Source organism: Planococcus antarcticus DSM 14505, assembly GCF_001687565.2.
Classification (GTDB): Bacteria; Bacillota; Bacilli; order Bacillales_A; family Planococcaceae; genus Planococcus; species Planococcus antarcticus.
In genome coordinates this window covers 908529-1139214 of the sequence record NZ_CP016534.2, presented here as the reverse complement: position 1 = coordinate 1139214, position 230686 = coordinate 908529, and the positions used below count along the sequence as shown (strand labels likewise).

The window sequence follows — 230686 nt, the reverse complement described above, 5'->3', positions numbered from 1 at the left end:
GTTTGGAAATCTACCAGACTTGTTAGATTTTCGGTTTATAAAATGAACGATTATCCAATGCGAAGACGCGTTCAGAGAATTCGCCTTCTTTGGTTTTTCCAAGGACACGGTCCAACATCATCATCTTGGCATCAATATTATCGATATAGTGCAGAATTTCCGCTTCTTTGAGCATCGGTTTTTTTGGACTTCCCCACTCTTCCTTGCCGTGATGAGAAAGAATAATGTGCTGCAATAACAGCACTTCTTCCCCTTCAATCTCTAGCTCTTCCGCAGCTTTGGCCACTTCCGTCACCATGATGGAAATATGGCCGATCAAATTGCCTTCCACTGTATAAGTAGTGGCAATCGGACCGGAAAGCTCGATGACTTTGCCGATGTCATGCAAAATAATTCCGGCAAATAGCAAATCTTTGTTCAAACCTGGATAAATGTCGACTAATGCCTTACCCAACTTCAACATAGAAACAACATGATCCGCTAAACCGGAAACGTAATCGTGATGGTTGCGCGTTGCTGCTGGATATGTCAAAAATTGCTGTTGGTACTTTTTCAGCATAAAACGCGTAATTCGCTGAATTTGAGGATTCTCCATTTCAAACAAATACTTCATTACTTCTTCCAGTAATTCATCTGTTGATTTTTCCGACGATGGCATCAAGTCTGAAATCGACTGGTTTTCCTCAGGTTTTGCCGGTCGTATGCTTTTGATACGCAATTGGTTTTTCCCTCTGTAGTTATGAATCTCGCCACCGACACGGACGATTGTTTCCGCTGCGAATATCTTTTCCTGTTCATCTTTTGTATCCCATAATTTCGCTTCGATATCGCCGCTTTTGTCCTGCAATACTAACGAAATAAATGGGTTTCCAGTAGTGGTGACTCCTTTGATTGATTGCTTAATTAGCAAGAACTCATCGACGGTCTCTCCAACTGCACGGTGTGTAATTCCTTTGGTCATGAATGAATGCTCCTTTCGGTATTGGCCACGTTGATGATCTGCGCATTAGGCCATGCCTGCTGCATACTTTCGTGGCAAGTGAAATAAATGAACTGATGCTCTTTTTGCAGCTCTGTCACTAAGTTTATCATTTGCTGCAGTCGACTGCGATCAAAATGAACAAAAGCGTCGTCCATAATAATCGGGAATGGATGGCTGTTCTTCATCGATTTAGCTAAAGATAACCTCAATGCCAGATAAGCCTGTTCTTTGGTCGCCTGACTAAGCTCCGCTATTCGAAAATATGTGCCATCCTGTCTTTCGGCTTCAAAATAACCAGCCATGTTCAGCGCTAATCCCTGATAAGCACCAGCGGTCAATTTATTAAAATATAGCTGAGCATTATCCAGCACCGCCGGCAGTTTCTTGTCCTTCAATTCATCCATCGTCTGGTTAATCGCTGCCACAATCGCTTTGCTGATGGACCACTGGCGAGCTAAATCAGTGAACTCTGCTTTTTTCTCTTCAAATTTCTGTTGCTTCTCTTCATAAGAGCTATCCGACAATAACAGACGGGTCATTTGCTGCTTATCCGCCTGTTCAGCCAGCAAAACGTTCCGCTCTGTTTTCAACTCTTTCTGATTGGCATGACAACTCTCTAATGCTATTCCGGCCTCATCAAACTGCCAATTGTCTGGTATAGCTATTTCGCCAATCGAATTTAATTGCCCATCGACAAGAGCAAGTTCTCTTTCTAGTTGCTGTTTTCGCTCCCATTCATCTGCCGTCTCATAAAAGACGGAGACACCTTCTGCAAAGGCATATTCCAGCAGAGCTTGCTGCTCTTTTTCAAGCTGCTTCTGGTAAGCAGTCAAGCGACTAGTTTCCTGCAGCAACGTCGTTCTTTTCTCTTTTATTTTAAACCATTCTTCTTGTTTCTGATTGCGCAACGCCAGTTCTGAACGCAAAGACGGTATCAGTTCGCCGATTGCCAGCTCTTTTTCGCATGCCGCTTCTGCTTTCTCAAGCCATTCTTTCTGCTGCTTTTCTAATAGACGAATTTCGCTGTCTATTCGCTGTAGCCTTGAATGCATGCTTTGTACCTTCCGGAGTTTCTCAAACAGTTCAAGAACCATTGTCCGGCTTGCTTCGGGCTGAAGACCGATCTGCAGCAGAAGCTGTTGATAGGCGACTTTAGCAGGACCTGCAGGCTGTTCAGCTGAATAGCTGGCGATTTTCTTTTTGATCGCATCTCGCTGAGCCATCAAGCCATCCAGCTGATAGTCAAATTCTGCGATTTTTCTCGATATTGCCTCGTATTCGCTTTCTTTCCCGTCGTATTCTTTTAAAGTCGCTTTGTATTCTGCCGACAGCTCTCCAGATTTTGGCGTTTTCAGGAATAACCATGCTGCTGCTCCGATTGCCGTAAGTCCTAGTACTATCAACAATACAGACGATTGAACAACTCCGTAAACTGCTACAATCAAGCCCATCGCAATCAAGACGTAGTTAATGAACTGTCCATTCCCGCTACCGGTAGTTTGAAATTTTGACGCTGCTTTAGCTTCTGCCAACTTAGCAGAAATGGCAGGCCACTGTTCCGCAGCCAAGCGCTCTGTTCCAGCAGGCTCTCCTGTCAAAAAAGACGTCATCTCTGTTTCTATTTGGGCTAGTTTGTTTTTTTCTTCTTGAAGATTGCGCAGTCGGAAACGATGGTCCTCTTCCTCCACATCCAAATCCTTTAACCTGCCAACTAATTGCTCTTCATTGCTCAAAGAGACATCCACAGTCAAAGCCTGCTGCTCTAACAGCCCAAGCAGGGACAATGTCGTCTGGCGATCTTCTGACAGCTCTATGTGCTCATTGCGCTTTTGCACCAACTGCATACGCAGATGATGCCAATCAGATTCACGGTTCAATAGATTTTCCAAAGCAAAAATAGGCTCCCCCTCTTCCAGAGCAGGTAAGCTGCTTTGCTGGTTAACCAAATGCTCTGTGCCGGCTTTTGTTTCTGACAGCTTGTCCACCAGCCGGTCCATCTGCCTTTTACCGTCCAATGGAAATTGCACAACTTCCATTGTTTTGAGCTGCTCTGTCAATCTCCTTTTGTCAGCAAGCAAAGGAACAGCCTGCTGCCATTTGCCAATTTTTCTCATTTGCTGATCCATTTTCGTTTCTTCAACTTCAACGGCTACCAACCGATCGTCAATTTCCTGTAGCCGCTCTATGTATGGACCATATAGCTCTGTGCGTTGCCGGTACTCCTTCAGCTCTCCTTCAATGCCGCGGAGTTCATCAGCTAAGACATTTATTTCTGGGTTACGTCCACTCTTTTTGAACAATTGCGCCATTACTTTTTCAAGCTGGATTTCCAGGCGCGTCACCTCATCGATGCCCATTGTTCCGGAAGCCAGCAGTGTGCGGCTCAATTCTGTTTCAGTCAGCCCTTCGAGCCCCTGCAATTCATGGATGGAAAATGAAAAAACCGCTTCAAACGAAGCACGATCGTAATTGCGCAGCAACTGCTTCAGCTCAACTTCCGTCCCACGCCTACCGTCTTCAAACCAGACAGTGACATCACCAGCAGATTTTCCTTTTATCCGCTCAACCACTAGTTTTCCATAATGCGGATCAGAAATGTGAAGTTGACCGCCGTATTTTCCACCATTTTTTGGTTCATAGCGCATTTGCGCTCCTTTGCGTGCAGGAAAGCCAAAGAGAATTTGGATGATAAATTGCTGCATCGTGGTTTTCCCAGCTTCATTAGGGCCATAGAACAAGGCCATTTGACTCGTCAAATCGATTGTCCGATTTTCATGCCTGCCAAAGCCGTAAATGATTAGTTTTTCAATTTTCATGCCGTCACTCTCCTGCCTGCATGCTGCGGCGAATTTTTTGAGCGGCTGCCAGTTGAAGTTCTGCAACAGATTGATCTTCCAAAGGCTCTAAAAAGCGGCTACTTTTCGGATGCCTATATAAATCCTTCAGTATCGATTTCCATTCTTCTGTATTCCACCCAACGATTGTCTGGACCAATGTGATTCCGAGCGTAGAAATTTCGGCTTCATTGTCTGCCTGTTGAAACTGAATCCCTTGAATCCAGATAAACTGATCCAGTGCATCCATCGATTCCCGCAAGGTTTCTAGCAGTTCGCTTTCCGGAATTTCAGCTAAAAGCTGAAAACTTTCTCTATCCAGCTCAGTAAACATCACATCAACAATTGCTGACCCTACTGCTTCACCTAAAAGGCTAAGCTCTTTTCGGCAGGCATCAATCAATTCATTCATGTGAAGCATTCCTCTGATTGAGATGGTCACCTGATCGAATTGAACCACTGATGTCGGAATGAACTCTAGGGAAGTATCTGTTTTTGACAAGGTCACACTGTGGAAACCTTTTGTTCCAGATTCCTTGCGGTAACGCCCTTGAATGTTCCCTGGGTAGACAATAGAAGGCTCCCGGTGAAGCTCTTGACGTTTATGAATATGCCCAAGCGCCCAATAATCATACTGTTTGTTGAGCAACTGTTCTTTTTTGAAAGGCGCGTAAACGGCATGCGTCGAATCACCTTCAAGACTGCCGTGAAGCATGCCGATGTGATAGGCTTCCGTATCTTGCGCTACCGGATACCGTTCAACCACCGATTCACTGATATGGCGTTTGCCATAACTAAAGCCGGTAAAGACCACTGGACCGCCTGCAGTTTCCAGTCTGAACTGAGATACCGAATCATCAAACGCATGGACATTCTTTGGAAGCTCAAAACGAGTCCAATTGCCGCTCAAGTGATCGTGATTACCGTAGCTGACAATCACCGGGATTTTCTGCTCCGCGAGTTGCTGCATTCCCCGCTGAAAGCGGGCTTGTGCACGGATGCTGCGGTCTTCTCCGTCGTAGATGTCTCCGACAACCAGCACAAAGTCGGGCTTATTATCCAGCGCATATTGAATAAGCCGATCGAAAGCATCCAACGTGCTGTCTTTCAGTTTTTTCCAATGCTCTTTCCGCAAGCCCTTCATGCCGATAAACGGGCTTCCCAAATGCAGATCCGCCGTGTGGATAAATTGAATGGATTCCATAATTAACCCCTTTAAAATACCGAATATTTGTTCTTATTTTACCATGTAAATCCCATAAAAAAAACTGTTTGCAGAAAGTTTCCTACAAACAGCTGGTTATGTTACTTAAAGCGAGCAAGGTTTAGGAATTGCTCCAGGTGGACGCTTTCTGGGAGGACGGCTTCAGCCACTTCCTGCGCTTTGCTCAGTCCAGGATCTTCAGCTCATACTGATCCCCCAGGAGTCGCCACCTTCCGCTCTTTCTTTTAAGGATCTTCTTGATAACATAGATTAGTTTTTTTCAGAGAAGCCTTTGTATCGATAGAAATACTTCATAATTGTCTATGAAAATATAAAGCAAACTGGCCTAGACGGTCATCTCCGCTATTTATTGTTGCCTAACCGGATCGCTTTCAGCGATTGAGAAGAGCCGTACATCAACACGCCCCCACGGTAAACACGAGCACCGAACCAGCCCAGGATGCTGATGGTCACCAGCATGATCCCTATGGACAGCAACGGCTCCCATAATGGCAGATCCAGCATGCCGACACGCAGGAACATTACTAAAGGTGCAAAGAATGGGATATAGGAAGAAACAGTCACATAACAGGCTTCCGGTATCGAGATTCCGGAAAATGCAATGACTGACCCAATAACGATCAAGATCATTATCGGTAGCATTAACTGCTGTACATCCTCTGTCCGGCTGACCAATGAACCCAACAATACTGCCAGCACCGCGCACAAAAAATAGCCCAACCAGAAAAAAAGAATAGCGAATAGGAATGTACTGATTTTGACTTCGGAAAAGCCCATGAAGCTGAAGAAGCCTTCAGTCAAATCCGTACCTGCGGTTTTTATGGCAAAATAGCCGGCTAACCCGAAAATCATCATTTGCAGAATGCCCAGGCTGCCAATGCCTGCAATTTTTGCGAGCATATGCTTAACCGGTGAAACACTGGAAATGAGAATTTTCATGACGCGGGAAGATTTTTCAGTCGCCACTTCCATGGCGATCATATTTGGATAGTAAATGACTGCCACATAGATGAGCATAATCAAGACATAGACAAGTCCTCTGGCTTGGCTCAGCTCTTCTTGAGATTTGGACGATTCCGAAATAGCCTGACGTTCAAATTCGACTGGCATGAACAGCTGGCCCACCTGGCTGTCATCCAAACCGAGCGATTCAGCAGTCAATGCCGTATGTATTGCCTAAACCGCATTTTCAATCTCAATACCACTTCCCAGTTCGTTAGCAGATTCCGAGATATAACGTGCGCCTAATTGACCTTTCTGTGTTAAAACCAACTAATCATCAATCGTACCTTCTGTAATGCTTTCCTGCAATTCATCTTCGGTCAAATAAGTCGGGACAGCTTTAATGCCGCTGTCCATCAAATCGAGCTGGGTCTGTAATTCTGGTACGAGTTCTGTAGTTTCATCAAGTACATGCAGCACATTCTCCTCAGATTCTTCACCATCAAAAACTGAAATGATATTCGGTATATTGGCCAACAGAAAAAAGGAGGCGACGACAACTAAGGTCGTAATGATAAAGGATTTCGTTCTTGCCTTGGTCATAAATGCCTTTTGGAAAATAACCCAGAAACTATGCATGATTTTTACCTTCCTTCGCAATGAAAGTTTCTTCCAAGGAAGGTTCTTCTACTGCAAAATGGCGAAGTGTTCCGAGATCCATTGCTTTAGCCAGCAAGACCTGTGCAACATCTTCATCCGTAATCTGAAACAAAGCACCGTCTTTGGTTTTGGTGAAATGATCGACACCCGCTATGGCATTCAAGCTGCTTAAATCAGCTACCATGTTCAAGCGAACTTTCTGCTTGCCGAATGACCGCTTTACTTCTTTTATCGAACCGCCTACTACCACTTTGCCGCGATCTAAAATGCTCAGTTCATCGCATAATTCCTCGAAGTGATCCATCCGGTGACTTGAAAAGACGATGGTCGCACCCTGTTTCTGAAAATCCAGAATGGCTTTTTTCAGCATTTCTACATTTACCGGATCGAGCCCCGAAAAAGGTTCATCCAATATCAACAAAGATGGTTTGTGCAAAAGCGACGCAATCAATTGAGTTTTTTGCTGATTGCCTTTTGACAACTCCTCCACTTTTTTCTGCCCGTAATGCGGCACTTCAAAGCGTTCCAGCCAGGTAGCGGTTTCGCGCTTGGCGTCCGCCTTCGACATCTTGCGAAGCTGAGCTAAATACACCAGCTGCTCTTCCACTTTCATCTTCGGATAGAGACCACGTTCTTCAGGCAAATAGCCAATTTCTGGACTGTTAGCATAAGTAATGGGCTTGCCTTTCCATCGGACTGTCCCATTCGTCGGATCCAGCAGTCCTAGGATCATCCGGAATGTCGTCGTCTTACCAGCGCCATTCGCCCCAAGAAATCCATGCATCCCACCTTCCTCAATCGACAGCGAAAGATTATCCACCGCCGTAAAATCACCGAATTTTTTGTCACCTGTTCAACATGTAAAGCCGTTTCCGTCCGCTCCTCTCTTTCTACTTACTACGAAGCCTTTGCCAAAATGTTTCAAGAATTTCAGGACTTTTCAAAAGAAATCATTTATACTTAAACTGAATATCCATTCAGAAAGGATTGATTTTGCTTGAGAACTTACAAACTGACCGCATTTGAACAAACAGGCAAACCGATAATGGACGAAACCTTTACAGCCGAAACAGATGAAGAGGCGCGCGATAAAGGAAAAGTTATCTTGGAAGAAAAAGAATTGACTAAACAAACGCACCGTCTGGCATCACCTGCTGGAAAACTGCTTCTTTTCCATTCATAGGAACTCAAAAAGCATGGCGGGAAAAATTCCGCCATGCTTTTTTTATTCACCTTTAAATTCTGGTTTGCGCTTCTCGACAAATGCCTGTATGCCTTCTAGATGGTCCGCTGACTTCCGCATTGCCGACTGCGCTGCCGCTTCCATCTCCAGCACTTTCTCCAATTCATCGACTTTTACTTGATGAAGGATATGCTTTGATGCAAGTTTAGCACTGACCGGCGACTCAACCGCTTCTGTTGCATAGCTTTCAGCTTGTTTGAGACCACGCCCTTCGGCAGTCACTTCATCGATCAAGCCTTTTGCCAAGGCATCATGTGCTTTTAAGGTCTGTCCTTCCCAAATAATCTGCTGAGCTTTCGGTACGCCGACACGTTCTTTCATGAAGAAATGGCCGCCGCCATCCGGCACTAGTCCGATGCCGATGAAATTCATGGCCAATTTGCTGTTTTCTTCGGCGATCACATGGTCACAAGCAAGTGCTATGCTAAACCCAAGCCCTGCCGATGCGCCGTGAATCGCTGCGATTGTAATTTGAGGAAGTGTATAAAGCGCTTTTGCCAAACGGCTGACATCCTTCATGACCAACTCGATGTCCATTGGATTTTCCGGATCCATCATTTCCTTAATGTCCCCGCCAGCTGAGAATGCTCTACCTTCTCCTCGTATGATCAAGACCTGTATTGTGCTGTCTTGCAGCAGAGATTCGAAGCAATCCGCCAATTCTTTCATCATTGTTCCGTTCATTGCATTCATCGATTTAGGACGATTCAATACCAGTTGTCCGATTCGTCCTTGTTTTGTCAATTCGATCGTTTCATACATAAAAAGAGACACCCCTTCGTAGAAATGAATTATCATTCACTTCTACGTATTCGGTGTCTCTCTCCAATATTCCTTTATTTCTGTAAAATTACATGCTTTCGTATAAAGACTGTACCGGTTTGATCAAGACACGGTTTACTTCTTCGATCATCTGGCTTAATCCCATTTCAGCTTCAAGCATTGCTAGAATTTTTTCATTTTGTTGAGCTTCTTGTGCAGTGCTTTGCGCGTTCATCATTTCTTCTTCTGTGATTTCTTGACCTTCTGTTTGTTTTTGCTGAAGAGAAATCTGTAAATCACGGAAAGTCTTAAACAATTCATTTGCTTCATTGTCTGCAGTTACTTGTGCAACAGCGTCCTCCAGTTTTTTGAACTCATCTGTTGAACGGAACGTGCCTTCTAATTTGTTGATGTCGTCGTAAATGTTTACTGTCATTGTCATCAATCTCCTCTGTAATTAGTTTAGTATCATGACAAAAACCCCTTGGAAGATTCCGATAAATCCTCCCAGAAAAGCGCCCAATACGGTAATCATCTTAAATTCTCTCCGTGATATCCCAAGCACCAATTCTTCTAAGCGGCTGAGCGGCAGAGAATCGACTTGCTCTTTCACCATACCTTCCATATCGATTCTCAATATGGTTTCTTCCAGTTTATGCTCTCCTTGCTCGAAGACAAAGTCTGTCACAAGTGGCGTAATATTGACACTTGTCCATTCTAACCCTCCAGGCCAAGTCTCTGCAAGTGTTGTGTTTAAACGCGCAGAAATCGCTGCTTTTTCACGCACATACTGCTTAACTCCCGCTAATGCTGTTTCAAAATCAAATTCCTTAAGCAGTTCGTCGACTCTGCGGTCTTGCGCTTTTTCCCACTCACTAAACGCCAAAGTCCCCATCAGCTCAAAGGTCCTCGGTGAATTGAGAAATTTGATAATTTCCGGTTGTATGCGATCGACTAAAGGCTTTGACTCGCCAAGAATCGAATGCAACATGTGGCCGAAACGACCGCGTGATTCCAGGAATTCGTCCAGCAGTGACTTGATGGTTTGTCTGCCGTGCGGCGATTCAAAATAAGCTGTTCCTTGATCAATCGCATACTGTACGCCTTCAAATAGCTTGGTCTCTGTTTCGACTTTCCAATTATCAGGCATTAGTTCACGGATCGTTTTCCCTTCGATATAAGATTGCAGAGAATCTTTTTGAAGTTCAACCAGCTCATCTAACTTGGCTTCTATTTTTACATCCATTCCACTTTGCCCTGCTGCTTGCAGCCAGTCATTAAAGGATTTCGGAGAATCAAACAAGTGCTTGCTCAGCTGCCGGTTAATCCACTTTTCTGTTTTGATATGCATTTCCCGATTGAAGAACCGCTTCTTGAATGTATCTGGAGTAAGTAGATGTTCTACGACTGTCCTGCCTAATTGACGGGATAATTCGTCACGCCGCTTTGGAATCAGTCCGGGTGTTAGCGGAACTCGCATTTTTCCAATATACTTTGCCTCGTAAGGCCAAAAGAGCATTTTAATCGCCAAGTGATTGGTGACTCCACCAATTAACGCGCCGACCACTGCCATAAAAGCTAATGTCCATATAATATTCACTATTGTCACTCATTTCTTTTTCTGCTTTGTGTATTCTTGGCATTCCCTTATAATGAAAGAGCAAGGCAAAGGAGGACCTGTATGCTTCAGCATTTTAAATTCAAGCCGATGTTCGAAAATAAACAACTACCAGGATGGGATATTTCCTTTTTTTATAAAAACGAGCGCATTACCGGAGAGTATCATCCGGATGGCAGCATCGTTTGGCGTTCAAAACCGCCTAAAGACGAAAAGACCATCAAAACAATGATTCACGAGCTAATGCTCTATCATGTATACGATTAAAGCGCTGGAAAGTTCCAGTGCTTTTTTTCGTTCGCTCTTCTAATTATAGGGAAGGCCGTCCGAATTTAACAGCGATAGCTTCGTGAACTATATAAGTTAAAGTAAAGACATAGCTCTTTCAACTCGATGAGGACGGGTAAAGGAAGAAATTGCTCGAGACGGACGCTTCGGGCCCACATCCTTTGGGCCCGAAGGCAGAGCTGGTTTGCGGAATACCGTCAGGGTGAAATCATTCGTTCAACTTACCTAATAAAAAAGGGAATGTCCCTTTACCCAACAGATTGGGTTTGGGACATTCCTGATTGAATTTTGTACATCTGGAAATAGGTGCCGCCGAGCTTCATCAAATCCTCATGGGAACCAGCTTCTGCAATCTCGCCTTTTTCCAACACCAGTATGCGATCGGCATTCTTGATCGTTGACAAACGATGGGCGATGATGAACGTCGTTCTGCCTTTTTTCAATACATCCATCGCGTGCTGGATAATTTCTTCCGTCTCTGTATCAATATTGGACGTTGCTTCATCTAGAATCAAAATGGATGGATCGAATGCCAATGCACGGGCAAAGGATACCAATTGCCGCTGCCCAGAAGAAAGTGTACTGCCTTTTTCAACTACCGGCTCATCGATTCCTTTCGGCAGGTGATTCAATACCCGCTCACCTCCAACCGCTGCCAGTGCATCAATCACCATTTCCCTGGTGATTCGCTTATCGCCAAGTGTCACATTCGATTCGATCGTTCCACTGAATAGGTAAGGATCTTGCAAAACAATGCCCATATGTTCCCTAACCGATTGTCTTGGCATGTCATTGATATTAACACCGTCAATTGTAATAGCACCTTTGGAGACATCATAGAAGCGGAACAGCAGATTCATAATAGAACTTTTGCCGGAACCGGTATGACCAACCAACGCCACTGTCTCGCCTTGTTTTGCTGTAAAGGAGATATCCTTCAGGACATATTCTTGTTCATTATAAGCAAACCAAACTTTTTCGAAACGGACATTGCCTTGATAACGTGCCAGCTTTTTATCTACTACTGCTTCGCCGCTTTGATCCAGCAACCGAAATACTCGCTCAGCCGCCACTAATGCCTGCTCAAGACGCCCAAACTGATTGACGATTCCGCTAATTGGATTGAACAACCGGATAATGTAGTCGATAAATGCATACAGCACGCCAACCGTTACCACTGTGCTGCCCGACATGGAAGCTCCTCCGAAATACCAAACAAATAAGATGAAGGTCATTGACCGCAACACCCCGACCAAATTATAGGAAGCCGCTCCTTCAAGCACCAATAATTTCTTCTGGTATTTGTAATGTTCATCATTCATTTCCTCAAATTCATCTTTCATCTTGCGTTCCCGGCGAAATGCCTGAATAATAGTCATTCCTTGGACCGACTCATTAATCATGGCGTTCATTTCACTGACTTTCTCCCGCACCACATGATTATAGCGAGCTGCATATTTGCGGTAAATCAGCATCCATATATACAGCAGTGGTATCAGCACCAATGTCATAGACGCCATTTTCCAGTCGAGATAAAACAGCGCAATATAAATCCCACCCATATACATGAAGCTCGTAGCAAATTGAGATAGCACTGTCACAAACAAATCGCGGATCGCTTCTGTATCGTTGGTGATGCGCGCTACTACTTTTCCCGCTGGCAAATTATCGAAATACCGGATCGGTAAAGTCTGTGTATGTTCATAGACATCATTGCGCATCTTTCGGATAATCCGGTTAGCTCCTTTTTGCAAAAAAATGGATTGCCAGTAACGGAAAATCGCCGTCACGATGGCAAGCAAAAAGAACAAAGCCAATAAATAAGCGATCGGCTCGAAGTTTATCGTGTCTCCTGCCACTGCAATGTGGTTGTCGATGATTTCTTTGGCAATCAGCGGTGCTGCTAGATCAGCAGCCACTGCAATAGCCAGCATCACTAATCCCCAAATAAGGATCCCTTTAAAATTCATTGCATATTGTACTAATCGTTTTCCTGTCCCCATGTTTACACCTCCTCGATTTGCTGTCGGAGGAATTGTTCGTTATACCATCCTTTTGTTTTCAGCAAATCATCATGAGTTCCTTCTTCAATAATCTTTCCGTCATCAAGTACTACGATCCAATCAGCATGCTTTACCGCAGACAGTCGGTGCGTGGTGATGATTGTCGTCTTGCCGGAGCGCTCTGCTTGGATATTTTCAATAATGCGAGCTTCCGTTTTCGCATCGACCGCTGACAATGAATCATCCAGAATCAGGATTTCAGGGTTTTTAATCAGTGCTCGCGCTATCGAAATTCGCTGCTTTTGCCCCCCGGACAAGGCAACTCCTTTTTCACCGACTAACGTATCCAAACCGTTTGGCAACAATGCCAGATCTTTTTTAAAATAGGATAGGCGGAGCGCTTCGATCAACTCTTCTTCGCTGGCATTTGATTTGCCGAAAAGAATGTTTTCCCGGATTGTTCGTGAAAACAAAACATGATCCTGCGGCACATAGCCAATCCAACTGCGCAATTGGTCTTTTGATAATTTCTTCAATTCGATGCCATTCATCAGAATAGATCCTTGTCCGGTTGGATACTCCCTCATGAGTTGCTTGACGAAAGTCGTTTTTCCGCTGCCGGTCTTGCCTACAATTCCTAATGTCTGTCCGCTGTTCATCGAAAGATTGATGCCTTGAAGATTAATGGAGCTTGACTGTGGATAAGTAAAGCTAAAGTCTTTGAATCCAATTCGCTCTGGACGACCCGTTTTTACAGGGTCACTCGGATCGGTTACATCTTCCGGATAATCCAATGTTTCATTGACCCGATCTAAAGATGCATTTCCCCGCTGCAGAATATTGATCAGTTCACCAATCGCAAACATCGGCCAAACGATCATGCCCAGATAGACATTGAACGCTACCAAATCCCCCAGTGTCATAGTTCCTTCTGCTACCAAAAATGCACCATAGCCAAGGCCCACCATATAGCTTATAGAAGTCAGTACTTTGGTCACAGGTGCAAACAAAGCGTCAATCCGCTCTACAGCCATATTTTTTTCATAAACGTCATCTGTCATATCAGCAAACTGCTTCTCTGAAGCTCGTTCCTGAACATACGCCCGAATTACACGAACGCCTCCAACCGATTCCAACACACTGTCGTTCATATCCCCGAACGCCTCTTGTGCTTCTATATAGCGGGCATGAATTTTCTTGCCCAGCATTTGCACCACAATTGCCAGAATTGGCAAGGGAATCATAGCAAGGAACGTCAACTCCCAGGAAACTAGCACGCCCATAGCGACAATGATGGTCGCCATGTACAAAGTCGAGTCCACCAGCGTCAAAATACCAAATCCAGCTGTCTCGGAAATCGCTTTTAAATCATTGGTGGCACGTGCCATCAAGTCGCCAGTTCGATTTTTCTCGTAAAAAGTCGGAGTCATCTTCAGAAAATGCCCCATTAGACTGGAGCGAAGCTGGCGTTCAATGACATATGCTCCGCCGAATAATTGATACTGCCAAACAAAATTGATCAAATAGGCCAGCACCATCGATATCCCCAAAACCGCGATATACTGCCACATCAATTCTGCAGTTAATTCCCCTTGCGCTATGGAATCGATAGCGATGCCGATCAGCCAAGGTGGAATTATTTCTAATATATTTGCAATAAAAAGCAGCGTAATCGCTGTGGTGTACCGCAGCCAATTTTCTTTAAAAAACCATTTTAATTTCCATAACACATCAAACATCTTTTACGCCTTCTTTCTTTTTTCCAATTCTGCTAATCGCCTTCTAGCGATTCCTTGACCCCGTTTTTTTCTTTATGAAGTATTGTCATCCACAACATCTCCCTATTGGTTTTGTTTATATAGTTTCTTAAACTGATCAAAACACCATAAAAGCGCAAGTAGCTCTGACAAGCAGAAGACAGTCCGGCACAGTGGTGTTTTTTGCCACGCGGCCGGGTTACTTTTTTACCCAAGCAATCAGGCGCTGCCACTGGAGCTGGTTTGCATCACGGAAAACTGGGCGTTAGAGTCCAGACGCCAAGTGAGAAACTAAAAGCTATCCTTTCTTAGGCATAAAAAAAGCGCACGCCTCGTTTCTGGGCGCACGCTCATGAAAACAGGACAATTTTACAGACCTGTCCTGAATATTTCTATTCCCGAAATAAGTTCAGAAAAAAACAGGAGGTTCTGAAAATGATATTAAATTGATGTTTTTAAACTTTTTAGTCTTTTTCATCCTCATACCCTCCATTTCCTTTTATTTGTTAATTCAAGAGTACCAAAGTCTTTTTTGAATTGTCAACATTTTTCGAAAATACTTTCTTCCAAAAGAGAAAATCAATGTTTCATTCTAAGGCTTGAGGGTAATTTAGTACTAAGAGAATAGGACGAGGTGAGGGAAATGTATAAAAACATCGCAGTTGCATACGACGGATCAGAAGGTAGTCGGATCGCACTCCAAAAATCGGTAGAATTTGTCAAAGCATTGCCGGATACCAAACTTTCCGTAATCTACGTTGACGAAGACCACCGTGAAAGTGTCGGATATATGGATGCTGGCAACGCTTCAGCTCCTGTTGTCTCAGCAAATGTCGACAGTAATTATGCTCAGTTTATGCCCCCTGGACTTGGCGACGAGGGTTTTAGACCCCCAAAAGATCATGATGATACAACAGCCGAGTACTCAAAACACATGCATAATTCCATCCAACAGCAGCTCGACAAACATAATATCAAAGCATCTGTACTTGCCTTGGAGGGAAACGCCGCAAAAACGATTTCCGCTTTTATCGAAGAACAGAACATCGATCTTCTAGTGATTGGAAACAGTGGGAAATCAGGATTACAAAAATTCTTCGTTGGATCAGTAAGCAAAAAATTGATCAAGGACTCTTCAAGTTCAATATTGGTAGTCAAATAAAAAATCCGATCTGCTGGAACAAGCTTTTTACCAGCAGATCGGATTTTTAAATATCAAAATGACTAATTATCACAATTTCATCACAAAATTGGTAGTTTGTTTCCCTGTTGGATGGGTAAAGATTACTAGTAGTAAAAATCATGTTAACCAACAGGAAGAAGGGATCACCCATGCCAAGACATACTGTTTATTTTTTATCTTCCCACCAGCATCGCGGTTTAATGGCTGAAATTTGGGCTAATCGACTTATGCTTCCTGATTGGGAAATTCGCAGCGCTGCCTGGACGCAGGATTCACATTCCTCTTCCAATGAAATGCCTCTGGAAGTGATGAAAGAAATCATATTGGATTTACCGACAGTTGAAGCCCGCATCTACAATCCAGAAGAAGTGAGCGAAGCTGACCTAATTATCGCTCTGCACGACGGAGACTTGGAGCATGGAGACATTCCATCCGATTTGCCTAGCCAGAAATTGCTGCATTGGGATATTCGCAATCCGGAACTACGGAGCACCGACAGTTCGGAGCAATGGGCACTTTACCAAGAGATTTGTGATGAGATCGCAATGAATATAAAAAATATGGAAGCCTACTTCCGTGCAGACTACGTATAAAACCTTCACCGGCAATCTCGGTGAAGGTTTTATTTGTATCCAAGAAAATACTGGCTATAACTTTATTGCCCAGCTCTTCGGGTCATAAGCCATCCCGACTGTGCGGCAAAAACGCCGCTTCATCGGTCTGTCTTATGCCCGTCAGAGCTACCTGGGCACCTCCGCTTTTCTTTTTGTCCGGCTTCAGTGCCCAGCTCTTCGGGTCATAAGTCATCCCGACTGTGCGGCAAAAACGCCGCTTCATCGGTCTGTCTTATGCCCGTCAGAGCTACCTGGGCACCTCCGCTTTTCTTAAGTATAAAGGATTGCTCGGACGGGACTGCCTTCCGCGCCTTTAATCTTTAAAGGCAATGCTGCTAACTGGTATACTCCTTCTGCCACATCATCCAATACAATGCCCTCTAGAATAAATCGTTGGTGTCGGTTCATCGCCTGGTGCATCGGCAATTCCTTACTGGTCTCAGGATCCACCGATGGAACGTCGACTCCAAGAAGCCTGACTTTATTGTCAGCCATCCATTCTGCGATCGAATCATCAAACACCGGCCATTTTCCAGGGAATTCGTATCGATCTTTCCAGGCCAAGGTTTTTAGCAATAGAGCTGTGACTCCTTCTCCAAGCGGCTCTAAGTCCGATGAACTGATTTTGTCGAAGCCACTGACGTCCATAACCTGCGCTTTCGATAAATAGATGTCCAGCGGAAGCTCATGTACCTTGAGCCCCTGTTCATCATAGTGAAAAGGTGCGTCAACATGCGTGCCAATATGAGTACTTGTCTGCAGTTTTCCGATATTGACTGAACCGCTTTGCTGCTTAGTGACAGACAGCTCATAGCTGAACGGCGCATCCCCCGGCCATTCTGGCGTCATATCGCTCAATTCCATGGAAATACCGATAATTTTTTTAGGTCCCACTCAAGCCACCACATTTCGTTCGTTGCTGAAGTTTTTATAGGTTTCGTTTTCCATGATGCTCTGCAGCTTCTCTACCACTTGCTCCACATCGCCAAACGAGGTGTAAAAAGCGATAGGCGCCAGCCGAATGATATTCGGCGCTCGGAAATCCGGGACGATTTTTGCTTTCTTCAATGCTTTGCAGATCCGCGCAGCCTCAGGATGAGAAAAGGCAATATGGCCGCCTCTTGCCTCGTCATGCATAGGCGTAACGTCGACCAATTCAGGAACCTGCTGTCCGACCAGCTGTCTCAAGAGGCTTGTCAGCTCAAGTGATTTTTGGCGGATTGCCAGAATGCCCGCTTCCTCAAACAACTCCAGACTCCCCAATAAAGGAGCCATACTGAAAATATGCGGTGTACCGATCTGGTAGACACCTGCACCCTGTGCTTTCGAAAATTCATGATCCATATCAAATTGGCGGGTTTTATCAGAGCCGAACCAGCCGGCATTACCAGGCAACAACTGATGGTGGCGCTCATGCAAATAAAGTCCGCCCGTCCCACCTGGTCCGGAGTTCATGTATTTATAATGGCACCAGACGGCGAAATCCACTCCATCATCGTGCAAATTATGCGGCATGGCACCAATTGAATGCGCCAGGTCAAAGCCGACCAGGATACCTTTTTTATGTGCTGCTTCCGTGATTTCCCGGATTGGCAATAATTGGCCGCTTCGGTACAGCACAGATGGCAATAGCAAAATTGCCACGTTGTCTGTTAGCTGTCCGATAATATCATCTAGTTCCAGCGTGTAGCCGTCTCTGCTTCCGACTTTGCGCATCGCCTCAGCCGGATCCAGTCCGCGCAGACGGAGATGGCTCTCCACTGCATAGATATCAGAAGGAAAGTTCAAGTCATCCACGACAATTACAAAACGTTCGACTGTCGGTTGATACACTGTCGACAGCATCTGATGGATATTTGATGTAATCGAACCTGTCACCATCACTTCATGCGCTTCTGCGCCAACCAAGGGTGCAACGCGAGCACTCATCGTTTCCGCTAAGGTGAACCAGGGATTCTCTCCTTCGGTCCACCCATCAATTCCGAATGTCTTCCAGCTATCCATCAGGTCCTGCAATTTCGCCTCAGACCGTCTGGACATCAACCCAAGTGAATTGCCATCCATGTATACCGTTTCTTTTTCCAAAAAAAACTCCTGCTTAAAATTCGCTAACGGATCCTGTTGATCCATCTCTTTGCTCATCACCATTTCCATCCTCCTTCAGCTATTACATCGCATAGGCGACTGCACCTAGAACCGCCGTCACTAGTACAACAATCCAAGGAGACAGTTTAAAATAGACTAACATTGTAAAGGCGGTTATCGCAATTGCAAAATCAACAGGTCCACGGATTCCTGAAGTGAAAACAGGATCGTATAAAGCGGCAAGCAAAATTCCGACCACACTTGCATTGACGCCTTTCAGCGCTGCCTGTACCCCTGACTTTGTACGGATGATGCTCCAGAAAGGCAAGGTTCCGATGATCAACAAAAATGACGGCAGGAACATGGCGATTACGGCAATCACCACTCCCGATCCTCCGTTCATCAATTGGCCCAAATAACCGGCCAAGGTAAAGAGTGGACCAGGCACAGCCTGAGCCGCTCCATAACCGGCAATAAACGTGTCAGGTGTCATCCAAATCGGCACCACTTCCCGCTCCAGCATCGGCAGCACAACGTGCCCTCCACCAAAAACAATCGAACCGACACGATAGAAGATGTCGAAAATCGCGAAAGAAGTGGATTCAATAAACGGTCGAATCAACGGCAATCCAATCAATAAACTTGCAAAAATAGCCCAGGCTGCAATGCCTGTCTTTTTTCCGAAGCTCAAAACCAGTTTGACCGGTTCAGGTGCTTTGTCGTTGCGGTAAATGGCATATCCAAGGATCCCCGCCAGAACAATCACCCCAATTTGAGCCCAGGTTGTCGGTATCAGCAGAATGATGATTGCCGCTCCCAAGGCAATCGCAATACGTTGCCGGTCAGGCGCCAAACTTTTCCCCATTCCCAATAATGCATGTGCCACAACAGCGACGGCGACAATTTTCAACCCTTGGATCCATCCGCTATCAAACGAACCATTGGTGACGACGAGCGCAAATAAAAGCAGTAGGATGACAGACGGCATCGTGAATCCGAACCAGGATAAAAATCCGCCGAATATCCCGCCGCGCAGCATGCCGATGGAAATCCCCACCTGGGAACTTGCCGGTCCCGGAAGAAATTGGCAAAGCGCCACTAAGTCTGCGTACGCTTTGTCGTCCAACCACTTTCTTTTAGTGACATACTCATCTCTGAAATAACCGATATGCGCAGCTGGTCCCCCAAAGGATGTCAGCCCCAACTTCGTCGAAGCCTTTAAAATTTCTGCATAGTTATTTTTTTTCTTAGCCATAGCTCTCTCCTTTAAGTTAAAGATTCTATCTATAAGCATAACTGTTTACTTATGTGTTTCAACATTAAATTTATGTAAAAATTATGAACGCTGCTGTCATAGAAGCTTTTCGGTATTGACATTGCCTCAAAAGACATTGATACTATTAAAAGACGGTTTGGCGCTATTTGTCCCGAGCTGCACATTTTGTGCAGAACATCGCCATATATATAAGCAAATCTCAAAATATCTACTTCAATAACTAAAATATCAAATAAAGATCGTGAAACGGCCCTCCTATGAGGGTCGTTTCACTTTGTTCCAGCGACTTGGAGGCGGGAAACTTTATGGACGTGTATACAAATTTACGCAAAGGGGAAAAAGGCGCCTGGATCAGCATTGGTGCTTATGTGTTCCTCAGCGCCATCAAGCTTGGTTTCGGCTATTGGGGCTCTTCCGAAGCCTTGAAAGCGGATGGCTTTAACAACTTGACGGACATCATTGCATCCATCGCGGTTCTAGTCGGTCTCCGGATTTCCCAGAAGCCACCGGACGAAAATCATCATTATGGCCACCTGCGGGCCGAAACCATCGCCTCACTCTTAGCTTCTTTCATCATGGCGGTCATTGGCCTGCAGGTTCTGACCAATGCTGTCCGGTCGATTTTCGAACCGGCTGCTGAAGCACCTTCTTTAATCACTGCCTGGGTCGCTTTTTTCTCGGCAATCGTCATGTACGCTGTGTACCGCTATAATTTAAAACTCAGCAAAGAAATCAAAAGTTCTGCCGTCCGTGCCACAGCTTATGACAATCGTTCAGATGCTTTGATCAGTATTGGTGCTGGAATCGGCATTATCGGTGCAATCTTCGGTGCGCCGATCCTTGATGTTATCACAGCCTTTGTTGTCGGCTTGATCATCATTAAGACCGCTCTGGATATTTTTAAGGAGTCTGTCATCACTTTGACAGATGGCTTTGACGAAGATGAAGTTGAAACTCTGTCTGTTTTGGTCAGAAGAGTACCCGGTGTTATCTTTTTGCGTGACTTTAAAGGACGCAACCATGGCAATGTCATGTTCATTGATTTGACGGTCAGTGTCGCCCCCAACCTGACTGTGATGGAAAGCCATTGGATTACAGAAGAAATCGAGAGAAAAATCCAGAAAGTAAAACCCAATTGTGTCATTCTCGTCCATATCGAACCGGATTATGCCCATGCTGACGCTCAGGACGATAGATTTGACGAGTAATCTTGCTACTGAATAACAACATATAAAAAGTCCATGGCTTCCAATCAGCCATGGACTTTTTATAGTCTATCATGCAATGCCTGAGCCAATTTTACATGATTACGGATAAAGTCATGTGCAATGGCATGGCGGATCCGGCTTTCGAGCCTTTCCTTCATTTCGACATCGAACACTTGAACTTCCACCTGGAAATCCAGCGCCGAATTCCGGAAATCAATAAATCGTATGTCAGGCTCTTTTTCTGGAATTCCTTTCATCAGCTTCATAGCCTTCAGAGCTGATTCTGTAAGAAGCTGTTCTATTTTTTCAGTATCACTGCCATAATCCACACTTACCACAACCCTTGCGTACAATTGGGCGCTGGATCTATTTTTAACAATCTGCTCGATGAAATATTGATTTGGAACGACAAGTGTACCTTCCTTCAAAGTTTCAATGACCGTCGACCTGAGTTTGATTTTTGTAATCCGCCCGATTTTCTTGTCGATTTCCACCATTTCTCCGACCTCCATCGGCCGTTCAAACAAAATGATGATGCCTGAGACGAAGTTGGCTGCGATGTTGCGGACTCCAAACCCTATGCCGATTCCCAGAACACTGAAAACAAAGCCAAGCGCTGTCAGATCTAATCCGACTGTAGTAAAACTGATAGCCAAAGCTAAAAACATCACGACATAATACAGCAGCCGATTGAGCGTGTAGCCCATCCCGATGTCCACATTAAACTGTTCATAAACAAAGGGCGTAACATAATGGTTAAATGCTTTGACAAGACGGCTGGCAAAAGTGACAATCATCACCGCCACGACAATCAACAAAATGGAAATCTCTACTCCTTCAGTTTCATAAAAAGCCAAAGTCAGCCATTGTTCTCTGGAAAAATAGAAAAGGAAAAAAAGAATGCTGCCATAAAGCACCAGCCAATTTAAAACATCTTCAATGACCGGATAAATGCGCTCTTTGAAATCACTGGAAGAAACCAACTTTCTCAGCAGGAATAGGATCAAGGATTTCACAACGAGTATTAAAGCCAGGTAAATAAAGAACATAAGAAATTCTTGTATAGACAAATTTCTTAAAAAGATGATTCCTTCAAACAGCTGATTGTTCTGCATCGTTCTCCTCCTTTACAGCTAAGTGTGTGACTATCTCAAAAAAGCCACTTCAATTTTCCTTCGCCAAAAGAAGATTATAGGAATGCTGACCGGTGGCTTTAGCCAGCTGGTCGACTTTCTCCTGCAGTGCTTCATGATCGAACGATTTCAACTCTTCGTTATCAACGCCTTCCAGAATGTAGGCATGGGTTTCCCATAGCTCCTGATGATGCTGCTGAGGTGCAATTTCGGCAGCGACTTTCAAGGATTCAAGCATAGTAATCAACACCGAAACATCTTCCTTGCCATAATGGGATAATTGGTAAAAGGTTTTATATAATATACTTTTATATACCGGGAAACGATACAAGACCCGTTCTTCACCCAACAAGAATGGTCCGGTTTTCAGCTGGCCCAGCTGGCCCAACAGGCGACCCAACCGGATAATGATTTCATTGGCTGTATTCGGATCGTTGATTCCTGGGGATATGGCACGCAACGCCACTTCCACTAATTTTTGAATAGCGAAACTGATATCCTGCTCCGAAGTCCTAGAAGTGCCGAGTGAATAAAATTTACCAATAGACAATTCTTCGTCACTGACCTTAAAAATATGAAAGAGTGGCTTCCCTTCGTATACGTAGTCGCCGGTTTCGACAAGAATCTCCACCTTCAGCTTTTGTTCTTCCGCATAATCCACCAGCTTGCTGAAGGAAAGATATTGAACATACCCTTCTTTTTCAGCCCGGTGCGTTTCTTTGATGCCAACCGGATACCATTCAGTTTTTTGTTCTCCTTCATTTTTTTGCAGCTCCTCGATTTTGGAAATGGCCTGCTCTGTATCCGCAATCAAATGATTAATTAACTGTCCAACCTGTACGTTGGTTGCAATATAATGAATAAAATAAGCGAATGTGGAAAGACAGAAAAAAGCGATAACAATTCCGACAAATGTGGAAAGTACGTCAGTTTCATACAAATCGTCTCTCATAAACAACAGCGATAAAGTATTATAGATGAAGCCACTGAGGAAAATACCCAAGACCCGCCAAACAATTTTATCGTGAATGAAGTTCTTCAATGTTCTTGGCGAAAATTGAGATGAGTACATAGTAAGTACAACCAGAATTGTTGAAAAAGTAAAGGTGGTCATCGTTAGAAGTGAGCCTGCTAAACTCCCCATGATGGTCTTGGCTAAATCGACATTCGTTAGAATAACTGCTGGGATGTATGGCTTCAGCTCTTCGATATACAATAGGTCGACGTAGTAGAGAGCAATTGATAGGAGAATTGCCATCACAATATACAACGCGGGAGTAATCCACAGTTTTTCCTGCAGCCAAAATGATAGTGACTTCATATTTAGTCCCCCCTCTCTTGTATGTCTCTTTCCACTCTCTTTTCCCTCGATGGCTTTTGGACAAACAAAAAAGGCCGGAAGCTGTCCAGCCTTTTTTTCTATTCACTTCAACTTCAGCGGCAATTCCTTGACGCCACGGACAATCATGCCCGGCCGCCATTCCAGTTCATGGCTCTTTACAGCCAACACCATTTCCGGAAAACGGTCGAGCAGACTGGCAATGGCAATTTCCCCTTCGAGGCGGGCAAGAGGCGCCCCCAGACACATATGGATTCCTTTCCCGAATGCCAAATGCGGACTTTTCTCGCGCTGGATATCGAAGAGTTCCGGTTCGGCAAATTGGTCCCGGTCGTGGTTAGCGGAATTTAGCGACACAACGACCAAATCGTCTTTTTTCAACTCTATTCCCTGAAACTCAAAACTTTCGCCTGCCCACCGGGACGTACTGAATTCCACCGGTCCATTAAAGCGCAAGGACTCTTCAATTGTCTGGTTGACAAGCTCTGGCTGTTGCGCCAAAATTTTTCGCTGTTTTGGATTTTCCAACAGGGAAAGAACGGTATTGCCGATCAAATTCACCGTCGTTTCATGGCCTGCAATAATCAATAGCGTAATCACGCCATACAGTTCCCGTTCACTTAAGTAGTCGCCTTCTTCCTCCGCCTGGATCAAACTGCTGATCAGATCATCTCCTGGCTGTTCACGGACAGTAGCAAACCACTGCCCTAAGTATTGGACAAAATCATTCATGTGCTGGTAGACCGTGGCACCCAACTCACCACTGGTTCCTTCAATCATCGAGTTCGACCAAAGCCTGAACTTATCACGGTCAGCCGAGGGTACGCCCAGAATTTCACAAATGACAATGATTGGCAATGGAAAAGCGAATTCATCAATCAAATCGACTTGATCTCGACCCTCCATTGCTGTTAACAGCTCATCCGTTATTTCCTGAATTCTATCGCGCATGCCTGCTATCATTTTCGGCGTAAAGGCTTTTTGAGCAAGACCGCGCAGCCGTTTATGGTCCGGCGGATCTGAGAACAGCATGTTTTGGGTAAAGACACTCATCTGATCCATACTGCCCCCGTAAATCTTCGAAAGATCCTTCGTAAAACGGGGATCTTTCAGGACTTTTTCTGCATCTTCATAGCGCGTCACCATCCAGCCGTTCTGGCCATCTGGAAAGCGTACAGCATGAATCGGATCCTCTTCCCGCATTTTGCTGTAGATCGGATAGGGATTTTGTGTAAATTGCTCGGTAAACAAGCCGGCATCACCGGCACGATTTGAAGTCATTTCCACTCCTCCTCCTTTCCTTCTCTATCCCCTTACTCCAGTAGATTCAATTCGTTCAAATTTGAAAGAGGACAAGAATATTTGACTCCATACTTTAGGATTGCAGAAATTTTTATTCTGCAAGGAATCACCTTTTTAAGGCTGTCGATAAAGCATGGGTCATCAAGCTTTTGACGTATTGATCAAAATGCACAAACCTAGGATCCTGCGTCTGACCTTTTTTATAGCGAAAATAGATTTGCTGGACGATGACCGCCAGCTTAAAATAAGCAAACGTCAAATAGAAATTCATATCTGACACGTCCCGACCACTCTTCTCGCCATAGCTCGCTATAAATTCTTCGCGGCTGTAAAAGCCGTCCAGCACAGTCACGGGTGCTTTTCCGAGCCCTTTTTTCAATAAATCAGGATCGTCCGCCTGAATCCAATAACTCATGGCAGCTCCAAGGTCCGCAAGCGGATCTCCAACTGTGGTCATTTCCCAGTCAAACAAACCGGTCACTTCTGAAAACCCTTCTGAAAACAAAGCATTGTTCAGTTTAAAATCGTAATGGATGATAGTAGGATCTTGGGATACTGGCATGTTCTCCATCATCCATTCAGTTAATCGGTCCACTCCCTCAATATTATCTGTCTGCGCGCGCTCATAGCGTCCGATCCAGCCTTCAACCTGGCGCTGCATAAAGCCCTCCGGCTTGGCCATATCTGCCAAAGCGGTTTGCCTGTAATCCAGCGAATGAAGCTCAACCAATAGATCGACCATCTTCTCCGAGATTTCCCGTCCCAACTCTCTAGTTGGTTCAATGCCTTCAGGAAAATCGCTATCCAATACAAAGCCATGCCGCCTTTCCATAACAAAAAACGGACTGCCGATAATCGTTGCATCACCTGAATAGACAAAAGGCTTTGGAGCAGTTTTGAAGACCGGGTGCAAAGCGGATAGGATTTTATACTCACGTTCCATATCATGTGCTTTGGGTGCCACTGGGCCAAGTGGCGGCCTGCGCAGGACAGCCTCCCAGCCTCCAATTTGCAGAGCATAGGTTAAATTGGAGTGACCGGTACCAAACTGATGGACTTCGAGTTTTCCTTGTGGCAAGTTTTCAATTTCCTTACGTAGAAATTGTTCAAGCGAAATCTTATCTAGCTCTTCGCCTGCTCTGACTGGAATAATCACATCTTGTCTCTCCATTATTTCTCCACCTTTTTTGATTCCAATGAGTTTAGCTAATATAAATATTCGTAATAGTCACTTAATGTTAGCGCGATCATTTCCTTAAAGCAAGCAGAAGTGGATCCTTTTTCAATAATCCGAAAATTTTTCTTGACCGGAACTTCAATATCATTTATCGTTAACTTAACTTGAAGAAAGAGGTGAGGCATTATGGCTATTTTATTTTTGAATACGCAATTCCAGTCTATAGTGTCTCCTTCTGTGTATCGCTGACGATACGCTTCTTCCATTATGCCTGGAGACCATGGACTGCGAATTGCGCATCCGTGGTTTTTTATTTTGCATAAATAGGAGGAAACAACATTGACGAAAATTGAACAATATGGCTGGAATACCAACTGGCAAAAAAAAATAAACGCCCCGGGAATCCCGGGACGCGTAACCTTGGAACATAAGAATCTTTACCGTGTCGTCACGGAAAATGGAGAATGGCTTTGCTCATTATCCGGAAAATATAGGCACCAGCATCACGGCACGGAATTTCCATGTGTCGGCGATTGGGTAATGACCGAGCAAATGCCCGGCGAAGAAAAAGGCATCATCCAGCAAGTCCTACCCCGCACTTCACAGTTTTCAAGAAAAGGGGCAGGAGAAACATCCGATATCCAATTAATCGCCGTTAATGTCGACACTGTCTTTTTGTCAATGTCGCTGAATCATGATTTCAATGTCCGCCGTCTGGAACGTTATTTACTGGCTGCCTGGGATTCGGGCTCAAATCCTGTTATCGTTTTGACGAAGAAAGACCAGTGCCAGGACATCGATCCTTACATGCGCCAAGTAGAGAGTGTGGCATTTGGGGTTCCGGTGTTTGCAGTGTCCGCTCTTACCGGCGAAGGAATAGAAGAACTGCAAAAGCAGCTGTCCAGTTCAAAGACCGGTGCCTTGCTTGGTTCCTCTGGAGTCGGAAAGTCCTCATTGATCAATGCTTTATCCGGCAGTGAACAGATGATGGTTCAAGATATCCGTAAAGATGATAGCAAAGGCCGGCATACCACTACACACCGGGAAATGATTTTACTGCCTGCTGGTGGATTGATGATCGATACTCCCGGCATGCGCGAATTTCAGTTGGGGGATTATTCGGAAGGCATCGAAGCAGGATTCAGCGATGTGGAAGAGTTGGCGATCGCCTGCCGGTTCCGCGACTGCGCCCATCATGACGAACCTGGATGCTCAGTCCAGGAAGCACTCCAAAACGGAGCGCTGGATGCCGGACGTTACGGGAGCTACTTAAAGCTCAAGCGCGAACTCGCCCATATGGAACGAAAAAGCGATGCGGCTGCGCAAAAGGCAGAACGCAACAAATGGAAGCAATTGACCAAAGACAGTAGGAAACGGCCTGTTAAAAAAAACTAAAAAAGAGTGCGACGGAAAATTCTGTCGCACTCTTTTTATCTTCTGCCAGGTTCCGTCAGTCCATGCTTAACAGCATAAAGCGCCGCCTGCGTCCGGTCTTGGACAGCCAATTTAATGAAAATGTTGGAAATGTGGGTCTTCACTGTTTTTTCAGTGACAAACAATGCGGAAGCAATTTCCCGGTTGCTTTTGCCTTTTGTCAATTCAGCCAGCACTTCTTGTTCTCTCGGCGTCAGCTGGTTGATGGTATGTGGCGCCGGTTCAGACGGAGCTTTCAGCAGCTCGGATGAAGCTTTTGGATGGAGTGTATTTTCACCGCGCATCAAACTGCGCAGTGAAGCCACCAGTTCATCGGGTTCAATATCTTTCAATTGATAGCCCGCTGCTCCCGCTTCAATCGCCGGCACCACATGGTCCTGATCTGAAAAACTGGTCAGCATCAGCACGATAATTTCCGGAGATTGCTCTTTGATTATCCGAGTTGCCTGGATGCCGTCCATCACTGGCATCATCAAATCCATAAGAACAATATCCGGCTGAAGTGCAGCAGCCATTTCCACGGCTTCTTTTCCGTTTACCGCTTCCCCCACCACTTCAATATCCTTTTGGGTTTTCAAAAAGAACAACAAGCCTCGCCGAACCACATGATGGTCATCGGCTATCAATACTTTCACCATGTTCTTCACTCCTCTATTAATACGGAATCCGTACAAGGATTTCCGTTCCCTTACCAATTTCACTGGACCAATCGGCTGTTCCACCTTCTGCCTTGGCGCGGTCACGTATGCTTTGAATACCGATAGATGGCAAATTTGCTTTATGATCAAATACAAATCCCCGACCTTCATCTTTTAAAACCAATAAGACATCCGTTGCAGTGACCGACAAATACAATTCAACTTGATCGACCCCTGCATGTTTCCGGACATTGTTTAACGATTCCTGTGCAATCCGAAACAACGTCTCTTCGATGCGCGACGGCAATTGAATGACTCCTGTCATTTTTGTTTCGACTGTCAGCCCAAGCATTTCACCATAGCCTTTAATGGCATCCAGCAACCCGCTTTCTAGGCCTTTGGGTCGCAATTGCCAGATTAAAGCCCGCATTTCGTTTAATGCTTCCTGCGTCAAATGTTGGATATCGCGGAAAGTTTCCTGCACTGACGTGTCCTCCGACATCTCAACTCCTCCACGAGCAGTCAAAGTCACTGAAAACAGCAATTGATTGACCGAATCATGCAGATCACGGGCTAGCCGGTTGCGTTCCTTGACGAGGGCCAGTTCCTGCTCCTGTTTGGTCAGGCCGATCCGTTTGATCGCCGAGCCGATTTGAAAAGCCACCGATTCTAAGAGTGCCAATTCGTCTTTTGAAAAACTGACAGTATCCGGTGCAGCAATATTCAGCAAGCCAAATTTTTCTTTTCCAGACTGTAGAGGCACAGTCGCATGATGCGTGATGCTGCCCTGTTTCCGCGACTTTGCTGGTATGGCATTTTCAATACGCTGACAAGCAATAATGTTTGATGCTTTTTCCAAATCGCCATCATGGTAGCGTTTGACGCACCAGCAGCCGCCTTTTTGCAGATGGCGACAGTTATTGTCTTCCAAAGAAGCGGGCAAATTTGCCTGCGCCACCAACTGATGCTTGCCTTTTTCATCAATAAAGAAAATCCAGGCAGTTTCAAAAGTAGAACCGCTTAATAATTTCCGGATGGCGCCTTCTAGCATACGCACCATGTCCGTTTCTTCATTCAATAACTCGGCAATTTCTTTCAGTAACGTGATATCGGAAGGTTCTCCTACTACCATAAACGCTCACCTCAATTAGTGTTGATTTAACCATACACTTTTCCAAAGAAAAGCGGAAGCAGCCATGTAGATTCGACGGGCATAAGACAGACCGGCGAAGCGGCGCTCTTTGCCGCATAGCCGGGTTGGCTTATGACCCTAGAATCTGGCTGCTGAAGCTGGACAACCAGAAAAGCGGAAAGAAAAAGCTCCTTTCTCAAGGAGCTAAAAAATCAACGACTATTAACTTCTTCTAAAAACGATTCTTTTAGCAATTCCAGTTTTTCATCGCTTTCCTGCTGGGTTGCCGCTGTGATACCAAAATAATACTTCACTTTCGGTTCTGTGCCACTCGGGCGAACACAGACCCATGAACCGTCTTCCAAAAAATATTTGATAACATTCGATTGAGGCAATTCAATTTTTTCGTTGGTGTCCAAATCGACAAAACTGCGATTCTGGGTTTCATAATCTTCAATTGATACAACGGGAATGCCTGCAAGGGCTTGAACCGGCTGCTTCCGCAAGTCTTCCAGCAATGCGGTGATCTCACGCGCACCATCGATGCCTTTCTTGGTGACAGAAACTAGCGATTCCCGATACCAGCCAAACCGGTTATACAGTTCTACCAGGACATCATGAAGATTTTTGCCTTGCTTCTTGTAGAAGGCTGCCGCTTCGACAAGCAATAAAGTCGATTGCACAGCATCTTTGTCCCGTGCAAAATCACGGATCAAATAACCGTAGCTTTCTTCATAGCCAAACAAAAACTCGAATTTCGGATCTGCATCATTATGCTTTAGCTTTTCACCAATAAATTTAAAGCCCGTCAAGACATCTTCACAGCTTACTCCATAAGAATCGGCTACAACGCGACCGAATTCTGATGTGACGATGGTCTTGAAGATACGACCATTTGTTGGCAACGTGCCTTTTACCTGTTTTTGGCTCAGCAAGTATTCGATCAATATGGCCCCGGTCTGATTGCCGCTCAGCAATTCATATCGCCGTCCGCTCCACACTGCGATGCCGACTCGGTCCCCGTCAGGATCAACAGCAATCAGCAAGTCTGCTTCTGTTTTTTTGCCATATTGCTCAGCTAATTCGAAAGCTTCACCTTCCTCAGGATTCGGAGAGGTTACCGTCGGAAATTCACCATCGGGTTCCATCTGTTCTGCTACATACGTTATCTGATCATAACCGGCCTGGTCCAGCAACCGTTTGACTGTTGCACCGGAAGCCCCATGAAGTGGTGTAAAGACTGCCGAAATGGGTCTCGCTGCGTGTTCTTGCACAGTCAGCGCATTGGCGAGGTAAGCTTCATCCAATTTTTTATCAATCTGGACAAGCAGCGACTTGTCAAACTTATTGTTGATTATAGCCAGTTCGTCTTCGACGCGGCTGACATAGTCGATAACGCGATCGGCGTCTTCCAGATTCAATTGGGCGCCATCTTCTGCATAAACCTTATAGCCGTTGTATTCCGGCGGATTGTGGCTGGCGGTGATGACGATACCCATGAATGCGTTCAAATAGCGCACGCTGAACGACAACTGCGGCGTCGTCCGCGTACCGCTGTATAAGTACGTATGGATACCGTTGGCAGCAAAAGTCCGTGCTGCTTCTTCCGCAAATTCCGGTGACATGCGGCGGCTGTCATAAGCAATTACCATGCCGCGCGCCATAGCTAGCTGTCCCTTGTCCTTTATGTAATCTGCAATTCCTTGAGAAGCTTTTCTTACGGTATAGACGTTCATCCGGTTTGTACCCGGTCCTATTTCACCGCGCATTCCTCCGGTGCCAAAAACCAGATCCTGATAAAAAGCATCTTCCGCTGATTTTTCATCTTCTTTTAGGATATTCAGTGATTGACGCGTTTCTTCATCAAGCGACTCGTTCTCCAACCAACGTTTCAATCGTTCTTTCCATGACATATATACTCCTCCATCCATCTTCAGATAAGTTAAACTAATGACCCTCTTTTGTTGATATTCTACAAATCAGCTGCGCTTTCCTGCGAGAGCAAACATAAATGATCGAAATAATAGAAAAAGAAGATTTTTGTTCACTATTTAGTTTACCAAATATTCCGAAGAAAAGCCGCTTCCATTTTCGGAAGCGGCTTTGTTTAATCTTTTTTGTATTCTACACGGTAAACATCGTGGCGACGGTCTTTCAATTGCTTAACTGTTCCATTTTGGCGTTGTCGACGCAAAATTTCCAAATCGACATCTCCGATCAATACCATTTCAAGGTTTGGATTGGTTTCACCTACGATTCCATCACGTGCAAACTCGAAATCGGATGGAGCGAAAATTCCCGATTGAGCATATTGGATGTCCATATTTTCGGTTAGCGGCAAGTTGCCGACGGTACCCGAAATGACCGTATAAATTTGATTTTCCACCGCACGAGCCTGTGCGCAATAACGAACACGCAAGTAGCCTTGGCGATCTTCTGTACAGAATGGCGTAAAAATAATATTGGCTCCCATGTCTGTTGCAATACGCGCAAGTTCAGGAAACTCGATATCGTAGCAAATCTGAATAGCGATTTTCCCGCAATCTGTGTCAAAGACACGGACAGAATCTCCAGCAGAAATCCCCCACCATTTACGTTCATTTGGTGTGATGTGGATTTTATACTGCTTGTCGATAGAGCCGTCCCGGCGGAAAAGATAGGCAATGTTGTAGATCTCATCGTCTTCTTCTTTGACGAAATGCGACCCTCCGATGATATTGACGTTGTAGCGGACAGCAAGGTCAGTAAACAACTCAATATACTGAGGCGTGTATTCAGTCAGTTTGCGTACTGCTTGACTTGGCGATGGCTCATTCAAGAATGACATCAACTGCGTCGTGAAGATTTCAGGGAAAACTACGAAATCCGAATGGGCATCCGAAGCCACGTCTACAAAGTATTCTACTTGGCTAGCCAAGTCATCGAATGATTTGATGGCACGCATCAAATACTGCACGACACAAATCCGAACAGGTAGACTGGTTTTGAAATGGCGTTTGGAAATCGGCTTGTAATCGACGTTATTCCATTCCATCAATGTTGCATATTTGCCTGATGCCACATCGTCTTGCAGGTAGTTCGGGTTGATGCGCATCAATTGGAAGCCATTCATCAACTGAAATGTTAAAACAGGATCGTAAACTTTATGGCGAGATACTGAATCGACATATTCACGCGGCGACATTTCATCCGCGTGTTTATGGTAATTCGGAATACGCCCTCCGATGATGATCGACTTTAAGTTCAATTCGCGCGCCAGTTCCTTGCGGGCTTCGTACAGGCGCTGACCTACTTTCATTCGGCGGTATTCTGGATGTACCATAACTTCAATGCCGTACATATTGTAGCCGTCGGGATTGTGGTTGGTGATATAGCCGGCGTCTGTCACATCGTCCCAAGTATGACGATCGTCGTATTCATCAAAGTTAATAAGCAAACTCGAGCATGAGCCGATGACGATGCCGTCTAGTTCAGCGACCATCTGGCCTTGAGGAAAGACTCCCAAATGGCTTCTTAACTGCTCTTCTTTCCAAGGGTCCATCCCTGGGAAGCATAAACGCTGCATTTCCAGGATGGCATTTATATCTGCATAATTCATTTCGCGAATAATCATGCTTTTTTCAAAATAGGATAAATCGAATTGTTCTGCCACAGTGCAGCTCTCCTTCACAAAAGTTTCAAACTTTATTATATAGGATAGTTACTCAGGTTGATATTATTTTACTTGTACCACGATAACAATTATAATTCTATGGAAGTATTTTTTGAAAAGAGGGAACACCAAATGACGAAACGCCAGGAAAATGTTTTGCTTTCCATGTGGGTGGTGGCGCTCATTGCCACGTCGGGTTCGTTTTATTTTTCTGAAATCCGCGGCTATGCCCCGTGCGAACTGTGCTGGATCCAACGCATTTTCATGTATCCGCTTGTCATCGTCATCGGAGTCGCCTATATCCAGAAAAATGTTCGAATCGCAGTTACTGCAATAATTTTCTCCATCGTAGGCGGAGGGATTTCCCTGTATCATTACGGTTTGCAGAAGCTCGATTTTCTGGCGGAGTCCGCACCATCCTGCGGACAGGTTCCATGTACCGGAGAATACATCAATTACCTTGGCTTCATCACCATTCCGTTTTTGGCCTTAACCGCATTTATCCTGATTGCCGGAATGAGCATTTATTTATTGAACACCCTTAAGGAGGAAAAGTGAAATGAAAAAACTATTAATCATTGCCGGAATTGTCATTGTCATTTTCGCTGGAATCGTTTTTTTAACCAACCAAGCAAATGATGAAAAATTGGCAAATAATCCGTACGATACAGAAGATTTGGAGCAGGCAACGATTGACCAATTAGACGACGAAAATTATCAGAATATCGTTTTGCCTGCTGATTTGGAAGAACAGATTGCCAGCGGCGAGCCCACTACAGTTTATTTCTTCAGTCCGACCTGCCAATACTGTCAGCAGACCACACCTGTTTTGATGCCCGTTGCTGAAGATATGGATGTAGACGTTTTGCAGTATAATCTGTTAGAGTATGATCAGGGCTGGCAACAACATACGGTCGATTCTACACCGACACTGGTCCATTACGACAATGGCGAAGAAGTTTCACGTTGGGTCGGTGCACAGCCAAAAGAGAATATTGAACAATTCTTCACCGATGTAGTTAAAAAATAACTGACAAAAGGATCATGTGCCTGGCGCATGATCCTTTTTTATGGAGGAAACCGAATGACTTGGAGTTATGAAATCAAAGACGATCGTATGACCGTCGAAGAATTGTTGAGAACCGAATGGGGCCTTGGCAAAAAAGTGGTCCATCAAATGCGTATGGCCAAAAGCGTCAAAAACGATAAATTCCAGGAAGTCATCTGGAAAGAGCCTTTGCCGGCTGGAACCATCCTGCATTTCGATTTGCCGCCTGCTGACTCGCCTTATGAGCCGAAACATGATGTAGAGCTTCCCGTTCTTTTTGAAGATGACCACTTTATCGTTGCACGCAAACCGAAAGGCATGGCAACACACCCGAATGAAGTTGGACAAACGGATACGTTCATCAACGCCATTCTTGGCCACATTATTCGCAACGGCGGATCGTATGGTGAGCATGTTCACCGTCTGGACCAAGGAACTTCGGGTCTGTTGATGGTCGCAAAGCATCCCGTCGCCAAAAATGTCTTGGACCGTATGCTGGAACAAAAGCAGCTGGTGCGTGACTACGAAGCTGTCGTCAAAGGCAAAGTCCACAATAAATCCGGCACCATCGATTTCCCAATCGGCCGCGACCGCCACCATCCGACTCGCCGCATGGTTTCACAAACCGGCCAAAGCGCCGTAACGCATTACCGGGTCCTGAAGTTAATGGAAGGCAAATCCTTGCTTCACCTGACACTGGAAACAGGACGCACACATCAAATCCGGACGCACCTTTCCCACATTGGTCATCCGATTGTTGGAGACACCTTATATGACGGGCCAGCGACACAGGACGGTGCCTATCATCTTCACGCTTTCCGCATGTCATTTATCCACCCGTTTACCAATGAAAAAATAGTGGTTGAAGACACAGCAAGATAACAAAAAGAACGGAGAAAAGGACATCCTTTTCTCCGTTCTTTTTGTTTTAATTACCACTACAGGCAATTCTCATTAAACTTTTATGTCATCTGGATGTGTTCCGCTGCGCCAATCTTGGTTTAGCCCATCGATCATAACCATCTCTTCTTGAGTCAACGCGAAATCGAATACTTGCGCGTTTTTTTTGATGCGCGATGGTGTTACTGATTTCGGAATCACCATTAAATCATGTTGCAGGTGCCAGCGGATAATGACTTGTGCAATCGACTTATGATGCTGTTCAGCGATTTTTGACAACACAGAGTCTTCTAATAGACGACCTCTCGCTAACGGAGACCAAGACGTTATTGCAATGTCATTCGCATCACAGTAGTTTCTTAGCGGGACCTGTGTCAGTTGCGGATGCAACTCAATTTGATTGACCATCGGCTTTGTATTGGCAGTTGCCAAGATTTTCTCCAAATGATGTTCTTGGTGATTGGAAACTCCAATTGAACAAATCAGCTTTTCATCGTAAAGGCGCTGGATGGCGCGGTACGTATCCACGTATTTCCCTTCAATTGCCCAATGCGTCAAATATAGGTCCAAATAATCAAAGCCAAGACGTTTTAAGGAAGCCTCGAATGCGCGTAAGGTTTCATCGTAGCCTTGGTCTGTGTTCCAGACTTTCGAGGTGATGAACAAGTCTTCGCGTTTTACGACTGAATTCCGCACCGCCTCGCCTACTTCCGCTTCATTGTCGTAAATGGTCGCAGTATCGATTGCTTTATAGCCCTCTCCAATCGCGTTAATCATCGCTTTTACTGCTTCTTCTTTATCGGTCATTTTGTATACGCCGAGGCCAAATCGTGGCATTTCCACTCCATTATGTAAGGTTTTAGTCGAGTTAATCGTTAAGTCCACTTTTATCACCCTTTCGTTCATTCTATTGTACAAATAATAGTAGATAAATTCGACTGTTAAGATTTGGTTGCAAGCTCTTGCACTCCACCAATAAAACGAATATTATAGATGATGTCATTTAAAATCGTTCGTGTTTTGGAAGGAGCTCGTCATGTTTCATTTAACAGAAAATAATACCACTATAAAGACAGAAATTACTGCCGGAATGACGACTTTCCTAACAATGGCCTATATCGTCATCGTCAATCCTGTTATTTTAGGTGCTGCAGGTGTGCCGTTTGACCAAGTATTTTTAGCGACGATTATCGCCGCTGCAATCGGAACCTTATGGATGGCGCTAGCCGCCAATTATCCAATCGCCATTGCGCCGGGCATGGGGTTGAATGCCTATTTCACATCTATGGTATTAGGTTCGAATGGTGCTATCGATTATGTAACCGCCTTTGCAGCAGTGTTCGTCGCTGGCCTTATTTTCGTTGTCTTGTCCTTAACTTCGATGAGAAAAGTGCTGATCCAAGCGATTCCTGAAAACTTGAAGCATGCCATCACAGCCGGTATCGGCCTTTTTATCGCTTTTATCGGTATGAGGCTGAGCGGACTGATTGTTGCCAATGAAGCCAACCTAGTCGGCTTGGGTGATTTGACATCTCCACCTGTGGCATTGACTCTTCTTGGTTTACTCATTACAGTCATTTTCATGTCGTTAAACATTCATGGCGGCATTTTCTACGGAATGATGGTTACCGGTGTCGTCGCCTTTTTCACTGGACAATTAAAGTTCGAAGGCAGCTTGATGAGAATGCCTTCATTGCCTGAAGGCATTCTCATCTGGAACCCGATTGAAGCGCTTCAATTGGTCATTGAATTTGGCTTGTATGGCGTCGTCTTTTCGTTCTTATTGGTCACCTTATTTGATACGACCGGCACAATGATCGGTGTAGCCAAACAGGCCGGCTTAATGAAGGATAATAAAATGCCAAGAATGAGGCAAGCCTTATTGGCCGATTCGATTGCAGCTACTGCAGGTGCAATGGTCGGCACCAGTCCAACTTCTGCATATGTTGAATCATCAGCGGGCGTTGCAGCCGGTGGACGCACTGGACTGACCAGCTTGACGGTTGCCATTCTGTTTATTGTTGCAGCATTTTTCGGTCCCTTGGTTGGTGCCTTATCGAACGTGGCGGCGATTACCTCCCCTGCATTGATCATCGTTGGAAGCTTAATGATTGGTGCAGTCAAACAAATTGAATGGGATCAATTCGATGAAGCCTTCCCGGCATTTCTTATTGTCCTCGCGATGCCACTGACTTCCAGCATTGCAACCGGTATTGCTTTCGGATTTATCTCTTACCCATTGATGAAAATCTTCAAAGGCAAAGGCAAAACAGTTCATCCAATTCTTTACATATTTGCTATACTGTTTACGATTCAATTGCTAGTAGCTCCACATTAATCAGCTGCAATTAAAAAACCGCCATTTGGCGGTTTTTTAATTTAGATTCTTGCTCTATTGCCTGATATAGCTGCTGTAATTAACAAGACGGCTGCTGTAATCAAATGGAATATCCAACCGATACCCGGAATCCAGGCGATCGTGCTTGTGATAATCCCTAGAATCGATCCTGATTTTGGCGAATATTCGCGGAAACAGAAGAACAGTGTAATCGCATGAAGCACGAACATGACGCCCAAAGCTGTATAGCCGGTGCTGATGACAAAGCCACCGCCAATTAACGGAATCGCTAGAAACGCTTCAGCAAGACCCGTGATCCAAAGCAAAGCGACAGATATTTTCATTTTCATTCGTTATCATCCCTTCTTTAACTTTCTTACCTACTATATACGGATGAACAGCATATAAGTTTCATTTCTTACTGCATCCGTCTTTTCAGACCGACAGAATTTATCCACATTTCAATCCATGTTGTATATTTCATTTTTCCCGATTGTAAGCTATACTAAACAAAGATGCACATTTCAAGGAGGTCATTCTTATGAACTTAATCCTTATTTTAGGTGTTTGTGTTTCGTTCTTGGTAGCTCTTTTCACTGCTGGATACGATGACAAACCTGGAACAAACGAAAGAGAATAGTTTAAAAGGACAGCGGAATCCGCTGTCCTTTTTTCTATTCCAATCCTGGGTAATCTTGCTGGCGCAAGGCTTCATACATCAGTATAGCTGCTGTATTCGATAAATTAAGCGATCGGATATTGTCATTCATCGGAATCCGCAAGCAACGATCTGGATTTTGTTCGAGTAATTCTTTCGGCAGTCCTTTTGTTTCCTGTCCGAAAACGAAGAAATGGTCTTTGTCTCTGTCCGAAAAATCGAATGAGGTATGCGGCTTTGCCCCGAACTTCGTAATATAGTAGAAGACCCCGTCTTGATAGCTGTCAAACAACTCCTGCACCCCGTCATAATAATGAATAGCGACATGCTCCCAGTAGTCAAGCCCGGCGCGCTTGAGCATCTTGTCATCTGTTGAAAATCCGAGCGGGCGAATCAAGTGAAGTTTGACTCCCGTCCCTGCGCATGAACGCGCGATATTTCCTGTATTCGCTGGAATCAGCGGTTGGTACAACACAATATGAATAGCCAAATCTGTCACTTATCCTTTCAATCTTTCAGCAAAAAATGCCAATCCTTTTTGAATTTCCTCTTGTACTTCTAAATCCTTTTCTTTTTGCTGCGCCTGCTTTATTGCCTCTAAGCCTTCATCAGTCCCTATTTTACCGATTGCCCAAGCCGCAGTTCCACGAATTACCGGACGCTCATCGCTTTCCAATAATTTGATCAATGCAGGCACCGCAGACTTTTCTTTGAAATGCGCCAACGCTAAAATGGCGTTTCGCTGAATCGGTTTTTTGCCGCGCCACGAACCGGACACATAGCCGAATTTATCTTTGAACTCCCGATTGGAAATGGTCAATAAAGGCTCAAGCAAAGGCTTAGCGATTTCCGGATCTGGTTCAAACTCTGCATGGATTTGATTGGCTTTACGTTTGTTTTTTGGACACACTGTCTGGCACGTATCGCAGCCATATATTCGATTGCCGATCTTGCCACGAAACTCGTCCGGCAAAAAGCCTTTCGTCTGTGTCAAAAAAGAAATACAACGCTGGGCATTCAACTGGCCACCTTCGACAATCGCTCCTGTTGGGCAAGTATCAATGCATAAACGGCAGTCGCCGCATTGATCTTCCATCGGTTCATCAAAACGAAAAGGAATGTTAGTGATCATCTCACCGAGATACACGTAAGATCCAAATTCAGGTGTAATAATGTTGGTGTTTTTGGCACTCCAGCCGATACCAGCGCGTTCTGCCACCGCTCGGTCAGAAAGCTCCCCAGTATCCACCATCGACCGCATCCGCGCTTCTGGATAGTGCGGCGCAATGAACGCTTCAAGTAGCGTCAGCCGCTCCCTGAGCGCGGCATGGTAATCTTTGCCCCAAGACGACCGAGAAAACATCCCCCGTCTTGCGCCTTTCACTCCTTGCGGCGCATCCGCCATCCGTGACGGATAAGCGATGGCAATCGCAATAATGCTGACAGCTTCATTCAATAACAGCTCGGGCCGCGTGCGTTTTTCCACGTCCGATTCTTCAAACCCAGACTGGTAATTCAACTGCTGCTGGCGAATCAATTGATGCTTTAAGCTATAAAAAGGTTCTGCAGATGCAAAGCCGATTTTATCAATTCCGATGTCCGAGGCATACGCAACAAGCTCTTTTTGAAATTGATCAAGATTCATGTCGCAACCCCCCACTCAATTCTATGATACGATAATAAAAACCCCTACGCGAAAGGAAGATTGCAATGAAACTGACAATCGATCCTCACATAAACGAAACGCTAAGTAATTTTAAAATTGGCATCATTCATTATAACAATATCACCGTTTCCGAATCACCTCAAATGTTAAAAGGACGTCTCCAGCTTTTTCAAGAGCAGCTGTACTTTGATTTGGAAGAAAAAGACTTGACGGATTTCCCCGGCTTGCTTGAATGGCAATTGATCTGGAAAGCATTAGGAGCCGACCCTAACCGTTACCGACCGTCCGCAGAAGCGCTGTACCGGCGAATTAAAAACCAGAATTACTTGTCGACGGTCAATTCAACGATTGATATGAATAGCTTTCTGTCGCTGCAATACGAGATTCCACTCGGATTATACGATGCCGATAAAATTAAAGGTGATGTGGATATCGCTGTCGCTACCAGTACCGATCGCTACGAAGGTCTGAATAACCGCGTCAATACTTTGACCGGAATTCTAGTATCCAAAGATGCAGAAGGGGCATTCGGTAGCCCCTACGTCGATTCTAAACGAACAGCCGTCACTGAACAGACAAAAAATGCGTTACACATTTTCTATCTGCGTCCATCTATGGAAACAGATACTGCCTTGCAGCTTCTTACTGCTGCTTCTAATATGTTTACGGGCATCAATGGTGGAGATGCTGAGTTTTATGTGGTCTAATTACTTACGCAAAAGACCCGTGCTCTAAGTTCTGAGTACGAGTCTTTTTTCTATCTAGTTTACGTTTTAATAACTACCTTGCTTCTCAAATAGTCTTTCTGCATTTTTTTCGCGAAACAACTTTTTCTTGTAGACTCTATCGAAACGTTGAATTTCTGAACATAGGCATATTCTTTTCCATTTGCCGATAAATGCAGTAAACTCTTCTTACATTAATTAGTAAAAGAGGGGTCTATACGTGAAACGAGTACACAGTGACATTGTCCAGTTTCGTGGAAGTCATTATGATTTTGGTCAGATGCAAGGAGAATTGCTGAAAGAATCCGTGATTCTTACCAATCGCCAAAAACAACGAACAGCTTCCAGTCGCCATTTGGTTATAGATGAACAACGCGCTAAAAATATATTGCAAACACTAGCACCACGCATATGGCAAGAAATTATCGGACTTGCCGATGCACTGGATTGGTCGTTGCACGACGCTATCAGAGAATTCGGAGGCTATTATTTAGAATACACGCGAAGTGGCTGTTCGATTTATACCGAATCCGACTTCATGGTCCGTAATTATGATAGTTCTCCGCAAGGCTATGAAGGTCGACTCGCTTTATATCAACCAACTGATGGTGGATTTGCCACGATCGGTCCTACTATGCAAATAACCGGTCGCACGGATGGCATGAACGAAAAAGGACTCGTCATGGGTTATAACTTCATTAACCGTCGTAACTCAGAAGATGGTTTTATTTGTAATATGATTGGCCGTTTGATTTTAGAGAACTGCGCAACCATCGATGATGCAGTCGAATTATTAGCAGAACTGCCTCACCGTCGGTCGTTTAGCTATGTCTTACTTGATCGCACAGGAAAATCAGTGGTCGTTGAAGCATCGCCTCGTTCTGTCGTCGTTCGTGAATCGGCTGTGTCGACCAATCATTTTGAATTGCTCGTAGAAGAAAATCGTTACCAAATCGATGATTCCCGCAGAAGAGAAGAAGCCATGCTAAAGCAACAACAAAATAAAATTGATGCCTATAGTGCATTTTGTCTGTTGAACGACTCCAATCAAGGTGTCTTTTCAACAAAGTACAGCACCGCTTCAGGAACTTTGCATACGGCTTCTTACTTTCCACATGGTCTGGAAGTCGGATTTGCTATCGGTCCAGATCGTCTGCCACTCATGCTCAATTTCGATAAATGGCTACAAGGTGAACGACTATACGCCAAACGAATCAATGGAAAAGTTGATACCCATTTTCCATTTGCTCATATGGCAGAACTATAAATAACAGGCGCCAGCAATTTAACTGCTGGCGCCTGTTTTGTTTCTTTAGCTGAATTGTTTGTCGACATGCGCAAAACCGATGTCTGTATCCACTACCCCATGAATTTGTTGAACGTTCAAATTTTCTCCTCGTAGCCAGACCACGAAATCAAAAACGACTGGCTGCTGGTTTCCACCAAGTGCAAACCAAACCTTCTTGTCCTTCGGTAAATAAAGAGAAGTGTGAATCGTACCCGCCCAGCTTTTGTAAAGCTTTGAGAATACACCTTTGCCTGTATCGTTGAACAAACGAAATGCCTTCAGCGCATCTTCTGTCTGGCTTTGCTGACTTTGAATGACCTCTAAACGGTCAAACGAATCCTTCAAATAATTACGGTTTTCGTGCTGCTGAATTTCGAAATGATTGGTGCATGCGTTACTAATGCGGACATCAACCGAGCGAGGGCTTGCTTCAATGATACGTGTTCTACCGCTTGTATCTGTAACAATATAGCTAAACGATCCACGGTGAGGAATTTGTTTTAACAGTTCTACCGCTTCTTCAATTGTTGCGCAGGTTTCCAGAATGATCCGTCCGATTAAATAACAAACAAATCCATCTCCTGGCTTTTTCCGGTGTGTAAAGTTATAGCCCATGGCAAGTCCTTTTTCATTCATGCCATCCATCCGGCCCGTAATCCGTGAGGTTGGACCAATCGTCGCATAGCCACCGTCGTCCGGCTGAAACAAACTAAAACGCCCTTCATAGGTCTGCGGATGAAAGTCATAATTTCGAACCATAAAATCTGTTCCTGTCACAATCGAACAACCAGATGGCATTGCATCGATTCGGTAGCCTCCAAAATCGCGCAGCACTTCCTCCATCGGCAAGCCGAGACTTTCCTGCAGACCCATTAACTCATCCCAGATTCGAGGAGCAAACTTACGATAGGCATCTTCAGTTTCCTGTATGTCTATTTTAAATCTCGGTCTTTTTGCTTTCCATTGCTTTCGCCGATTTTCCAATATAATACTATCTTTTAAAAGTTCGCCTTGTTTGAATCCGAAATCGTAATGACTTCCTCTAAATTCTAAAATATCACTATGTATAGGTCTCATCAAATTCTCCTTTATTGTGCAGAATCACTGATTATGTTTTAGCATACACATTTCCAAAAAGAAACTCAAAAGCTCGGTTCTACATATCTTAAGAAGTTGGATGAAAAAATCCTGTCTCATGATTTCATAAGACAGGAATAGCCACTGCGATTAGTTTATCCTTCGTATGCGCGCCTCAATTCACTCAGATCTAACTTTTTCATTTGCAGCAGTACTGCCATCACCCGCTCCACTTTTTCAGCTTCCGCATCGACAAGCATGTCATTCAATTCAATTGGAACCACTTGCCAAGAAACGCCAAAACAATCCTTCAGCCAGCCACATTCCTGCGCGTTTACGTCTCCACCTTGAGTTAGGTTGTCCCAGTAATAATCCACTTCTTCTTGGGTTTCACAATTGATGATGAACGAAACCGCTTCAGTATATTGAAACGCTGGACTGCCATTTAGCGCCATAAAGTCCTGCTCTTCAATTTGAAACTCAATTGTCAAAACTTTTCCCGCGTCGATGCCATGAATTTCCTTGCCCGCGTGTGTATAGTAGGTCGTGCGTCCGACTTTAGAATTTTTGAAGACAGATGTGTAAAAATTCACCGCTTCCTCAGCATTCATGTCAACCCATAAATTGGGTGTGATTTTTTGGATTTTCGTATCCATATCATTTTTCTTCCTTCCGTTAAATTGCAGTGGCTATAGACCTTCTTTAACAGACTCTCTAGATTTTCTGACCAAGCGAACGATCCATTTCTCTAGCTCTACAATGGTAAACACAAAAATACCAATCACAATCGGCCATAACCAAAACTGCGCTTCTAAAGGAACCGTTCCAAGCAAGAGATTCATAAATGGCACGTAGGTAACTGCCAATTGTACAGCAATCAGAATGCCAGATACCAAAAACGCTATTTTATTCGAGAAAAAATTTCGATTCAATGCAAATTCGGTTTCGCTGCGGCAATTGAATAAATACATCAATTGCGAAATCACCAATGCCTGCAACGTCATCGTATTAACGATCGCTGGATCTATCTGCTGGTTGGCCAAAAGTGCATTCATCAATAAGATTCCACCACAGATAACAAATGAAACAAAAGCGACACGAAAAATATAATAAGGACTCAATAATTTGGCATCCGATTTTCTCGGTGGCCGCTCCATAGCTCCGGGTTCCAATTTCTCGAAGGCGATTGCCAAAGAAATCGTGACAGCAGCAATCATATTGACCCAAAGAATTTGTACTGCTGTCAAAGGCAAGGCAGTACCGAACAAGATGCTAACAAAAATCAAAGCGCCTTCCGACACGTTTGTAGGCAGAATGAATAAAATGGTTTTCTTCAAGTTATCATAAACACGTCTGCCTTCTTTCACCGCATTGACAATCGTGCTGAAGTTGTCGTCCACCAACACCATTTCAGCTGCTTCTTTCGATACTTCTGTCCCTTTTATGCCCATTGCCACACCGATGTCTGCACGTTTTAACGCTGGTGCATCATTGACACCATCCCCGGTCATAGCACAGATATGCTTTTCAGCCTGCAACGCTTTGACTAGTTGCAGCTTATTGTTCGGACTGGTGCGTGCGAAGACGTCGTATTCTAGTGCTGCCTGCGTCAGTTGCTGATTGTTCATACGATCCAAGTCTTTACCTTCAAGCACCCGTTCACCGTCTCCTATGCCCATTTGAGCTCCGATAGCGACTGCTGTATCTTTGTGGTCACCAGTAATCATTTTCACGATGATTCCAGCTTTCTTGCATTGCTGAATCGCTTCGATCACTTCTTCCCTCGGGGGATCGATAATTCCCGCCAGTCCGATCAGGCTAAATCCTGTTTTCATGTCTTCCTGATCAATAGAAAGGATAGAAGAATCGACTTTTTTGACAGCAGCCCCGATCAACCGCTCGCCTTTATTGGCATGCTGAGACATCTTTTCGTCCCAGCGTACCCCTTCTCCAGAAGAAGCTTCTAAATCGGCCATTTTCAATAAACGCTCTGGCGCACCTTTCACATAAATCCATTTACTGCCATCCATTTCTACCAATGCTGCCATATACTTATAGCTCGAATCAAAAGGGATTTTCGACAGAATTGGTAAACGCTCAACCGCATCCGCAGCTTTTTCTGCGAGTGTGACGAGACACCCTTCTGTCGCATCTCCACTAATGACCCAGTGTCCGTGTTCATCGCATCTTAAATACGCTTCATTAACCGTTTTAACAACCGTTAAAAATTCTTGTAGATTTGAATGATCTGAAAGTTTTGCTGGTTTTTTATCATGAAGAATAGCTCCTTTTGGCGAATAGCCGGCTCCCGTTACAGTCATTTCATTATCTTTTAGCATAACCGAAGTGACGGTCATTTCATTTTTAGTCAATGTTCCTGTTTTATCCGAACAAATTACAGTAACCGCTCCAAGCGTCTCCACAGATGGCAGATTGCGGACGATGGCGTTTTGTCCCGCCATGCGCTGTACGCCAAGCGCCAAAATGATGGACAGCACAGCGGGCAAGCCTTCAGGAATCGCTGCTACAGTTAGTCCAATGATCGCCAGCAGTAAATCAGCTGTTTCATAATCATGAAACAAGTACCCGATGCCAAACATGGCAGTAGCGCTGATAACAATAATCAAGGAAATCACTTTTCCAAAAGCTGCCGTCTGCTTTAACAATGGTGTCTGCAGTCCTTCCACTTCTTCCATCGAAGAGCTGATCTTTCCCAGCTCAGTATCTTCTCCAATTGCCACGACAATCCCTACCCCAGAACCAGAAGCTATCGTCGTCCCTGCAAACAGCATGTTCAGCCGGTCACCGAGTCCAGTATCATCCGGTAGTACTGCGGAATTTTTTTCGACTGCTGTTGATTCGCCAGTTAAAGAAGATTCTTCCACGTTCAAGTTGACCGCTTCCAGAATCCGAATGTCAGCTGGAATTTTGTCACCTGCAGTAAGCACCACAATGTCTCCAGGTACCAATTCGGCAGACAACACTCTTTTCCTAACTGAACTTCTGAGCGTTGTCGCTTTTAATGACAGCATTTTCCGGATACTTTCCAACGCCTTTTCCGCTTTGGCTTGTTGAATATAGCCGATAATCGCATTGATAACGACTACCATCAAAATCACAGCTGTATCAATATAATGCCCTAAAAATAACGTAATTACTGCAGCTGCAAGCAGCACATAAATCAGTACATCATTAAAATGCTTAAAGAACTTGACGAGCGCTGGGTCTTTTTTGGGGTCAGGTAACTCGTTTGGTCCAAATTCTTCTTGCCTTTCTGCTGCCTCTTCCTCGCTTAGCCCACTGTCTGCGTCTGCACTAAGGAGCTTGAGCAAGTCAGTGGTCTCAATGCCATACCAATTTCTCTCCTGCATGATTGTCCCTCTTTTCAACTGATGGAATAATAATAATTTTACTTATTATACAAACTACTATAACATCTTCTACAGTTTTTATCGGTGAAGCATCGGTGCTTTTTCAGAATAACCAGCAGCTGAATATTACTGAATATTTTTTGTTTTCCGCAAAAAGTCTTATAGTCCATATGAATAATTATGATAGGATGAAAACATTATTAAATAGGAGGTTTTTCTATGGATCAATTATTCAATAAGCTTGATGAACTGTACGGTGAGATTGTCGATATTCGACGCCATCTTCATGAATATCCAGAATTGTCTTTTGAGGAAGTAGAAACAGCAGAATATATTGCTCTTTTTCATGAAAATATAGGGCATGAAGTTCGTAGGAATGTTGGCGGTAACGGTGTACTTGCCTACTTGAAAGGTCATAAACCTGGTCCAACTATTGCTTTGCGTGCAGACTTTGACGCTCTACCGATTCAAGAACAAACTGATGTACCTTTTAAATCTAAAAATGATGGGGTCATGCATGCTTGTGGCCACGATGGTCATACAGCCAGTCTACTTGGTTTAGCCAAAGCATTAAATAGCATGCAATCGGAAATCGAAGGCACAATTGTCTTTTTGCATCAGCATGCAGAAGAACTGCCACCCGGCGGAGCCATCGCCATGATCGAAGATGGCTGCCTTGATGGCGTTGATGTCATTTTCGGCACGCATCTTCAAGCACAAATGCCTCTTGGAGAAATTGGGTATCGGTCAGGCCCCCTCCAAGCCGCTCCAGATCGCTTTGACATTAAAATCCTTGGAAGAGGCGGACATGCCGCAAGTCCGCATGATACGAAAGACAGCATTGTAATAGGTGGACAGCTCATTAACAATTTACAACAAATCGTCAGTCGCCGAATTGATCCACTGGAATCTGCTGTTGTCTCCATCTGTAACTTTGAAGCAAAAAATCCGTATAATGTTATCGCAGACACTGCTGAAATGACTGGAACTGTGCGGACGTTCAAAGAAGACATTCGCAGCTTTATCGAAGAAGAAATTGAGCGCGTCATAAAAGGAACTTGCCTCGTTTCAGGAGCGGATTATGAATACAGCTATACACGCGGTTATCCAACGACAGTCAATCATGAAGAAGAAACAAATTTCGTAGCAGCTCTCGCATCTTCTGTTCCCGGAGTAGAGGATGTCAGAGAAACAGCACCTGTCATGGGTGGCGAAGATTTCTCGTATTATCTTCAACATGTGAAAGGAACGTTCTTCTTTACAGGCGCGCAAAGCCCAGACAACACCGAGGCTTATCCACATCACCATCCAAAATTTGATATTGACGAACAGGCTTTGCTGATAGCCGCAAAAGCATTAGGTAGAGCCGCACTCAACTATGCGAAAAAAGACCAGTCTGCTATCAACGCAAGCTAATCAATAATGGAGAGCCAGTTCTCCCACATAGAAGGAGTAGATGTTAAATGGGCGAACAAGCTTTTAAGTTGTGGAAAGATTGGCGGCTGCATGTCATCGTTTTAGCGATTGTAGCCGTGACTGAGTCGATTGGTACATTCGCTATTCCACTTGGACCTGGAACCATTCTTTTGTTGCCGATGCTTTATGCAGTTGTGATTGGTCTTGCATTATATTTCACTCCATTGGTAACCGACAAACAATCGATTAACGCAGAACCCTTAGTATTTCTCTCAGTTTCTGTACTAATTGCTAAATTCGGCGTACAAGCAGGACCCGCTCTTCCTCAAATCATCGAAGCCGGTCCTGCTTTATTGTTACAGGAATTTGGTAATCTTGGCACCATCTTATTAGCTCTTCCACTAGCAGTATTTCTAGGACTCAAGAGAGAAAGCATTGGCATGACGCATTCCATCGGACGAGAAGCCAATCTTGCTCTTATTACCGATAAATATGGTTTATCCTCTCCGGAAGGACGCGGCGTTATGGCCATGTATATTTTTGGTACCGTCTTCGGATCGATTTTTATTGGGTTGATTTCAGGATTCTTGGCTACTGTGACGCCTCTGCATCCTATTTCTTTCGCAATGGCAACAGGTGTGGGCAGCGGCAGTATGGCAGCCGCTTCTCTAGGACCTTTAATTGCCGCATTTCCTGAAATGAGTGAAACCTTGACTGCCTTTTCAGGAGTCAGCAACTTGATCTCCTCTGTGACCGGCCTATACATGAGCATTTTTATCGGTTTGCCATTAACCGTTAAGATGTACGAAATCCTCTCTAAAAATAAAGAGAAAAAAGCAGCGAAAGGAGGCGTAGACTATGATAAAAAGTCTTAAGGAATGGATACTAGTCTTCACGATCATCGGTGTTATCATGCTAATTGGCAATTGGATTGGCTACGACATACTACCTTGGGAAGCGCTTCCCGGAATAGCCATCCTGATAGGCATTAGCTTGGCCGGATTGATTATCCATCGCCTGCTACCCTTCCAGCTGCCCAGTATCGCTTATATCGGCATTATCGGTTTGATTTTGACAATTCCCGGAGTGCCGGGAGCAACACAAATTGTTACTCACACGACAGAAGTTACTTTATTAGCAATTGCCACGCCCATCTTAGCCTATGCCGGCGTATCCATTGGCCGTTCATGGTTCGACTTTGTACAATTAGGGTGGAAAACTATCGTAATCGGCATGGTTGTCTTGCTCGGAACGTTTCTTGGCTCAGCAGTTATTGCCGAAATTATCCTTCGGTTCCAAGGAATTATTTAATTCTTACAAAAAGACCACCGCAAAAGCCATAACTTTTGCGGTGGTCTTTTTGCTGCTTTTCAACATTTTCCGAAAAAAGTTACCCTTCAAACGTGTAACAAGCAAATCCAGCGCTAAGGACGAGATGATTTTCGATTTATCTTAGCCATAATGTGCTCTTTTTCTTGGAACAAAGGGTTGAGCTATAAGAATCTGATGCCCGTTCTTTGACAAAAAGGTGAAGATGCAGAAAATTATGTATTATAGTGTAAATGTTTGCACCGCTAGTTACAAACAATGCAGACGTCCAACCCTGCGTATAAAATTTCTCTCACTCACTGGAACACCACGTTTGGTTTGGCTTGTTTTATCTTTATCGTCTACTAAAAGCAGTAATAAGTCGAGAAGTTTTCGCTTCAAACCTTAGCTAAGTCCCGGGTAATTGACGAAACCCTTCATAAGCTTTAATGCTGAGAACTTCATTCAAAAAATTCAAAAGAAAAAGGCCCTGACGATAAAGTCAGGGCCTTTCTTCTAGGCTTGCGGTATACCGGCGGTCGGGGTCGAACCGACACTCCGGTGAAGGAACGGGATTTTGAGTCCCGCGCGTCTGCCAATTCCGCCACGCCGGCAAGTATTTCTTTAGCGGACAAGAATTATTATAGCACATCTTATTTCACTCGCCAATACTTATTCATATGGCAGTTCGATTTTCCATCGAAATTATTAATCTCTTTTCTCCAAAACGATATTAAGGAGAACCTAGAACATAGCAGCCAATGATACCGGAATTGGCATTGTAATAATCCAAGTAATCAGCATCGTCTTAGCTGTTCCCTACTGAACACCCTGAACTCGGTGCGCCTCCCCCCATTATGGAAGACGAATTAACGTGTGGTATGCTAACCGGCAATTGGGCCAAGATAGCTACGCATATTTCGACTGCCTATGTCAAATCAGCCACTACATCGTTAGCTGGACGGATTTTCATATTTTTTTGTCTACTGTTTTAATGATTCGTCAACCCCCTACTGAAGTTCTCAATGCCATCGCTAGTGCACAATTCGCCTGCACCCACAGTTGGATATCATCAGAGCTTTGAGAATTGTTCACACTTAATATCAACTCAATAATGCCCATTATGATTGATTCGAATGTATGTGCAATCTGAAATAATCAGCAATTTCTTCCAAGTTCCATAAACATCTTATACTGAATAATTAGGATTGAATCTTCTTCAGTTCAGAAAAAATTCTCTACCGAGCGACGCAAAATGATGTTAAATTTAGATTTGTAGCCTTTGATTTAGTGGATAGTCTACACTTGATTGGACAGAAAATATAAGGGAGCGTAGAATAGTCCACAATACGTGAAGAGAATCTACTATGACCCAAAAGAGACGCACATTTTCTGCAGAATTTAAAAAACAGGTGGTTGCACTGCACGCAGGTGGAAAAAGCCGGGTAGATATTGTCCGAGAATATGACCTAACGGCTTCCGCACTCGATCGATGGATTGCCCAATCCAATCGAACGGGTTCATTCGAAGAGAAGGATAATCGAAGCCCGCTGGAGGCAGAATTACTTGCCTACAAGAAACGAAACAAACAGTTGGAGATGGAAGTGGATATGTGAGTCTTGCAGCGCTGATCATGGGACGAAAATAGAGATTATTCAACAGAATCAACACCTCTATTCGGTATCAGCAATGTGTAATGTCCTGCAAATCGCTCGCAGTACTTTTTACTATGAAACGTCCGTTTCAGTAGAAAAAGAACGCCAAAAAGCTCGAGCAGAACAAGAATTAAAAGACGAAATCTGGGCAATCTTTCATTAGAATCGCCGTGTCTATGGGACGCGTAAACTGAAAGAAGAACTGAAGATCAGAAAGAATTGGATCGTCTCGAGACGTCGTATTGGACGCCTCATGGCGACACTTGGCATCCAATCGAAATACGCACTGCCTTCGTACAAGCCGATGGTTACGCCTCCTAACGAAGCAACGTATCGAAACGTATTAAACCGTGAATTCAATCCAACAGAGAAAAGTGCCGTATTGGTTAGCGACTTAACGTACGTGAAGGTTGGCGGCCGGTGGAACTATATTTGTTTCCTTCTCGATCTCTATAACCGTGAAATTGTCGGGTACAGTCTGGGTGAGCGAAAAGACGCTGCTTTAGTTCAGCGTGCCTTCGCGACGGTCAAAAGCGACCTGGGAGCCGTGAACATTTTCCATACAGACCGTGGATCTGAATTTAAAAATGCCGGTATTGATGCCTTACTAGAGACGCATCAAATTGAACGGTCGCTGAGTCAAAAAGGAAACCCTTATGACAATGCGGTGGCAGAAGCTACGTTTAAGATTCTGAAGACGGAACTGATCAACGGCATGCACTTTGAATCCCTTAATCAGCTATCACTTGAGCTATTTGATTACGTCCATTGGTACAATCATATTCGTTTACACGGCAGCTTAGGCTACACCAGCCCTGTCACTTATCGAAACGCAGCCCTTAAAAAAGTTGTTTGATTTAGTGTTGACTTACCAAGTGGCGTTTTGTCTAATATGAGGTAACTTTTTAGATACCATAAGTTTGACCCCAGGTTCTATTTCAATCGTACTCAATCGAATCGCTTCAACGAATTCAAGCATATACTTATTCCCATTAACAACCGAATATATTATATCAAACAAAGCAGCAGTATGCTGCATACCATCTAACATGTTATCCATACCCACTGATAAAACCAGCATATCCTCACGCTCATTCGGCATAATAAAAGCAATGTTGAAATCTTGAATAACAGTGTGAACGAAAGAACCACCTTTTATTTTATGGTCTTTCACTGTAAAATTGCTGGGAAACAAAAAGACCTCTTAACTGTAATGAATCACAGTTAAGAGGTCTTTAAAGGGCAGGCAGGCCCTTTGATGATACCGGCGGTCGGGGTCGAACCGACACTCCCGTGAAGGAACGGGATTTTGAGTCCCGCGCGTCTGCCAATTCCGCCACGCCGGCAAATCATTATGGAGGCGGCAACCGGACTCGAACCGGTGATAAGGGTGTTGCAGACCCATGCCTTACCACTTGGCTATGCCGCCAAAAATTGGAGCGGAAGACGAGGTTCGAACTCGCGACCTCCACCTTGGCAAGGTGGCGTTCTACCACTGAACTACTTCCGCTTAAAGCTGGGGTACCTGGATTCGAACCAGGGCATGACGGGATCAAAACCCGTTGCCTTACCGCTTGGCTATACCCCATTAATAAGATGGGGCGGACGAGGGGAATTGAACCCCCGAGTGCCGGAATCACAATCCGGTGCGTTAACCACTTCGCCACGACCGCCACTTTACTATTTTATAAGTGCAACTCTCAAATGTATGAAAACTAGGGGCGGACGAGGGGAATTGAACCCCCGAGTGCCGGAATCACAATCCGGTGCGTTAACCACTTCGCCACGACCGCCATCATAAAATTTTTAAAAATGGCAGGGGCAGTAGGAATCGAACCCACATCGGAGGTGTTGGAGACCTCTGTTCTACCGTTAAACTATGCCCCTAAAAACTGGTGGTGGGGGGCAGATTCGAACTGCCGAACCCGAAGGAGCGGATTTACAGTCCGCCGCGTTTAGCCACTTCGCTACCCCACCGTAAAATGGTGCCGGAGAAAGGACTTGAACCCTCAACCTACTGATTACAAGTCAGTTGCTCTACCAGTTGAGCTACTCCGGCATGGAGATTTGGATTTAATAAAAAAATGGTGGGTCAGGACGGAATCGAACCGCCGACACTTAGAGCTTCAATCTAATGCTCTACCGACTGAGCTACTGACCCACTGTATTGAATAAAAATGGCGGTCCCGACCGGGATCGAACCGGCGATCTCCTGCGTGACAGGCAGGCATGTTAACCGCTACACCACGGGACCATTTGGTTGCGGGGGCAGGATTTGAACCTGCGACCTTTGGGTTATGAGCCCAACGAGCTACCGAACTGCTCCACCCCGCGATAATATGATTTAATTTTTCTCACTACATTCGTACTTTAATAACTGCATAGCTTTTATCATGTAAGAGTAAAATGGTGGAGGATGACGGGATCGAACCGCCGACCCTCTGCTTGTAAGGCAGATGCTCTCCCAGCTGAGCTAATCCTCCATGAAATTGGTGACCCCTACGGGATTCGAACCCGTGTTACCGCCGTGAAAGGGCGGTGTCTTAACCGCTTGACCAAGGGGCCATATGTTTTTTTGGGAATTTATCTTCTGGCGGAGAGCAAGGGATTCGAACCCTTGAGACGGTTGCCCGCCTACATGATTTCCAATCATGCTCCTTCGGCCACTCGGACAGCTCTCCAAAATTGGCTCCGAAGGTAGGACTCGAACCTACGACCATCGCATTAACAGTGCGGTGCTCTACCACTGAGCTACTTCGGAATAATTAATTAGACTGGCGACGTCTTACTCTCACAGGGGGAAACCCCCAACTACCATCAGCGCAAAAGAGCTTAACTGCCGTGTTCGGGATGGGAACGGGTGTGACCTCTTTGCCATCATTACCAGACTAATTTTATTTTGAAAGACAAGATTGATTATACCAATCTCACAGGTTTTTACAAGCTTTTTCATAAAAAAACTTTTCCTTATTCTTTCAAAACTGGATAAACGACATTGACCCATTGAAATTCCTCCATGATACATTGTTTGGTTAAGTCCTCGATCGATTAGTATTCGTCAGCTGCACGTGTCGCCACGCTTCCACCTCGAACCTATCTACCTCATCGTCTTTGAGGGATCTTACTTGCTTGCGCAATGGGAAATCTCATCTTGAGGGGGGCTTCGTGCTTAGATGCTTTCAGCACTTATCCCGGCCACACATAGCTACCCAGCGATGCCCTTGGCAGAACAACTGGTACACCAGCGGTGTGTCCATCCCGGTCCTCTCGTACTAAGGACAGCTCCTCTCAAATTTCCTGCGCCCGCGACGGATAGGGACCGAACTGTCTCACGACGTTCTGAACCCAGCTCGCGTACCGCTTTAATGGGCGAACAGCCCAACCCTTGGGACCGACTACAGCCCCAGGATGCGATGAGCCGACATCGAGGTGCCAAACCTCCCCGTCGATGTGGACTCTTGGGGGAGATAAGCCTGTTATCCCCGGGGTAGCTTTTATCCGTTGAGCGATGGCCCTTCCATGCGGAACCACCGGATCACTAAGCCCGTCTTTCGACCCTGCTCGACCTGTACGTCTCGCAGTCAAGCTCCCTTCTGCCTTTACACTCTGCGAATGATTTCCAACCATTCTGAGGGAACCTTTGGGCGCCTCCGTTACTCTTTAGGAGGCGACCGCCCCAGTCAAACTGCCCGCCTGACACTGTCTCCCATCCCGATCAGGGATGTGGGTTAGAATTTCAATACAACCAGGGTAGTATCCCACCGACGCCTCCTCCGAAGCTGGCGCTCCGGGCTCTAAGGCTCCTACCTATCCTGTACAAGTTGCACCAAAATTCAATATCAGGCTACAGTAAAGCTCCACGGGGTCTTTCCGTCCTGTCGCGGGTAACCTGCATCTTCACAGGTACTATAATTTCACCGAGTCTCTCGTTGAGACAGTGCCCAGATCGTTACGCCTTTCGTGCGGGTCGGAACTTACCCGACAAGGAATTTCGCTACCTTAGGACCGTTATAGTTACGGCCGCCGTTTACTGGGGCTTCAGTTCGCACCTTCGCTTGCGCTAAGCACTCCCCTTAACCTTCCAGCACCGGGCAGGCGTCAGCCCCTATACGTCACCTTACGGTTTTGCAGAGACCTGTGTTTTTGCTAAACAGTCGCCTGGGCCTATTCACTGCGGCTCTCTCGGGCTATTCACCCTACCAGAGCACCCCTTCTCCCGAAGTTACGGGGTCATTTTGCCGAGTTCCTTAACGAGAGTTCACTCGCTCACCTTAGAATTCTCTTCTCGCCTACCTGTGTCGGTTTGCGGTACGGGCACCTCCCGCCTCGCTAGAGGCTTTTCTTGGCAGTGTGAAATCAGGGACTCTGAGGTAAACCTCTTGCCATCACAGCTCAACGTATCAGGAATGGGATTTGCCTCATTCCACGCCTCACTGCTTGGACGTGCACAACCAACGGCACGCTCTCCTTATCCTTCTGCGTCCCCCCATTGCTCAAACGGCGGGGAGGTGGTACAGGAATATCAACCTGTTGTCCATCGTCTACGCCTATCGGCCTCGACTTAGGTCCCGACTAACCCTGAGCGGACGAGCCTTCCTCAGGAAACCTTAGGCATTCGGTGGACGGGATTCTCACCCGTCTTTCGTTACTCATACCGGCATTCTCACTTCTAAGCGCTCCACCAGTCCTTCCGGTCTGACTTCAACGCCCTTAGAACGCTCTCCTACCACGGATCTCCGAAGAGATCCATCCACAGCTTCGGTAATCCGTTTAGCCCCGGTACATTTTCGGCGCAGTGTCACTCGACCAGTGAGCTATTACGCACTCTTTAAATGATGGCTGCTTCTAAGCCAACATCCTGGTTGTCTAAGCAACGCCACATCCTTTTCCACTTAACGGATATTTGGGGACCTTAGCTGGTGGTCTGGGCTGTTTCCCTCTTGACTACGGATCTTATCACTCGCAGTCTGACTCCCAAGCATAAATCACTGGCATTCGGAGTTTGTCTGAATTCGGTAACCCGGGATGGGCCCCTAGTCCAAACAGTGCTCTACCTCCAGGATTCTCTATCTTGAGGCTAGCCCTAAAGCTATTTCGGAGAGAACCAGCTATCTCCAGGTTCGATTGGAATTTCTCCGCTACCCACACCTCATCCCCGCACTTTTCAACGTGCGTGGGTTCGGGCCTCCAGTAAGTGTTACCTTACCTTCACCCTGGACATGGGTAGATCACCTGGTTTCGGGTCTACAACTGCATACTCTGTCGCCCTATTCAGACTCGCTTTCGCTGCGGCTCCGCCTTCTCAGCTTAACCTTGCATGCAATCGTAACTCGCCGGTTCATTCTACAAAAGGCACGCCATCACCCATTAACGGGCTTTGACTACTTGTAGGCACACGGTTTCAGGATCTATTTCACTCCCCTTCCGGGGTGCTTTTCACCTTTCCCTCACGGTACTGGTTCACTATCGGTCACTAGGAAGTATTTAGCCTTGGGAGATGGTCCTCCCGGATTCCGACGGAATTTCACGTGTTCCGCCGTACTCAGGATCCACTCTGGAGGGGCAGGGTTTTCGGCTACGGGGCTATTACCCGCTGTGGCGGACCGTTCCAGGTCGCTTCGCCTAATCCTACCTTTTGTAACTCCGTATAGAGTGTCCTACAACCCCAAGAGGCAAGCCTCTTGGTTTGGGCTGATCCCGTTTCGCTCGCCGCTACTCAGGGAATCGCATTTGCTTTCTCTTCCTCCAGGTACTTAGATGTTTCAGTTCCCTGGGTCTGCCTTCTCATGTGCTATCAATTCACACATGGATACTGCCCAATTAAAGGCAGTGGGTTCCCCCATTCGGAAATCTCCGGATCACAGCTCACTTACAGCTCCCCGAAGCATATCGGTGTTAGTGCCGTCCTTCTTCGGCTCCTAGTGCCAAGGCATCCACCGTGCGCCCTTTCTAACTTAACCAATGGTTAATTAAAAAGTTGTGGCACCAAGTGCCACGCGTACATGAATTGCTTCATTTTTGTTTCAATGTCGTTTTATCCAGTTTTCAAAGAACAAGGTTCTCGCTTTCGCTTACAAAATGAGTGGTGGAGCCTAGCGGGATCGAACCGCTGACCTCCTGCGTGCAAGGCAGGCGCTCTCCCAGCTGAGCTAAGGCCCCAAGAAGAATGGTGGGCCTAAATGGACTCGAACCATCGACCTCACGCTTATCAGGCGTGCGCTCTAACCAGCTGAGCTATAGGCCCTCTTGAGTATAAGTATAGTGCTAATAGAAGATCAGTTCAGTGTCTCCACTGAAGGTGAACCTTCAAAACTGAACGCAAAACGTCAACCCCGAGAAAACCTCGGTTCCGAATTTATCCTTAGAAAGGAGGTGATCCAGCCGCACCTTCCGATACGGCTACCTTGTTACGACTTCACCCCAATCATCCGTCCCACCTTCGGCGGCTGGCTCCACAAGGGTTACCTCACCGACTTCGGGTGTTACAAACTCTCGTGGTGTGACGGGCGGTGTGTACAAGGCCCGGGAACGTATTCACCGTGGCATGCTGATCCACGATTACTAGCGATTCCGGCTTCATGCAGGCGAGTTGCAGCCTGCAATCCGAACTGAGAACGGTTTTCTGGGATTGGCTTGCCCTCGCGGGGTTGCAGCCCTTTGTACCGTCCATTGTAGCACGTGTGTAGCCCAGGTCATAAGGGGCATGATGATTTGACGTCATCCCCACCTTCCTCCGGTTTGTCACCGGCAGTCACCTTAGAGTGCCCAACTGAATGCTGGCAACTAAGATCAAGGGTTGCGCTCGTTGCGGGACTTAACCCAACATCTCACGACACGAGCTGACGACAACCATGCACCACCTGTCACCGCTGTCCCCGAAGGGAAAGGCGTATCTCTACACCGGGCAGCGGGATGTCAAGACCTGGTAAGGTTCTTCGCGTTGCTTCGAATTAAACCACATGCTCCACCGCTTGTGCGGGCCCCCGTCAATTCCTTTGAGTTTCAGCCTTGCGGCCGTACTCCCCAGGCGGAGTGCTTAATGCGTTAGCTGCAGCACTAAGGGGCGGAAACCCCCTAACACTTAGCACTCATCGTTTACGGCGTGGACTACCAGGGTATCTAATCCTGTTTGCTCCCCACGCTTTCGCGCCTCAGCGTCAGTTACAGACCAGAAAGTCGCCTTCGCCACTGGTGTTCCTCCACATCTCTACGCATTTCACCGCTACACATGGAATTCCACTTTCCTCTTCTGCACTCAAGTTCTCCAGTTTCCAATGACCCTCCACGGTTGAGCCGTGGGCTTTCACATCAGACTTAAAGAACCGCCTGCGCGCGCTTTACGCCCAATAATTCCGGACAACGCTTGCCACCTACGTATTACCGCGGCTGCTGGCACGTAGTTAGCCGTGGCTTTCTGGTGAGGTACCGTCAAGGTACCAGTAGTTAGTTGGTACTTGTTCTTCCCTCACAACAGAGTTTTACGATCCGAAAACCTTCGTCACTCACGCGGCGTTGCTCCGTCAGACTTTCGTCCATTGCGGAAGATTCCCTACTGCTGCCTCCCGTAGGAGTCTGGGCCGTGTCTCAGTCCCAGTGTGGCCGATCACCCTCTCAGGTCGACTACGCATCGTCGCCTTGGTAGGCCATTACCCCACCAACTAGCTAATGCGCCGCGGGCCCATCCTGCAGTGACAGCGAGATGCCGTCTTTCCGTGCCGCCTCAGGAGAGGCGACAAACTATTCGGTATTAGCACCGGTTTCCCGGAGTTATCCCGATCTGCAGGGCAGGTTGCCCACGTGTTACTCACCCGTCCGCCGCTAAACCAAAAGGAGCAAGCTCCTCTGGTTCCGCTCGACTTGCATGTATTAGGCACGCCGCCAGCGTTCGTCCTGAGCCAGGATCAAACTCTCCATTATAGAGAACATTTGACTGCTCTAGTTGTTGCTGGCACCATCCGAAGATGGCTTGATCTGCACAAAGCTGATCAGTAAGTTGTAGTCACGAACATCCAGTAGATGAACAACTCTGCTCCAATTGCCGGTGGCAACCTTCGCAAAAGTCGTGCTCGTGACGTCTTTCGTTGACGTTTTGCTGTTCAGTTTTCAAGGTTCAGTGCGTCCGTCCTATAAAAGCAACTTCTCTAAGTTATCATCGTTAAGCGAAAGAGTCAAGCATTTTTATTATTGCAAAAAAACTTAATTTCTCTTAGCGACGTGTATCATCATAATATACTTTCCGTATAATTGTCAACGATTAAAGCAAAAAAAGTTTAAAAATCGTAAAAACTTTAATGAACAAGCCATAAAATCATTATTCTTTAGCTTGTTTCATCACGATTTTCACAGAAAAAGAAGCTGTTCCAAAAGTCCGAATGAACGGCTTTTAGCAACAACTTTTCTTTTCTCTTTATACATCGCTACTACATAAGCATCCGTACTACTTGTTCATAAGTAAAAAGTGTTGACCCGTTCTACTCGCTTTTACACTTCCATTTCGCAAAACAAAATAACTTAGTTCCAGTTGGTCCGCATTGAAATGGTACAGAAGCAACGTTTTGAAATGTTCATTTTAATCGACCTTTATAAAATTAAGAACCAAAACCTGAATACAGAGAAAGACTGATGCCGCTCTGTTCCTCCTAGGTGAAAGCCGAGAGGAAGGACAACGTCTCTATCCTACAACATTCCCGGTTTAGTTTTTCACGTAATAATAACGGTGGAAAATTCCCTCGCTTTTTGTCGTAACACCATTAATAAAAACAAGATCCTTATCTATAAGATATTCAATGAAAACTTCAAGGTTAGATGAGTAGTTTTTTAATTCTTCTTGTTCATGTAATTCCTGAATCGTCCAGCTACTCTGCCTCTCCATGACTTCCCGTATATGAAGAGCTCCATCCTGTGTCCGAGAATGAATATAGAACTCACTTGCCAAAAATAACAGCTCCAGACGCTTATCAATCGGCTCAACGCTCGATATCAATTCTTCATACAACTTATAGATAGCCGGCTCCATTTGCTTTACCTGTGACCAGACAGTCACTTCCGGAGGCAAACCGTTTTCAAGTACCGCCAACCGTGCTAAATGATGTAACGATTCTACCATATGGTGATAGGCGTCCATATAGTTCCTTTCTTCAAAAAACACTTTCCCTTCCATATAACGGCGGATCAGTTTGGCAAACTCAATACCCATCTTGATTTTCCGTCCGTAGAAAGGGTAGTCTTTTAACTCTGTTTTCAACTTCTCCATAAATTCATTGCGATCATAAATAATACGGCCGTAGAAAAGCCAGTCAACAATTTTCCGGTTTGTGCCAAGCAACAGCCATTTATGTAGTTGCTTTTCGGTAACGATGTGCATCGCAGCTTTTTTATCTAAATACGTATAGTGCTTTGTGAAGACCGGTGTCTCATTTTCCTTGGTAATGATCAGTAGAATCGAATCAAACGTATCCGTAATCTGGCTGACCTTCTCTCTTTTTTCTACTAGAATCACCCCCAGTGTACTTTCTTGGCTGGCGCGTTCCTGATAAATAGGTCGTAGTATTTGTTCCATTAACTTTCACTCCTTGCTGTCTCTATCCCTTTCCGCCATAGGACTGAATGGCGTAGTTGGAAATGAACTTCAGCGCGTTTTAATTATCCCCCTGATTCGTAGAACCTAATCATTCTCTTTATATCAGACATTGAAACCAAATGTTTTGGCTTCTGCTTTTCTTTATTTCGACATATTTATTGCTGATTCCTTCATTTGAAAACCGATATCACTTTTTAAGGACATTTATGATATAGTATGATGGATGCAAGGAGGAAATAAACTATGAAACCTTATAAAAATAAAATCAATCGCATTCGGACGTTTGCGTTAGCGCTGATTTTCATCGGAATCGTCATCATGTACGTCGGCATTTATTTCAGAAACCATCCCATCGTAATGGTGATTTTCATGTTGCTTGGCGTCGTCGCGATTATCGGAAGTACAGCTGTCTATGCTTGGATCGGTTTACTTTCTATGAAAACCATCCCAGTTGAATGTCCTAATTGCGGAAGACATACAAAAATGCTTGGCCGTGTAGACATCTGCATGCATTGCAATGAGCCTTTAACAATGGATCGCTCTCTTGAAGGAAAAGAGTTTGATCAGGACTACAATAAGAAAAGTACACAATAATGAAAACATCCAGCGAATCAGTACTTCGCTGGATGTTTTTTCGCATCAAAAAAGAAGCATACTGCTAGTGTGCAGTATGCTTCTTTTGCTCTTAAAAATTTTATTGTGCCTTCGCCGTTTTACCTAAGCAAGCTTGACATGTTCCGTAAATTTCAAGGCGGTGATAGTCCACTTGAAACCCAGTGACATGAGAAGCCAAATGCTCCACTTCATCCAGTCCTGGATAATGGAAATCAACTATTTTTCCGCAATCGTTACAGATAATATGATAATGGTCATGTGTGACAAAATCGAAACGGCTGGAAGAATCTCCATAAGTCAATTCTTTGACCAGTCCTGCTTTTCTGAACACCCGTAAATTATTATAAACAGTTGCAACACTCATATTCGGAAACGTTTTTTCGAGCGCGCGATAAATGTCATCCGCTGTCGGGTGCGTTGTTGAGTGAATCATGTACTCCAAAATCGCGTGGCGTTGGGGTGTGATTCTTACACCTGTTGACTTCAAAGCATCAAGCGCGTCCTTCAATTGTACTTCAGACATCGCCGTGCACCTCACTTCATATATATTCTTACATTGTAATCGTTATAATCAGTGTACCCAATCAAAGTGGTGGGTGTCAAGAAATCACTATACTACCGCCATTTGCCACGCGCGTTTTGCTTTATTTTTCGTGTAGCCCTTTTTCTTTCCGTCCAAGACGCTGGTTCACCAAACGCGCTGCCACGAACAAAAAATCAGACAAGCGATTTAAATATGCCAAGACAGTCGGAGGAACATCGGTTCCGATCGACAAAGCCGTCCGTTCAGCTCTTCTAACGACAGTGCGCGCTACGTGAAGAGCCGCTCCGGACGGATGTCCTCCCGGCAAAATGAAGTTACTGAGCGGCGGAACTTCGGCATCATACCGATCAATCCACTGCTCCAGTTTAAAGACATCCTGTTCTTCCAACTTCCACTTCACTTCTTTTCCTTTCGGCGTAGCCAGCTCAGCTCCTACGTGGAATAAAGTCGTCTGGATTTCGTGGAAAACCTCACAAAGAGCTTCCTTTTCTTCAAAAAACTCGGTATTCATGTGCCCAATCGCCAAGCCAATCAATGAATTCGCTTCGTCACACGTTCCGTACGCTTCGACTACTGCATCATTTTTCGCGACTCGTGTTCCGTAGACTAATGAAGTGGTGCCTTTATCGCCAGTTTTCGTATAAATTTTCATGCTCAATACCCCTTTTCCATGTTGACCAGATTTGTCGGAACGGTTTGGTCCACAAGCCATTTTTTAAGATCTGGAATAAAAATATCCAATGCGCGCTCCACATACTTGCCAGAATGGCTAGAGACATGAGGTGACACAACAACATTGCCCATCGTCCAATAGGGATGATCCTGCGGAAGCGGTTCCTGTTCGAAAACATCCAGAACTGCACAGGCAATCTCTTCATTTCGCAGTGCATCTAGAAGAATCTCATCCGAAACCAAGTCGCCTCTTCCGAAGTTCATAAAGATGGCCGTTTTTTTCATCGCTTTGAAATGTACTTCTTTTAAAAGCTGCTTAGTTTCATCGGTGCTCGGCAAAATCGACAGGACATAATCAGCTTGTGGAAGTTTTTCGAGAATGTTTTCAAAAGAAATCGTATCGTCCATATGAGGAGCTTTCTTCCCCGACCGGTTGCACCCAATGGTATAGACACCGAAAGCCTGTAGCATCCGCCCGATCTCTGAACCAATGGCTCCCGGACCCAGAATCAGTGCTGTAGAGCCATTCAATTCTGAAGAACGTATCCTTCTGCTCCATTCCTGATTGCGCTGATTTTCATAAATCGTCGGAAGTGAGCGTTTTAAGGACAACAGGTGAGCCAAAGCAGATTCAGCCATCGGGATTTTATGGATGCCTTTAACATTGGATACAGTAATGCCACGTTCTGCGATGGCTTGATGAGGCAGTTTTTCAATGCCTGCACTAGCCACCATGATCCATTGCACCTTTTCAGCGGCTGCAACATCCTCCGCTGTTAGGTCTTCTCCGTAAGTGACAATGATATCGGCAGACGCCAAACGTGTTTTGTCTTTATAGATGAAATGGAAATGGACTTGTGGAAACTCGGTTTCTAGCCTCTGCTGTTGGTCTTCTTTTGGAATAAATGTAAATAGGATTTCCATAGATGTCTCTCCCCTTACTGATTGCTGATCGTTTTCAAGGTGTCCAGAACATCCTGGATGTGATTTGGAACTTTGACTTTGCGCCATTCTTTTACAACGTTTCCTGTCGGATCGATCAGGTACGTTGCACGTTCAATGCCCATGAATTTTTTGCCGTACATACTTTTCTCTACCCAGACCCCGTAATCTTCTGATACTCGGTGGTCTTCGTCCACCAGCAGCGAAAATGGCAAGCCGTGCTTTTCAATGAATTTATTGTGGAGATCTTCTGAATCCGCGCTGACACCCAGAATCACTGTATTGAGTGCAGAAAAATCAGCCTGAGCATCTCGGAAATTGCAGGCTTGAGTCGTACAGCCGGGTGTCATATCCTTTGGATAAAAATAAAGAACTACATATTTACTGCCGGAAAATTCCTTCAGAGAAACCATCTTCCCTGCTTCGTCTTTTAATGAAAATTCTGGTGCTTGTGTACCTTCCAATGCAGCCATCTCCATCACTCCTTTTCTTATCCTTATCGTACCGAACCCCAGCGTTAGTTTCAATTTCTTTGGCGTTTCTGAACAAGGTTGTCTACAATAAGGAATAGATTAAACAATAGGAGGCATTTCGCCAATGAACCATTCAACTTCAGAAAAGCTTCACGCAGAAGCATTGGAACATATCGTCGGTGGTGTCAACAGCCCATCAAGATCTTTTAAAGCGGTAGGCGGTGGATCTCCCGTCGCCATGGAGCGCGGAAAAGGCGCTTATTTTTGGGACGTCGACGGCAATAAATACATAGACTATTTAGCGGCATACGGTCCCATCATCACCGGCCATGCACACCCGCACATTACACAGGCAATCACGCGTGCAGCGGAAAACGGACTGCTTTATGGAACTCCGACACGCCACGAAATCACATTTGCTAAGATGTTGAAAGATGCAATGCCAAACATGGATAGAGTTCGTTTTGTCAATAGCGGGACTGAAGCAGTTATGACGACGATCCGCATTTCACGTGCATACACTGGTAGAACAAAAATGATGAAATTTGCTGGTTGCTATCACGGCCACTCTGATTTAGTACTTGTAGCTGCTGGATCAGGCCCTGCAACTTTAGGGACTCCTGATTCAGCAGGTGTTCCAAAATCTATCGCTGAAGAAGTCATTACAATTCCATTTAATGATATTGAAGCATTTTCAGAAGCTATGGATCGTTGGGGAGAAGAAATTGCCTGTCTTCTAGTTGAACCGATTGTCGGTAATTTTGGAATCGTTGAACCAAAAGAAGGCTATCTAAAAGAAGTACATCGCATCGCCCATGAAAAAGGCGCGTTAATTGTTTATGATGAAGTGATTACGGCTTTCCGATTCCATTATGGTGGTGCTCAGGATATGCTTGGCTTAGTACCAGACCTTACAGCACTTGGGAAAATCATTGGCGGAGGACTACCAATCGGCGCTTATGGCGGAAAAAAAGAGATCATGGAGACCGTGGCCCCTTTAGGTCCCGCATACCAAGCGGGCACCATGGCAGGAAACCCAGCCTCTATCCAAGCTGGCATTGCTTGTTTGGAAGTACTGCGTGAAGACGGAGTCTACGATGAAATGGATCGACTGGGTGCTCAACTTGAAAAAGGTATTTTGGCTGCCGCTAAAGAATTTGGTGTGACCATTACTATTAATCGTCTGAAAGGCGCTTTGACGATTTACTTTACCGATGTAAAAGTAGAAAACTACGAACAAGCTGAAGCAACTGACGGTAAAATTTTCGGCCGGTTCTTTAAACTAATGCTAAAGCAAGGAATCAATTTAGCTCCATCCAAATATGAGGCATGGTTTTTAACAACTGAACACACTGAAGAAGATGTAGAAGTTTCCATTCAAGCCGTCCGTCAAGCATTTAAACAGTTATAATTAGGAAAAATCATATTAAACGGAAGGAGTCCTTGAGTCAATGAGATTAGGTGCACGTATCTTAAAAACCGGCGTGGCCATTTCTATGGCCTTGTTCCTGGCGAACTTATTGGAATTGCCTTCCCCTGTATTTGCGGGGGTGGCAGCCATTTTCGCGATCCAGCCTTCCATCTATCGATCGTATCTGACGCTACTCGATCAAATTTATGGCAACTTAATCGGTGCCGCTATTGCTATCATTTTTGTATTAACGCTCGGCAGCAATTATTTGACGATTGGCGCAGCTGCGATTCTGGCTATCGTGCTGATGCTGAAGCTGAAATTGGAAAATACCGTTCCGTTAACTTTGGTGACGATGATCATCATCATGGATTCTCACTCTACCGACTTTTTGACTTTCGCTTCGTTGAGAATCAGTACTGTCATGCTCGGGATTTTATCAGCTTTTGTGGTGAATATGATCTTTCTACCTCCGAAGTACGAAACACGCCTCTTCACTTCAATCCATGAGGTCAGCGAAGAAGTGATTCGCTGGATTCGCGTCTCTATTCGTCACGCTTCCGATCATGCATCTGTTAAAGAAGACATCGATAAGTTGACGGAAAAGCTATTAAAAGTCGATCAATGGTATTCGTTTTATAAAGAAGAACGCAGCTATACTAAGAAACAACAATATGCTAAGGCACGCAAATTGGTATTGTATCGCCAGATGATTGCCACCTCCAAGAAAAGCCTTGAAGTTTTAAGGCGCCTGAACCGTTTTGAAAATGAATTGATAGAGCTTCCTGAACACTTCCATATGATGGTCCAAGAACGCTTGGAAAGCTTGGCTAGTTACCACGAACAGCTATATATGAAGTATGTGGGCAAGTTGCGGCCAGAGCATAGCGAAGGTTCTGGTGCAGATGCCATCATAAAACGCAATGAAGTAATGACAATTTTTGTAAAAGAAATAAATTTAGCACATGAGGAAAATGAAGACGAGTTTTCAGTTTATCATTTAATGCACGTCTTATCAGCCATATTGGACTACGAAGAGCAGCTGGAACATTTGGATTTACTCATTATCGCTTACTTGAATTATCATTCAGAAGAAGTAGACAGCGATCTTGAAAATGCCATATAAAAAAAGTGTGAGGCGATTGCCTCACACTTTTTTTATGCTTGAGAATGTATAACTTTTAGATTTTTTTGTTCAGACTCCAGCGCCCAGATCCCAGAGATGTAAACCACTTTGATTGTGCGAATGAAAACATGTCGCTTCCCTAAAGTGACTTATGCCCATCGAGAACCCACAGGATGTGGGTCAGCTACCTATTACAAGGTGAAGTCGTGTGTTTAGGTTAATTTCAGCTGCTGGGCCGCTTGTGCTTTTCTTATGACTTCATTCGCGGATCCAAAGCATCGCGCAAACCGTCACCCATCAAGTTAAAGCCAAGAACTGTTAACATGATGGCAACGCCTGGGAAAATCATGGTCCACGGTGCATTCGTCAAATACGAACGTGAGTCTGCCAGCATCTTGCCCCATTCCGGTGACGGCGCCTGTGCACCCAACCCAAGAAATCCGAGAGCCGCTGCTTCGATAATGGCGGTCGCAATTGCCAACGTTCCTTGGACAATAACCGGTGCCATGGAGTTCGGTAGGATATGCGAAATCAGGATTCTGTTGTCTTTCATACCGATTGCTTTTGCCGACATGATGTATTCGTCTTCTTTAATACTTAATACTTTCGAGCGAATCAAACGCCCAAAATTTGGTACGTTAATGATTGCAATAGCAATTAGTGCATTACGTAAAGACGGTCCAAGAACCGATACGACCGCAATCGCCAATAAAATACTTGGAAATGCCAGCATAATATCGAAGATTCTGGAGATGATCGTATCCACCCAGCGTCCATAATAACCAGCTAAAATACCTAAAATACTACCTACTACAACCGATCCAATGACCGCTAAAAAGCCGACCCATAATGAAATACGTGCGCCATACACAACCCGGGATAAGATATCCCGGCCAAAGTCGTCCGTTCCCATCCAATTTGTGGAAGAAGGAGGCATAAGCCGTTGAGACAGATTTTGTTCATTGATGCCCTGCGGTGTAAAAAGCGGACCGAAAATTGCAAGCAGTACGAAGAATATGACAATCCCCATTCCGACAACCGCTACTTTGCTTTTACGGAAACCTCGCCATGCCTCTTTCCAGGGACCGGCGACTTTCTGCATTTCCTCTTTGTCTTGATTGATTGCTGTTTCAGCCAATGTATATCTCCTCCTTCCTAATCATATTTGATGCGTGGATCTACCAAGCCGTACAACAGATCAACAAATAAATTGATCATGACAAAAATAAACGCAACAATCAGAATCCCTGACTGAATGACTGGATAATCGCGGAAGCCAATCGCTTCGTAAATATAACGTCCGATTCCAGGCCAGCCAAAAATGGTTTCTGTCAAAATAGCACCACCAAGTAGCAGTCCCATCTGAAGTCCGATAATCGTCAACACCGGAATAATGGCATTTTTAAGTGCGTGTTTGTACACCACCCAAAACATCGACAAACCTTTTGAACGAGCTGTTCTGACATAATCTGAACGCATGACTTCAAGCATGCTTGAACGCGTCATTCTGGCAATGATCGCCATCGGAATTGTCGCTAAAGCAGTACCCGGCAATACAAGATGTTTCAGAACAGTAGCCAATTGATTAAAATCTCCTGCAATCAATGTATCAATCACATAAAAATTCGTAATGACATCAACAGGATCTCGGACATTTTCCCGGCCCGTAGTAGGAAGAATCCCCAATTCGATTGAGAAAATCCACTGGTTCATCAATCCCAGCCAGAAAATTGGCATAGATACGCCAATCAAGGCAATAATCATCGCCAAGTAATCAAACCATGAATTTTGGAACCAAGCTGAAATAATACCCGCGTTGATTCCGATAATCACTGCAATAATAATAGCGAATAAGGAAAGTTCAATTGTGGCAGCCAAATAAGGCCACACTTCATCTACCACTGGAGTTCGCGTACGAAGTGATTCTCCTAAATCTCCTGTAACCAGTCCTTTCAGATAATCAAAGTACTGAATATACCAGGGATTGTCCAATCCCAAATTTGACCGTAATGCCTTTATCGCTTCTTCGGATGCTTGTTGACCAAGGATGACTTGTGCAGGATCACCAGGAATTGCACGGATGATCATAAACACGATAAATGTCATACCGAGTAAAACCGGGATTAACTGTAGAAGCCGCCTTCCTATATAGTGAAGCATCTTCTTCACCTCTCCATCTCTTGCAATATGTATAACAGTAAGAAAAAAAGGAGGAAATCATCCCGACTTCCTCCCTTGAATTGCCTACTCTAAATCTACTGAAGCCAATTTGTCAGAACCTGTTGGATGTGCTTTGAAATTGATTACGTTATTCCCACCAGCCAATAGCGGTGTAGAATGCGCAAGCGGAACCCAAGGAGCATCTTCATGGATGATTTCCTGAGCTTGCATATACAATTCATTTCTCAAATCTTCATCGACTTCTGATTGTGCCTCAATCAGGATATCGTGCAATTCCTGGTTTTTGTAATACGTGTAGTTGTTTGTGCCAACATTGTCTTGGTCAAGCAAAGCATATAAGAAGTTATCTGCATCGCCGTTATCGCCAGTCCATCCGAGTAAGAATGCATCAGCTTCTCCGTTTGCAGCTTTTTCAAGATAAGTAGCCCACTCAAACGACACGATTTCAGCAGTTACGCCAACATCAGCCAAGTTCTTTTGAATGGCTTCTGCCACTTTTTGGCCATCCGGCATATATGGACGTGGAACTGGCATTGCATAAAGTTCCATTTCAAAGCCATCTGGAAGACCCGCTTCAGCCAATAATTCTTTTGCACGTTCAGGATCATATACATAATCTTCGATGCTGTCGTTATATCCACTAATTACCGGTGGAATCGGATTTTTCGCTACTTCTGCACGTCCTTCGAAAAATGCGTCTACAATCGCCTGTTTGTCGATTGCGTGGTTGATCGCTTGACGTACTTTTGGATCATCAAATGGTTCACGTGTCACAGTCATTCCTAGGTAGCCAACGTTCATAGATGGACGCTCGAACAATTGAAGATTTTCATCTCCTTCGATTGTCCCTGCATCAGAAGGTGTGATTCCGTCTGCCAAATCAATTTCTCCTGATAATAAAGCGTTTAAACGAGCTGAGTTATCTGGAATCGCGCGGAATACCACTTGATCCAATTTCGGCTCGCCATCTACCCAATAATCGTCAAACTTTTCGATTGTAATGGTATCGTTGCGTTTCCATTCAACAAATTTAAATGGACCTGTTCCAATCGGTTTGTCGCCAAAAGTGTCGCCTGCTGCTTCAAATGCAGTTGGCGAAGCAATCGCGAATGGGCTCATTGCCAGGTTTTTAAGGAATGGTGCCTGTGGACGGTTTAATGTAAAGGTAACTTCGTAATCGCCTGTTGCTTCAACAGATTCGATAACATGCCCTTCGTCATCACCATATCCCCCGAACATAGAACCGTAGTAAGGGTATTGTTCACCGTCACCGGCAGCCCAGCGTTCAAAGTTCTTGACGACTGCCTCTGCGTTGAAATCAGTATCATCATGGAATTTAACGCCTTCTTCCAATGTGAAGGTATAAGTTAATCCATCTTCAGAAGCTGTCCAATCAGAAGCCAATGCTGGTTCGATTTCTGTATCCTGCTCACCAAAATTCACTAATGTATCAAAAATGTTTTTTGTTACTTTAAATGATTCACCGTCCGTGACTGTGATCGGATCAAGAGAAACCGAATCGCCTCCGCGTCCAAAGATCAACTGCTTCTCTTCGGTAGATCCACCTTCACTGCCACTTTCTTCTGATCCATTGTCAGAACTACAGCCATAAAGAGCTGTTGATACTAATAAAAGCAACAAAAGTGTCCACGATAAGAACTTTTTCTTCCCCAAAATAACCCCTCCATTTTTTCTATTTATTATCATTGCGGCCTGGATTCTTCGTAAAGATGACAGGCAACATAATGACCTTTTTCAACCTCTGCAAAAACTGGCACAACTTTTGAGCAAATGTCCATTTTAAATGGACAGCGCGTATGGAAGCTGCAGCCGCTCGGTGGATTTGCAGGGCTTGGAACATCTCCGGAAATAACGACTTCTTCTCGGATAAATCCCGGATCCGGAACCGGTACAGCAGCCAATAACGCCTGCGTATACGGATGTAACGGTTTTTCATACAAGTCTTCAGTATTGGCAAGTTCCGCCATTTTCCCAAGATACATAACGCCTACCCGGTCACTGATATGGCGAACTACCCCCAAATCGTGGGCAATAAATATATAAGTCAGCTTCAGCTCTTTTTGAAGATCCTGCATCAAGTTTAATACCTGCGCTTGAATCGATACATCAAGTGCTGATACCGGTTCATCTGCAATAATCAGTTTCGGATTTGTCATCAAAGCACGTGCGATACCAATGCGCTGCCGCTGACCGCCACTGAATTGATGTGGATAGCGTTTAGCATGGTAACTGCTCAATCCAACAATTTCTAAAAACTCATGTACTTTCCTTTTTCGCTCTTTTGGATCGCCTATATCATGGACATTAAGCGGTTCCATTAAAATCTTCTCGATTGTGTGACGTGGATTTAATGAAGCATAGGGATCTTGAAAGACCATTTGAATATCTCGGCGCGCTTTGCGCATCTCGTTATTCGACAAACTAGTCAATTCCTGACCATCAAAGGTAACAGTACCTTCGGTTGGTTCTAAAAGTCGCATCAACATTCGTCCTGTCGTGGATTTCCCGCAACCTGATTCACCGACAATACCTAAGGTCTCGCCTTCTTGAACAGTAAATGATACATCGTCCACCGCTTTAACATGATTGCTAACTTTACCTAAGATTCCAGATGTAATCGGAAAATACTTTTTCAATCCTTCAACTTTTAACAACGGTTCTGTCATGAGACTGTACCTCCTTCGGATCAAATAGGAAACAGCGGGTTTGATGATTATCCGCTGTTTGGTACAGCTCGGGGTCTTCTACAGTGCAACGATCAAAAGCAAATTCACAGCGCGCTGCAAACTTGCAGCCTGTTTTTATCGTTCCGGGTTTAGGAACGTTTCCGGGAATCGAATACAAGCGCTCTTTTTTGAAACGCATATCTGGAACCGACTCAAGCAAGCCTTTTGTATAGGGATGCTGCGGATCATTGAAAATTGTCTGGACTGGACCTTCTTCGACCACTTTCCCTGCGTACATGATAACTACACGTTCACAACTTTCAGCCACTACCCCTAAATCATGAGTAATCAGCAGCACCGCTGTATTCAACCGTTCGTTGAGACTTTTAATCAACTTCAGAATTTGAGACTGTATGGTCACATCAAGTGCTGTTGTCGGTTCGTCCGCAATCAATACTTTCGGATCACATAGCAGAGCCATCGCAATCATGACGCGCTGCCGCATTCCGCCTGATAGCTGATGCGGATAATCTTTCATCAAGCCTTCTGGCCGAGGCAGACCTACCAAGTTCATCATTTCAATTGCCCGCTCCTGAACCTGTTTTTTTGACCAATCCTTTTTATGAATCTTAATCGCTTCGCGGAGCTGATTGCCAATTGTAAACAACGGATTTAACGAAGTCATTGGTTCCTGGAAAATCATCGCAATATCATTGCCTCTGATTTCCCGCATTTCTTTCTCGGATAATTTCGTCAAATCTTTATTCTGAAATAAAATTTCGCCATTTGTAATTTTCCCTGGCGGACTCGGTACCAACCCCATTATGGAAAGTGAAGTAACACTTTTACCACATCCGGATTCACCGACAATACCAAGCACTTCGCCTTCCCGTATGTGAAAATCCACATTATCTACTGCTGGTATCTCTCCATCATCTGTGAAAAAGGATGTTTTCAAACCTTTAACGTCTAAGATGGTTTTGCGTTCATTCATGATGCTCCCCCTTTTGCACGAAAATGATTCAGATTATTCTCCCTTTTTTAATTATACGTAATATTATTATTAATGCAATATCTTTTTGGGTTTACTGGAAGTTCCAGACATAGGAAAAGAGCCTCCAATATATTGGAGGCTCTTAGAACGATTAATTAAAATGCTGAACTTGGAACAGGTTGTGATATACACCCTGCTGCTTCATCAGTTCATTATGCGTTCCACTTTCCGCGAGTTTGCCGTGGTCGATAACTAGAATTTGGTCTGCATGAGTAATGGTTGAAAGCCGGTGCGCAACGATTAAAGTCGTCCGGTCGTGCGCTAGACGCTCTAATGAATCCTGAATTAATGCTTCGCTCTCAAGGTCAAGTGCTGAAGTTGCTTCGTCTAGAATCAGAATCGGCGGATTTTTTAGGAACACGCGTGCAATCGCGACGCGTTGTTTTTGTCCACCAGATAATTTCACGCCGCGTTCTCCAACTTTCGTGTCATAACCTTCCGGCAGCTGTGAAATGAATTCGTCCGCATTGGCAGCTTTCGCTGCTGCAATCACTTCTTCATCCGTTGCTCCCGGTTTCCCCATCAAAATATTAGCTTTTACAGAATCACTAAAGAGAATAGAATCCTGCAACACTAAACCAATTTGGTCGCGCAATGTGTGAGTCGTTACGTCACGCAGATCATGATCATCCATGAAAATGCCGCCGTTTGTTACATCATAAAAACGTGGAATCAGGGAAACAATGGTCGATTTTCCACCACCGCTCATTCCGACGAATGCAACGGTCTCTCCAGGTTTTACTGTGAAATTCAAATTGGATAATACTTCCGTTCCGCCATCGTTATAGTGGAAGGAGACATCACGGAATTCTAGTTTACCATCAACCACTTTCAAGTCGGTCGCTTTTTCTTTATCTGTCACATCGTAATCTTCATCGATTAATTCAAAAACGCGGTCCATAGAAGCCAAAGACTGAACTAAAGTCGTTGAAGAATTGACCATTCGACGCAGCGGATTGTACAAGCGTTCGATATAGGCAATAAATGCCACCATTGTACCCAGCGTCAAATTGCCTTGGATCACTTGGTAGCCGGCATAACCGATGACCAATAATGGCGCAACATCTGTGATGGTATTTACTACTGCGAACGCCTTGGCATTCCATTTGGTATGGTCAATTGCCTTTTCCAGAAACTGATCGTTCGTATCGTTGAAAATTTTCTGTTCGTGCTTTTCCAGCGCAAAACTTTTGATGATGCTCATTCCCTGAACACGCTCATGCAGGTAACTTTGAACATTGGCTAAAGCCTGTGAGCGTTCGCGTGTCAAATCACGTAGCCGCCCAAAGAAGTACTTAACGCTGAATGCGTAGAACGGAAACGCCAACAATGCAACAATAGTTAAAGAAACGTCCATAGTCAGCATAATGATAATGGCGATGAGAATTGTCGCCAGATCTAGCCAGACGTTCATCAAGCCGATCATGACAAAATTTTTGGTCTGCTCAACGTCATTGATGATGCGCGAGATGATTTCGCCAGCACGCGTATTTGCATAATAACGCAAACTCAAACGCTGCAAATGTCCGTACAAATAGCCTCGGATATCATACAGAATCTTATTGCTTACATACTGTGCGTAATATTGACGATAATACTCAATCGGTGGCCGTAATAGGAAAAAGACAATTGCGGTTCCCCCAAGCCATAAATACAGCTGTTCCAGCTTTTCTGCATTCGACAGTGCATCCGCTCCGATAATGTCATCAATGACGATCTTGATCAGCAGCGGAATAAAAAGTGGAATCGCAAATTTGAATATCCCGATAAAGATCGTCAGTGCAATCTGCCAATAATACGGTTTGACAAACTGCATATAGCGTTTCATACTACTCAAACTCTTCACTCCATTCTATTCAAAACGAAAAACCTGTTGGCAAGCAACAGGTTTTCATCTTAATCACGAATCCGGTTTAGTCTATGAAATTCATAGCGGTTCGTCCATACTTCGATAAAGTCCTGGGCAAATGGCCCTCTGCGCTGTTTAATCCAGCCGATCAGCTTCTCTACATTGCGGTGAAGAATTTGATCAATCACTTCAGGATAACCCATTTGCCGCTTATGGTCTTCGTATTCGTCTTCATCCAACAGCGTGTAAGACATGTCTGGAAACACTTTGACATCCAAGTCATAATCGATGTATTTCAACGAGCTATTATTATAAACGAATGGAGAACTGACGTTACAATAATAATAAACACCGTCTTCTCGGAGCATGCAGATGATGTTGAACCAATGCTCTGCATGAAAATAGCAGATTGACGGTTCGCGCGTCAACCAAGTTCGACCATCGGATTCTGTCACTTGCGTCCGCTCATTTGCACCAATTACAATATTGTTGGTACCTTTTAGTACCGTTGTTTCCTGCCAGACACGGTGGATTCGGCCGTTGTGTTTATAACTGTGGATTTGAATTGTTTCACCCTCCGCAGGAATCGCCATGTACTATCCCACCTTCTAGTCTAAGCCTTTGTTTATCTGCTATTTCAGTATTATATCAATCAATTCTGAAAACATACAGCAATAAGGCATAAGGACCAAAGGATTACATGACGACTGAACGACCACCGTCGACTATAATCGTTTGCCCGCGGATCATGTCCGAGTCAGAAGAAATCAAGAATAAAGCAGCTTTGACCATATCGTCAACCTCGACCATCCGACCTGCCGGCGTGTTGACACGCGCGTCGTTCAATAAATTGTCACGGTTTGGAAAATGTTTCAATGCATCTGTATCGAGTGCTCCGCCAGATACCGTGTTGACTGCAATTCCGAGTGGCGCCATTTCTACAGCCAAATAACGCGTAATTGATTCTACCGCTGCCTTTGAAACACCTATCGTCGTATAATTTTCCAAATAACGAATAGATCCCAGTGAGCTGATGCCAACGATTTTACCGCCCTTATCCATCAGTTTTGCGGCTTCTTGTGCACCGAACAGCATCGCTTTCGCGTTAATATTCATCGTCCAGTCCCAATGTGATTCTTCCAGTTCCATAACAGGGCGCAAAACACCGGAAGCCGCATTGGATACAAAAACATCTAGTCGGCCAAATTCTTCTTTAATCGTCTGGAACATCCCACGCAACTTCTCAACATCTCCTACATTGGCACGGACCAATAAGGCTTTTTGTCCTCTTGCTTCAATTTCCTTTACGGTATCGAGTGCAGCGGATTTACTCCGCGCATAATTGACAACAATATCATATCCTTGATCAGCAAGGGCAATTGCCAGTGCTTTGCCAAGGCCTTTGCTGCTGCCAGTGACTAATGCTACTTTTTGTTCTGTCATAATCATACATCTCCTCTTTGCTGTAAAGATATTTTCATTTTTTGAACCGGTCCTGCGATCGGCAACAAATCCAATTCTTCTGCCGTCACCCATCTCATATGATTAGGTGCGCTTATATTTTTGCTATCGGCAATAAAGCCATCCACGTTCCATATTAAATGAGAAAAGACATGTTTGAAAGAAGTAATTTTTTCAGCTTTGTCCACGATCCCTTTCAAACTTTCCGACAATTGCTCTTCAATTTCCACTGGCAGGATATCTACTGCAGTTTCCAACATCGGAAACTGCCACATATTTGCTAGTAAACCGGAAGCAGGACGTTGCTCCATAAGGAATTTGTCTTCGTTACGAATCGCTATCATTGCGTATTGCAACGATTTGGTTTTTTTGGTTTTGGTTTTAATCGGCAGGACGTTTTGTTTGCCTTCATGAAAAGCAGCACAATGCTCTCGTACAGGACAGAGCAGACATTTCGGCGAAGTTGGCGTACAAATTAGCGCCCCCAATTCCATCAATCCTTGGTTGAATGAAGAAGGATCTTCATGGCTGATGATTTCAGTGACTGCTTCTTCGAAAATTTTACGCGTCTTTGGCTTAGCGATATCTTCCTCAATCAATAGAATTCGAGATAATACACGCATGACGTTGCCATCCACTGCATGCTCTGGAATACCGTAAGCAATGCTTAAGACAGCCCCTGCTGTATAAGGACCAACACCTTTCAAAGAAGAAATTTCTTTGCGGTTGTCTGGAACAATCCCTCCATAATTTTGAGCTACTTCTTTGACTCCAGCCTGTAAATTGCGTGCCCGAGAGTAATAGCCCAGCCCTTCCCATTGTTTCAGCAAAATTTGTTCATCGGCTTGTGCCAAGTCGTCTAAGGTGGGAAATTTTTCGATAAAGCGTTTATAATAAGGAATAACCGTATCTACGCGGGTTTGCTGCAACATAATTTCTGAAATCCAGATTTGATAAGGGTCTGCCGTACGTCTCCAAGGCAAATCTCTTTTTTCTGCTGCGAACCAATTGATTAAGTCATTTTGAAATTGTTTTTTTTCTATTTTAATGGGGGTTGCCTCCGTTCAGCTTGATTATTCCAGCCCGGTTTCGGGTATGTACGAAAATGAGGAATGAGTTTATTTTAACAAAACTTTTTAGTTCCCCATAAAATAAACTTTTTTAGAAAGGGGATGAGCCAATGGATACAGGTACTCATATTGTCATGGGCATTGCCCTTGGCGGCTTTGCAATGGTTGATCCAGCCGTCGCCAGCCACCCTGTCACCATGACTGCTGTCGTTTCCGGTGTCATCATCGGTTCTTTGGCGCCAGACGTTGACACCGTTTTGAAGCTTCGTGACAACGCTGTTTATATTCGGCATCATCGAGGAGCTACCCACTCGATTCCCGCAGTGCTTTTGTGGCCACTGTTAATAGCAGGTGCATTATCGCTTGTTTTTCCAGAAGCCAACCTGCTCCATCTGTGGCTCTGGACTTTCCTGGCCGTCTTTATGCATGTGTTTGTTGACATCTTCAACTCTTATGGAACACAGGCTCTTAGGCCGATTTCCAATCGATGGGTTGCACTGGGTGTCATCAATACATTTGACCCCATCATTTTCGGCGCACATGTGCTGGCTCTCATGATATGGGCATTTGGTGCTGATCCTGTTTGGACTATCGGCATCCTATATCTTGCCATGTTCTTCTATTATATTGCAAGATTTGCAGTGCAAGGAGCTATCAAGAGCGCTGTCCGGAATACTATTCCTGGTGCTACTGAAGTTTTTGTGGCGCCAACGATGCGCTTTTTCCATTGGCGCATCGCTGCCGACACAGATCGCCATCATTACGTAGGACGTGCCTATGGCCGGACCATCAACATCTATGATAAATTTATGAAGAAAGAAATGCCTGAAAACAACTTAATCCAAGCGGCGATGAAAGATAAGAATATTGCTGCATTCGTTTCATTCTCTCCATTATACCGCTGGGAAATCAACGAGTATGGAAATATTTATGAGGTGCGGTTGATCGATCTCCGCTACCGTAGCAATGACTATTATCCGTTCGTTGCCGTAGCTCATTTGGATAAGGAATGTAAAATTATCAATTCTTATACCGGATGGATTTTTAGCGAAGATAAGTTAAAGAAAAAATTGGATTTTAGCCATAACTAGAAAACGCACACCCCAGGGTGCGCGTTTTCTTTTTTTAATGCTTAAAAAGCACAGGGGTTCATAGCCGTGTTCAGTTTGACGGCCGCCTCCACTCTTCTTATTGCCCAGCTTTCGGGGCATAAGTCACCACAGCTGCGTGGCAAAGAACGCAGTTTCGCCGGTCTGTCTTATGCCCATCAGAGCTATACGGGCGCTTGCGCTTTTCTTTTAGTCCTTCAACAAATGTGCGTATTTAGGATTAGTGCTGGCAAATTCATGAATTTTATCGCCATAGCTATCAATCCATTGGCGCATCACTTTCTCAACAACCGCTGTTCCTTGATAGTCGTATCCAGCTTTCGCGTAAGACGACTCGAAATCAGATGCCAGCAGTTCAATCCAAATGCGCGCTTTTTCTTCTGTAAGATTCGGATTTTTTTCCTGTAATTCGATTGTCAATTGATCAATAATTTCTTTCATTCGCTCATTTCCCTTCTTTCAACGGGCGCAGCATAGAAATTGGTAGCGCTTCCGTATGTTTTTCTCCGCCCATCCGGTACCCCCAGGCAAACCGCCCTTTTAAGTAGTCGATTTGGAAATAGACATTGGGGTCTCCTTCAATGCGATACACCTCGCCTTTTTTAAAATCTGCTGGATCCAGCAAATATGCCGCCGCCATCATGGCTTTTCGTTCGAGCACGGCAAATTCATTGACGATGCCCAATTGCTCAGCTTTTCTGGCTTTTTCTTTCAGACGCCCAATTTCCCCTCGAAGTTCATGCTCTGTCATGTCGCTGTAAGGTTTTTTTTCAGTCATCTTCAAGCTCCTTCTTGTCTAGATAGTCATTGATCACTTCACCGGGAAACCCTTTTTGGTACAATCCCTGTTTGACTTTCGTTTTTAAATCGTAGCCTGTCAACTTGGAGCTGTGCTTACGCCATAATTTATCTCCTTGTTCTGCAACAATTTCCAGCCACTGATCTTCATCTTTTTCAAGGTTCAGCTCTTCAATCGCTAGCTTAATCAGTGAATAATTATAGCCTTTTCTCATCAAGGTATCGGTAATTTTTTGGTGAATCTGACTCGGAGTTTTCATCTTTTCCTTGATGGCAATTTTCTCTGCGAGGCCTTTAGCAACTTCCAATTGTTCTTCTTCGGAATAGGAATCTAAAACGTCTTTTTGCATCTGTTTATCAATTCCTCTCTTTTGCATATCTTGCTGGATTGCGCGCGGTCCTTTTTTGCCTGATTTGATTTGCGTTCTCATCAGCGCTTCTGAAAATTGTTGGTCATCTAGAAAACTATGGACATATAATTTCTTAATCGCTTCATCTATTACGGCATCGCCATATTCTTTTTCTTTTAGCTTCTGGCGTACTTCTCCTTCACTTCGCATCCGGAAGCCAAGGTAATAAAGGGCTTTGTTGTAAGCTTTCCGGACTTCATCTTCGAAATTGACTTCTTCGATAGTCCATTGATCCAGCTCTTTCCCTTTTATCAGCTGATACCTGATAAGCACCGCTTCATCCACGCTAAAAGCATATTTATCTTCGAAAAAGATATTATACCTTTCAGGGTTTTTCTTTCCCTGTGTGATTTTTGAAATAATCGGCATTTACTGGCACCTCTCTTCTCCTTATATTATACACCTTAAGGACAAAAAATGGCATAGCTTAGAGCCATTAAGGGTATGCTAAAAGAAACAGGAGGCGATAGAAATGAAAATTGCGATTACGGGTGGAACTGGATTCGTCGGTAAAGAATTGACGCGCTTATTACTCGATCGAGGTGATGAAGTTACTATTTTGACGAGAACACCGAAAACGACAGCCGATAAAATTACATACGTCAAATGGTTGGAGAAAGATGCTGTTCCGGAAAACCAATTAGAAGGCGTTGACGCTTTTATTAATTTGGCTGGTACTTCTATAAACGATGGCCGCTGGAGTGAAGAACAAAAAAAACTGATTTATACAAGTCGCATGGACGCAACTAATGAATTATTGCGCATTATCCACAAACTAGATAAAAAACCAAAAGTTTTGGTGAATGCGAGTGCTGTCGGTATTTATCCGCCGTCTCAAACTGTTACCTATACAGAAGCTTCTGCTGATCTTGGCTCTGATTTTCTAGCACAAACTGTTCGGGACTGGGAAATTTTAGCGCACCGAGCCGAAGAAGATGGCTTGCGTGTGGCTTGTGGCCGATTTGGTATTATCCTCGGTAAAGATGCAGGTGCTTTGCCTTTGATGGCGTTGCCTTACAAAATGTTCGCAGGTGGCACAGTCGGCTCCGGCAAACAATGGTTGTCATGGATTCACATTAAAGACGTGGTAAGGGCACTGGCTTTTGCACTGGACAACAATCAGCTAACTGGAGCCTTTAACGTCACGGCTCCGAATCCAAAGCAAATGAAAGATTTCGGCAAAGAAATTGCCCACGCCCTTGGACGACCGCATTGGATTCCTGTTCCATCGTTTGCAATGAAAACGGCTTTAGGCGACAAAAGCCAACTCGTTCTCGAAGGTCAGCGAGTCCTACCTACTGTCCTCGAGCAACAGGGGTTCCAATTCAAGTTTCCTAATTTGCGATCGGCACTGGCTGATATCTATAAATAAGACTATAATGAGGAGATGATTAACTGAAGGATGTGAGTTCCATGAACGAGAAACCTAGTATTGAAGAAGGCCAGAAATTGCCGATGACCATTAAACGGCTTGGCATTAACGGCGAAGGCATCGGCTATTTTAAGCGCAATGTGGTATTTGTACCGGGAGCTCTTCCAGGTGAAGAAATTACTGCGCAAGTAACTCTGGTCAAGCGTAATTTTGCACAAGCACGCATTGTCAATATCCATACCGCTTCTACGCACCGCCAGACACCGCCTTGCCCAATTTATGAAGCATGTGGCGGCTGTCAATTGCAACATATGACTTATAACCAGCAGCTAGTTGAAAAGAGAGATCTTGTCTTGCAGGCATTGGAACGCTACTTGAAAGGCACGAAAGTTCGTGTTGAGAAAACCATCGGCATGGAAGATCCGTGGCGTTACCGTAACAAAAGCCAATTCCAGACGCGCCTGAAAGGCTCGAAAGTTATCGCTGGATTGTTCGCAGAAGGTTCTCATCAACTTTTAGATATTGATGAATGCATCGTTCAGCACCCTGATACAACGGTAATTACGAACGCAGTCAAACGAATTTTGGAAGAATTGAAAATGCCGATATACGATGGCAAGACGATGAAAGGCATTATCCGCACCATCGTTGTCCGCACCGGCGTAAAAACTGGTGAAATCCAATTGGTGCTGGTGACGACACGTTCGAAGATTCCACAAAAAGAATTATTAATGGAACGTCTAAAAAAGATTGATACCAATTTAGTATCGATCGTCCAAAACATTAATAAAGAAAAGACTTCTTTGGTTTTCGGGGACGAAACTGTCACATTGTTTGGCAAAGATACCATTCACGAAGAGCTGGGTGAACTGGCATTCGATCTGTCAGCGCGTGCCTTCTTCCAACTCAACCCGACTCAAACCGTGAAACTATACGATGAAATCAAACGCGCAGCTGAATTAACCGGTAAAGAAACAGTCGTCGATGCTTATTGTGGCGTCGGAACGATTGGACTTTGGTTAGCGGACAGTGCCAAAGAAGTTCGCGGAATGGACGTTTTACACGAAAGTGTCGTCGATGCAAAAGCCAATGCCAAAGCACAAGGCTATACGGCGAAGTACGTCACAGGTACAGCTGAAAAATGGCTGGAGCTTTGGAGCAACGAAGGATTCGTGCCTGACGTGCTAACAGTGGATCCACCGCGCACAGGGCTCACTGATTCACTGTTGCAAACCATTTTAAAAGTAAAGCCAAAACGCTTTGTCTACACGTCATGCAACCCTTCCACGCTGGCAAAAGATTTGCAGCAATTGACCAAAATCTACCGCATTGAATACATTCAACCGGTTGATATGTTCCCACAAACTGCGCAAGTGGAATCAGTAACAAAATTGGTATTGAAGTAAGAAAAGCGCAAGTTGCCTTGTAAATTCGACGGGCGTCAGACGCTCAGGCAGCGGTGTTTTTCAGCCGCACAGCTAGAGTGGCTTACGACCCTAGAATCTGGCAGCTGGAGCTAGACAATAAAAAAGCTGGAGCAGAGAATTTTACTCTCTGATCCAGCTTTTTTGTCGGCTTACTTTATACAACATCTGTCCTTGTCGTATTGCCTTTCAATGCAATCAGCATCAAAATCAGCAACAGAATACCGGCGATCAGCAATAAGAAGCTGAATCCTCCCGAGTATTCAATAAACAGGCCACCCAGCGATGGCCCTGCCAGGCTCCCGATACTGAACGCGATTCCGCACAGTAAATTGCCCGTCGGCAATAGATCTTTCGGCATCAAGTCCGCCATATACGAAATGCCAAGCGAAAACGTAGAACCGACAAACATGCCGGCTAGTGCAAAAAATCCTACAGTTAGCCAGGGATTGGATTCGTAGAAGCTGGCTATGGTAAATACAGCTGCTCCCCCCGCCAGAATTAGCAGGAGGACTTTCCTTCTGCCGATTCGATCACTTAAATTTCCCAATGGCAGTTGTGTTGCAATCGCCCCCGCTGAAAAAGCTGCCAGCATGATGGAGACCATACCTACTTCCATCGACTGGCGCAAAGCGTAGACCGGATAAATCGCGTGGAGTGAGGCTTCAAGAAAACCATAACCAAGCGGAGGCAAAAACGCGACCCACGCAATGAGCAAAGCTGCTTTAAAACGCCCCAATGTTCCTTTCGCAGTCATGGAACCTCCAGAGAATTCCGGAAAGTCATTCTTCAACAAGAAAACCAATGACCAAGCTGCCAGACAAAGCAACCCTGAAACGATGAATGGCAAAGCTTCAAACACTTCTACCATCGGCACAAAAAGAGGGCCTGCTCCAAAACCGATACTGAAAGACATACCGTAAATAGCGATATTGCGTCCCAAACGGTGTTGCGGCGACGTACTCGTAATCCAAGTTTGAGTTGAAAAGTGCAATGCTTGGTCACCGATGCCAATTAAAATGCGGAGTACAAACCAAAACATCACCGATTTCCACAATGGAAAAAAAAGTAAGGAAAGGATAACCAATCCCCCTCCGACTAAAATCAGTGGCTTGTAGCCGAACTTTCGCAATTGTGGCTCCATAAATGGAGCAATTACTAACGTACCTATGTACAAACCGGTGGCACTCAGGCCATTCAAAGCAGATGAGACACCATCTTGCTCAAAAATAACCGCGATTAGCGGCAGCAGCATCCCCTGCGAAAAACCGGATATGGAGACGATGGTCACTAGAATCCAAAACCGACCACGCTCACTTTTTAAGAAATTCTTCATGATGCCTCCCTGAATAAGCACGTTTTTTTGTATTTAATAAGAATTCAGATACAATTCTAACATAGGAGGCGTTAGGGATGAATTATTCAATGAACGAAAATGGCTTTACAGGGCATTTGCCCTTTGGTGAGCTTCAAATTTCGAGCAACGAAGAGCACGGTTTCCGTCCGTATCAACTCTTGGTTTCGTCGTTAGCAGTATGCAGCGGAGGGGTCATGAGGAAAGTGCTTGAAAAGATGAGAATGCCTGCTGAAGATATTCAAATTGAAGTAAAAGAAATTGTGCGCAATGAAGAAGAGGCTGACCGAGTGGAGAAAGTTCACCTGCACTTTGTAATCACTGGGGATATCAACGAAGAAAAAATGCCCCGCATTTTGGAATTGACCCGGAAAAATTGTTCAATGGTGCAATCGGTCCAAGATTCTATTGAAATCATTGAAACCTTCGAAATCCATTAACGATCATAAAAGGCTCATAGCGTATCTGATGTCAGATTGCGGATGAGCCTTTATGTTTTATATACAGTTAAGTTATCTTTCATAATCCCATTTTCGGCTAAGACACCGATGAAATGTGCGAACCCCCTCCTTTGAATTTGCTGATGTTGTGGTTTGGTTTCGCTGATTCCCTTCGGCCTCCCCTCTCTATTGATTAAGTTTAACTTAACACAAACTTTAAATTAAGTAAATATTCAAAATATAAAAACCAGTAAAATAATTAGTTCTACCTATAGTTATTGAAATTGTCCCCATTATCCGTTACGATTAACATGCGAAATGAGGTGTATCAAGTGGGGAAATCCATTACCAACAAAGAACAGCAGGTCTCTTATATGAAACAACGCTTAAGCATGTTTTTGGAAGTACTAGATGCTATTGAACCTGAAAACACGGAACTTGAAGATATTGATCGCTTAATCGCGATGGTCGATGACTTGGATGACAAGATGAAACAATTCCAGGGTCGCCCAGCTGAAAAACAATGAGCAGAAAATCCGTTGCCGGACAGGCAATGGATTTTTCTTTTGCCTTTTACTTTAGGGCAAGCTTCTCTATTACTCAGAAATAATGTGATAGACTACAGAATAATAGAAGTTTAATTTTTTCCTTCTGCACCTACGTCCTTTAGAATTTTAAATTCGACAAATGGATCCAGAAAGGCAGGTGCCACTCATGCTATTTTTAAAAACACATATCGAATTGATTGCCTCGTTGTTTTCAGGATTTTTAATTGTCATCGCTTTTATATTAGACCTACAACAGTATTCCACTTATTCAGTCATTATCTTTTTACTAGCTTTTGTAATTGGTGGCTATGCCAAAGCTAAATACGGCATATTGAAAACTTTAGAAGATAGACAATTAAATGTTGAAATCTTAATGATTTTAGCAGCAGTCGGCTCTTCTATCATTGGTTATTGGGCAGAAGGCGCCATCCTGATTTTCATCTTTTCTTTAAGTGGCGCGCTAGAAACATACACAATGAACAAAAGTCGCAAAGAAATCACTTCCTTAATGGAACTGCAACCCGAAGCCGCTTGGCTGATTAGAGAAGGGCAAACGGTGCGGGTCCCTCTAAACGAGCTGAGCACAGGCGACCTTATTGTCGTAAAACCGGGTGAACGGATACCGGTGGATGGCGCTTTGCACATCGGCCAAACCGCTGTAGACGAATCTGCCATTAGCGGCGAAGCTCTTCCTGTCTCAAAGTATGAAGAAGATGAACTATTTGCAGGGACAGTCAATTTGTCAGGGGCCATCACGATGGAAATGACCAAGCCCAGCTCTGAAACCATGTTCCAGAAAATTATCGACTTGGTTCAATCTGCACAAAGCGAGAAATCTCCTTCCCAGCAATTTATCGAACGCTTTGAAGGTCGTTATGTAAAAGTTGTGCTTGTCATTTTTGTACTCATGTTGTTTGTGCCACATTATCTTTTTGTTTGGGATTGGAATACGACTTTTTACCGGGCCATGGTCCTGCTGGTAGTGGCTTCGCCTTGTGCTCTTGTCGCTTCTATCATGCCTGCTACGCTTGCTGCTATTTCCAATGGAGCTAAAAGCGGCGTCATCTTCAAGGGCGGTATGCATCTCGAGAACTTAAGTGTGGTCCGAGCCATCGCTTTTGATAAAACCGGCACATTAACGCGGGGCCAGCCCGAAGTTACGGATTTTGTCATTCGAAAAGGAGCGGATCCTCAACTTGCGATGGCCAGAATTGCTGGAATCGAGTCTCAATCCAATCATCCGCTAGCCAAAGCCATCAATGATTTTATCGTATCAAAAGGTATTGTTCCGTTGCCAAACCTATCCATTGAAGATGTCCCGGGCAATGGCTTAAAAGCAACTATTGACCGGGAAGAATTTCTCGTTGGAAAACCTAAGTTTGTAGATGAACAGCTGGCAGAAGAATTTGAAAATGGACTTTTGACGAAACTGGCCAACCAAGGAAAAACAGTCACTTTCGTTCGTGACAATGACGGAATACTTGCGGCCATGGCATTGAAGGATACGGTCCGTGATATCACCAAATCAACAATTAAAGAGCTGCAAAAAGTAGGCATCTACTGCATCATGCTAACGGGTGATAACCGCAAAACGGCAGCCGTTATTGCCAAGGAAACAGGCGTCGATGATTATATTGCCGAATGCTTGCCGGCAGATAAAGTGAAAGAGTTGAAAAAACTGCTGGAAAAATATCAGTACGTGGCCATGACGGGTGACGGTATAAATGATGCTCCTGCGCTGGCGACGGCAACGACCGGCATCGCCATGGGTGCAGGGACCGATATTGCTCTGGAAACTGCTGATGTCATTCTGATGAAAAACGATTTATCGCGCATTGCCTACTCAATCCGCCTTTCTCGAAAAATGCAGCGCATCGTGAAACAAAACATCTTCTTTTCAGTTTCTGTCATCATTCTCTTGATTATTTCTAATTTTTTCCAAGTCATCACCTTGCCGATTGGCGTCATTGGCCACGAAGGTAGCACGATTTTGGTCATTTTAAACGGCTTACGCATGCTCAATCGAAATGTATAGAAAAAGGCATCCTGAATTGGTAATCATTCAGGATGCCTTCTTTTTTTAAAATGCCGACGTTCTTTCATCACTGCGTTGATCTGTCCACCAATTATCAATAACATGGCTGAGATATAGAGCCAGAGCATCAAGATAATAACCCCACCAATACTGCCATAAGTAGCTGAAAAGTTACCGAAATTACTGACATAAATTGAAAATAGATAGGAAGTCAACAGCCAGCCGATTGCAGCAAATGCTGCTCCTGCCAGAACGCTCAAAATGTTCATCTTCACATTCGGAGCTAGCCAGTAGATAATTACACAGGCAACAAATGTGATGATCGCCGGAATGGTGAAGCGGATTGAACTCCACAGAGCAAGAAATCCTTCTTCCAATCCTAGAAACGAAAAAATCAGCAATCCAAGCTGCTCACCGAAAACGGGCAAAGCCAAAGCAACTATTAAAATAAAAATCAACAAAATGGTCATCAAAATCGACATTCCCCGTGCGATTAGGAGCGGGCGATTTTCCATTACTTTATAAGAAAGATTTAAAGATTTGATCAAAGCATCCATACCTAAACTTGCCGACCAAATCGTCGCTAAAATACCAAATGATAACAATCCGGTGTTTTGATTCGTCAAAATTTCTTCCAGTGTGCTCTCAATCAGTAAATAAACCTCTGCCGGAACAACTTCTTCCATGAAACTATAAATTTGATCTTGCGATAAAGACAAATACGGCAACAGGGTTACCAGGAAAATCAGCAAAGGAAAAATTGACAAGAGGAAAAAAAACGCCAACTGTGCTCCAAGTCCTGGCACGTCGACGTCTTTAATCCGCTGAAGCAATTCTTTCAGAAAACCTTTCCCCGTAGTCACATCATAATTGACTGAATGATCAAGGTCTTGGTTCTTTTGCTGTCCTGCAGGTTTCATAGGAGTAATCGGATTACGACCGATTCCCGGGATTTGAGTTCGTGCCAGACTGATTGCCTGTCCCGGAGTTGTTATTTGATGTTGAAGAGTTGTTATTTGACGACGAATTGTTGTTTGATTCTGAAGAGGAATCCGTATCATCTGTCAAAGATGAACTCGGAGAAGGATTGTCTTCTTTCACCGCTGACATTACATCGTCCTTCGTTTCAAGGACTGCCTCTTTTGTTTCCATAAATGCCTCTTTTGTTTCCAGTGCCATTTCTTTCACTTGTGGAGACATTTCCTTCAACTCATTTACTTTGCTGCCCACATAAGATGCATCTTCAGAAATGCGTGAATACAGATTTTGTGCTCTTTCAGCCTGATGCTGGAAAGCCTGCACCAATTCATCTCTGTTTGAAGCATAATATTTTGCATTGTTAGTTGCTTTTTTTGATTTCTGCACAACGTCGTTTCTTGTATTACTATCAAGTAGTGAGACAATAATCCCCACTGCTGCTCCTACTAATAAACCTGTCATCAATTTGTTTTGGCTCATCCTTAAATTCCTCCCAGTATAAAATATGTTTTTCACATCTGTTAGGAATTTTCCCTAATCTTTAAAAATCTAAACACTTAAATAAAAGTTATTTTTTAAAATAGCTTGACTATATTGAAAAAGTTTCGGAATATTATGTTTATAGGAGGTTTTAAAGAAAGAAAAGAAGAGAAAAAGGGGGAGTATTAATGGCACAGATCGAAGAACTATTGGGCACTGTCAGCGGTTACGTATGGGGACCGCCTTTATTGATTTTATTAGTAGGAACTGGAATTTTTTTAACTATCCGACTCGGCGTTCTGCAGATCCGTCTATTGCCTTACGCCTTGAAATTGGTCTTCACCAAAAACACGGACACAACCTCTAAAGGGGACATCAGCCATTTCCAGGCACTTTCCACCGCAATGGCGGCGACAGTCGGGACCGGTAATATCGTCGGTGTTGCAACAGCGGTCATTCTCGGTGGACCGGGTGCTGTCTTCTGGATGTGGTTTTCTGCATTCTTCGGGATGGCCACTAAGTATGGAGAGGCTGTACTGGCAGTCAAATACCGTGTGGTCGATGCCAAAGGCCAGATGGCTGGAGGACCGATGTACTATCTTGAACACGGATTGAAACAAAAATGGTTGGCAGTTCTTTTTGCCATCTTCGGCGCGATTGCCGCTTTCGGAATCGGCAACGGTACACAATCAAACTCTGTTGCTTCCGTAGTCCGCGATACATTCAGTGTTCCAACATGGATTACAGGAATCATTCTAACAATATTTACTGCTTTGGTACTGCTCGGCGGCATTAAGAGCATTGGCCGCGTCACTTCATACTTTGTTCCTTTTATGGCGCTATTCTACATAATCGCAGGAATTATCATTATGATTTTCAATATGGATCTAATTCCTGGTGCTTTAGCCACAATATTTAGTGCGGCATTTACAGGTGAAGCCGCAGTCGGTGGTGCTATCGGTGCGGCTATTCGATATGGTGTAGCGCGAGGCGTGTTCTCCAACGAAGCAGGACTAGGATCTGCTCCGATTGCAGCAGCTGCTGCAATTACAGATCTTCCGGGACGTCAAGCGCTGGTTTCCATGACACAGGTATTTTTCGATACGATCATCATCTGTTCAATTACAGGCGTTACAATTGTTATGTCTGGTCTTTATACAGATGAGTCACTTGAGGGAGCTGCATTGACAACAGCTGCCTTCGAACAATTCCTGGGAGGTGCAGGTCCGATCATCGTAGCTATCGGCTTGATTTTCTTTGCATCTTCCACTATTATCGGTTGGTCGTATTACGGAGAAAAATGCTTCCAATATTTGTTCAAGAATCCAGCATTGCTAATTGTTTATCGTATCGCTTTCGTGTTGATGGTTTTCGTCGGGGCAACGGTTTCACTGGATGTTGTCTGGACATTCTCTGATGTCATGAATGGTTTGATGGCGTTCCCGAACTTGATCGGACTTCTTGGTCTATCTGGCGTCATTGTCTACGAGACAAAACGTATCATTGCCAAAATCAAAGAAGAAAAAGAAGCCGAACGAGCTGGAAATTGACATTACATTTGAATAATGAAATGATAAAGCATACCCATCCGAAAGGCAGGAACTTATCATGGACTTATCAAAACCTTCTACAGAAAACGTCAGTTATATGATTGAAGAAATAAAAGCGAAATTGCGCATGGTCAATGTTGATGCAATGAAAGCTGAACATTTCAACGCTTCACAATACGAAGATTTGCATGAACTTTATGAAATGGTCTCCACTCGGGACAAGTTCAGTACGAGTGAAATGCAAGCCATTGCCACAGAACTTGGTTCATTACGGAAATAAGACAGTCAAAATCCCCTGAAGGGTAACCTTTCAGGGGATTTTGATTTTGTAGCATTAAAAGTTCATCTTATGCCTGTCGGAGCAAAGCGGTCGTTTCAGCTTTTCTTTGTCCAGCTTCAGAAGCCAGGTTCTCGGGTCATAAGTCATCCCGGCTGTGCGGCTGGAAACACGCCGCTTCGCCAGTCTGTCTTATGCCTGTCGAACCTTAACGGCTTCCTCAGCTTTTCTTTGTCTAGCTTCAACGACCTGCCCCTCGGGTCATAAGCTGTCCTTCCTGTGCGGCAAAGTTCGCCGCTTCGGAAGTTCATCTTATGCCTGTCGGAGCAAAGCGGTCGTTTCAGCTTTTCTTTTCATAATGCACGACGTACCAGCCGCCTTCTTTTATGACGGTTTGGATGCTGAGTAGTTCGAGTCCTGCTTGTTCTCCCCACTCGGCTAATTCTTCACGCTCAGGCAAACGGTATAAGTTATCGAATGACGAGAAAAAGCTATTAAAGACATTAGCGAAAGGTGGGCTATCACTGCCTCCAGCAATGGGTGTGATTACGGATAACATTCCCTTTTCTTTCACCCAGCTAGCCAGTTCATTAAATAGTTCTTGGCGTTTTTCGAGGTCGATATAGTGGATAACGTTATTCATCATGACCATATCCTGCGGCTCGGCAGGTTTGTATTGCCAAAGATCAGCGTTTTCAATGGAGATATTCTGATTTTCTTTTGTCAGTTTTTTCGCGACTTCTGTTACGGAAGGGCTGATTTCGATTCCAGTGAAATGTGTATTTGGAAAACGTTCCGCTAATTTTTTAATATAACCCCCTTCACCACAGCCAATATCTAACACTGTATCAGCTGCTGTTTCTTTCAGACGCCTTGTTATTTTTGGCAAAGCCAATACTTCTAGCAATCGACTTGTTTCCGCCACAGTTGGTGCATGCTTTTCTTCATCGTAATGCAAACGTTCTTGTTTACGCATCATATCGGGATAACTCAAAAGCGTTGGAATATGTAATTCCATCATTTCTTTCAGCAGAACGCCTGAGGAATTATTGCCTTTGGGTTTTGGTAGTTTCCAAGCATTCCACGTTTTGTAGCGTTTTCTTCCTGATTCTTTCAAATGCCCGATTGATACCCCCACGCTCACCCATTGATTCAGCAAGTCTTCGTCCAATTGCAGTGCATCCGCTACATCGTGTTTAGTTACCGGACGTTCAAAGGCTTTAAACAAATCTAGTTCATAGCCCACATACGCATGCCAGCTGTATAAAAATGGTTCGTTACGCTTCATATACATTCTTGCTTTAAACATCTTCATAACATCAATCATTTGAGTCCCTCCGTTTTCCATGGATAATCGTCTTCCGGTGTATAATACTTCATTTCTTTCGTATCCTCTGTCAAATTTTTCATACGGACTGGCATAATTCCTCCTTGAATAAAGCGATCACGGAAATTTTCTTTCCACATGCCAAGCCCTGAAACATTCAGCATCTGTTTAAAATGAAGAATCGGATCCTCCTCCATGCGATCAAATGTCCGCTGTCGTATATAGCTCACCGGTTTGAATGGAAACGAATAAGCAAGTGCTGCTAAATGGCTCAGCTGAATAACATGCTCTGCACGTTTGTAGCGGACAGTTTCATACCATTTTAAATTACCTTGATCCATTTTGCTTTCTTCGAATATATCTGCTGTCAGTTCACCAAGAATATCGGCATCCTGAATTGCCATATTCATGCCCTCCCCTGCCATCGGGTGGACAGCATGGCTGGCGTCACCAATAATAGCCTTGTTGCCTTTCACGTAAGAATTAGCATGGTACATGACGGGAATCATCAATTGGATTTTTTTCCAATCGGTAAGTTGTTGGACATATCCATCTACCGCAGGAGCCAAATCTGTATATAGTTTGTGAAAGTGACGAATTGGCTTTTCTTTTAATAGCTTGTAATCTCCTGGTGGAATTAAATATACACTACGAACTTGGTTATCCGGTAATGGGAAAAGTCCTAAAAAGCGGTTATATGTAGAAATAATTTTACCATCAGTAAAATCTTCGGCTCGCGGGAAAGTGACCGTTAAAAAATGATGGTTGTACGTAGTTTGTTTTACTTCAATTTCCATCGCTTTACGTGTGACGGAAGAACGGCCTTCAGCTCCAAAGAAAAATTTGGCTTCTACTTCGAATTTCTCTGTACCTTTTTGAAGTAACGCTGTGTTTTCTCCATATCCTTTGCAGGCAGTGCCTTTTAAATAGTGAAAATTTCCAAACTCACATGCTGCATTTAAAATGACTGACTTCAACTCTTCATGATGCATCATATAAGCAGCATTATACTTTCCTGGCAACACACTATAATCCATGAAAGCTTGATCTTTTACTTGCAGGGAGCTTGAAAGTTCAAGCATATCTAACACTTTAATCTCGTTAGAACGATCACTTATCTGCTTGTATAATCCGAGGCTATCGAATACCTGCATGCTTTTTGGCTGAAGGAGCTCCCCCTTATAGGTAGGTGCCTTGACAGCCATCCGTTCGGCGAGGACTACATCGATGCCGCGCTTTACCAATTTCAATGCCAGCGTCAATCCACCGATCCCACCCCCGCCAATGAATACGTCAGTTTTCATCTGCGTCATCCCCTTCTTTCTCCTTACCCTATCTTTAGGACACTGAAAACCCTTTAAACCTTTCCTACAAAAAAAGAAGCCCACAAATGGACTTCTCTTCACAATTCATTCTTAAAGTTGGTTATATGCTACAGCGAGCTCTGCTCCTACTTTCGCATTATGCTTGACCAATTCAATATTAGCGACCAAACTTTTTCCTTCAGTCAATTCCTTAACTTTCCCTAGAAGGAATGGCGTAACTTCTTTGCCAGAAATGCCGTTTTCATTCGCTTCAGCCATAGCCAGGGCAATGATACCGTTGATGAATGACTCTTCCAAGGCATGTTCTGCAGGAATTGGATTGGCGATAACTACTCCACCTTTTATTCCTAAATCCCATTTTGCTTTCAGGACTTGCGCGAGCTCTACTGCATTGTCGCTGCGGAAAGTTAGATCGAAACCACTCGAGCGTGTATAGAATGCAGGCATATCATCTGTTTGGAATCCAATGACCGGTACCCCTTTTGTTTCTAGGTATTCCAATGTCAACCCGATATCCAGAATAGATTTTGCACCCGCGCAAACGACAGCAACTCCAGTATTCGATAACTCTTCCAGATCTGCTGAGATATCCATTGTCGTCTCAGCCCCTCTGTGTACCCCGCCGATGCCACCTGTAGCGAAAATACGGATGCCTGCAAGTTCTGCACAAATCATCGTTGCTGCGACAGTTGTAGCTCCGATTTTTTTTGTGGCGATTAATTGACCAATATCTCTTCTTGAAACTTTAGCAACTCCAGGCGTATTGCCGAGCAATTCCAGCTCTTCTTTAGACAAACCAATTTTAATCTTGCCGTCCATAATTGCAATGGTTGCAGGAACTGCTCCATTATCACGGATGATTTGCTCGACCATACGAGCCGTTTCGACATTCTGCGGATAAGGCATACCGTGTGAGATGATCGTCGATTCAAGTGCCACAATCGGTTTTTTGCCCTCTAGTGCTTGTTGTACTTCAGTTGAATAAGAAATTATTGATGTCATTGTAATTCCTCCAGTTCTTTTTGTAGTTGTACCGATGTTAGTTCATGACGAACAGTCGCTTTGCTTTCCAATGTTTTGGCTGCATTGACCATACCTGTATGAATAACAGTTTCAAACCCTTGATCATTCATCACACTATGGATAATGGCACTGGAAAATGCATCTCCAGCTCCCGTTACATCAGCGACTTGATGGACTTGCATCGAATGGTAATGGCGGATGCCAATGGAATTCCCCGCTATCGCTCCATCTTTCCCTCCTGTGACGACCACCGCTGCCGCTCCCATATCCAGAAGCTGTTGAACGGCCAGATGCCAGTCATCTTTTGAATCAATCGGCATCTGCAGATACTTACTTGCTTCGTCCCGATTCAGGATCAACCAGCTGATACCTGTCAAATCATTGCTCAGACGATCCATTTTTGGAGCAGATACCGGAATAACAGCTAGCGGGATTTTATTGGTAAAAGCCAACTGCCGAACATATTCTACGGTTTCGAGCGGACAATTTAGATCGATTACGAGAAAAGCAGCTGACAACAAAGTACTGTCATTTTTAGAGATAAGCTCCGGCGTCAAGAAATCGTAGATCTTCATATCAGCCATTGCCAGCAGCATTTCGCCATCCGGCTCCAAGATCGCCGTATACGTTCCTGTCGAAAGCCCGTCAATGGCTTTTGTTAATTCAGTTGACATGAACAGGCTTGAAGCTGACTCGATCACATTCCATTCCGGATCATTGCCGACAATAGACAAGAGTTTGACTGAGTGGCCAAGCCGTCCCAGATTCTCGGCAACATTTCTTGCCACACCACCGACACTGCCGGTAACTGATGACGGATTTGAGGTCCCCATCTGCGCCGGCTGATCGATCAAGAATTTTCTATCCACATTGGCGCCACCGATACAAATAATTGTTTTTTCTTCTGGCAATACGTACGCGCGTCCCAGAATCTTGCCTTGGCGCATCAGATTCGAAATAAAGTTAGCCAGCGATGGCCTAGACATATTCAAACGTTCCGCCATTTCCTGTTGAGACAAGTACGGATTTCGCCGAATCAATTCCAGTATTTCTACTTCTTTCTGATTCATTTTACCACCCCCGCCCAAACATTTGTTTAAATCATAAACTTTTATAATAAAAAAAGCAAGAAAAATAATGTTTCGAATATCGTTACAAATCATTGCAGGCTGTGACTGAAAATTGCTACTATAGAAGAGATGAGAGGAGAGATTTATTTGACATCTTTTAATGAAAAATTGTCCCGCTATGCTGAACTAGCTGTAAAAGTGGGAGTAAATATCCAACCTGGTCAACAACTCTACATTGCTGCGGCCATCGACTTGGCTCCGTTGGTTCGTTTGATTACACAGAAGGCATACGAAACAGGCGCTAAGCAGGTTTACGTCGATTGGAATGACGATGCGGTTTCGCGTCTACGCTTTGAATTGGCCCCAGAAGATTCATTTTCGGAATATCCTGCCTGGAAAGTACAGGAACGTGAGCAATTAGCTGAACAAGGCGCTGCTTTTATCAGCGTAGTATCCCAAAGTCCAGATCTTTTGGCAGGCATCGACTCAAAGCGAATTGCTGCTTCACAAAAAGCAACTGGACAAGCGTTGAGCAAATACCGTCAGTACGTCCAATCAGACAAAATCAGCTGGACTGTCATTGCAGCACCTTCCCAAAAATGGGCAGCTAAAGTCTTTCCAGATGTACCGGCAGGGCAACAAATCGACACGTTGTGGGATGCAATTTTCAAAGCAGTACGTGCAGATTTGGATCAGCCAATCGAGGCATGGAGTGAACATGACCGCCTGCTGCACACCAAGGTCGATTACTTGAATGACAAGAAATACGCAAAACTTCATTACACATCACCTAAAACAGATTTGGAAGTCGCTCTTCCAGAAGGACATCTTTGGTGTGGAGCTGGATCGATCAATGAAAAAGGCGATCCTTTCATGGCGAATATGCCGACTGAAGAAGTTTTTACAGTGCCGCATAAAACAGGTGTAAACGGCTATGTATCCAGCACGAAACCATTGAGCTATGGCGGCAACATTATCGATGACTTTAAAGTGACGTTTGAGGATGGAAAAATTGTTGATGTAACAGCTGCACAAGGCGAAGACGTCTTGAAGCAGTTAGTTGCTACAGACGAAGGTTCTCATTTCCTTGGTGAAGTGGCATTGGTTCCTCATCAGTCACCGATTTCTGATTCGAATATTTTGTTCTACAACACCTTGTTTGATGAAAATGCATCAAACCATTTCGCTATCGGAAGTGCTTACGCATTCTGCCTCGAAGGTGGGAAAACGATGTCGCAAGAAGAGTTGTTAAAATCCGGCTTGAACCAAAGCATTACCCATGTCGATTTCATGGTTGGCTCTTCAGAAATGGACATCGACGGCGTATTGGAAGACGGCTCGCGTGAACCGGTTTTCCGCGCTGGCAACTGGGCATTCTAAGTATCGATAATTCGACACTTATTTTTTCCTGCAAAATCAGGTATACTAAATATTGATAATTACAGGTAAGAAAGGAGTTATCATTATGATTTATGGCATTACTGTCACACTCGGCTTTATGGTCGTAATTTTCATGTTTTTCTTTACGCTTCTTCATTTTCTTGGGAAAGAGCTCCATTCGCACGATGCAGAGCATGTAGACCCTATCCCTGAAAAAAAATACTAAGCGACAAAAACCGGCTTCTTCATTGGAGCCGGTTTTTATGTTCTTTGCTGCGCAATATATTGTATAATTTGAACTCAAAAGTTAGTTTTTCCGCTAAGAAACGTGAGTTAGGCGAGGAAATCTTTCCAGGCGGATGCTTTGGTCCCACAGGATGTGGATCATGCAACTGGTGCGACAATCGCGTTACCAGTTGCAGCTAAGCCTCTTCGTCGCAAGCTCCTGAGGGGCTTCCTGAATGTAGCTTTACTGCACCAGCAGCAAAGTCATTGAACGAAGAGTTCGGGCAATGGCTTTGCGACGCAGCCAGCACAGCAATTCTAAGGTACGAGATTTTAGGCGAAAATTTGTGGAATACGTATAGCCGAATCAATGTTAGCGTAGATTTTGAGTTTAATTTGTATGGAAACGAAAGTATTTTTCTTTTCGGCTACGCTTTAGGTTCCTTCGACACTTTCACTTACTCCTCTATAATGGTAAAATTCTTACTAGTCAGCGTCTTTATTCATAGGAGGAATTCATGTATGTTTTCTGCAATAGATATCGGTATCGATCTAGGAACCGCAAATATATTGGTTTATACAAAAGCGAAAGGCATTATCATAAATGAACCTTCCGTGGTTGCACTGGATGCGAAAACACGGACTGTTCTGGCCATTGGCGATGAAGCAAAAGCCATGCTCGGCAAAGCTCCTGATTCCATTCTGGTCATCCGTCCCTTGAAAGACGGTGTCATTGCAGATTTTGATGTCACTAGAGATCTCTTGAAAATCATCATGCAAAGAGCGGCCAAGCAACTCGGCAGCGCTTTTCGGAAACCCAATGTCATGGTTTGTACGCCTTCTGGAGCTACGACAGTCGAACGTCGCGCTATTCACGATGCAGTAAAGCAAAGCGGTGCTAAGACCGTCCACTTGATTGAAGAAACCGTAGCGGCCGCTATAGGCGCAGATTTGCCCATCAGTGAACCGGTCGCAAGCGTTATCGTGGATATTGGTGGTGGTACTACAGAAGTCGGCATCATCTCCTTTGGCGGAGTGGTTTCTTCTAACACGGTCAAAGTGGCCGGCGACCGCATGGACGAAGACATCATCCACTACGTCCGGAAACATTACAATGTTCTGATCGGTGAACGCACTGCTGAAAACATCAAAAAGGAAATCGGCTATGCGCCCGTTCCTCATGAAGTTGAAAACATGGAAATTCGCGGCCGTGACATCATGAGCGGATTGCCGAAAACCATCAATTTAAGTTCTCTTGAAACGCAGGAAGCGCTGAAAGAATCGTTGTCCGCTATTTTGGAATGCATTCGCGCAACCTTGGAAAATTGCCCGGCTGAACTGTCCGGTGATATGGTCGACCAGGGAGTTGTCATCTCAGGAGGCGGTGCATTGCTGAAAGGTATGCAGGAGTGGCTGTCGAAAGAAATTTCGGTCCCTGTCCACATCGCCCCGCAGCCGCTGGAGTCTGTTGCTATTGGAACAGGACTATCACTTGGCATGATCAAACAACTGGAGAAAATGTCGCGTTAAACATTGAAAGAATCAAGGCAGATCCCGAGTGAGTGGACTTACCTTTGTTCTTTTCTTTGACGGGATCCCCTTCGTAATGGAATGGTTTTTTTGAAGAAGCTTCCATAATAAAGGGTTTTGCTATCAAAAAAACGTGAAAATATGACTTTATTCTTAATTTCGCATATTATACTTGTTTCAATTCGCCTTTTTCAGAAATTTGGATTAAACTGAAAGAGTAGCAATCGATGAGGGGGAAGCACAGATGGCTTTATTAGATGAAATTTTGGATTATAACGAAGAGTTTGTGAAGGAAAAGCATTATGAGGAGTTTATGACCACCAAATTCCCTGACAAGAAAGTGGTTATTTTGACATGTATGGACACGCGCCTTTTTGAAATGCTGCCAAAAGCGATGAACTTTAAAAATGGTGATGTGAAAATTGTCAAGAGTGCCGGGGCTGTCATCAACCATCCATTTGGCGGCATCATGCGGAGCCTGATCGTAGCCGTATACGAATTGAATGCAGATGAAATCTATATTATTGGACACCATGACTGTGGCATGTCCTCTATTAAACCCGAAAAAATCCTTGAGAAGATGAAAAAGCGTGGAGTAGATCAAAAAACCATCGACATGATGGAGTATTCCGGAGTTGATTTAGAAGGCTGGCTCCGTGGATTTGATGATGTAACGGAAAGTGTCGCCCACAGCGTCAATATGGTTCGAAACCACCCCTTGCTGGATACTACAGTTCCTGTCCATGGCTTGGTCATCGATCCGACCACAGGTAAACTAGATGTTGTTATCAACGGAAACGAAAACCGCTGAGAAATTCTCAGCGGTTTTGTTTTTGGTAATAGATATAATCGAGGGTTGCACCCTCCTTGCCGAATTGCCGGAGGAAAGATGTAATCTGGCCTCTATGGTAACTGGCATGATTAACAAAAGTGAATAGCATTTCTTCTCTAGTTGTGGAAAAATCGTCTCCAAGCATATTCTGGTAATCGAGCGTTTCCTGCCACTGGTGTTGAGATAAAGAAGCAAAAAACAATTCCATTTCAGCATACAACAGCATAAAGGCTTCAATCGCTTTGTCTATTGTTTCCACATCGAAATGTTCAAATGCCGGTTTGGATATACCAGACATCCGCAGCAGCCACAGTTTCTCCACTCCGATTACATGCTCTAGCGTCGCTTGGATTGAAGCAAAGGAATTTATTCCTTCTTTTTGGTAAAGCTCTTTGCCAAACGTTTGAACGTGTTCCAAGCAAGCCAGTGTCGCCCATTTATGATAAGAGAACATTTTGTCTTTATTCATCTTTCGCGCACCTTCTTCCACACTTTTTAGGATTCAAACCAACGCTGCATCTCTTTCCACCATTTTTTATAGGTGGCCTTGCCCTTTCAAAACTCGTCTTCAATCATAGCGTAGTAAAAATGATCTTTCCATTCGCCATTAATATAGAGAAACTCCTTTAACAAGCCTTCCCTACTAAATCCTGTTTTCTCCAAGACACGAATAGAGCCTTCATTTTCCGGGGAGACGTAGGCTTCGATTCGGTGGAGACGGAGCTGTTCAAACCCAAAGACAGTCATCAGTTTTACGGCTTCCGTCGCAACACCCTTGCCGATATACGCTTCATCGATGGAATAGCCCACTAAAGCGCTTAAAAAAGGCATTCGTTTGACGCTGTAAAGAGAAATATGCCCAATCAGTTTATTGGTAGCATGCTCATAAATCCCCACGCTGTATTCTCTGTTTTCTCTCGCCTGGTAAACCGATTCCCGAATTTTTTCCCGCTGAACGGCTGTAGAAAAATAACTGTCCCGGTGACGCGGTTCGTACACAGACCAATAATCCCGGTTCCGTAGCAGCAATTGCACCATTTCTCCTGCATCTTCCACTATTAAACTGCGCAGGTAACAAGTCTGCCCTTCGAAAAGCAAGTTCATACTAAGCCTCAGTGGATGTCAGCGAAATGAATTCCTTGGCATCTTGAACACATAAAGCGATTCCTTTTTCCCAAAAAGCCTGCTGAGTGATATCTTCATCCAAATGCTTCATCGCCAAGTCTTCTGCTGACATCACCGCTGTATCGCGAAGCAAAGCTAGGTACTTTTCTTCAAAGCTGCTTCCCTCTTCTAGTGCTTTCGCATATACGCTCAAGGAGAACAAATAGCCGAAGGTATACGGGAAATTGTAAAATGGCACATACGTGATATAAAAATGGAGCTTAGATGCCCAGAAATGCGGATGCGTTGAAGCCAAACCACCCGCGAATCCTTCTGTTTGCGCTTGCTCCATCAATTCATTTAATCTGGCGGCAGGCACGACACCTTTTTTGCGCTCTTCGTAGAAACGAGTTTCAAAAAGGAAACGCGAATGAATGTTCATAAAGAAAGCCACGCTTCGCTGAACTTTATCTTCCAGTAAGGCGATTTTTTCTTGATCGGATTGTGCATTTTTCACAGCCGCATCTGCAACAATCATTTCAGCAAATGTAGAGGCAGTTTCTGCTACGTTCATCGCATATGACCGGTTCAACGAATGGACAGGACGCAAAGCATAAGTATGGAAGGCATGGCCGAGTTCATGCGCCAAAGTTGCCACGTTAGACATTGATCCGCTATAAGTCATGAAGATACGCGATTCCTCACTTAACGGCAAACCGGTGCAAAATCCGCCTGGCCGCTTGTTCGGACGGTCTTCCGCTTCGATCCAGCCTTTTTCAAATGCCTGCTGTGCGAACTGTTCTAGTTCAGGACCAAACTTCCCGAACTGTTTGAGGATGAATTCCGCGCCTTCCTGATAGGAAAACTGCTGCGTACTTTCTGTCACAGGTGCGTCAACGTCATACCAATCCAGTCCGTCTTTTCCGAGCAGTTTGCCTTTTTGGTTTAAATAGTCGACGAAAGGTTGTTTATTGTTGCTGATAGCTCCCCACATAGCATCCAATGTTTCTTGTTTCGTGCGGTTGATATGCAACGGCTCCTGAAGCGGATTGTCCCACCCTCGTTTTTTATAAGTTTCTAAACGAAAACCGGCGATGGAATTCAAGGTCTTGGCAAAAAACTCTTCTTTATCTATCCAGGCTTCTTCTAATTTTTCATAGGATTCTTGGCGGACGGCAGCATCTTTATGAGAACTTAAGTTATTCGCTTGCCCGACAGATAATGATTTCGACTTGCCATCCACAGTGACTGTTACATTGATTTCTCCAACCAACATATCGTATAACTGGCTCCAGCTATGATAACCATCGACGCTCAGTGCTGTGATTAGGCTTTCTTCTTTTTCAGACAGCAACATTTTCGCTTCTTCACGCCATTCGTTCAAAATAAAGTTGAACTCGCGCAAAGGTCCTTGGTTCAACAACTCTGCCCAAACTTTGCCTTCTACTTTCGACAAGTCCTGCTGAATTTTCTGGAAAGAATTTTGGAAACGTGCCGAGAGAGAAGACACTTCACTTTCCAGAATTCCTGCTTTCTTATCTTGCGTATTCTGAGCCATTAGACAGCCGATCAATGCACCGGATTGGCTTAAGTGTTTCATCAAACCGCTCATCTGCTCAAGCAAGTCGGCTAGTTTATGAGCGTCCTCTTTTGCAGTCGGCACTTCAAAATTGTGAATCTGCTCTTCAAATTCAGAAAGCTTTGTTACCGCTTCGTTCATATGCACCCGCAATTCCTGTGATTCGCTGCCTCCTGGAAATAGCGTATCCAAATCCCATCTTTCTGAATAGTTAACTGTCATTTTTTTATCCCCCTGGTAAACTAAATTTTCTAAAAATACTTCTTTAGTATATCATTTTTCTTTCCGAAACCGGAACAATATTCCACTTCTCTAGTTAACACTTCACCTTATCGCCATTTTTAGGGGATTTTTTAAAAAAGGATATTTGTTGATTGAAACCGCTACAGGTATACTAAACAGAAGGGGGGATTTCGCATGATTCGTATTTTGCTTATGACAATCGCTTTTATCGCTGTGGTCGTCATGAATACTTTAGCAAACACCTTGCCAATTAATGGCCAAACTACAGGCGAAATTTCTAATCGGCTCCTTGTGTTATTTACACCAGCCGGTTATGTATTTTCAATTTGGTCTATCATCTATCTTTTGCTGGCTGTTTGGATCATTGCTTTCTGGATGCGTTTAAGAAAGGGAGAAATTCCCTCATCCAAGATCGCCTTATTCTTTATCTTAAGCTGCGTTTTCAATATTAGCTGGCTACTATTATGGCATTATGAATTTTTCGCCTGGTCAATCGTCGCCATGCTCGGTTATCTGGTTGCATTGATCGCTCTTTATCTACAATACGGAAATTCGGAAAGAACGTTCACTGAACGGCTGCCAATTTCGGTTAACATGGGCTGGATCAGCGTGGCCACCATCGCCAACATCAGTTTCGTTCTAACTTATTATAATTGGAGCGGCTGGGGACTCAGTGACCAACTTTGGACAGTGATCATGCTAACAGTAGCGACTGCGCTTGCTTTGCATATTCGCTTTCACCACGCGGACATTCCTTTTGCATTGGTTTTCATTTGGGCGTTCATTGGGATTGCCGTCAAGCACGGAACAGACGAAATGCTAGTGACAACAGCTTCCCTTTTCCTTAGCGGCGTCATATTAACCGGTATTTTATTAATAAAGAAAAGAACTTCACCGATAGTTCAATAATGCTGTGGACGGCTCGATTAGAACGAGTATGTCCACAGTTTTTTTGTGCCGTAGAACTTCTCTCGTGAAATAAATAAGAAAAAGAGATCCAGTCGTTTGAACTGGATCTCTTTAATGCTTAACGTATGCGGTTTTTTATTTTTCCAGTTTGGTCAGCAAGATTGGTTCACCTTTTGTAACAAGTACAGTATGCTCAATCTGCGCTACTAAGGATTGGTCCGGCGTGATGAATGTCCAGCCATCGCCTGACTCTACGATGTGCTCTGCCTTTTGTGAAATAAACGGCTCTACCGCAAGAACCATGCCTTCTTTAAGAATAGTCGTCTCCCACGCGTCGTAGTAATTTAAAATATGCTGAGGGGCTTCATGCAATGATTTACCGATGCCATGCCCGGTCAGATTCTTAATGACGAATAAACCTTGTTCTTTCGCTTCGCGTTCGACTGCTTTACCGATTTGGTTTAGTTTTGCACCGGCTTTGACTTTCGTCATCGCACGGTCAAAAGCTGAAGCAGCGGCTTCACAGATTTTTTCCTTATCTGCATGTCCTTCACCTACGACAAATGAAATTCCGGTGTCGGAGAAAAATCCTTCATACGATCCTGATACATCAATATTGACAATGTCTCCGTCCTTGATCACGCGGTCACCTGGAATGCCATGAGCTACTTCTTCATTAACACTGATGCATGTAAATCCAGGAAAATCGTATTCTGATTTTGGACCCGAAACACCGCCCAGCTCCTCGAATAATTTACCACCCAATTCGTCAATTTCCTTGGTGGTGACTCCCGCTTTGGTTGCAGCTTTCATCGTTTCCCGAATTTCGGCCACCATTTGGCCGGCTTTTTTTAACATTTCAATATCTTTTTCAGTAGTTGCTATCATCAATTACCCTTCTTTCAAGCTTTTCTATTCAAGAATTATACCACAAAATTATAAGTGAGGCTCTTCTCCAGATTTAACAACTGCTGGATCTAAGCATAGAAAAGAAGACTGCCAAAGGACAGCCTTCTAGAGTTTAAGCTTCTGCATCCACCAATTTTGGTGCGGCCGAAAAAAGCGCAGCACAGACAAAAGCAGCCAGCAAGAATACCGGTATCATGTAAGTCGCATTATAGATGACCGAGTAGATGACGACATTGCCTTCAGCAAACATACCGAAGAACAGAATGCCTGTAATGACATGGACGAGATAGCGGAGCGCAGAAGCAATCAGTACTCCCGCTACTATAGCCGTTAGCATCTTTCCGGTTTGCTTGGCTTGCGCATGCTGCATATATTTTGCTCGCATAACGCCAGCAAGCCCCACAACTGCATACGCCAAAATATAATCCAATAGGACCTGCATAACAACGAATCCAAACGACAATGGAGTCACGGAAATAATGCCAGAAACGATCTGCAACAGCCCCACCAAAATTCCGGTCAGAACTCCTGCACCGACACCTCTTCTAAAGGCGATTAAAACAATTGGAATCATCACAAGACTCACAGAACCACCTTGTGGCATGCGGAAAGAAATAAAATCCAAAACAAATCCAAGAGCGGCGAAAATAGCGATTTCCATCATTAATAACACTTTTTTATTTCTCATGACTTCCTCCTTATGTGTTGTGCACATCACCAGAAGGGCCGTGAATAAAACCATATTAAAAACGACGCCAGGACAGAGCCTGGCGCCGTTGTAAGGGCCGGTTTCCATCCACATCCCTGCGCAAGTGTTAACTTACAGGTTCAAAGGGTAAGAACGAATGTTCACTCTCAGCAAAAGCTCCCCTTGTGGTGTATACAGATATTTGACTTTCCCCTGTATTGTACACAAACCTCCCTTTTAATGCAAGGCTGTTTTAAGATAGATTCATAGGGTAAAGACTTGAATAACGAAGATATTTGAAAGGTGGTGAAGGCAGCCGTGATTTTGGGCTTGCCAAAAAAATGATTAAACTGTTAAAAGAACTGATTAAAATTCAAAGCGATACAAAGGAAGGAGCCAATGAAGCTCTTCTTTTTTGTGCAGATTGGCTAAAGGCTAAAGGCGAGACCGTCACTGTTCACGACAATAAAGGCTATATGATGCTGACAGCAGCCAAAGGACAAGGCACTGAGACCATTGTCTGGAATGGTCATGTCGATGTGGTTCCGGGCCACGAAGAACAGTTTGTGCCAATGGAGGAACAGGACCGCCTCTATGGCCGCGGCTCCGCAGATATGAAAGCAGGTGTTGCCGCGATGATGCAGGCCTTTGTCGAACTCGACAGTTCAAGCTCCAACCGCATCGTACAGCTTCATATCGTTACCGATGAAGAAATTGGCGGTCGCAACACGTCCAAATGGCTTGTCGAACAAGGCTTCCATGGAGACTTCGTCATTTGCGGCGAGCCTACCGGATTGAAAGTAGGACTGCAATCCAAAGGCATCCTGCGAATGGATATGACGTTCAAAGGCAAACCCGCCCATGGCAGCCGGCCGTGGGAAGGTATCAATGCTATTGAGTCTGCGATGAAATTCCATATGGCTATCGCTGATCTGCCGTTCCGAAAAGAATCAACGGAATATTACGAGCAACCTTCCGTCAACCTGCCCATCATCAAAGCGGGAGAACGCTACAATGTGGTTCCTGAAATTTGCGAAATGTCCTATGATATCCGCTTTATGCCGGGACAGGACAAAGATGAAATCGTCCGCCAGCTAGTAGACTTGGCTGACACCTTACATCTCGATATGGATTACAAGGCTTCGGGTTCTACGCCTGCTCTGACAACAACTAAAGAAAATCCATTTATCCAAAGCCTACAGAAAGCAATTCTGGAAACGACCGAGCAGGAACCTATTTTATTCGGTCAACACGGTGCCGCAGATACCCGATATTATGCAGCTGTCACTGGAGGCGAAGGTGCTATCGAATTCGGTCCAAGCGGCGATGATTGGCATGGCAACGCTGAATATGTGTTAATTTCAAGTGTCCATTCGTACAAAGAGATCCTGCTGGCCCATGCGCAATCTGAGTGAAAGGTTTGCATTATGAAGAATTCGGGAAAATGATACTTATCACCCCTATGAATGGAGAGATTCAAATGGCAATTGGAAGATTATTGAAATCCGCGATAAAATATGGTCCTATCGCATACCCGATTATCCGCAAAGTGTTAAATAAAAGAAAACAAGGCAAGACTGGACAATCAGTTGATAAACAACCTACTACTCGTGGGAAAAAACGCTAAGTAAAAAAACGTTCCGGCATAAAATATGCCGGAACGTTTTTTTATGTTTTTTTAGATCAAGAAAGCAATATCGACTCTTCGGGCGCTTTCGCTTTTCTTATCGTCCAGACTCCGGCACCCAGATTCTAGGGTCATAAGCCACCTGGTGTCCGGTTGCAGTGCCTAGCTCCTCGGGATGTAAGAGCTGAACAGGCATCTTCACTTTTCGTGCTGTGCGGCTGAAAACATGCCGCTTCGCCGGAGCGTCTTATGCCCGTCGAATCTAAACGGACGCTTTCGCTTTTCTAGATATGAGGGATTGATTCCTGCAAAGCCAGGTAGCCGGTCGGGCTGTGATCAGAAGGCCGCTGTGCTGTTTCTTCAACTTCGCTGTCCTCCGGATTCTCCTGGTCTTCTTGTTCCTGTGCTTCCATTATTTGTTCGAAAGAAAATGGATTTGGCGGCGGCAATTCGAGATCCTCCACAGTCCATGCTTCTTGATATTCACGGAAAAATGCATTTGCCATTGCCTGGTAACCAGCTACGTTTGGGTGAACATCTGCTGCATTCGGAACCTTATCCACGGCATTCGCGCCAAAAGACTGGTCAACCGATACAAAAATGGCACCCGCCTTTTCAGCCGAGCGCTGAAGAATTTCATTGAGCCGATCAAGCTGCTTGGCCGTTCCATTCTTCTGGTTGTCACGAACATGTGGATAAGCAAAATAATAGCCCATCACGTAGACAGCTGCACCAGGAGACTGTTCAGTAAGCTCAGCCAAGATCAAGTCCATGTTTTTCCTTGCTTTGTTAAGTGCAAAATCAACCTGGACCTGCTGAAAAGTTAAAGATCCCTGTTTTGGATCATTCTGCACCAGACGCAGCAAATCATTCGCTCCTGCCGATACGGTAATAAGATTTGCCGAGGAAAGCACTTCCCCCGCCTCGTCCGTCTGAATACTCTCTAATACATCATTAGTGGTAAACCCCGGAAATGCCAAGCTTTTCGAAAAAGATGCCACAGGTTGATTGCGCGACAGTTCCTGAGCAATCAAATTCGCATAACCAGCATCTATTTGGCGTTCAGGTGTTTGTCCAGCCGCCAGCGAGTCCCCAATTGCAACGTACGCTGCTGGAATTTGAAGCTCAGCCGCAGCAGCAGCCGTTCCGCTGAACAGCATAAATCCCGCCATTGTCGCAATCCAATACTTCTTCATCCCAATCACCTCTTAGAATGCCCAGTTTCCATTTCGGAAGATGGGCTCTTTTGAACCATTGGCTGTGATACCATCAATATCCATGCTGCCACTGCCGATCATAAAATCTTCGTGGACAATTGAGGTATTAAGGCCAATCGCTGCTAATTGATTACGTTCCAAATCACGTGCCCCTTCGTAGCAGGTCGGATAAGAATCACCGATTGCCAAATGATTTGAGGCATTTTCATCAAACAATGTATTGTAGAACAGAATATTCGAATCGGAAATTGGAGAATAATATGGCACCAATGCCACTTCCCCCAAGTAAGCCGCCCCTTCATCTGCGCTGATCATTTCGTCAAGAAGTTCTTGCCCTGTTTTCGCTTTTGCATCAACAATTTTTCCTTTTTCAAAAGTCAGCGTAAAGCCATCAATAACATTGCCTTGATAAACCAATGGCTTTGTGTTGCGAACCGTGCCATCTACTCCGTGCTTTAAAGGCACAGTGTAAACTTCCTCTGTTGGCATATTAGCGATAAACGGGTTGCCTTGAGGCGTTTTTGACGCACCAGACATCCAAATATGCTTGTCTGGAAGTTCAATCGTCAAGTCTGTCCCAGGTGAGGTATATTGCAATTTCACATAGCGTTTATCATTTAATTGAGTAGCGCGCTGCTCTAATAAAGCGATGTGGTTTTTCCAAGCTTCCACTGCATCCCCTTCACCAATTCGCACCGTTTTGAAAATAGCTTGCCATAAGGCATCCATCTGTTTTTCAGCCGACAATTCTGGAAATACTTTTTGTGCCCATTTCAGAGATGGAATCGCTACAATCGACCAGGCGACTTTGTCTGTTCCAACCGCCTGGCGATAACGTTCTAATGCTTTACCGGCCGATTTTTGCGAATCAGCCAACCGTTTTGCTGGAATTCCAGTCAATAGATCCGGATCTTCCGCATCAATCCATAGGAAAGAACCACCCGTATTGATTACTTCATCACGCTGGACGACAGACCATTTCGGAAATTCTTTAAAGGCATCCTCGGGCGCGAGTTCAAAATGCGTCCGTGTTAGCACTGGATCTTCGTAGTTAACCTGTACCCGTTTCGCGCCTGCTTCATAAGCTTTTCTAACAACGATTCGTGTAAATTCAAGCGTATCGGTCGTCGTATTGATCACGACAAATTGCCCTTTTTGAACATTTAACCCTACATAGACTGTTAAATCCGCATATTGTTCAAGCTTTTCTTGAAAATTCATCGTTTATTCCCCTTTGTCGCAATGGTTTTGCTAGAACCTTCGATCAGTTTTCCACCATGGATCACTTTTTGAACAGGTTTAGAAGGCAGTTCCTTAGTGAACTTCTTATAATGACGCTCATCGGAATACGCCAATAAAGTCAGTACTTCTCCATCTGCTCCTGCTCTTCCGGTTCTTCCTGAGCGATGCAAATACTGCTCGACCGTTTGAGGAACGTCGACGTGGATGACATGCGTCACTAAGTCAATATCCAATCCACGAGCCGCTACTTCTGTAGCGATCAACACAGCCACTTCTCCTTTTCGGAAAGCATCCAATGCTTTTTTACGTTCATCTTTTTTCATCTCCGAATGCAAGGTTACGATTTTCGCATCACGGAATTTCAATTTATTTTCCTTCATTAGCAATTGATCCAGATTATTAACAAATGCCAAACCTTTCATGTCTGGGATATGCGAAATACTACGCAGCATTTCGGTTTTGTCGCGCTCATCCACTTTGACGAAGGAATGTGTTACTTTTCCAAACATCGGCAGATCTTCCGCTGTCACTTGGAGACGTGTCGGATGCTGCATCAAACGTTCCGCCACCAATTCTATTTCTTCAGTAATAGTAGCTGATACCAGCACCAATTGGCGTTCATGTTGAGTTTTTTCAATCAAGTCCTTCATGATGCCCCGATGTTCCCGTGCCATTAGCTGATCGCCTTCATCCAATACCAAAATTCGGATTTCATGCATTTTTAGCTTTTTGGTTTTCACCAATTCATTTAGGCGTCCTGGCGTCCCCACTACAATCGTCGGCTTTTTCTTGAGTTTCTCCAATTGACGCTGCATATTTGCACCGCCGATCAACTGAGTAACTGTCACGTCAGTATCTTCTGTCCATTCACGTAATACATTAACAATCTGCATCGACAATTCCTGTGACGGAGCAACGATCATTGCTTGGATTGCCGGTTTTTCTGGATTAACTCGCTCTAATATTGGCAAGACGTATGCCAAAGTCTTACCTGAACCTGTCGGAGATTCTGCAACAATATCATTGCCAGCCAACATTTCCGGAATCATTTGTTCTTGAATCGGCATAGCTGTTTCGAATCCAGCTTTCTCCCATTTTTCTTGCCATATTGGGCTTAATTCATTTATAAAAGTCATTTGCGATTCCACCTTCTTTTCAATGCTTTTAGTGTACCATATTTGCCGTACCGCCGCCTTTTTTGACATGTAAAAGGCCAACCCACATACGGGCTAGCCTCATGGATTATTCAGTTACTTCTTGTCGTCTATAAACGATTTCTTTTTCCACTTCAGTTACCGGACGAACTGGCTTCTTAATGAAGAATGCCAGAATCAGCGCCACTAAGGCTATAAAAGTCGAGACGAAAAATGAGAAGTTAATGCCGTCGAGCATTGCCAGATTCATGATTCTATCGGGAGCAATCCCCTCCGCTGCCAACTCTACAGCTCTAGACTCAGTGCGCGTGTTCATGATGGTGATTAAAAAGGCAGAACCCACGGCCCCTGCCACTTGCTGCAAGGTGTTGTTGATTGCAGTGCCGTGCGGGTAAGCTTTTATCGGCAAGGTATTCAAGCCATTCGTCATGACCGGCATCATCACCATCGAGATGCCGAACATTCGAAGTGTATAAATCAACATGATGCTGACATAGCTGGAATCAATGCTTAATTGGCTGAACATATAGGTTGTCACAACGACAATGGCCAAACCAGGAATGGCCAGCACTTTTGCCCCGAACCGGTCGAAAAGTCGACCGGTAATCGGAGACATAAAGCCCATGACCAACGCGCCAGGAAGCATCAGCAAACCTGAGTCGATCGGCGAAATTCCTTTTATAATTTGAATATAGATAGGCATCAGGATCATCGCCGAGAACATCGACATGGAAAGAGCGATTGAAATAGCGGATGATAAGGCGAACATCGGATATTTGTAAATCCGAATTTCCAGCAGCGGTTCATCCAGTTTCAACTGACGGAAACCGAAAACAATTAGTGAAATGACACCGATAGCAATGGTAACCACAACAACCGGATCGGTCCAGCCCAGCGTCCCGGCTGAACTGAATCCATATAACACACCGCCGAACCCTAGACTTGAAAGAGCTAGCGAAGCTTTATCAAGCGATATGTCCCTGTTCTGGAATGTCAGGTTTTTTAATTTGAAGATCCCTAGTAAAAGTGGAATCAAGGCTACTGGCAAGACGATCCAGAAAAGTACACGCCATGAGTAATGCTCAACGATAAAACCGGAAAGAGTCGGCCCGGTTGCAGGTGCAACGACCATGACCAGCCCGAACACGCCCATCGCAGATCCTCGTTTTTCAACCGGAAAAGCAGACAGCATCACATTCATCAATAATGGCATCATCAATGCTGCACCAGCAGCTTGAATCATTCTTCCCACTAATAAGATGCTGAACGCCGGGCTACTGCAGCTAATAGCGTTCCAAGTGCAAACAGCGACATTGCAATAATAAAAATCGAACGGTTTGAATACTGCTGAATGAAAAATGCACTGGCCGGAATCAAAATCCCGTTGACTAGCATATAACCCGTTACGAGCCATTGAGCCGTAGAAGCGTCAATATTCAAGTCCAGCATTATTTCAGGCAATGCGATATTTAAAAGTGTTTGATTAAAGATTGCTACGAATGCGCCGGTAAAAAGAATGGCAATAATGCCATAAGGTGTTTTTTTCTGTTCTGTCATATTTAGTTTCCTCCATATATAGCACGCTTTTCTATTTCTTCATTTGATCACTTTATACCGGTTGTATAATTTTTTCAAGTTTTTTTGATAAATAACTTAAAATATTGATTTAAAAGCGTTTTTTCTATACTATAAAGATAGACTAACGGTATAAAGGTGAGGTATATGAATCCTAAAAAACAACAAATCTTAAGCGCGGCCTACAATCTCTTCATCAATAAAGGCTATAACCCTTCTTCTATTCAAGACATCCTGGATGAAGCTGGCGTGTCCAAAGGAACTTTCTATAAATATTTCAGCTCTAAAGCAGAATGCCTCATGGCAATTACGGAAGAAATTGGAAGCGAAATTCGGCAACAACGATTGGCTGCAGCTCTCGGAATGCTGACCAACGATCCAGAGGTTCTGGCAGAACAACTAAATATTCGCATCAAGCTGAATCTTGAAAAAAATCTGTTTTCTCTCTACGAAAACATCTTCTATTCGCAGGATCCGGAACTAAAATCATTTTCCATTAAACAATATACGCTGGAAATGGAATGGATTTCTTCCCGAATCATTGATGTCTTTGGCAAAGAAGCCGCTCCGTATGCATTAGAGAATGCGGCTTTTGTCCATGGCTATGTTCAGCAACTGATTCACTTGTGGCGTCTCGTTTCTGAAGAAGAGTTGCCGGCAGATAAACTTTCTTCTTTCGTCGTTCGCCGTCTACAGGCGACTATTACTCTTCAAATCGCGGCGAAAGATAGCTTTATCGGCAAGCTTCGATTACCTACCGCCACTTTAGCTGACCATGTTAGTATTAAAGAGCTTTCCGATATGCTAGAAATATATGCTGAACAAACAAAAAACCACGCCAATACACAGCAGTTGGTGCAGTTTCTAGCAATAGAGTTGGCAATGGAAACACCAAGAAAGGCATTGATTGAAAGTGTCCTCACTACATTGGCTAACGATAAACAGATCAAATCTGAACTGTCGATATTGATAGAACAAGTATGGAAGCATTTAGACGAGTTGGCATAAAAAAGCGAAGCCAAAGATGGCTTCGCTTCAGACCATAGACAAAGTCTAATCAAAATGAATAGCAGTGTATAACCCCAATCGGTCCGGTCACTTCGCTTTCCGTGGTTTCAGCTTCAGTCTTCTCGTCACTCCGTTTTTCCGCAGGAAAGTCATTGAACGAAGAGAGGTTCGGGCAATGGCTTTGCGACCGAGCTAGCGCAGCGATGCAGGAGCACATCTTTGCCCTTCGCCGTCTTCCGCTCTTTCTTCTATGCAACCTTGAGTAACAAGTCATCCGGATACGGAACAAACCAGCGGAGACTGTTATGAGAGCAGCGTAAGTGACATGGAAAGAAATCCACTCGGGGGCAGGCCCGAGTTCGCTCGGCGCCAGCTCTTAGCAGCTGATTGGCGGAACATTAACAGCCCTGGAATCATTCGTTCAACTTATATAGATTCCCCCGACATCAAATTCCCCGTATGAATTTTTCACTTGTCCGCCTCGTGAGCTATAGCCGTTGGTCATTTTTTCCGACATGAAATTTGCCCGTTCTGTCATATTGGCTTTGCCAAGAATAACAGCTCCTGCTCGGCGTAAGTTCTCTACGATTTTAGCATCACGCAATGCATAGTGGTTTTCAAGCGCTAAAGAACCTGCGCTTGTATGCATTTTATCGCCGGTATCTATATTGTCTTTCAGCAAAATGGGAATGCCATGCAAAAATGAACGCGGCCCCGTTTGTTGTCGTTCAAAATCAAGTGCTTGTGCAATTGGTAACGCTTCTGGATGTATTTCAAAGACTGCGTTTGTTTCTTTATTGCGTACTGAAATTGTTTCTTTGTACATTAAAACTAATTTTTCGGAAGTTAAATTGCTGTTCGTCATCTCTTGCTGTATTTCGGCAAATGTCATTTCATCCAACTGATTCTTACGATACATCTCTAGTTTTTTATCATGCATGAATATTTCTCCTGCTTTAGATCAGCCATTGAAAAAAGCCGGAATCAACCGGCTTTTTCATTTTCTATATAGGTTTTCATCAACTCATAAAATGAAGTTTCATACAATTGGCGTCCATTGATTTTAAAGACATTTTGTTCGACTAGTCCCTGAATAATGGTTTCACGCTTGTTAGTGAATTTTGACTCGGGTATTTGTTCCATACTAATCGTTCTCTCCTTATAGAAGTATTCCTTTGTATTTACCCTATAGTTCGTCTCTTTAAAACCTGTAACTCAGTAAAGTAAAATTTTTTGTCTAAACCGAAAAAAGAGCTTAATCAGCATTCTCCGCTGACCAAGCTCTTTTCTCACTTGCCAAATAATGCTTATACGGTTGATTACTTGATTAGATTCATATTTCGAGAAGTTAGCTAAACTATTCCTTCGCACCTTCTTTTAACCATTTCGCTGTCACTGTGCTTGAGCTCAGCATCTCGTCTGGTGTTCCTTCAAACAATAGTTGTCCACCCTTCTTTCCCCCGCCTGGACCCATTTCGATTACCCAGTCACTCGCTGCAATAAAGTTTAGATTGTGTTCGATGATGATTACAGAGTTTCCTTTGTTTACGAGGCTTTGGAAAACGTCTAATAAATGATCATTATCTTTTGTATGCAACCCTAATGAAGGCTCATCTAACAGATAGATTTGCCCTTCTTTTTTAAGTTGGCTGGCCAGTTTGAGACGTTGCACTTCTCCTCCGCTTAGCGAACTTGTCGTCTGTCCTAACGTCAAATACCCCAACCCTACATCTTTTAACGTATCTACTTTTCTTATGATTTTTGGCATTTTCAAATAAGTATTTGTTTCGTCGATCGTGAGTTCTAAAATTTCCACTATATTTTTTCCTTCATAGCGATAAGACAATGCTTTATCTGAATACCTTGTACCTCTACAAGCCTCACATGTGACGGTCACTGGATCCGCAAAAGCTACGTCTGGCGTGGTGACGCCTTTGCCATCGCAGATAGGACACGCCCCCAACGAATTAAAGCTGAACAGTCCCGCTGGCTGTCCCGTTTCTTTTGAAAGAATCGACCGAATGTCATTCATAATTCCCATATAAGTAGCGAGTGTCGAACGGCTGGAAGTTCCGATGCCGCCTTGACTAACCGAGATTGTTTCGGGATACCTCTCTAAAAATGCGCCAAATAGTAAAGAGCTTTTGCCGGAACCTGAAACGCCACACACAGAAACCAAAACATTTTTTGGAATTTCCACGTTTATATTTTTCAAGTTGTTATCGGAGGCATTTTGTATCGAGAACCGGCTTTCTACTTTTCTGGGGTTTTTATTGATTGCGAGTTTATGATCTAAAGTGGTTATGGCTGAGGCTACTTTTAACCCTTCTTGTTCGCCTTGATAAACCACTTCTCCACCACTCACGCCCGCTCCTGGACCCATCTCTATTATTTCATCTGCTGTTTTTATTACAGCTAAATTATGTTCGATGACGACTACGGTATTGTAGTTATCTCGCAAGCTTTCCAACATTTGAGTTAACATCTCTATTTCTTGTGGATGAAGTCCCGCACTGGGTTCATCAAAAATATAGGTAATGTTATTTAAGCTGCTGCCTAAATGACGCGCAATTTTCACTCGTTGCGCTTCCCCGCCAGATAAAGTACCCATTTTTCTAGTGAGACTTAAATAACCCAATCCCAAATCAACAAGTTGTTTTACATTTGGATACACTTGCTGTGCAATTGATTTTCCGATAGGATCTTTTATTTTTGCCAGTTCAACCAGCAGTTCTGTCAGCTCCAAATGGTCGTAATGTGCGATATTAAAGCCGTTAATTTTGCATTCTAGTACTTTGGGATTTAATCCCGAACCTTCACAGGTCGGGCATAATGTGTGTGTAGACATAGCTAAGACATCTTCTTGAGACGTTTTTTTTAGCTTAGAGACATCTCTATTAATGTAAAGACGTACAAATCTCGGAATTATTCCATCCCATTCGTAGTCCTGAGAGCCGTCTTTTGTATAATAAGTAGCAAATGCCCGCTCGCCTTCCGGTGGTCCATATACTAAAAGATTATACTTTTCTTTTGAGAAATCTTTAATGGGTGTGTCAGGATCAAATAATCCGCCATCCACCATCCATCTGCCTTGCCACCCTGAAGGAGATAGCGGTTTAAATTTCACTGCGGATTCTCTGAGTGATTTCGTGTCATCGATTATTTTTGTTATATCAGGTGCAATGACTTCTCCGTAACCACTACATTCTGGGCATTTACCGAAAGAACTATCACTCGAAAATTCAGTGGCTGAACCGATCGATGGACTGCCGATTCTTGAGAACAACAGTCGGATCAATGGATCAATATCCATATAAGTGCCAATAGTTGAGCGGGAATTTCCTCTTATTGGTTTCTGTTCCACAACGACAACTGGACTTAAGTGTTGCATCAAGTTAGCATGAGGTCTTTCGTACCTCGGCATTTGATGTCTAACATAAAGAGGGTAATTCAATGTCATTTGCCTTCTGCTTTCCGTTGCTAATGTATCAAACACCACTGAGCTTTTCCCTGACCCTGAAAGACCGGTAAAAACATTAATTTTCTCTTTTGGGATGTTTAAATCTATATTTTTTAAATTATTTTCTTGAAGTCCTCTCAAAATGATTTCATCTTTTTTATCAGTCATTTTGTCATCCTCCTTTTTCAACTCAACCGAGGAATTCTCTTGCTACTTAATGATTCCCTATTTTACTGAAACTCACACTAACAAGAATAGGAATAATTGTTCTTGCACAAGATTACTAATCATAGTGATTTTCATCTTTCGGATATGATGCCTCCGATTGATTTATCTACCAAGTACAAGTTTCCCTCTAAAAAAGAGCCTATTTCCAATTGGAAGTAGGCTTTAATTTTTATCTTAGTTCCAAATGTGCTACACATTCCACATGTGTGGACTGTGGGAACATGTCGACAGGCTGCACTTCTTTGGTGCTGTAGCCGCCGTCTTCTAATATACGCAAATCACGCGCCAATGTTGCCGGGTTGCAAGACACATAGACAACACGTGTCGGACGCTGTTTGAGAATAGTCCGTAGCAACTGCTCATCACAGCCCTTACGCGGAGGGTCAACCACTAACACGTCAGCCTTCTTGCCTTCTTTGTACCAGCGGGGAATGACCTGTTCGGCAGGTCCTGCTTCGAACAATGTATTGGCTAAGCCGTTCAACTCCGCATTGCGTTTTGCATCTTCAATGGCTTGTGGCACAATTTCAACACCCATAACAAATTTAGCTTGCTGTGCAAGAAATAGCGAAATCGTACCAATGCCGCAATACGCATCGATGACAGTTTCCTCACCCGTCAACTGAGCATATTCAAGCGCCTGTCCGTAAAGAACTTCTGTTTGTTCAGGATTGATTTGGTAAAAAGAACGCGCGGAAATTTCAAATCGAACGTCTCCAATTCGATCTTCTATGACATCTTTGCCCCACAGCGTCAACGTCTCTTCGCCAAAAATAACATTGGTTTTCTCACTGTTGATGTTCTGGACAATCGACGTAACTTCAGGGACTGTTGCTTGAATCAATTCAATGGCGCGAGCCGCTTGAGGGAATTTCTTTTTCTTAGTCACCAGCACCACCATAATTTCTCCAGTAGCGCGGGCTTTTCGGACCACTACATGGCGGAGCATGCCACGGTGTGTCGCTTCTTCATAAGGTTCAATGCCCATCTCAATCAAGTTCTTTTTCAAAGCGACCATAATAGCATCCGCTTCAGGCGTTTGAATCAAACATGTATCTGTATCTGCAATATCATGCGACCGCGGCTGATAAAATCCAGCTACAACTTTGCCATCTTGCGTGCCAAATGGGATCTGAGATTTATTGCGGTAACGCCACGGATGTTCCATGCCTTTCACTGGATGCACTGGCACGTCCGGCAATTTGCCTATCCGTGTGATAGCATCGCGCACCAACTTCTGTTTAAAGGTCATTTGCCCTTCGTAGGATAAGTGCTGTATCTGGCAGCCTCCACACGTATCAAAAACCGGACACGGGGCATCCACACGGAACGGTGAGGCTTGCTGTATTTCAATCAACTTTGCAAAGCCATATGATTTCAAGGTTTTCAGCACATGAACTAAGACATCTTCTCCCGGTAAAGCGCCTGGGATGAATAACGGGTAGCCGTCAACTTTTGCTACACCTGCACCATCGTGCGTCAAGTCTTCTACATGGACTGTTATTCGGTCATTTTTGTTTACTGGTTTCAAAAATATTCACTCCATTTCACATTTACCTATCATACAACAAAAAAACGCGGCAGGCAAAAGCCTGCACGCGCTCTTATTCCCGGTCTTTCGTAACGGGACCATCTTTTAGCGAGAACCAGAAACCAAAAATAATGGCTCCGAACAAAACCAGAAATGGTGCATAAAATATCATGAAATCCTGCATGGGTAGTGCCTCCTCTATGCGTGGTAATCCGATTTTCCTTCGATGTAATCCTTATCGAACAAGAACAGACGGAACAATAAGTAGAGCGACGGCAACAATAAGAACAGTCCTGCAATAAATGCAATGATCAATGCAATTGCCATGGCTTCATTTGTAAAGCTGTCGTAAATCGTCAAATACGGATACAGTAAATATGGATAATGAGAAGCACCGTACGCGAAGAACGCTGTAAAGAACTGACCTATCAACAAAATGAAAGCCCATCCGTAATGACGTTTTTTCCAGATCAGGTAAACCGTACCGGCAAACAACAAGAACGAAACAGCGAATATCCACCACAAGTCAAGAATACGCGCGTAATGCTCCGGATTATGGCCGCGCAGTTCGTAGATAATGCCGGTAGCCGTGATAATGGCAGGTCCCGCCCAAATCAACGAATATTTGCGCATTAAATGGGTAGCTTTGGCGTCACCGGCTTTAGCCGAATACCAGGTCAGGAACGTAGCCGAGATGTAAAGGACTGCTGTTAAGCTTAACACCACAATACTCCATGTCAGTGGGCTCGTGAACAAGGCCCAGTAATCCAGATAAGGCTGGCCATTATCCATTAGGATAAAGCCACCTTCAGACATGGCAAGCACCGGCGACAAAGCAGCCGGCAGCAAAAGTCCGGACAAGCCGTACATATAAATATAGCCTCTGTGGTTGATTTTAGCTCCGTACGTTGCAAACGCGTAATAGGAACCGCGAATCGCCAACAAAATCAAGGCGATACTCGCTGGTACTAATAAAGTCGTACCGTAATAAAAAGCGGTTTTCGGGAAAAACCCGATGATCCCAACAAAGAAGAAAACAAAGAAGACATTGGTCACTTCCCAAACTGGAGATAAGTAACGCTGAATAACGCCTGTTAAGATATGTTGCTTGCCGACAAAAGAGCTATAAGCATTAAAGAAGCCGGCACCGAAATCGATCGACGCCACGATGACGTATAAAAACAGAAATAACCATAAAACAGAAATCCCAATAATTTCTAGAGTCATTCTTCTTCACCGCCTTTGCCGCGTTCGCGTTCTGCTAATTCATTTTCAACCGGGTTGCGCCTATACATTCTTGTCAGAACAACAACCGTACCGATACCCAGAATAAGATATAAGCCGGCGAACAAAACAATCATCAGATCCACATTGCCGCTGGTGGTCGCTCCTTCGCTTACCTTCATATGACCTCTGAGAATCCAAGGCTGGCGTCCCACTTCCGTGAACCACCACCCGGCTTCAATAGCGATGAGCGCCAATGGTCCTCCCGCTACTATGAGCCAGCGGAACCATCTTTTTCGAATGAACGACCAGTTGCGGAAAGCAGCAACTACATAGACAAACGAGAAGAATGCCAGCCACATGCCAATGGTCACCATCGTATCGAAAAGATAATGGATCCACAGCGGCGGTATTTCATCTTCTGGGAATTCATTTAGTCCGGTAACTTCAGCAAACGGATTGCTGTGCGCCAGAATACTCAACGCGTAAGGAATTCTGATGGCATACTTGACCTCTTCGCCATCTAAAATACCAAACATAACCAAGCCTGCATTTTCTTCAGTTTCAAAATGCCATTCTGCAGCTGCCAGTTTTTCCGGCTGGTACTCTGCCAAATATTTACCTGAAAAGTCGCCGATTAAAGCTGTAGCAATAGCAAATACCAGTCCCAGCTTCATGGTTAGGAACAAAGCTTTCTTATGGTAAATATGGTTGGAACCGCCTAACATGCGAAGCGCTGCAATGGAAGCTAATACAAATGCACTGGTCATGAACGCAGTGGCCATAACGTGCGCCACTTTCGTCGGCACTGCCGGACTGAACATAGCCAGTAGCGGACTGACATTGACCATTTCACCATTCAGTATTTCAAAGCCCTGCGGCTGGTTCATAAAGGCGTTAACGATTGTAATAAAAACAGAAGATGCGGCTGCACCAAGCGCAACCGGAATAAGCAACAGAAAATGCTTCCGCTGATCTTCAAAGCGATCCCATGTATAGAGATAAATCCCCAGAAAGATGGCTTCGAAGAAAAATGCGAAAACTTCCATAAACAATGGCAGAGCAATTACATTTCCTGCCAATTGCATGAAGTTCGGCCATAGCAGCGATAACTGTAAGCCGATCGCCGTACCGGTTACAACACCTACTGCAACCGTGATAACAAATCCTCTGGCCCAACGGCGAGCCAGTAAAATATAATGTTCGTCTTTTTTCTTGATGCCTACCCATTGGGCGATCATGATCATGAGAGGGACACCTACGCCTATCGTTGCGTAAAGAATATGGAATGATAAAGTCAATAACGTTAGAATGCGACTCAGAAAAGCCGGGTCTTGAAATTCCAATCTACTCGTCTCCTTTTGTTAAAGCGTGTGATTCACTGTGACTCTTGTTCTTATTGTACATCAAACCCACTTTCCAAAACGCTTCCCAAGCCTTGTTTTTATGCCAAACTTTGAATAAGCTGTGACAGAGATAAAGCGAAAAGAATTGAAATTTTTCTCAATTTTTAGTATTCTGTAGAGAATAAAGAAAAAGGGTGAGACATCGTGAGAACAAAGCGGAAAGTATTTGCATACATCACAAGAGGCGATGAAGAAAATCGTGAATTGCTTGTATTTGAATACAAAGGTGAACCGGAAGTTGGACTGCAAGTACCAGGTGGGACGATTGAAGACGATGAGCTCTTGATCGATGCCTTATACAGAGAAGTAAAAGAAGAAACAGGATTGCCGCGCGAAGTTATCGACTTCATCGGGAAAATCCATAAGTATACGTATTATCCTGAACATCAAGACAAAGCCTACGAGCGGAATATCTTTCATTTTGAATACACGGGTAAACCGATTGAGCAGTTTGAACATACCATCAAAAGCCATGGCCGAGACAACGGTATGACATTGTTGTTCCGGTGGGAGCCCATCAAAAATCTGCCGCAACTAGCAGAAGAGCAAGACAAGGCAATCGAACTTCTTTGAGCAGCTGGCTCTGGTCGCTGCAAATAAAAAGCTGGAAAATGGAGTGATTCCATTTTCCAGCTTTTTATTTGTGATCTTTTTCGTTTACAAAATCAATCGGCACATACATTTCAATATGGCCAGCCAGGTTTTCGAATACGGCCGGTAGCACACCGCCGTATTCCCCATCCAAATTCAACAGTACCCGCTCTTGCGTGGTTACTGTAATTTTACTGGCCTTTGCATAAATCACATGGGGATCTGATAAATGCTCCCCACGCAAAGCTAAAGAAGCCACGCGAATAAACTCTGCCATATTGAGTTCTTTCAAAATCAATAAAGTAAACTTGCCGTCATTAATGCTGGCATCCGGTGCCAATCTCTCAAAGCCTCCAACCGAGTTGGTCAATCCGATCAAAAACATCATCGCACTGTCATCGAAAACCTGTCCGTCGTATTCAATCCGAACACGTGAAGATCGGATTGAAGGAATCATCTCAATGCCCTTCAAATAATAAGCCATTTGGCCAAGTACCGTTTTCAATTTACTCGGCACCTCATAGGTCAACTCTGTGAGTCTGCCTCCGCCTGCAATATTGATAAAATAGCGATCATCGTTCATCAGACCGATATCTACGGGGACAGAATTCCCTTTTAGGATAATATCGACCGCTTTCGTAATATCACGCGGAATGTGAACAGCACGGGCAAAGTCATTGGTCGTCCCCATCGGGATTAGGCCAACTTTAGGGCGATCTTCAAATTTAGCGATTCCCGAAACAACTTCATTTAATGTACCGTCTCCACCGACAGCTATCACTAAATCGAACTTTCGCTCAACAGCAAACGACGCTGCCTGAATGGCATCGCCTTCACAAGTGGTCGCATGACAGGATGTTTCGTAGCCGGCCTTCTCCATTTTCTCCAAAACTTCGGGCAGGTGTTTCCGGAACAACTCTCGGCCCGAAGTTGGATTGTAAATAATACGTGCACGTTTCATGGGATTCAGCCTTTCTGGACTTTCTGTAAAGGACATCTCGGCAGTTGCCAGAGCTTTCCTTATGGATAAGCATGCTCTCTATTTTAACGCTTTTTCAAATGCCTGGCGCAAATCTTCGTAAACAATTTGCCAAAAATCATTATTATAGACAAAACCGTCCGAAATTTCACCAATAACCGTTTTCATGTGAAGCTCGTATTGCGGATCGTCCTTCTCGGGAAGCATCAATTTTTTATCATCGACAAACTTCTGCACTTTAGGTGCTCTTGGACCCCAGTCACCAAGGACATTGCCGTCTTCTGAAAGGATGATGTATTTTGGAATTGAACGCCCGCTGTTCGTCAAGTAACGATCCATTAATTCGAGGTTTTCATCCCGGTATACGCAATGAACCTCTAAATCAGCCGCATCAGTGATTTTTCGCAGGATGGCATTGTTCATCATGGCATCTCCGCACCAATCTTCGGTGATAACTAAAATATGGGGTTTTTTATCTTTCAACAAGGCCATAAACTCCGGATCTTCTGGAAGTTCAAACTTTTCGTAGATGCTGTAGGACTTTTGCTGGTTCGACTCCATTTGAGCCATATAACTTTCCAAGGTAATGCCTGTTTCAAAATACTGCTGCTCGGTCATCATACGATCACGTCTCCTTTTTCCTACTTTATCGCTATATTAGTCTTCTAACTCTTCAAGCAGCAGTTTTACTCGCTTAAAAACAGTTAGATTCACATACAGCCAATGATTAATCGAACACATTCCATTGCCCAAATTTGTCTTTATTACCAGTTTACTGTTGTGCAGCAAAGTCTTCAAGGCTAAGATTCAGAAACGGTTACTTGTAGCAGCGTGTAGGGAACAAATGACTATCGTTTTAAAGACGACTCCAGTCTAAACTTAGTTCCCACTATGTGGTTCTAGCTACACTGCTAACTACTTACATAACTATCAATACAGTTTGACTGCCTTATTTATCAAAAATCTCTTAAAGATCGTCGCGCCCACGGACTAAGCGGAGCCGAAAGACAAGTGGGCTTTGCTTTTGGCGCGAGCTAGGTCGGTGCATTTTAAAACTTCAACACGCCTTCACTACAGCTCATAAAAAAGGATGGCCCATAACGGGCCATCCTTTCGTCTATTTAAAAATCTTCTTATCTCTTTGCAATCTCATCAAGAAGGATTTTGTTGAGCAATGGCGGATTTGCCTGCCCTTTTGTTTGCTTCATGATTTGCCCGACAAGGAAACCGATTGCGCGGTCTTTGCCGTTTTTGAAGTCTTCAATCGATCGTGGGTTGTTGTCGAGTGCTGCTGCGACAAATTCACGCAATGTGTTTTCATCCGAGATCTGAACAAGCCCTTTTGCTTTGACGATATCGTTCGCGTCGCCGCCTTTTTCAATCAATTCCTTGAATACTTTCTTAGCGATTTTAGACGAAATTGTGCCGTCAGAAATCAGCTTGATCATGCCAGCCAAACCTTCAGGTGTCAATTTTGTTTCTTCCAGCTCTTTTTGCTCAGCATTCAGATAAGCGGATACTTCACCCATCAACCAGTTGGAAGCTAGTTTGGCGTCAGCACCAGCAATTACCGTCGCTTCAAAGAAGTCGGAAATTGGTTTTGCGAGTGTTAAAACCATGGCGTCGTAGGAAGACATGCCAAGCTCTGAAACATAGCGAGCTTTCCGAGCATCCGGCAATTCAGGAATTTCAGATCGAACACGTTCAAGCCAAGCATCATCAATGACAATGTCGACTAAATCTGGCTCTGGGAAGTAACGGTAATCGTCAGATCCTTCTTTAATGCGCATCAACAAAGTTTTTCCTGTCGATTCGTCGTAGCGGCGTGTCTCTTGCTCGATGGTCCCACCTGACAAGAGAACTTGTTCCTGACGAACTTGTTCGTGCTCGATACCTTTACGAACAAAGTTGAATGAATTCAAGTTTTTCAATTCCGTTTTCGTACCGAATTGGTCTTGACCGAATGGACGAAGCGAGATGTTCGCGTCGCAACGCAATGACCCTTCTTCCATACGTACGTCTGAAACGCCTGTGTATTGAATAATCGCTTTGATTTTTTCAAGATAAGCATACGCTTCATCAGCTGTACGAATATCTGGCTCCGAAACGATTTCGATCAATGGCGTTCCTTGACGGTTATAGTCAACTAGCGAATAACCTTTATCCGTATGCGTCAATTTCCCTGCATCTTCTTCCATATGAAGACGTGTAATACCGATGCGTTTTTTCTCGCCTTTTATCTCGATTTCAATCCAGCCATGTTCGCCGATTGGTTGATCAAATTGTGAAATCTGATAAGCTTTCGGATTGTCTGGATAGAAATAGTTTTTGCGATCAAATTTCGTATGGCGCGTAATTTCACAGTTTAACGCTAGCGCCGCTCTCATTGCCCAGTCCACTGCAGTTTTATTAACTACTGGCAAAACACCAGGATAGCCAAGGTCAATAACGTTAGTATTGGTATTCGGTTCCGCACCAAAGTGAGCCGGTGCTGGGGAAAACATTTTCGATTCTGTTTTTAATTCAACGTGGACTTCAAGCCCGATGATTGTTTCGAAATTCATTGTGCTGCTCCCTCCCATGTTTGAGGAGTTTTTTTATGGAAATCGGTTGCTTGTTCAAAAACGTCAGCCACACGATATACCGTTTCTTCGTCAAAATATTTCCCGATAATTTGCAAGCCAAGCGGTAATCCATTGTTAAATCCACATGGAATTGAAATAGCTGGTACACCGGCTAAGTTTACTGGAATCGTTAAAATATCATTGGCATACATCGTCAATGGATCATCAATGATCTCACCGATCTTGAATGCCGGTGTTGGCGTCGTTGGGCCAATGATGACATCGTATTTTTCAAAAGCATCGTCAAAATCCTTTTTGATCAATGTACGAACTTTTTGAGCTTTTTTGTAGTAAGCATCGTAATAGCCAGAGCTAAGTGCATATGTGCCAAGCATGATCCGGCGCTTGACTTCATCACCGAATCCTTCTGAGCGGGTATTCATATAAAATTCAAGAAGGCTTCCGGCTTTCTCGGTACGGTAGCCATAACGAATGCCATCAAAACGAGAAAGATTAGAAGATGCTTCAGAAGAAGCCAATAAATAATAAGTGGCTAATGCATATTTCGAATGAGGAAGTGAAATTTCTTCACAAATTGCGCCTCTTTCTTCAAGTACTTTTAATGCCTCAAGAACCGCTTCTTTTGCCGCTTCTCCGACACCTTCAGCAAAATACTCTTTTGGAACACCGATACGCAGCCCTGTAATGTCACCAGTCAATGCCGCAGTGAAATCTGGAACTTCGACATTAGCAGAAGTTGAATCTTTATCGTCGTATCCTGAAATGGAATTTAACAATAAGGCGTTGTCTTTTACAGTTCTAGTGATTGGTCCGATTTGATCTAATGAAGAAGCGTAAGCGATCAAACCAAAACGGGATACTCGTCCATAAGTAGGCTTCATGCCGACCACACCACAAAAAGCGGCTGGTTGACGAATAGATCCACCCGTATCTGAACCTAGCGAGAAAGGTACTTGTCCTGACGCCACTGCAGCAGCAGAGCCACCTGAAGAACCACCTGGAACGGTTTCAAGATTCCATGGGTTTTTTGTTTTTTTGTAGTAGGAATTTTCATTAGAAGAACCCATTGCGAATTCGTCCATATTCAATTTCCCGACTGTTACCATTCCAGCTGCTTTTAATTTTTCTACAACTGTCGCATTATAAACTGGGTTAAACCCTTCTAAAATACGGCTAGAAGCAGTTGTCACAAGACCTTCTGTGACGATATTATCTTTTACTCCGATTGGTAAACCAAATAATGGTCCGCGTTCAGCAAAAGGCACTCTATCCATTTCTGCAGCAAGTTGTGTTGCACGTTCTTTGTTTAACGCAAGAAATGCATCCACTTCCGGCTCAAGAGCTTCGATGCGGTCAAATGCTTTTTCAGTCATTTCGGCAATTGTTGTTTCCTTTGTATGTATCATTTCTTGCAATTGTGCAGCTGTTTTTTCTACCAATGACATCTATAGTTCCTCCTTCCGACTATTCTAAAATTGTTGGGACTTTTACTTGTCCGCCTTCGTGCTCTTTTACATTTTTCAAAACTAGTTCGCGGTCCAATCCTGGGGTGGATTTATCTTCGCGTAATACGTTGACCATCTGCAGTACATGAGTAGTCGGTTCAACATTTTCTGTATCCAGTTCATTCAGCAATTCCATTGCATTCGTAATTGCTTCTAATTGATCTGCAAAATGTTCAGCTTCTTCATCAGTAATTGCCAATCTCGCCAAATGAGCGACTTCGATCACTTCTTCTTTAGTCATTTTCGCCATTTTTCTACACCTCCGAATTCAGTAAACATACGCTATATCATAACATTTTTCTAAAAAAATGAATAGGAACAGCACATGGCCGTCCCTGTTTTAACGCAAATTATTCATAAATGTGAACAAACGGCTCTGTTTCTCCTGCTTCTCGTAATACTAGTGCTTCAGGTCCGTTAGTGGAAGTCACACTGACTTCCACTAACACATTTTCAGGGAAATGTTCGACAACCAGTCCGGTTACATATTGCGTGAAACCGATCACTTCAGCTGCTCCGTAGAACTGGATGGGAATTTCAATTTTCAGTTCTTTTAATTCATTGTCCTGATAAAATCCTGTTCCGATAACACTGGTGAAATTGGAAAAATAGATCTCGACATCCTGTTTAAAATTACGGAATGCTGTATCGATGTCCCGGTAACGTTCATCCGCACCCGCAGTCGGAAACAGCACATAGGTTTCGTTAACTGCCGTCCAATTCGCTACAGCCTGATCTCCGCCGGGAGCGGCACCAGATGAAAAGTAAATGCCTGGCACCATTGCATTGCGGGAATTCTGTTTAAACAGCCCTACGACAATCGGTATATCTCCCAAGCCTTCTTTCTCTCGCAAGCGTTTGACGATCTCGCCGGCCATACGTTTGCCTTCTTTTTCAATCTGTTCCTGAGGAATCTCCTCTTCGTAAGAAATCCCATCTTCAGAACTGTAGTAAACTGAATTCAACGCCAAGCCAACCGAGATTCCACCGAGTCTTATCGTATCTTCATTGGTCTTCACCAAATAATTCTGTTCAATGACATGTGCCAGTATTTCCGCAGGCGGGCGTTCGCCCGCTTTTTTTTGTTCTGCGGTGCGATCATCTGCCGCGTTCAATCCCGCCGGATTATCTTTACTGGTCCGTTGCAGCCACGAAGTCACATCTTCATCAGTGATTTTCTGGCCTTCTTGGAAATAATAATCATCAGGTGAAAATTGCTTTTGCGACAATCGCAACAAGCCTTTTTCTGTCTCGGTAATATCATAGCGTGAGTTCAGACGATTGACGATTTTTCCCCGTGTAGCACTTTCTTTATATGGCAGAAGTGTACGGTAAAACTGATCATCCAATTGCATGCTAGGAATCATTGCCGTCTCTACTTCTTCTTCCTCATTTACCACTTCCGTTTCCTCATCAGCCCCGGAAGGAACACACCCCGTTAACAGTAGCAAGCTGATTGGAATCCACCATATGCGTTTCATGTTAAAATCCCCTTATTTATTCAATTCCTCAACGAGACGCGCTTCGTCCCATATGTCTACCTTCAGTTCACGTGCTTTGTCGAGCTTGGAACCCGCTTCTTCCCCAGCAATCAACAAGTCAGTTTTTTTGCTGACGCTGCCTGAGAGTTTGCCGCCAAGCGCTTCGATTTGCACGCTTGCTTCCTGGCGGGTCAATTGTTCCAACTTACCTGTCAACACAATTTTTTTGCCTGCGAATGCGTTGGCCCCGGCCTCCACTCGGACTCGTGTACCTGTATATGTTAAATTGACGCCAGCCTCACGCAAACGTTCCATCAATGTCCGAACTTCTTCGTTATCGAAATAAGTGACGACGGAATCGGCCATTTTTTCACCAATTTCATGAATTTCAACTAACTCTTCTTTCGTCGCTTCCATCAGCCGCTCCATTGAACCGAAATGCTCGGATAAAATCCGCGCCCCTCTTTCGCCTACATGACGTATGCCCAGACCGAACAGTAATTTCTCCATCGAATTGCTTCTAGAATCTTCGATTGCCGCAATTAAATTAGAAGCAGATTTGTCGCCCATACGATCCAGTTCCAGCAATTGTTCTTTGTTCAACTTATAAATATCGGAAATATCCTTTATCAAATCTTCCCGGTATAACTGCTCGATCACTTTTTCCCCAAGCCCGTCAATATTCATGGCATTACGAGATACAAAATGAATTAGGCCTTCTGTAATTTGGGCAGGACATTGTGGATTGACGCAGCGAAGTGCCACTTCCCCTTCTATGCGGTTTAGCTCACTGTCGCAGGCCGGACAATTTTTCGGCATTTCGAAAGGAAGTTCGTCACCTGTGCGTTGTTCAACAATCACCGAAACCACTTCCGGAATAATGTCTCCGGCTTTTCGGATAATGACTTTATCGCCGATTCGGATGTCTTTTTCTTTAATTAAATCTTCGTTGTGCAAAGAAGCCCGTTGGACGGTCGTCCCTGCAACAGATACTGGATCCAGTATGGCGGTGGGTGTCACAACTCCGGTCCGTCCGACACTCAACTCAATGTCACGAACGGTCGTCATGACTTCTTCTGCAGGAAATTTATAAGCAGTTGCCCATTTTGGACTTTTCGCCGTAAACCCGAGATCTTGCTGGTGAAGAAAGCGATTGACTTTGATAACGATGCCGTCAATTTCGTAGGATAGTTTGGTCCGGTTTTCTGTCCACTTTTCAATATAGGCTAATACTTCTTCAACGCTTTTTGCGACATGGCGTTCCTGATTGGTTTTAAACCCAAGCCCTGCCAAATAACTTAGCGACTCATTGTGCTCAGACAAGCCATAGGTCTCTCCATCGCCACCAATTCCGTAAATAAAAACATCTAAGTTACGACTCGCTGCAACTTTTGGATCTAACTGGCGAAGCGATCCAGCCGCAGCGTTCCGCGGATTAGCAAATAACTCTTCGCCTCGCTCACCACGCTGTTCGTTCAAGACATGAAAGGATTTTTTCGGCATGAAGACTTCGCCACGCACTTCAAGCGTTACTGGTTGCTCTAATTTTAGCGGGATAGCGCGAATAGTCCGCAGGTTAACGGTAATGTCTTCACCGATACGGCCGTCTCCGCGCGTTGCTCCTTTAACGAATTTACCGTCTTCATAGAGAAGTGATACTGCAAGGCCATCAATTTTTAACTCGCAGACATATTCGATTTCATCACCTGCACCGCTGCGCACCCGTTTATCGAATTCAAGAAGATCCTCTTCACCAAAAACATTCGATAAGCTGAGCATCGGTCGGTCGTGCGTCACTTTATCAAAATTAGAAATCGGTATTCCTCCAATTCGCTGTGTAGGTGAATCCGGAAACACCAAATCTGGATAAAGTGTTTCCAATTCGAGCAATTCATTCAGTAATTGATCGTAGATGGCATCCGGAACAGCCGGCTTATCTAGAACGTAATAAGCATGTCCATAGTTCCGAAGCAATTCGTTCAATTCATTAACACGTTGTTCCGCTTTCATGCGATCCATACAGTTTCCTCCCGATCACTCTTTTTCAATCGGCGCAAATTTGGCCAATAGTCGCTTGATGCCGACAGGGCTTGGAAAAGCAATGTCGAGTTCTGTTTGCTCGCCTTCACCTTTAACGCTGACGACCGTTCCAGTGCCCCATTTTTTATGTTTCGCTTTGTCGCCTGTTTTCCATCCCAGCTTTTCTCCGCCCGATTGATTATAGTCCGGGCGTGTCACAGCCGTGCGTTTGGGTGCCTGTTTATAGCTCGTGGCTGCACCGGCGCGGTGATGTGCTGTTGTCTGCTCAATCAGTTCTTCTGAAATCTCAGAAATAAAACGAGACTGCATATTAAAATTACTTTTCCCGAACAGTGTGCGTGAAGAAGCATGCGTTAAATACAATCGTTGCTCGGCGCGAGTAATGCCAACATAAGCAAGGCGCCGCTCTTCTTCCAATTCTTCGTCGTCATTATTCGACCGGGAATGAGGAAATACATTTTCTTCCAGACCAATAATAAAGACTACAGGGAATTCCAATCCTTTTGCTGCATGCATCGTCATTAAAATAATCGGTCCATCTGCGTCTTCCTCGTCATCCAAGGAATCGATATCTGAAATCAATGCCAAATCTGTCAAGAAAGCGACTAATGATTTGTCGTCACTTTGCTTTTCAAAGGCTTTCGTTACGGATAAAAACTCTTCCAAGTTTTCTAGACGGCTTTCGCCTTCAATTGTCTTGTCGTTTTGCAACATCTGGCGATAGCCAGATTTCTTCAACACTTCTTCCACTAATTCAGTTACCGATAAATATTCTTGCATTTGTGTAAAGCTAGCCATCATGTTACGGAATTCTAGAGCCGTCTGCGCTGTTTTAGGCGTCAGTCCCATAAAATCCGCTTCCTGCAAAGCATCCATAATGGTGCGGTCTTGTTCAATGGCAAAGCGTGCCATTTTTTCAAAAGAAGTCGCGCCAATTCCGCGCTTTGGTTCATTGATGACACGAGCCAACGACAAATCATCGTCGTTGTTGGCAATCAAACGCAAATATGCTAGCAAGTCTTTGATTTCCTTACGATCATAGAACTTTGTTCCGCCGACGATGGTATAAGACATATTCGATTTAACGAACATCTCCTCCATTATTCGGGACTGCGCATTCGTGCGGTAAAGAATTGCAAAATCAGAAGTCTTGTAATTTTCTTCATCCATTAACTTCTGGATAGTTTGAACGACAAATTGCGCTTCCTGACGCTCGTCCCATGCTTTATGCAAAGTGATGGCTGGGCCATCATCGTTATCAGTCCGCAATTCTTTCGGATAACGGCTCGTGTTTTTCTGGATGACATCATTAGCTGCTTGCAAAATGCGCTTGGTTGAGCGGTAATTTTGCTCAAGCATAATGACTTTGGCATTCGGATAATCTTTTTCGAATGACAGGATATTGGTAATGTCTGCTCCGCGCCAGCGATAAATCGACTGATCCGAATCTCCAACCACACAAATATTTTTGAACTTACTAGCTAATTTTTGGACTAGCTGGTATTGAGCGTTGTTGGTATCCTGGTATTCATCCACATGAATATAATGGAATTTATTTTGGTAATACTCAAGGACTTCAGGAACTGTGTTAAATAAATTTAATGTCGTCATGATCAAATCGTCAAAATCGAGCGACTGGTTTTTCTTTAGTCGTTTCTCGTAAGCTGTGTAGACATCAGATACCGTCTTTTCGTACGGATTAAACTGATTCATGTCTGCCGCAAACTGTGTTGCATCGATGCATTCATTTTTTGCCGATGAAATGGCATTGAGCATAGTCCGGGGTTCGTATTTTTTCGGATCCAGGTTTTGTTGCTTCAGTACATTCTTGATGACCGTCAATTGGTCTGTGGTATCCAAAATCGAGAAATTCTTCGACATGTTTAATCGGTCGATATCGCGTCTCAGGATACGCACGCACATCGAGTGGAACGTAGAAGCCCACATACGCTGCCCAGTTCCGTGCCCCAGCAATCCATCGATCCGGTTACGCATTTCACGCGCTGCTTTATTGGTAAACGTAATTGCTAAAATATTAGACGGATAAACTTGTTTTTCCAGCACCAAATAAGCAATCCGATGTGTTAACACACGGGTTTTACCAGATCCCGCACCTGCCATAATTAATAAAGGGCCTTCGGTCGCCTTGACCGCTTCCGCTTGTTCCGGATTCATGCCGTTTAGTAAGTTTTTCGTTATCGATTCCATTGTGCACCACCTCGAACATTCGTTCTTATTAGTATAACGATTAATCAGCCGTTTCCGCAACTGCCTCTACGGTTTCAATCGCTTTTTCAATATTTTCATAAATAATGTTGCCAACGACAATAGTATCTGCGACGTCCAATGCCGCTAATGCTTTGTCAGCAGAATCGATTCCCCCACCGTAAAACAAACGGGTTTCAGACAAAACCTCTTTTACTTTGCGGACCAGATCTATGCTTCCGTAAATACCGCTGTACTCCATATAAAAAATGGGTAGCTGGAAAAAATGTTCAGCCAGGCGAGCATAGGCCAAGACGTCATTCGTCGTCAAATCTGTTTTTGCTCCAGTTAATTTTGCAGCTTTACAATCTCCGTTCAAAATACAATAGCCTTCCGGAATCAGTTCATCCCAGTCCAAGATGTCACCATATTCTCGAATTGCTCTATGGTGAAGCCCTTTAATCCACAATGGATCATCGCTATTTAAAACCGTCGGAATAAAATAATAGTCAAAGCCTGGAGCCACGGAATCAATTGTTGAAACTTCAAGGACCACCGGCAGAGCGTAGCGTTGCAAACGTTCCATTAAATAAACGACATTGTCGAGTGTGACATCATCGCTACCGCCAATCAAGATGGCATCAGTCCCGGATCTGCAAATTCGTTCCAAATGTCCATCCGTTATCTCTTTTACCGGATCTAATTTAAAGACATGCCGCCATGTTTTAAAATCCATCTCATTTCACCTAACTTTATATCATTTATCATCAATTTAGTATAACAAAAAAACCGAACAGAGTTGGTTCTCTGCTCAGTCTTTTCGGAGTTCAAAAGGTTTTTCGTCGGGATAAAGACGCTCCAACATTTCATCATAGCCATCGTTGCCGTAGTTCAGGCAACGGCGAACACGGGAAATAGTTGCTGTGCTGGCGCCTGTTTCGTTCTTTATTTTTTCATATGTTTTTTTCATGCGAAGCATATGCGCCACTTCCAGCCGCTGAGACAGCGATTGGAGTTCACTGATCGTACATAAGTCATCGAAAAAACGATAAGCTTCTTCCTTATCCTTCAGGGCCAAAACAGCTTCAATCAACTGATCTGTCTGATGGCCTTTAATTTTATCAACTTGCATGCAGCTTCATCTTCCTTTCATTGCTCTGATCACCTATGGGTATAGCTAACGGATTGTTCCATGCTGGGAGAAGATGGGACAATATGAATCCAAGTTTTCCCCGACAGCAGTTTTACCGACTCTCCGTCTACTGTTGGCACCAACATTCCGTCGAGCGAACTCCATTCTATTTCACGAACACCACCGCCCTGGAAAAGCAATGCATTTCCACCGCTCGACAAATCAATTGACTGACGTCCTTCAGAATCGACAGTTTGGTGTTGCGCTTCAAAAACTAAAACATTTGAGACTTTGACTGTTTCTAGGGTTTCTTTGTCGGTGGTCGGTACGCCGTCGGACGATCGGCTGTAAAGATGCGTTTGACTGTCATATGTATAATTACTAAAAAATAGCTCATTTCTCCCGTACTCTACACTTACCGTAAGAGCCTGTTCCTCAAGTTTAGCATTTTCAACCGAGTCATAGAAATAATAAGGTGATTGCCCTCTATATTCTGTGGCTGCCTGTACGTTTTTCATAGCTAGCTTGATGTTTTCCATCGTAATATAGGAATTATGTGGTGCAACACGGTCGGATGATCGCTGAAACAAAGTTCCGTCGTGCTGAATGCCGTTAACATGATCCACAACTCCCGAGTTCAACATCGCGCGCGCATCTAGGCTATAGCCATGGGCCACAAAAAAAGCATCGTACGCTGTAGCAATTTCGACAAAATATTCTCTGGCACTGCGAATCGGACCGATTTTTTCTGGGAAGTCGCTTTGGTAAAGCGCCAAAAAACGCGTGATATCGTATTCGGCAATCACTTCAAAAACGATATCTGCATCGGTCAGCCCCGTTTGCGGACGGGCATCCGGATGATTATTGATGACTGCCATGACAGTTCGACGATTTGCTGGGGGCGCCGCTCGCTCTCCAGTGAAAGGAGCGATTGTCAAAGCGTCCTCCACTAAGGGCTCCTCAGCAGGTTCTTCTTTCATAACTAGCCAAAATCCTGCAGCAAATGCCAAAAGCACCAGCAGTACGATGACTGTGAACATCCAATTTTTCATATCGCTTACCTCATAAATGCTGGAAATAAGATTTTTTTATTCATGACATCGTAGATCCCTTTTTGTGTAACGCGGACATACGGCAAATGAGTTGCCTGCAAAAACAACAGCGTATAAACCGCATCACCATGTTTATAGCCGCGCTGTTTTAACGCTTTCTTCAGTGACTTCTCCTGTTCGATTAACTGTTCCATCGGCAGATCCGACATCACGCCCCCATAAGGAAGCGGCAAGGATTGAACGATCTCGCCATTTTCGACCAGAATGATCCCGCCTTTCAAGCGTTTCAATTCATTGAAAGCTACCCACATGTCCCGTCGGCTTTTGCCGATTAAAATAATATCACCAGTATTGGTATATGAAGAGGCGAATCCATCCAAACCAGGCGCAAAGCCTTTGATCAAGGTATTAACGCGCCATTTACCTTTTTTATCAACCAACATCAGAAAGCTTTCATCATGTAATTTCGATAAATCAGAGTCATGACTATCTACACTAACTGTATAGGGTTTTGTAATGACATCGTTGACCATTTCAATACCAAAAGGCATCGAAAATTGGAAATCATCATCTGTCAGTTCATAGTCGAGTTCAAGTTCAGGCAATATTGACCAATCGATATTCGGCAATGATTGTACTTTTTTACCGTCTTTTTTCAGCCATACCCCTTTTGAAATGACACCTGAAGGCACTGGGTTGTCGATAGTATCAAGAATGTTCAGATTAGCGTAGCGCCCTGTCGCAATCAAGCCATGCAAACTCGTCACATTGTAATAGCGAGCCACATTGTAAGATGCCATCATATAAGCATCAATCGGCGGTACGCCTGCTTCAAGTGCAATTTTGATGCACAAGTCCATGACTCCATCCAAATGAAATGCCGGTGTTGAGCCATCTGTCGTCATCATCAGCTTGTCAAAAACGTTCAATTTCCGCTCCACAATGCCTTTCAAAAGGTTCGGAAGATCAGGGCGAATAGAGGAATGCCGGAGCGTCACACCATAGCCGTGCAGCAAGCGCATCTCCACTTCGTCCACAGTCATCGCTTCATGATCGCCATCAGCTCCAAGCAGTCTCATGCGGGCCAAGGTCTTTTCCGAAGCACCTGGAAAATGGCCTTCGATTTTTTTCAATCCCATTTTGGCTTTCTGAATCCAATACAGCATCTGGTCGTCGCCTGCCATTAACTTTGGCCAACCAGTCAGTTCACCGCCGAGTAATACATCCTGGCGATCGAGCCATTCTCCTACTGAAGTAGAAGTGAATAATTGGTCTTCATCATTCAACTCTGTCTGCGAATCAAAACGCGTCCACCAATAAAAGCTGAATGGCAATTCCGCAAGTTGATCCAACATTGAAAACGCTTTCTTGTTTTCGAGCGCTAAAAAAAAGGTTAGATTGTCGGAAAGGAACATGGTTGTTCCCCCCTGAGCCGCATAATCTGCAAAGCTTTGAGGATTGTATAATTGAGAAGGATGAACATGGGGTTCTATATATCCTGGAACGATAAATTTATCCTTCATCTCTACAACTTCAGTAGAAGCATCAATTTTCGGCATATCTTTTCCAGCATAGACGATACGGTCGTCTGCTATCCATATATTTCCTGTTATCCATTTCTTAAAGATTCCATGAAGATACGTTGCATTTGTCAAAACAAGATCCGGCGCAATTTCTTTTGTGATGATCTTTAGTTGATTTCGAATCTCTGTGTTTTTCCATAGAGGATTGACCATTTGCCGGCACCTACTTTCTGTGATTTCAATACTTAATATCGTAGCATAATTATACAATGAAATACAGTTACTACCTTAAAAAACGGGAACATTCTGATTAAACTCAGACACAAAAAATCCACGCATTCCACGTGGATTTTTGATCAATTATTGATTGGATCGCTGAAAGGTTTTAATACATCTTTTTTCTCTTCTTCCTTGAAGGTCAATACATCAGTAACAGAATCGTATGATTCTCCGTAAAACTGTTCATCCTTGTAAGTATGGATGTCTTCATACATTTTCTGCATGCCTTCAAAAATTTGTTCTTCTGTTTCTCCACTTGGAGTCCAGTAGAGAATTTCCATGGAATTCTCTTCCCCAGTTGCCAATGAACGTCGGCAATACCCAATGGACGATGCGTGTTCAAATCCTTCACGCGCATAAAACCTCAGACGTTTTTCTGTGTCGGTGTCTTCGTAATCAACAGGCTCGACTTCAAGGATAATTGGTTTTTTCTTATCCTTTAACATCTGTAACGTCTTTCTACCAAGACCCATTCCGCGTGATTCTTTGGATACAAACAAATAATCAACAAATGTAAAACGAGGGAATTCTGCATACATCAAGACATGATAAGGACCCTCATCTTTGTAATAGACGCTCCCTTTTTCTTTTAATAATGCATCCATATGCTCTTTTGACTTCATTTCTTCGACTGGAAAATACTGATTTAATTTTTCATACCAATTCATAATTTGTCTCCTTTCAATTTTAAATGCCCTGCTAATTTTGTTTCTGGGGTCTTAATCGGTTTACAATTCTGGAGTTTAAATAGAGGTGAACCCGGGCTATCAAAAATCCGCAAGTTCAGATTTATTGCCTATAGGGCAGACAATAAAACAAAAATGACACAGCTTCTTGTCGAATTTGTGTCATCAACGATTATAGCATATATAAAGAGAAAATTCAATGAGGAGGTCATTCCCCTGGTTTGTTGGTTACTCCAATCAGACTTTAACAGCCAGTAGATCTCCACTTTTTCAAGTGGGATTTACTGGCTGTTAAAGTGGGATAAAATTATTTTGCACGCCATCCAATATCTGTACGATAGAAGAAGGCATTCCACTCTATGCTGTTCAACTGTTCATAAACTTTTCTCTGAGCGTCTTGAATAGAAGAGCCTTTCGCTGAAACGAGTAGCACACGTCCCCCATTGCCAAAATACCTGCCAGACGACAGCTTAGTTCCCGCGTGAGTCACTTCCACTCCAGCAAGTTTCGTCAAGTCCGGTAAGTACGCGCCTTTTTCAACTTGCTCTGGATATCCATCAGCTGCAATGACTACACCAAGCACTGCTTCATTGTCCCATTCCAATTCAGCAGGTTGCTCGCTTAAAATTGTATCCATAAAGAGACCGAAATCAGATTTCATTCGCGGCAAAACGACTTGTGTTTCTGGATCACCGAAACGTGCGTTGAATTCAATCACTTTTGGCACTCCTTCAGTTAAGATGACACCCGCATAAAGGATGCCGTTAAAAGGCGTCTCTTCTGATGCCATTGCTTTGACTGTCGGTTCCACAATTTTCGCGAATGTTTCATCAACAATCGCTTGTGATATTTGAGGGACTGGGGAATAAGCGCCCATGCCGCCCGTATTCGGTCCACGATCTCCGTCGTAAGCACGTTTATGATCTTGTGAAATAACCATTGGATAAATCTGACCGCTATAGACAAAGGACATGAAAGAAAATTCTTCTCCGTCTAAAAATTCTTCAATGACAACTTTAGAACCCGACTCTCCGAACTTTTGGCCTTCTAGCATATCATTGACGGCAGCAATAGCTTCGCCTTCAGTCAAGGCAACAACAACACCTTTGCCTGCAGCTAAGCCGTCTGCTTTAACGACAATTGGTGCTCCGTGCTGGCGGATAAAGGCAATTGCTTGAGCAGTTTCAGTAAACGTTTCATAACCTGCAGTCGGAATAGTGTATTTTTTCATCAACTCTTTAGCAAAAGCTTTGCTGCCTTCAATTTGCGCAGCCGCTTTGGATGGGCCGAAAATGCGTAACCCTTTGGCTTCAAAAAAGTCGACAATTCCTTCTGCCAAAGGCTGTTCCGGTCCGACAAAGCTGAAATCCACTTGCTTTTGCTGTGCAAATTCTGCAAGACCTTCAAAATCCATTTCATCGATTGACGCTAGTTCAGCATCTTCACGCATTCCGTCATTACCAGGTGCTGCAAAAACTTGAGTGACAGACGGAGATTTCGCGAATTGACGGACAATGGCATGTTCTCGTCCGCCTCTTCCAATGACCAATACCTTCATGTTACTCACCTCGATTAATGTTTGAAATGACGGACGCCAGTAAAGACCATCGCAATGCCGTATTCGTTCGCTTCATCGATTGACTCTTGGTCTTTCTTTGAACCACCTGGCTGAATGATTGCTTTAATGCCTGCTTTTGCAGCAGCTTCTACTGTATCGTTCATCGGGAAAAATGCATCTGAAGCCATAATAGCGCCTTGCGCTGCACTGCCTGCTTGTTCTAATGCAATTTTAGCAGATCCAACACGGTTCATTTGTCCGGCACCAATTCCTAACGTCATTTCTGAGTTGCAAACGACAATAGCATTCGACTTTACATGCTTGACGACAATCCACCCTAGCTTTAATGCTTCAAGTTCTGTTGCTGTTGGTTGACGTTCTGTCGCCACTTGAATGTCAGCGTCCTCATAGCTGAAAGCATCTGGCTGCTGGATCAATAGACCGCCTTCAACTGTAATCGTATTCCACTTGTCTTTACTATTGTTGTCAAATGGAATCGTCAGAAGACGAATATTCTTTTTCTGCGTCAGCAATTCGATTGCCTCTTCCGAAAATGCTGGAGCAACCACAATTTCAAGGAAAATCGTTGCTAGTTGTTTTGCTGTTTCAGCATCAACTTCTCGGTTTAATGCAACGATTCCACCAAAAATAGAAGTCGAGTCGGCTTCATAAGCTTTACCAAAAGCATTGGCAATCGTTTCGCCTGTTCCAACACCACATGGGTTCATGTGTTTCACAGCAACGGCTGCTGGCATGGTGAATTCTTTAATGATTTGAAGAGCAGCATTTGCGTCTTGGATATTGTTATAAGATAATTCCTTGCCATGTACTTGATCAGCGTTAGCAATTGAGAAAGCCGAACCTAGCGGACTGCGGTAAAAAGCAGCTTTTTGGTGAGGATTTTCTCCGTAACGAAGCGTTTGAGACAATTCATACGTCAGCGTCAGTTGCTCCGGGTATTCTTCGCCCGTCAGGTCAGTTAAATAATTGGAAATATAAGAATCATAAGCTGCTGTATGACGGAAAACTTTCGCAGCTAAACGACGTCTCGTTTCAGGTAAAGTCGTTTTGTCACTATGCAATTCAGTCAATACTACTGCATAATCAGCTGCATCCACGATGACCGTTACATAAGCATGGTTTTTAGCAGCTGAACGCAGCATAGTCGGTCCGCCAATATCGATATTTTCAATAGCGTCATCTACCGTCACATCTGGTTTAATGATGGTTTCGCGGAATGGGTATAGATTGACACAGACGATATCAATCGGTGCAATGCCATTTTCAGCCATTTGTTTTTGGTGTTCTGCATCATCGTGCTTAGCAAGTAGTCCTCCGTGGACAAGTGGGTGTAAGGTTTTCACACGGCCACCTAAAATTTCTGGAAATTTGGTAACTTCATCTACGGCTGTAATGGAAACACCGTTTTCTTCAAGAAATTTCTTAGTGCCGCCTGTTGATAAAAGCTCATAGCCCATTTTTTCCAATTCCTGTGCAAATTCCAATATTCCTGATTTATCCGATACGCTGAGTAATGCTCTTTTTTTCACAAGTAATCCTCCTAAAGATAAAGACCGGCAATGTTACTGGTCGAATAATTGCTGCAAAGCTGCAGGATATAATTCACGCTCAATCTGATGGATCTGCTGCTCGACTTCTTCGCGTCCACGCTCTAAAACCGCAAACGACTGTTGCGTAATAATCATACCTGTATCCATGCCAGCGTCTACATAATGCACTGTGACACCAGCTGTCTCGGCACCCGCAGCCATTGTTTGACCAATGGCGTCTTTTCCTGGAAAAGCAGGTAAAACAGACGGATGAATATTGACGATGCGTTTTTCGTAAGCTGTCAGTAAGACCGGTCCAATCAAGCGCATATAACCCGCTAAAACAATCCAGTCTATTCCCAATTCCTGCAGTTTTTCTTTTAGCATTTGTTCATAAAGCTGCTTCGAATCAAACTCAGAAGGGATAAACGAAAACGATGCTACTCCCATACTACGGGCACGTTCGATTACGTAGGCTTGTGGCTTGTCTGATACCACAAGTACTATTTCTGCCTGCAGTATACCGTCTCCAATAGCGTCGGCAATGGCTTGAAAATTAGAGCCATTGCCTGACGCAAAAACAGCGAACTTTGGGTTAGTGTTCATTTAACGTGCCGTCCTGTTGACCTTCGAATTGAACACCTTCTGTACTCGAAACGCGGCCAATCTGGAAAGCTTGCTCGCCGTTTGCTCTGGCATTTTTCAAAACGATTTCCGCGTCTTCAGGCGCTACAGCTAAAACAAAGCCAATTCCCATATTGAATACTGAATACAAGTCGCGGTCTGCCAACTCGCCTTTTTCTTTTAGCAAATTAAAAATATCCAGTACCGGCCAGCTGCCGATTGAAATTTCTGCGCCTAAACCTTCTGGCATCATCCGCGGAATGTTCTCGATAAAGCCACCGCCTGTGACATGTGCCATGCCATGGATTTCGGTTCCGTTGCCAATCGCCGCTACTGCTTTTGCGTAAATTTTCGTCGGTGTTAACAATGCGTCACCAATAGGTCCGAGCGTCTCATAGCCTTCAACTTGTTGATCTAACGTAAATTGATGCTGTTCAAAGACGATTTGACGTACAAGTGAATAACCGTTTGAATGGATCCCACTGGAAGCTAAGCCGATTAACACATCTCCTGCTGCGATTTTTTCGCCGGTAACAATTTCGGATTTCTCCGCTGCCCCCACCGCAAATCCAGCAATATCATATTCATCTTCTTCGTAAAGACCTGGCATTTCTGCAGTTTCCCCGCCAATAAGTGCAGCGCCTGCTTGGACACAGCCATCTGCTACACCTTTAACAATTTGTTCGATTTTTTCAGGAACCGCTTTGCCGACTGCAATATAGTCAAGGAAAAACAAAGGTTCTGCACCTTGAGCAACGATGTCATTAACGCACATCGCCACGCAATCGATGCCGATTGTATCATGACGGTCCGCCATAAACGCTAGCTTTAATTTCGTGCCGACGCCATCGGTACCGGAAACAAGAACCGGTTCTTTCAAATTCAACTCAGACAAATCAAACATGCCGCCAAATCCACCAAACGCACCCAGCATTCCTTTGCGCGCTGTCCGTTCTACATGAGATTTCATGCGGTTGACTGCTTCGTAGCCTGCTTCGATATTGACGCCTGCTTTTTCATATGCTTTTGACACACCGGTTCCCCCTTATTTTACTTTCTCTTTTTCGTGCGGCAACACCGTATCGGGATAAATATTGGTTGGATATTCGCCTGTAAAGCAAGCTAAGCAATGACCACATTTCGATCCGGGATCGGTGCGTCCAATATTTTGAACCATGCCGTCAACCGACAAGAATGTTAGTGAATCTGCGCCGATAATTTCACGCATTTCTTCTATTGTATTGTTAGCAGCGATCAGCTCGCCTGCTGTGCTAATGTCAATGCCATAAAAACAAGGGTTTTTGATCGGCGGTGAACTAATCACGACATGCACTTCTGTAGCGCCTGCTTCTTTCAATAACGTGACGATGCGCCGTGAAGTTGTGCCGCGAACAATCGAATCATCTACCATAATGACGCGTTTTCCGTTGACCACTTGCCGGACAGGCGATAGTTTCATCTTAACGCCTTGTTCGCGTAAATCTTGTGAAGGTTGGATAAACGTACGTCCTACATAACGGTTTTTGATCATGCCGAGTTCGTATGGAATACCACTTTGCTCTGAGTAACCGATGGCTGCTGAAATACTCGAATCTGGAACACCTGTTACGACGTCCGCATCAATTTGTACTTCTTTTGCTAATTGAACACCGAGACGCTTTCTAGCAGTATGAACGTTGATGCCGTCGATATCCGAATCCGGACGAGAAAAGTAGACATATTCCATCGTACAAATCGACCGCTCTTCTGGATAAGCAAAACGCTCTGCACGCATGCCATCTTTCGTAATGATCAAAAATTCACCTGGTTCAACCGAACGAACAAATTCCGCTCCGACAATATCAAACGCACACGTTTCAGATGCCGCCACCCAAGCATCTCCTAATTTACCAAGAGATAATGGACGCAAACCGTTCGGGTCTAGCGCAATATACATCGCTTCTTCTGTCAAAATCACACAAGCAAAAGCACCTTTTAATAAAGACAATGCATTTTTCGCTTTTTCCTCAAACGTCGCATAACCACTTCTTTTGATTAAGTGAGCGAGCACTTCTGTATCAGAAGTCGTTTGGAAAATACTTCCTTGACGTTCGAGATGCCCTTTTAGTTGTGTCGCATTGACTAAATTGCCGTTATGCGAAATAGCCAAACTACCGGTAGTTGAATTAAAGAGCAAGGGCTGGACATTTTCAATGCCGCTGCCCCCTGCTGTTGCATAGCGGACATGGCCAATTGCGGCATGTCCTGCTATTTTTTCTATTTTTTCTGGCGTAAAAACTTCACTGACCATGCCTTCACCTTTTAATGGGCGAAGGGCTTCTCCATCAGTTGAAACGATTCCAGCACCTTCTTGACCGCGATGTTGCAAAGCATGCAATCCGTAATACGTCAATTGCGTCGCATTCGGATGTCCCCATATTCCAAAGACACCACATTCTTCATTTAAGCTTCTGATTTCAGCAAGCATGGGATAGCTCCTTTCCAAGCTGAGCGAAGCGTTGCGACTGAATCGTTAATCCATGTCGTACCGTCTTCACCGTTGATTACTAAGTTGTCTCCCGTGACTTGGCCGATTTTCTTGGCATCTGATACGACTTTCTCGAATTGTGCTGCTTTTTCCGGGCTAACGGTCACGACAAAACGTGATTGCGATTCACTGAATAAAGCCGTTATTGCAGATCCAGACAAAGTAACTTCCATTCCTAATCCTCTGCCGAATGTTTTTTCAGCTAAAGCGACAGCAACGCCGCCTTCAGCAACGTCATGCGCGGACGTGACAAGTCCTTGTTGAATTGCCGATAAAATTTCTTGTTGACGTTTTGCTTCGACTGCTAAATCGATAATTGGTGCTTTACCGAAAATACGTCCTTCGACCATTTTCTGCAATTCACTACCGCCAAACTCCGTCAAGCTTTCACCGATCAAATACACGAAGTCGCCTTGTTTTTTAGCGTCTTGTGTTGTGACATGTGAAAGGTCTTCTACAAGACCGACCATACCGATTGTCGGTGTCGGGTAAATAGCCGTACCGTTTGTTTCATTGTATAAAGAGACGTTTCCGCCGATAACTGGAGAATCCAAGATTACACAAGCTTCAGACATGCCGTCTGCAGCTTTTTCTAACTGCCAGAAGATTTCTGGCTTTTCTGGGTTACCGAAGTTTAAGCAATCCGTTATTGCAAGTGGTTTAGCGCCTGATACAACTACGTTACGTGCAGCTTCCGCTACCGCAATTTTACCGCCCGTTTCCGGATCCAAGTAAATATAGCGGGAGTTGCAATCGGTTGTCATCGCAAGACCTTTGTTCGTTCCACGGACACGGACAATTGCAGCGTCCGACCCTGGGCTAACAACTGTGCTTGTGCGTACTTGATGATCGTATTGATCATAGACCCATTCTTTTGAAGCGATGGTCGGCTGTTCTAATAACGCCGTCAAGGTTCTATTGAAATCAGTAACTTGTGGCTCGACATTGTCCATTTGTTGGAACTCTGTAAAATAAGTCGGAACCGCTGAAGGCTTATGATAAACTGGAGCGTCTTCTGCAAGTGCATCAACCGGTACTTCTGCAACAATTTCACCTTTATGATTTAAGCGTAATGTCGAGTCGTCTGTAACGGTACCCACTGTTACAGCATCTAGTCCATATTTCTCGAACAACTCAACGATTTCAGGCTCACGTCCTGCTTTAACGACAATCAACATACGTTCTTGAGATTCAGACAACATCATTTCATAAGCTGTCATGCCTGTTTCGCGCTGTGGAATGTGATCCAGATCCATCTCAATACCTGATCCCGCTTTAGAAGCCATTTCAGCTGAAGAAGAAGTGAGTCCAGCCGCTCCCATATCTTGAATACCGATCAACGCATCGGACTTGATCAATTCTAAACAAGCTTCTAGTAACAGTTTTTCCATAAATGGATCACCAACTTGTACAGCTGGACGATTTTTATCCGAGCCGTCTGTTAGTTCCTCGGAAGCAAACGTCGCACCGTGTATGCCGTCACGCCCCGTTTTAGCGCCGACGTACATCACCGGGTTGCCCGTGCCTTTAGCAATCCCTTTTTGAATATCTTCGTGATTGATCAAGCCAACACACATTGCATTCACCAAAGGGTTACCGTCATAACAATCGTCAAACTGGATTTCTCCGCCAACTGTTGGAATTCCGATGCAATTTCCATAACCGGCAATGCCAGCAACGACTTCTTCAAACAAGTATTTCACGCGCGGAGTTGTCAATTCACCAAAACGCAATGAGTTAAGCAAAGCAATTGGACGTGCGCCCATTGAAAAGACGTCACGGATAATTCCACCGACTCCAGTAGCCGCTCCTTGATACGGCTCGATAGCAGATGGGTGGTTATGCGATTCCATTTTGAACACGACCGCTTGCCCGTCGCCAATATCCACAATTCCTGCGCCTTCGCCCGGACCTTGCAGGACACGTTCTCCTTTAGTTGGGAATTTCGCAAGTACGGGTTTGGAGTTTTTATAAGAACAATGTTCAGACCACATGACCGAAAACAAACCCGTTTCCGTATAGTTTGGTGTTCTTCCCAATATGTCTTCGACCATTTCGAATTCTGTATCCGATAAGCCCATTTGCTGATAAATTTTCTGTTCTTTTATTTGAGCAGCATTTGGTTCAAGCATGACTGACATGTGCTTCCCTCCACTGTTTTACGATTGATCTGAATAAAGCTAATCCGTCTTTACCACCGATTAACTCGGATACTGCACGTTCTGGGTGAGGCATCATGCCTAGCACGTTTCCACGTTCGTTAATAATACCTGCAATATTGTTACGGCTCCCGTTAAAATCATCGCCATAGGTAAAAACAATTTGGTTATTTTCTTTAAGGTGCTTGTATGTCTCATCGTCGCAATAATAATTGCCTTCTCCGTGAGCGATTGGAATCTGGATTTCTTGACCTTGTTCGTATTCGTTCGTAAATAAAGTATGATTGTTTTCAACTTTTAACCCAACAGTACGGCACATGAACTTCAAGTTCTTGTTTCGTAAAAGAACGCCTGGCAATAAACCAGCTTCTGTTAAGATCTGAAATCCGTTACAAATTCCAAGAACAGGCTTTCCTGCTTCAGCCGCTTTTCTCACTTCGTCCATAACTCCAGAAAACTGAGCAATCGCGCCGCAACGCAAGTAATCGCCATATGAAAATCCGCCTGGCAGCAAAATGCCGTCATAGCTGCTCAAATCTTTTGAGTCATGCCATACGTATTCTGCTTCTTCACCTAGTTCGTCCTTGACCGCATGGTACATATCCAAATCACAATTCGAGCCCGGGAAAACAATTACTGCGAATTTCATTGCGAGACAACCTCCTCAATTTCATAACGGTAATCTTCAATTACAGTGTTGGCTAGCAGACGATGACAAAGCTCGTTGACCAATGCGTCTACATCACGCTCGCCGTCTCCAATAACCAATTCTAGGTATTTGCCGATTCGTACGTCTTCCACTTCACCATAGCCCATTTTATGAAGAGAGCCCATAACTGCAGAGCCTTGCGGGTCTAATACGCTTTCGCGTAATGTTACGTATATTTTTACTTTTTTCATGAGTGTTGTCCTCCTAGACGAGTCAAAATGAGTTCGTACGCTTCAGTCAAATTCCCAAGATTACGGCGGAATACGTCTTTATCAAGCTTTTGTTTTGTTTCCATATCCCAAAGCCGGCAAGTGTCCGGCGAAATTTCGTCTGCCAATAAAATATTGCCATCTGTGTCGCGGCCAAATTCAATTTTGAAATCAACAAGATCGACACCGATTTCTTTGAAAAAGCCGATTAGAACGCGATTAATCTCGCGTGCTTTTTGCTTGAGTTCTGCCACTTCTTCCGCAGTTGCCAGCTTTAGCATATCAACATGTTCATCTGTAATTAATGGATCACCTAATTCATCATCTTTCAAATAAAACTCAACTACCGGGCGGCTAATGGCCACGCCTTCTTCAATTCCAAGGCGTTTGGCCATGCTGCCGGCGGTGATGTTACGAACCACTACTTCCAATGGAATGATGCTAACACTCTGCACCAATTGTTCGTGATCAGACAATTGCTTGACGAAATGTGAAGCAATGCCCGCCTCCTGCAATTTCGTGAAAATCAGTGACGTGATTTTATTGTTCAAAATGCCTTTTCCGGTAATTTCTTCTTTCTTTTCACCGTTAAAAGCCGTTGCTGAATCTTTATATTCCACCCACAAAATTCCCTCTTCGTCCGTTGCATACAAGCGTTTTGCTTTTCCTTCGTACAATAGCTGATCTTTTTCCATTTCAGAAGCCTCCGTTTAGTTTAGTCCAAGTCGGTTGAAAATCATGTCTACTTGTTGTAAATGGTGGTTGTAGTCAAAGCAATCATCTAATTCTTCTTTAGAAAGTTTTGAAGTAATCGTGCTATTCGCTTCGACGATTTCACGGAAATGCGTCTGGTTTTCCCACGCTTCCATCGCACACGGCTGAACCGTATCGTATGCCGCTTCGCGAGCCATGCCTTTGTCGATCAACGCCAACAACACGCGCTGTGAATAAATCAAGCCAAGTGTTGAATCCATATTGCGTTTCATGTTTTCTGGGAATACCGTTAAGTTTTTCACGATATTACCAAACCGATTCAACATGTAATTTAAGGCAATTGTTGCATCTGGTAAAATCACGCGTTCGGCAGATGAATGCGAAATGTCGCGTTCGTGCCAAAGTGCAACGTTTTCGTATGCTGTTAGCATATAGCCACGGATTAAACGCGCAAGCCCTGTCATGTTTTCAGAACCGATTGGGTTGCGCTTATGTGGCATTGCCGAAGAACCTTTTTGGCCTTTCGCAAAGAACTCTTCCACTTCGCGTGTTTCTGATTTTTGCAATCCGCGGATTTCTGTCGCAAATTTCTCAACAGATGAACCGATCAATGCCAAAACGCTTAAATACTGTGCATGACGGTCACGTTGCAATGTTTGTGTTGAAATAGGTGAAGCTGCAAGACCTAACTCTTTGCAGACATATGCTTCAACAAACGGATCGATATTTGCGTAAGTTCCAACTGCACCAGACATTTTGCCTGTTTCAATCGAAGCAGCAGCAGCTTCGAAACGTTCTAAGTTGCGTTTCATTTCCTCGTGCCACAAAGCCAGTTTCAAACCGAAAGTAGTGGGTTCTGCATGAACACCATGCGTACGACCCATCATAACCGTCATTTTATGTTCTTTTGCTTTATTCGCAAGAATTTCAATAAAGTTCGTTAAGTCTTTACGGATAATGACATTCGCTTGTTTTAACAAGTACGATAAAGCTGTATCGACTACGTCAGTTGACGTTAAGCCGTAATGAACCCATTTGCGTTCTTCACCAAGCGTTTCAGATACTGCTCTTGTGAAAGCTACTACGTCGTGGCGAGTTTCTTCTTCAATTTCTAAAATGCGGTCTACTGAAAAAGAAGCGTCTTTGCGAATTTTCGCTACGTCTTCTTTCGGAATATCACCAATTTCAGCCCAAGCTTCACATGCCAAAATTTCAACTTCTAACCATGCCTTGTATTTGTTTTCTTCTGTCCAAATTGCGCCCATTTCGGGTCTTGTGTAACGTGCGATCATTTTAAAGTTCCTCCAATTATTCCGACCAAATGCCGGATGTATCTATTTCACTTAAAGTGGCCTCTAAGTCTTCCGTTAATATCGTAACATGTCCCATCTTCCGTTTCTGCTTGGCTTCATCTTTTCCGTACAAATGAATCGACCAATTCGGAAATTGTGCTATTTTTGTAGTGAGTGGCGCAACATGTTCACCCAATACATTGACCATCACCGCTTGTGACCACAAAATCGGTTGTCTCAGTGGCCATCCGCACACGGCACGGATATGCTGATGAAACTGTGAGATGTTCGTTGCTTCAATCGAGTAATGGCCTGAATTATGAGGACGCGGTGCCAATTCGTTCACAATAATTCCGCCAGTTTCCAAAACGAACATTTCGACTGCTAATGTGCCAACCATGTCTAGATGAGCCGCAATTTTTTCAGCTGCCTGTTTTGCAAGATCCATCGTCTTTTTATCGATTCGTGCCGGAACAATCGTTTCATGCAGAATATGGCATTTATGAATATTTTCACCGATCGGCAAAATGGCTGTTTCACCGTGCGCATTGCGTTGAATGATCACCGAAATCTCTTTCTTGAAACTAACAAAGGCTTCTGCGACACATTCGCCATTTTCAAAAAGCGTCTCTGCTAAATGCAGTTCATCTATAGAAGAAACCGTTTGCTGACCTTTGCCGTCGTAACCGCCACGCGCAGTTTTTACAACGAAAGGAAATGACAGCTCACTGCGTTTTTCTGTTAATTCCTTGAATGTGGAAGCGGTAATATAGTCTGCCACGATTACGCCAGCCTCCAAGATGGCCTGTTTCTCAAAAATCCGGTTCTGTGTCACACGAATCAATTCGGCCCCTTGCGGCACATATGCAATTTCTGCTAGCTTCGTTAAACCTTCAACATCGATGTTTTCAAACTCATAGGTAATGACATCACTCACATCAGCCAATTCTTCCAATGCTTGCTGGTCATCAAAAGGAGCGATAATTTGGATGTCGGCTACTTGACCGGTTGGCGAATCCATTCCCGGATCGAGAACCGCGATTTTAAACCCAGCTTCTTTTGCCGCAAGAGCCATCATGCGCCCTAATTGACCTCCGCCAATAATACCAATCGTTTGTCCGGGTAAAATTGTTGTTGTCATATCAAATCCCCCGAGCTTTCTAAAACTGCTGTAGCTGTGCAATCTCTTCTATCTTGCAAGGCTTGCGCTACATCCTGGTCAACTGTCCCCAAAATTTGAGCTGCCAATAATCCAGCATTCACTGCACCTGCTTTACCGATAGCCACAGTCGCGACTGGAACTCCACCAGGCATCTGAACAATTGATAACAAAGAATCTAAGCCGTTTAACGCTTTTGATTGAACCGGTACACCAATAACCGGCAAAGTTGTTTTGGCTGCTACCATACCCGGTAGATGAGCAGCGCCACCTGCACCAGCAATAATCACGTGTAATCCACGCTCGCGTGCTTGTTCGGCGTAACTAAACATCAAATCTGGTGTCCGATGTGCTGAAACCACTTTTTTTTCATAGCTCAAACCTAGTTCATCTAATACGTCACACGCATGCTTCATTGTTTCCCAATCACTCGTACTTCCCATAATGACGCCAATTCGCGGATTCATCGATTGCACTCTCCTTTTAAAAAATAAAAAGCCCTTAAGTAAACTGCTCACATTACGTGAAAAGCAGTTTACTTAAGGACTGTAAATGAAACGAATTCATGGATGATGACATAGAAAAGCACATCCTTCGTTTTACGATCCAATAAGTTGCTTTCCCGCATAGTCCGGACATTTACGGTGTCCTGGTAGAGACGCAGAAGCCAATTCTTCTGCATATATGGGGTATCCTTACTTATCATAACAAGATGACAAAAGCACGTCAATGATAAAGTCGAACGATAAGTTATACAATTATTTAATCGTTCGGTTTTAAAAGAGGTAACACGTTATTGCTCCAGTTTATCCCCTTTAAATTTGACGATTTGCCTTATTGGTACGGGTTGTCCGTCTATTTCTTCAAACAATGGCTCTTCTCTGCGGCCTACTGCTGCATAGCCTTCTGCTTTCATTCTCTCTAAACATTCTGAAATGGATTCGTGTTCTCCAACTTCAAACCACAATGTATTTTTACTCATTTATACAAATTGCCCCTTTTCACTGTCTTTACCCAAAACCCACCATGAATCGTTTTGGGCTCATACGCGATGATGAATGCCTTCGGATCGATTTGTTGAATAGCTTTATATAACTTCAGCTCCATTTTTCTAGGAGTCAAAATCTGCATTGATTGCCGCCCACCGTCACGTCCATTAGCATTCCAATCCGTTACACCATAGCCTTTTTCACGGAGTTGCTTGGGTAAATACTCCCCAGCCTCACTAGTGATGACATTTACTGTAATATAGCCAAGCGCCATTTTTTCTTCAATTTTAGAACCGATTATTACTCCAGATCCATAGCCCAAAGCATAAGCAATCAAGTTTTGAATCTGGTCGAGATTATCAAGTACCAATCCAAGTCCTACTATATAGATAACGACTTCCACCATACTGACGGTAGCAGCTAAATAGCGATAGCCTTTTAACGTCATGATCATCCGTACTGTAAAAAAAGATACGTAAACGATATTAATCGAGAAAATGATCAGCACCATAAGCCATGGATTTATATCCAATCTCTACACCCTTTCACTGTTTGATGTTCTTACGCGAATTAAATTTCATCTTAGGGGAAAAATCTAAAGAATGCAAGAGTGAAAAGACGCAGGAAGTCTTGCTGCATAAAGGAATTTCACCAGTGCTACCCATTTTTTCAAAGATAGATGAAATTCTAACACAAAATACTATGATATCTGCTAAATTAGTTCATTGATAATGTGTCTGATTTCGTGAAACTATCTGCCACTTAACAGCCTTACCGGTTGTTTGAAGCGGGGCTTCTCGACTTATCGATGCTTTTACTAACCAACGAAAATAGACCGAGCTAACCCTCTTGTTCCAAGAGTTTAGTTGTTAGGATAATCCCAACAGCAGGGTGCCTTCGTTTTTAATGTTGATGGCCACGTTCTAGTCCTTGTCGCAGGTGAATCCACAGTTATATGAATACGTTGGCTGTGCCAGAGACAAACAATCGTTCGCATGACCGCAACATGGACAGGTTTTAGTCGAAGGAAACCAAATACTGATTTTAATTAGCCATTTCCCTTAGTCTACTAATTTATACTGAAAAAATGTTGTAAACATCCCTTATTCGTTATCCGCAAGGCTATTTACAAAACATTAAACTTTCGCCATTCCTATCATATTTAGGTCTTCAATTATGATGCAATCATACTGTGTCGCCAATCGTTTAGAAGCCTTGTATAAGAAGTCCTTCCTCTGGTTCGCGACTCACTCACGCAGTAGAGCGACTTGGATCCTTAGTTGGTACCAACGGTCGGACCCTTTTGTTCCGTGGGATAAGATACGTTGTTCTTTTGTCAGTCTTTCTTCTGTCTGGCGGTAGAATCACGGGTACTTGGCTTTCTACCCCTTTTCCGCTCTCGACACTCACGCCCTTCATGCCAAAGTCTAAGCGACCACTTGCTTGATTTCTTTTTCGACCGAGACGTGTTCGTGGTCTGGCAGAATGGAGATGTGATAATTCCCAGTGACAGAATGGGAAATGGCACACAACTTGATGGGGTGAGGAGACTGAATCTCTCGGTGTTGGTTCAATTTGACCTGCTTCAATTTTGGTAATTTGATGTACCCATTTAATAGCGTAACGTTTCTATTCGCTACAATTGTTGTGTAAGACAGTTTCGTCTCCTGATTTTTAATTTCGGAAAACTTCGCTCGGCCCCGCAAAGAAGTTGGGATAGGCTTTTTACAGGTTCAGTTGGGCGTTGGTCAGTGCCAGGCTTGTCCACTTTGTTGAGCCAGTCAAATTCGGTCTTGTATTTGGCAGATGTCGGAAAATTTTTCTAGTTTAACAACTCCTTATGACCTTCGTATTTTTCAGGGGTCTCTATTCGTTCAGCTAACATCTTATGATACTTTCCCTCACGCGTGTCGCCTTTGTATTCGTCGATGGCATTGATGCGGGGAAACATATTGCTTTCATTTGTTTTGTTTAACACTAGCGCGTCGAATCGGCGGGCGACGGGCGAGGCGGAAGCTCCATATTACTCAGCTACTTCTTTGAATATTTTTGTCCTGACGCTGCGTATATGGACCGCTTGATTCCATTCTTTCGAGAACCGTTAATAGCGGCCCACAAAGGAATTCTATCCAACAAATTTCTCGCCACATGTCAATCAGGCATAGCGTTTTTCTTTAGAAAATAGCTGCTAGACGTTCAAATCATTTGAAGTGATTAATCTTTTGAATCCGGTAATCGTGAACACGCTTGGTCTTCTCCTGGCAATGCGGACAGCGATGTATTCGCACCTCCAACTCCACATGCAGAGCCCCTCCGTCCTCCGGCTATTCCATTTTCGTTACCGATGCATCTCCTTTTCATTACTTGTTTCTCGACAATTCAAGTATAAAAGAAATTGGAGATTGCGTGTCTTTTTTGGTTAAGTAGTTTGAACACCCTAACATTTAGTGTAAAACCTTAACTATTTTCTTCATTCATTTTTCCAAATGTAGATTATCATATTAAGTCGAACGGTTAGAAAATAAAAATAGCTCAAATGGAAACACAGTAGTTAACGCGAAGCAACTAAGGGGTGTCCCCAAATGAGCTATGCCCATACCGTTTCACGAGAACGTATGGTAATCGAGAAGTTATTGCCTGGAAGAGAGATCACTGTCCTTCATTGCTTCACAGTTAAAAAGAAGCAAGAGCACGAGCAGCTACGAGTTGAAACCCTATCAGCCCTAAAATGCGCTTTTTCTGGCGTAGCCCGACTACGATGCCAAACGGGAAAACTATGGCTGTTGACGGTCGGTCGATCAAGAAGACATCGTCTACATTCTCGCTAAACTTAAGCTCAGGTGGTCACTTGAAAGCATTATTGGACATTACTGGAAAATTTATCAGAAATCCTCCTTCATCCGTGTTTTAAGCATCTACCACTACGCTGAACTCGGGCTGTACAAGCTGGCTTAAAACTTCTCATTCGTAAAGGGTGGACATTGAAAAATAACGAAGTGGAGATACTAGGTAAGATGCCTCAACTGAAAAAGATTCATTCGCGCCAGGCGCCTCGAAGCCAAGTAGGGCACTGGGAAGCGGATACGTTCATTGGCAAGTCGCACAAGATTCAGATTTTCACGTTGACCGAGCGTACCAGCCGGCTTGAGATTGTCTATAAGTTGGCTACGAAGACAGCAAGTGAGATGGCACAAGCCATCATCCGCGTGTTGAAAAACTTGCCGAAGAAAGTGGTGAAGTTCATCACCCCCGATCGAGGCAAGGAATTTCATCAGTGGATCGAAGTGGAGAAAAGCCTTGGAAATCCCGTTTTACTTCGTGGACCCTGGTGTGCCGGGTCAGCGCGGCACGAACGAGAACAGCAATGGTCACATCCACCGCACCTATCCAAAGAGAAACAACTTCAGCCGGATGACACAAAAGGAGACCATCGACTTCCTCCTATAGTTCAACCAGGTTCCCCGGAAAGTTCTAAACTACAACACGCCCTTCGAGGTATTCGTGAGCTTCTTGTAATGTTTAACTTGAATTGACAATTTACAAAACAAAAAAGCCGTTACCAGAATCGGTAACGACTTTTTTCGTGTGCCCAGCGACGCCTTACTCTCACAGGGGGAAACCCCCAACTACCATCAGCGCAAAAGAGCTTAACTGCCGTGTTCGGGATGGGAACGGGTGTGGCCTCTTTGCCATCATCACTGGACTATTTGGTTGAGTGCTTGTTCACTCAAAACTGGATAAACGACATTGACCCATTGAAATTCCTTCATGATACATTATTTGGTTAAGTCCTCGATCGATTAGTATTCGTCAGCTGCACGTGTCGCCACGCTTCCACCTCGAACCTATCTACCTCATCGTCTTTGAGGGATCTTACTTGCTTGCGCAATGGGAAATCTCATCTTGAGGGGGGCTTCGTGCTTAGATGCTTTCAGCACTTATCCCGGCCACACATAGCTACCCAGCGATGCCCTTGGCAGAACAACTGGTACACCAGCGGTGTGTCCATCCCGGTCCTCTCGTACTAAGGACAGCTCCTCTCAAATTTCCTGCGCCCGCGACGGATAGGGACCGAACTGTCTCACGACGTTCTGAACCCAGCTCGCGTACCGCTTTAATGGGCGAACAGCCCAACCCTTGGGACCGACTACAGCCCCAGGATGCGATGAGCCGACATCGAGGTGCCAAACCTCCCCGTCGATGTGGACTCTTGGGGGAGATAAGCCTGTTATCCCCGGGGTAGCTTTTATCCGTTGAGCGATGGCCCTTCCATGCGGAACCACCGGATCACTAAGCCCGTCTTTCGACCCTGCTCGACCTGTACGTCTCGCAGTCAAGCTCCCTTCTGCCTTTACACTCTGCGAATGATTTCCAACCATTCTGAGGGAACCTTTGGGCGCCTCCGTTACTCTTTAGGAGGCGACCGCCCCAGTCAAACTGCCCGCCTGACACTGTCTCCCATCCCGATCAGGGATGTGGGTTAGAATTTCAATACAACCAGGGTAGTATCCCACCGACGCCTCCTCCGAAGCTGGCGCTCCGGGCTCTAAGGCTCCTACCTATCCTGTACAAGTTGCACCAAAATTCAATATCAGGCTACAGTAAAGCTCCACGGGGTCTTTCCGTCCTGTCGCGGGTAACCTGCATCTTCACAGGTACTATAATTTCACCGAGTCTCTCGTTGAGACAGTGCCCAGATCGTTACGCCTTTCGTGCGGGTCGGAACTTACCCGACAAGGAATTTCGCTACCTTAGGACCGTTATAGTTACGGCCGCCGTTTACTGGGGCTTCAGTTCGCACCTTCGCTTGCGCTAAGCACTCCCCTTAACCTTCCAGCACCGGGCAGGCGTCAGCCCCTATACGTCACCTTACGGTTTTGCAGAGACCTGTGTTTTTGCTAAACAGTCGCCTGGGCCTATTCACTGCGGCTCTCTCGGGCTATTCACCCTACCAGAGCACCCCTTCTCCCGAAGTTACGGGGTCATTTTGCCGAGTTCCTTAACGAGAGTTCACTCGCTCACCTTAGAATTCTCTTCTCGCCTACCTGTGTCGGTTTGCGGTACGGGCACCTCCCGCCTCGCTAGAGGCTTTTCTTGGCAGTGTGAAATCAGGGACTCTGAGGTAAACCTCTTGCCATCACAGCTCAACGTATCAGGAATGGGATTTGCCTCATTCCACGCCTCACTGCTTGGACGTGCACAACCAACGGCACGCTCTCCTTATCCTTCTGCGTCCCCCCATTGCTCAAACGGCGGGGAGGTGGTACAGGAATATCAACCTGTTGTCCATCGTCTACGCCTATCGGCCTCGACTTAGGTCCCGACTAACCCTGAGCGGACGAGCCTTCCTCAGGAAACCTTAGGCATTCGGTGGACGGGATTCTCACCCGTCTTTCGTTACTCATACCGGCATTCTCACTTCTAAGCGCTCCACCAGTCCTTCCGGTCTGACTTCAACGCCCTTAGAACGCTCTCCTACCACGGATCTCCGAAGAGATCCATCCACAGCTTCGGTAATCCGTTTAGCCCCGGTACATTTTCGGCGCAGTGTCACTCGACCAGTGAGCTATTACGCACTCTTTAAATGATGGCTGCTTCTAAGCCAACATCCTGGTTGTCTAAGCAACGCCACATCCTTTTCCACTTAACGGATATTTGGGGACCTTAGCTGGTGGTCTGGGCTGTTTCCCTCTTGACTACGGATCTTATCACTCGCAGTCTGACTCCCAAGCATAAATCACTGGCATTCGGAGTTTGTCTGAATTCGGTAACCCGGGATGGGCCCCTAGTCCAAACAGTGCTCTACCTCCAGGATTCTCTATCTTGAGGCTAGCCCTAAAGCTATTTCGGAGAGAACCAGCTATCTCCAGGTTCGATTGGAATTTCTCCGCTACCCACACCTCATCCCCGCACTTTTCAACGTGCGTGGGTTCGGGCCTCCAGTAAGTGTTACCTTACCTTCACCCTGGACATGGGTAGATCACCTGGTTTCGGGTCTACAACTGCATACTCTGTCGCCCTATTCAGACTCGCTTTCGCTGCGGCTCCGCCTTCTCAGCTTAACCTTGCATGCAATCGTAACTCGCCGGTTCATTCTACAAAAGGCACGCCATCACCCATTAACGGGCTTTGACTACTTGTAGGCACACGGTTTCAGGATCTATTTCACTCCCCTTCCGGGGTGCTTTTCACCTTTCCCTCACGGTACTGGTTCACTATCGGTCACTAGGAAGTATTTAGCCTTGGGAGATGGTCCTCCCGGATTCCGACGGAATTTCACGTGTTCCGCCGTACTCAGGATCCACTCTGGAGGGGCAGGGTTTTCGGCTACGGGGCTATTACCCGCTGTGGCGGACCGTTCCAGGTCGCTTCGCCTAATCCTGCCTTTTGTAACTCCGTATAGAGTGTCCTACAACCCCAAGAGGCAAGCCTCTTGGTTTGGGCTGATCCCGTTTCGCTCGCCGCTACTCAGGGAATCGCATTTGCTTTCTCTTCCTCCAGGTACTTAGATGTTTCAGTTCCCTGGGTCTGCCTTCTCATGTGCTATCAATTCACACATGGATACTGCCCAATTAAAGGCAGTGGGTTCCCCCATTCGGAAATCTCCGGATCACAGCTCACTTACAGCTCCCCGAAGCATATCGGTGTTAGTGCCGTCCTTCTTCGGCTCCTAGTGCCAAGGCATCCACCGTGCGCCCTTTCTAACTTAACCAATGGTTAATTAAAAAGTTGTGGCACCAAGTGCCACGCGTACATGAATTGCTTCATTTTTGTTTCAATGTCGTTTTATCCAGTTTTCAAAGAACAAGATTGAAAGTCACAAAAAAAGGCGTTGCCGCCTGAAGGTGAACCTTCAAAACTGAACGCAAAACGTCAACCCCGAGAAAACCTCGGTTCCGAATTTATCCTTAGAAAGGAGGTGATCCAGCCGCACCTTCCGATACGGCTACCTTGTTACGACTTCACCCCAATCATCCGTCCCACCTTCGGCGGCTGGCTCCACAAGGGTTACCTCACCGACTTCGGGTGTTACAAACTCTCGTGGTGTGACGGGCGGTGTGTACAAGGCCCGGGAACGTATTCACCGTGGCATGCTGATCCACGATTACTAGCGATTCCGGCTTCATGCAGGCGAGTTGCAGCCTGCAATCCGAACTGAGAACGGTTTTCTGGGATTGGCTTGCCCTCGCGGGGTTGCAGCCCTTTGTACCGTCCATTGTAGCACGTGTGTAGCCCAGGTCATAAGGGGCATGATGATTTGACGTCATCCCCACCTTCCTCCGGTTTGTCACCGGCAGTCACCTTAGAGTGCCCAACTGAATGCTGGCAACTAAGATCAAGGGTTGCGCTCGTTGCGGGACTTAACCCAACATCTCACGACACGAGCTGACGACAACCATGCACCACCTGTCACCGCTGTCCCCGAAGGGAAAGGCGTATCTCTACACCGGGCAGCGGGATGTCAAGACCTGGTAAGGTTCTTCGCGTTGCTTCGAATTAAACCACATGCTCCACCGCTTGTGCGGGCCCCCGTCAATTCCTTTGAGTTTCAGCCTTGCGGCCGTACTCCCCAGGCGGAGTGCTTAATGCGTTAGCTGCAGCACTAAGGGGCGGAAACCCCCTAACACTTAGCACTCATCGTTTACGGCGTGGACTACCAGGGTATCTAATCCTGTTTGCTCCCCACGCTTTCGCGCCTCAGCGTCAGTTACAGACCAGAAAGTCGCCTTCGCCACTGGTGTTCCTCCACATCTCTACGCATTTCACCGCTACACATGGAATTCCACTTTCCTCTTCTGCACTCAAGTTCTCCAGTTTCCAATGACCCTCCACGGTTGAGCCGTGGGCTTTCACATCAGACTTAAAGAACCGCCTGCGCGCGCTTTACGCCCAATAATTCCGGACAACGCTTGCCACCTACGTATTACCGCGGCTGCTGGCACGTAGTTAGCCGTGGCTTTCTGGTGAGGTACCGTCAAGGTACCAGTAGTTAGTTGGTACTTGTTCTTCCCTCACAACAGAGTTTTACGATCCGAAAACCTTCGTCACTCACGCGGCGTTGCTCCGTCAGACTTTCGTCCATTGCGGAAGATTCCCTACTGCTGCCTCCCGTAGGAGTCTGGGCCGTGTCTCAGTCCCAGTGTGGCCGATCACCCTCTCAGGTCGGCTACGCATCGTCGCCTTGGTAGGCCATTACCCCACCAACTAGCTAATGCGCCGCGGGCCCATCCTGCAGTGACAGCGAGATGCCGTCTTTCCGTGCCGCCTCAGGAGAGGCGACAAACTATTCGGTATTAGCACCGGTTTCCCGGAGTTATCCCGATCTGCAGGGCAGGTTGCCCACGTGTTACTCACCCGTCCGCCGCTAAACCAGAAGGAGCAAGCTCCTCTGGTTCCGCTCGACTTGCATGTATTAGGCACGCCGCCAGCGTTCGTCCTGAGCCAGGATCAAACTCTCCATTATAGAGAACATTTGACTGCTCTAGTTGTTGCTGGCACCATCCGAAGATGGCTTGATCTGCACAAAGCTGATCAGTAAGTTGTAGTCACGAACACCGAGTAGGTGAACAACTCTGCTCCAATTGCCGGTGGCAACCTTCGCAAAAGCCGTTCTCGCACCGAAGTGCTCGTGACGTCTTTCGTTGACGTTTTGCTGTTCAGTTTTCAAGGTTCAATGTGCCGCGCTCATTGGCGACTCAATTAATATAACACGCTCATATATACAGAGTCAACACTTTAACAGAAATATTTTCATAACTTTATTATAACAGAAAATTCTTAATGATTAGATTACAAATATGTTACAGATTTGAAAGGGAATCACCTCTTTACATTGAAGACTTCTCCTTATATTTAAGCTACTGCCACTTTTGGTCAGCAATTGAAATTCCTTTGTCAATAAGTCCTGTTAACGTCCTCCCCCCTTAGGATCTTAAATCCTTGAGTTCTTTCTACCACACTCCTTAATCTATAGACAGATTTCAATTTCCTTCTATAAAGATATCATATCACGCGTATTGATTAGCTAATTTCTTCCAGTCAAAGTAAGCGAAAAAGAGAGGTGCATCCTGTAAAATGTTCGTTACTACACAAACATTTTCGAAAAAGGGGCATCTCTCATGAACAAGAATACCACGCTCCAAAAACTGATTCAAAAATTTCTTTCGGAAGACGAACTGCACGCGATTTTGCAAGAATTCCATTACGAAGATACGGCCCGGAAATGTACTGTTCCAAACATCATCGCCTATTTGACAAGCGCTGCGATGAACGGTTGGAAAAGTCTGCGCCACTCCGCGGATGTCGGACCGAGCAACGGACTGGTTTCCATCGACCATTCAACGCTCTCCAAGCAGTTGACGGGGCTTGATTACGCTATCATGAAACGGCTTCTCGAAGGAATCATCGGAAAACTGAACCGGGCGGCACGCCGTCCCCTGAAGATGCCCAAAGAACTTTTGTCAATCGACTCGACGACCATTACCGTTAGGAAAACACGCCGGTATCAAGCTGCACGTCAGCTTTGCCAATGAGACGGGCATGCCGCTTCAAGTCGTGGAGACGACCGGTCTCGAGCACGATGGGCCGATCGGCAACGAACTGGAAGACAAGCGCTTTATCCTGGTCGGGGACCGGGCGTACTTTTCCATTGATAAGGTCGACCGATATGGAGAAGACAAACAGGAGTTTGTGCTCCGGCTGAAAGACAACATCCAGCTGAACCGAAAAAAATCGCTGAAAGGCACACGGACAAAGGATTCCAATGTAACCGCCGATTTTACGTGTACATTGGGAACGCCTCAACACCAAACCCAAAAGCGCCACCGGGTGGTCCAGTTCACCGACTACGAAGGAAAGGAAGTAAGCGTAGCGACGTCTTTACGGAACGTGACGGCGGAAGAAGTCGCCGACATGTACAAGTCGCGCCGGGCGATTGAAACCTTTTTCCGCTGGATCAAGCAGAACTTGAACATCCCTGTCCTGTTCGGCACGACCAAAAACGCCGTCTTCAACCAATTGTTCGCGGCCTTGATCGCGTATGTCGTCCTCAAGTGGCTTCATGTCAAAGGCGGCCAAAAATGGACCATCAACTCCTTGTCGTTTGCAGGTTTTCAACGCTTGCTTCTTTGTGGAGCCCTGCCGATTGAATGGCGCATCAGCCTAACCGAACAACTCGAACGATACAAGGTATTATTCGGTCGGGAATTGGATATATTTGGTTAATAAACAGGCGCGATATCATATGTAACTTTTATTTTGCCCAAAGAAAAAGTCCACCAATTTATTTGGCAGACTTTTTTTACTTACGTTAGGAAAATGAAGTAAAGAACGAAAATCACAAACAATCCATACATGATTGGATGCACCTGCTTGCCTTTTCCTGCTACGAGCATCGTAATTGGATAGAAAATAAATCCAATCGCAATTCCTGTTGCAATACTGTAGCCGAGTGGCATGGCAATCATCGTCAGGAATGCTGGCACTGCGATTTCAAATTTCGTCCAGTCTATTTTCCCAAGGGCTGAAACCATCAAGACACCGACAATAATCAAAGCTGGTGCCGTTACAGCACTGGTGATTACTTCAAGCAGCGGATAAAAGAAGATCGAGACAAGAAACAATAGCCCGGTGACGACAGCTGCAAATCCGGATCGTGCTCCCGCCGCAACTCCTGAAGTTGATTCAATATAGGAGGTGGTCGTCGATGTTCCAAAGATTGCTCCGCTTACTGTAGCAATCGAATCTGCCATGAGCGCTTTGCCTGCTCTTGGAAGTTTGTTGTCTTTCATCAAGCCTGCCTGATTGGCAACAGCCACTAATGTTCCAGCTGTATCAAAGAAATCAACGAACAGGAATGTTAATACGATAACGAGGAATTGAATATTCATCAAAGAACCAAAATCATTAAAGATTGGTTCAAGTGCTACACCGAAAGTCGGTGCCATGCTCGGAACGTTAAGGTCGATAATAGCACTCGGCAAGTTGACTACACCGAAGATCATTCCGACAACTGCTGCGATTAAAATCCCGAAAAAGATTCCACCTTGAACACCGCGGACCATAAAGATAACAGTGACAACCAAACCGAAGATCGCTAGTAGCGCTGAACTGTTCGACAGGTCTCCTAGTGCAACCAAGGTATCTGGATTGCCGACGATAATATCGGCATTTTGTAATCCGATAAAAGTGATGTAAAGACCAATCCCAGCTCCGACTGCATATTTTAATTCAGCAGGAATCGAGTTGATGATTAATTCACGCACACCTGTCAATGTGATGAGAATAAAAATAAGGCCAGAAAACAAAACACCCGTCAATGCCGTTTGCCACGGAATTCCGTAAGTCAGAATAACTGTGTAAGCAAAGAATGCATTCAAACCCATCCCCGGAGCAAGGGCAATTGGATATTTCGCCAGAATCCCCATCACTAAACACCCGATTGCCGCAGCTAATGCCGTGGCCATAAAGACAGCCCCGTAATCCATTCGCATTGAATCTGGAAGATCCGGAACTGATGCCAACGTTAATGTTAATGGATTGACGACAAGGATATATGCCATCGCTAAAAATGTTGTTAAGCCACCGATAATTTCTCGGCGGTAATTTGTCCCCAGTTCTTCAAACTGAAAATATTTTTTCACGCTAATTCCTCCGAATGCCTGCATATAATTTCTACAAAAGAAAAACGCATACAGCGGTTTGCCGTATGCGTTCGATTTACCCCTTCGATTCACCTGAAAGGCATCCTACTCAAAATGAGCGGATTAAAATCGTAGTCAAGTCATTTACGGTGACTCGGTAGAAACTTTCGGGCCATATCCCCGACATTATACGACAAGCTTATTTAATTTCTTTCGTAATATATCATGTATAAAACGAATAAACAAGACCAAACACGAACATTTACACTGAATAAACAAAAAAAGTTCGTGAAAAAGATGCCAACTAAATTAGCTGGCATCTTGAAAAACTATTCCCACTCAATCGTAGCAGGCGGCTTGCTCGTAATGTCATACAGTACACGGTTAATGTGGTCTACTTCATTGACTAAGCGGACGCTGATTTTCTCCAGTACTTCCCAAGGGATGCGGGCCCAATCAGAAGTCATGCCGTCGATTGAGGTAACTGCACGGATGCCGATTGCATAATCATAAGTACGGGCGTCGCCCATAACCCCTACACTACGGAGATCCGGCAAGACAGTGAAGTATTGCCAAATGTCACGATCAAGACCGGCTTTGCTAATTTCATCACGCAGGATCCAGTCAGACTCACGGACGATTTCCAATTTCTCTTCCGTGACAGCTCCCATAATACGGATACCAAGACCTGGACCTGGGAAAGGCTGACGCCAAACGATTTCGTCCGGCATGCCAAGCTCGGCTCCAAGCACGCGCACTTCGTCTTTGAACAATGTATTCAATGGCTCGATCAATTTAAACTGCATATCATCCGGCAATCCACCCACATTGTGGTGTGATTTGATGGTTTGTGCAGTTGTTGTTCCACTTTCGATGATGTCGGTATAAAGCGTTCCTTGTGCAAGGAAGTCCATACCTTCCAGTTTTGAAGCCTCATCATCAAACACATAGATAAATTCATTGCCGATGATTTTGCGTTTCTTCTCTGGATCTGTAACACCTTCGAGTTTACTCATGAAGCGGTCGCGCGCGTCGATTTTGATGACATTCATATTGAATCCGTCAGCAAAAGTCTTCATCACGCTTTCTGCCTCCCCTTTACGGAGAAGGCCGTGATCGACGAACATACACGTCAATTGATCCCCAATCGCTCTGTGAATCAAAACAGCAACTACTGATGAATCCACTCCGCCGCTAAGTGCACAGAGAACTTTTTTGTCGCCGACTTCTTCACGGATTTTTTCGATTTCTAATTCAATGTAATTTTCCATCGACCAGTCATCTGTCATGCCGCAAACGTCATAGACGAATTTGCGCAGTAGATCGTTCCCGTAAATCGAATGGCGCACTTCCGGGTGGAATTGAACGCCGTAGAACCCGCGGCTTTCGTCAGCCATTGAAGCAATCGGACAGCCCGAGCTGGTTCCAATAACGTCAAATCCAGGAGGGGCTGCAGTAACCAAGTCGCCATGGCTCATCCAGACAATCTGCTCTTCAGGAAGATCTTTGAAAATCTTACTTTCTTTGATCAGCTTTAATTCTGCTTTACCGTACTCACGGTTTTGAGCTTTTTCTACATTTCCTTTTAAGTGTAAGGCCATCAACTGCATACCGTAGCAAATCCCTAAAATCGGCAAACCCATTTCAAAAATCGCATCATCAATGGAAAAAGCGTCTTTGTCGTAAACAGAATTCGGACCGCCTGAGAAAATGATTCCTGTCGCATTCATATCCTTAATTTCTTCAGCAGTAACTGTATGCGGATGAAGCTCACTGTAAACGCCAATTTCACGAATGCGGCGAGTGATCAACTGATTGTATTGACTTCCAAAATCCAAAACGACGATTTTTTTCTGTTCTTTCAACATTGGACTAACTGGCAAACCCTTCACCTCTTCTATTCAATTCAGGTCTCAAAATAGCAAAAGAACGCGAAAATTGGTCCTCGCGTTCTTCTGCTCTACATCAAAAAGGTGAATGCACATGTCAAAAAAGCATGAGTCATCCACCTTCATAGTCAAGTCATTTCCGGGGACTTGGTAGAGACATCCGATCCATATTACCGGACATATATGAGGGCACCTGTAATCTATAATTTCCTCAATTGTACAAGCTAAAAGCCGTAAAATCAACCGCTTGTCCGATTGATTAAGTTTTCCCAACTTTCCCTCAACTCAGCCCAGTCAATGGATTCGGCATCGTCTCCATAAACCGAACGTTCATAGGCTTCGGTCAATTCCGACATTTCCCTTGTGCCGAAAAATGAATCAATATATGCTGCATAGGATTTCAAAGTTTGTCCAGGACGCCTATTGATGCCGTACAATTCTAATTGTTTCAGCAAGCGCAGGTAGGCTTTTTCGAACCGAACTGTTCCCCCGCTGCCCATTCGGTAATAGGAAACAAGCAGCTTAGGCATCCATTTATGACGAATTTTGAAAAGTATCGCCACTAAAAGTGCAATCCCCACTAATGACCAGATCAATTTCCAGCGGTTGGCTGAAATAAAATCAGTCGACCGCTCCCAGTATGAAGGACCAGAAGCTGCAGCCGTCTCTTCGTCATCTGAACTTTCAGGTTCTTCCGCTATCGGTTGCTCCTGCTGATCAGGTTGTTCTGGATCTGCCGCATCCAGCTCCAAATCGAAATCGATGGAAGAAGCGCCAGTAAAACCGATCGTTGGTTCAAATAGCATCCAGCCGACGCCTGGCATATAAGCTTCCACCCATGAGTGGGCATTATTATTTGTTACTTGATAGACATCGGTGTCGCCCTCTGAATTTTTCAGCTCCCCTTCATTAAATCCCTTGACCCAACGAGCCGGGATATCTAGAGAGCGCAACATCACGACCATAGAGGTTGAAAAATTATCACAATACCCTCTTTTGGTTTCGAATAAAAACTGATCCACATAATCCTGATCAGCTTCAGGCACCGGGATATTGGATTGACTGTATTCAAATCCGGATGTGCTGAAATACTGCTCTATTGCTCGTGTTTTGTCATAGACTGTGGCGCTGCTCTCGGTGACTTCTGCAGCCAAATCCCTGACGCGTTCAGGCAGCTCCTCAGGCAATTGCAGGAATCGATCGAACTCGGCAGGCAACTCTGCTAAATCTTCGGGACTTGTTTCGCGTAAAGCTGTCAAGCTGTAACTCGGTTCATTAAAGCTCACTTCATATGCTTCGGGTTCAAACTCTTCTCCATTTTGATAGGTTTCAAAGCGCTGATCCGCCGTACTGTATTGATAATCCAAAGATTCTTCCATGGAAAAAGATTCTGTTCCATACGGATAAAGGACAAATGGGAAATCCTGTTCCATCGACAATCGAGCCGATTCCAACTCTTCTTCATCCGACACAAAATCAGTATCCACCGTCTCGTTGTTCCCATAAACCAACGGGACGCCGATATTCTCTGTCAGCTCCCAGCCCTTTGTCGTATAGACATCTTTCGATTCGACCTTCCAATACTGGCCTTCTGACACTTCAGCCTGGAATACGGCTGTATCGTCTCCGATAAAAGAACCTCCTAGCCGCGAATCGTCCACCCCATATCCAATTCTGCCGACATTGCCCCCACTTCCGGCGCCGCCCTGTCCAGAGAAGGATGTGATAAACGGAACAGGATCCGGCCAAATCGGCCCTGCTTTTGGAAGATATAACGCCAGTGCAGTCGAAGTGGCCACCAATAAAACAAGCGGCACGGCAAACAAGGCCATTTTATCCGTACGCTCTAAAATGCGATGCCCTTCCATCCAACGCGCCAAATACAGCAGGCCGGCGAGAAGCAGACCGATGACCATAATCCGGACAATCGCTGTTTCTCCCGAGTATGGACTGAATGTGTCCAAAACAGCGATGAATATGACTGTCAATAAATAGAACAGAAAAATGCTCAGCCTGAAACTTACCCAGTAATGAATCAAATAAATAGCCATCCATAACAACACAAAAAACAGCACAGTCCGGAAAACATCCGTTGTTTGTGCCCAATTCTGAGACGTCAACGCAGAAAAATTCATACCAAAATCTGTCCGAAGAAATGAAATTGCACTTCCGGTGAAAAACAGATTGCCGGTATAGACATAAACGACGAACCACAAAATATAAAGAATTTTTATAGGTCCGGAAAACCACCATGGAACTCTCAAGAAAGCCATCAATAAACCGACGGCGATAAAAATCAAGAAGAGCGCTTTATGACCTGTTTCGGTCAATACAATGACCGGTGTCAACCATTCAGCCAACATAAAGAAAACCAGCACGTATAGTACAGCCATAAATAGTTTGTTTTTTCTTATGGAAGTCATTGACGGCTCACCTCCGTGAACACTGTTGCAAAATTCTCTGGGCTCACACGCTTGACTACAAATCCTTTTGAGCGGGCAAATTGATGTACTTCTTCATCTTCCTTGAGCAGAGTTTCGCCTTTATTGGCAACGACCAAACACATGCAATTGCTTAAGTTTTTAGCATTTTTCCTGATGGTCTGGATCATGTCCGTTGACAGCTGACTGGTTACATACAGCAAACTTGAAGTGTTCATTTGCTGAAGCTCGCGGCCGATAGCCTGGTCAACCGGTTTGTCCAAATCGCTTTGCACTTTCGCTAAATGATACATCACCCGTTGCAGATGCTCCTCGGTTTGAACCAGCGGAAAATAATTGCGATTTTGCCCAACTGACAAATAGGCCACGCTTGAATTAGCGCGTACAATCGACTGTAGGATGGACGCGACCAGCTCTACCTGCAGCTCAAATTTCTCTGAATCCATTCGGTCATCCAACAAGAAAAGCTCCTGCGACTGGCGATCTTCAAATTCTTTTGTCCGCAATGTCTGGGTGCGTGCATAGGATTTCCAATGAATCCACGATACACGATCTCCAGGCTGGTAATCCCGGATTCCACTCGCCATGGTTGTGTCCTTCACCAGCGTAAAAGGAGCAGCCATCGACCCTTGATCATAGCGAGATTCCATCGGCCGATATGTGATGTCCACTGTGTTTGGGTAAACCAGTAAGGTCTGTTGGACCGGCAGCAAGTGAGTTTTTTTCACCCATCCGAAAAAGTCAGAAATTTCCAGATGAACCCCCTCTAGCACATGCTCCCCCCGTGGCATCTGGTCGACAGCATAGGTCCAGGAATATCTTTTACGGAATCCCGGAACAATCATTTTCTGCTGCTGTCCCGCCATCCTTTTGTTTAAGGAGGGCGAATTGGTTTGCTCACTCAAAACAGTGTAGAGAAGCGGAAATGAGGTTTTCCGATAGATGGTGGCGGTGGCAGAAAAGCTTCCGCCTTTTCGGACCTGGGCTGTATGAATTTTACGCGAAGCTTCGACATCCTGTAAGGGATAGAACGTCAGCAGAACGGAATATAGGATAAACGGCAAAACCATGTAAAAAATAAACCAACTGACAAACCCACCCTGAAACATCGCAAAGGAAAATGTCAAAAAAAGAATGAATAAAACGAGGAGTAAGCGTCCCCATAAGCCAGTAATTTTTTTCAGTTGGGTCATTGGCCCACTAACCTTTGAACAGGCACACGGGTTTTCGCTAAAATTCGCTCAGTAATTTCTTCCGCGGTTATTCCATCGTAACGAGCTTCTGAGCGCAGCATGATACGATGACCAAAAACGAACTTTGCTAAATACTGCACATCATCCGGCGTCACATAATCCCGCCCCTTCAATAAAGCATACGCTTGTGAAGCTTTCATCAGCGCAATCGAACCACGCGGGCTTACGCCCAAATAAACGTAGGAATCCTGGCGGGTTTGTCTGGACAAATCGACAATGTAGCTGCGGATGGTTTCGTCCACTTTAATCGTTTTCACCTGCTCCTGGAGTTCTAGTAGCTCGTTGAGGGAAATCACCGAAGTCAATTCTTCAATCGGCGCCGCAGACCGCGCACGGTTCAATACTTCCATTTCTTCTTTGAGTGTCGGATATCCCATTTTGATTTTCAATAAAAAGCGGTCGAGCTGTGCTTCAGGTAAAGGGTAAGTGCCTTCGTATTCGATTGGATTTTGCGTTGCCATGACAAAGAACGGTTTGGGAATCTGCATCGTCACACCATCGATTGTGACAGAAGCTTCTTCCATCGCTTCCAGAAGAGAAGATTGTGTTTTCGGGGAAGTTCGGTTGATCTCATCGGCTAAAATGATATTGCCCATAATCGGACCGGGGCGGAAATGAAATTCCATGTCTTTCGGGTTATAGATGGATACGCCAACGACATCCGACGGCAGCAAATCTGGCGTAAACTGAATACGCTTGAAATCGGCGCCTATTGATTTCGCTAAAGCGCGGACCAGCATAGTTTTCCCGACCCCCGGAACATCCTCAAGCAAAACATGGCCATGAGACAGCATCGCTACAATACTCAATTCAGCAATGTTGCGTTTGCCAATAATGACTTTTTCAATATTATCAATCACTTTTTCCAATCGTTCTTTTGCATTCATCTATAGTTCCTCCAATACAGATCAGAAAATGTTTTGAATTATCACAATCTTATCGTAATCATAACGAATAATGGATAATAACTCAACTGCATGGCTTTTTTCTCCGTCACTTTTCCCATAATAAAAAAGCAGCAACTCACGAAGGAGCCCTGCTTTTGATTATCGTTTCCAGAAATCGTCAAATACAGTAATAGGCAACTGCCGTTTATGCTGTGTTTTCAAATAATAATTTTCCAGTTTTTCCTGAGCGTCTGCTGGAATCTTCTTGCCTTCTAAATAATCATCAATCATTTCATAAGTTACGCCGAGAGCCACTTCATCAGGAATAGCTGGTTTGTCTTCTTCCAAATCTGCAGTTGGAATTTTCATGTACAGATGTTCAGGAGCATCCAACTCTTTTAACATAGCACGGCCCTGACGCTTGTTTAAACGGAAAAGTGGTGTGAGATCAGCTGCCCCATCTCCGAATTTCGTATAAAACCCGGTAATAGCCTCAGCTGCATGATCTGTTCCCAAAACGACAGCATTGTGCATGGCTGCTACTGAATATTGGGCTTTCATCCGCTCACGGGCTTTTTCGTTGCCTTTTGCAAAATCGGACAATTCAATGCCGGCTTGTCCCAATGCTAGGTCGCTGGCATCAACAGCTTCTTTGATATTAATGGTATAAAGTTTGGTTGGCTGGATAAAATCCAATGCACCTTTGGCATCGTGTTCGTCAAACTGCACGCCGTATGGCAAGCGAATGGCGTAAAACCCGTAGTTATGGCCACCTGATTCTTCGTTCAACTGATTGACTGCCATCTGAGTCATCTTGCCGAGCAATGTAGAATCCTGCCCACCTGAAATCCCTAACACAAATCCTTTTAAAAACGAATGATGCTTCAGGTACTCTTTTAAAAATGAGACCGTGCATTCAATTTCCTCTTTTGGTTGAATAGAGGGCTGTACTTTCAGCTCTTCAATAATTTGCTGTTGTAAAGTAGACATTAGAATCCTCCTCCATCTTCAATAAAGTCATGAACTGCTTCCCGCACTTCCTGGATGTTTTTCATTTTATTATTCCAGCATTTTTGGCTTAAATCCACTGGGTATTCTTCAGGATTCAATGAACGCTTATATTCATCCCACAACAAATCCATGTTTTGGATTGCATAGCTTTGCATTTCCTGCAAGCTTGGGTTCTCATAAATAATCTCACCATTTCCAACGACTTTACGGTGGATATTGACTGCATCAAAATTCGTAACAAACTTCGATACAAAAGTATGGACCGGGTGGAACATTTTTAAACGCTCCTGAGAAGCAGGATCTTCATCATGCATGGCGATATAATCGCCTTCTGACTTCCCATTTTCCCTATCAATAATTCGGTAAACGTTTTTCAGTCCAGGCGTAGTGACTTTTTCTGCATTTCCTGAAATTTTAATGGTGTCTTCCATTTCACCGTTTTCATTTTCAATCGCGACCAATTTATAAACTGCTCCCAACGCGGGCTGATCGTAGGCAGTGATCAGCTTCGTCCCGATGCCCCAGGAATCCACACGGGCGCCCTGAGCCCTTAAATTTAAAATCGTGTATTCGTCCAAATCATTTGAAACCACTACTTCCGCATTCGGAAAACCTGCAGCATCCAGCATTTTCCGAGCTTCTTTGGATAAGAAAGCAATATCTCCGCTGTCCAGCCGAATTCCCTGGAAGTTAATTTGATCTCCTAACTCCTGCGCCACTTTTATGGCGATAGGCAATCCGGATTTCAAGGTATCATATGTATCCACTAAAAATACGCAGTCCTTGTGGCGTTTGGCATATGCATGGAATGCTTCGTATTCATCTTTATAGGCCTGCACCATCGAATGGGCGTGCGTACCTGCCACCGGAATGCCGAATTTCTTGCCTGCCCGTGCATTGCTGGTCGCTTCAAGCCCGCCAATGTATGCAGCACGGGTTCCCCAGATTGCCGCATCCATTTCTTGGGCGCGCCTGGTTCCGAATTCCATGACCCGCTCTTTTTTCACAATTTGCTTGATGCGGCTCGCTTTTGTCGCGATCAGGGTCTGGTAATTGACGATATTCAATAAGGCGGTTTCGATCAATTGCGCTTCTACAAGAGGCGCCTCAACGCGAATCAACGCTTCATTCTGGAAAACCAATTCGCCTTCCACTACCGAATAGACATTTCCCGTAAATCGGACAGTCCGCAAATAATCGAGGAAATCCTGCTTGTAATCGAGTTCTTCCTGAAGATACTCCAAATCACTGTCCGTAAATTTGAAGTTTTTCAAGTAGTCTAAGACACGTTCCAATCCAGCAAAAAGGGCATAGCCATTGCCAAAAGGCAGTTTGCGGAAAAATAATTCAAAAACCGCTTTTCGCTCGTGCATGCCGTCTGCCCAATAAGCCTCCGACATATTGATTTGATATAAATCTGTATGTAGCGCCAAGCTGTCATCTGCATAATGCTTATCCATAAGAGTCTCCTTCTTCCGCCATCAGTAATGCATCCAATTATACACCAATACTAGAAAGACAAAAATAAAAGTCCTCGTAAGATTTTTTTATTGGTCCAATAGCCGAGATAACTGAAAATCAAGAGCTACAGTTTCTGCATCAGTTGCCATTGAAAATCCGTAAAGCAACGGCGCGACTTGTTTCTTCTATATTAACTAGAACAGAAGAAATACAGAAGCTTTTTTACATTTGGATTTCTCAGTCTAGGCGCATCCAAGGGCTGGATGGAGCAAAGAGCTGGATGCATTTCCCACCTTTTTGCGGGAGCCTTGCCCAAAGCGGTCGAAGCGATTTTTAAAAGCTACTTACTTCTTCAATATATAGCAGATTTTTTTACCCTTCTTCAACCTAATGAATTGACATCCGTTAAATTATGTGAGATACTTACCTAGTTAACATAAAGGTAACTGGTAAATTTTGATAATCTGGCATTCTACGATAATGTTTTTGAGAATACTTATTCACACTGGCGCGATTTAAGGATCGCAAGGACGTAAAAGAAGGTAGGGTTTACGTTGCTTAGGTTAGAAAGCACCCAGTGGAACAATGACCGCGGTACTGAAAGTAATACTTTCAATGGAAATGATTCCCCAGTAACATGGGTTGAAAAATTGAGTCAAAACAAATTATAGTTACCTTAAACAAACAAAGGGATGTCCTCTAATCGAGGGCATCCCTTTTCCAATTCTCGAACCTTTAATACTTCAGTGCCACATTCTTCAAAATAGTGTAATTGCGCAAAGCTTCCAGCCCTTTTTCTCGGCCAAATCCACTTTTCTTATACCCACCGAATGGCATCTGCACTCCTCCGCCTGCACCGTAATTGTTAATGAAAACCTGGCCCGCACGAATTTTACTGGCCACACGATGTGCCCGTGCCCCATCTTTTGTCCAAACACCAGTCACTAGCCCGTATTCCGTACCATTGGCTAATTCAATCGCCTGCTGTTCCGTTTCAAATGAAAAAGAGGCGACGACCGGTGCAAAAATTTCTTCCTGTGCTACATAGCTTTTCGGCGCAAGCCCGTCTATGACAGTCGGCTGGAAAAAATAGCCGTTTTTGAGCCCAGCTGTTTCCTGCCTTTGCCCGCCTGTCAGGAATGTTGCACCCTCTTTATTGGCGACTTCCATGAATTCCAAGATACGTGCAAATTGCTTTTCATTAAGAATCGGACCGAGGTCCAAATCGTCTACTCCCTTGCCGATTTGAATCATTTCCATTTTTGCCACTACCTTTTTCAGAAACTCATCTTTGATGGACTGCTGTATCAATAGACGAGATCCTGCCGAACAGGTTTGTCCGGCATTTTGGATAATGGAACGAACAACCCACTCCACTGCTTCTTCCTGATCGCAATCGTCAAAAATGATGTTCGGTGATTTCCCGCCAAGTTCCAAAGTTATCGGTTTGACGTTCTTGGCAGCTCCCATCATGACAGCGGAACCCGTTTTGACAGAGCCCGTAAAGGTAATATGGTCAACATCCGGATGCTCAGAAATCGCAGCTCCCGCTTCATAGCCATAGCCGGTCACCACATTGAAGACACCTTTCGGCAAAGCAGTTTGATCAAAGATCTCCGCTAATTTGATGGCGGTCAATGGCGTGTCTTCCGCGGGTTTCGCTACGACAGTATTACCGGTCGCAATTGCAGCTGCGGTAGAGCGTGAGATGATTTGTAGTGGGTAGTTCCACGGAACAATATGTGCCGTTACACCAATCGGTTCCCGCAGCGTATAATCCAGAATTCCCGGTTGAACTGGTATGGTTTCACCGAAAATCTTGTCGGCCATTCCCGCGTAGTATTCAAAATACAGTGCCGAGGCCTCGACATCTTTGCGCGCCTGCGTCAAGGGTTTTCCGGTATCTAGCGTTTCCAGCAAAGCAATTTCTTCTATCTCCGTCCGTAAGGCGTCCGCTATTTTATGTAAGATTCTTCCTCTTTCAATCGGCGGAAAAGACTGCCATTCTTCCGACTCAAATGTTGCGCGGGCTGCTTCGACTGCTGCATTCACATCTTCTGTTTTCCCTCTTGGAATTTCTGCCAGTACTTCCCCGGTCGCCGGATTTTTTGTTTCGAACCGTTCTTTCGCGATGCTGTCTAGCCATTTTCCATTTACGTACATCTGCAGCTTTTTCATTTTTCTGCACCTCTCTTCTATTAGATTCCGCGTCCTCCGTCAACATTCACTACGCTGCCAGTCATCATTTTCGCTAAATCGGAACTGAGGTACAAAACACAATTCGCAATCGCTTCCGGCGTGATCAATTCACCTAGTGGTACGCTTTTACGGAATGTATTTTCTTTCGTTTCTCCTTCATCACTGCCAGCTGCTGTAAATTCACCCAGCATCTTCGTATCGGCAGGGCCTGGATTAATCGCGTTGACCCTTATGTTATAAGGAGCCAATTCAATAGCCAGCGCTTTCGTCAAAGAAATCGTTGCTCCTTTTGAAGCTACATAGGCATTCAATCCTGGACGCGGACGATCTACAGAAACGGAGGCGACATTGATGATTGTCCCGCTGTTCTGTTGTTTCATATAAGGAACTGCAGCACGCGAAGTTAAAAAGACCGCCGTTGAATTGATTGCCATAATGCGTTCCCAGTCCTTCAAGGAAACTTTTTCAATATCTGTTGCTGCTTGTGCAATCCCAGCGACGTTTGCCAATACATCAATCTGTCCGAACTTTTCAGCAGTTCTTTTAATAGCAGCTTCCACACTTTGTTCATCTGTCAAATTCCCTTGAATAACCAGTAGCCGCTCCGGATATTGAACTTCCAATTCCGCGAGCCCGCCGACGTGGAGGTCGATTGCCGCCACTTTTGCTCCTTGTGCCAAAAATTGCTCGACGACTACTTTACCCATTCCGCCGCCAGCACCCGTAACAATCGCTACTTTAGTATCTATATTCATGTGTATCTCCTCCTATTTAGTCACCAAATGACGGACTTTTTCCGCAATTGCCGATCCGACTTCCTGCGTAGTGGAAGTGCCTCCTAAATCCGGTGTCAGCACTTCTCCGTCTTGGATCACTTGTTCGATGGCATCAACGATTGCAGCCGACAAATCTGCACGCCCTAAATGATCCAACATTAACGCAGCTGACCAGATTTGCGCAATCGGATTGGCAATTCCTTTGCCTGCAATGTCGGGTGCTGAACCGTGAATGGCTTCGAACATGGAGGGGAAGTTGCCTTCAGGATTGATATTGCCTGATGGTGATACGCCCAGGCCTCCAACTAAAGCCGCTCCAAGATCCGTCAAAATATCTCCGAACAGGTTCGAAGCGATGACCACTTGAAAGGATTCCGGACGCATCACGAAATAAGCGGCCAGTGCATCAATGAAATTACTTTCGAATTCAATATCTTCATAGTCTTTGGCTATACCCTCTACAGCCTCATCCCATAGCTTCATCGAATGGATGATAGCGTTGGATTTTGTAGCGCTCGTCACTTTAGACTTGTTATTTTTTCGGGCATACTCAAATGCATATTTTGCAATGCGCTCAACACCTTGCTTGGTGATGACGGTGTTTTGGATAGCCATTTCCTGCGACTGTTGCTGGTACAGACGGCCGCCGATATTCGAATATTCACCTTCCGCATTTTCACGGAACACCATGAAATCGATTGGCTGCTCATTTTTCAGAGGAGATTCAATGCCGGCTAACCGTTTGATTGGCCGCATGTTGACGTATTGTTGGAAATTTTTGCGGATGGGCATAATCAGTTCCCAAATGGTCACTTCATCCGGCACACGCTTGTCTCCCACTGCGCCAAACAAAATCGCATCAAAATCTTTCAGCTGATCCAGTCCATCCTTCGGCATAATATGGCCGTGCATCAGGTAATATTCACTGCCCCATTCAAATTCTTCAAAATTGATGACGAATGTTGAATCCTGTTGCTTTAAGGCTTCCAACACTTTAACCGCTTCCCTGGTGACATCAGGTCCAATGCCATCTCCAGGCAGGACCGCTATTTTATACGCTGTCATAAATTCTCCTCCAATTGCTTAGTCTCCAATAAGGAATAAACTGATTCCTGGAATAAACGAAATAATCAGTACATCAACAATCATAATCAGGACAAATGGAACAATTGCTTTCACCAAGCTTTCAAATTTCGTTCCCGCTATATTCGCAGCGACAAATAGATTGACTCCGACCGGCGGCGTGATAAATCCAATCCCCAGGTTGACGATCATAATGATACCGAAATGCACCAGGTCGATTTCAAGCGCACTGGCAATAGGCACGAGAATCGGCGTTAAAATAATGATAGCCGCTGAAGTTTCTAGGAAAACACCACAAATCAACAGCAGCAGGTTGATAATCAATAATGCAATAATCCAATTATCCGTCACACTGAGCATCAACTCGGTCAGTTCTGCCGGGATCCGCTGCCGAGTCAAATAATAGCCAAATACGGAAGCTCCTGCAATGATGAACATGATGACTGCCGTCACAACAACAGATGAAGAGAAAATTCTTGACAGGTCTGCCAATTTAATTTCACGGTAAATGAAGATCCCGACAAACAATCCGTAGACAACCGCTACGACTGCAGCTTCCGTCGGTGTGAAAATTCCGCCGTAAATGCCGCCCAAAATAATCACCGGCATCATCAACGCCAAGAACGCGTCGAAAAATGCCTTAAAGAAATCTTTGAAGCCGAATTTTTCGCCTCCGCCATACCCCTCTTTCAGGGAAATTAGGTAGACCAGTAAAATCAGCGAAACCATAACGAACAAACCAGGAACAATTCCCGCGATGAACAATTCACTGACAGAAACGCCAGCTGCCACGCCGTAAAGCACTAGAGGAACACTTGGCGGAATCATGATTCCGATTGTTCCGCCGGCTGCCTGTATGGCCGTCGCAAAACTTTTGTCATAACCTTTGTTGACCATTGCTGGAATCATTAAAGCTCCTACTGCAGCAGTTGTCGCAGCGGCAGAACCCGAAATGGCAGCAAAAAAAGCACAGGCGACAATCGATACGATGCCGAGCCCCCCTTTGACACGACCAAAAATAACATTAGCCAGATGGATCAGCCGCCGGGAAATCCCACCACTTTCCATCAATTTACCTGCCAGAATAAAAAAGGGAATCGCCATCAACGGGAACGAATCAACAGAATTGAACATCCGCTGGATAATGACAATCAACGAAACGTTTCCATCGAGAAAGAATACGAGAGTTGAAGCCAACCCAAGCGCCACAGCGATTGGAACGTTAATTAAAAATAAAGCCAGCAGCAAGATAAACAACACCAATGCCATCTTTAGACACCCCCGCTTTTAAAGTCTTTTGAAAACTGCGAGGCCATATTGATAAGCAGGATTATACCGCTCACCGGAATGATCATATAAATCATCCCCATTGGAATTCGCAGCACCGGTGACGTTTGTGACATCCCCTGCATAGATAAGTCATATCCTTCTATTACCATCAACAAGAAAAAAAGCAGGCTTGCAAATGTCGCTATGCTATAGAGCGCCTGGCGGACAGGGGCAGCAAATAATTTCACAAAAAACTCCATTCCGATATGGGCCTTTGAAGACATGGCGTAGGCTGCACCTAAAAACGTCAGCCAAATTAAGCTGTATCGAGCTAATTCTTCGGTCCAGGCAAGAGGTGAATTCAGGATGAACCGAAAAATCACCTGGAGAAAAACGACGGTGACCAGCAAGCCCATAATAAGATTCAATACATGTTTGATGCCGAAATTCATATAACCGATTAATTTTTTCATCGCCTTTCCCCCGATATAAAAAAGAGAGAATAATTTCTCTCTTTTCAGATTTCTTTTAGTTGATCATCTAGCTTACTGAGCATCCAGAATTTCATTCAACAGATCTTGATGTTCAATTGTTTCATAGACTGGCTGCACTGCTTCCTGGAAAGGTGCGGTGTCAATGTCTTCTATGATTTCCATCCCATTATCCTTCAAATTTTGAAGCGATTCCTTCTCCATTTCAACGATCAAATCGCGCTCTCTCGCCCCTGCTTTTTGTCCTTCTTCGACAACAATATCACGCAGCTCTTCTGGCAATTCATCGTATGTCTGCTGGCTCATCATGTAAATGGCTACGGAATAAACGTGGCCCGTTAAACTCATGTATTTCTGGTTCGCATCATATAAACTGAACTGGTCCGCAACAATGGCTGGATTTTCCTGTGCATCCACCACTCCCTGCTGCAATGCAGTAATTGCTTCGGTCCAAGCCATTGGAGTCGGCTGCGCACCTAACGCTTCAAAAGCGGCTAAATGAATTTCATTTTCCTGTGTTCTGATTTTCAAGCCCTTCAAGTCTTCAGGAGTTTCAATCGGGCGAACTGCATTGGTGATGTGGCGGTATCCATTTTCTCCCCAAGACAAGCCTATTATCCCATTTTCTTCCATTTTAGTGAATAACTCATCTCCTATGTCGCCTTCTAAAATTTCCACTGCCGATTCCCGGTCCTGGAAGAGGAATGGGACATCCAATACCCCTAATTCCGGAACAAAGTTGGTGACGGGAGCTGTTGAAGAAACGACCAAATCGACTGTTCCCAAGCCCATGCCTTCTGTCAATTCACGTTCTGCCCCGATTTCGCTATTCGCAAAAACTTCAATCTTTACTTGGCCGTCTGTACGTTCTTCCACTGCTTCTGCCATCTCTAGAAACCCAAGATGATAAGGGTGGTCATCAGGCAATGAGTGCCCTGCCTGTAAAACATAGGTTTCTTCTGAACCTTCTTCTCCTGATGATGAATCGCTGTCAGCTCCTCCGCATGCCGTTAAGGCTAAGGTACTTGCCAACATCATTGAAACAAATCCAAATTTCTTCTTCGTCATTATTATTTCCCCCTTTTTTATCCTGCTCCAATCGCCAGTCCAATTCCTCTATGCAACGAAAGATTATCTGGTTTTGAAAGCCTGCCTTCATGGAGATAAATCCTGTAATAATGCTTGCTTTCTATGTCACTTGGAAAAATTTCCCTGGATTCAATAAATGATGCGGATTCAATGTCTTGCTAAGCGCTTGCATGATAGTTATTGAACCGCCACGTGCAAGGACATAATCACCAATATACTGATCGAATTTTCCGGATCTTGCCATTTCGACAGGATCTTTTCCATCGATCATCAGCAAAACGTAGTAACTGCCGTCGCCGACATGCCGGACAACATCTCCATTCAAACCTTGTTTCTGAACCGCTAGCTTTTGCTAGTCCATCACAATAGTTCATAGCAGCTACCATGAATGGTTTTAATATTCCGACTTTTTAAATTAGGATAACTCACCAGGAATGAAAAACATCCTGGTGAGTCTGTTCATTTCTGGTCTTTATTCAATTAAGCAATGAAATCTGCTTAAGCAAACGAATACATCTCAGTCGATTCATCGATTTAAGTAATCGGTAACTGCCCCTTTTGAAGAACAGGAAACATTATGCGCATATTTGCCGAGTACGCCTTTTCTGTGAAGCGGTGGAGCTATCCAATGCTTGCGGCGTTCTTCCAGTTCCATTTCGGATACGTCCATGGATATCTCCTGCAGCTCCGAATCGATGGTAACGATATCGCCTTCTTGAAGCAAAGCAATTGGTCCGCCAACTTGTGCTTCTGGTGCAAGATGGCCAACGACAAGTCCATGTGTTCCACCCGAAAAGCGCCCGTCTGTCAGTAGCGCGACGGAAGCATCCATTCCTTTCCCGACAAGAATTGCCGATACCGACAGCATTTCTGGCATCCCTGGACCGCCTTTTGGCCCTACGTAACGGATGACTAATACATCACCTTCGTTAATTTCGTTAGCCATAACAGCTTCGGTTGCTTCTTTTTCATTGTTATACACGCGAGCCGGTCCAGTATGGCGCTTCACTTTTACCCCGGAGACTTTTGCTACTGCTCCGCTCGGAGAAAGGTTTCCTTTCAGGACAATCAATGGACCATCCTGGCGTTTCGGATTGTCGAAAGGCATGATGACTTTTTGGCCTTCCTGCAAAGCAGGAGCCGCCTGCAGATTTTCAGCCACTGTTTTGCCGGTGACCGTCATGCAATCTCCATGCAGGTAACCTGCTTCGAGCAGCATTTTCATAACAGCTTGAACGCCGCCGACCCGGTGCAAATCTTGCATGACGTACTTGCCACTTGGTTTCAAATCAGCCAAATGCGGCACGGTTTTTTGCATGCGATTAAAATCGTCAATCGTCAAGTCTACTTCTGCTGCGTGAGCAATCGCCAATAAATGCAAAATGGCATTTGTCGATCCGCCAAGTGCCATGACCACGGTAATGGCATTTTCAAACGCTTCTTTGGTCATGATATCTTTTGGATAAATATCCAGTTCAAGTAAATTATGTACTGCTGCTCCAGCTTTTTCACAATCCGCTAATTTCTCAGCTGATACCGCTGGGTTAGAAGAACTTCCAGGCAAACTCATTCCCATCGCTTCAGCAGCCGATGCCATCGTGTTGGCCGTATACATGCCGCCACACGATCCTGCTCCCGGGCAAGCGCTGCATTCGATGCTGCGAAGCGTACTGTCGTTGATGTCGCCATTATTGTGCTGGCCTACTCCTTCAAACACCGAGACAATGTCAATATCTTGTCCGTTATGGCGTCCTGGAGCAATTGTCCCACCGTAAACAAAAACAGCGGGGACCTCAGAGTTTGCAATTGCGATCAAGCAGCCTGGGATATTTTTATCACAGCCGCCAATTGCCACTAAGCCATCCAAACTTTCTGCTCCTACTACGGTCTCAATCGAATCTGCAATGACGTCTCGGCTTGAGAGAGAATACTTCATGCCTTCTGTTCCCATTGAAATTCCGTCAGAAACGGTAATTGTATTAAAGATAAATGGAACGCCTCCAGCTTCTTTTGCGCCTTTTTTTGCGCTGATGGCTAAGTCATCAATATGTATATTACACGGTGTCACTTCACTCCACGTACTAGCGACGCCTATCATCGGTTTCTTAAAATCTTCATCTGTCACACCTACTGAACGCAGCATGGCTCGGTTAGGCGCTTTCATTGCTCCTTCAAAAACTTTACTGTTGATGCGCAAATCTTTTTTCATAATTATCCTATCCTTTCTTTTCTATATATTATAGAGCACATTTGTCAGAATTCAATGAATTAAAAAATAATATTTCATTATTTTTTTAATTGTCAATTAATTTACATATGTATGCGTTTTCATAAACCTGCGCCTTTCCTTTTCCTTGTCGTATGCAATATATCTCTATATAATTACCTTGTCTACAATAACTTTTCATCAGGAAATTTTAAAAACAATCTACTCGTATCCTTGATGAAAATAAATATTCCCAGTAAATATTTTACAACGCTAAAAATTTCGAGTAAAAGGAGATGGTCATTTGTTGATCCGTGAAGCTAAGAAGAATGAATTCCATTTATTGAAAGAGCAGCGCCTTAACTCATATATGCCTTATCAGGAAGAACTCTCGCAAAAGCATTGGGGACTGCTGAAAGCCAATTTGGCTTCCGACAATGACCAACAGCCGGGCGTTGAAGTGTTTGTAGCCGAAATCGGCGGAGAGATTGCTGGCAGTGTGGTGCTGTTTCCTGCAGCGTCCAAAGCATACGACTGGAAGACAGATACGATTGCATATCCGGAAATCCGCTTGTTGGCAGTCAGTCCAAATTTCCGTTCACGCGGAGTCGGCAAGGCACTGGTCGAACATTGCATCGACATTTCCAAAATTCGCAAACAGAGATTTATCGGACTCCACACAGGAAGCTTCATGATAAATGCCATTGCCCTTTACGAAAAAATGGGCTTTGAGCGGGTTGCTTCACTCGATTTCACACCTTTGGATGATGGCATCGTCGTCAAAGCTTTCCGTTATAATCTATAAACATGCAAAAACAAGCCGCAAAGTCTACGGCTGTCAAGAAACTTCTAACAAGCCGTCGTTTTCCGAAGCTTACCGCGGGTCTCGGCCGTATCGCTTTCCCGCAGGTGTCGAACGGACACTTCTCCAAACCACTTCGTAACTACTTTCTTTCTTGGATGTAGCGGGAGGCGGCGACTCCAACGGGAACAGCACGAGCTGGAGCCACTGGACTGAGCGCAGCGAAGAGAGCGGCAGAAGCCGTGCCCATGGAACGCGTCCGCCCGAAGCGAAATGAAAGCACGAAGACTTTTTCAACAAGCTGAAAGTCTACGGCTTGTTTTTTTATCTACTTATTCAATGTACAAGGAGTTGCCAGGCTACTTCGGATTTGATGTTCCCTGGTTCTTATACGTTTGGCCTATTCGGTGGCTGCTGGTGATGCCGAAAAGGATTTTTCCATTCCATTAACAATGCATATCCTTCGGACTCTTCGTCGGTCAGGTAATTCACCACTACGCATATCGGCATCCTGTCACAACGCAGCAAGAAGGAAATGACCGGATCCTTAATTTCCCCCGCCACTACTTGAGCTGCATACTGTTCAGCAGTGAGCCGATCGGAAAATTCATGGAATCCAGGCATCCTGCCCCCTCCAAGTAGGCGCTCTAAATCGTCCTGCACCACACGCTCATACATAGCCTGCATCAACAGCTGACCAAGTTTCAAAGAACGGTATTTCGGCCGGATACAAATGTCGACGATATACAAGGTTTTGCCAGCAGGATTGTGATTGCGGATGGAGCCATTGTCCGTGCCATCCTGCCAGGTATGTTCCGGCTGCGCAGGATTAAAATCAGACAGCAGCGCTGTAATCGATCCGACCATTTCCCCTTCAACTTCGGTGCATAGAGCGCCTTCTGGATACAATTCTACGTGATTCGTCAACTGCTCCGGATTCCACCAAAGTTCGGGCGGAAATGGTGGTGGAAAACTTTCCTGTTGAATTGCGATCAATACTGGAAAATCGGGCTTGCCATAATCGCGGATTTCTACCAAGGTCGGCTTGTCTCCGCTCAAAACATATTGAGTTTTTTTATACATAGGCCTTCCCCCTTCCCATTACTGTCATACGTGACTTCAAGCCATGAAAAAAGCTGCTCAAGAGTGAGCAGCTTTTTTCCGGATAATTAGATTGGAGGTAACACATTTGGCCCGCTAAGTGTAACGATAGCCATTAACCCTGCATAGACAATTGACAGGACAAATAATTTCTTTTTCATCATTCAAATTCACCGCCATTCTCATCCCAGAAAGATTGATAGTAATAAGCTTTTTCCCACTGCTGCTGACTGCTGTAATGGATTGCAAGTTCCGCAGCAATATTCTTTGTTTCCTTTATATAACCATATTTTCTGAAAAACGGGAACATTTTTTCTTCACAATAGGCCATAAGGTCTGGTTGGGAAAAATTTCTTTTCTCGAAATAATTGGCATAAATATGAAAATATTTATCTTCCAGCGCACCACTTATCGACTTTAACTCTTCAATCAGTACGGAAGAATGCTGACCTGTTTCAACCATGGACTCCAGCAGGCTGGTCAGGACTGCTTTATAGAAATAAGTGTTGTGTTCTACTTTCTCTTTTAAGGCCTGAAGAATCTCCAAAGCTTCACCGTGCGCATTTTTCATCCTCAGCAGCTCTGTGTAATTATAGAGTGTTTGATTGTGCAATGCTGATTGCTTTGTCAGGTGGGTGTTACGAATCAGCACTTCGTAGAGGCTTTCTGCCTGAACCAACAGATTTCTGCGGGTATAATTGATTGCCAGAAGCATTTGGGCATGGAGCAGCCGGATGTAGTTATGATGGAGCTGAAAAGATCGGACTGCCAATTCGGCAAAATGCGCCGATAATTCATAACGGTCGGCAAGGACCAGCATTCTGGCCTTCTGGTAATAGAACTCCCCTTCGAATTTCTGGGGGATGCTTTGGATGCCAAGATCCAAGCTATTAAGAAATTCAAGAGACTTTATATTGTCGCCCATCATGGAGCAGTACAGCGATTGAAAAAATTGATGAACCCAATGCTCCGGCGCCAAAAAAGACGCTTTCATACGTTCCAGCAGTTTCTTCTGCTGCTCTGCTTTGGCAGGATTGTTGTCATAAATATAGAAGCGGAATTTATAAAGTTCGTATTGATTGACCAAATCAGTGGATTGGATATACTCATTTTCCCTTTCCAGTTGCTTGTATATCTCCCTCATCGTATTCAGGTCGTAATGAAGTGAGCAATCGATAAATTTTTCAATCATCCTTTCTAGGCGCCTATGTTTTTCAACTTCACTGGTCAGTTGAACGCCCATCTTCAACAACAAAGCTTTTATAGTCGATTCATGTGGGCTGTAGGCATTGGATTCGATCTTGCTTAAATGTGAAATCGAGCAGATGCCTTCCGCCAATTGTGACTGGGTCAGCCTGTTTTTTGTTCGATAATACTTGATGATAGAACCAACATTCATAATTTCACCCTTTTTTACAGAATAAATAAAATATACCATAAAAAAACAACCCCGACATTTCTGACAGGGTTGTCGCTTTCAATAATTGCGTAATCTAGTTACTGAGCACGTGAAAAACCGAAGCCTGATGCATAATCGTCACCATACCCAGCACCTAATCCCGAAAGGATGTCATATGCTTTTGCACGGTTTTGAAGATTAGCCCGTACCTGAACGTTGGTTGCACTTGGGTTCGTGGCCCAAACTTTTGCTGCAAGTCCAGCTGCATGCGGTGAAGCCATCGAGGTTCCACTGATTGTCGCATAGCCGCCTGTATACCAAGCTGAATAAACTGCAGCACCTGGAGCTGAAATTTCAACATCGTATTTGCCAATTGAATAATCACCGTCTGTAGAACTATAGCCGCGTGAAGAAAAGTCTGCTACACGGTATGTGCCATTCTGAACAACATTTTCAAGTGCTGCTACTGCCACTGCATTCGGTAAAGCACCCGGGAATCCGATGGAGCCTTGGTTTGGTCCTGAGTTCCCTGCTGCTGCAATAACCAGTACACCTTTGTTATAAGCATAGTTAACAGCGTTCGTAATCAAACTACTTTCAGCAGACGATCCTAATGACATGTTGATAACCACTTTTGTTCTTAAAGCTGTCGCTTGATCGGCAACGTGACGAATAGCTGCTGCGATATCATCAGAAGAACCAGATCCATCGTCTCCCAATACTTTATACGCCCAAAGATCAGCTTGTGGAGCTACTCCATACAAGCCTCCGTTGCCGTTCGCAAGCGCAGATCCCGCAACATGCGTTCCGTGTCCTTGACGATCTGTACAAGTGCCATTCGTGATGCTAGCGCTGAGTGTAAAGTCTTTGCACTGTTCCACATTGTTCGCTAAATCTGCATGGTTTACATTGACGCCCGTATCGAGTACAGCAATGTTAATGCCTGCTCCGCCGGAGGTTTGAGAAAGGTTAGAATTATTGTAGATGGCTTTGATGCCCCATGGCGTTGACTGAGAGGCCGCCATTGTCGAATATTTAGCCAGCGGTTCAGATGATGTTTCTTCAATGCTATATTCCGGAACTTTTTGGACTTTTATATTTTTATTTTTCTGAAGAGCTTCAAACTGCTTTTCATTCATATTGGTGGTAAATCCTTCGTTTTCAAAATCCCACTTAACACCGTATTGACTTTTAGCACTTTTCAGCTCTTTCTGATTTGCCGTATCAACCAATACACGGAATTTCTCATTGCCGTTCGCTTTTTCAATGGAATCCCCGTTTGCGCTGACGCCCATTGCCGGTATAAGCAAGGTAGCTGTCAGCATTGCTGTCATAATGAATTTTGCCGATTTTTTCATCGTTCAATCCCCTTTTCCAATATGGTTTATAGCATCCTGGATCCAGATGCGGCGTCCCGCACTTTCACACTTTGCCGACTTGACGGCTCTGCCACATCTCTAAAGTTAGCAGAAGTTTCAGTTTTCCGTAATCGGGAAATTTATTCACAAAAAAGAGCACAAAAAGCTAAATGAGTCTTTTTACTCAATCACATATGCCTATAACTGATTTTCTTCTTATGAAAACAAGCCGTAAAGCCATTCTGTATGAATGGCTTTACGGCTTACTCTGTCTTACCTTCCGAAAATTTACCAAGAAAGCACTTGACTATAGGTAAGAAAGCGTCTGACTGGAGCGACTTCTTCATTTCTATACTAGCGGAGTCAAAAAAACTAATTCTTTCGTTCAATTTATGTAGTTATTCAAGAACACTAAAGATGGTCCCATCGAATTTTGACAGAACCATCTTTAGGGATAGTCAGTATTTCTTCTTCGCCATTTTGCCTGCAACTAAAGACTTGCTTGTTGGTAGTTGAACTGGTTTTAATTTCGGTTTACTTTCCTCAGTGACAACTTCGAACTTTTCTTGAGACAGAGATTTCATTAACGACACGCTGATCAGTAGCATGATGACCGTAAACGGTAAGGCAGCTATCAAAGCTACGGATTGAAGACCCTGCAACCCACTGCTGACAATCAACACACCCGTAATGACTGCAATTAATACAGCCCAAATTCCTTTGACAGCATTCGACGGATTTTCATTGCCGTCAGAAGTCATGATCCCAAGCACGTAAACCGTTGAATCGGCTGAAGTGACCAGGAAAATCATGATTAATGCGAGCATTAGTGCAGACAGCAAACCGTAAAGCGGGAACTGCTCTAAAAAAACAAAAATGGCTGTAGCAACATTTTCTGAGACAGCTGTGGACAGCTCCGTGTTTTGGAACAAATCCATGTAGATACCGGTTCCTCCAAAAATAGACATCCATACGAAAGCAATTAGCGGGGGAACAATCATAACACCGGTAACAAATTGGCGGATTGTTCTCCCTCTTGATATGCGGGCAACAAACGAGCCGACAAACGGTGACCATGTGATGACCCACGCCCAATAAAAGACTGTCCAATCTTTTACCCATGGATCTCCCGTATAAGGAGACATTTGAAAACTCATTCCGATAAAGTTTGTTATGTAATCGCCGATCCCAAGTACAAAGGTTTCAAGAATAAAAACGGTGGGTCCATTAAACAAAAAGAACAGCATAAACCCGACAACTAAAAACATATTGAGATTACTTAAAATTTTAATCCCTTTATTGACGCCAGTAAGAGCGGATAAGGTAAATAAGACGAACATGATGCTGACGATCCCAATCTGCATCCCTGCATTGTCCGGCAATGAAAAGACATGGCTGAGGCCGGCGTTTATTTGCAACACTCCCATGCCGAGGGATGTAGCGACGCCGGTTACTGTAGCGACAACTGCCAGAATATTTATGGATTTCTTCAATGTGTTGTTCATTTTCTTCTTGGAAACTCCATCAAGTGTCTCACTTATGAGCAATTTGCTTTTTTTACGGAATTGAAAATAAGCAAGCGCCAATCCTACAAGTGTAAAAACCGACCATTGATGCAACCCCCAATTAAAGAAAGAGTAATTCATAGCAACTCGTGCCGCTTCTGCCGATTGCGGTTCGATGCTTCCATTGGGGGGATTTGCAAAATGCGTCAACGGTTCAGCGACACCCCAAAAGACAATCCCAGCGCCAAAACCAGCTGCGAACAACATGCTGATCCAAGCGAAAAATGAAAATTCCGGTTTTTCATTCTCTTGTCCAAGTTTAATATTGCCGTACTTGCTAAACGCAAGAAATAGACAAAACGCCACAAAAAAGGCGACTGAAACCAAGTAGAACCAACCAAATGAACTGCCGATATAATTGGCGATAGCAGCCGCATTTTTTGTCATGCTTTCTGGTGAAAGCATTCCCCATAAGGCAAATAGTGCAACGATGATGGCTGATATTTTAAAGACCGGATTATTGAACGATGCACGTTCCAGGTTTTTTTTCGTCATAAGATTTCCCCTTTCACCTTCTCCGCTAATCTTTTTTATAGGCTGGACAGTTTAAAGCAGACAACTTTTGGTTCTGTCATTTCTTGGATCGAAAATTTGATGCCTTCACGCCCCAAACCAGAGTTTTTGACTCCCCCGAATGGCATCGCGTCAATACGATAATCACTGCTGTCATTGATCATAATTCCGCCCACATCCAATTTGGCAATCGCTTTATGGGCCAAATCAATATTTTTTGTAAATATTCCTGCCTGCAATCCATAATTGACGCTGTTCGATAATACGATGGCTTCATCAAGATCCGCTACTGAATAAAGCAAGACAACAGGGCCGAAAATTTCTTCTTTGGCAATCAGACAATTTTCGGGAACGTCCGTCAACACAGTCGGCGAATAAAAGGCTCCGCTGCGTTTCCCTCCGGCTAGGACGACAGCTCCTTTTCCAATAGCTTCTGAGACTAGCTTCTCGACACGAATTGCTTCTTTTTCAGTAATCAGTGGTCCCATATCCGTCAGTTCGGATTGTTTATCGCCAACAATATAGCTGTTTGTGCGCTCAACGAATTGTGTCTTGAATGCTCCGAAGATGCTGTCCTGTATATAAATCCGCTGAACGCTCAAACAGTTTTGCCCCGCGGCCCAGAAGGCTCCTGAAACACTCGATTCCACTGCATCTTCCAAGTCAGCATCCTCCAATACGATAACCGGCGAATTTGAACCAAGCTCCATGCTGATTTTTTTCAATCCCGCTTTGCGCGAAATTTCTTCACCCACTTCTAGTCCCCCTGTGAAAGTAATCATTCGGACGGCAGGATGTGTGACAAGTGCATCACCGATTTCGCTGCCATGGCCGGTAATTACGGACAGGACCTTAGCCGGCAAGCCAGCAAGCGAAAAGGCTTCCGCCAAGAGCAACGCACTAAGGGGCGTGACAGTTGCGGGCTTAACGATGATGGCATTCCCTGAAGCAATGGCTGGACCGATTTTATGCGCAACCAAATTGAGCGGATCGTTGAACGGTGTGATTGCTCCGATAATGCCGATTGGAAAACGGTAGAAATAACCGATGCGGTTTTCGCTGCCGGGCGATTGGTCGAAAGGAATTGTTTCTCCGTTGATCCGTCTTGCTTCTTCTGCGCTAATCCGCAGGGTTTGAATAGCACGCCCAACTTCCTTTGTTGCTTCACGAATCGTTTTGCTGCTTTCTGAGGCAATGGTCCATGCAAATTTCCCGCTATGCTGTTGGATATAATCAGCAGCGTCATTAATCACTTTCATGCGCTGGTGGACTGGCATGGCAGCTGCAATTTTTGCGCCTTCTATCGCCTCTTCCACACAGTTCACCATCTCTTCCGCTGTAGCAGCAGGCACTAAATCAATGATGGTATTATCTTGAGGATTACGAACTTCAATACTCCGATCACTGTTCACCCATTCTCCTGCAAGAAACATTTTTTGGCCCTTAAGATGAGTAGTCATGCGTTCACCGCCTTATCTCATTATAGTTTTACTGTTTGCTTTTCGCGGGCGATCGTTATCAGGTCAATCAATAACGAGAAGCCAGTCTCTACTTTTCCGGCTCCGGCTCCGCTTAATGTCACAGAACCCAAAAGGTCCGTTTCATAAGTAATTGCATTGATAGCGCCCGTGATCGATGCCAATGGATCAGTCAACTCCACTTTCTCTGGAGCAATCGAAGCGATGACTCCAGTCCCTTCTTTACGTACTTTCGCTAAAAGCTTCCAGCGCTTCCCTTCTTTTTTGGCTTCTTCAATATCTTTTGATGTAATGCTTGAAATTCCTTTGCACAGAACTTCTTCGACAGTCAACGGAGCTTTCATCACATAGTTCGCTAGAATGACAATTTTATATCGGGCATCATAGCCTTCTACGTCACTGGTCGGATCCGCTTCGGCATATCCTAAATCTTGCGCTTCCATCAAGGCTTCCTCATAAGTGACGCCTGCCGTCTCCATTTTCGTTAAAATATAATTTGTCGTTCCGTTCAAAATACCGCGTATTTCCGTAATGTCATTCCCGGCAAGCGTTGCGACCGGCATCCGGAGTGCCGGAGTTCCACTCATCACTGTGCCTTCAAATCCCCAGGCGACTCCATTTTGTTCAGCAATTCCCGAAAGTTCCTTATACGCAAGAGCGACAGGGCCTTTGTTGGTCATCACCACATTTTTTCCGTTTTCAAATGCTGATTTGCAATGATTGATCGCAGGCTGACCCGTTTTCACATCCGTGTAGGATACTTCGATAATGGTATCTGCATTGGATTGACGAATGGTCGTCAAGCTATCCCACCCTTTAATCAGCCCCATTGTTTGAGGATAATCTTCTAGATTGCCTGTTTCTTTCAGCGTTTTTAAAACTAAAGCGATATCAAGGCCGTTCGGTTGATAAATAGAGCCTTTCATCAAATCAGAAATCGCCACAATTTGCGCTTCAAAATCCTCATCCTGTTTTAAGGCTTCTTTTTTGCTGAGAAGAATTTCAGCCAAGCCTTGTCCAACTACACCAAATCCTATAAATGCTAATTTATGAACCATGGTTTCACACCTTCCCCTGTTTCTCTTCATCTACATCTGTCTTCTTCCAAAAAGAAAGTAAGGCTTTTTTTGAAATACCAACAACTGCATTTAACGGAACTTTATTTGCCGATAATTGATTTTTCCTCTGTTAAAAAATTGAGTGCTGTTTGCACAAGAATTGCAACACCTTTTGGCAGACAGCTTTCGTCGATGTCAAAAAACGGTGTATGAAGATCTCGCTGAACTTCGTTCGGGAGAGCGCTCCCCAAGAAAAACATGGAGCCGGGCAGCTTGTGTGTGACATAACCAAAATCTTCCCCACCCATGCCAAACGGCTTTTTGGTGATCCGTAAATCAGGATAGGTTTCGTGTATCGCTTTCAGAAACCTGTCATTAACTGCTGGATTATTGACCAATGCTGGCTCGCCTTTTTGAATTTCCAGTGAATATTCACCACCCAATTTTTCTGTGACTGAAAATGCCTTCTCGATTTCGTTTGACAATAACTCACGGATTTCGGAAGAATAGCTGCGAATTGTCCCTTCGATTTCTACTTCAGTCGGTATGATATTGCTTGCTGTTCCGGCATGAATTTGACCGATGCTGACTACAGCGGCTTCCAAAGGCGGAACTTTGCGTGAAACAATTCCATGCAACGCCTGTAAAACAGGTCCCAGCATCCATGTCGGATCTGTTCCAAGTTCCGGGTAAGCACCGTGTCCACCAGTCCCCTTGATTTTCGCCTGAAAAACATCGACATTCGCCATACTGTAGCCATCATGGATCTGCACTTCTCCGACAGGCAGCCACGGACACATATGAAGTGCAATAGCCACATCCACTCCGTCGTATACTCCGGCCTGTACCAAATAAGGAGAGCCCGACATGCCCTCTTCGTCTATGCATTCTTCCGCCGGCTGAAAGATGAATTTGACTGTGCCTTTGAGTCCCTTTTCCTCAAATTGCTTCGCCAAAATTGTAGCTGTTCCCAATAAAATTGCCGAATGCGCATCGTGGCCGCAAGCGTGCATGACACCCGGATTTTGTGAGCGATAATCGGTGTCATTTTCTTCTTCTATGGGAAGTGCATCGATATCCGCTCTGATGGCGATCGTCGGTCCTTCTCCGGAAGTCAAGGTTCCAATAACACTCGTCTCTACACCGATTCCAGTGTCTACTTTGATGCCATCAATTTCCTGTAAAGTTTCTGCAATATAATGGGAGGTACCGAACTCTTGAAAACTGAGTTCAGGAAACCGATGAAACGTCCGCCGCCATTCGATCAATTTGCCTGCTATGGAGTTGGCTTGTCTAACGACAAGATGATGTTCTGCCATTCCCTCTGCACCTCGGATCTCGAAATTTAAACTTTCACAAAGCTTTCAACGTGTTTGAACGCTTGTTCAAAATCAGCAATAATGTCCTCAATGTTTTCGATGCCGCACGACACCCGGATTAAGCCTTCAGGAATTCCCATTGCTGCACGTTCTTCCGGTGTACATTCAACATGGCTCGTCGTACGCGCAGGTCCAACGGTTGTTTCAACTGAGCCTAGGTTTGCTGCACGGTGGGCATACTGCAATTTCGGCAGAAGGTCTCGCACTGTATCAACGCCGCCTTTTACTGCGAAGCTGAGCATCCCTCCAAAATCTTTCATTTGTTTTTTCGCGATATCGTGGTTTGGATGTGTTTCAAGCCCTGGATAGAAGACATCTTCAACCGATTCTTTTGTCTGCAGGTATCTTGCAAGCTCCATCGCATTTTTGCATTGCTCCCGAACGCGAAGATGAAGTGTTTTCATGCCGCGCAACGTCAAGTAAGCTGCCATCGGATCCATTGTCGCGCCATTGATTTCGCGGTAATGGTAAACTTGTTCAACGAGTTCCTGAGAACCGACCAATACTCCGCCCAGCGCATCTGCATGACCACAAAGGAATTTTGTGGCGCTGTGAATAACCAGATCGACTCCCAGTTCGAGAGGATTTTGGTTGATTGGAGTTCCAAATGTATTATCGATAATGACAATAGCTCCTACTTCATGCCCCGCTTTTGCCATTCGTTCAATATCAGTGATTTTAACTGTAGGATTTGTCGGTGTTTCCAGGTAAAGGATTTTACAGCCTTTTGCGACTTCTGCTTCAATTGACTCATGGTTGCCGGTTTCTGCCAAAGCGACTTCGATATTTTGCCGTGGAAGAAATTCAGTGAAAATTTTATTGGTGCCGCCATAAGTGTCTTTTACCGAAACAATACGATCGCCCGGCAGTAAAAATGTGGCTAAGGTGTTGCTGATCGCCGCCATTCCAGTAGAAAAACTAGTTGCTGCTTCGGCGCCTTCTAGGACCTTCACTTTATCTTCGAATGCCTGTACCGTCGGGTTCGTGTTGCGCCCGTAAATATGACCTTTTTTCTTTCCGGTCGCTACATCGTACCACTCGTCCATGTCGTCATACGTATAAGCCACGCTCAGTACTACGGGTACTTGAGTTGCTCCGTGAACCAAGTACTCTTTTTCTCCTGCCCATACCGCTTTTGTTCCTATTTGAATATCTTTGTGTGTCATATGACCACTCCTTTTAATTTTTTTGCACTCCATATTCATTGTCAATTTCCATCCTTCTACGCTGTTTCTTCAATTCTTGATAAGCAAACCCTGCAATGGCTGTATCTTGTACTCCTGTACCGGTTAAGTCACAGACCGTAATCTGTTCATCGTTATCGCGGCCTTTCAACTCTTTGGAAGTTATTTGCCCCAGTTCTATAACTTCGGAAGCATCCTTTAAAGTTCCGCTTGCCAAAGCATGATGCAATTCTCCCAGTCGGATGCATTGTGCTTTCGTATCGCAGACAACTTTATCCGCTACCGCTAGGACTTCCGTCTCTAATTCTTGCTTACGTTCAGCATCTGACCCCATTGCTGTGATATGGAGACCAGGATGCAGCCACTCCGCCTTTACTATCGGTTCAGTTGCTGGAGTTGTCGTGACTACAAGTTGGCTGTTTCTAATCACTTGTTCGGCACTTTCTGCCACTTGAACTGTTATGCCAAGTGCCGCACTCATTTCCTCTGAGTATTGATGAGCAGGCTCAGCAGACCTTGAATAGACGAGAACTTTCTTGAAATCCCTGACCAATGCCAAGGCTTTCAATTGAAATCTGGCCTGGCTTCCAGCTCCGATAATGCCAACCGTTTCGATGTCTTTTTGTGATAAGCAATCTGCTGCGATAGCTCCCGCCGCCGCAGTCCGCACTTCGGTCAAATACCCATTATCCAGAAAAAGGGCTTGTGGAATACCGGTTCGCGTACTCATCAGCATCATGAATCCACTGCCGCTCGGCAAGCCGATTTTGGGATTATCAAAAAAGCCGGAAGACACTTTGATCGCAAACAGTTCTTTGCCTTCCACATAAGCGGTTTTGACATCCACTTCACCGTTGTGGTCAGGAATATCCAGTCGCATAATAGGCGGCATCACCACTTGCCGCTGGGCCAATTTGTTAAAGCTATCTTCAATCACCGTTAGGGCTTCCTGATTTAACGTGATGTACTGCTTTAGCTCTTGCTCCGTAAAGATCAACAATTTTCTGCACCTCCCTGACTGGAGCCCACTATCTGATTAATGCTTTGCTTTTGACGAACAGTCCTCTGGGCAGATCGGCAAAGATTTCGCAGCCTGTTTCTGTCACCCGGAAAGATTCGCTTACTTCAAAACCGGATTTGTCGCACCACATTCCTGGGATCAAATGAAAAGTCATGTTCGGCTGTAAAATCGTCCGGTCGCCTTTGCGAATACTCGCTGTATGTTCGCCCCAATCCGGTGGATAATTCAGGCCCATCGGATAGCCGATTCGAGATTCTTTCTCGTAACCATGTGCAGCAATTGACCGGGTCCAGGTTTCGCAGATTTCTTCCAGAACAATTCCTGGTTTAATCATTGCAAGACATTTCTCAAGACCTTCCAATGTTACTTGCGCAAGCTTTTTCAGTTCGTCGCTTGGAGCTCCAATATGGATGGTTCGTGCCAGTGGCGAATGGTAGCGTTTGTAACAACCCGCCAATTCCAAAATGACTGATTCATTGTTCTTATAGCGGGCATCCGTCCAGGTTAAATGGGGAGTAGATGTTCTTTCTCCTGAAGGCATCAGTGGCATGATGGCTGGATAATCTCCACCAAATTCCGCTGTGCCTGTCACTTGTGCGTGAAGAATTTGTGCTGCGACATCGCATTCACGAATATCTTCATTGATCATCTCAATACCTGTGTTCATTGCTTTTTCAGCGAATATAGCAGCCTGTTTCATGTATTTAATCTCTTGATCCGATTTCACGATTCGTACCCAATTTACCAACAAAGTCGCATCTTGAAAACTTGCATTCGGTAGCCCTTTCTTCAACTGCTCGTAACATTTTGCAGTGAAATAATAGTTTTCCATTTCAACTCCCACACAGCGCTTGTCCTGTCCGATTTGCTTTAAAATATCAGCTACGAAATCCATTGGATGCTTCACATCCGACTGAACATAGGTATCGGGATATGAAATAATGTTGTCGTGATACAGCCATGTTGTGATTTTTGCCGCATTTGCATCCATTGTCCGCCCCACCCAAATCGGTTGGTCTTCGTCGTCGATGATGATCAGCATCTGATGCACATAAAATGACCAACCATCATAACCCGAGAGGTAGTTCATGTTCGCCGGATCTGTAATCAGTAAAACTTCTATCCCTTTCGATGCCATCCGCTCTTTCGTCTTCTGGATTCTTTCTTGATACTCTGCTGTTCCAAATGACATAGGAACATTCCCCTCCTCAATGAAGCTGGATTTACTTTTTGAATCTTCGGAACACTGCATCCGTAAATTCAGTATAGAGGTTCACCCGCAAAACTATCATCTGCCATGCTGTATGAAAATTTAACTTTATTATAGTCAAATTTTCTAATTTTTTAGTTATTTAAAGAAAAGTGAAAACCGCCCCCCTAACTCTGTCTCCAAAGCCGGGGGGCGGTTTATCAATTGATATTTTCTGCAACTCCAATTTCCCAAGTCTTTATGCTTAAATCCAATAAGAACAAATCATCGGGATCGATAAGAGAATGCCCTGTCAGTGATTCGATTTTTCTAAGACGGTACAATAAAGACTGGCGATGCAAACTCAAATCCCTTGCTGCCTGGCTGACATTTCCATGATTCTGGTTATAAGATTTCAACGTCCCAATCAAATCCATATTTCGCTGTTTGTCGTATTCGACAAGCGGCTGAATGGTGGCCATGATAATTCCTTTCATTTCCTCATTTTGTGCAAGGGTTAAAAGTACACGGTCTATACGGGTATCGCTGTATAGCATACGTTGCCCTTTCCCTTTTTTCCGCCGTCCGATATCCAATGCAATATTGGCATGCTGATAACTTTCAGGCAATCCTTGAAAACCTTCGCTATAATCTCCAATTCCCCAGGAAATGTTGACTTCCGGCAAAAGAGTCTTTAAACGGCGATCTATCAAATCCAAAAAATTAATGGCGTTATCGTAAACAGTATCAGCTGGCTTTTCCAGATAAATCAGCAATTGGTTTCCTTGATAAGTTATCATGATTTCTCTTTTTAATGACTGGGCAGCAAAATAGATTTCTTCTTCAATGTAACGGATCATGCTTTCTGTCCATTGAGTATAAGAATGGTAATCCTGTTTACGCTTTTCAAACATCTCTTTGAAGTTTTCAGGAAATCCGACCAGGCAGATATAGGGCAAATCAAGATTATAGCCCAGCAGTTTGGCCCTGGAAAATGCCTTTTCAGCAGAAATAAACCCCCCCGTGGCCACTTCCTGGACAAAATCGCTGCGCAAACTCATTTTCGTTTCTTCAATGGCATTTTCCCGGGAAAGCCACAATGATATGGTTGTCGCTGCATGTTCGAGCACCGCTACCCTGTAATGGGTCAAATAAGAAACTACCGATATTTCCTTCGGCAATACCACAAAAATATAGCCTTGTGGGTCTTCTGAAACCTGCAGAACTGGAATTTGCAATATCATCCGGTCACCCAGAGCAGAAGCCTGAAATTTCCGCAGCATGGGATCGTTATTTACCAAGTCTGCTTGTCTTCGAATCGGAAAATCCCCTTGAATAACAGCATTTTTCCATTTTTCCATAAAATCTTGCGTATATCCGCTTTTAGCCTGTATAAATCCGTTTCGATCAGTTATCAGAAGTTGGCAGTCAATCTGCCGTTGAATGTATTTTGAAATATGTTCCAAATCCGTGTCGCCCAAAATGAGCTTCAATAATTCTTGTTGTACTTTCTCTGATTTCTCGCGGTCTTTATACTGTGTATCATTGATGTTTCTCATCACTTCCTCAATAATGGCGGAAAATCGAACTTCCCAGGGAAGTTCGATAATGACGAAGTTCTGTTGTTCAGCCAGTTCGATGACTTCTGTCGGAATATCAAAAACATGGCGGCCAATGGCAATCATCAACGCCGAAGCATTCGAATCGATGATGTCTTGGACAAAACCTTCAAACTTCTCTATGTCGTCGTGGCATCCGATAGCTGTCGTCAGGACCACTTCGTTCTGACGGACAAAGTTCTCGACTGGCATCTCCATTACGGATATCCACTGAACGGTGCGATCCGTCACAAAATCTTTTGCTGTCAACACGCGGGCCTTTTCTAGAATCTCATAATTTATTATACTGTCTACCGTCAATTGCATGGTATCCCCCTTCGCGCTTAAACAAAGTCCTTTTTGCCGCAAGCAAACTAATGCTGAAGCTGAATCGTTAACTCTGATTATAGCACCGCAGAAAACGAAGGGGAACATTAATCTGTTTTATCAGTTTTATCAGCTGTATCAGTACCTCCGCCCCTTCATTTTATAAGGACTCAGAACAAATTCACTATTCCTATTCGACAGGATAATTTTTCATCAACTGAAGCAAAATTGAAATATCCACATTCTGACCTGTTATGATCACGACAAGAGCCCCATCTTGGTGAGGGATTCGCTTACCCAATATGGCCGCAATCCCTGTAGCTGCTGCGCCTTCCATGATGATACGCTGCTTATCCATCATATAGACCATCGCATAGCCAATTTCATCTTCAGAAATCAAAACCATTTGGTCCATAAATTCTCCTACCATCCTGAAAGTATAGCGATTGTTGAGACCGATTCCTCCAAGCAGACTATCCGCCAGCGTTTCACTTTCTTCCATTTCCATCGGTTTACCTGCTTTTAAGCTTGCATGCATAGCCGCAGATCCTTGCATTGAAACGCCAGTTATGCGGATCTCGGGACTATTGGTTTTCAACGTCAATCCAATGCCTGACAACAGCCCCCCTCCCGATAATGGCACCAGCACATCCGCTAAATTCGGTATGTCCTCTAAAAGTTCCAGGCCGATGGTCGCCTGTCCGGCAATAACGCAAGGGTCGTCAAATGGTTCGATTACTGTATAGCCGCTTTCCTTTTCTAGTTCAAAGCATCGGACACCAGCAGCATCCTGGCTTTCTCCCACCACTTCTATTTGGGCACCCAGTCTTTTCAATGACTCCACTTTCGCTTTAGGGACGCGATTTGAAATGCAGATTACTGCTTCAATCCCTAATTTTTGTGCAATAAATGCGACCGCCATCCCATGATTTCCAGTCGAATATGTTGTAACTCCCCGCCTTCTCTCTTCTTCACTCAAGCTTAAGATTTTATTGGCCGCTCCTCTTATTTTAAAAGCTCCGATGTCGTGGGTATTCTCCAGCTTCAGGTACACCGGTCGCCCCAAGCTTTCCGATAAGACCGGAGACTCGATTAAAGGTGTTTTTTTGACAAAAGAGGCGATTCTTTTTCGTGCTTCCCATACTTCTTTCATTTCCATTTTTCTGCTCAAGCGGAAGACCCCTTTCTATGCATTTATCCATTAGCTACATCTTAGTCTTCCCTATCCAATCTATCTAGTGCTCAAAATGGCTAGTATATAAACGGAATTTTCATACAATTTAATTGACAGCAATAAAAAAACACGGTTCGATACTTTCCTTCTTACTTGAAAACAAGCCATAAAGCCACTCTTATAGAATGGCTTTACGGCTTGTTAAATTTCGCGGATATCAGTAAATTGTTTTTTTCAGGAAGTAAACACACGCTTCATACGGCTGCAGGACACCTTTCACACGTTCTTCATAATTGGTCAGCAGAAGTTCAGCATCATACGGGGTGTTCCAGGTACATGGGTGCTCACTTAAATTCGAGGCAATGAGCATTTTTGTGTATTGGTCTTCTCGGACGTATGCGTATACATCCGGGCATCCTGAATCTGTCAGGTTGGTTGTTCCATAGACGAGAACCTTCCAGTTTTGGCGCAAATGAATCATTTTCTTGTAATATGACCAAATTGATTTTGGATCATCTTTTTGCGCCTCTACATTCAGCCATTTATAATTCGGATTTACACCAAGCCAGGGCTTGACTTTGGAGAATCCGGCAAACTCCTGATTGTTCCACTGCATCGGTGTACGGGCATGGTCGCGGCTGATTTTCTTAATGACTTTCATTATTTCCTCGGGAGACACGCCTTCTTTCCGATTATATCGATACATATTTTTGGTTTCGATATCATCATACATTTCAATATCATCAAACGGCGCATTGGTCATGCCGATTTCCTGACCTTGGTAAATGAAAGGAGTTCCTTGCATGAAAAAGTACATACACGCTAAGGCCGTAGCACTTTCAAACCAATAATCCCGGTCATTCCCCCAGATGGAAACTGTTCTTGGGCGATCATGATTTTCAATGTAAAGAGAATTCCAGGCGATACCATGTGCCGCTTCCTGCCAGCGGTTCAGGACTTCCTTTAAATCCTCGACATCCAATCCAGCGTCGAGGCTGTTGCTTGCAGCTTCAATCGCCTCTCGTTGGAAAATCATATTGAATTTCCCCCCATGTTCACTGATCCACTGCTCCATGTTCTGCGATTTGACGCTGTTTGCTTCGCCTATAGTGACAATATCATAACCTGAAAAAGCTTCATCCCGCAGTTCTGCCAGCATATCCTGCAAGCCTTCCACATCGGTAAACTTTTCCCAAGCAGGAACATAGGGCAATTTTTTAGGATTGGGCATATCGCTATAAGCTTTTTTCAAATGATTAATGGCATCGACACGAAACCCGTCAACGCCTTTAGCCAGCCACCAGCGGATCATCTCATACACAGCCGCACGCATTTCTTTATTTTCCCAATTCAAATCCACTTGGTTTTTTGTGAAAATATGCAAATAGTACTGATCGGTCTTCGGGTCGAATGTCCAGGCCGGGCCGCCGAAAATACTTTCCCAATTAGTCTGTTGGTCGCTCCATACATACCAGTCACGCTTTGGATTTTCTTTGGAAGAACGGGATTCCAAAAACCAAGGATGCTGGTCACTGGTGTGGTTCAGTACCAGGTCGATGATAAGCCTCATCCCTCGTTTATGGACTTCATCCAATAGACGATCAAAATCCTCCATCGTCCCCATTTCTTCCATGATGGCCTGGTAATCGCTGACATCGTATCCATTATCCACATTCGGAGATTTATACATCGGACAAATCCAGATAATCGTGATGCCCAGTTCGTCCAAGTAATTCAGCTTTTCTGTCACGCCATTCAAATCACCAATGCCATCGTCATTAGAATCATTAAAGCTTCTCGGGTAAATTTGATAAACCACAGCTTCTTTCCACCATACTTCTTTCAAAGTCCTCTCCCCCTTCCCTACGCTGGAAATAACTATTATCGAATCGGTTTTACTGGCCAGTTTTCTCCTATACCAATCAAATATTTGATACCTGCGCTTTCAAACCTTCCGTCCATTTCCAACCGCTGATTTCAACAGCATCCAAAATATGATGAGACTTGCTGGCTCCTACAATAGCAGCTGTCACCGCTGGCTGATTGAGAGTCCATGCCAGCGCAAACTGCGATAACTCATACCCTTGGTCCCCTAACAACTCTTTGTAGGCTTCTACCTTTTCGAAGTTAGCATCTGTAAAATAAGGCTGGATTAGTTCTTCTCCTTTTGCTGCACGGCTGTCTTCTGGCATATCGCTTTTTGACTTGTATTTCCCTGACAGCACTCCACGAGCCATTGGACTATAGACCAGCAAGCCCAGCTTTTCTGCGTCACAATAAGGCATGACTTCATTTTCCAATTCACGGGACAGTAAATTATACTGCGATTGGCTCGAGACAAAATGCTCTAATCCCTCTAAGTCGCTGACTCCTCGTGCTTTTGCCATTTGCCAGGCTGCATAATTCGAACAGCCGATATAGCGAACCTCCCCTTGTCTCACCAGATCCGTTAAAGTGGACAAGGTTTCTTCCAACGGAGTAGTATCATCAAAACGATGTACCTGGTAAAGGTCGATCCAGTCAGTCTGTAAACGGCGCAGAGAGTCTTCTGCCTGTTGCATGATGTGTTGCCTAGACACCCCCCTGTTCATTTGGTCCTTTGCCCATCGGCAAGCCTACTTTAGTAGCCAATACGGCCGTATTCCGCTTTCCTTTCAAATACCTACCGACAATTTCTTCGCATTCTCCGGTGCCGTATTTAAAAGACTCATCTTGGCCCTTGCCATAAAAATTGGCCGTATCGATCCGGTTAATGCCTTGATCCAGAGCGACATCCAAAATTTCATGGGATGCCTGTTCATCAATCCAACGACCAAAAGCCATTGTACCTAAACTTATATTTGAATTTTTAGCCCTGTGCCCCCTAAGTTCTTGAATTCCATCCAATCCCCCCTTATTTATTACTGCCCAAATCCCATAATAATTCACTATCCTTTCTATTCAATATTCTCATGGAGATTCCTGCTATATGAGCTGATTCTATTATTTTTAGTAAATTCTACTTTTCTTGCTTAGTCCGTAAAACCACTCTTAAAACCAATGCGGTTGCACCTCTTCCTTGGATTCCTCCCCAAGCTCCTACATGGAACGTTTTTTTACTTATACACCCTGCTTTCTCCATAAAATAGCCACCGACAAAGAGTACTTACCGGTGGCTATTTCTTTTATTTATTCAGCTTTATATTCTTCAAATACCTTGGCTGCAAATCCAGCGACATAATCACTGCCGCCATTGTCTTCAATCGACTCGATCATCATGGCTAAGATGAAATCCGGGCTTTCCGAATCATAGGCGACAAAAAAGCCATTTTCCTGACCTTCTTCTCCAATCGCGCCCTTTAGTTCAGCCGTGCCGGTTTTTCCGGCAATTTTTACAGATGTGCTGTTTGCTGATTGTGCATAGCCATCTACCACGACATTGCGCATACCGGCGCGGAGAGTTTCTGCATTTTCCGCACTCAGTAGCCCTTCTTTCCAAATTTGGCTTTTTTCCTCATCCGCGAACAGCAACGGCTTGTACATGATGCCATCTGTTAGGAACGGCTCATACATAGAAGCCAGATGAAGGATATTGGTCAACATCTGCCCTTGTCCGAAAGAAGTATCAGCTAGCTGTCCTTCAGATCCAATAGTCCCTTCATTGGAAATCTGCGATGACTGCAGCTCTAAAGCAAACGGAATCTCTTCCCCAAAGCCAAAGTTCTGCAATCCCGAGACGAAGGTTTTGTTACCCATTTCAAGTGCTTGGCGGGCGAAATAGATATTGTCCGAATAGACTAATGCTTTGTTCAGATCTATTGGGTTTGGTGCTTCTGGATGGAGACGTGTTACCCGATAATCTCCCCAGGAACCGTCTTTTTGCCATGTGGCTCCGTCAATCTGCAGGCCATCCGCAGGTTCCAGCGTTCCCGCTTCCATGCCAATCGCTGCTGTTACGGGCTTGATGCTTGAGCCTGGTGCATAAGCCGCTCCAAAACGATTGAATAAAGGATTTAAGGGATCTTTACTCAATTCCTCGAACCGGCTTTCACTGATACCCAACATGAATTCGTTCGGATCATAAGCCGGCGAACTGACCAACACTAAGGTCTCACCTGTTTTAGGATCGACTGCTGCACTGGTTCCCGCTTCACCTTCCATCGATTCATAAGTTGATTTCTGTAGCTCAGCATCAATGGTCAGGATAACCGTTTCACCATTTTCAGTAGGAGTTTCAGCGATCGTCAGCTCTTCACCATTATCTCCTTGCTTTTTAATAAGAATTTCCATGCCTTTCGCACCGTGAAGACGTTCTTCAAGTGCTTGTTCAAGACCTCTTCTGCCGATTGAATCGGTCGACGTATAGCCCTGATCTTTTAGCTCTTCCAGTTTCTCAGCGCTGATTGGGCCGATATAGCCGCTTAAATGGCCCAATGCTTCTCCATATGGATATTCCCGCATTGCTGTTTCTTGATAAGCAACACCCGGGATTGCTTCTACTTTCGCCAATAATTCTGTATCATTTTTAGCTACTTTTGAAACCGGCACAAACTGGTTTTCCTGAACCCAGCTTTGACCGATTTTTTCATCAATTGAGGCAACTGATATTCCGAGAATTTCCGCCAGCTCCTCTTTAGCAGATACTTCCGTGAAGTTTTCAGGAACCACTCCAATATCATAGCCTGTTCCATTGACGGCAATCGGCTGTTCATTGCGGTCCAAAATTTCACCGCGCTCAGCATCCGTTGCGGAAACGCGTACTTCGTCACCTGTTTCCAGCTGTTCAAAAATGAAAGAAGGATCCCATTCAACAAACCAATTTTCTTTATCTTCCTTCGTTTCGAACAGCAACGTCATATTCTTTTCAAACTCGACCGGTCCGGCCATCGTTTCCATCTTCACCTGCACCGGAAAGTCTGCCGGATTTTCGGTATCCCATTCGGTACCTTCTCCCGGCTCAGTGTAAGTCACTTCAACATTTTCAATCTTCAAATCCTCATAAAGCTTTTGCTGCCGCTCGACAAAATCTTCCGAAGCATAAGCTTCTTTCGTTCCTTGGTTTAAATAAGCGCTGTACATTTCTGAGAACTCTTCCTTATTCCAATGTCCTATGTATTCCTTCAGCCTCTCTTCAGGTGACGCTTTTGGTTGACAACCTGCAAGAAAAACCAAGAAAGCCAGTGCTAGGATGATTGCTAATTTCTTAGTCACACGATAACCCCCCAATAGTTTTCTTCATTTTACCAAAAATAAACAATAAGTTAAAAGAATAAAAGATCTTAAGTAAAACTGAGTCGAAGAATCCCTTTTTTCTTGCTAACTTTTAGCATTGAATTTATCGTATGGCCAGAGTAATGAGTTTCTGTTTTTTTTGCTTATTAGATAAGCTGGCTGCACAATTGCCGCTTTAAATATGGTAAACTGATAAACAAATGATAGGAGGATGAATATGGTTGAACTTACATTTTCAGAATCAATTGGAGCCGTATTAACACTTGAAAAAAGAGCGCGTTTAAAACAGATTCACGAAGACCTTTACAACAAAAAAGGGAAAGGCTCTGACTTTCTTGGTTGGCTAGACTGGCCGAGCACACTCGATGAAGAGTTTTTGAAGAAAGTTGAAAAAACAGCGGCGCAAATTCGGGATAAGGCAGATGTATTAGTCGTGATCGGTATTGGCGGATCTTATTTAGGCGCTAAAGCTGTGTTATCAGCACTCGCTCCTTATTTCAGTAAAGAATCAGGGCTCGAAGTGGTTTTTGCAGGTCATCAAGTTAGCGGTGAGTATTTAAAGCAATTGCTTGCTCATCTTGATGGCAAACGTGTCATGGTCAATGTGATTTCCAAATCAGGGAAAACGACAGAGCCTGCTATCGCTTTCCGTTTCCTAAAGGATTATATGGAGAAGCGCTACGGCAAAGAAGCGCCGGAGCGGATCATCGTAACTACTGACGCTGAAAAAGGTGCCTTGCTGACACTCGCTGAAGAAAACGGTTATGAACGTTTCGTCGTCCCTGCAGACGTAGGCGGACGTTATTCTGTTTTCACAGCTGTTGGACTAGTGCCGATTGCAGCTGCCGGTTATTCCATCCGTGACTTGGTGGCAGGAGCTGCGAATGCAGAAGAACTTTACAACAATACTGATTTTGATGAAAATCCTGCGGCGCAATATGCAGCAGTTCGTCACCAGCTTTATGTGGAAGGTTACACGACAGAAGTAATGGCAACATTTGAACCAAAACTGTCCTTCGTCCAAGAATGGTGGAAGCAATTGTTCGGCGAAAGTGAAGGCAAAGAAGGCAAAGGAATCTTCCCAGCTTCTGTTTCTTTCACGACCGATCTTCATTCCATGGGGCAGTATATCCAGGATGGCAAACGCAATTTGTTTGAAACTTTCCTGCTGGTCCAGAAAGCAAAAGAAGATCTGTCGATTTTCGAAGCTGACAACGATGGTGATGAATTGAATTACATGGCTGGACTTTCTTTGCAGGAATTCAATCATGTTGCCTATAAAGGAACATCGAGCGCCCATTTAGATGGCGGCGTTCCTCAGCTTAGTCTGACAATTCCTAAAATCGATGAATACCATATGGGCCACCTGCTGTATTTCTACATGCTTGCTTGCGCTTATAGTGCTTACTTGCTCGACATCAACCCATTCGATCAGCCGGGAGTTGAAGACTATAAGAACAATGTCTTCAAGCTGTTAAACAAACCTGGATTTTAAAGCTATAGAAAAAAGCTGACCCGTGGAAGGTCAGCTTTTTTCTATGGCGCTTCTTTGTTCATTTTTATACTCTTTCAATTTGAGTTAACTAAAAAAATAATTGAGTTGACTTAAATATTCTATCTCTTTATACTCAATTTAGATGAAAAAGTAGGAGGAACTAGTATGACAACGACCACCACCAGATCGATCAATCACTCTCGCACGCTTCAATTGGTACATATCGCCTTGTTTTCTGCCTTAATGGCTATTGGCGCAAACATCTCTTCATTTCTAATTATCGGCGGTGTACCGATTACGCTCCAAACGTTTTTCGCAATTTTGGCAGGTATTCTCCTTGGCAGCCGCATGGGTGCCGTATCCATGATAGTTTACGCATTTATCGGCCTTGCAGGTGTTCCGGTGTTCGCAGGTTTTTCAGGCGGAATGGATACCATCATCAGCCCGACATTCGGATTTATTGTTTCTTTTGTATTTATCGCCTATACTGCCGGATTGATCGTGGAAAAATGGCCTAGCAAAAAAGGCTTTATCGCTGCAGCGCTGGCTGCAACTGCCGTCAATTATTTTATTGGCACCAACTGGATGTATGCCGCCTATAAGCTATGGTTTGCAGCGCCCGAAGGTTTCACGTACAAAATGGCGTGGGCATGGATGGCTGTACCTCTTCCAAAAGATTTAATCCTCGCAGTACTTGCCGGTTTGTTCGGCTACCGATTAAAACCTATTATTCAAAAATATCTTTAAAAAAACCCGGATGCCTTAGTGGCATCCGGGTTTTGACTTTATTATCTACGACGTGGTTGTTTAAATGGAGCTGCTTTCCATTGTTCTTCTAGCCATTTTTCAAAATCTTCGCCTTTTTCGCCTTTATACGTATCGTAAATATCGCTACGCATTTTTTGCAGTTTTTCTTTGAAATCTTCATAACTGTGTTCTGCTGGCAAACTTTTCTTGATGCGCACAAGCACTTTGGAAGTATCTTTAATCAAATCGAATTTCTTGCGTTCCGGCATATGGACGTTTTCACCAAAGTCCTTCAATTTCGCATAGGCAGCTTCCTGCACCTGGTAGACAGAGTCATGGTTCATGCGATGCGTCAAAAGATCGATTGTTGGTTCACTCTTCCAATTGCCAAGCTCTTCAACCGCAGCCAAACGTTCTTTCCAGTTTGCTGTCCGGTTCGCCGCTTTTTTCAATTCGTCATAATTCGGTGGTAGATTGATCGCTTTGTTGTCAGTGTTTTTATTCGTTTGTGTCAAAATTTCATTCTCCTTTATATATGTCCCTTTACGGGAAATAACATAATGCTCTCCGTTGACGGAACAAGTTCCTACCAGTATAGCATCTTCTAGAGCAAAAGGAAAAAAGTCGATTATTCTGCTAGTCCATGTCTCAGTCAAAAAAATGGAAGATTTAGGAGGGCTAAAGATTCTCGTGCTTGTATTTTCCATAAGTCTTTTTACCTTTTCTAGTTATTTTTTGACAATATCATTAAAAACTGATTGAAAATTAAGTAAATTAAAGATAAGATGAACGCGGGTTACATATTTTACTAAAAAAAGGGGAATATTTGTGAAGAAAAAATTAGTTGGAGTTGTTTTTGGGTCATGTCTCGTATTAGGGTCTGCTTTAAACGTTGGTGCTGTGGAAAATGATAAGGATTGCGGAGATTTTGCATCCCATGACGACGTGATGGCATTTTGGTATGAGAATGGTTATAATGCCGGCAATGATCCTCATGATTTGGACCGTGATAACGACGGACTCGCTTGTGAGGTCAGTCAAAGTGAATATGATAATTACGTAGCAAGCCAGGAAGCTGATGATTCATCTGAAGGGACAGCTACTGAAGAAGAAGCGGCCACTGAAGAAGATGAAACAGAAGAAGGCGCTGCATTGCCGGATACGGCTTCGAATGGTCCATTGATGATGCTGTTTGGTGCCGGATTTGCTGGTGCTGGCTCACTTCTATTGTTCCGCCGCAAAAACCAAAATGCTTAAAATAAAACTTGCCGGCTGGAAATTTCCTGCCGGCTCTCTTTGAGGTGAAAGCGAATGAAGAAATGGCTCGGTGTATTTTTGCTTGTTTCCGGGTTGACGATCGGGCTCTACCATTTATTCGAATGGCATACTGCTACAAGCTCGGCACAAACTATAACGGAAGCAGAACTCCAAACGATCCAGAAATTTAAAGAGCAGTCTGCAGTCAGGATACCGGAAGAACCTATTGAAATAGCCGACAAAGCGACAGCTATTCTTCCTCCTGCTAAAAAAATGTTGCCTGTATTGACCACTTCGATTCAACAAGAACCTGGAGAAAAAACAGCCGATTTACTGATTCCTAAAATCGGTCAAAAATATTCGGTTTATTGGGGAGCAGATGAAAAAACGTTGGAAAAAGGTGTAGGCTTATATGTCAGTGACTTAACGACTGTCCCTGGAGGAAATGGACATACCGTATTAAGCGGGCACCGCGATACGGTTTTCACTGGGCTGGGTGAACTTGAAGAAAAAGATGAGTTGATGATCGAATACGATGGAGAGACGTTTGTCTATGAAATCACGCACATTTGGATTACACATGAAGACGACAGAACCGTCATTGTTGAAAAAGATCAGTCAACGCTGACATTAACCACCTGTTATCCGTTTGATTTTTTTGGCTATGCACCTGACCGTTATATCGTTCAAGCAGAATTGCTTTCAACTCATGAAACTACTTTAAAATAAACAGGGCAACTGCCGATGAACCATCAGCTGTTGCCCTGTTTGTTATTGGTTTATAAATTTTTTATGGCGTCGATCAAACGCTCTACTTCTTCTTCCGTACTGTAAGGTGCAAGTCCTGCACGTACCCATCCCCCACTGTCATTGACACTTAGAACATCTCCAAGCGTCGATGCATAGAAATGACCAGCAGCGACAAAAATGCTATAGTCTTCTGCTAGCTTCTTGCAGATTTCTCCGGGTTCAATGCCACTGACCTGGAAAGCGACAGTCGGCGTTTTTTGCACATCTGCGGCAGCCTGTGTAACGGTCACGCCTTCGATTGCTGCCAACCCATCACGCAGTCGATTGGCCAAGCTGTTTTCATGCACTTCAATGTGCTCCATGCCAGATACAATATGCTCCCTGCGAGTTTCGCCTTCGCCAAGTCCTGCGAAAAACTCAATGGCAGGACGAATTCCGGCAATGCCTTCATGGTTTTGTGTGCCGGTCTCTAACTTATCCGGATAATAACTTGGAGAAGTGGTCAGTTTATAAGGTTCTAGGTCCTTAAAGATTTCTTCCTTGATTGCGGCGATGCCGATATGCGGACCAAAGAACTTATAAGCTGAACACAATAAAATATCAATTTGCATGTCATCTCGGTCGATCGGTAGATGCGGTGCAGCATGAACTGCATCCGCTACTAATAAAGCTCCTACCTTTTTTGCTCGTTCCGCAAACGGTTTGAGATCGACGATTGTGCCAATCGCGTTAGAAGCCATCCCAACAGCGACAATTTTTGTCTTTTCATTGATGAGTTCGTCTAATTCTGTCAGATCTAGTGTTTTCATTTTGGTATCAACTTTGACCCAGCGAACTGTTAACCCTCGGTCTTCTGCCATCATGATCCACGGGTCGACATTGGCGCGGTGATCCATTTCAGTGACGACGATTTCGTCGCCCGCCTTGAATTTTTTGCCTAGTGCGTTAGCGATGGCAATCGTTAATGTTGTCATGTTGGCACCAAACGCCACTTCCTTAGCCTGAACATTTAGAAAGTCCGCAACCGCAAGTCTTGCTTCTGAGATCACTTCTTCCGTTTCCCAACTAGATGGAAAAGCACCGTGAAGATTGCCGCCGCCTCTTTCCATATAACGAGCGATCGCTTGAATCGCTGAACCGACGACTTGCGAGCCTCCGGGACCATCAAAATAAGCGACCGGTCTGCCTTTATACGTTCTTGTCAAAGCCGGAAATTGCTCACGGACTTTAGTAATTGGGTAGTTGGTTGTTGCAGTCGTTTTCATTGCTTGCAGCTCCTTTTTGAGTAAGGTACTGTTACCCTATTCAATTTTCGAATAAAATCTCCTTTATTTTTTAACGTTTTTGAGTATACTGTCCGTTCCACGCTGAATACATGCCAAACTTGATTTCAACAAAAAAACGCCGCACATCGCGACGTTAAACAGCTTTTCTACACACCAAAATTTCACGCAAAAACAATCCTTTTTTAGCGATGCACCGGTCAATAACTACAAAGCCCGCTGCTTCGACCATATGATCCATCGTCTCAATGGTAACGACCAGCAATTTTTCTGTAAACGGGAAGGCATCTTTTAGAATAGCCAACTGGTCTGCAGGCGTTGCGTGCGTGTACAAATTATAGGGCATATCGATAATAGCAACATCGTAAGTGGCTTCAACATCCGCAATCGGGCCTAACGCTACTTCACCCGTCAACCCAAAATGGGCAATATTCTCACGTGACCCTTCGACGACTAGCGGATTGATGTCGCGTCCGACAATATCGATGCCCATTGACAGAGCTTCCACCAAAACTGTTCCAATGCCGCAGCACGGATCAATGGCTTTGACGCCTTGCGTTTCTGGTACTGCTATATTTGCTACAGCACGAGCGACGCGCGTACTGAGCGCCGTTGAATATTCCCTCGGCTTTTTCATGTGCTTGAACCAAACTGGCTCGCTTTGAAGATAACGCCCGAAATACCAACGACCTTCAAAAGGAATCAACCCGAATATCACATCCGGGTTGTGAACGTCCGCTTCACCGGTAATAGCCGATCCAATTTGCCGCTCAACATCACGTTTCCCTGAAAAGTCGACTTGGTCTTGTTCAGACAGGCCGTTAATCTTCAGAAAGATCACTTTGAACGTTGCATCAACCATGTCTACTTTGGCCGATTGCTCCAAGATGTCTTGCAATGTTTCGCCTTCAAAAAACAATTCGATTCGTTCTTTAATAAACGGGCTTCGACTTGGGTCGATTGCTACTCTGTTTTTGATAATTTTATCACTGGTGTCGTTTTCGAAAAAAGACCGCATTTCTAATTGACATAAATCTTTCTCATCATTTGTATAGGCGTACGTGTAGATGTAATCGCCTGTTGCAGTTAATTGTTTCAATTCATCCCGTCCTTATCTGCCCCATCAATCAGGACAACATCCCCTAAGTATAGCAGAATCCATTAAAAGTTAGTCGATTTGAAGATCATAATTCGCTTCGATGACTTTTATGATCCCCGTGATCAACTCATTATACGGTGTCTCGATGCCATGCTGTTTACCGAGCTTCGCCACCGCTCCATTGATGGCATCAATTTCCGTTTTCCGCTTATTCAGAATGTCCATCAGCATCGAGGATTTATTGGCACCGATATCCTCTCGTCCCATCTGCAGACATTTTGCGACAATCTCTTCAGTATCCATAGAAATCCCTTCTGCTTTGGCTACTTGCAACGCTTCTGTTACAACGCTTCGCAATAAACCTTGTCCTTCCCCGGTATTCAAGATATCGCCATTTCTCAGACGCGTTAGGGCAGTGAGCGAATTATAGGCGACATTGACGAATAGTTTATTCCAGATAACCCTTTGGACATTTTCTGCCAATTCGGTTTCCAGTCCTGAACGGTTTAGCAGTTCAATGAATTCCAGCAGTTTCTCTTGAGCAACAGTATCTTTGGATCGGCCAATATAATTTTTGGCCCACCCTCTGTGAAGAATCCGTCCGTCGCTTTCCACACTGGCACCAGAGCCCATCGTTCCGGCAACTGCTGGATTTCCTGGAAAGAGTTCTGTAAGTATTTCCAGATTTCCAAGACCATTTTGCAAGGTGATGAGCAAAGTCTCTGGAGAAAATGAATCCTGTAAGTTAGCTAACACGCTTTTAGTGGCATGTGCTTTGACCATTACTAAAACTACATCATAAGCATCTGCTTTTGAAGCTTCCTGTACAACAGTCAACGTGACGGTTGTTTCTTGATCGTCTCGTTCAACAATCGTCAATCCACTGTGATTGATTTTCTCGACATGCGGATTGTTTCGATTATATAAGAAGACATCTTCTTTTCGAGCTTTTAAGCGCCCGCCAAATAAACTGCCCATTGCTCCTGCGCCGACAATCAGTATTTTCATCAAATCCCTCTTTTCAAGCAACTGTTACTATTGCTGGTTAATCTGAATATACCATAAGAAAAACAACAGATGATGGTGAGTTCTCTATCCGCCACGTTCACTAGTTGATCCGATCAAACTTTTGCGTTTAGTCAAATTTCTATCTAGAGGAGTAAAGCCTTACTAACTGACAAAGCAGGACAAAAAACCAGCTGCCTCTAAAACAAGACAGCTGGTTTCCCAAAGATTATTTTTTTGCAGTTTTCCCGACCTTACGGATATCTGCAATCACTAGGGCACCTAACAATAACAAACCAAGATACCCGATGACCGGATAGAACCAGTTGACGAGTGCGGTAAAGCCAAGAAAGCTCAAGAAAAATGCGACTGCTCCTGATATAATAACAAAAATGCGAAAGCGGCTGGTTCCCATCTCCATAAATCGCGCTGAAAATGATAACAGCATACTTACCGCCGTATTATAGATCATCGCAAAAATAACAACTGCCATGAGTACGCCCAATATTGGGGAAATATTATCGGCAAGAGCCAGCATCGGTAAATCCGAAGAGCCAATCACATCGACTTTTGAAAATATTGCTAAATAGCTCAAGAGAATCAAAACACCAAAACCTAGTCCACCAATCAGCCCCCGCGGGCAGCGACTTTTTCATCTTTCTCTGCTCCGCCCATGACGAGTGACATCGATGCACCAAGTGCGATGGCCAACGATACATAATTGACGGCAGATAATAGCCAGTGCGGTGTCGAAGACAGTTGTTCTCTAGCAATCGGTTCCAATTCTGCAAAGCTTGAATCCATTGTCATTAGACTATAGATGGTGATTCCAACAACTAACAAGATCAAAAATGGAGTTATACTGCCGATGATTGTAATGACTTTTTTAACATTCAGCATGATGGTGAAAATAACAAGGATAATCATGATGCTTCGGCCAAATGCTGGTGCCAAGTCAAATTGTTGAGAAAAAATCGATCCTGCCCCAGCAATCATGACAACCAGAACGCCAAACAAAGTCAAAATGAGTGTATAGTCGATTATTTTACCTAACACTCTTCCACTTATAGCATACACTGCGTCTTCATGCGAAATGGTCTGCATACGGCTGCCGAGACCTGTCAGTACCATTCCCAAATAACCAAACAACGCGGCCGCTACAAGTACAGCCGCAATTCCCCAATAGCCAAAGCTTGTGAAGTACTGAAGGATTTCCTGACCCGAAGCAAAACCTGCCCCCACTACAATACCGATAAATGCACTTGCAATCTTTAAGCTTTTTTTCATTATCTGTTCCTCCCAATTTTGTGCCGCTATCATTTCGTCAGATGCAGAATAAGACGTTTTCAGATTTCACTTTTTTAAACCATCTCTTATCTTTCCCGTTGTTGTTATACTTAAACACAAATTCCAGAAAAAAATTTCATACTCCTTGCTTTTACTCGCTTTTTGAATTATCCTACCTTATTAGCAAACATCTTTAGAGAGGTTGGGATCGTATGGAGCAATTCGATCAATCCCTCGAAGCATTCATGGATAATGTCGGCTGGTTGGCACCATTTCTTTTTGTTTTACTGCATTTAATACGTCCGTTGCTGTTCTTACCAGTTATCGCTGTCTGTATTGCCGGAGGATACCTTTTCGGTTTTTTTGAAGGTGCTCTTTTGTCGTTTATCGGTTTGACTTTAATGAGTTGGATATCCTATGTGCTGGTCCATAAATTTCCGAAATTCCAGGATAAAATGGCACGGTTGAAGGACAAAATTTTTCCCGATCGCACCCTGTCGGTCGCTCAGGTAATGATTCTCCGTATTATGCCTTTTGTTCATTTTCATTTATTGTCGTTATATTTGATCGAAATGACCAAGTCATTAAAAGAATATATGATCATTTCAGCATTGGGCCTTATCGCACCTGCAGTCCTTTATACCGCTTTTGGCCAGTCCATCTCAGAGTTCCCTTGGTACATCACCCTTAGCATGTTTCTATTGCTTGCGGCCATATTCAGCTTTATCGAAAAATGGCATAACTCACGACCACAATCTGATTGAACAGAATCTATTCAGTGTCAGAAACAGAGCATTAAAATCTACAATATTTACTAGGGGCTGTTCCAAAAGGTCATAGAAAATGACTTTTTAGTGACAGCCCCTTTTGTCGTTTCTGGAAAAACCGGCTAATTTCCATTGCGGCAGACGCTTTCGGGCTAACAGGATGTGAGTCATGCAGCTGGCGCTTTCTTCGCTGCACTCAGTCCAGTGGCCCCGGTGTCTCTTCGCTGCTCTCCCAGTAAAGACAATGAACGAAGAGAGTTGGGGCAATGTCTTTGCGACGCGGCTAGCTTAGCGCTGCAGGAGCACACCATTGCTCTTCGCCGCCTCCATTCCAATCAGCTTGTTCTCAACGTGTAGACAAAGTATAAATTGCCTGACAAAAACAATCCTATTTTTAGAGACTTATGGGACAGCCCCTTTAATTTTCTCAAGAAGCTATATTCTCTTAACCATAGGGTATTACAAATAAAGAACCATCTAACAGACTGTTGAAAAAGGAGAATGACTATGCCCGTTTTCACCCGTAATGGAATCGAATTATTCTACGAAGATATTGGAGAAGGTCGTCCTCTCCTCCTGCTCCACGGATTGACAAGCAATTCAGCGATGTTTTATCACGAAATCGAATTCTTCAAAAATGAACGCCGCGTCATTGCGATGGATTCACGTGGCCATGGCAATTCCAGCCGCCTTAACCAGTACACATTGCAGGACCATATAGATGATGCCATTGCCCTCCTCTCCTATTTGGAATTAGACACTATCGATGTTCTCGGCGTATCGATGGGTAGCTACATTGCACAGGGAGTGGCAGTCCAGAATTCAGAAAAAGTTAAAAAGTTGATACTGGTCGCCACTAAATCCTACGGAGAGCAATCCTCTATGGCTGAGCTTTTTGACCGCTACCCTAACAAATTTGATGGCTTGAGTATGCTTGAAAAATTTAGCATGTCCTCTAGCTATATCTACCATAACCAAAACAGAATTGATGAATGGCTTAGCAAAACTGCACAAAATAGTCGGCAATTGAACATGAAGGAGCAAGCCATCGCGGCAGATGCTTTAAAAGAATTCGACTTTCGCCAGCAGCATCTCCAAATCGCCGCCGAAACATTGGTCATCAGTGGCAAATTCGACGGCTTGAATCCTCCAGAAAAAGGACGCGAAACGGCTGTCTCCATTCCGGATGCCACCTTTATGGAATTCAAGCGTTCCGGTCATGCACCCAATGTTGAACAGCCTGATCTTTTTCTTGGAATTGTAGAGAATTTTCTGGAGTAGATTTCATTTATCTTTTTAGGAATTCCGCAATCATTGTATTTGCACTGACAACAGTATCGAATTATAAAAAACCCATCCAGCAAAAAATGCTGGATGGGTTTTTCGGTTTACTCATTATTGAGTTGTATAGCCGCCGTCTAAAACAACAGCTTGTCCTGTTACACCTGATGCTTTATCGCTGGCTAAGAACATGGTATAATCCGAAACCTCTTTTACAGCTAATAAGCGCTTTTGAGGAATCAACGGATACAGCACTTCTTCAAATACTTTTTCGATCGGTACATTGCGCGTCTTGGCCAAATCATTCATCTGATTTTGGACAAGCGGCGTATCCACATAGCCCGGACACATGGCGTTGACGGTGATGCCATGTTCTGCGCCTTCAAGTGCCGCTACTTTAGTCAATCCGATGACGCCGTGCTTGGCGCTGTTGTAGGCCGCTTTTCCAGCGAACCCGACAAGTCCATTGATGGACGCCATATTGATGATTCGCCCTGAACCTTGCTTTTTCATGATGGGAAATGCGTGCTTGGTCGCAATAAACGGTGCGATCAGCATGATCCGGATCAATAATTCATATTTTTCTGTCGGAAATTCTTCAAGCGGCGCGATAAACTGCAATCCGGCATTGTTGATCAGCACGTCAAGCGATCCATAATGGGCTACAGTCTGTTCAATCACACTTTTAATGTCGTCTTCATTCGTTACGTCACATTTGATGCCAATGCAGTCAAATCCTTTTGATTTTAACACCTCTGCTGCTTTTTTCACGGCTTGTTCATCAATATCTGATAACACAATTTTCGCGCCGGCTTCTGCAAAATCGGAACTGATTTCATAACCGATTCCGCTGGCCGCTCCTGTTACCACTACTACTTTATTGTCTACCATAGTCTATTGCCTCCATAACTTTTGTTAAATTCCAAGTCCCAATGTAAACAAGACGATGGCGATGGCCAGTCCAATCAACGGAACGATGACCGTAACAGCCCCGACTGCTCCATAAGCGGCTTTATGCGTTTCTCCGCAGATTCCCTGAATTGTCGTTACGACATAGCCATTATGCGGCAATGAATCAAGAGCTCCGGATGAAATCGCAATCGTCCGGTGTAGTGCTTCTGTATTGACGCCCATGTCTATGTAATGTGGTGCAATCAAAGGCAATGCGATAACTTGTCCACCGGAAGCAGAACCTGTGAGTCCAGCAATAACACTGACAGCGATTGCGCCACCAATCAACGGGCTTCCTGGAATATTAGTCATGGCATCGACTGCCGTCTGGAACGCCGGCACAGCTTTTGCCACGCCGCCAAATCCGACTACAGCAGCGGTGTTGCCGATTGCGATCAATGCACCAATTGTGCCCTCGGACAAAGCCTTGCCCAGATTTAGGAAATACTTGCGGTTCAATAAATATGTTGTAATGACACCACCCAATAAAGCAATGATCAAAGCGGATGTCATCAGCGAATCATGTAAAATAAATGAAATGACTAGCACTACAAGCAGCGGAATCAAGCCCATCAATGGATTCGGAAGATCACGATCTTTAATAACAGGATCCGTCGAGCGCGCTTCAAAACGCTCTCCTTTGTTGACAGCTTTTTGAATCATTCGCTTTAGCCACCAGTAGCCGAACACGGCCATAAAGACGGCCACCAGAATACTAACTTCCCAGCCTGCATAAGGGGTCGTATTCAAGTATTTAATCGGAATCCAGTTCTGAATTTCCGGTGAACCAGCAGATGTCATCGTGAATGTCACCGAACCCAATGCCAAAGCGGCCGGGATAAAACGGCGCGGCAGATCGGCCTGTTTGAACAGGCTGAGTGCCATCGGAAAAACCGAGAACGCGACAACAAACAAACTGACTCCACCGTAGGTCAATACAGCACACGCAATGACAATAGCCAATACGGCTTTTGATAAACCGAATTTACCGACTAGCCATCTCGAGACGCTATCCGCAGCTCCACTATCTTCCATGACTTTGCCAAATAGTGCACCGAGCAGGAACATCGGGAACCACGAAGTGATAAATCCAGAAAAACTGGTCATATAATTCGTTAATAAATTCGCTTCCCCTTCTCCAACTAATTGCGGAAATAATGGCAGACCACTAAAAATCGCTACGAACAATGCCGATAACGGCCCCGCAATCAATAAATTCATCCCTCTCATCGTCAAAACGATAAGCAGCAAAAGCCCACCAATCATTCCAAACATACTCAACATTTAAAATCCCCCTTTTTTCTTTTGTTGCTTAGTTGAAAACGCTTACTTAATCGTTTTCTAAAACCAGTTAAATTTTCTAAATATTTAGAGCTGTTTGCTTTTATTATTGTACAACTCTCTTTAAAATAGGTAAAATGAATAATTACTATAAGTTCTATAACAATTAGTTATAGATAAAGGAGAATAATATGGATATTCGTCAATTAACTTATTTCATTGAAGTTGCCAAACATCGAAGTTTTACGAAAGCTGCACTTGCTCTCCATGTGACACAACCTACTTTAAGTAAAATGGTTAAAAATTTGGAGAATGAAATGGAAGTAGTATTGTTTGATCGTTCAGCTCGACAAATCAGCTTGACCGATGCTGGTTCAGTGGTATACGAACAAGCTCAGAAAATCATCCATAGCCTCGATGATTTATCAGCATCTCTATACGATGTCATGAACTTAAAAAAAGGAAAAATCAAGATTGGATTGCCACCGGTCATCAGCACCTTGTTCTTTCCAACAATTATCGCTGAATTTCAACACGCCTATCCCGACGTGACAATCATTCTGGCAGAAGATGGTGCTAAGACTGTGGAAAAAAAAGTATACGAAGGTGAAGTTGATTTGGGGTTTGTCATGCTTCCGGTCGATCAAGAAAAATTTGATGTCGTCCCATTTGTCGATCAAGAAATTAAGTTGCTAGTTCATGAATCACATCCACTTGCTCATCATGAGACGATTGATTTAATTAAATTTAAAAATGATCCGTTTCTTTTACTCAGCAAAGAATTCACTTTGAACAGCCGAACGATTGAATTCTGCATTAGTGAAGGATTCACGCCGAAAATTGCTTACGAAAGTTCGCAATGGGATTTTATCGTCGGAATGGTTGAAAAAAACTTGGGTGTTACATTAATGCCAAAATTGATTTGCGACCGCGTTGAAGATGGACCTTTTAAAATGATATCGCTGACTCATACTTTCCCTTGGAGTTTGGGTATCATTTTAGCAAAAAATCGCTATGTTCCCTATGTTTCACGTGAATTTATCACTTTGGTAGAAAAGTTACCGATAGTTTGATGCAAAAAAGGAGCATCCTCTTGGAAGCTCCTTTTTACTTACTATAAGAAAACAATAATTGCCAACACTGCAGCCAAAACCAATCGATAAATAGCAAACGGCATAAGCTTTATGCGCGAAATTAGTTTCAAGAAGAAACGGATAGAAATTAACGCAAAGACGAATGCAGATACGAAGCCTACGATGTAAAAAGATAGATAATCCATCGATAACGTATCCCAATTTTTCATTGCCGATACGAGGCTCGCTCCGAACATGATGGGAACCGCCATGATGAACGTAAAGTCTGCCGCAACTCGGTGATTTAGACCAAACAGGACACCTCCAGAAATCGTAGCACCAGAGCGAGAAAATCCTGACCACAACGATAGACATTGCACAAAGCCAATTTTCAGCGCTTGAAAATACGAAATGTCATCTAATGAGTTGACAGTGGGCGTTTTCGGGCCAAATTTGTCTGCAATAATCATTAGGATAGACCCAGCAATTAATGCATAGATTACAGTTTCTACACTAAACAAATGATCATCGATTAAATCCTTGAATGCAAATCCGAAAACCACTGCCGGCATCATACCGATGATGACGTGTAGTAAATTGAAGCTCGAGCTTACTTGCTGACCTTCAATTTTATAGAGGCCCACTAAACTGAATAGACGCTTCCAAAATACCACGACAACTGCCAATATTGATCCTAGCTGAATGACAATCTTAAATGTGTTTGCTGGATATTTCCCCAAAAACTCCTGTGATTTCAGCCACATATCATCGACGATGATCAAATGGCCGGTAGAAGAAACCGGCGCAAACTCGGTCATGCCTTCCACAAACCCTAAAATTAATGCCTTAAATAAATCAAACCAATCCATATACGTTAATCCTGCTTTCCCTAGTAAAATAAGTGCTTAGGCATCGCTCAATAAAACTTTTGTTCGACTATTGTAGAACGCTGCTTAATTGAGAAAGGTTGCCCCAATTTAGACCATGAATAGTGACTTTAGCATATATTTTCCGACTTTCGTTTTCACTACGAAACCAATCAGTTCTTCTCCTCGAGGGACTTTCAATATCTGTTCAAAAGTTTCAGCGTAATTGAGCAGTTCCGCTAGCACAGCAGCCACGTTCTCGCGTGAAATTGTGTCGTACATCAAGGTTTAGCCCATATTCACTTTGCCGCTGCCGGCTTGATCCGTTAAAGTTCCTGGCCGCAAGATGGTCCAGTCCAAAGCGGTCTTCACCAAATCGACTTTTGACTGTCGTTTAATTTTCATATAATGCTCAAAGCTTGTAGAAGCGCCTTTACCGCGCTCAGCTTCAGGAAATGCCGATACCAGTAAAAAGCGGCGGACGTCTACCAATTCGGTAGCTCTTGCAATTTTCACCAACCCCTCGCTATCAATAGCGTTGGTCAATTTCTCACATGCTGCAAATACCACGGCGTCACAAGATTTCAGAAGCTGTGAGAATGCCTCTGCGGACGTCTCGACCAGATCCGCCAAGACCGTTTGAATGCCCTGTGCTTCTAATTGCTCGGCTTGTTCTGCTATGCGAATGAAGTCAACAGACTGATCTCCTCAGACACAATCGAAACGGTAAATGGAGCAACCGCTTAAAAGATTATAAAAAAAGACGCTCTGCTATTCCTTGCAAAGGAATAGCAGAGCGTCTTTTAAGTTATTTTTCTACCAGACTTGCGTAGACAATCAATCGTTCTTCTCTTGTTCCTCTTTCAAAATCGTAAGTTCCTGAACAAGTGATCATCACCAATTCTGGCGAAGAGGTATATCCGAAGACATCTGAGACATCAGCCAAATCCAGTGGGACAGATTCCATGGTGTGAACTTTGAATGTCAAAGACTTATCTTTGTTCTGTACCACTACTTCGTCCCCCAATTGAAGCTTGGAAAGATCCCAGAAAATTGCTGGGCCATCAACACCATCAACATGCCCAGCGATAACAGCGCGGCCATTTTGTCCTGGCTGGTATCCCGGAGAAAACCAACTGACATCTTCGATATTATCAGGTACCGCCATTTCACCAGTCTCCGTTTTTCCTAAATGCTGGACTTGTGCTTCCAGGTTAATTGCAGGAATCTTTAGGGAGGTCGGCTGTATACCTGAGCGCTTTAATCCGTTGATGGGATTTTCGGCTGGTGCCGGCTGCTGGATATTGACTGCAGCCGGTTCATCCAGTGTAAATCCAACATTTTCTGAACGGACGCTTACTTCATCTACAGACTGCTGGCAACCGGCCAATAAGAAAAGAGCCAGTATCGCCAGGAGCTTATTATTGAAATCGTTTCTTCCACACAAGAGTACTAGCTCCAATTAGTACTAGAGCGCCACCCAACAATAACCACATAGATTGTGACTGGTCAGGAGTTCCTAGACCTGTAGTCGGCATGCCATCTGGTGATCCGGCCGCTTCATAATCAACAAGCGCAATCACTTCCAATGAGTCAACTGTGTTTACTGCAAAGACACTGTAGACAGTATTTGCAGCTAATTCAGTGCCCTCGAGTGGCAATACCTGTGTTCCATCCGGCAAACGGATCTCCAAATCATAAGTACCTGGATCCAATTCTGCATAATCCGTTATTCCAGGAAATTCTGCTCCGCTGAACAAAGCATCTCCACCAATTACACCAACATCAACTGCAGGTGCATCCGGTGACAAATGTCCAACACGTACTTTTGTTTGTCCTTCTGTTACTTCCATTGAATCTTCTGCGACTACAAATTCAATCGATTCCAGCAAGTTTGCTGCAGCAACTGTGTAAGCTTTGCCTGCTTCTACAGCCAAGTCAGCCTGTAACACGCCTTCACCCGCAGCATATTCTGTTCCGGCTGCAAAAACTTCTACATCATGTGTTCCAGCAGGCACTTCCAAGTAGCCCGAATCCGCTTTAAAAGGTACATCTTCCAGCGTTAAATCCCCATTGACATAAACATCGACAGGAGGTGCATCAGGCGAAGCGTGAACCACTCTGACTTTAGCTGTGTGGTTGTCAGCCATTACTCCAGAGGCGAGCAGTGAGAATACAAGAGCCATTGCAACAGAGAATGAAACTAAGATTTTCTTCATTTTTTCCTCTCCTTCATATGTGTAGTTTTTGCACAAGTATTGTACAACTTATTTATAACCTACAACTTCCAATTCCGCAAGCAATAAACCGATTATTCTAAATTTTGAATACAAAGAACTAAACTGACTATACGCGCTAAGGATCAACTGCTTTAATCTTTGTTTTGTATACTACGAAAAAGCCGAATTATCTCCTTTCTCTTCGGCTATTTAAACATTTATACATCCTTCCTCAAGCAATAATTTCAGCAGTTGTTGCTATTGCAATCCCCTTCAATGCTTGTGTTGCCAATTTATCGGCTTCTGCATTGGCTTTGCGCGGTACCAATTCGTACTCAGACTGAATACCCATTTCAGCCATTTTTTCTTCAATCCGTATGGCCCAATTTGTGAACTGCTTTTCGATTACCGGCCAATCCTTGGTCATTCCGTTTATCACGACTCGTGAATCTCCAATAAAGCGGACCGGAAGATGGTGAACCTTCAGATGTTCCAGTTCCTGCAGACAAAAATAGAGAGCTGCATATTCTGATTCGTTATTAGAAGAAAGTTTATCAATAACCGTATTTGCCTTCAGGCGATACGATTTACTATTTTGTTGGTAATAGATGACACAGCCGAGGCCTGACATTCTTTCAATACGCTCATAGCCACCATCAAAATAAACCGCTATATTATGCGGTTCAGTTTCAATCCCTTTCAAATAGGCCTTCATTTCCTTTACAGTCCAACTGCTGTCGAACCCGTCCACAAAACAAAGGTTTTGTAATCGCCCGGTGCGCTGCAAGTCCTCGGCAATGACCAGAGCCATCGCTGCCGGCATTTCTTCTGAAATAAAAGTGGTTTCCTGGCCTTTAGGAGATTTATAGCCCCATTCAATTCGAATTTTCAAGCCTTATTCCCCTTTCCAATGTACCCGCGCTATTTTACCGTTCTTCTATAGATATTATTCCCAATACGCAAATTCATCAAACGGCTATTTTCGATAAAAACAACCGGCTCATATGTGAGCCGGTTGTCTATTCGTTATAGCGCTTTCTCTTCCAAGCGCTTCAGATCGTCTTTGTGCCCCATGACAATCAATACATCCCCTTGCTCGACAACGTCATCTACTGCTGGCGCAATGTTGACATCTTCCAGTCTTTTTATGGCCAAAACGATGCAGTTAAATTCAACGCGGATGTTTAAATCGACTAAGTTTTTATTCGCCATCTTACCCGAAGCTACCAGTTCGATAATGCTGTAGTCATGGGAAAGGTCGATATAGTCGATAATTTTATCCGAGTCGACATGATGGGCTATACGGATACCCATTTCTTTTTCGGGTTGGATGACGCGGTCCGCACCCACCTTGTTCAGGATTTTTTCATGCTGTAGGTCACGCGCTTTTACCCATACTTTCGGCAAACCTAGCTCTTTCAGCATCAAGGTACATAGGACGCTGGCTTGAAGATTATCGCCGATTGCCACAATCGCGTGTTCAAAATTCCGTACCCCCAAAGATTTCAGCTGATTTTCATCAGTCGCATCCGCGATGACTGTAAAGGCCGCATGGTCTCTTAAAGCGTCTACTTTTTCTGGATCTGTATCGATAGCCATAATTTCATGCCCAAGGCTGTACAGCTCTCTGCAGACACTGCTGCCGAAGCGGCCCAGTCCGATGACCACAATTTGTTTTTTCACACGTTTCCCTCTTTTCTATTTCTGCTCTACCTTACTTACTTTATTCTCAAAACGGAGCGATTGCAATGAAAGGTATTGGACATTTCCGGGGGTAACTGATACAAAGAAACTATAAAGTCTTACTATTCACACAAAGGAGGGTATTTATGCAAACTTTGAAGTATACATTAGTCGACGTTTTCACCACTCAGTTTTTTGGTGGCAATCCACTGGCCGTTTTTCATGACGGCTCAGGCTTGGACTCTAAAACTATGCAGCAGATTGCCAACGAATTGAACTTATCGGAAACAGCCTTTATCTGTCCTCCTAAAAAGCCACAAAACCAGATCAGCCTCCGGATTTTCACGCCTCAAGTGGAATTGCCGATAGCGGGACACCCCACGATTGGAACAGCTTTTGTCATGGCCTATCTTAAAATGCTCCCTTCAAAGGACGGTCTCAACGAATGGACTATTGAGGAAGGATCGGGAGACATTGCTGTGACTGTCCGGAAGGAAGGAGAAAAAATCACCAAAATCGAAATGATACAGCCCCTGCCCGTTTTCGGTGAAACATTGGCAAGGCAAGCCCTGGTTGCAGATTTGCTATCATTGCCAAAAAGCGAGCTAGATACACGCTTCCCTATTCAAACCATTTCTTCTGGCTTACCATTCCTTTTTGTCCCTCTCCGTTCCCTTGCCGCCATGCGAGAAATCAATTTCCGCACAGATGTTTGGGAACGACATTTCAGCGGAGATCCCGACCGCCAGCATATTTTTACCTTTGCCACAGAAACGGAATATGACGGATCAACTGTCCACTGCCGAATGTTCGCCCCTGCCATGGGTATTCCGGAAGATCCGGCAACCGGCGCTGCCAGCGGTCCTCTCGGTGCTTTTCTAGTAGAGCATGGTGTTATCGAAAGCAATGAAGAAGGAAGCTATTCCATTCGCAGCGAGCAAGGCATCGAAATGGGAAGACCCAGCTTTATCGATATCACTATCACAAAGAAAAAACAAAAGTACCAGGAAGTTAAGATCGGTGGCACAGCGATTGTCATTGGACAAGGCGAGCTTTATGTTCCTTAGATTATGTTGAAAGAAAGTATAGTCTTACAGTTGCCGCCCCTTCCTCTTCACTTTTCTGTTAACCAATAGCAGCTTCAGGCAAAATAACCTGAAGCTGCTATTGACTTTTATCACGGTTTTTCCGCAGAAACTTTTTCTCTCTGTTCACTGCGGACTGCGATCCATTTAACAAATGGCACGACCAATACCGATAAAAACAAAATTCGGAACAGCTAGAACGCCGTTACGACTGTTCCGTCTGCATGGACCGACGCAGCAATGATGCCCATCTGGTCGAGACCGCCCGGTACCACACTCAGAAAACTGGTGGAAAAGCTTCATCCGTAAAGGTCTTGGAATATAAAGATGATGCCATAAGTACACGCGATAAGTACGGCACTCGAAAAAAATGAATAGAAAATCAGCCGCTTCGTCAACTTCAAATTCTCTTTTTTCAACAGCATGCCGATATAAATGCCGATGAATAATTGCACGATATGCAAGAAAGAGCCTAGCATGAACGGTACTGCCACAGCAGCCAAATTAAAAGTCATAAGTAGAAAAACCGGCCCCAGCAAAGAAGCTGTTGGCACTTTTGTGTTCTGTGCCAACATCCCTGCCTCGTAGCACAACACCAGCAAACCGAGCAGCTGTAAAGAATAATCCCCTTGCCCCGATTCTTCCACATGCAAAGATCCGCCGTTTACGACAATAAACAGAACAATGGCGATAGAACATGATAAAACGTCACCGCCGTCAAATCAATTGTCTAAGGAAGAAAAAAGCGATGTTGATCACTATCATTGCCAAGAAATACTGTTCCATTCCCTGCAACGCTTGAAGTGTAAAGGCATAGCCGATGGTATCCCCCGCTTCAACCAATCCGCCATTTCGAAAGCGGGAATGCCATTTCAGTGAAACCGGCGTAAATAATTGCATGAGCAGCACGGCGAACAATGGGTCCAATAGCCAAGGCATCGGCGCTCCTGCACCTACAAAATAACTACACCTGCCAAGCCGATTGTAAAAGTTTTTGCCATTGGAGAAATCGTCATATGGTCATCTTCTTTCTGATACATATACAGCTAATTTATTCATTATGTCTTTTTCCGTCTGCCAAATAAATTCTTCTTACAGACCATAGAAACGGCAACTTCGCACCATTTCTCTTTTTGATAGAGCCAATTCGTTATCTGCTGTAGAATAAGTTAAAGCTCATTTCTTGATTTAAACACCTGACCACTTTCAACATCCAAACTTCATTCGATCCGTGAAATTCAAACTGCTTTAAAGGAGCCTGAACAACTGTGAATAAAACCCGATTGAAAACTCGAATAGATGTTGCCAATAAAAAAAGAAAAGCCGACCTGGTGATTCGTCATGCCTCCATCGTCAATGTCTTCACGAAAAGTCTGACCACAGGTGACGTGGCCATCAGTGACGGTGTCATTGTCGGCATCGGCGATTATGAGGGCGTTCAGGAAATCGACGCCACCGGAATGTTTATTGCTCCTGGCCTGATCGATGCACATGTTCATATCGAATCATCCATGGTAACACCGCAGCAGTTTTCACAGGCCGTGCTGCCCCACGGTGTTACAACAGTCATCACCGACCCGCACGAAATTGCCAACGTCAGTGGCACTGCCGGTTTGGACTTCATGATAAAGGATGCCGAATCGACGCTGCTCGACATCAAATTCATGCTGCCGTCTTGTGTTCCGGCCACTTCTTTTGAAAATGCAGGTGCCCGGCTTTCCGCTGAAGACTTGGCGCCTTTTCTTCAACGGGAGGGAGTTCTCGGATTGGCTGAAGTCATGGATTTCCCCGCTGTTCTGCGTGGAGATGACGCCATGCTTGATAAACTCCTTTTGAGCCGCCAAATTGACGGTCATGCCGCTGGGCTCACAGAAAATGATATCAATGTCTATGGATCTGCCGGTATTTTAACAGACCACGAATGTGTATCGAAAGAAGAAATGATCTTGCGTCTGGAGCGTGGTATGTATGTCATGCTCCGTGAAGGGTCGGTCGCTAAAAACCTCCACGCTCTGCTCGAAGGAGTAACAGAACAAAATGCCCATCGCTGCTTGTTCTGTACAGACGATAAACACCTGGATGATTTAATTGAAGAAGGCAGCATCGACTACAATGTCCGTACTGCCATCAAGCGGGATATCCACCCAATTACGGCGGTCTCAATGGGCAGCCTCAATGCGGCGCAATGCTTCGGACTTCGGCAAAAAGGCGCTATTGCTCCGGGTTATGACGCAGATTTCTTGTTGCTCGACAGTTTGGAAAAGTTCACGATTAAAGAAGTTTATAAAGGCGGGAAACTGGCAGCACAGAACGGAAGCTATGTAGGGCCGCTCCAGAACAAAACAGATGCATCCGCGGTTCAGGATACCGTGCGCATCGCAGAATTTTCTGCCTCCAGCTTCCAAATTCCGATGGGCAATAGCACAAAAGCGCATGTCATCGGCATCAATCCAAACAACCTCATCACCGAACATTTGATTATCGAAACGCCGGTCGTTAATGGTTCCTTTGTTTCGAACACAGATAAGGATCTTTTGAAGATCGCCGTGATTGAGCGTCATCGTGCCACTGGCAATATCGGCCTTGGAATCGTCCAAGGGCTTGGCCTGAAAAATGGCGCCATCGCTACTACCGTGGCGCACGATTCGCATAATATCATCGCTGTCGGAACAACTGACAGCGGCATTAAAGCCGCAGCTGAAGCTGTGCACAACCTAAAAGGCGGATTGGTGGTTGTGCAAGATGGCCACGTGTTGGCGAGTCTGCCTCTTGCCATTGCAGGATTGATGACGGAAGAACCATTCGATGCCGTATACCAGCAGCTCAAAAAGCTTGATGAAAGTCTTTTGCAGATAGGTGCCCCGACCCATTTCAATGCCTTTTTAACCCTGTCATTCTTGTCGTTGCCGGTCATCCCCCATTTAAAGCTGACCGATTGCGGCTTGTTCGATGTCACAAGCTTCCAACACATCGAAGTGGCTGTAGTTGCAGAATAACCACCAAAAGACCGCGTTGCCTTCGAAGGCAGCGCGGTCTTTTGTTCAGTCCTCTTTCACGAGCAGACAGGAAGGGTCGCTTGCCCATTCATTCAAAGATCCATCGTAGACGGCAACATTTTTTTGGCCTAGTTTGTTAAGAATCAGCGAAGTCCAGGTGGCGGCAATTCCCCCGCCACAATAAGTGATGACTTTTTTACCTGGATCCAAGGCGCCTATTTTTTCAAATGGCTTCCGCAGCTCAGCATCAGTATGCATTCTTTTCGTTTCCATATCGGCATGGCTGCCAAAAAAGACATTGACGCTGCTTGGGATATGGCCTTTTCTCGGATACGAATCCGTCTCCCCCCTGTAATCCTCGGGCGACAAACTATTGATCAAGATAATATTGTCATCACCAGTCGCCTTCTCCACATCCTCTTTGGTAGCAAGCAGCTCCGGACGACGCAGTCCGGTAAAAGATGCGGGTGAATAACTCCCTGGAATAGCGGTCAATGAACGGGCTTCCGCTTTCCATTTGGGCAACCCACCATCCAGTATCGCGATATTCTCGAATCCTTCATACTGCATCTGCCAGGCCAGCCGAGAAGCCCAATAAGCAGCTACAACCGGATTCTCCACCAGTGCCCCCTGATCGTAGATGACTGTATAGTTGTTATCTCCTATACCGAGTTCGGTCATTTTTTTGATAAAATGATCACGTGGTGGTGCCATGAATGGCAGCTGTGATTCTGGGTCCGACAGTTCATGCAGCAAATCGGCGTAAACGGCCCCAGGAATATGTTCTTCCTTGTAGGAAGCTTTTCCAGAATAAACTGAAGGTGCCTCGCCATTTTCCGGAATGTCCATAAACGTCGTTGCATCCACGATGCGCAGTTTCGGGTCTCCCAAACGCTGCTCTAACCAGTCTGTACTGACAATTAAAGGTATTGGTTCCATTTTGTACTCTCCCTCGTTTTTAAGCCTAGCCATCCAATATGATTAACAAAATTGCGTTATACTAGTACAATAAAGTCTGTGTTTCGCTCAGTCAATTAAAAGGTACCAGTTTGCATGCCCTTAGAAACACAACGGCAGTAAGAAAAAGCAGACTGTGAATTCCACTATTCAAGAAAGGTTGTTGTCTCCATGAAACCATATAACAGTATTATCGAATTGATTGGTGATACGCCAGTCGTTAAACTAAATCGCATTGTTCCAAAAGATGCGGCGGATGTTTTCGTCAAACTGGAAATGTTCAATCCCACCAAAAGCGTTAAAGACCGAGCTGCCTACAACATGATCAAAATGGCTGAGGAAGATGGCTCACTTACAGAAGGTGCTACTATTATCGAGCCGACCAGCGGCAATACCGGCATCGGCCTCGCTATGGTTGCTGCGGCCAAGGGCTATCGTTCTATTCTCGTATTGCCCGACAATGCCACAAAAGAACGCATCAATCTATTAAGGGCTTTCGGTTCTGAAGTAGTGCTGACGCCAAGCGATGACAAAATGCCAGGCGCTATAAGCAAAGCGTTAGAACTGCAAAAAAAAATTCCGAACAGCTTTATTCCACAGCAATTCGAAAACAAAGCAAATCCGGATATCCACCGTACGACGACAGCATTGGAAATTCTGGAACAGATGGACGGCAAACTAGATGCTTTTGTAGCATCTGCTGGAACTGGTGGCACGATCACTGGTACCGGAGAAACTTTGAAAGATCATCTTCCTGAGCTCTACATCGCAGTCGTAGAACCAAAAGGATCTCCTGTTTTGTCCGGTGGAAAACCCGGCAAGCATAAATTAGTGGGTACGAGCCCTGGTTTTATTCCAAGTATTTTAAATACTGAAATTTACGATGAAATCATGGCAATTAATGATGAAGACGCAATTGATGTCTTTAAGAAAGTTGCGCGTGAAGAAGGAATTTTTGTCGGTCCATCCGCAGGTGCTACCATCTACGCAGCAATCGAGATCGCCAAACGACTCGGTACTGGCAAAAAAGTACTATGCATCGCACCGGACACCGGTGAACGCTACTTGAGTATGAACTTGTTCGACGAATAAAAGTATGTTTACACAAAAAATACAGCTATTTCCTAAAACATTAGGAATAGCTGTATTTTTTTTAAAAGTAGCGACTTCTTTTCTGCTATTAATTAAAGATTAAAGAGGTAGCTCCAGTTATGAGGTTTTCTAATTATCCTTTTTCAGTCATTGAAACAATTACGTGAAGGATTAAATTTTCTCCCACATTTCTTCTGTAAACCGCACACATGAATTGGCAAAATTGCTCTTTCTCAAGAAACAAGAACTTCATTCCCTTGTTCAAGATGTACCGGTTTTGTGTGGTGTAATATAGTCAGCCCATCACCTTCTACCAATAGGTATGATACGGATTCTCTTGTTATGTTTACTCGAATCAACCTTCCTTGGTATTGCATATGGAACGTGTAGGAATTCCATTCTTTTGGGAGAGATGGCGCCAATGATAGTCCTTCTTCTTTTACTCTCAATCCGGCAAATCCATAAACGATGCCCAGCCAAGTTCCACCCATATTTGCCATATGGAGACCGTCTTTCGTGTTTTTATGAGTGTTTTCCAAATCGAGTGTTGCCGTTTCAATAAAGTAGTCATAGGCTTTTTCTTCATAGCCCAATTTCGATGCCATTATGCTATGGACACAGGAAGACAATGACGAATCATGGGTAGTGATTTGCTCGTAATAATCATAAGAGTTTTTAATTGTTTCTAAATCCTGCCCATCTTCCAATAGGAAATGGGCCAGAACCGTATCGGCTTGTTTGCAAACCTGGTATCTGTATAAAGTTAATGGATGGTAGTTCAGCAAGAGCGGGAATTTCTCTTTAGGAGTACGCTTTAAATCCCAACGAGCTTTTTGAAGAAAACTATCGTCCTGTGCACTGATTTTATAAGTTTCGTCATAAGGCAGATACATGTTTTCTCCTGCATCCTGCCAGTCCTTGACTTCGCTTTCAGTCAGCTCTAACCTGTCTTGCAATTGCCGCAAACCCGCACTGTCTTGTTCCTTGAACCATTGATGGACTTTGGCTGCCCATAACAAATTGTGTTTGGCCATCGCATTTGTGTAGTAATTATTGTTGACGATGCATGTGTATTCGTCTGGTCCTGTGACATCATCGATCCGGAATTTTCCGTCTTTCATATGACCTGTGTCCGCCCACAAGCGGGCAGTCTCAAACAGTACTTCTGCACCGTAAGCTTTCAAGAACTCATCGTCTTTTGTAACCAAATAATACTGGATATAGCTATAAGCGATATCCGCGCTTATATGGTATTGTGCAGTGCCGGCCGGAAAAAATGCAGAGCTTTCCGCACCGGTAATTGTCCGCCACGGAAACAATGCCCCTTTCTCATGGCCAAGAGTATTTGCTCGTTCTCTGGCACTATCCAAAATGGAGTACCGATGCAACAAAAGGTTTTTGGCGATCTTTGGATTTGTCATTAGGAACACCGGAAAAATATAGATTTCCGTATCCCAGAAATAATGTCCTTCATATCCTTCACCTGATAATCCTTTTGCAGCTATATTGCTGGCAGGATCTTTCCCTACAGACTGCAGCAAATGAAAGAGATTAAATCGTATGCCTTCTTGAATCTTTGCATCCCCGTCAATTTCCACATCTGATGTTTTCCAGAAATCATCAAGATATTGTTTTTGTTCCCGCAGCAAGTCCTCGAAAAAAACTGAACGAAGCTGCTTTTGGAGGTCAATGGCTTTTTCTACTACCGTTTTCCCGTGCCTCAAAGTGTCTGTATAGACATTGTACTTCGTGAACTGAATTGGCCCGTTGCTTGAATAGACATAGCTTTCTTCAATTCCATTTTCAGTTTGCTCACTTTTGTATTCATGGTTTTCTGAAGTTATGCTCGTAGATGCAGCGCAGACAACTTCAAGCTTGGTCGCATAGGTCGTGTTTTTGACAATGCTGAACTCATCCTGTTGACGGACTTTCGATACGTGAAGGCGTTTAGCGTGGCCGGAAGCTACACGCGGATCCTCCTTGTCAACAAAGTTCGATACATCTCCATTCACTAGAGACAGAATTTTGATTTGCTGGACATCATAGAGTGGAATAATTTTTACATCTATCGCAAACAATTCTTTTCTAGTGAAGGAAACGAGTCTTTTAAAATGAATGTTCACTTCTTTTCCTTTCGGGGATTTCCAGTGAACGATGCGTTCTGCATAGCCCAAGTCCAAATGCAGGTTCCGTTCATAACTGAGCACTTCTCCGTCAAACATTGAAAACTGTTCATCGTCAATATGGATTTGGATTTCTTGTCCATCGATTAAATTGAGGATTTTCTGTTGCTTATCCGGAAACCCATATAACTTTTCTCCATATGTAATTTCAACATTATCATGAAACGCATTAATGTATGTACCTCGAATTGAACTGAATCCAGGTTTATAGCCTTCTTCGAAATTTCCTCTGACTCCGAGATAGCCGTTTCCCAATGACAACAAACTTTCATTAATCAACAAATTTTCGTTATCCAGTTCTGATTTCGTCAATTTCCAAGTCATCGTTTTCAACCCCTTGCTCTAATTACTTTTTAACACTTTTTAAGTGAATCGGGTGTTTCTAGCGCTTGCTGTAACAAGCGATGAGATCTTCAAAAAGTAGCTTGGCAGTATCTTCTACCAAGTAATCAGCTGCTGCTAAATGTTGCGCATTGCCGATACCTACTGAAAACATGCCGGCCTTATTGATGGACTCGATGCCAGCTGCTGCATCCTCGATTCCAACACAGTCATCCGGAGCAATTCCAAGTGCCGATGCCGCAGTAGTAAAAGTCTCTGGATCTGGTTTTCCTTTTTTCACTTTCGAAGCATCAACGATATAATCAAAATAGCTAGTAAGCTCGAGCTTGTCTAAGATGGCCGAAGCATTATTACTAGCTGATCCAAGAGCGATTTTTATATGCCGCTCTTTATTTTTTTGGAGCAGTGTTTCAATTCCAGGTAAAATATGAGAAGGATCGATGGACTCAATCAATTTCAGATAATATTCATTTTTTCGTGTAGCCAGTGCTACTTTTTCCGTATTGGAAAATATCCGTCCGGAAAAACCCCGTTCAAGAATGCGATCTAATGAATCCATGCGATTGATTCCTTTAAGCTGTTCGTTGAATTGTCTATCGACCGAGATGTTAATTTCCTCCGCAAGTTTTTGCCAAGCTAAAAAATGAAATTCTGCTGTGTCCGTAATGACGCCATCCAAATCGTATATAAAAGCTTTTGGGTAATTCACCATATAGTTTGTGTCCTCCTCCTTCTTCCCAAAGACAATCTAGTTCATTCTTCACGTGAAAATCGTCTTGACGCTTTCTCGCTCTACTAGCCCGTGCTCCATGTAAATATGCTGCTTTTCTGCTTTGCCTTCTTTTAAGTTCTGAAGCAGTACTGCTGATAATCTTCCGATTTCCATGAAATCCTGGCGAATCGTAGTGAGCGACGGCTGACTATACCGACTTAATACCAAATCATCAAAGCCAGTAACGGATATATCTTCTGGAATCTTCAACCCTTTTTCCTGTATTGCTTTGATGACTCCGAATGCCATTAAATCACTAAAGCACAGAAATGCTGTTGGCCGGTGGTCCTGTAAATATTCCTTCGCCAGACTGTACGCTTTTTGCTCGGAAAATTCCGCATAGAAAATGTGATCGCCTACGAGTTTGATCTCTCGTTGTTCGAAAGCTTGATGGACTCCTTTTAATCGTTCTGAATTCACATACGTTTCTTCTGTTCCTGCCACCACGATGATGTCGCGGTGGTTTCTCTCCAATAAGTAGGCCGCAATTTCTTCACCAGCTTTTACATTATCAATTGACACACTACCAATCAGTCCATTTTCCGTCTCTGTCATAATATCCAGCACGACACAAGGTATATTGGTATTGATCAACTCTTTATAGTATTGATCATCCGTACGAATTCCTTGTAAAATTGCCCCGCCTATATTCCGTTCCCTACAGTATTGAACATAGCTTTTTTGCTTTTGGCTCTGGGAGTCTATCAGAAAAATAGACAGCTCATACTGGCTTTCAGATACAGCTGTGTAAACACCTTTGAATATATCAAAGGCGTTGTTATCTTTTTCATTGTTGTTAAGCACACCTGACGTGATCAACCCGAAAGTCATTTGTTTTTTTGAAGACAAATTCTTGGCCACGATATTCGGTGAATAATTCAACTCATTAGCCACTGCAAAAATTCTTTGACGTGTTTCTTCTTTGATATCCGCATAATTATTGAAAGCCTTCGATACGACACTGATTGATACTCCGGCTTTTTTGGCCACTTCTTTAATTGTCGTCATGACTACGTTCACATCCTACATTATTTTGTATGAAAAGAAGTGATTTGCAGCCTCATACGAAGCGACTACAAATTACTTCATATCAAATTCCTTGCTAGTGGTTGCCTGCGTTTTCTCTTCGACTTTTAAAGTAAACCGGTAAAACACAAGGAAAGATAAGTAAGTGCTCAGTGCTCCTGTGAAAAATGGCAGTAAAAATTGTAATTGAGTGATGCTGACATAAAACAGAGCAAGATTACTTGCTAATATGAAAAAACTCAAAACTGGATTTCCAACAGTTATAAAAAAAGCATTTTTCAACAAGACGGTATTTTTCATCTGATAATGAGCACTCATTGAAAACAAGTTGACGGTGTAGATGAACAAAATACAGCCAAATACTAAAAACACCATTCCCCACATTTCGTTTAAACTTTTAAAAAACTGAAAATCGATAAGCCAAATTAACCAAATCCCTGTTAACGCTAAGCCGATTCCTACACTCTTTTTGTAGGAGTTCTTTAGGTGCAACAAATAGGCTTTTGTCAGAGACGGCTGCTCAGTATTCAAAATCCATTCCCGGACTGTTGCAAACATCGCGATCGTCGTGGGGACAAATAGGAATGGAATAAATATCACCAACGGCAATAAATACGTCACAATCCCTACATCAGGATCGCTGAAGAAAAAACTGGCAACAAGGAAAACCGTTGGCAGGTTAAGGATGAACCACAGGATATTAACTGTAAAGAACCGCATGATCCACTCGGCCAGCACATAAAGAATTCCCGTAAACCCACTAAATTCACGCATATTTTCTCCTCCTGTAGAATAAGGTCATTTAACTGCGCCTTCACCTATTCCTTTAATAATGTGTTTTTGTGCCAATGCATAAAATATCACCACTGGAATAATGGTCAAGGTTAATCCGGCCATCGCCAAGTTCCATTGAATGGTGAATTCGCCAAAAAAGTAGAATGTCGACAATGGAATCGTTCGCAGGTCCGTATCAATCAGCGTCAGTGATGGCAAGAGAAAGTCATTCCAAATGCTGATGACATTTAAAATCATGACCGTAGCCGTGATCGGCTTCAGCATTGGGAAGATGATGCGCCAAAAAACGCCGAACTTCGAAGCGCCGTCAATCGTTGCCGCTTCTTCCAAAGTGATTGGAATCGACTTGATGAACCCGTGGTAAAGAAAAACAGAAAGACTGGAATGAAAGCCGATATTCATAAATATCAACCCTTCAAGCGTGTTGTACATCGGAATATTCAATGTGTTAGTCAGGGTACTCATAAATTGCATCAACGGCATCATCAATGTCTGAAAAGGAATCAACATTGTCGCGATGAATACCATAAAGATTACCATGCTCAGCTTATCGTCGGTTCTCACCAGCATCCACGCTGTCATGGAAGATAAGATGACAA

Annotated in this window: 196 protein-coding genes, 19 tRNA genes, 6 rRNA genes, 5 pseudogenes and 4 riboswitches (1 of these 230 running past the window's edge); of the genes and pseudogenes, 49 read left to right on the top strand and 177 right to left on the bottom strand. The window is 44.3% G+C overall.

Annotation, left to right across the window (positions count from 1 at the left end; genetic code table 11):
• Positions 1 to 22 precede the first annotated feature (22 nt).
• The 6 genes from yhaM to BBH88_RS05625 all read right to left on the bottom strand — a co-directional run bounded on the left by yhaM (position 23) and on the right by BBH88_RS05625 (position 7463).
• On the bottom strand, positions 23 to 961 hold the full coding sequence (gene yhaM, locus BBH88_RS05645) for a 3'-5' exoribonuclease YhaM (protein ID WP_006828365.1): 939 nt from the start codon (positions 959 to 961) through the stop codon (positions 23 to 25).
• On the bottom strand, positions 958 to 3798 hold the full coding sequence (locus tag BBH88_RS05640; RefSeq protein WP_065537140.1) for an ATP-binding protein: 2841 nt from the start codon (positions 3796 to 3798) through the stop codon (positions 958 to 960). Before BBH88_RS05640 ends, yhaM begins: the two co-directional genes overlap by 4 nt.
• 4 nt (positions 3799 to 3802) lie before the next feature.
• Positions 3803 to 5020, bottom strand: a complete 1218-nt coding sequence (locus BBH88_RS05635; RefSeq protein ID WP_065537141.1) for a metallophosphoesterase family protein — start codon at positions 5018 to 5020, stop codon at positions 3803 to 3805.
• A gap of 363 nt (positions 5021 to 5383) precedes the next feature.
• Entirely contained in the window at positions 5384 to 6151 is a 768-nt protein-coding gene (locus tag BBH88_RS19870) for an ABC transporter permease (RefSeq protein ID WP_330962180.1), read from the bottom strand.
• A gap of 162 nt (positions 6152 to 6313) precedes the next feature.
• Positions 6314 to 6622 carry an ABC transporter permease family protein gene (locus BBH88_RS19865; RefSeq protein ID WP_330962179.1) on the bottom strand — a complete coding sequence of 103 codons (309 nt, stop codon included), beginning with the start codon at positions 6620 to 6622 and terminating at the stop codon, positions 6314 to 6316.
• Complete coding sequence (locus tag BBH88_RS05625; protein WP_006828362.1) at positions 6615 to 7463, bottom strand: ABC transporter ATP-binding protein; 849 nt, start codon at positions 7461 to 7463, stop codon at positions 6615 to 6617. Before BBH88_RS05625 ends, BBH88_RS19865 begins: the two co-directional genes overlap by 8 nt.
• Positions 7464 to 7640: 177 nt before the next feature.
• Between BBH88_RS05625 and BBH88_RS05620 the strand changes: the two genes are divergently transcribed.
• Entirely contained in the window at positions 7641 to 7826 is a 186-nt protein-coding gene (locus BBH88_RS05620; RefSeq protein WP_006828361.1) for a YhzD family protein, read from the top strand.
• 42 nt (positions 7827 to 7868) lie between these two features.
• Here BBH88_RS05620 and BBH88_RS05615 read toward each other — a convergent pair whose 3' ends face one another.
• The 3 genes from BBH88_RS05615 to BBH88_RS05605 form a co-directional block, all read right to left on the bottom strand.
• Positions 7869 to 8648 carry an enoyl-CoA hydratase gene (locus BBH88_RS05615; protein WP_006828360.1) on the bottom strand — a complete coding sequence of 260 codons (780 nt, stop codon included), beginning with the start codon at positions 8646 to 8648 and terminating at the stop codon, positions 7869 to 7871.
• An 88-nt stretch (positions 8649 to 8736) separates the two neighbouring features.
• Positions 8737 to 9084, bottom strand: a complete 348-nt coding sequence (locus tag BBH88_RS05610; RefSeq protein WP_006828359.1) for a YlbF family regulator — start codon at positions 9082 to 9084, stop codon at positions 8737 to 8739.
• A 21-nt stretch (positions 9085 to 9105) separates the two neighbouring features.
• On the bottom strand, positions 9106 to 10248 hold the full coding sequence (locus BBH88_RS05605) for a DUF445 domain-containing protein (protein WP_006828358.1): 1143 nt from the start codon (positions 10246 to 10248) through the stop codon (positions 9106 to 9108).
• Positions 10249 to 10329: 81 nt separating this feature from the next.
• Between BBH88_RS05605 and BBH88_RS05600 the strand changes: the two genes are divergently transcribed.
• On the top strand, positions 10330 to 10533 hold the full coding sequence (locus BBH88_RS05600; RefSeq protein WP_006828357.1) for a YheE family protein: 204 nt from the start codon (positions 10330 to 10332) through the stop codon (positions 10531 to 10533).
• Between the two features lie 269 nt (positions 10534 to 10802).
• On the opposite strand, the gene BBH88_RS05595 is transcribed toward BBH88_RS05600, so the two are convergent.
• Positions 10803 to 12557, bottom strand: a complete 1755-nt coding sequence (locus BBH88_RS05595) for an ABC transporter ATP-binding protein (RefSeq protein WP_006828356.1) — start codon at positions 12555 to 12557, stop codon at positions 10803 to 10805.
• A 2-nt stretch (positions 12558 to 12559) separates the two neighbouring features.
• Positions 12560 to 14296, bottom strand: coding sequence for an ABC transporter ATP-binding protein (locus BBH88_RS05590; RefSeq protein ID WP_006828355.1), 1737 nt, complete (start codon positions 14294 to 14296; stop codon positions 12560 to 12562).
• A 661-nt stretch (positions 14297 to 14957) separates the two neighbouring features.
• On the opposite strand from BBH88_RS05590, the gene BBH88_RS05585 reads away from it, so the two are divergent.
• Together BBH88_RS05585 and BBH88_RS05580 are read left to right on the top strand one after the other, a co-directional pair.
• Positions 14958 to 15476 carry a universal stress protein gene (locus tag BBH88_RS05585; RefSeq protein WP_006828354.1) on the top strand — a complete coding sequence of 173 codons (519 nt, stop codon included), beginning with the start codon at positions 14958 to 14960 and terminating at the stop codon, positions 15474 to 15476.
• 170 nt (positions 15477 to 15646) lie between these two features.
• A complete protein-coding gene (locus tag BBH88_RS05580) occupies positions 15647 to 16090 on the top strand; it encodes an arsenate-mycothiol transferase ArsC (protein ID WP_006828353.1) in 444 nt (147 codons plus the stop codon).
• A 291-nt stretch (positions 16091 to 16381) separates the two neighbouring features.
• Here BBH88_RS05580 and BBH88_RS05575 read toward each other — a convergent pair whose 3' ends face one another.
• Genes BBH88_RS05575 through chrA form a run of 3 tightly spaced genes read right to left on the bottom strand, consistent with a single transcriptional unit; the run spans position 16382 to position 19451 of the window.
• Positions 16382 to 17005 carry a cyclase family protein gene (locus BBH88_RS05575; RefSeq protein WP_238323416.1) on the bottom strand — a complete coding sequence of 208 codons (624 nt, stop codon included), beginning with the start codon at positions 17003 to 17005 and terminating at the stop codon, positions 16382 to 16384.
• Positions 17006 to 18259, bottom strand: coding sequence for a kynureninase (gene kynU / locus BBH88_RS05570; protein WP_083387746.1), 1254 nt, complete (start codon positions 18257 to 18259; stop codon positions 17006 to 17008).
• 19 nt (positions 18260 to 18278) lie between these two features.
• Positions 18279 to 19451 carry a chromate efflux transporter gene (chrA, locus tag BBH88_RS05565; protein ID WP_006828350.1) on the bottom strand — a complete coding sequence of 391 codons (1173 nt, stop codon included), beginning with the start codon at positions 19449 to 19451 and terminating at the stop codon, positions 18279 to 18281.
• Between the two features lie 326 nt (positions 19452 to 19777).
• Between chrA and BBH88_RS05560 the strand changes: the two genes are divergently transcribed.
• On the top strand, positions 19778 to 20680 hold the full coding sequence (locus BBH88_RS05560) for a cation diffusion facilitator family transporter (RefSeq protein WP_065537143.1): 903 nt from the start codon (positions 19778 to 19780) through the stop codon (positions 20678 to 20680).
• Between the two features lie 59 nt (positions 20681 to 20739).
• Here BBH88_RS05560 and BBH88_RS05555 read toward each other — a convergent pair whose 3' ends face one another.
• The 4 genes from BBH88_RS05555 to BBH88_RS05540 all read right to left on the bottom strand — a co-directional run bounded on the left by BBH88_RS05555 (position 20740) and on the right by BBH88_RS05540 (position 25625).
• Positions 20740 to 21795: a mechanosensitive ion channel family protein gene (locus tag BBH88_RS05555; protein WP_006828348.1), complete on the bottom strand. Its 1056-nt coding sequence runs from the start codon at positions 21793 to 21795 to the stop codon at positions 20740 to 20742.
• 49 nt (positions 21796 to 21844) lie between these two features.
• A complete protein-coding gene (locus BBH88_RS05550; protein ID WP_006828347.1) occupies positions 21845 to 23134 on the bottom strand; it encodes a DUF2254 domain-containing protein in 1290 nt (429 codons plus the stop codon).
• 102 nt (positions 23135 to 23236) lie between these two features.
• A complete protein-coding gene (locus BBH88_RS05545) occupies positions 23237 to 24433 on the bottom strand; it encodes a cytochrome P450 family protein (protein WP_006828346.1) in 1197 nt (398 codons plus the stop codon).
• 127 nt (positions 24434 to 24560) lie between these two features.
• Positions 24561 to 25625, bottom strand: coding sequence for a phosphotransferase family protein (locus tag BBH88_RS05540; protein ID WP_006828345.1), 1065 nt, complete (start codon positions 25623 to 25625; stop codon positions 24561 to 24563).
• 345 nt (positions 25626 to 25970) lie between these two features.
• On the opposite strand from BBH88_RS05540, the gene rsgA reads away from it, so the two are divergent.
• Positions 25971 to 27026 (top strand): ribosome small subunit-dependent GTPase A, encoded by a 1056-nt coding sequence (rsgA, locus tag BBH88_RS05530; protein WP_006828343.1) that lies wholly within the window; start codon positions 25971 to 25973, stop codon positions 27024 to 27026.
• A 35-nt stretch (positions 27027 to 27061) separates the two neighbouring features.
• On the opposite strand, the gene BBH88_RS05525 is transcribed toward rsgA, so the two are convergent.
• From BBH88_RS05525 to BBH88_RS05510, 4 genes are all read right to left on the bottom strand, one after another.
• Complete coding sequence (locus BBH88_RS05525) at positions 27062 to 27703, bottom strand: response regulator (protein ID WP_006828342.1); 642 nt, start codon at positions 27701 to 27703, stop codon at positions 27062 to 27064.
• A 16-nt stretch (positions 27704 to 27719) separates the two neighbouring features.
• A complete protein-coding gene (locus tag BBH88_RS05520) occupies positions 27720 to 28835 on the bottom strand; it encodes a GAF domain-containing sensor histidine kinase (RefSeq protein WP_006828341.1) in 1116 nt (371 codons plus the stop codon).
• Positions 28836 to 29047: 212 nt separating this feature from the next.
• Complete coding sequence (locus BBH88_RS05515) at positions 29048 to 30748, bottom strand: phospho-sugar mutase (protein WP_006828340.1); 1701 nt, start codon at positions 30746 to 30748, stop codon at positions 29048 to 29050.
• Between the two features lie 194 nt (positions 30749 to 30942).
• Positions 30943 to 32487 (bottom strand): carbon-nitrogen hydrolase family protein, encoded by a 1545-nt coding sequence (locus BBH88_RS05510; protein ID WP_006828339.1) that lies wholly within the window; start codon positions 32485 to 32487, stop codon positions 30943 to 30945.
• Positions 32488 to 32619: 132 nt separating this feature from the next.
• On the opposite strand from BBH88_RS05510, the gene BBH88_RS05505 reads away from it, so the two are divergent.
• The 3 genes from BBH88_RS05505 to BBH88_RS05495 are packed head-to-tail and all read left to right on the top strand — an operon-like array spanning position 32620 to position 34417.
• Positions 32620 to 33045: a disulfide oxidoreductase gene (locus BBH88_RS05505; protein ID WP_006828338.1), complete on the top strand. Its 426-nt coding sequence runs from the start codon at positions 32620 to 32622 to the stop codon at positions 33043 to 33045.
• Position 33046: 1 nt separating this feature from the next.
• Entirely contained in the window at positions 33047 to 33517 is a 471-nt protein-coding gene (locus BBH88_RS05500; RefSeq protein ID WP_006828337.1) for a thioredoxin family protein, read from the top strand.
• A 54-nt stretch (positions 33518 to 33571) separates the two neighbouring features.
• A complete protein-coding gene (locus tag BBH88_RS05495; protein WP_006828336.1) occupies positions 33572 to 34417 on the top strand; it encodes an RluA family pseudouridine synthase in 846 nt (281 codons plus the stop codon).
• 72 nt (positions 34418 to 34489) lie between these two features.
• Here the strand turns inward: BBH88_RS05495 and BBH88_RS05490 are convergent, their stop codons facing one another.
• Complete coding sequence (locus tag BBH88_RS05490) at positions 34490 to 35272, bottom strand: aldo/keto reductase (RefSeq protein ID WP_006828335.1); 783 nt, start codon at positions 35270 to 35272, stop codon at positions 34490 to 34492.
• Between the two features lie 199 nt (positions 35273 to 35471).
• Here BBH88_RS05490 and BBH88_RS05485 point away from each other — a divergent pair, with 199 nt between their 5' ends.
• Positions 35472 to 36773, top strand: a complete 1302-nt coding sequence (locus tag BBH88_RS05485; RefSeq protein ID WP_006828334.1) for an NCS2 family permease — start codon at positions 35472 to 35474, stop codon at positions 36771 to 36773.
• 41 nt (positions 36774 to 36814) lie between these two features.
• Here BBH88_RS05485 and BBH88_RS05480 read toward each other — a convergent pair whose 3' ends face one another.
• The 3 genes from BBH88_RS05480 to queG all read right to left on the bottom strand — a co-directional run bounded on the left by BBH88_RS05480 (position 36815) and on the right by queG (position 39076).
• Positions 36815 to 37123, bottom strand: a complete 309-nt coding sequence (locus tag BBH88_RS05480; protein ID WP_083387745.1) for a hypothetical protein — start codon at positions 37121 to 37123, stop codon at positions 36815 to 36817.
• A 324-nt stretch (positions 37124 to 37447) separates the two neighbouring features.
• Entirely contained in the window at positions 37448 to 37921 is a 474-nt protein-coding gene (gene trmL / locus BBH88_RS05475; RefSeq protein ID WP_006828331.1) for a tRNA (uridine(34)/cytosine(34)/5-carboxymethylaminomethyluridine(34)-2'-O)-methyltransferase TrmL, read from the bottom strand.
• Positions 37922 to 37930: 9 nt separating this feature from the next.
• Positions 37931 to 39076, bottom strand: a complete 1146-nt coding sequence (gene queG, locus BBH88_RS05470) for a tRNA epoxyqueuosine(34) reductase QueG (RefSeq protein ID WP_006828330.1) — start codon at positions 39074 to 39076, stop codon at positions 37931 to 37933.
• Between the two features lie 65 nt (positions 39077 to 39141).
• On the opposite strand from queG, the gene BBH88_RS05465 reads away from it, so the two are divergent.
• Together BBH88_RS05465 and BBH88_RS05460 are read left to right on the top strand one after the other, a co-directional pair.
• Positions 39142 to 39804: a B3/B4 domain-containing protein gene (locus BBH88_RS05465; RefSeq protein ID WP_006828329.1), complete on the top strand. Its 663-nt coding sequence runs from the start codon at positions 39142 to 39144 to the stop codon at positions 39802 to 39804.
• A 238-nt stretch (positions 39805 to 40042) separates the two neighbouring features.
• Positions 40043 to 41089 carry a C45 family autoproteolytic acyltransferase/hydrolase gene (locus tag BBH88_RS05460; RefSeq protein ID WP_065537144.1) on the top strand — a complete coding sequence of 349 codons (1047 nt, stop codon included), beginning with the start codon at positions 40043 to 40045 and terminating at the stop codon, positions 41087 to 41089.
• Positions 41090 to 41134: 45 nt separating this feature from the next.
• On the opposite strand, the gene BBH88_RS05455 is transcribed toward BBH88_RS05460, so the two are convergent.
• The 3 genes from BBH88_RS05455 to BBH88_RS05445 form a co-directional block, all read right to left on the bottom strand.
• On the bottom strand, positions 41135 to 42187 hold the full coding sequence (locus tag BBH88_RS05455) for a C45 family autoproteolytic acyltransferase/hydrolase (RefSeq protein WP_006828327.1): 1053 nt from the start codon (positions 42185 to 42187) through the stop codon (positions 41135 to 41137).
• A gap of 155 nt (positions 42188 to 42342) precedes the next feature.
• Positions 42343 to 42843, bottom strand: coding sequence for a VOC family protein (locus BBH88_RS05450; protein WP_006828326.1), 501 nt, complete (start codon positions 42841 to 42843; stop codon positions 42343 to 42345).
• Between the two features lie 33 nt (positions 42844 to 42876).
• A complete protein-coding gene (locus tag BBH88_RS05445; protein WP_006828325.1) occupies positions 42877 to 45558 on the bottom strand; it encodes a cation-transporting P-type ATPase in 2682 nt (893 codons plus the stop codon).
• 219 nt (positions 45559 to 45777) lie between these two features.
• Between BBH88_RS05445 and BBH88_RS05440 the strand changes: the two genes are divergently transcribed.
• Genes BBH88_RS05440 through BBH88_RS05430 form a run of 3 tightly spaced genes read left to right on the top strand, consistent with a single transcriptional unit; the run spans position 45778 to position 48285 of the window.
• Positions 45778 to 46974: a M20 family metallopeptidase gene (locus tag BBH88_RS05440; protein ID WP_006828324.1), complete on the top strand. Its 1197-nt coding sequence runs from the start codon at positions 45778 to 45780 to the stop codon at positions 46972 to 46974.
• Positions 46975 to 47021: 47 nt separating this feature from the next.
• Entirely contained in the window at positions 47022 to 47849 is an 828-nt protein-coding gene (locus BBH88_RS05435) for a DUF3100 domain-containing protein (protein ID WP_006828323.1), read from the top strand.
• A complete protein-coding gene (locus BBH88_RS05430; RefSeq protein WP_006828322.1) occupies positions 47833 to 48285 on the top strand; it encodes a hypothetical protein in 453 nt (150 codons plus the stop codon). Before BBH88_RS05435 ends, BBH88_RS05430 begins: the two co-directional genes overlap by 17 nt.
• Positions 48286 to 48812: 527 nt before the next feature.
• On the opposite strand, the gene BBH88_RS05425 is transcribed toward BBH88_RS05430, so the two are convergent.
• Positions 48813 to 48896 (bottom strand) — tRNA-Leu (locus BBH88_RS05425).
• A 753-nt stretch (positions 48897 to 49649) separates the two neighbouring features.
• Between BBH88_RS05425 and BBH88_RS05415 the strand changes: the two are divergent.
• Positions 49650 to 50793, top strand: a pseudogene (locus BBH88_RS05415) (IS3 family transposase).
• A 12-nt stretch (positions 50794 to 50805) separates the two neighbouring features.
• Here BBH88_RS05415 and BBH88_RS05410 read toward each other — a convergent pair.
• The 23 genes from BBH88_RS05410 to BBH88_RS05300 all read right to left on the bottom strand — a co-directional run bounded on the left by BBH88_RS05410 (position 50806) and on the right by BBH88_RS05300 (position 59496).
• Positions 50806 to 51132, bottom strand: coding sequence for a hypothetical protein (locus tag BBH88_RS05410; protein ID WP_006831716.1), 327 nt, complete (start codon positions 51130 to 51132; stop codon positions 50806 to 50808).
• 67 nt (positions 51133 to 51199) lie between these two features.
• Positions 51200 to 51283 (bottom strand) — tRNA-Leu (locus BBH88_RS05405).
• A gap of 9 nt (positions 51284 to 51292) precedes the next feature.
• Positions 51293 to 51366 (bottom strand) — tRNA-Cys (locus tag BBH88_RS05400).
• Positions 51367 to 51372: 6 nt separating this feature from the next.
• Positions 51373 to 51447 (bottom strand) — tRNA-Gly (locus BBH88_RS05395).
• A gap of 6 nt (positions 51448 to 51453) precedes the next feature.
• Positions 51454 to 51525 (bottom strand) — tRNA-Gln (locus tag BBH88_RS05390).
• Positions 51526 to 51534: 9 nt separating this feature from the next.
• Positions 51535 to 51610 (bottom strand) — tRNA-His (locus tag BBH88_RS05385).
• Positions 51611 to 51657: 47 nt separating this feature from the next.
• Positions 51658 to 51730: transfer RNA gene (locus tag BBH88_RS05380), tRNA-His, on the bottom strand.
• Positions 51731 to 51750: 20 nt separating this feature from the next.
• A tRNA-Trp gene (locus tag BBH88_RS05375) sits at positions 51751 to 51824 on the bottom strand.
• Between the two features lie 6 nt (positions 51825 to 51830).
• Positions 51831 to 51914: transfer RNA gene (locus tag BBH88_RS05370), tRNA-Tyr, on the bottom strand.
• Between the two features lie 6 nt (positions 51915 to 51920).
• Positions 51921 to 51996 (bottom strand) — tRNA-Thr (locus tag BBH88_RS05365).
• Positions 51997 to 52022: 26 nt separating this feature from the next.
• Positions 52023 to 52098 (bottom strand) — tRNA-Phe (locus BBH88_RS05360).
• Positions 52099 to 52115: 17 nt separating this feature from the next.
• Positions 52116 to 52191 (bottom strand) — tRNA-Asp (locus tag BBH88_RS05355).
• Positions 52192 to 52194: 3 nt separating this feature from the next.
• Positions 52195 to 52271: transfer RNA gene (locus BBH88_RS05350), tRNA-Met, on the bottom strand.
• Between the two features lie 73 nt (positions 52272 to 52344).
• Positions 52345 to 52420: transfer RNA gene (locus BBH88_RS05345), tRNA-Val, on the bottom strand.
• A gap of 7 nt (positions 52421 to 52427) precedes the next feature.
• A tRNA-Glu gene (locus BBH88_RS05340) sits at positions 52428 to 52502 on the bottom strand.
• 26 nt (positions 52503 to 52528) lie between these two features.
• A tRNA-Ser gene (locus BBH88_RS05335) sits at positions 52529 to 52618 on the bottom strand.
• A 5-nt stretch (positions 52619 to 52623) separates the two neighbouring features.
• Positions 52624 to 52698 (bottom strand) — tRNA-Asn (locus BBH88_RS05330).
• Between the two features lie 11 nt (positions 52699 to 52709).
• A 5S ribosomal RNA gene (gene rrf / locus BBH88_RS05325) occupies positions 52710 to 52825 on the bottom strand.
• Positions 52826 to 52965: 140 nt separating this feature from the next.
• Positions 52966 to 55897: ribosomal RNA gene (locus BBH88_RS05320) — 23S ribosomal RNA — on the bottom strand.
• A gap of 123 nt (positions 55898 to 56020) precedes the next feature.
• Positions 56021 to 56096 (bottom strand) — tRNA-Ala (locus BBH88_RS05315).
• Between the two features lie 8 nt (positions 56097 to 56104).
• Positions 56105 to 56181: transfer RNA gene (locus BBH88_RS05310), tRNA-Ile, on the bottom strand.
• A gap of 121 nt (positions 56182 to 56302) precedes the next feature.
• Positions 56303 to 57854, bottom strand: a 16S ribosomal RNA gene (locus tag BBH88_RS05305).
• The 16S, 23S and 5S rRNA genes sit together here with 18 tRNA genes alongside, the layout of an rRNA operon.
• 775 nt (positions 57855 to 58629) lie before the next feature.
• A complete protein-coding gene (locus BBH88_RS05300; protein WP_006830852.1) occupies positions 58630 to 59496 on the bottom strand; it encodes a nucleotidyltransferase-like protein in 867 nt (288 codons plus the stop codon).
• Between the two features lie 264 nt (positions 59497 to 59760).
• Here BBH88_RS05300 and BBH88_RS05295 point away from each other — a divergent pair, with 264 nt between their 5' ends.
• A complete protein-coding gene (locus BBH88_RS05295) occupies positions 59761 to 60111 on the top strand; it encodes a YgzB family protein (RefSeq protein ID WP_006830853.1) in 351 nt (116 codons plus the stop codon).
• Between the two features lie 100 nt (positions 60112 to 60211).
• On the opposite strand, the gene perR is transcribed toward BBH88_RS05295, so the two are convergent.
• The 4 genes from perR to bcp all read right to left on the bottom strand — a co-directional run bounded on the left by perR (position 60212) and on the right by bcp (position 62763).
• Positions 60212 to 60655, bottom strand: coding sequence for a peroxide-responsive transcriptional repressor PerR (perR, locus tag BBH88_RS05290; RefSeq protein WP_006830854.1), 444 nt, complete (start codon positions 60653 to 60655; stop codon positions 60212 to 60214).
• Positions 60656 to 60776: 121 nt separating this feature from the next.
• Positions 60777 to 61328, bottom strand: coding sequence for a cob(I)yrinic acid a,c-diamide adenosyltransferase (locus tag BBH88_RS05285; protein WP_006830855.1), 552 nt, complete (start codon positions 61326 to 61328; stop codon positions 60777 to 60779).
• Between the two features lie 2 nt (positions 61329 to 61330).
• Entirely contained in the window at positions 61331 to 62272 is a 942-nt protein-coding gene (locus BBH88_RS05280) for a D-2-hydroxyacid dehydrogenase (protein WP_006830856.1), read from the bottom strand.
• Positions 62273 to 62286: 14 nt separating this feature from the next.
• Positions 62287 to 62763, bottom strand: coding sequence for a thioredoxin-dependent thiol peroxidase (gene bcp, locus BBH88_RS05275; protein WP_006830857.1), 477 nt, complete (start codon positions 62761 to 62763; stop codon positions 62287 to 62289).
• A gap of 124 nt (positions 62764 to 62887) precedes the next feature.
• Here bcp and BBH88_RS05270 point away from each other — a divergent pair, with 124 nt between their 5' ends.
• On the top strand, positions 62888 to 64174 hold the full coding sequence (locus BBH88_RS05270) for a glutamate-1-semialdehyde 2,1-aminomutase (RefSeq protein ID WP_006830858.1): 1287 nt from the start codon (positions 62888 to 62890) through the stop codon (positions 64172 to 64174).
• 40 nt (positions 64175 to 64214) lie between these two features.
• On the top strand, positions 64215 to 65300 hold the full coding sequence (locus tag BBH88_RS05265) for an FUSC family protein (RefSeq protein ID WP_006830859.1): 1086 nt from the start codon (positions 64215 to 64217) through the stop codon (positions 65298 to 65300).
• Between the two features lie 250 nt (positions 65301 to 65550).
• Here the strand turns inward: BBH88_RS05265 and BBH88_RS05260 are convergent, their stop codons facing one another.
• The 9 genes from BBH88_RS05260 to mutY all read right to left on the bottom strand — a co-directional run bounded on the left by BBH88_RS05260 (position 65551) and on the right by mutY (position 75515).
• Positions 65551 to 66402 (bottom strand): ABC transporter permease, encoded by an 852-nt coding sequence (locus BBH88_RS05260; RefSeq protein WP_193781226.1) that lies wholly within the window; start codon positions 66400 to 66402, stop codon positions 65551 to 65553.
• A 53-nt stretch (positions 66403 to 66455) separates the two neighbouring features.
• The gene (locus BBH88_RS05255) at positions 66456 to 67460 is read right to left on the bottom strand and encodes an ABC transporter permease (protein WP_006830861.1); all 1005 of its coding nucleotides are present in this window, start codon (positions 67458 to 67460) and stop codon (positions 66456 to 66458) included.
• A gap of 84 nt (positions 67461 to 67544) precedes the next feature.
• Complete coding sequence (locus BBH88_RS05250; protein WP_006830862.1) at positions 67545 to 69155, bottom strand: ABC transporter substrate-binding protein; 1611 nt, start codon at positions 69153 to 69155, stop codon at positions 67545 to 67547.
• 29 nt (positions 69156 to 69184) lie between these two features.
• A complete protein-coding gene (locus tag BBH88_RS05245; protein WP_006830863.1) occupies positions 69185 to 70168 on the bottom strand; it encodes an ABC transporter ATP-binding protein in 984 nt (327 codons plus the stop codon).
• A complete protein-coding gene (locus BBH88_RS05240) occupies positions 70143 to 71162 on the bottom strand; it encodes an ABC transporter ATP-binding protein (RefSeq protein ID WP_006830864.1) in 1020 nt (339 codons plus the stop codon). The genes BBH88_RS05245 and BBH88_RS05240 overlap by 26 nt, the downstream gene beginning before the upstream one ends.
• A gap of 151 nt (positions 71163 to 71313) precedes the next feature.
• Entirely contained in the window at positions 71314 to 73059 is a 1746-nt protein-coding gene (locus BBH88_RS05235; RefSeq protein ID WP_006830865.1) for an ABC transporter ATP-binding protein, read from the bottom strand.
• 59 nt (positions 73060 to 73118) lie between these two features.
• Positions 73119 to 73664 carry a nucleoside tri-diphosphate phosphatase gene (gene ntdP, locus BBH88_RS05230; protein WP_006830866.1) on the bottom strand — a complete coding sequence of 182 codons (546 nt, stop codon included), beginning with the start codon at positions 73662 to 73664 and terminating at the stop codon, positions 73119 to 73121.
• Positions 73665 to 73767: 103 nt separating this feature from the next.
• The gene (gene fabL, locus BBH88_RS05225) at positions 73768 to 74514 is read right to left on the bottom strand and encodes an enoyl-[acyl-carrier-protein] reductase FabL (protein ID WP_065537403.1); all 747 of its coding nucleotides are present in this window, start codon (positions 74512 to 74514) and stop codon (positions 73768 to 73770) included.
• Positions 74515 to 74516: 2 nt separating this feature from the next.
• Positions 74517 to 75515: an A/G-specific adenine glycosylase gene (gene mutY / locus BBH88_RS05220; protein WP_006830868.1), complete on the bottom strand. Its 999-nt coding sequence runs from the start codon at positions 75513 to 75515 to the stop codon at positions 74517 to 74519.
• Positions 75516 to 75712: 197 nt separating this feature from the next.
• Here mutY and BBH88_RS05215 point away from each other — a divergent pair, with 197 nt between their 5' ends.
• The gene (locus BBH88_RS05215; RefSeq protein ID WP_065537145.1) at positions 75713 to 76693 is read left to right on the top strand and encodes a metal-dependent hydrolase; all 981 of its coding nucleotides are present in this window, start codon (positions 75713 to 75715) and stop codon (positions 76691 to 76693) included.
• 207 nt (positions 76694 to 76900) lie between these two features.
• On the opposite strand, the gene BBH88_RS05210 is transcribed toward BBH88_RS05215, so the two are convergent.
• From BBH88_RS05210 to recX, 3 genes are read right to left on the bottom strand one after another with little or no spacing between them, the layout of a single operon-like run.
• A complete protein-coding gene (locus BBH88_RS05210; protein ID WP_006830870.1) occupies positions 76901 to 77152 on the bottom strand; it encodes a YfhJ family protein in 252 nt (83 codons plus the stop codon).
• 4 nt (positions 77153 to 77156) lie between these two features.
• On the bottom strand, positions 77157 to 77489 hold the full coding sequence (locus BBH88_RS05205) for a YfhH family protein (protein ID WP_006830871.1): 333 nt from the start codon (positions 77487 to 77489) through the stop codon (positions 77157 to 77159).
• The gene (recX, locus tag BBH88_RS05200) at positions 77482 to 78288 is read right to left on the bottom strand and encodes a recombination regulator RecX (protein WP_006830872.1); all 807 of its coding nucleotides are present in this window, start codon (positions 78286 to 78288) and stop codon (positions 77482 to 77484) included. The genes BBH88_RS05205 and recX overlap by 8 nt, the downstream gene beginning before the upstream one ends.
• A gap of 103 nt (positions 78289 to 78391) precedes the next feature.
• On the opposite strand from recX, the gene BBH88_RS05195 reads away from it, so the two are divergent.
• A complete protein-coding gene (locus tag BBH88_RS05195) occupies positions 78392 to 79291 on the top strand; it encodes a TIGR01777 family oxidoreductase (protein ID WP_006830873.1) in 900 nt (299 codons plus the stop codon).
• A gap of 41 nt (positions 79292 to 79332) precedes the next feature.
• A complete protein-coding gene (gene rlmD / locus BBH88_RS05190) occupies positions 79333 to 80697 on the top strand; it encodes a 23S rRNA (uracil(1939)-C(5))-methyltransferase RlmD (RefSeq protein ID WP_006830874.1) in 1365 nt (454 codons plus the stop codon).
• A 175-nt stretch (positions 80698 to 80872) separates the two neighbouring features.
• Here rlmD (BBH88_RS05190) and BBH88_RS05185 read toward each other — a convergent pair whose 3' ends face one another.
• Positions 80873 to 82051: an MFS transporter gene (locus BBH88_RS05185; protein WP_065537146.1), complete on the bottom strand. Its 1179-nt coding sequence runs from the start codon at positions 82049 to 82051 to the stop codon at positions 80873 to 80875.
• 77 nt (positions 82052 to 82128) lie between these two features.
• On the opposite strand from BBH88_RS05185, the gene BBH88_RS05180 reads away from it, so the two are divergent.
• The 3 genes from BBH88_RS05180 (at position 82129) to BBH88_RS05170 (ending at position 85092) form a co-directional block, all read left to right on the top strand.
• Positions 82129 to 82509, top strand: coding sequence for an OsmC family protein (locus BBH88_RS05180; RefSeq protein ID WP_006830876.1), 381 nt, complete (start codon positions 82129 to 82131; stop codon positions 82507 to 82509).
• Positions 82510 to 82841: 332 nt separating this feature from the next.
• Positions 82842 to 83036, top strand: a complete 195-nt coding sequence (locus BBH88_RS05175) for an SE1561 family protein (protein ID WP_154669129.1) — start codon at positions 82842 to 82844, stop codon at positions 83034 to 83036.
• Between the two features lie 187 nt (positions 83037 to 83223).
• Positions 83224 to 85092 (top strand): heavy metal translocating P-type ATPase, encoded by a 1869-nt coding sequence (locus BBH88_RS05170; RefSeq protein WP_006830878.1) that lies wholly within the window; start codon positions 83224 to 83226, stop codon positions 85090 to 85092.
• Positions 85093 to 85115: 23 nt separating this feature from the next.
• Here the strand turns inward: BBH88_RS05170 and BBH88_RS05165 are convergent, their stop codons facing one another.
• A complete protein-coding gene (locus tag BBH88_RS05165; RefSeq protein WP_006830879.1) occupies positions 85116 to 86012 on the bottom strand; it encodes a YihY/virulence factor BrkB family protein in 897 nt (298 codons plus the stop codon).
• Positions 86013 to 86025: 13 nt separating this feature from the next.
• Positions 86026 to 86550 carry a YtxH domain-containing protein gene (locus BBH88_RS05160; RefSeq protein ID WP_006830880.1) on the bottom strand — a complete coding sequence of 175 codons (525 nt, stop codon included), beginning with the start codon at positions 86548 to 86550 and terminating at the stop codon, positions 86026 to 86028.
• 188 nt (positions 86551 to 86738) lie between these two features.
• Between BBH88_RS05160 and BBH88_RS05155 the strand changes: the two genes are divergently transcribed.
• Both BBH88_RS05155 and BBH88_RS05150 read left to right on the top strand, forming a co-directional pair.
• Positions 86739 to 88100, top strand: a complete 1362-nt coding sequence (locus BBH88_RS05155; protein ID WP_065537148.1) for an alanine/glycine:cation symporter family protein — start codon at positions 86739 to 86741, stop codon at positions 88098 to 88100.
• 58 nt (positions 88101 to 88158) lie between these two features.
• The gene (locus tag BBH88_RS05150; protein ID WP_006830882.1) at positions 88159 to 88380 is read left to right on the top strand and encodes a DUF1128 domain-containing protein; all 222 of its coding nucleotides are present in this window, start codon (positions 88159 to 88161) and stop codon (positions 88378 to 88380) included.
• 337 nt (positions 88381 to 88717) lie between these two features.
• Here BBH88_RS05150 and BBH88_RS05145 read toward each other — a convergent pair whose 3' ends face one another.
• The 4 genes from BBH88_RS05145 to BBH88_RS05130 form a co-directional block, all read right to left on the bottom strand.
• Positions 88718 to 89704: a class I SAM-dependent methyltransferase gene (locus tag BBH88_RS05145; protein ID WP_006830102.1), complete on the bottom strand. Its 987-nt coding sequence runs from the start codon at positions 89702 to 89704 to the stop codon at positions 88718 to 88720.
• On the bottom strand, positions 89701 to 91008 hold the full coding sequence (locus BBH88_RS05140; RefSeq protein ID WP_065537404.1) for an FAD-dependent oxidoreductase: 1308 nt from the start codon (positions 91006 to 91008) through the stop codon (positions 89701 to 89703). The genes BBH88_RS05145 and BBH88_RS05140 overlap by 4 nt, the downstream gene beginning before the upstream one ends.
• A gap of 111 nt (positions 91009 to 91119) precedes the next feature.
• Positions 91120 to 92031, bottom strand: a complete 912-nt coding sequence (locus BBH88_RS05135; RefSeq protein ID WP_006830104.1) for a pseudouridine-5'-phosphate glycosidase — start codon at positions 92029 to 92031, stop codon at positions 91120 to 91122.
• Complete coding sequence (locus BBH88_RS05130) at positions 92028 to 93122, bottom strand: carbohydrate kinase (protein ID WP_006830105.1); 1095 nt, start codon at positions 93120 to 93122, stop codon at positions 92028 to 92030. The genes BBH88_RS05135 and BBH88_RS05130 overlap by 4 nt, the downstream gene beginning before the upstream one ends.
• 147 nt (positions 93123 to 93269) lie before the next feature.
• Here BBH88_RS05130 and BBH88_RS05125 point away from each other — a divergent pair, with 147 nt between their 5' ends.
• The 4 genes from BBH88_RS05125 (at position 93270) to BBH88_RS05115 (ending at position 97068) form a co-directional block, all read left to right on the top strand.
• Positions 93270 to 94502 carry an aminopeptidase gene (locus BBH88_RS05125; protein ID WP_006830106.1) on the top strand — a complete coding sequence of 411 codons (1233 nt, stop codon included), beginning with the start codon at positions 93270 to 93272 and terminating at the stop codon, positions 94500 to 94502.
• 85 nt (positions 94503 to 94587) lie between these two features.
• Positions 94588 to 94728 (top strand): hypothetical protein, encoded by a 141-nt coding sequence (locus BBH88_RS19375; RefSeq protein WP_169314373.1) that lies wholly within the window; start codon positions 94588 to 94590, stop codon positions 94726 to 94728.
• Positions 94729 to 95249: 521 nt separating this feature from the next.
• Positions 95250 to 96257, top strand: coding sequence for a rod-share determining protein MreBH (gene mreBH / locus BBH88_RS05120; RefSeq protein WP_006830107.1), 1008 nt, complete (start codon positions 95250 to 95252; stop codon positions 96255 to 96257).
• 244 nt (positions 96258 to 96501) lie between these two features.
• Positions 96502 to 97068: a beta-class carbonic anhydrase gene (locus BBH88_RS05115; protein WP_006830108.1), complete on the top strand. Its 567-nt coding sequence runs from the start codon at positions 96502 to 96504 to the stop codon at positions 97066 to 97068.
• A 7-nt stretch (positions 97069 to 97075) separates the two neighbouring features.
• On the opposite strand, the gene BBH88_RS05110 is transcribed toward BBH88_RS05115, so the two are convergent.
• From BBH88_RS05110 to BBH88_RS05100, 3 genes are all read right to left on the bottom strand, one after another.
• Complete coding sequence (locus BBH88_RS05110) at positions 97076 to 97558, bottom strand: DinB family protein (RefSeq protein WP_006830109.1); 483 nt, start codon at positions 97556 to 97558, stop codon at positions 97076 to 97078.
• 86 nt (positions 97559 to 97644) lie between these two features.
• On the bottom strand, positions 97645 to 98193 hold the full coding sequence (locus BBH88_RS05105; RefSeq protein ID WP_006830110.1) for a GNAT family N-acetyltransferase: 549 nt from the start codon (positions 98191 to 98193) through the stop codon (positions 97645 to 97647).
• 1 nt (position 98194) lies between these two features.
• A complete protein-coding gene (locus tag BBH88_RS05100) occupies positions 98195 to 99994 on the bottom strand; it encodes a M3 family oligoendopeptidase (RefSeq protein WP_065537149.1) in 1800 nt (599 codons plus the stop codon).
• Between the two features lie 195 nt (positions 99995 to 100189).
• On the opposite strand from BBH88_RS05100, the gene BBH88_RS05095 reads away from it, so the two are divergent.
• Positions 100190 to 100924 carry a TspO/MBR family protein gene (locus tag BBH88_RS05095; RefSeq protein ID WP_006830112.1) on the top strand — a complete coding sequence of 245 codons (735 nt, stop codon included), beginning with the start codon at positions 100190 to 100192 and terminating at the stop codon, positions 100922 to 100924.
• A gap of 135 nt (positions 100925 to 101059) precedes the next feature.
• On the opposite strand, the gene map is transcribed toward BBH88_RS05095, so the two are convergent.
• Both map and thiT read right to left on the bottom strand, forming a co-directional pair.
• Entirely contained in the window at positions 101060 to 101812 is a 753-nt protein-coding gene (gene map, locus BBH88_RS05090) for a type I methionyl aminopeptidase (RefSeq protein WP_006830113.1), read from the bottom strand.
• 133 nt (positions 101813 to 101945) lie between these two features.
• Positions 101946 to 102521: an energy-coupled thiamine transporter ThiT gene (gene thiT / locus BBH88_RS05085; RefSeq protein WP_006830114.1), complete on the bottom strand. Its 576-nt coding sequence runs from the start codon at positions 102519 to 102521 to the stop codon at positions 101946 to 101948.
• 96 nt (positions 102522 to 102617) lie between these two features.
• Positions 102618 to 102715, bottom strand: a riboswitch (TPP riboswitch).
• Between the two features lie 147 nt (positions 102716 to 102862).
• Here thiT and BBH88_RS05080 point away from each other — a divergent pair.
• Complete coding sequence (locus BBH88_RS05080; RefSeq protein WP_065537405.1) at positions 102863 to 103936, top strand: M20 family metallopeptidase; 1074 nt, start codon at positions 102863 to 102865, stop codon at positions 103934 to 103936.
• Positions 103937 to 104001: 65 nt separating this feature from the next.
• A complete protein-coding gene (locus BBH88_RS19370) occupies positions 104002 to 104148 on the top strand; it encodes a hypothetical protein (protein WP_169314374.1) in 147 nt (48 codons plus the stop codon).
• Between the two features lie 284 nt (positions 104149 to 104432).
• Here the strand turns inward: BBH88_RS19370 and BBH88_RS05070 are convergent, their stop codons facing one another.
• The 4 genes and pseudogenes from BBH88_RS05070 to BBH88_RS05055 form a co-directional block, all read right to left on the bottom strand.
• Positions 104433 to 105344 (bottom strand): SGNH/GDSL hydrolase family protein, encoded by a 912-nt coding sequence (locus BBH88_RS05070; RefSeq protein ID WP_065537150.1) that lies wholly within the window; start codon positions 105342 to 105344, stop codon positions 104433 to 104435.
• Positions 105345 to 105356: 12 nt separating this feature from the next.
• Positions 105357 to 106586, bottom strand: a complete 1230-nt coding sequence (locus tag BBH88_RS05065) for an aminopeptidase (protein WP_065537151.1) — start codon at positions 106584 to 106586, stop codon at positions 105357 to 105359.
• On the bottom strand, positions 106583 to 107743 hold the full coding sequence (locus BBH88_RS05060) for a DEAD/DEAH box helicase (RefSeq protein ID WP_006830119.1): 1161 nt from the start codon (positions 107741 to 107743) through the stop codon (positions 106583 to 106585). The genes BBH88_RS05065 and BBH88_RS05060 overlap by 4 nt, the downstream gene beginning before the upstream one ends.
• 106 nt (positions 107744 to 107849) lie before the next feature.
• Positions 107850 to 109318: pseudogene (locus tag BBH88_RS05055) on the bottom strand (MDR family MFS transporter).
• Positions 109319 to 109483: 165 nt separating this feature from the next.
• On the opposite strand from BBH88_RS05055, the gene BBH88_RS05050 reads away from it, so the two are divergent.
• A complete protein-coding gene (locus BBH88_RS05050) occupies positions 109484 to 110344 on the top strand; it encodes a TetR/AcrR family transcriptional regulator (protein WP_065537152.1) in 861 nt (286 codons plus the stop codon).
• A 421-nt stretch (positions 110345 to 110765) separates the two neighbouring features.
• Here BBH88_RS05050 and BBH88_RS05045 read toward each other — a convergent pair whose 3' ends face one another.
• The 7 genes from BBH88_RS05045 to BBH88_RS05025 all read right to left on the bottom strand — a co-directional run bounded on the left by BBH88_RS05045 (position 110766) and on the right by BBH88_RS05025 (position 118133).
• Positions 110766 to 111284, bottom strand: a complete 519-nt coding sequence (locus tag BBH88_RS05045; RefSeq protein ID WP_065537153.1) for an amidase family protein — start codon at positions 111282 to 111284, stop codon at positions 110766 to 110768.
• A 44-nt stretch (positions 111285 to 111328) separates the two neighbouring features.
• Positions 111329 to 111487, bottom strand: a complete 159-nt coding sequence (locus tag BBH88_RS19155) for a Fur-regulated basic protein FbpA (protein ID WP_238323414.1) — start codon at positions 111485 to 111487, stop codon at positions 111329 to 111331.
• Positions 111488 to 111701: 214 nt separating this feature from the next.
• Entirely contained in the window at positions 111702 to 113972 is a 2271-nt protein-coding gene (locus BBH88_RS05040) for an excinuclease ABC subunit UvrA (protein WP_006830123.1), read from the bottom strand.
• 229 nt (positions 113973 to 114201) lie between these two features.
• Entirely contained in the window at positions 114202 to 115563 is a 1362-nt protein-coding gene (gene rlmD, locus BBH88_RS05035) for a 23S rRNA (uracil(1939)-C(5))-methyltransferase RlmD (RefSeq protein WP_065537154.1), read from the bottom strand.
• Positions 115564 to 115636: 73 nt separating this feature from the next.
• On the bottom strand, positions 115637 to 115747 hold the full coding sequence (gene cydS / locus BBH88_RS20010) for a cytochrome bd oxidase small subunit CydS family protein (RefSeq protein WP_407946497.1): 111 nt from the start codon (positions 115745 to 115747) through the stop codon (positions 115637 to 115639).
• Positions 115748 to 115761: 14 nt separating this feature from the next.
• Positions 115762 to 116790, bottom strand: coding sequence for a cytochrome d ubiquinol oxidase subunit II (locus BBH88_RS05030; RefSeq protein WP_006830127.1), 1029 nt, complete (start codon positions 116788 to 116790; stop codon positions 115762 to 115764).
• Positions 116787 to 118133 (bottom strand): cytochrome ubiquinol oxidase subunit I, encoded by a 1347-nt coding sequence (locus BBH88_RS05025; protein ID WP_006830128.1) that lies wholly within the window; start codon positions 118131 to 118133, stop codon positions 116787 to 116789. Before BBH88_RS05025 ends, BBH88_RS05030 begins: the two co-directional genes overlap by 4 nt.
• Positions 118134 to 118337: 204 nt before the next feature.
• Here BBH88_RS05025 and BBH88_RS05020 point away from each other — a divergent pair, with 204 nt between their 5' ends.
• Positions 118338 to 118766, top strand: a complete 429-nt coding sequence (locus BBH88_RS05020; protein ID WP_006830129.1) for an NUDIX hydrolase — start codon at positions 118338 to 118340, stop codon at positions 118764 to 118766.
• A gap of 64 nt (positions 118767 to 118830) precedes the next feature.
• On the opposite strand, the gene BBH88_RS05015 is transcribed toward BBH88_RS05020, so the two are convergent.
• The 29 genes from BBH88_RS05015 to BBH88_RS20005 all read right to left on the bottom strand — a co-directional run bounded on the left by BBH88_RS05015 (position 118831) and on the right by BBH88_RS20005 (position 150029).
• Positions 118831 to 119745, bottom strand: coding sequence for a diacylglycerol kinase (locus BBH88_RS05015; RefSeq protein ID WP_006830130.1), 915 nt, complete (start codon positions 119743 to 119745; stop codon positions 118831 to 118833).
• A gap of 78 nt (positions 119746 to 119823) precedes the next feature.
• A complete protein-coding gene (locus BBH88_RS05010) occupies positions 119824 to 120384 on the bottom strand; it encodes a thioredoxin family protein (protein ID WP_006830131.1) in 561 nt (186 codons plus the stop codon).
• Positions 120385 to 120896: 512 nt separating this feature from the next.
• Positions 120897 to 122327 (bottom strand): Asp-tRNA(Asn)/Glu-tRNA(Gln) amidotransferase subunit GatB, encoded by a 1431-nt coding sequence (gatB, locus tag BBH88_RS05005; protein ID WP_065537155.1) that lies wholly within the window; start codon positions 122325 to 122327, stop codon positions 120897 to 120899.
• On the bottom strand, positions 122324 to 123793 hold the full coding sequence (gene gatA, locus BBH88_RS05000; RefSeq protein ID WP_006830133.1) for an Asp-tRNA(Asn)/Glu-tRNA(Gln) amidotransferase subunit GatA: 1470 nt from the start codon (positions 123791 to 123793) through the stop codon (positions 122324 to 122326). Before gatA ends, gatB begins: the two co-directional genes overlap by 4 nt.
• A gap of 19 nt (positions 123794 to 123812) precedes the next feature.
• Complete coding sequence (gatC, locus tag BBH88_RS04995; protein ID WP_006830134.1) at positions 123813 to 124103, bottom strand: Asp-tRNA(Asn)/Glu-tRNA(Gln) amidotransferase subunit GatC; 291 nt, start codon at positions 124101 to 124103, stop codon at positions 123813 to 123815.
• Between the two features lie 100 nt (positions 124104 to 124203).
• Entirely contained in the window at positions 124204 to 125334 is a 1131-nt protein-coding gene (locus tag BBH88_RS04990) for a CamS family sex pheromone protein (RefSeq protein WP_065537156.1), read from the bottom strand.
• Positions 125335 to 125346: 12 nt separating this feature from the next.
• Positions 125347 to 127353 (bottom strand): NAD-dependent DNA ligase LigA, encoded by a 2007-nt coding sequence (gene ligA, locus BBH88_RS04985; protein ID WP_006830136.1) that lies wholly within the window; start codon positions 127351 to 127353, stop codon positions 125347 to 125349.
• A 15-nt stretch (positions 127354 to 127368) separates the two neighbouring features.
• Positions 127369 to 129582 (bottom strand): DNA helicase PcrA, encoded by a 2214-nt coding sequence (gene pcrA, locus BBH88_RS04980; protein ID WP_006830137.1) that lies wholly within the window; start codon positions 129580 to 129582, stop codon positions 127369 to 127371.
• Positions 129583 to 129622: 40 nt separating this feature from the next.
• On the bottom strand, positions 129623 to 130315 hold the full coding sequence (gene pcrB / locus BBH88_RS04975) for a heptaprenylglyceryl phosphate synthase (protein WP_006830138.1): 693 nt from the start codon (positions 130313 to 130315) through the stop codon (positions 129623 to 129625).
• Positions 130316 to 130390: 75 nt separating this feature from the next.
• On the bottom strand, positions 130391 to 130711 hold the full coding sequence (locus BBH88_RS04970) for a YerC/YecD family TrpR-related protein (protein WP_006830139.1): 321 nt from the start codon (positions 130709 to 130711) through the stop codon (positions 130391 to 130393).
• A gap of 29 nt (positions 130712 to 130740) precedes the next feature.
• The gene (locus tag BBH88_RS04965) at positions 130741 to 131763 is read right to left on the bottom strand and encodes a DUF3048 domain-containing protein (protein ID WP_006830140.1); all 1023 of its coding nucleotides are present in this window, start codon (positions 131761 to 131763) and stop codon (positions 130741 to 130743) included.
• Between the two features lie 5 nt (positions 131764 to 131768).
• Positions 131769 to 133499 carry an adenine deaminase C-terminal domain-containing protein gene (locus tag BBH88_RS04960; RefSeq protein WP_006830141.1) on the bottom strand — a complete coding sequence of 577 codons (1731 nt, stop codon included), beginning with the start codon at positions 133497 to 133499 and terminating at the stop codon, positions 131769 to 131771.
• 143 nt (positions 133500 to 133642) lie between these two features.
• Positions 133643 to 134233 (bottom strand): GNAT family N-acetyltransferase, encoded by a 591-nt coding sequence (locus BBH88_RS04955; protein ID WP_006830142.1) that lies wholly within the window; start codon positions 134231 to 134233, stop codon positions 133643 to 133645.
• Between the two features lie 325 nt (positions 134234 to 134558).
• Positions 134559 to 135809, bottom strand: a complete 1251-nt coding sequence (gene purD, locus BBH88_RS04950) for a phosphoribosylamine--glycine ligase (RefSeq protein WP_006830143.1) — start codon at positions 135807 to 135809, stop codon at positions 134559 to 134561.
• Positions 135810 to 135823: 14 nt separating this feature from the next.
• A complete protein-coding gene (gene purH, locus BBH88_RS04945) occupies positions 135824 to 137359 on the bottom strand; it encodes a bifunctional phosphoribosylaminoimidazolecarboxamide formyltransferase/IMP cyclohydrolase (protein WP_006830144.1) in 1536 nt (511 codons plus the stop codon).
• Positions 137360 to 137392: 33 nt separating this feature from the next.
• The gene (purN, locus tag BBH88_RS04940; RefSeq protein ID WP_065537157.1) at positions 137393 to 137965 is read right to left on the bottom strand and encodes a phosphoribosylglycinamide formyltransferase; all 573 of its coding nucleotides are present in this window, start codon (positions 137963 to 137965) and stop codon (positions 137393 to 137395) included.
• Positions 137955 to 139016, bottom strand: a complete 1062-nt coding sequence (purM, locus tag BBH88_RS04935) for a phosphoribosylformylglycinamidine cyclo-ligase (RefSeq protein WP_006830146.1) — start codon at positions 139014 to 139016, stop codon at positions 137955 to 137957. The genes purN and purM overlap by 11 nt, the downstream gene beginning before the upstream one ends.
• 12 nt (positions 139017 to 139028) lie before the next feature.
• On the bottom strand, positions 139029 to 140450 hold the full coding sequence (gene purF / locus BBH88_RS04930; RefSeq protein WP_006830147.1) for an amidophosphoribosyltransferase: 1422 nt from the start codon (positions 140448 to 140450) through the stop codon (positions 139029 to 139031).
• A complete protein-coding gene (gene purL, locus BBH88_RS04925; protein WP_006830148.1) occupies positions 140426 to 142651 on the bottom strand; it encodes a phosphoribosylformylglycinamidine synthase subunit PurL in 2226 nt (741 codons plus the stop codon). Before purL ends, purF begins: the two co-directional genes overlap by 25 nt.
• Entirely contained in the window at positions 142635 to 143318 is a 684-nt protein-coding gene (gene purQ, locus BBH88_RS04920; protein ID WP_006830149.1) for a phosphoribosylformylglycinamidine synthase subunit PurQ, read from the bottom strand. The genes purL and purQ overlap by 17 nt, the downstream gene beginning before the upstream one ends.
• Positions 143315 to 143569 carry a phosphoribosylformylglycinamidine synthase subunit PurS gene (gene purS / locus BBH88_RS04915; RefSeq protein WP_006830150.1) on the bottom strand — a complete coding sequence of 85 codons (255 nt, stop codon included), beginning with the start codon at positions 143567 to 143569 and terminating at the stop codon, positions 143315 to 143317. The genes purQ and purS overlap by 4 nt, the downstream gene beginning before the upstream one ends.
• Entirely contained in the window at positions 143566 to 144282 is a 717-nt protein-coding gene (purC, locus tag BBH88_RS04910; protein ID WP_006830151.1) for a phosphoribosylaminoimidazolesuccinocarboxamide synthase, read from the bottom strand. Before purC ends, purS begins: the two co-directional genes overlap by 4 nt.
• Positions 144283 to 144297: 15 nt before the next feature.
• Entirely contained in the window at positions 144298 to 145593 is a 1296-nt protein-coding gene (gene purB, locus BBH88_RS04905; RefSeq protein WP_006830152.1) for an adenylosuccinate lyase, read from the bottom strand.
• A gap of 16 nt (positions 145594 to 145609) precedes the next feature.
• Complete coding sequence (purK, locus tag BBH88_RS04900) at positions 145610 to 146734, bottom strand: 5-(carboxyamino)imidazole ribonucleotide synthase (protein ID WP_065537158.1); 1125 nt, start codon at positions 146732 to 146734, stop codon at positions 145610 to 145612.
• Positions 146731 to 147219 (bottom strand): 5-(carboxyamino)imidazole ribonucleotide mutase, encoded by a 489-nt coding sequence (gene purE / locus BBH88_RS04895; RefSeq protein WP_065537159.1) that lies wholly within the window; start codon positions 147217 to 147219, stop codon positions 146731 to 146733. The genes purK and purE overlap by 4 nt, the downstream gene beginning before the upstream one ends.
• A gap of 140 nt (positions 147220 to 147359) precedes the next feature.
• A riboswitch (purine riboswitch) is annotated at positions 147360 to 147460 on the bottom strand.
• Positions 147461 to 147545: 85 nt separating this feature from the next.
• Complete coding sequence (locus BBH88_RS04890) at positions 147546 to 147734, bottom strand: NETI motif-containing protein (RefSeq protein ID WP_006830155.1); 189 nt, start codon at positions 147732 to 147734, stop codon at positions 147546 to 147548.
• Positions 147731 to 148252 carry a DUF2179 domain-containing protein gene (locus tag BBH88_RS04885; protein ID WP_040852420.1) on the bottom strand — a complete coding sequence of 174 codons (522 nt, stop codon included), beginning with the start codon at positions 148250 to 148252 and terminating at the stop codon, positions 147731 to 147733. The genes BBH88_RS04890 and BBH88_RS04885 overlap by 4 nt, the downstream gene beginning before the upstream one ends.
• A 412-nt stretch (positions 148253 to 148664) precedes the next feature.
• Complete coding sequence (locus BBH88_RS20080; protein WP_456291190.1) at positions 148665 to 148778, bottom strand: hypothetical protein; 114 nt, start codon at positions 148776 to 148778, stop codon at positions 148665 to 148667.
• Between the two features lie 1164 nt (positions 148779 to 149942).
• Entirely contained in the window at positions 149943 to 150029 is an 87-nt protein-coding gene (locus BBH88_RS20005; protein ID WP_407946498.1) for a transposase family protein, read from the bottom strand.
• 693 nt (positions 150030 to 150722) lie between these two features.
• Between BBH88_RS20005 and BBH88_RS04880 the strand changes: the two genes are divergently transcribed.
• Positions 150723 to 151274, top strand: a complete 552-nt coding sequence (locus tag BBH88_RS04880; RefSeq protein ID WP_065537160.1) for an IS30 family transposase — start codon at positions 150723 to 150725, stop codon at positions 151272 to 151274.
• Positions 151275 to 151328: 54 nt separating this feature from the next.
• On the opposite strand, the gene rrf (BBH88_RS04875) is transcribed toward BBH88_RS04880, so the two are convergent.
• The 3 genes from rrf (BBH88_RS04875) to BBH88_RS04865 all read right to left on the bottom strand — a co-directional run bounded on the left by rrf (BBH88_RS04875) (position 151329) and on the right by BBH88_RS04865 (position 156205).
• Positions 151329 to 151444: ribosomal RNA gene (gene rrf / locus BBH88_RS04875) — 5S ribosomal RNA — on the bottom strand.
• Positions 151445 to 151521: 77 nt separating this feature from the next.
• Positions 151522 to 154453, bottom strand: a 23S ribosomal RNA gene (locus tag BBH88_RS04870).
• 200 nt (positions 154454 to 154653) lie between these two features.
• Positions 154654 to 156205 (bottom strand): 16S ribosomal RNA (locus BBH88_RS04865).
• A gap of 655 nt (positions 156206 to 156860) precedes the next feature.
• Between BBH88_RS04865 and BBH88_RS20000 the strand changes: the two are divergent.
• A pseudogene (locus BBH88_RS20000) lies at positions 156861 to 157965 on the top strand (IS4 family transposase).
• An 80-nt stretch (positions 157966 to 158045) separates the two neighbouring features.
• Here BBH88_RS20000 and BBH88_RS04855 read toward each other — a convergent pair.
• The 15 genes from BBH88_RS04855 to ilvD all read right to left on the bottom strand — a co-directional run bounded on the left by BBH88_RS04855 (position 158046) and on the right by ilvD (position 177441).
• The gene (locus BBH88_RS04855; RefSeq protein ID WP_006830309.1) at positions 158046 to 159383 is read right to left on the bottom strand and encodes an NCS2 family permease; all 1338 of its coding nucleotides are present in this window, start codon (positions 159381 to 159383) and stop codon (positions 158046 to 158048) included.
• A gap of 112 nt (positions 159384 to 159495) precedes the next feature.
• Positions 159496 to 159597: riboswitch (purine riboswitch) on the bottom strand.
• A 115-nt stretch (positions 159598 to 159712) separates the two neighbouring features.
• Entirely contained in the window at positions 159713 to 161251 is a 1539-nt protein-coding gene (gene guaA, locus BBH88_RS04850) for a glutamine-hydrolyzing GMP synthase (RefSeq protein WP_006830308.1), read from the bottom strand.
• A 126-nt stretch (positions 161252 to 161377) separates the two neighbouring features.
• Positions 161378 to 161479: riboswitch (purine riboswitch) on the bottom strand.
• Positions 161480 to 161511: 32 nt separating this feature from the next.
• Positions 161512 to 163695, bottom strand: coding sequence for a DUF4129 domain-containing transglutaminase family protein (locus BBH88_RS04845; protein ID WP_065537161.1), 2184 nt, complete (start codon positions 163693 to 163695; stop codon positions 161512 to 161514).
• Entirely contained in the window at positions 163692 to 164906 is a 1215-nt protein-coding gene (locus BBH88_RS04840; protein ID WP_006830306.1) for a DUF58 domain-containing protein, read from the bottom strand. The genes BBH88_RS04845 and BBH88_RS04840 overlap by 4 nt, the downstream gene beginning before the upstream one ends.
• Positions 164903 to 165853 (bottom strand): AAA family ATPase, encoded by a 951-nt coding sequence (locus BBH88_RS04835; protein ID WP_006830305.1) that lies wholly within the window; start codon positions 165851 to 165853, stop codon positions 164903 to 164905. Before BBH88_RS04835 ends, BBH88_RS04840 begins: the two co-directional genes overlap by 4 nt.
• A 159-nt stretch (positions 165854 to 166012) precedes the next feature.
• A complete protein-coding gene (nadE, locus tag BBH88_RS04830; protein ID WP_065537162.1) occupies positions 166013 to 166843 on the bottom strand; it encodes an ammonia-dependent NAD(+) synthetase in 831 nt (276 codons plus the stop codon).
• Positions 166843 to 168324: a nicotinate phosphoribosyltransferase gene (locus tag BBH88_RS04825; protein ID WP_065537163.1), complete on the bottom strand. Its 1482-nt coding sequence runs from the start codon at positions 168322 to 168324 to the stop codon at positions 166843 to 166845. Before BBH88_RS04825 ends, nadE begins: the two co-directional genes overlap by 1 nt.
• 736 nt (positions 168325 to 169060) lie before the next feature.
• Positions 169061 to 170503 carry an aldehyde dehydrogenase family protein gene (locus BBH88_RS04820; protein ID WP_006830302.1) on the bottom strand — a complete coding sequence of 481 codons (1443 nt, stop codon included), beginning with the start codon at positions 170501 to 170503 and terminating at the stop codon, positions 169061 to 169063.
• Between the two features lie 20 nt (positions 170504 to 170523).
• Positions 170524 to 171279, bottom strand: a complete 756-nt coding sequence (locus BBH88_RS04815) for an SDR family NAD(P)-dependent oxidoreductase (RefSeq protein WP_006830301.1) — start codon at positions 171277 to 171279, stop codon at positions 170524 to 170526.
• Positions 171280 to 171291: 12 nt separating this feature from the next.
• Complete coding sequence (locus BBH88_RS04810; RefSeq protein WP_006830300.1) at positions 171292 to 172365, bottom strand: tartrate dehydrogenase; 1074 nt, start codon at positions 172363 to 172365, stop codon at positions 171292 to 171294.
• An 18-nt stretch (positions 172366 to 172383) separates the two neighbouring features.
• Entirely contained in the window at positions 172384 to 173652 is a 1269-nt protein-coding gene (locus tag BBH88_RS04805) for a TRAP transporter large permease (protein ID WP_006830299.1), read from the bottom strand.
• Positions 173653 to 173654: 2 nt separating this feature from the next.
• The gene (locus BBH88_RS04800; protein ID WP_006830298.1) at positions 173655 to 174125 is read right to left on the bottom strand and encodes a TRAP transporter small permease; all 471 of its coding nucleotides are present in this window, start codon (positions 174123 to 174125) and stop codon (positions 173655 to 173657) included.
• A gap of 72 nt (positions 174126 to 174197) precedes the next feature.
• On the bottom strand, positions 174198 to 175211 hold the full coding sequence (locus BBH88_RS04795) for a TRAP transporter substrate-binding protein (RefSeq protein ID WP_006830297.1): 1014 nt from the start codon (positions 175209 to 175211) through the stop codon (positions 174198 to 174200).
• A 121-nt stretch (positions 175212 to 175332) separates the two neighbouring features.
• A complete protein-coding gene (locus BBH88_RS04790) occupies positions 175333 to 175557 on the bottom strand; it encodes an FAD-linked oxidase C-terminal domain-containing protein (protein ID WP_006830296.1) in 225 nt (74 codons plus the stop codon).
• A gap of 201 nt (positions 175558 to 175758) precedes the next feature.
• Positions 175759 to 177441 (bottom strand): dihydroxy-acid dehydratase, encoded by a 1683-nt coding sequence (ilvD, locus tag BBH88_RS04785; protein WP_006830295.1) that lies wholly within the window; start codon positions 177439 to 177441, stop codon positions 175759 to 175761.
• Between the two features lie 301 nt (positions 177442 to 177742).
• On the opposite strand from ilvD, the gene BBH88_RS04780 reads away from it, so the two are divergent.
• On the top strand, positions 177743 to 178243 hold the full coding sequence (locus BBH88_RS04780; RefSeq protein ID WP_065537164.1) for a GNAT family N-acetyltransferase: 501 nt from the start codon (positions 177743 to 177745) through the stop codon (positions 178241 to 178243).
• 384 nt (positions 178244 to 178627) lie between these two features.
• On the opposite strand, the gene BBH88_RS04775 is transcribed toward BBH88_RS04780, so the two are convergent.
• The 16 genes from BBH88_RS04775 to BBH88_RS04705 all read right to left on the bottom strand — a co-directional run bounded on the left by BBH88_RS04775 (position 178628) and on the right by BBH88_RS04705 (position 199774).
• Complete coding sequence (locus BBH88_RS04775) at positions 178628 to 179323, bottom strand: GNAT family N-acetyltransferase (protein WP_006830293.1); 696 nt, start codon at positions 179321 to 179323, stop codon at positions 178628 to 178630.
• 178 nt (positions 179324 to 179501) lie between these two features.
• The gene (locus BBH88_RS04770) at positions 179502 to 180740 is read right to left on the bottom strand and encodes a helix-turn-helix domain-containing protein (protein WP_238323410.1); all 1239 of its coding nucleotides are present in this window, start codon (positions 180738 to 180740) and stop codon (positions 179502 to 179504) included.
• A 98-nt stretch (positions 180741 to 180838) separates the two neighbouring features.
• On the bottom strand, positions 180839 to 182098 hold the full coding sequence (locus tag BBH88_RS04765) for a S8 family peptidase (RefSeq protein ID WP_006830291.1): 1260 nt from the start codon (positions 182096 to 182098) through the stop codon (positions 180839 to 180841).
• Between the two features lie 458 nt (positions 182099 to 182556).
• On the bottom strand, positions 182557 to 184158 hold the full coding sequence (locus BBH88_RS04760) for a BCCT family transporter (protein ID WP_006830290.1): 1602 nt from the start codon (positions 184156 to 184158) through the stop codon (positions 182557 to 182559).
• A 35-nt stretch (positions 184159 to 184193) separates the two neighbouring features.
• On the bottom strand, positions 184194 to 185636 hold the full coding sequence (locus BBH88_RS04755) for an aldehyde dehydrogenase family protein (protein WP_006830289.1): 1443 nt from the start codon (positions 185634 to 185636) through the stop codon (positions 184194 to 184196).
• Between the two features lie 20 nt (positions 185637 to 185656).
• Positions 185657 to 186712, bottom strand: a complete 1056-nt coding sequence (locus BBH88_RS04750; RefSeq protein ID WP_006830288.1) for a homoserine dehydrogenase — start codon at positions 186710 to 186712, stop codon at positions 185657 to 185659.
• Positions 186713 to 186813: 101 nt separating this feature from the next.
• Entirely contained in the window at positions 186814 to 188031 is a 1218-nt protein-coding gene (locus BBH88_RS04745) for a M20 metallopeptidase family protein (protein ID WP_065537165.1), read from the bottom strand.
• 26 nt (positions 188032 to 188057) lie between these two features.
• Positions 188058 to 189257 carry a cystathionine gamma-synthase family protein gene (locus tag BBH88_RS04740; protein ID WP_006830286.1) on the bottom strand — a complete coding sequence of 400 codons (1200 nt, stop codon included), beginning with the start codon at positions 189255 to 189257 and terminating at the stop codon, positions 188058 to 188060.
• A 13-nt stretch (positions 189258 to 189270) separates the two neighbouring features.
• Entirely contained in the window at positions 189271 to 190275 is a 1005-nt protein-coding gene (locus tag BBH88_RS04735) for a cyclodeaminase (RefSeq protein WP_006830285.1), read from the bottom strand.
• A gap of 28 nt (positions 190276 to 190303) precedes the next feature.
• Positions 190304 to 191488 carry a M24 family metallopeptidase gene (locus BBH88_RS04730; RefSeq protein WP_006830284.1) on the bottom strand — a complete coding sequence of 395 codons (1185 nt, stop codon included), beginning with the start codon at positions 191486 to 191488 and terminating at the stop codon, positions 190304 to 190306.
• A 218-nt stretch (positions 191489 to 191706) separates the two neighbouring features.
• Positions 191707 to 193410 carry a PucR family transcriptional regulator gene (locus tag BBH88_RS04725; protein ID WP_065537166.1) on the bottom strand — a complete coding sequence of 568 codons (1704 nt, stop codon included), beginning with the start codon at positions 193408 to 193410 and terminating at the stop codon, positions 191707 to 191709.
• 190 nt (positions 193411 to 193600) lie between these two features.
• A complete protein-coding gene (eutB, locus tag BBH88_RS04720; protein WP_050977240.1) occupies positions 193601 to 194569 on the bottom strand; it encodes a hydroxyectoine utilization dehydratase EutB in 969 nt (322 codons plus the stop codon).
• Between the two features lie 232 nt (positions 194570 to 194801).
• Complete coding sequence (locus BBH88_RS04715) at positions 194802 to 196430, bottom strand: glycoside hydrolase family 13 protein (protein ID WP_065537167.1); 1629 nt, start codon at positions 196428 to 196430, stop codon at positions 194802 to 194804.
• A 76-nt stretch (positions 196431 to 196506) separates the two neighbouring features.
• Positions 196507 to 197163 carry an aldo/keto reductase gene (locus BBH88_RS04710; RefSeq protein WP_269148245.1) on the bottom strand — a complete coding sequence of 219 codons (657 nt, stop codon included), beginning with the start codon at positions 197161 to 197163 and terminating at the stop codon, positions 196507 to 196509.
• Positions 197156 to 197470: an aldo/keto reductase gene (locus tag BBH88_RS19790; RefSeq protein WP_269147309.1), complete on the bottom strand. Its 315-nt coding sequence runs from the start codon at positions 197468 to 197470 to the stop codon at positions 197156 to 197158. The genes BBH88_RS04710 and BBH88_RS19790 overlap by 8 nt, the downstream gene beginning before the upstream one ends.
• A 282-nt stretch (positions 197471 to 197752) precedes the next feature.
• Positions 197753 to 199774: a penicillin-binding transpeptidase domain-containing protein gene (locus BBH88_RS04705; RefSeq protein ID WP_006830280.1), complete on the bottom strand. Its 2022-nt coding sequence runs from the start codon at positions 199772 to 199774 to the stop codon at positions 197753 to 197755.
• 232 nt (positions 199775 to 200006) lie between these two features.
• Between BBH88_RS04705 and BBH88_RS04700 the strand changes: the two genes are divergently transcribed.
• Complete coding sequence (locus tag BBH88_RS04700; protein ID WP_040852467.1) at positions 200007 to 201290, top strand: glucose-6-phosphate isomerase; 1284 nt, start codon at positions 200007 to 200009, stop codon at positions 201288 to 201290.
• 165 nt (positions 201291 to 201455) lie between these two features.
• A complete protein-coding gene (locus BBH88_RS04695) occupies positions 201456 to 202037 on the top strand; it encodes a biotin transporter BioY (RefSeq protein WP_006830278.1) in 582 nt (193 codons plus the stop codon).
• A 41-nt stretch (positions 202038 to 202078) separates the two neighbouring features.
• Here the strand turns inward: BBH88_RS04695 and BBH88_RS04690 are convergent, their stop codons facing one another.
• Positions 202079 to 202552, bottom strand: a complete 474-nt coding sequence (locus tag BBH88_RS04690) for a HEAT repeat domain-containing protein (RefSeq protein WP_006830277.1) — start codon at positions 202550 to 202552, stop codon at positions 202079 to 202081.
• Between the two features lie 313 nt (positions 202553 to 202865).
• Here BBH88_RS04690 and BBH88_RS04685 point away from each other — a divergent pair, with 313 nt between their 5' ends.
• Positions 202866 to 203294, top strand: a complete 429-nt coding sequence (locus tag BBH88_RS04685; RefSeq protein ID WP_065537168.1) for an LPXTG cell wall anchor domain-containing protein — start codon at positions 202866 to 202868, stop codon at positions 203292 to 203294.
• Between the two features lie 54 nt (positions 203295 to 203348).
• The gene (locus BBH88_RS04680; protein WP_065537169.1) at positions 203349 to 204023 is read left to right on the top strand and encodes a class D sortase; all 675 of its coding nucleotides are present in this window, start codon (positions 203349 to 203351) and stop codon (positions 204021 to 204023) included.
• A gap of 50 nt (positions 204024 to 204073) precedes the next feature.
• On the opposite strand, the gene BBH88_RS04675 is transcribed toward BBH88_RS04680, so the two are convergent.
• The 4 genes and pseudogenes from BBH88_RS04675 to BBH88_RS04660 all read right to left on the bottom strand — a co-directional run bounded on the left by BBH88_RS04675 (position 204074) and on the right by BBH88_RS04660 (position 208718).
• The gene (locus BBH88_RS04675; protein ID WP_065537170.1) at positions 204074 to 205309 is read right to left on the bottom strand and encodes a cysteine desulfurase-like protein; all 1236 of its coding nucleotides are present in this window, start codon (positions 205307 to 205309) and stop codon (positions 204074 to 204076) included.
• A 154-nt stretch (positions 205310 to 205463) separates the two neighbouring features.
• Entirely contained in the window at positions 205464 to 206426 is a 963-nt protein-coding gene (locus BBH88_RS04670) for a TRM11 family SAM-dependent methyltransferase (RefSeq protein WP_006830273.1), read from the bottom strand.
• A 69-nt stretch (positions 206427 to 206495) separates the two neighbouring features.
• Complete coding sequence (locus tag BBH88_RS04665; RefSeq protein ID WP_006830272.1) at positions 206496 to 207434, bottom strand: ketopantoate reductase family protein; 939 nt, start codon at positions 207432 to 207434, stop codon at positions 206496 to 206498.
• A gap of 226 nt (positions 207435 to 207660) precedes the next feature.
• A pseudogene (locus BBH88_RS04660) lies at positions 207661 to 208718 on the bottom strand (YkvI family membrane protein).
• A gap of 212 nt (positions 208719 to 208930) precedes the next feature.
• On the opposite strand from BBH88_RS04660, the gene BBH88_RS04655 reads away from it, so the two are divergent.
• Both BBH88_RS04655 and BBH88_RS04650 read left to right on the top strand, forming a co-directional pair.
• Positions 208931 to 209482: a TVP38/TMEM64 family protein gene (locus BBH88_RS04655; protein WP_006830270.1), complete on the top strand. Its 552-nt coding sequence runs from the start codon at positions 208931 to 208933 to the stop codon at positions 209480 to 209482.
• 510 nt (positions 209483 to 209992) lie between these two features.
• Positions 209993 to 210766, top strand: a complete 774-nt coding sequence (locus BBH88_RS04650) for an alpha/beta fold hydrolase (protein ID WP_065537171.1) — start codon at positions 209993 to 209995, stop codon at positions 210764 to 210766.
• A gap of 114 nt (positions 210767 to 210880) precedes the next feature.
• On the opposite strand, the gene BBH88_RS04645 is transcribed toward BBH88_RS04650, so the two are convergent.
• Complete coding sequence (locus BBH88_RS04645) at positions 210881 to 211657, bottom strand: 3-hydroxybutyrate dehydrogenase (protein WP_065537172.1); 777 nt, start codon at positions 211655 to 211657, stop codon at positions 210881 to 210883.
• A gap of 24 nt (positions 211658 to 211681) precedes the next feature.
• Positions 211682 to 213001, bottom strand: a complete 1320-nt coding sequence (locus BBH88_RS04640) for a GntP family permease (RefSeq protein ID WP_065537173.1) — start codon at positions 212999 to 213001, stop codon at positions 211682 to 211684.
• A gap of 188 nt (positions 213002 to 213189) precedes the next feature.
• Between BBH88_RS04640 and BBH88_RS04635 the strand changes: the two genes are divergently transcribed.
• Positions 213190 to 214071, top strand: coding sequence for a LysR family transcriptional regulator (locus tag BBH88_RS04635; RefSeq protein ID WP_006830266.1), 882 nt, complete (start codon positions 213190 to 213192; stop codon positions 214069 to 214071).
• 41 nt (positions 214072 to 214112) lie between these two features.
• On the opposite strand, the gene BBH88_RS04630 is transcribed toward BBH88_RS04635, so the two are convergent.
• The 7 genes from BBH88_RS04630 to BBH88_RS04605 all read right to left on the bottom strand — a co-directional run bounded on the left by BBH88_RS04630 (position 214113) and on the right by BBH88_RS04605 (position 218839).
• Positions 214113 to 214940 carry an undecaprenyl-diphosphate phosphatase gene (locus BBH88_RS04630; RefSeq protein WP_065537174.1) on the bottom strand — a complete coding sequence of 276 codons (828 nt, stop codon included), beginning with the start codon at positions 214938 to 214940 and terminating at the stop codon, positions 214113 to 214115.
• Between the two features lie 108 nt (positions 214941 to 215048).
• Positions 215049 to 215219, bottom strand: a complete 171-nt coding sequence (locus tag BBH88_RS19145) for a hypothetical protein (RefSeq protein ID WP_154669127.1) — start codon at positions 215217 to 215219, stop codon at positions 215049 to 215051.
• Between the two features lie 6 nt (positions 215220 to 215225).
• Positions 215226 to 215618 (bottom strand): SDR family oxidoreductase, encoded by a 393-nt coding sequence (locus tag BBH88_RS04625; RefSeq protein ID WP_269148249.1) that lies wholly within the window; start codon positions 215616 to 215618, stop codon positions 215226 to 215228.
• Positions 215619 to 215745: 127 nt separating this feature from the next.
• Positions 215746 to 216384, bottom strand: coding sequence for a class F sortase (locus BBH88_RS04620; RefSeq protein WP_006830263.1), 639 nt, complete (start codon positions 216382 to 216384; stop codon positions 215746 to 215748).
• Complete coding sequence (locus BBH88_RS04615) at positions 216359 to 217156, bottom strand: DUF4397 domain-containing protein (protein WP_006830262.1); 798 nt, start codon at positions 217154 to 217156, stop codon at positions 216359 to 216361. The genes BBH88_RS04620 and BBH88_RS04615 overlap by 26 nt, the downstream gene beginning before the upstream one ends.
• Positions 217157 to 217388: 232 nt before the next feature.
• Positions 217389 to 218048, bottom strand: a complete 660-nt coding sequence (locus tag BBH88_RS04610) for a reverse transcriptase-like protein (protein ID WP_006830261.1) — start codon at positions 218046 to 218048, stop codon at positions 217389 to 217391.
• A 134-nt stretch (positions 218049 to 218182) separates the two neighbouring features.
• Entirely contained in the window at positions 218183 to 218839 is a 657-nt protein-coding gene (locus BBH88_RS04605) for a potassium channel family protein (protein WP_006830260.1), read from the bottom strand.
• 146 nt (positions 218840 to 218985) lie between these two features.
• On the opposite strand from BBH88_RS04605, the gene BBH88_RS04600 reads away from it, so the two are divergent.
• Positions 218986 to 219906 carry a PhzF family phenazine biosynthesis protein gene (locus BBH88_RS04600; RefSeq protein WP_006830259.1) on the top strand — a complete coding sequence of 307 codons (921 nt, stop codon included), beginning with the start codon at positions 218986 to 218988 and terminating at the stop codon, positions 219904 to 219906.
• 212 nt (positions 219907 to 220118) lie between these two features.
• Here the strand turns inward: BBH88_RS04600 and BBH88_RS19590 are convergent.
• Positions 220119 to 220604, bottom strand: a pseudogene (locus BBH88_RS19590) (AbrB family transcriptional regulator).
• A gap of 37 nt (positions 220605 to 220641) precedes the next feature.
• Positions 220642 to 220863 carry an AbrB family transcriptional regulator gene (locus tag BBH88_RS19585; protein WP_040852459.1) on the bottom strand — a complete coding sequence of 74 codons (222 nt, stop codon included), beginning with the start codon at positions 220861 to 220863 and terminating at the stop codon, positions 220642 to 220644.
• A gap of 329 nt (positions 220864 to 221192) precedes the next feature.
• Between BBH88_RS19585 and ade the strand changes: the two genes are divergently transcribed.
• The gene (gene ade / locus BBH88_RS04585; RefSeq protein WP_006830258.1) at positions 221193 to 222920 is read left to right on the top strand and encodes an adenine deaminase; all 1728 of its coding nucleotides are present in this window, start codon (positions 221193 to 221195) and stop codon (positions 222918 to 222920) included.
• Between the two features lie 45 nt (positions 222921 to 222965).
• Here ade and BBH88_RS04580 read toward each other — a convergent pair whose 3' ends face one another.
• Positions 222966 to 223859, bottom strand: a complete 894-nt coding sequence (locus BBH88_RS04580) for a sulfurtransferase (protein ID WP_065537176.1) — start codon at positions 223857 to 223859, stop codon at positions 222966 to 222968.
• 189 nt (positions 223860 to 224048) lie between these two features.
• Between BBH88_RS04580 and cysK the strand changes: the two genes are divergently transcribed.
• The gene (cysK, locus tag BBH88_RS04575; RefSeq protein WP_006830256.1) at positions 224049 to 224969 is read left to right on the top strand and encodes a cysteine synthase A; all 921 of its coding nucleotides are present in this window, start codon (positions 224049 to 224051) and stop codon (positions 224967 to 224969) included.
• 233 nt (positions 224970 to 225202) lie between these two features.
• Here cysK and BBH88_RS04570 read toward each other — a convergent pair whose 3' ends face one another.
• The 5 genes from BBH88_RS04570 to BBH88_RS04550 all read right to left on the bottom strand — a co-directional run.
• A complete protein-coding gene (locus BBH88_RS04570; RefSeq protein ID WP_065537177.1) occupies positions 225203 to 227476 on the bottom strand; it encodes a glycoside hydrolase family 65 protein in 2274 nt (757 codons plus the stop codon).
• Positions 227477 to 227534: 58 nt separating this feature from the next.
• Complete coding sequence (gene pgmB / locus BBH88_RS04565; RefSeq protein ID WP_006830254.1) at positions 227535 to 228206, bottom strand: beta-phosphoglucomutase; 672 nt, start codon at positions 228204 to 228206, stop codon at positions 227535 to 227537.
• 48 nt (positions 228207 to 228254) lie between these two features.
• A complete protein-coding gene (locus BBH88_RS04560; protein WP_006830253.1) occupies positions 228255 to 229274 on the bottom strand; it encodes a LacI family DNA-binding transcriptional regulator in 1020 nt (339 codons plus the stop codon).
• A 72-nt stretch (positions 229275 to 229346) separates the two neighbouring features.
• Positions 229347 to 230066, bottom strand: coding sequence for a YesL family protein (locus tag BBH88_RS04555; protein WP_065537178.1), 720 nt, complete (start codon positions 230064 to 230066; stop codon positions 229347 to 229349).
• A gap of 24 nt (positions 230067 to 230090) precedes the next feature.
• Positions 230091 to 230686, bottom strand: partial view of a carbohydrate ABC transporter permease gene (locus tag BBH88_RS04550; RefSeq protein ID WP_006830251.1) — the 3' portion only. 241 nt of this gene lie beyond the right edge of the window; the window shows 596 of its 837 coding nt (coding positions 242–837); the start codon falls outside the window, past its right edge; its stop codon occupies positions 230091 to 230093.

What these genes read in the sequence shown, in the direction of transcription:
- BBH88_RS04700 (WP_040852467.1), top strand. Translation starts at nt 200,007, where the DNA reads ATGAATATGGTTGAACTTACATTTTCAGAATCAATTGGAGCCGTATTA.
- pcrB (WP_006830138.1), bottom strand. Translation starts at nt 130,315, where the DNA reads ATGGATTTTAAAACATGGCGGCATGTCTTTAAATTAGATCCGGTAAAA.
- BBH88_RS05170 (WP_006830878.1), top strand. Translation starts at nt 83,224, where the DNA reads ATGCTATTTTTAAAAACACATATCGAATTGATTGCCTCGTTGTTTTCA.
- BBH88_RS04650 (WP_065537171.1), top strand. Translation starts at nt 209,993, where the DNA reads ATGCCCGTTTTCACCCGTAATGGAATCGAATTATTCTACGAAGATATT.
- BBH88_RS04730 (WP_006830284.1), bottom strand. Translation starts at nt 191,488, where the DNA reads ATGTCATTTGGAACAGCAGAGTATCAAGAAAGAATCCAGAAGACGAAA.
- purC (WP_006830151.1), bottom strand. Translation starts at nt 144,282, where the DNA reads ATGGAAAAAGATCAGCTATTGTACGAAGGAAAAGCAAAACGCTTGTAT.
- pgmB (WP_006830254.1), bottom strand. Translation starts at nt 228,206, where the DNA reads ATGGTGAATTACCCAAAAGCTTTTATATACGATTTGGATGGCGTCATT.
- BBH88_RS05100 (WP_065537149.1), bottom strand. Translation starts at nt 99,994, where the DNA reads ATGACAGTTAACTATTCAGAAAGATGGGATTTGGATACGCTATTTCCA.
- BBH88_RS04835 (WP_006830305.1), bottom strand. Translation starts at nt 165,853, where the DNA reads ATGAATGCAAAAGAACGATTGGAAAAAGTGATTGATAATATTGAAAAA.
- BBH88_RS05095 (WP_006830112.1), top strand. Translation starts at nt 100,190, where the DNA reads ATGATTCGTATTTTGCTTATGACAATCGCTTTTATCGCTGTGGTCGTC.
- BBH88_RS05010 (WP_006830131.1), bottom strand. Translation starts at nt 120,384, where the DNA reads ATGATGACCGAGCAGCAGTATTTTGAAACAGGCATTACCTTGGAAAGT.
- eutB (WP_050977240.1), bottom strand. Translation starts at nt 194,569, where the DNA reads ATGGAAATGAAAGAAGTATGGGAAGCACGAAAAAGAATCGCCTCTTTT.
- bcp (WP_006830857.1), bottom strand. Translation starts at nt 62,763, where the DNA reads ATGGCTGCATTGGAAGGTACACAAGCACCAGAATTTTCATTAAAAGAC.
- BBH88_RS19870 (WP_330962180.1), bottom strand. Translation starts at nt 6,151, where the DNA reads ATGCCAGTCGAATTTGAACGTCAGGCTATTTCGGAATCGTCCAAATCT.
- BBH88_RS05030 (WP_006830127.1), bottom strand. Translation starts at nt 116,790, where the DNA reads ATGACTCTAGAAATTATTGGGATTTCTGTTTTATGGTTATTTCTGTTT.
- BBH88_RS04675 (WP_065537170.1), bottom strand. Translation starts at nt 205,309, where the DNA reads ATGAAAACGACTGCAACAACCAACTACCCAATTACTAAAGTCCGTGAG.
- BBH88_RS04840 (WP_006830306.1), bottom strand. Translation starts at nt 164,906, where the DNA reads ATGACCCAACTGAAAAAAATTACTGGCTTATGGGGACGCTTACTCCTC.
- BBH88_RS05545 (WP_006828346.1), bottom strand. Translation starts at nt 24,433, where the DNA reads ATGACTTCAAATCGTGCCGGTGATGCCGGCTTGTTTACCGAGCAATTT.
- BBH88_RS04580 (WP_065537176.1), bottom strand. Translation starts at nt 223,859, where the DNA reads ATGGAACCAATACCTTTAATTGTCAGTACAGACTGGTTAGAGCAGCGT.
- BBH88_RS04845 (WP_065537161.1), bottom strand. Translation starts at nt 163,695, where the DNA reads ATGACTTCCATAAGAAAAAACAAACTATTTATGGCTGTACTATACGTG.
- BBH88_RS04760 (WP_006830290.1), bottom strand. Translation starts at nt 184,158, where the DNA reads ATGACGAAAAAAAACCTGGAACGTGCATCGTTCAATAATCCGGTCTTT.
- BBH88_RS04740 (WP_006830286.1), bottom strand. Translation starts at nt 189,257, where the DNA reads ATGACACACAAAGATATTCAAATAGGAACAAAAGCGGTATGGGCAGGA.
- BBH88_RS05515 (WP_006828340.1), bottom strand. Translation starts at nt 30,748, where the DNA reads ATGTCATGGAAAGAACGATTGAAACGTTGGTTGGAGAACGAGTCGCTT.
- perR (WP_006830854.1), bottom strand. Translation starts at nt 60,655, where the DNA reads ATGTCTGAAGTACAATTGAAGGACGCGCTTGATGCTTTGAAGTCAACA.
- BBH88_RS04990 (WP_065537156.1), bottom strand. Translation starts at nt 125,334, where the DNA reads ATGAAACGCATATGGTGGATTCCAATCAGCTTGCTACTGTTAACGGGG.
- BBH88_RS04750 (WP_006830288.1), bottom strand. Translation starts at nt 186,712, where the DNA reads ATGGTTCATAAATTAGCATTTATAGGATTTGGTGTAGTTGGACAAGGC.
- gatB (WP_065537155.1), bottom strand. Translation starts at nt 122,327, where the DNA reads ATGAATTTCGAAACAATCATCGGGCTTGAAGTCCACGTTGAATTAAAA.
- gatC (WP_006830134.1), bottom strand. Translation starts at nt 124,103, where the DNA reads ATGGCGAAAATGACTAAAGAAGAAGTGATCGAAGTCGCTCATTTGGCG.
- thiT (WP_006830114.1), bottom strand. Translation starts at nt 102,521, where the DNA reads ATGAGAAATAAAAAAGTGTTATTAATGATGGAAATCGCTATTTTCGCC.
- BBH88_RS05160 (WP_006830880.1), bottom strand. Translation starts at nt 86,550, where the DNA reads ATGAGCCAAAACAAATTGATGACAGGTTTATTAGTAGGAGCAGCAGTG.
- BBH88_RS05480 (WP_083387745.1), bottom strand. Translation starts at nt 37,123, where the DNA reads ATGAAAATGAAAATATCTGTCGCTTTGCTTTGGATCACGGGTCTTGCT.
- BBH88_RS05145 (WP_006830102.1), bottom strand. Translation starts at nt 89,704, where the DNA reads ATGATTGATGTTATGAAGATGTTTAAAGCAAGAATGTATATGAAGCGT.
- ligA (WP_006830136.1), bottom strand. Translation starts at nt 127,353, where the DNA reads ATGGATCGCATGAAAGCGGAACAACGTGTTAATGAATTGAACGAATTG.
- BBH88_RS05115 (WP_006830108.1), top strand. Translation starts at nt 96,502, where the DNA reads ATGGCTTTATTAGATGAAATTTTGGATTATAACGAAGAGTTTGTGAAG.
- rlmD (WP_006830874.1), top strand. Translation starts at nt 79,333, where the DNA reads ATGAACGAGAAACCTAGTATTGAAGAAGGCCAGAAATTGCCGATGACC.
- BBH88_RS04645 (WP_065537172.1), bottom strand. Translation starts at nt 211,657, where the DNA reads ATGGTAGACAATAAAGTAGTAGTGGTAACAGGAGCGGCCAGCGGAATC.
- BBH88_RS05585 (WP_006828354.1), top strand. Translation starts at nt 14,958, where the DNA reads ATGTATAAAAACATCGCAGTTGCATACGACGGATCAGAAGGTAGTCGG.
- BBH88_RS04725 (WP_065537166.1), bottom strand. Translation starts at nt 193,410, where the DNA reads ATGCAATTGACGGTAGACAGTATAATAAATTATGAGATTCTAGAAAAG.
- gatA (WP_006830133.1), bottom strand. Translation starts at nt 123,793, where the DNA reads ATGTCATTGGTAGAAAAAACAGCTGCACAATTGCAAGAAATGATACAT.
- BBH88_RS04765 (WP_006830291.1), bottom strand. Translation starts at nt 182,098, where the DNA reads ATGAAAAAATCGGCAAAATTCATTATGACAGCAATGCTGACAGCTACC.
- BBH88_RS04630 (WP_065537174.1), bottom strand. Translation starts at nt 214,940, where the DNA reads ATGGATTGGTTTGATTTATTTAAGGCATTAATTTTAGGGTTTGTGGAA.
- BBH88_RS04960 (WP_006830141.1), bottom strand. Translation starts at nt 133,499, where the DNA reads ATGGTCAATCCTCTATGGAAAAACACAGAGATTCGAAATCAACTAAAG.
- purE (WP_065537159.1), bottom strand. Translation starts at nt 147,219, where the DNA reads ATGAATCCGCGAATTGGCGTCATTATGGGAAGTACGAGTGATTGGGAA.
- BBH88_RS04825 (WP_065537163.1), bottom strand. Translation starts at nt 168,324, where the DNA reads ATGGATAAGCATTATGCAGATGACAGCTTGGCGCTACATACAGATTTA.
- mreBH (WP_006830107.1), top strand. Translation starts at nt 95,250, where the DNA reads ATGTTTTCTGCAATAGATATCGGTATCGATCTAGGAACCGCAAATATA.
- BBH88_RS05505 (WP_006828338.1), top strand. Translation starts at nt 32,620, where the DNA reads ATGACGAAACGCCAGGAAAATGTTTTGCTTTCCATGTGGGTGGTGGCG.
- BBH88_RS05265 (WP_006830859.1), top strand. Translation starts at nt 64,215, where the DNA reads ATGAGATTAGGTGCACGTATCTTAAAAACCGGCGTGGCCATTTCTATG.
- BBH88_RS05070 (WP_065537150.1), bottom strand. Translation starts at nt 105,344, where the DNA reads ATGAAGAAGTATTGGATTGCGACAATGGCGGGATTTATGCTGTTCAGC.
- BBH88_RS05640 (WP_065537140.1), bottom strand. Translation starts at nt 3,798, where the DNA reads ATGAAAATTGAAAAACTAATCATTTACGGCTTTGGCAGGCATGAAAAT.
- BBH88_RS05040 (WP_006830123.1), bottom strand. Translation starts at nt 113,972, where the DNA reads ATGACTGATAAAAAAGATGAAATCATTTTGAGAGGACTTCAAGAAAAT.
- fabL (WP_065537403.1), bottom strand. Translation starts at nt 74,514, where the DNA reads ATGACAGAACAAAAAGTAGCATTAGTCACTGGCAGCAGCAAAGGCCTT.
- BBH88_RS04965 (WP_006830140.1), bottom strand. Translation starts at nt 131,763, where the DNA reads ATGAAAAATTGGATGTTCACAGTCATCGTACTGCTGGTGCTTTTGGCA.
- cydS (WP_407946497.1), bottom strand. Translation starts at nt 115,747, where the DNA reads ATGCAGGATTTCATGATATTTTATGCACCATTTCTGGTTTTGTTCGGA.
- BBH88_RS05015 (WP_006830130.1), bottom strand. Translation starts at nt 119,745, where the DNA reads ATGAAACGTGCACGTATTATTTACAATCCAACTTCGGGCCGAGAGTTG.
- BBH88_RS05045 (WP_065537153.1), bottom strand. Translation starts at nt 111,284, where the DNA reads ATGCATGATAAAAAACTAGAGATGTATCGTAAGAATCAGTTGGATGAA.
- BBH88_RS04970 (WP_006830139.1), bottom strand. Translation starts at nt 130,711, where the DNA reads ATGCAAGTTGATAAAATTAAAGGCCATCAGACAGATCAGTTGATTGAA.
- pcrA (WP_006830137.1), bottom strand. Translation starts at nt 129,582, where the DNA reads ATGGAATCGATAACGAAAAACTTACTAAACGGCATGAATCCGGAACAA.
- BBH88_RS05205 (WP_006830871.1), bottom strand. Translation starts at nt 77,489, where the DNA reads ATGACTGAAAAAAAACCTTACAGCGACATGACAGAGCATGAACTTCGA.
- nadE (WP_065537162.1), bottom strand. Translation starts at nt 166,843, where the DNA reads ATGTCTACTTTACAACAGCAAATTATTGAAGAGCTGAAAGTACAGCCC.
- map (WP_006830113.1), bottom strand. Translation starts at nt 101,812, where the DNA reads ATGATAGCAACTACTGAAAAAGATATTGAAATGTTAAAAAAAGCCGGC.
- BBH88_RS05295 (WP_006830853.1), top strand. Translation starts at nt 59,761, where the DNA reads ATGAAACCTTATAAAAATAAAATCAATCGCATTCGGACGTTTGCGTTA.
- BBH88_RS05520 (WP_006828341.1), bottom strand. Translation starts at nt 28,835, where the DNA reads ATGGTAGTAGGAGAACCTTCCGATATCACGTTACTGAAAGAAATTGCC.
- BBH88_RS04795 (WP_006830297.1), bottom strand. Translation starts at nt 175,211, where the DNA reads ATGACGAAGAAGAAATTTGGATTTGTTTCAATGATGTTGGCAAGTACC.
- BBH88_RS05130 (WP_006830105.1), bottom strand. Translation starts at nt 93,122, where the DNA reads ATGAATCAGAAAGAAGTAGAAATACTGGAATTGATTCGGCGAAATCCG.
- purD (WP_006830143.1), bottom strand. Translation starts at nt 135,809, where the DNA reads ATGAAGGTATTGGTCATTGGAAGAGGCGGACGAGAACATGCCATTGTC.
- BBH88_RS05180 (WP_006830876.1), top strand. Translation starts at nt 82,129, where the DNA reads ATGAATTATTCAATGAACGAAAATGGCTTTACAGGGCATTTGCCCTTT.
- BBH88_RS05615 (WP_006828360.1), bottom strand. Translation starts at nt 8,648, where the DNA reads ATGTATGAAACGATCGAATTGACAAAACAAGGACGAATCGGACAACTG.
- BBH88_RS05050 (WP_065537152.1), top strand. Translation starts at nt 109,484, where the DNA reads ATGAATCCTAAAAAACAACAAATCTTAAGCGCGGCCTACAATCTCTTC.
- BBH88_RS19585 (WP_040852459.1), bottom strand. Translation starts at nt 220,863, where the DNA reads ATGCCTTGGCTATTGGACCCATTGTTCGCCGTGCTGCTCATGCAATTA.
- BBH88_RS05635 (WP_065537141.1), bottom strand. Translation starts at nt 5,020, where the DNA reads ATGGAATCCATTCAATTTATCCACACGGCGGATCTGCATTTGGGAAGC.
- BBH88_RS04655 (WP_006830270.1), top strand. Translation starts at nt 208,931, where the DNA reads ATGGAGCAATTCGATCAATCCCTCGAAGCATTCATGGATAATGTCGGC.
- BBH88_RS05580 (WP_006828353.1), top strand. Translation starts at nt 15,647, where the DNA reads ATGCCAAGACATACTGTTTATTTTTTATCTTCCCACCAGCATCGCGGT.
- purN (WP_065537157.1), bottom strand. Translation starts at nt 137,965, where the DNA reads ATGAACACTAACCCAAAGTTCGCTGTTTTTGCGTCAGGCAATGGCTCT.
- BBH88_RS05195 (WP_006830873.1), top strand. Translation starts at nt 78,392, where the DNA reads ATGAAAATTGCGATTACGGGTGGAACTGGATTCGTCGGTAAAGAATTG.
- BBH88_RS05185 (WP_065537146.1), bottom strand. Translation starts at nt 82,051, where the DNA reads ATGAAGAATTTCTTAAAAAGTGAGCGTGGTCGGTTTTGGATTCTAGTG.
- BBH88_RS05150 (WP_006830882.1), top strand. Translation starts at nt 88,159, where the DNA reads ATGGACTTATCAAAACCTTCTACAGAAAACGTCAGTTATATGATTGAA.
- BBH88_RS05450 (WP_006828326.1), bottom strand. Translation starts at nt 42,843, where the DNA reads ATGGATACGAAAATCCAAAAAATCACACCCAATTTATGGGTTGACATG.
- BBH88_RS05610 (WP_006828359.1), bottom strand. Translation starts at nt 9,084, where the DNA reads ATGACAGTAAACATTTACGACGACATCAACAAATTAGAAGGCACGTTC.
- cysK (WP_006830256.1), top strand. Translation starts at nt 224,049, where the DNA reads ATGAAACCATATAACAGTATTATCGAATTGATTGGTGATACGCCAGTC.
- purB (WP_006830152.1), bottom strand. Translation starts at nt 145,593, where the DNA reads ATGATCGCACGTTACACAAGACCCGAAATGGGCGCAATTTGGACAGAA.
- BBH88_RS19865 (WP_330962179.1), bottom strand. Translation starts at nt 6,622, where the DNA reads ATGCATAGTTTCTGGGTTATTTTCCAAAAGGCATTTATGACCAAGGCA.
- BBH88_RS05215 (WP_065537145.1), top strand. Translation starts at nt 75,713, where the DNA reads ATGGATACAGGTACTCATATTGTCATGGGCATTGCCCTTGGCGGCTTT.
- BBH88_RS05595 (WP_006828356.1), bottom strand. Translation starts at nt 12,557, where the DNA reads ATGGGGACAGGAAAACGATTAGTACAATATGCAATGAATTTTAAAGGG.
- BBH88_RS04810 (WP_006830300.1), bottom strand. Translation starts at nt 172,365, where the DNA reads ATGACAGCGTATAAAATAGCGGTCCTGCCTGGAGATGGCATTGGACCT.
- queG (WP_006828330.1), bottom strand. Translation starts at nt 39,076, where the DNA reads ATGAATCTTGATCAATTTCAAAAAGAGCTTGTTGCGTATGCCTCGGAC.
- BBH88_RS05540 (WP_006828345.1), bottom strand. Translation starts at nt 25,625, where the DNA reads ATGGAGAGACAAGATGTGATTATTCCAGTCAGAGCAGGCGAAGAGCTA.
- BBH88_RS04745 (WP_065537165.1), bottom strand. Translation starts at nt 188,031, where the DNA reads ATGGCAGAACATCATCTTGTCGTTAGACAAGCCAACTCCATAGCAGGC.
- BBH88_RS05165 (WP_006830879.1), bottom strand. Translation starts at nt 86,012, where the DNA reads ATGAAACCTGCAGGACAGCAAAAGAACCAAGACCTTGATCATTCAGTC.
- BBH88_RS04600 (WP_006830259.1), top strand. Translation starts at nt 218,986, where the DNA reads ATGCAAACTTTGAAGTATACATTAGTCGACGTTTTCACCACTCAGTTT.
- BBH88_RS05600 (WP_006828357.1), top strand. Translation starts at nt 10,330, where the DNA reads ATGCTTCAGCATTTTAAATTCAAGCCGATGTTCGAAAATAAACAACTA.
- ntdP (WP_006830866.1), bottom strand. Translation starts at nt 73,664, where the DNA reads ATGGCGATTCCTGCGGAGGGTGAAACAATTCAAATCCACAGTTATAAA.
- BBH88_RS05285 (WP_006830855.1), bottom strand. Translation starts at nt 61,328, where the DNA reads ATGAAAATTTATACGAAAACTGGCGATAAAGGCACCACTTCATTAGTC.
- BBH88_RS19155 (WP_238323414.1), bottom strand. Translation starts at nt 111,487, where the DNA reads ATGGAACAAATACCCGAGTCAAAATTCACTAACAAGCGTGAAACCATT.
- BBH88_RS05140 (WP_065537404.1), bottom strand. Translation starts at nt 91,008, where the DNA reads ATGAAAACTGACGTATTCATTGGCGGGGGTGGGATCGGTGGATTGACG.
- BBH88_RS04560 (WP_006830253.1), bottom strand. Translation starts at nt 229,274, where the DNA reads ATGACGACAATTAAAGAAGTGGCCAAAAAAGCCGGAGTATCAATCAGT.
- kynU (WP_083387746.1), bottom strand. Translation starts at nt 18,259, where the DNA reads ATGGTGATGAGCAAAGAGATGGATCAACAGGATCCGTTAGCGAATTTT.
- BBH88_RS05255 (WP_006830861.1), bottom strand. Translation starts at nt 67,460, where the DNA reads ATGCTTCACTATATAGGAAGGCGGCTTCTACAGTTAATCCCGGTTTTA.
- purS (WP_006830150.1), bottom strand. Translation starts at nt 143,569, where the DNA reads ATGAAAAAAGTAAAAATATACGTAACATTACGCGAAAGCGTATTAGAC.
- BBH88_RS05270 (WP_006830858.1), top strand. Translation starts at nt 62,888, where the DNA reads ATGAACCATTCAACTTCAGAAAAGCTTCACGCAGAAGCATTGGAACAT.
- BBH88_RS19370 (WP_169314374.1), top strand. Translation starts at nt 104,002, where the DNA reads ATGGCAATTGGAAGATTATTGAAATCCGCGATAAAATATGGTCCTATC.
- BBH88_RS04665 (WP_006830272.1), bottom strand. Translation starts at nt 207,434, where the DNA reads ATGAAAATACTGATTGTCGGCGCAGGAGCAATGGGCAGTTTATTTGGC.
- BBH88_RS05060 (WP_006830119.1), bottom strand. Translation starts at nt 107,743, where the DNA reads ATGACTTTTATAAATGAATTAAGCCCAATATGGCAAGAAAAATGGGAG.
- BBH88_RS04890 (WP_006830155.1), bottom strand. Translation starts at nt 147,734, where the DNA reads ATGAGTAAAAATACATTGTGGTTTGAAGTTGGAGAACACGAATCCATT.
- BBH88_RS05485 (WP_006828334.1), top strand. Translation starts at nt 35,472, where the DNA reads ATGTTTCATTTAACAGAAAATAATACCACTATAAAGACAGAAATTACT.
- BBH88_RS05065 (WP_065537151.1), bottom strand. Translation starts at nt 106,586, where the DNA reads ATGAATTTTCAAGAAAAGCTTGAACAATATGCGGATTTAACAGTCTAT.
- BBH88_RS05260 (WP_193781226.1), bottom strand. Translation starts at nt 66,402, where the DNA reads ATGCAGAAAGTCGCCGGTCCCTGGAAAGAGGCATGGCGAGGTTTCCGT.
- purL (WP_006830148.1), bottom strand. Translation starts at nt 142,651, where the DNA reads ATGTCAGTCATGCTTGAACCAAATGCTGCTCAAATAAAAGAACAGAAA.
- BBH88_RS04570 (WP_065537177.1), bottom strand. Translation starts at nt 227,476, where the DNA reads ATGACTTGGAAATTGACGAAATCAGAACTGGATAACGAAAATTTGTTG.
- BBH88_RS05155 (WP_065537148.1), top strand. Translation starts at nt 86,739, where the DNA reads ATGGCACAGATCGAAGAACTATTGGGCACTGTCAGCGGTTACGTATGG.
- BBH88_RS05110 (WP_006830109.1), bottom strand. Translation starts at nt 97,558, where the DNA reads ATGAATAAAGACAAAATGTTCTCTTATCATAAATGGGCGACACTGGCT.
- BBH88_RS04800 (WP_006830298.1), bottom strand. Translation starts at nt 174,125, where the DNA reads ATGAAAAAATTAATCGGTTATATGAATTTCGGCATCAAACATGTATTG.
- BBH88_RS05300 (WP_006830852.1), bottom strand. Translation starts at nt 59,496, where the DNA reads ATGGAACAAATACTACGACCTATTTATCAGGAACGCGCCAGCCAAGAA.
- BBH88_RS04640 (WP_065537173.1), bottom strand. Translation starts at nt 213,001, where the DNA reads ATGTTGAGTATGTTTGGAATGATTGGTGGGCTTTTGCTGCTTATCGTT.
- BBH88_RS05500 (WP_006828337.1), top strand. Translation starts at nt 33,047, where the DNA reads ATGAAAAAACTATTAATCATTGCCGGAATTGTCATTGTCATTTTCGCT.
- chrA (WP_006828350.1), bottom strand. Translation starts at nt 19,451, where the DNA reads ATGGCTAAGAAAAAAAATAACTATGCAGAAATTTTAAAGGCTTCGACG.
- BBH88_RS05210 (WP_006830870.1), bottom strand. Translation starts at nt 77,152, where the DNA reads ATGAAAGAAATTATTGATCAATTGACAATCGAATTACAGGAAAAAAAT.
- BBH88_RS04695 (WP_006830278.1), top strand. Translation starts at nt 201,456, where the DNA reads ATGACAACGACCACCACCAGATCGATCAATCACTCTCGCACGCTTCAA.
- BBH88_RS04680 (WP_065537169.1), top strand. Translation starts at nt 203,349, where the DNA reads ATGAAGAAATGGCTCGGTGTATTTTTGCTTGTTTCCGGGTTGACGATC.
- BBH88_RS05560 (WP_065537143.1), top strand. Translation starts at nt 19,778, where the DNA reads ATGGACGTGTATACAAATTTACGCAAAGGGGAAAAAGGCGCCTGGATC.
- BBH88_RS05465 (WP_006828329.1), top strand. Translation starts at nt 39,142, where the DNA reads ATGAAACTGACAATCGATCCTCACATAAACGAAACGCTAAGTAATTTT.
- purF (WP_006830147.1), bottom strand. Translation starts at nt 140,450, where the DNA reads ATGCTTGCTGAAATCAGAAGCTTAAATGAAGAATGTGGTGTCTTTGGA.
- BBH88_RS05245 (WP_006830863.1), bottom strand. Translation starts at nt 70,168, where the DNA reads ATGACAGAACCGTTGTTAAAAGTTGAAGGATTGAAAAAGTATTTTCCG.
- BBH88_RS04615 (WP_006830262.1), bottom strand. Translation starts at nt 217,156, where the DNA reads ATGAAGAAAATCTTAGTTTCATTCTCTGTTGCAATGGCTCTTGTATTC.
- BBH88_RS05445 (WP_006828325.1), bottom strand. Translation starts at nt 45,558, where the DNA reads ATGCAGGAGAGAAATTGGTATGGCATTGAGACCACTGACTTGCTCAAG.
- purQ (WP_006830149.1), bottom strand. Translation starts at nt 143,318, where the DNA reads ATGAAATTCGCAGTAATTGTTTTCCCGGGCTCGAATTGTGATTTGGAT.
- BBH88_RS19145 (WP_154669127.1), bottom strand. Translation starts at nt 215,219, where the DNA reads ATGTACGACACAATTTCACGCGAGAACGTGGCTGCTGTGCTAGCGGAA.
- BBH88_RS05080 (WP_065537405.1), top strand. Translation starts at nt 102,863, where the DNA reads ATGATTAAACTGTTAAAAGAACTGATTAAAATTCAAAGCGATACAAAG.
- yhaM (WP_006828365.1), bottom strand. Translation starts at nt 961, where the DNA reads ATGACCAAAGGAATTACACACCGTGCAGTTGGAGAGACCGTCGATGAG.
- guaA (WP_006830308.1), bottom strand. Translation starts at nt 161,251, where the DNA reads ATGTTGAAAGAACAGAAAAAAATCGTCGTTTTGGATTTTGGAAGTCAA.
- BBH88_RS05455 (WP_006828327.1), bottom strand. Translation starts at nt 42,187, where the DNA reads ATGAGACCTATACATAGTGATATTTTAGAATTTAGAGGAAGTCATTAC.
- purK (WP_065537158.1), bottom strand. Translation starts at nt 146,734, where the DNA reads ATGACAACAACAATTTTACCCGGACAAACGATTGGTATTATTGGCGGA.
- BBH88_RS05240 (WP_006830864.1), bottom strand. Translation starts at nt 71,162, where the DNA reads ATGAATGAACGCAAAACCATCTTAGACGTTAAAGGTTTGAAAACATCC.
- BBH88_RS19375 (WP_169314373.1), top strand. Translation starts at nt 94,588, where the DNA reads ATGATTTATGGCATTACTGTCACACTCGGCTTTATGGTCGTAATTTTC.
- BBH88_RS04555 (WP_065537178.1), bottom strand. Translation starts at nt 230,066, where the DNA reads ATGCGTGAATTTAGTGGGTTTACGGGAATTCTTTATGTGCTGGCCGAG.
- ilvD (WP_006830295.1), bottom strand. Translation starts at nt 177,441, where the DNA reads ATGAAAAAAGATTTGCGCATCAACAGTAAAGTTTTTGAAGGAGCAATG.
- BBH88_RS04775 (WP_006830293.1), bottom strand. Translation starts at nt 179,323, where the DNA reads ATGTATAAAAAAACTCAATATGTTTTGAGCGGAGACAAGCCGACCTTG.
- BBH88_RS05105 (WP_006830110.1), bottom strand. Translation starts at nt 98,193, where the DNA reads ATGAACTTGCTTTTCGAAGGGCAGACTTGTTACCTGCGCAGTTTAATA.
- BBH88_RS04770 (WP_238323410.1), bottom strand. Translation starts at nt 180,740, where the DNA reads ATGAATGTTGGTTCTATCATCAAGTATTATCGAACAAAAAACAGGCTG.
- BBH88_RS04885 (WP_040852420.1), bottom strand. Translation starts at nt 148,252, where the DNA reads ATGGTGCTGATCATTTTCTCGATTAATATCGTTTACGTATCTTTTTTT.
- BBH88_RS04815 (WP_006830301.1), bottom strand. Translation starts at nt 171,279, where the DNA reads ATGAATATAGATACTAAAGTAGCGATTGTTACGGGTGCTGGCGGCGGA.
- BBH88_RS04955 (WP_006830142.1), bottom strand. Translation starts at nt 134,233, where the DNA reads ATGAATTGGTATGAAAAATTAAATCAGTATTTTCCAGTCGAAGAAATG.
- BBH88_RS05555 (WP_006828348.1), bottom strand. Translation starts at nt 21,795, where the DNA reads ATGCAGAACAATCAGCTGTTTGAAGGAATCATCTTTTTAAGAAATTTG.
- recX (WP_006830872.1), bottom strand. Translation starts at nt 78,288, where the DNA reads ATGCCGATTATTTCAAAAATCACACAGGGAAAGAAAAACCCTGAAAGG.
- BBH88_RS05430 (WP_006828322.1), top strand. Translation starts at nt 47,833, where the DNA reads ATGATAAAAAGTCTTAAGGAATGGATACTAGTCTTCACGATCATCGGT.
- BBH88_RS04805 (WP_006830299.1), bottom strand. Translation starts at nt 173,652, where the DNA reads ATGGCATTGGTGTTGTTTATCTTGCTGCTGGCTTTATTTTTAATTAAC.
- BBH88_RS05435 (WP_006828323.1), top strand. Translation starts at nt 47,022, where the DNA reads ATGGGCGAACAAGCTTTTAAGTTGTGGAAAGATTGGCGGCTGCATGTC.
- BBH88_RS05280 (WP_006830856.1), bottom strand. Translation starts at nt 62,272, where the DNA reads ATGGAAATCCTATTTACATTTATTCCAAAAGAAGACCAACAGCAGAGG.
- BBH88_RS05550 (WP_006828347.1), bottom strand. Translation starts at nt 23,134, where the DNA reads ATGAAGTCACTATCATTTTGGCTGCAGGAAAAACTGTGGATTACTCCC.
- BBH88_RS05590 (WP_006828355.1), bottom strand. Translation starts at nt 14,296, where the DNA reads ATGTTTGATGTGTTATGGAAATTAAAATGGTTTTTTAAAGAAAATTGG.
- BBH88_RS05135 (WP_006830104.1), bottom strand. Translation starts at nt 92,031, where the DNA reads ATGACATCAATAATTTCTTATTCAACTGAAGTACAACAAGCACTAGAG.
- BBH88_RS04755 (WP_006830289.1), bottom strand. Translation starts at nt 185,636, where the DNA reads ATGACTACTCATCTTAAGGGCCAAAAAATGTTTCTTGCAGGAGAATGG.
- BBH88_RS05490 (WP_006828335.1), bottom strand. Translation starts at nt 35,272, where the DNA reads ATGCCACGATTTGGCCTCGGCGTATACAAAATGACCGATAAAGAAGAA.
- BBH88_RS05525 (WP_006828342.1), bottom strand. Translation starts at nt 27,703, where the DNA reads ATGGTGAAAGTATTGATAGCCGATGACCATCATGTGGTTCGGCGAGGC.
- BBH88_RS04820 (WP_006830302.1), bottom strand. Translation starts at nt 170,503, where the DNA reads ATGAAAAAGCTGCAGATGTACGTAAATGGAAAATGGCTAGACAGCATC.
- BBH88_RS05440 (WP_006828324.1), top strand. Translation starts at nt 45,778, where the DNA reads ATGGATCAATTATTCAATAAGCTTGATGAACTGTACGGTGAGATTGTC.
- BBH88_RS04635 (WP_006830266.1), top strand. Translation starts at nt 213,190, where the DNA reads ATGGATATTCGTCAATTAACTTATTTCATTGAAGTTGCCAAACATCGA.
- BBH88_RS05495 (WP_006828336.1), top strand. Translation starts at nt 33,572, where the DNA reads ATGACTTGGAGTTATGAAATCAAAGACGATCGTATGACCGTCGAAGAA.